Source organism: Microbulbifer variabilis, from assembly GCF_020524905.1.
Taxonomy (GTDB): domain Bacteria; phylum Pseudomonadota; class Gammaproteobacteria; order Pseudomonadales; family Cellvibrionaceae; genus Microbulbifer; species Microbulbifer variabilis_A.
Genome location: NZ_JAIVKI010000003.1, coordinates 57,672 through 288,357, shown reverse-complemented (window position 1 = coordinate 288,357; position 230,686 = coordinate 57,672). Strand labels below are relative to the sequence as shown.

General features: G+C 50.2%; 197 protein-coding genes, 3 tRNA genes and 1 pseudogene (2 of these 201 only partly in view). 82 read left to right on the top strand and 119 right to left on the bottom strand.

All coding sequences use genetic code 11. The features are described 5' to 3' along the window. The 35 genes and pseudogenes from LC073_RS06455 to LC073_RS06290 form a co-directional block, all read right to left on the bottom strand. A protein-coding gene (locus tag LC073_RS06455; RefSeq protein ID WP_226645146.1) for a glycosyltransferase crosses the window boundary here: on the bottom strand, positions 1-2,966 show its 5' portion. It extends 232 nt beyond the left edge of the window; 2,966 of the gene's 3,198 nt are visible here — the first part of the coding sequence; the start codon lies at positions 2,964-2,966; the stop codon falls past the left edge of the window. Between the two features lie 68 nt (positions 2,967-3,034). After that, positions 3,035-4,321, bottom strand: a complete 1,287-nt coding sequence (gene wecC, locus LC073_RS06450) for a UDP-N-acetyl-D-mannosamine dehydrogenase (protein WP_226645143.1) — start codon at positions 4,319-4,321, stop codon at positions 3,035-3,037. Positions 4,322-4,401: 80 nt separating this feature from the next. Then, positions 4,402-5,526, bottom strand: a complete 1,125-nt coding sequence (wecB, locus tag LC073_RS06445; RefSeq protein ID WP_226645141.1) for a non-hydrolyzing UDP-N-acetylglucosamine 2-epimerase — start codon at positions 5,524-5,526, stop codon at positions 4,402-4,404. Between the two features lie 29 nt (positions 5,527-5,555). Beyond that, positions 5,556-6,020 carry a hypothetical protein gene (locus LC073_RS06440; protein WP_226645138.1) on the bottom strand — a complete coding sequence of 155 codons (465 nt, stop codon included), beginning with the start codon at positions 6,018-6,020 and terminating at the stop codon, positions 5,556-5,558. A gap of 253 nt (positions 6,021-6,273) precedes the next feature. Then, a complete protein-coding gene (locus LC073_RS06435; protein ID WP_226645136.1) occupies positions 6,274-6,522 on the bottom strand; it encodes an NAD-dependent epimerase/dehydratase family protein in 249 nt (82 codons plus the stop codon). Beyond that, a pseudogene (locus tag LC073_RS06430) lies at positions 6,471-6,851 on the bottom strand (dTDP-4-dehydrorhamnose 3,5-epimerase family protein). Before LC073_RS06430 ends, LC073_RS06435 begins: the two are co-directional and overlap by 52 nt. A gap of 83 nt (positions 6,852-6,934) precedes the next feature. Continuing rightward, positions 6,935-7,849: a glucose-1-phosphate thymidylyltransferase RfbA gene (rfbA, locus tag LC073_RS06425; protein WP_226645134.1), complete on the bottom strand. Its 915-nt coding sequence runs from the start codon at positions 7,847-7,849 to the stop codon at positions 6,935-6,937. Between the two features lie 155 nt (positions 7,850-8,004). After that, complete coding sequence (locus tag LC073_RS06420) at positions 8,005-9,639, bottom strand: polysaccharide biosynthesis/export family protein (protein ID WP_226645132.1); 1,635 nt, start codon at positions 9,637-9,639, stop codon at positions 8,005-8,007. A gap of 90 nt (positions 9,640-9,729) precedes the next feature. Next, entirely contained in the window at positions 9,730-10,959 is a 1,230-nt protein-coding gene (locus LC073_RS06415; RefSeq protein ID WP_226645130.1) for a hypothetical protein, read from the bottom strand. 8 nt (positions 10,960-10,967) lie between these two features. Then, positions 10,968-11,675, bottom strand: coding sequence for an ABC transporter ATP-binding protein (locus LC073_RS06410; RefSeq protein WP_226645127.1), 708 nt, complete (start codon positions 11,673-11,675; stop codon positions 10,968-10,970). Then, the gene (locus LC073_RS06405; protein ID WP_226645124.1) at positions 11,672-12,499 is read right to left on the bottom strand and encodes an ABC transporter permease; all 828 of its coding nucleotides are present in this window, start codon (positions 12,497-12,499) and stop codon (positions 11,672-11,674) included. Before LC073_RS06405 ends, LC073_RS06410 begins: the two co-directional genes overlap by 4 nt. A gap of 957 nt (positions 12,500-13,456) precedes the next feature. Then, a complete protein-coding gene (locus tag LC073_RS06400) occupies positions 13,457-15,724 on the bottom strand; it encodes a glycosyltransferase family 2 protein (protein WP_226645121.1) in 2,268 nt (755 codons plus the stop codon). A 454-nt stretch (positions 15,725-16,178) separates the two neighbouring features. After that, positions 16,179-17,108: a sulfotransferase family 2 domain-containing protein gene (locus tag LC073_RS06395; RefSeq protein WP_226645119.1), complete on the bottom strand. Its 930-nt coding sequence runs from the start codon at positions 17,106-17,108 to the stop codon at positions 16,179-16,181. A gap of 370 nt (positions 17,109-17,478) precedes the next feature. Then, the gene (gene galE, locus LC073_RS06390) at positions 17,479-18,516 is read right to left on the bottom strand and encodes a UDP-glucose 4-epimerase GalE (RefSeq protein WP_226645116.1); all 1,038 of its coding nucleotides are present in this window, start codon (positions 18,514-18,516) and stop codon (positions 17,479-17,481) included. 16 nt (positions 18,517-18,532) lie between these two features. Then, positions 18,533-19,468, bottom strand: coding sequence for a UTP--glucose-1-phosphate uridylyltransferase GalU (galU, locus tag LC073_RS06385; RefSeq protein ID WP_226645113.1), 936 nt, complete (start codon positions 19,466-19,468; stop codon positions 18,533-18,535). 73 nt (positions 19,469-19,541) lie between these two features. Continuing rightward, complete coding sequence (locus LC073_RS06380) at positions 19,542-20,255, bottom strand: acyltransferase (protein ID WP_226645110.1); 714 nt, start codon at positions 20,253-20,255, stop codon at positions 19,542-19,544. 223 nt (positions 20,256-20,478) lie between these two features. After that, the gene (locus LC073_RS06375; RefSeq protein WP_226645107.1) at positions 20,479-21,222 is read right to left on the bottom strand and encodes a 3-deoxy-manno-octulosonate cytidylyltransferase; all 744 of its coding nucleotides are present in this window, start codon (positions 21,220-21,222) and stop codon (positions 20,479-20,481) included. A gap of 15 nt (positions 21,223-21,237) precedes the next feature. Next, on the bottom strand, positions 21,238-21,888 hold the full coding sequence (locus LC073_RS06370) for an HAD family hydrolase (RefSeq protein WP_226645103.1): 651 nt from the start codon (positions 21,886-21,888) through the stop codon (positions 21,238-21,240). Beyond that, complete coding sequence (locus tag LC073_RS06365; protein WP_226645100.1) at positions 21,872-23,485, bottom strand: aldolase catalytic domain-containing protein; 1,614 nt, start codon at positions 23,483-23,485, stop codon at positions 21,872-21,874. Before LC073_RS06365 ends, LC073_RS06370 begins: the two co-directional genes overlap by 17 nt. Positions 23,486-23,653: 168 nt before the next feature. Further along, positions 23,654-24,469 carry a hypothetical protein gene (locus LC073_RS06360; protein WP_226645097.1) on the bottom strand — a complete coding sequence of 272 codons (816 nt, stop codon included), beginning with the start codon at positions 24,467-24,469 and terminating at the stop codon, positions 23,654-23,656. A 20-nt stretch (positions 24,470-24,489) separates the two neighbouring features. Further along, positions 24,490-25,458: a hypothetical protein gene (locus LC073_RS06355; protein WP_226645092.1), complete on the bottom strand. Its 969-nt coding sequence runs from the start codon at positions 25,456-25,458 to the stop codon at positions 24,490-24,492. Then, positions 25,451-26,689: a glycosyltransferase family 4 protein gene (locus tag LC073_RS06350; RefSeq protein ID WP_226645089.1), complete on the bottom strand. Its 1,239-nt coding sequence runs from the start codon at positions 26,687-26,689 to the stop codon at positions 25,451-25,453. The genes LC073_RS06355 and LC073_RS06350 overlap by 8 nt, the downstream gene beginning before the upstream one ends. Positions 26,690-26,699: 10 nt before the next feature. Beyond that, positions 26,700-28,568, bottom strand: coding sequence for a glycosyltransferase (locus LC073_RS06345; RefSeq protein ID WP_226645086.1), 1,869 nt, complete (start codon positions 28,566-28,568; stop codon positions 26,700-26,702). A gap of 9 nt (positions 28,569-28,577) precedes the next feature. Then, positions 28,578-29,693 carry a dTDP-glucose 4,6-dehydratase gene (gene rfbB / locus LC073_RS06340; protein WP_226645083.1) on the bottom strand — a complete coding sequence of 372 codons (1,116 nt, stop codon included), beginning with the start codon at positions 29,691-29,693 and terminating at the stop codon, positions 28,578-28,580. A gap of 174 nt (positions 29,694-29,867) precedes the next feature. Then, positions 29,868-30,740, bottom strand: coding sequence for a dTDP-4-dehydrorhamnose reductase (gene rfbD, locus LC073_RS06335; RefSeq protein WP_226645080.1), 873 nt, complete (start codon positions 30,738-30,740; stop codon positions 29,868-29,870). A gap of 152 nt (positions 30,741-30,892) precedes the next feature. Further along, positions 30,893-31,441, bottom strand: coding sequence for a dTDP-4-dehydrorhamnose 3,5-epimerase (gene rfbC / locus LC073_RS06330; protein ID WP_226645077.1), 549 nt, complete (start codon positions 31,439-31,441; stop codon positions 30,893-30,895). A gap of 53 nt (positions 31,442-31,494) precedes the next feature. After that, complete coding sequence (gene rfbA, locus LC073_RS06325; RefSeq protein WP_226645255.1) at positions 31,495-32,433, bottom strand: glucose-1-phosphate thymidylyltransferase RfbA; 939 nt, start codon at positions 32,431-32,433, stop codon at positions 31,495-31,497. Between the two features lie 97 nt (positions 32,434-32,530). Further along, complete coding sequence (locus LC073_RS06320; protein ID WP_226645074.1) at positions 32,531-34,159, bottom strand: polysaccharide biosynthesis/export family protein; 1,629 nt, start codon at positions 34,157-34,159, stop codon at positions 32,531-32,533. A gap of 141 nt (positions 34,160-34,300) precedes the next feature. Continuing rightward, positions 34,301-35,533, bottom strand: a complete 1,233-nt coding sequence (locus tag LC073_RS06315; RefSeq protein WP_226645071.1) for a hypothetical protein — start codon at positions 35,531-35,533, stop codon at positions 34,301-34,303. A 6-nt stretch (positions 35,534-35,539) separates the two neighbouring features. Continuing rightward, on the bottom strand, positions 35,540-36,250 hold the full coding sequence (locus LC073_RS06310; RefSeq protein ID WP_226645069.1) for an ABC transporter ATP-binding protein: 711 nt from the start codon (positions 36,248-36,250) through the stop codon (positions 35,540-35,542). Continuing rightward, positions 36,247-37,038 (bottom strand): ABC transporter permease, encoded by a 792-nt coding sequence (locus LC073_RS06305; protein WP_226645066.1) that lies wholly within the window; start codon positions 37,036-37,038, stop codon positions 36,247-36,249. The genes LC073_RS06310 and LC073_RS06305 overlap by 4 nt, the downstream gene beginning before the upstream one ends. Positions 37,039-38,427: 1,389 nt before the next feature. Further along, complete coding sequence (locus tag LC073_RS06300) at positions 38,428-38,589, bottom strand: hypothetical protein (protein WP_226645064.1); 162 nt, start codon at positions 38,587-38,589, stop codon at positions 38,428-38,430. A 233-nt stretch (positions 38,590-38,822) separates the two neighbouring features. Beyond that, positions 38,823-39,587 carry a substrate-binding periplasmic protein gene (locus LC073_RS06295; RefSeq protein ID WP_226645062.1) on the bottom strand — a complete coding sequence of 255 codons (765 nt, stop codon included), beginning with the start codon at positions 39,585-39,587 and terminating at the stop codon, positions 38,823-38,825. 321 nt (positions 39,588-39,908) lie between these two features. Further along, the gene (locus LC073_RS21640; protein WP_264190407.1) at positions 39,909-40,037 is read right to left on the bottom strand and encodes a hypothetical protein; all 129 of its coding nucleotides are present in this window, start codon (positions 40,035-40,037) and stop codon (positions 39,909-39,911) included. 583 nt (positions 40,038-40,620) lie between these two features. Then, the gene (locus tag LC073_RS06290; protein ID WP_226645059.1) at positions 40,621-41,106 is read right to left on the bottom strand and encodes a hypothetical protein; all 486 of its coding nucleotides are present in this window, start codon (positions 41,104-41,106) and stop codon (positions 40,621-40,623) included. 821 nt (positions 41,107-41,927) lie between these two features. On the opposite strand from LC073_RS06290, the gene LC073_RS06285 reads away from it, so the two are divergent. Both LC073_RS06285 and LC073_RS06280 read left to right on the top strand, forming a co-directional pair. Next, a complete protein-coding gene (locus LC073_RS06285) occupies positions 41,928-42,173 on the top strand; it encodes a hypothetical protein (protein WP_226645055.1) in 246 nt (81 codons plus the stop codon). 30 nt (positions 42,174-42,203) lie between these two features. Further along, positions 42,204-43,406, top strand: coding sequence for a tyrosine-type recombinase/integrase (locus LC073_RS06280; RefSeq protein ID WP_226645052.1), 1,203 nt, complete (start codon positions 42,204-42,206; stop codon positions 43,404-43,406). Between the two features lie 101 nt (positions 43,407-43,507). Here LC073_RS06280 and LC073_RS06275 read toward each other — a convergent pair whose 3' ends face one another. The 3 genes from LC073_RS06275 to gltX form a co-directional block, all read right to left on the bottom strand. Beyond that, complete coding sequence (locus LC073_RS06275) at positions 43,508-44,749, bottom strand: hypothetical protein (protein WP_226645050.1); 1,242 nt, start codon at positions 44,747-44,749, stop codon at positions 43,508-43,510. Positions 44,750-45,188: 439 nt separating this feature from the next. Continuing rightward, positions 45,189-45,264, bottom strand: a tRNA-Ala gene (locus LC073_RS06270). Positions 45,265-45,404: 140 nt separating this feature from the next. Further along, positions 45,405-46,880, bottom strand: coding sequence for a glutamate--tRNA ligase (gene gltX / locus LC073_RS06265; RefSeq protein ID WP_226645047.1), 1,476 nt, complete (start codon positions 46,878-46,880; stop codon positions 45,405-45,407). A gap of 275 nt (positions 46,881-47,155) precedes the next feature. On the opposite strand from gltX, the gene LC073_RS06260 reads away from it, so the two are divergent. From LC073_RS06260 to LC073_RS06235, 6 genes are all read left to right on the top strand, one after another. Continuing rightward, positions 47,156-47,683: a hypothetical protein gene (locus LC073_RS06260; RefSeq protein WP_226645045.1), complete on the top strand. Its 528-nt coding sequence runs from the start codon at positions 47,156-47,158 to the stop codon at positions 47,681-47,683. A gap of 48 nt (positions 47,684-47,731) precedes the next feature. Beyond that, positions 47,732-50,248 (top strand): TcfC E-set like domain-containing protein, encoded by a 2,517-nt coding sequence (locus LC073_RS06255; protein WP_226645042.1) that lies wholly within the window; start codon positions 47,732-47,734, stop codon positions 50,246-50,248. Further along, positions 50,235-51,194 carry a hypothetical protein gene (locus LC073_RS06250; protein WP_226645038.1) on the top strand — a complete coding sequence of 320 codons (960 nt, stop codon included), beginning with the start codon at positions 50,235-50,237 and terminating at the stop codon, positions 51,192-51,194. The genes LC073_RS06255 and LC073_RS06250 overlap by 14 nt, the downstream gene beginning before the upstream one ends. A 390-nt stretch (positions 51,195-51,584) precedes the next feature. Next, positions 51,585-52,118 (top strand): hypothetical protein, encoded by a 534-nt coding sequence (locus tag LC073_RS06245; protein ID WP_226645036.1) that lies wholly within the window; start codon positions 51,585-51,587, stop codon positions 52,116-52,118. A 39-nt stretch (positions 52,119-52,157) separates the two neighbouring features. After that, positions 52,158-54,680 carry a TcfC E-set like domain-containing protein gene (locus LC073_RS06240; protein WP_226645033.1) on the top strand — a complete coding sequence of 841 codons (2,523 nt, stop codon included), beginning with the start codon at positions 52,158-52,160 and terminating at the stop codon, positions 54,678-54,680. After that, complete coding sequence (locus LC073_RS06235; protein WP_226645031.1) at positions 54,667-55,626, top strand: hypothetical protein; 960 nt, start codon at positions 54,667-54,669, stop codon at positions 55,624-55,626. The genes LC073_RS06240 and LC073_RS06235 overlap by 14 nt, the downstream gene beginning before the upstream one ends. A gap of 168 nt (positions 55,627-55,794) precedes the next feature. Here the strand turns inward: LC073_RS06235 and LC073_RS06230 are convergent, their stop codons facing one another. Beyond that, the gene (locus LC073_RS06230; RefSeq protein WP_226645029.1) at positions 55,795-56,478 is read right to left on the bottom strand and encodes a molecular chaperone; all 684 of its coding nucleotides are present in this window, start codon (positions 56,476-56,478) and stop codon (positions 55,795-55,797) included. A gap of 723 nt (positions 56,479-57,201) precedes the next feature. Between LC073_RS06230 and LC073_RS06225 the strand changes: the two genes are divergently transcribed. The 5 genes from LC073_RS06225 to LC073_RS06205 all read left to right on the top strand — a co-directional run bounded on the left by LC073_RS06225 (position 57,202) and on the right by LC073_RS06205 (position 61,685). Further along, entirely contained in the window at positions 57,202-57,894 is a 693-nt protein-coding gene (locus tag LC073_RS06225) for a glycerophosphodiester phosphodiesterase family protein (protein WP_226645025.1), read from the top strand. Then, positions 57,878-59,086, top strand: a complete 1,209-nt coding sequence (locus LC073_RS06220) for a glycerol-3-phosphate dehydrogenase/oxidase (RefSeq protein ID WP_226645022.1) — start codon at positions 57,878-57,880, stop codon at positions 59,084-59,086. The genes LC073_RS06225 and LC073_RS06220 overlap by 17 nt, the downstream gene beginning before the upstream one ends. A 130-nt stretch (positions 59,087-59,216) precedes the next feature. Next, a complete protein-coding gene (gene dusA, locus LC073_RS06215) occupies positions 59,217-60,194 on the top strand; it encodes a tRNA dihydrouridine(20/20a) synthase DusA (protein ID WP_226645019.1) in 978 nt (325 codons plus the stop codon). 56 nt (positions 60,195-60,250) lie between these two features. After that, positions 60,251-61,246: a transaldolase gene (tal, locus tag LC073_RS06210; RefSeq protein ID WP_226645011.1), complete on the top strand. Its 996-nt coding sequence runs from the start codon at positions 60,251-60,253 to the stop codon at positions 61,244-61,246. After that, entirely contained in the window at positions 61,227-61,685 is a 459-nt protein-coding gene (locus LC073_RS06205; protein ID WP_226645008.1) for a TerB family tellurite resistance protein, read from the top strand. The genes tal and LC073_RS06205 overlap by 20 nt, the downstream gene beginning before the upstream one ends. 53 nt (positions 61,686-61,738) lie before the next feature. Here the strand turns inward: LC073_RS06205 and LC073_RS06200 are convergent, their stop codons facing one another. From LC073_RS06200 to hrpA, 7 genes are all read right to left on the bottom strand, one after another. After that, complete coding sequence (locus LC073_RS06200) at positions 61,739-62,257, bottom strand: STAS domain-containing protein (protein ID WP_226645006.1); 519 nt, start codon at positions 62,255-62,257, stop codon at positions 61,739-61,741. Positions 62,258-62,463: 206 nt separating this feature from the next. After that, positions 62,464-63,642: a PP2C family protein-serine/threonine phosphatase gene (locus LC073_RS06195; RefSeq protein WP_226645004.1), complete on the bottom strand. Its 1,179-nt coding sequence runs from the start codon at positions 63,640-63,642 to the stop codon at positions 62,464-62,466. A 38-nt stretch (positions 63,643-63,680) separates the two neighbouring features. Further along, complete coding sequence (locus tag LC073_RS06190) at positions 63,681-64,583, bottom strand: VacJ family lipoprotein (protein ID WP_226645001.1); 903 nt, start codon at positions 64,581-64,583, stop codon at positions 63,681-63,683. Positions 64,584-64,758: 175 nt separating this feature from the next. Then, positions 64,759-65,541 carry a DUF2063 domain-containing protein gene (locus LC073_RS06185; RefSeq protein WP_226644996.1) on the bottom strand — a complete coding sequence of 261 codons (783 nt, stop codon included), beginning with the start codon at positions 65,539-65,541 and terminating at the stop codon, positions 64,759-64,761. Next, positions 65,522-66,373 carry a DUF692 domain-containing protein gene (locus LC073_RS06180; RefSeq protein WP_413231434.1) on the bottom strand — a complete coding sequence of 284 codons (852 nt, stop codon included), beginning with the start codon at positions 66,371-66,373 and terminating at the stop codon, positions 65,522-65,524. The genes LC073_RS06185 and LC073_RS06180 overlap by 20 nt, the downstream gene beginning before the upstream one ends. A 77-nt stretch (positions 66,374-66,450) precedes the next feature. Then, a complete protein-coding gene (locus tag LC073_RS06175) occupies positions 66,451-66,780 on the bottom strand; it encodes a hypothetical protein (RefSeq protein ID WP_226644989.1) in 330 nt (109 codons plus the stop codon). A 233-nt stretch (positions 66,781-67,013) separates the two neighbouring features. Next, on the bottom strand, positions 67,014-70,928 hold the full coding sequence (gene hrpA, locus LC073_RS06170) for an ATP-dependent RNA helicase HrpA (protein ID WP_226644986.1): 3,915 nt from the start codon (positions 70,926-70,928) through the stop codon (positions 67,014-67,016). A gap of 167 nt (positions 70,929-71,095) precedes the next feature. On the opposite strand from hrpA, the gene LC073_RS06165 reads away from it, so the two are divergent. Then, positions 71,096-72,589 carry a peptide MFS transporter gene (locus tag LC073_RS06165; protein ID WP_226644984.1) on the top strand — a complete coding sequence of 498 codons (1,494 nt, stop codon included), beginning with the start codon at positions 71,096-71,098 and terminating at the stop codon, positions 72,587-72,589. Positions 72,590-72,748: 159 nt separating this feature from the next. Here the strand turns inward: LC073_RS06165 and LC073_RS06160 are convergent, their stop codons facing one another. The 10 genes from LC073_RS06160 to dnaX form a co-directional block, all read right to left on the bottom strand. Then, the gene (locus tag LC073_RS06160; protein ID WP_226644979.1) at positions 72,749-73,930 is read right to left on the bottom strand and encodes a vWA domain-containing protein; all 1,182 of its coding nucleotides are present in this window, start codon (positions 73,928-73,930) and stop codon (positions 72,749-72,751) included. Between the two features lie 101 nt (positions 73,931-74,031). Next, entirely contained in the window at positions 74,032-74,877 is an 846-nt protein-coding gene (locus LC073_RS06155; RefSeq protein ID WP_152451699.1) for an AAA family ATPase, read from the bottom strand. Positions 74,878-75,017: 140 nt separating this feature from the next. Next, positions 75,018-75,698 carry a YEATS-associated helix-containing protein gene (locus LC073_RS06150; protein ID WP_226644975.1) on the bottom strand — a complete coding sequence of 227 codons (681 nt, stop codon included), beginning with the start codon at positions 75,696-75,698 and terminating at the stop codon, positions 75,018-75,020. A 377-nt stretch (positions 75,699-76,075) separates the two neighbouring features. After that, the gene (locus LC073_RS06145; protein WP_226644971.1) at positions 76,076-76,456 is read right to left on the bottom strand and encodes a hypothetical protein; all 381 of its coding nucleotides are present in this window, start codon (positions 76,454-76,456) and stop codon (positions 76,076-76,078) included. Between the two features lie 59 nt (positions 76,457-76,515). Beyond that, positions 76,516-76,965, bottom strand: coding sequence for a YcgN family cysteine cluster protein (locus LC073_RS06140; protein ID WP_226644968.1), 450 nt, complete (start codon positions 76,963-76,965; stop codon positions 76,516-76,518). 9 nt (positions 76,966-76,974) lie between these two features. Next, a complete protein-coding gene (locus LC073_RS06135; RefSeq protein WP_226644965.1) occupies positions 76,975-77,262 on the bottom strand; it encodes a YcgL domain-containing protein in 288 nt (95 codons plus the stop codon). Then, complete coding sequence (gene rnd, locus LC073_RS06130) at positions 77,259-78,389, bottom strand: ribonuclease D (protein ID WP_226644962.1); 1,131 nt, start codon at positions 78,387-78,389, stop codon at positions 77,259-77,261. Before rnd ends, LC073_RS06135 begins: the two co-directional genes overlap by 4 nt. A gap of 5 nt (positions 78,390-78,394) precedes the next feature. Next, positions 78,395-79,003, bottom strand: a complete 609-nt coding sequence (gene recR / locus LC073_RS06125) for a recombination mediator RecR (protein ID WP_226644960.1) — start codon at positions 79,001-79,003, stop codon at positions 78,395-78,397. A gap of 28 nt (positions 79,004-79,031) precedes the next feature. Further along, positions 79,032-79,376 carry a YbaB/EbfC family nucleoid-associated protein gene (locus LC073_RS06120; RefSeq protein WP_226644958.1) on the bottom strand — a complete coding sequence of 115 codons (345 nt, stop codon included), beginning with the start codon at positions 79,374-79,376 and terminating at the stop codon, positions 79,032-79,034. A 61-nt stretch (positions 79,377-79,437) separates the two neighbouring features. Continuing rightward, a complete protein-coding gene (gene dnaX, locus LC073_RS06115; RefSeq protein WP_226644957.1) occupies positions 79,438-81,444 on the bottom strand; it encodes a DNA polymerase III subunit gamma/tau in 2,007 nt (668 codons plus the stop codon). 236 nt (positions 81,445-81,680) lie between these two features. Here dnaX and LC073_RS06110 point away from each other — a divergent pair, with 236 nt between their 5' ends. From LC073_RS06110 to LC073_RS06090, 5 genes are all read left to right on the top strand, one after another. Continuing rightward, positions 81,681-82,208 (top strand): RNA polymerase sigma factor, encoded by a 528-nt coding sequence (locus LC073_RS06110; protein ID WP_226644955.1) that lies wholly within the window; start codon positions 81,681-81,683, stop codon positions 82,206-82,208. 289 nt (positions 82,209-82,497) lie between these two features. Next, positions 82,498-83,541 carry a FecR family protein gene (locus LC073_RS06105; RefSeq protein ID WP_226644953.1) on the top strand — a complete coding sequence of 348 codons (1,044 nt, stop codon included), beginning with the start codon at positions 82,498-82,500 and terminating at the stop codon, positions 83,539-83,541. 123 nt (positions 83,542-83,664) lie between these two features. Continuing rightward, entirely contained in the window at positions 83,665-86,562 is a 2,898-nt protein-coding gene (locus LC073_RS06100; protein WP_226644951.1) for a TonB-dependent receptor, read from the top strand. Between the two features lie 223 nt (positions 86,563-86,785). Beyond that, on the top strand, positions 86,786-89,701 hold the full coding sequence (locus LC073_RS06095; RefSeq protein ID WP_226644948.1) for a TonB-dependent receptor plug domain-containing protein: 2,916 nt from the start codon (positions 86,786-86,788) through the stop codon (positions 89,699-89,701). Positions 89,702-89,773: 72 nt separating this feature from the next. Beyond that, complete coding sequence (locus tag LC073_RS06090) at positions 89,774-91,603, top strand: tetratricopeptide repeat protein (protein ID WP_226644944.1); 1,830 nt, start codon at positions 89,774-89,776, stop codon at positions 91,601-91,603. 13 nt (positions 91,604-91,616) lie between these two features. Here the strand turns inward: LC073_RS06090 and LC073_RS06085 are convergent, their stop codons facing one another. Continuing rightward, positions 91,617-92,339, bottom strand: coding sequence for a 2OG-Fe(II) oxygenase (locus LC073_RS06085; RefSeq protein ID WP_226644942.1), 723 nt, complete (start codon positions 92,337-92,339; stop codon positions 91,617-91,619). A gap of 111 nt (positions 92,340-92,450) precedes the next feature. Here LC073_RS06085 and LC073_RS06080 point away from each other — a divergent pair, with 111 nt between their 5' ends. From LC073_RS06080 to LC073_RS06070, 3 genes are all read left to right on the top strand, one after another. Next, positions 92,451-94,295, top strand: a complete 1,845-nt coding sequence (locus tag LC073_RS06080) for a tetratricopeptide repeat-containing sulfotransferase family protein (protein WP_226644939.1) — start codon at positions 92,451-92,453, stop codon at positions 94,293-94,295. Positions 94,296-94,309: 14 nt separating this feature from the next. Then, positions 94,310-95,005, top strand: a complete 696-nt coding sequence (locus tag LC073_RS06075) for a 2OG-Fe(II) oxygenase family protein (RefSeq protein WP_226644936.1) — start codon at positions 94,310-94,312, stop codon at positions 95,003-95,005. Between the two features lie 483 nt (positions 95,006-95,488). Further along, positions 95,489-98,200: a TonB-dependent receptor plug domain-containing protein gene (locus tag LC073_RS06070; RefSeq protein WP_226644933.1), complete on the top strand. Its 2,712-nt coding sequence runs from the start codon at positions 95,489-95,491 to the stop codon at positions 98,198-98,200. 117 nt (positions 98,201-98,317) lie between these two features. On the opposite strand, the gene LC073_RS06065 is transcribed toward LC073_RS06070, so the two are convergent. Continuing rightward, entirely contained in the window at positions 98,318-99,451 is a 1,134-nt protein-coding gene (locus LC073_RS06065) for a tetratricopeptide repeat protein (RefSeq protein WP_226644929.1), read from the bottom strand. 239 nt (positions 99,452-99,690) lie between these two features. On the opposite strand from LC073_RS06065, the gene LC073_RS06060 reads away from it, so the two are divergent. Then, entirely contained in the window at positions 99,691-101,472 is a 1,782-nt protein-coding gene (locus LC073_RS06060) for a peptide MFS transporter (protein ID WP_226644926.1), read from the top strand. A gap of 138 nt (positions 101,473-101,610) precedes the next feature. Here the strand turns inward: LC073_RS06060 and LC073_RS06055 are convergent, their stop codons facing one another. The 9 genes from LC073_RS06055 to fabV form a co-directional block, all read right to left on the bottom strand. Further along, a complete protein-coding gene (locus LC073_RS06055) occupies positions 101,611-102,435 on the bottom strand; it encodes a sulfite exporter TauE/SafE family protein (protein ID WP_264190405.1) in 825 nt (274 codons plus the stop codon). A 109-nt stretch (positions 102,436-102,544) separates the two neighbouring features. Further along, the gene (locus LC073_RS06050; RefSeq protein ID WP_226644921.1) at positions 102,545-103,369 is read right to left on the bottom strand and encodes a sulfite exporter TauE/SafE family protein; all 825 of its coding nucleotides are present in this window, start codon (positions 103,367-103,369) and stop codon (positions 102,545-102,547) included. Positions 103,370-103,477: 108 nt separating this feature from the next. Next, a complete protein-coding gene (locus LC073_RS06045) occupies positions 103,478-104,251 on the bottom strand; it encodes an MBL fold metallo-hydrolase (protein WP_226644918.1) in 774 nt (257 codons plus the stop codon). Positions 104,252-104,253: 2 nt separating this feature from the next. After that, a complete protein-coding gene (gene bamC / locus LC073_RS06040; protein WP_226644915.1) occupies positions 104,254-105,450 on the bottom strand; it encodes an outer membrane protein assembly factor BamC in 1,197 nt (398 codons plus the stop codon). 34 nt (positions 105,451-105,484) lie between these two features. Further along, positions 105,485-106,360: a 4-hydroxy-tetrahydrodipicolinate synthase gene (gene dapA, locus LC073_RS06035; RefSeq protein ID WP_226644913.1), complete on the bottom strand. Its 876-nt coding sequence runs from the start codon at positions 106,358-106,360 to the stop codon at positions 105,485-105,487. Between the two features lie 92 nt (positions 106,361-106,452). After that, positions 106,453-107,418: an LpxL/LpxP family Kdo(2)-lipid IV(A) lauroyl/palmitoleoyl acyltransferase gene (gene lpxL / locus LC073_RS06030; RefSeq protein WP_226644910.1), complete on the bottom strand. Its 966-nt coding sequence runs from the start codon at positions 107,416-107,418 to the stop codon at positions 106,453-106,455. A 113-nt stretch (positions 107,419-107,531) separates the two neighbouring features. Continuing rightward, positions 107,532-107,765, bottom strand: coding sequence for a DUF2789 family protein (locus LC073_RS06025; RefSeq protein WP_226644907.1), 234 nt, complete (start codon positions 107,763-107,765; stop codon positions 107,532-107,534). A gap of 90 nt (positions 107,766-107,855) precedes the next feature. Then, positions 107,856-108,899, bottom strand: a complete 1,044-nt coding sequence (locus tag LC073_RS06020) for an NADP(H)-dependent aldo-keto reductase (RefSeq protein ID WP_226644904.1) — start codon at positions 108,897-108,899, stop codon at positions 107,856-107,858. Between the two features lie 201 nt (positions 108,900-109,100). Next, positions 109,101-110,279 carry an enoyl-ACP reductase FabV gene (gene fabV / locus LC073_RS06015; protein ID WP_226644901.1) on the bottom strand — a complete coding sequence of 393 codons (1,179 nt, stop codon included), beginning with the start codon at positions 110,277-110,279 and terminating at the stop codon, positions 109,101-109,103. A 488-nt stretch (positions 110,280-110,767) separates the two neighbouring features. Between fabV and LC073_RS06010 the strand changes: the two genes are divergently transcribed. From LC073_RS06010 to LC073_RS06000, 3 genes are all read left to right on the top strand, one after another. Continuing rightward, the gene (locus tag LC073_RS06010; RefSeq protein WP_226644899.1) at positions 110,768-111,196 is read left to right on the top strand and encodes an acyl-CoA thioesterase; all 429 of its coding nucleotides are present in this window, start codon (positions 110,768-110,770) and stop codon (positions 111,194-111,196) included. 75 nt (positions 111,197-111,271) lie between these two features. Further along, positions 111,272-111,844 carry a tRNA-(ms[2]io[6]A)-hydroxylase gene (locus LC073_RS06005; RefSeq protein WP_226645253.1) on the top strand — a complete coding sequence of 191 codons (573 nt, stop codon included), beginning with the start codon at positions 111,272-111,274 and terminating at the stop codon, positions 111,842-111,844. Between the two features lie 97 nt (positions 111,845-111,941). Next, positions 111,942-112,652, top strand: coding sequence for a DUF2238 domain-containing protein (locus tag LC073_RS06000; protein ID WP_226644896.1), 711 nt, complete (start codon positions 111,942-111,944; stop codon positions 112,650-112,652). Between the two features lie 4 nt (positions 112,653-112,656). Here LC073_RS06000 and LC073_RS05995 read toward each other — a convergent pair whose 3' ends face one another. Next, positions 112,657-113,133 (bottom strand): Lrp/AsnC family transcriptional regulator, encoded by a 477-nt coding sequence (locus tag LC073_RS05995; protein ID WP_226644893.1) that lies wholly within the window; start codon positions 113,131-113,133, stop codon positions 112,657-112,659. A 186-nt stretch (positions 113,134-113,319) separates the two neighbouring features. Between LC073_RS05995 and LC073_RS05990 the strand changes: the two genes are divergently transcribed. Further along, positions 113,320-115,002, top strand: coding sequence for an aminotransferase class V-fold PLP-dependent enzyme (locus LC073_RS05990; RefSeq protein ID WP_226644890.1), 1,683 nt, complete (start codon positions 113,320-113,322; stop codon positions 115,000-115,002). Between the two features lie 25 nt (positions 115,003-115,027). Here the strand turns inward: LC073_RS05990 and LC073_RS05985 are convergent, their stop codons facing one another. Both LC073_RS05985 and LC073_RS05980 read right to left on the bottom strand, forming a co-directional pair. Next, entirely contained in the window at positions 115,028-115,924 is an 897-nt protein-coding gene (locus tag LC073_RS05985) for a universal stress protein (RefSeq protein ID WP_226644888.1), read from the bottom strand. Further along, positions 115,924-117,429, bottom strand: a complete 1,506-nt coding sequence (locus LC073_RS05980) for a SulP family inorganic anion transporter (RefSeq protein WP_413231433.1) — start codon at positions 117,427-117,429, stop codon at positions 115,924-115,926. The genes LC073_RS05985 and LC073_RS05980 overlap by 1 nt, the downstream gene beginning before the upstream one ends. 393 nt (positions 117,430-117,822) lie before the next feature. Between LC073_RS05980 and LC073_RS05975 the strand changes: the two genes are divergently transcribed. From LC073_RS05975 to LC073_RS05940, 8 genes are all read left to right on the top strand, one after another. Beyond that, the gene (locus LC073_RS05975; protein ID WP_226644886.1) at positions 117,823-119,103 is read left to right on the top strand and encodes an efflux RND transporter periplasmic adaptor subunit; all 1,281 of its coding nucleotides are present in this window, start codon (positions 117,823-117,825) and stop codon (positions 119,101-119,103) included. Between the two features lie 96 nt (positions 119,104-119,199). Then, entirely contained in the window at positions 119,200-119,901 is a 702-nt protein-coding gene (locus LC073_RS05970; RefSeq protein ID WP_226644883.1) for an ABC transporter ATP-binding protein, read from the top strand. Between the two features lie 13 nt (positions 119,902-119,914). Beyond that, the gene (locus LC073_RS05965; RefSeq protein ID WP_226644879.1) at positions 119,915-121,231 is read left to right on the top strand and encodes an ABC transporter permease; all 1,317 of its coding nucleotides are present in this window, start codon (positions 119,915-119,917) and stop codon (positions 121,229-121,231) included. 9 nt (positions 121,232-121,240) lie between these two features. Further along, a complete protein-coding gene (locus tag LC073_RS05960; RefSeq protein WP_226644875.1) occupies positions 121,241-122,446 on the top strand; it encodes an ABC transporter permease in 1,206 nt (401 codons plus the stop codon). 245 nt (positions 122,447-122,691) lie between these two features. Then, the gene (locus tag LC073_RS05955) at positions 122,692-124,044 is read left to right on the top strand and encodes a sigma-54-dependent transcriptional regulator (protein WP_226644873.1); all 1,353 of its coding nucleotides are present in this window, start codon (positions 122,692-122,694) and stop codon (positions 124,042-124,044) included. Then, positions 124,044-125,366, top strand: a complete 1,323-nt coding sequence (locus LC073_RS05950) for a sensor histidine kinase (protein WP_226644841.1) — start codon at positions 124,044-124,046, stop codon at positions 125,364-125,366. The genes LC073_RS05955 and LC073_RS05950 overlap by 1 nt, the downstream gene beginning before the upstream one ends. 334 nt (positions 125,367-125,700) lie before the next feature. Next, positions 125,701-128,019: an immune inhibitor A domain-containing protein gene (locus LC073_RS05945; RefSeq protein WP_226644839.1), complete on the top strand. Its 2,319-nt coding sequence runs from the start codon at positions 125,701-125,703 to the stop codon at positions 128,017-128,019. A gap of 176 nt (positions 128,020-128,195) precedes the next feature. Next, positions 128,196-128,480, top strand: coding sequence for a high-potential iron-sulfur protein (locus tag LC073_RS05940; protein ID WP_226644837.1), 285 nt, complete (start codon positions 128,196-128,198; stop codon positions 128,478-128,480). Here the strand turns inward: LC073_RS05940 and LC073_RS05935 are convergent. Next, a complete protein-coding gene (locus tag LC073_RS05935) occupies positions 128,477-129,439 on the bottom strand; it encodes an AraC family transcriptional regulator (protein ID WP_226644834.1) in 963 nt (320 codons plus the stop codon). The genes LC073_RS05940 and LC073_RS05935 overlap by 4 nt on opposite strands. A 379-nt stretch (positions 129,440-129,818) precedes the next feature. Here LC073_RS05935 and LC073_RS05930 point away from each other — a divergent pair, with 379 nt between their 5' ends. Both LC073_RS05930 and LC073_RS05925 read left to right on the top strand, forming a co-directional pair. Beyond that, the gene (locus LC073_RS05930) at positions 129,819-130,961 is read left to right on the top strand and encodes an efflux RND transporter periplasmic adaptor subunit (RefSeq protein ID WP_226644832.1); all 1,143 of its coding nucleotides are present in this window, start codon (positions 129,819-129,821) and stop codon (positions 130,959-130,961) included. A gap of 96 nt (positions 130,962-131,057) precedes the next feature. Next, positions 131,058-134,252, top strand: a complete 3,195-nt coding sequence (locus LC073_RS05925; protein ID WP_226644829.1) for an efflux RND transporter permease subunit — start codon at positions 131,058-131,060, stop codon at positions 134,250-134,252. Between the two features lie 57 nt (positions 134,253-134,309). Here the strand turns inward: LC073_RS05925 and LC073_RS05920 are convergent, their stop codons facing one another. Continuing rightward, positions 134,310-134,690, bottom strand: coding sequence for a hypothetical protein (locus LC073_RS05920; RefSeq protein ID WP_226644826.1), 381 nt, complete (start codon positions 134,688-134,690; stop codon positions 134,310-134,312). 553 nt (positions 134,691-135,243) lie between these two features. Here LC073_RS05920 and LC073_RS05915 point away from each other — a divergent pair. Next, complete coding sequence (locus tag LC073_RS05915; protein ID WP_226644824.1) at positions 135,244-135,729, top strand: hypothetical protein; 486 nt, start codon at positions 135,244-135,246, stop codon at positions 135,727-135,729. 59 nt (positions 135,730-135,788) lie between these two features. Here LC073_RS05915 and LC073_RS05910 read toward each other — a convergent pair whose 3' ends face one another. From LC073_RS05910 to LC073_RS05865, 10 genes are all read right to left on the bottom strand, one after another. Continuing rightward, entirely contained in the window at positions 135,789-136,076 is a 288-nt protein-coding gene (locus LC073_RS05910) for a hypothetical protein (protein ID WP_226644821.1), read from the bottom strand. Further along, a complete protein-coding gene (locus tag LC073_RS05905) occupies positions 136,066-136,353 on the bottom strand; it encodes a hypothetical protein (protein WP_226644818.1) in 288 nt (95 codons plus the stop codon). The genes LC073_RS05910 and LC073_RS05905 overlap by 11 nt, the downstream gene beginning before the upstream one ends. 113 nt (positions 136,354-136,466) lie before the next feature. Beyond that, a complete protein-coding gene (locus LC073_RS05900) occupies positions 136,467-136,736 on the bottom strand; it encodes a hypothetical protein (RefSeq protein WP_226644815.1) in 270 nt (89 codons plus the stop codon). Positions 136,737-137,094: 358 nt separating this feature from the next. Next, positions 137,095-138,741, bottom strand: coding sequence for a dihydrolipoyllysine-residue acetyltransferase (gene aceF, locus LC073_RS05895; protein WP_226644812.1), 1,647 nt, complete (start codon positions 138,739-138,741; stop codon positions 137,095-137,097). Between the two features lie 17 nt (positions 138,742-138,758). Further along, positions 138,759-141,428 carry a pyruvate dehydrogenase (acetyl-transferring), homodimeric type gene (aceE, locus tag LC073_RS05890; protein WP_226644810.1) on the bottom strand — a complete coding sequence of 890 codons (2,670 nt, stop codon included), beginning with the start codon at positions 141,426-141,428 and terminating at the stop codon, positions 138,759-138,761. A gap of 447 nt (positions 141,429-141,875) precedes the next feature. Further along, positions 141,876-142,454, bottom strand: coding sequence for a class GN sortase (locus LC073_RS05885; protein ID WP_226644795.1), 579 nt, complete (start codon positions 142,452-142,454; stop codon positions 141,876-141,878). Next, positions 142,451-144,832 carry a marine proteobacterial sortase target protein gene (locus tag LC073_RS05880; protein WP_226644792.1) on the bottom strand — a complete coding sequence of 794 codons (2,382 nt, stop codon included), beginning with the start codon at positions 144,830-144,832 and terminating at the stop codon, positions 142,451-142,453. The genes LC073_RS05885 and LC073_RS05880 overlap by 4 nt, the downstream gene beginning before the upstream one ends. Positions 144,833-144,992: 160 nt before the next feature. Further along, entirely contained in the window at positions 144,993-146,096 is a 1,104-nt protein-coding gene (locus tag LC073_RS05875) for a phosphoribosylaminoimidazolesuccinocarboxamide synthase (RefSeq protein ID WP_226644789.1), read from the bottom strand. Positions 146,097-146,204: 108 nt separating this feature from the next. After that, positions 146,205-147,290: an AI-2E family transporter gene (locus LC073_RS05870; RefSeq protein WP_226645247.1), complete on the bottom strand. Its 1,086-nt coding sequence runs from the start codon at positions 147,288-147,290 to the stop codon at positions 146,205-146,207. Between the two features lie 20 nt (positions 147,291-147,310). Beyond that, positions 147,311-147,589 carry a sulfurtransferase TusA family protein gene (locus LC073_RS05865; protein ID WP_226644786.1) on the bottom strand — a complete coding sequence of 93 codons (279 nt, stop codon included), beginning with the start codon at positions 147,587-147,589 and terminating at the stop codon, positions 147,311-147,313. Positions 147,590-147,797: 208 nt separating this feature from the next. Here LC073_RS05865 and LC073_RS05860 point away from each other — a divergent pair, with 208 nt between their 5' ends. Continuing rightward, positions 147,798-149,306, top strand: coding sequence for a M48 family metalloprotease (locus LC073_RS05860; RefSeq protein WP_226644782.1), 1,509 nt, complete (start codon positions 147,798-147,800; stop codon positions 149,304-149,306). An 85-nt stretch (positions 149,307-149,391) separates the two neighbouring features. Here LC073_RS05860 and nadA read toward each other — a convergent pair whose 3' ends face one another. After that, positions 149,392-150,444, bottom strand: a complete 1,053-nt coding sequence (gene nadA, locus LC073_RS05855; protein WP_226644765.1) for a quinolinate synthase NadA — start codon at positions 150,442-150,444, stop codon at positions 149,392-149,394. A gap of 209 nt (positions 150,445-150,653) precedes the next feature. Here nadA and LC073_RS05850 point away from each other — a divergent pair, with 209 nt between their 5' ends. Further along, on the top strand, positions 150,654-151,754 hold the full coding sequence (locus LC073_RS05850) for an NAD(P)/FAD-dependent oxidoreductase (protein ID WP_226644762.1): 1,101 nt from the start codon (positions 150,654-150,656) through the stop codon (positions 151,752-151,754). 115 nt (positions 151,755-151,869) lie between these two features. Here the strand turns inward: LC073_RS05850 and LC073_RS05845 are convergent. The 17 genes from LC073_RS05845 to LC073_RS05765 all read right to left on the bottom strand — a co-directional run bounded on the left by LC073_RS05845 (position 151,870) and on the right by LC073_RS05765 (position 164,295). Beyond that, positions 151,870-151,945 (bottom strand) — tRNA-Lys (locus LC073_RS05845). A gap of 101 nt (positions 151,946-152,046) precedes the next feature. After that, positions 152,047-152,122, bottom strand: a tRNA-Lys gene (locus LC073_RS05840). A 131-nt stretch (positions 152,123-152,253) separates the two neighbouring features. Next, entirely contained in the window at positions 152,254-152,931 is a 678-nt protein-coding gene (gene queC / locus LC073_RS05835; protein ID WP_226645244.1) for a 7-cyano-7-deazaguanine synthase QueC, read from the bottom strand. A 38-nt stretch (positions 152,932-152,969) separates the two neighbouring features. Next, positions 152,970-153,629, bottom strand: a complete 660-nt coding sequence (gene queE / locus LC073_RS05830) for a 7-carboxy-7-deazaguanine synthase QueE (RefSeq protein ID WP_226644761.1) — start codon at positions 153,627-153,629, stop codon at positions 152,970-152,972. A gap of 117 nt (positions 153,630-153,746) precedes the next feature. After that, positions 153,747-154,589, bottom strand: a complete 843-nt coding sequence (ybgF, locus tag LC073_RS05825) for a tol-pal system protein YbgF (RefSeq protein WP_226644760.1) — start codon at positions 154,587-154,589, stop codon at positions 153,747-153,749. Positions 154,590-154,607: 18 nt separating this feature from the next. After that, entirely contained in the window at positions 154,608-155,093 is a 486-nt protein-coding gene (locus LC073_RS05820) for an OmpA family protein (protein WP_226644757.1), read from the bottom strand. A gap of 96 nt (positions 155,094-155,189) precedes the next feature. Beyond that, positions 155,190-156,485, bottom strand: a complete 1,296-nt coding sequence (gene tolB, locus LC073_RS05815) for a Tol-Pal system beta propeller repeat protein TolB (RefSeq protein WP_226644754.1) — start codon at positions 156,483-156,485, stop codon at positions 155,190-155,192. Further along, entirely contained in the window at positions 156,482-157,276 is a 795-nt protein-coding gene (gene tolA, locus LC073_RS05810) for a cell envelope integrity protein TolA (protein WP_226644751.1), read from the bottom strand. Before tolA ends, tolB begins: the two co-directional genes overlap by 4 nt. Positions 157,277-157,283: 7 nt before the next feature. After that, positions 157,284-157,715, bottom strand: coding sequence for a protein TolR (gene tolR, locus LC073_RS05805; RefSeq protein ID WP_226644738.1), 432 nt, complete (start codon positions 157,713-157,715; stop codon positions 157,284-157,286). Positions 157,716-157,735: 20 nt separating this feature from the next. After that, positions 157,736-158,425 carry a protein TolQ gene (gene tolQ, locus LC073_RS05800; protein ID WP_226644736.1) on the bottom strand — a complete coding sequence of 230 codons (690 nt, stop codon included), beginning with the start codon at positions 158,423-158,425 and terminating at the stop codon, positions 157,736-157,738. 4 nt (positions 158,426-158,429) lie between these two features. After that, positions 158,430-158,834, bottom strand: a complete 405-nt coding sequence (gene ybgC, locus LC073_RS05795; protein ID WP_226644734.1) for a tol-pal system-associated acyl-CoA thioesterase — start codon at positions 158,832-158,834, stop codon at positions 158,430-158,432. 64 nt (positions 158,835-158,898) lie between these two features. After that, the gene (gene ruvB / locus LC073_RS05790) at positions 158,899-159,921 is read right to left on the bottom strand and encodes a Holliday junction branch migration DNA helicase RuvB (RefSeq protein ID WP_226644732.1); all 1,023 of its coding nucleotides are present in this window, start codon (positions 159,919-159,921) and stop codon (positions 158,899-158,901) included. A gap of 24 nt (positions 159,922-159,945) precedes the next feature. Continuing rightward, entirely contained in the window at positions 159,946-160,557 is a 612-nt protein-coding gene (gene ruvA / locus LC073_RS05785; protein WP_226644729.1) for a Holliday junction branch migration protein RuvA, read from the bottom strand. A 70-nt stretch (positions 160,558-160,627) separates the two neighbouring features. Then, entirely contained in the window at positions 160,628-161,155 is a 528-nt protein-coding gene (ruvC, locus tag LC073_RS05780; RefSeq protein WP_226644726.1) for a crossover junction endodeoxyribonuclease RuvC, read from the bottom strand. 166 nt (positions 161,156-161,321) lie between these two features. Beyond that, entirely contained in the window at positions 161,322-162,065 is a 744-nt protein-coding gene (locus LC073_RS05775; RefSeq protein ID WP_226644722.1) for a YebC/PmpR family DNA-binding transcriptional regulator, read from the bottom strand. Between the two features lie 104 nt (positions 162,066-162,169). Further along, positions 162,170-163,948: an aspartate--tRNA ligase gene (gene aspS, locus LC073_RS05770; protein ID WP_226644720.1), complete on the bottom strand. Its 1,779-nt coding sequence runs from the start codon at positions 163,946-163,948 to the stop codon at positions 162,170-162,172. 77 nt (positions 163,949-164,025) lie between these two features. Next, positions 164,026-164,295: an FmdB family zinc ribbon protein gene (locus LC073_RS05765; protein ID WP_226644719.1), complete on the bottom strand. Its 270-nt coding sequence runs from the start codon at positions 164,293-164,295 to the stop codon at positions 164,026-164,028. A 288-nt stretch (positions 164,296-164,583) separates the two neighbouring features. Between LC073_RS05765 and LC073_RS05760 the strand changes: the two genes are divergently transcribed. The 5 genes from LC073_RS05760 (at position 164,584) to LC073_RS05740 (ending at position 169,846) form a co-directional block, all read left to right on the top strand. Continuing rightward, positions 164,584-164,991, top strand: coding sequence for an HU family DNA-binding protein (locus tag LC073_RS05760; protein ID WP_226644717.1), 408 nt, complete (start codon positions 164,584-164,586; stop codon positions 164,989-164,991). Positions 164,992-165,264: 273 nt separating this feature from the next. Then, positions 165,265-166,995 carry a proline--tRNA ligase gene (locus LC073_RS05755; protein WP_226644716.1) on the top strand — a complete coding sequence of 577 codons (1,731 nt, stop codon included), beginning with the start codon at positions 165,265-165,267 and terminating at the stop codon, positions 166,993-166,995. A gap of 187 nt (positions 166,996-167,182) precedes the next feature. Then, positions 167,183-167,749 (top strand): lytic transglycosylase domain-containing protein, encoded by a 567-nt coding sequence (locus tag LC073_RS05750; RefSeq protein ID WP_226644714.1) that lies wholly within the window; start codon positions 167,183-167,185, stop codon positions 167,747-167,749. Positions 167,750-167,752: 3 nt separating this feature from the next. Continuing rightward, on the top strand, positions 167,753-168,820 hold the full coding sequence (locus LC073_RS05745; protein ID WP_226644712.1) for a helix-turn-helix transcriptional regulator: 1,068 nt from the start codon (positions 167,753-167,755) through the stop codon (positions 168,818-168,820). 183 nt (positions 168,821-169,003) lie between these two features. Then, entirely contained in the window at positions 169,004-169,846 is an 843-nt protein-coding gene (locus tag LC073_RS05740) for a sterol desaturase family protein (protein ID WP_226644711.1), read from the top strand. Between the two features lie 21 nt (positions 169,847-169,867). On the opposite strand, the gene LC073_RS05735 is transcribed toward LC073_RS05740, so the two are convergent. The 4 genes from LC073_RS05735 to LC073_RS05720 all read right to left on the bottom strand — a co-directional run bounded on the left by LC073_RS05735 (position 169,868) and on the right by LC073_RS05720 (position 173,849). Further along, positions 169,868-170,818, bottom strand: coding sequence for an AEC family transporter (locus LC073_RS05735; RefSeq protein ID WP_226644708.1), 951 nt, complete (start codon positions 170,816-170,818; stop codon positions 169,868-169,870). Between the two features lie 164 nt (positions 170,819-170,982). Beyond that, positions 170,983-171,447: a DUF4345 family protein gene (locus tag LC073_RS05730; RefSeq protein ID WP_226644705.1), complete on the bottom strand. Its 465-nt coding sequence runs from the start codon at positions 171,445-171,447 to the stop codon at positions 170,983-170,985. 590 nt (positions 171,448-172,037) lie between these two features. Then, positions 172,038-172,514, bottom strand: coding sequence for an Lrp/AsnC family transcriptional regulator (locus LC073_RS05725; RefSeq protein ID WP_226644702.1), 477 nt, complete (start codon positions 172,512-172,514; stop codon positions 172,038-172,040). A 135-nt stretch (positions 172,515-172,649) separates the two neighbouring features. Continuing rightward, positions 172,650-173,849, bottom strand: coding sequence for a pyridoxal phosphate-dependent aminotransferase (locus LC073_RS05720; protein WP_226644699.1), 1,200 nt, complete (start codon positions 173,847-173,849; stop codon positions 172,650-172,652). A 588-nt stretch (positions 173,850-174,437) separates the two neighbouring features. Between LC073_RS05720 and LC073_RS05715 the strand changes: the two genes are divergently transcribed. From LC073_RS05715 to LC073_RS05705, 3 genes are all read left to right on the top strand, one after another. After that, complete coding sequence (locus LC073_RS05715; protein ID WP_226644696.1) at positions 174,438-175,454, top strand: S41 family peptidase; 1,017 nt, start codon at positions 174,438-174,440, stop codon at positions 175,452-175,454. Between the two features lie 144 nt (positions 175,455-175,598). Further along, entirely contained in the window at positions 175,599-176,309 is a 711-nt protein-coding gene (locus tag LC073_RS05710) for an aspartate/glutamate racemase family protein (protein ID WP_226644693.1), read from the top strand. 60 nt (positions 176,310-176,369) lie between these two features. Continuing rightward, complete coding sequence (locus tag LC073_RS05705) at positions 176,370-177,302, top strand: DUF4124 domain-containing protein (protein WP_226644690.1); 933 nt, start codon at positions 176,370-176,372, stop codon at positions 177,300-177,302. A 531-nt stretch (positions 177,303-177,833) separates the two neighbouring features. On the opposite strand, the gene LC073_RS05700 is transcribed toward LC073_RS05705, so the two are convergent. Continuing rightward, positions 177,834-178,274: a YqaA family protein gene (locus tag LC073_RS05700; protein WP_226644688.1), complete on the bottom strand. Its 441-nt coding sequence runs from the start codon at positions 178,272-178,274 to the stop codon at positions 177,834-177,836. A 497-nt stretch (positions 178,275-178,771) separates the two neighbouring features. On the opposite strand from LC073_RS05700, the gene LC073_RS05695 reads away from it, so the two are divergent. From LC073_RS05695 to LC073_RS05685, 3 genes are all read left to right on the top strand, one after another. After that, positions 178,772-180,388 (top strand): mechanosensitive ion channel family protein, encoded by a 1,617-nt coding sequence (locus LC073_RS05695; protein ID WP_226644685.1) that lies wholly within the window; start codon positions 178,772-178,774, stop codon positions 180,386-180,388. A 205-nt stretch (positions 180,389-180,593) separates the two neighbouring features. Continuing rightward, the gene (locus tag LC073_RS05690; RefSeq protein ID WP_226644682.1) at positions 180,594-181,547 is read left to right on the top strand and encodes a mechanosensitive ion channel family protein; all 954 of its coding nucleotides are present in this window, start codon (positions 180,594-180,596) and stop codon (positions 181,545-181,547) included. A 60-nt stretch (positions 181,548-181,607) separates the two neighbouring features. After that, positions 181,608-181,805, top strand: a complete 198-nt coding sequence (locus LC073_RS05685; protein ID WP_226644681.1) for a CPXCG motif-containing cysteine-rich protein — start codon at positions 181,608-181,610, stop codon at positions 181,803-181,805. A 46-nt stretch (positions 181,806-181,851) separates the two neighbouring features. Here LC073_RS05685 and LC073_RS05680 read toward each other — a convergent pair whose 3' ends face one another. The 3 genes from LC073_RS05680 to LC073_RS05670 are packed head-to-tail and all read right to left on the bottom strand — an operon-like array spanning position 181,852 to position 185,233. Further along, positions 181,852-183,330, bottom strand: coding sequence for a cryptochrome/photolyase family protein (locus LC073_RS05680; protein WP_226644679.1), 1,479 nt, complete (start codon positions 183,328-183,330; stop codon positions 181,852-181,854). Then, positions 183,327-184,262, bottom strand: a complete 936-nt coding sequence (locus LC073_RS05675) for a MerR family transcriptional regulator (RefSeq protein WP_226644677.1) — start codon at positions 184,260-184,262, stop codon at positions 183,327-183,329. Before LC073_RS05675 ends, LC073_RS05680 begins: the two co-directional genes overlap by 4 nt. 8 nt (positions 184,263-184,270) lie before the next feature. Beyond that, on the bottom strand, positions 184,271-185,233 hold the full coding sequence (locus tag LC073_RS05670; RefSeq protein WP_226644675.1) for a YbgA family protein: 963 nt from the start codon (positions 185,231-185,233) through the stop codon (positions 184,271-184,273). 243 nt (positions 185,234-185,476) lie between these two features. Between LC073_RS05670 and LC073_RS05665 the strand changes: the two genes are divergently transcribed. The 3 genes from LC073_RS05665 (at position 185,477) to LC073_RS05655 (ending at position 190,255) form a co-directional block, all read left to right on the top strand. Continuing rightward, complete coding sequence (locus LC073_RS05665) at positions 185,477-188,515, top strand: FAD-binding and (Fe-S)-binding domain-containing protein (RefSeq protein ID WP_226644673.1); 3,039 nt, start codon at positions 185,477-185,479, stop codon at positions 188,513-188,515. A 69-nt stretch (positions 188,516-188,584) separates the two neighbouring features. Continuing rightward, a complete protein-coding gene (locus LC073_RS05660; protein ID WP_226644672.1) occupies positions 188,585-189,337 on the top strand; it encodes a tetratricopeptide repeat protein in 753 nt (250 codons plus the stop codon). A gap of 516 nt (positions 189,338-189,853) precedes the next feature. Continuing rightward, the gene (locus tag LC073_RS05655) at positions 189,854-190,255 is read left to right on the top strand and encodes a 3D domain-containing protein (RefSeq protein WP_226644669.1); all 402 of its coding nucleotides are present in this window, start codon (positions 189,854-189,856) and stop codon (positions 190,253-190,255) included. A gap of 210 nt (positions 190,256-190,465) precedes the next feature. On the opposite strand, the gene LC073_RS05650 is transcribed toward LC073_RS05655, so the two are convergent. Further along, positions 190,466-191,005 carry a hypothetical protein gene (locus LC073_RS05650; protein WP_226644663.1) on the bottom strand — a complete coding sequence of 180 codons (540 nt, stop codon included), beginning with the start codon at positions 191,003-191,005 and terminating at the stop codon, positions 190,466-190,468. 250 nt (positions 191,006-191,255) lie between these two features. Then, the gene (locus LC073_RS05645) at positions 191,256-191,516 is read right to left on the bottom strand and encodes a baseplate wedge protein 53 (protein ID WP_226644662.1); all 261 of its coding nucleotides are present in this window, start codon (positions 191,514-191,516) and stop codon (positions 191,256-191,258) included. A gap of 199 nt (positions 191,517-191,715) precedes the next feature. On the opposite strand from LC073_RS05645, the gene LC073_RS05640 reads away from it, so the two are divergent. Beyond that, entirely contained in the window at positions 191,716-192,717 is a 1,002-nt protein-coding gene (locus LC073_RS05640) for a rhodanese-related sulfurtransferase (RefSeq protein ID WP_226644658.1), read from the top strand. Positions 192,718-192,720: 3 nt separating this feature from the next. Here LC073_RS05640 and LC073_RS05635 read toward each other — a convergent pair whose 3' ends face one another. Further along, positions 192,721-193,113, bottom strand: a complete 393-nt coding sequence (locus LC073_RS05635) for a hypothetical protein (protein ID WP_226644654.1) — start codon at positions 193,111-193,113, stop codon at positions 192,721-192,723. Between LC073_RS05635 and LC073_RS05630 the strand changes: the two genes are divergently transcribed. Beyond that, the gene (locus LC073_RS05630) at positions 193,112-193,285 is read left to right on the top strand and encodes a hypothetical protein (protein WP_226644651.1); all 174 of its coding nucleotides are present in this window, start codon (positions 193,112-193,114) and stop codon (positions 193,283-193,285) included. The genes LC073_RS05635 and LC073_RS05630 overlap by 2 nt on opposite strands. Positions 193,286-193,867: 582 nt before the next feature. Here LC073_RS05630 and apbC read toward each other — a convergent pair. Further along, positions 193,868-195,019, bottom strand: a complete 1,152-nt coding sequence (apbC, locus tag LC073_RS05625) for an iron-sulfur cluster carrier protein ApbC (RefSeq protein WP_226644648.1) — start codon at positions 195,017-195,019, stop codon at positions 193,868-193,870. A 212-nt stretch (positions 195,020-195,231) separates the two neighbouring features. Between apbC and metG the strand changes: the two genes are divergently transcribed. Beyond that, complete coding sequence (metG, locus tag LC073_RS05620) at positions 195,232-197,259, top strand: methionine--tRNA ligase (protein ID WP_226644645.1); 2,028 nt, start codon at positions 195,232-195,234, stop codon at positions 197,257-197,259. A gap of 28 nt (positions 197,260-197,287) precedes the next feature. Here the strand turns inward: metG and LC073_RS05615 are convergent, their stop codons facing one another. After that, a complete protein-coding gene (locus tag LC073_RS05615; protein WP_226644632.1) occupies positions 197,288-198,193 on the bottom strand; it encodes an EamA family transporter in 906 nt (301 codons plus the stop codon). Between the two features lie 147 nt (positions 198,194-198,340). Here LC073_RS05615 and LC073_RS05610 point away from each other — a divergent pair, with 147 nt between their 5' ends. From LC073_RS05610 to LC073_RS05595, 4 genes are all read left to right on the top strand, one after another. Further along, entirely contained in the window at positions 198,341-199,282 is a 942-nt protein-coding gene (locus LC073_RS05610) for a D-2-hydroxyacid dehydrogenase (RefSeq protein WP_226644629.1), read from the top strand. A 173-nt stretch (positions 199,283-199,455) separates the two neighbouring features. Further along, positions 199,456-199,704 (top strand): hypothetical protein, encoded by a 249-nt coding sequence (locus LC073_RS05605; protein WP_226644626.1) that lies wholly within the window; start codon positions 199,456-199,458, stop codon positions 199,702-199,704. A gap of 34 nt (positions 199,705-199,738) precedes the next feature. Continuing rightward, a complete protein-coding gene (locus LC073_RS05600) occupies positions 199,739-200,224 on the top strand; it encodes a hypothetical protein (protein ID WP_226644622.1) in 486 nt (161 codons plus the stop codon). Then, the gene (locus tag LC073_RS05595; protein WP_226644620.1) at positions 200,202-200,444 is read left to right on the top strand and encodes a hypothetical protein; all 243 of its coding nucleotides are present in this window, start codon (positions 200,202-200,204) and stop codon (positions 200,442-200,444) included. Before LC073_RS05600 ends, LC073_RS05595 begins: the two co-directional genes overlap by 23 nt. Positions 200,445-200,522: 78 nt before the next feature. Here the strand turns inward: LC073_RS05595 and yghU are convergent, their stop codons facing one another. Then, complete coding sequence (yghU, locus tag LC073_RS05590) at positions 200,523-201,398, bottom strand: glutathione-dependent disulfide-bond oxidoreductase (protein WP_226644617.1); 876 nt, start codon at positions 201,396-201,398, stop codon at positions 200,523-200,525. Positions 201,399-201,750: 352 nt separating this feature from the next. Between yghU and rsxA the strand changes: the two genes are divergently transcribed. The 7 genes from rsxA (at position 201,751) to LC073_RS05555 (ending at position 208,627) form a co-directional block, all read left to right on the top strand. Then, positions 201,751-202,326 carry an electron transport complex subunit RsxA gene (gene rsxA, locus LC073_RS05585; RefSeq protein ID WP_020411915.1) on the top strand — a complete coding sequence of 192 codons (576 nt, stop codon included), beginning with the start codon at positions 201,751-201,753 and terminating at the stop codon, positions 202,324-202,326. A gap of 9 nt (positions 202,327-202,335) precedes the next feature. Then, positions 202,336-202,950 carry an electron transport complex subunit RsxB gene (gene rsxB / locus LC073_RS05580; protein WP_226644614.1) on the top strand — a complete coding sequence of 205 codons (615 nt, stop codon included), beginning with the start codon at positions 202,336-202,338 and terminating at the stop codon, positions 202,948-202,950. Next, the gene (gene rsxC, locus LC073_RS05575) at positions 202,947-205,094 is read left to right on the top strand and encodes an electron transport complex subunit RsxC (protein ID WP_226644611.1); all 2,148 of its coding nucleotides are present in this window, start codon (positions 202,947-202,949) and stop codon (positions 205,092-205,094) included. Before rsxB ends, rsxC begins: the two co-directional genes overlap by 4 nt. Then, entirely contained in the window at positions 205,094-206,146 is a 1,053-nt protein-coding gene (gene rsxD, locus LC073_RS05570; RefSeq protein ID WP_226644608.1) for an electron transport complex subunit RsxD, read from the top strand. The genes rsxC and rsxD overlap by 1 nt, the downstream gene beginning before the upstream one ends. Then, complete coding sequence (gene rsxG, locus LC073_RS05565; protein WP_226644605.1) at positions 206,146-206,850, top strand: electron transport complex subunit RsxG; 705 nt, start codon at positions 206,146-206,148, stop codon at positions 206,848-206,850. Before rsxD ends, rsxG begins: the two co-directional genes overlap by 1 nt. Then, the gene (locus LC073_RS05560; protein ID WP_226644600.1) at positions 206,850-207,563 is read left to right on the top strand and encodes an electron transport complex subunit E; all 714 of its coding nucleotides are present in this window, start codon (positions 206,850-206,852) and stop codon (positions 207,561-207,563) included. The genes rsxG and LC073_RS05560 overlap by 1 nt, the downstream gene beginning before the upstream one ends. Positions 207,564-207,916: 353 nt before the next feature. Further along, positions 207,917-208,627, top strand: coding sequence for a TetR/AcrR family transcriptional regulator (locus LC073_RS05555; protein WP_226644597.1), 711 nt, complete (start codon positions 207,917-207,919; stop codon positions 208,625-208,627). Positions 208,628-208,719: 92 nt separating this feature from the next. Here the strand turns inward: LC073_RS05555 and LC073_RS05550 are convergent, their stop codons facing one another. Together LC073_RS05550 and LC073_RS05545 are read right to left on the bottom strand one after the other, a co-directional pair. Continuing rightward, on the bottom strand, positions 208,720-209,874 hold the full coding sequence (locus LC073_RS05550) for an SO2930 family diheme c-type cytochrome (RefSeq protein ID WP_226644594.1): 1,155 nt from the start codon (positions 209,872-209,874) through the stop codon (positions 208,720-208,722). Further along, positions 209,867-211,168: a parallel beta-helix domain-containing protein gene (locus LC073_RS05545; protein WP_226644591.1), complete on the bottom strand. Its 1,302-nt coding sequence runs from the start codon at positions 211,166-211,168 to the stop codon at positions 209,867-209,869. Before LC073_RS05545 ends, LC073_RS05550 begins: the two co-directional genes overlap by 8 nt. A gap of 259 nt (positions 211,169-211,427) precedes the next feature. On the opposite strand from LC073_RS05545, the gene LC073_RS05540 reads away from it, so the two are divergent. After that, positions 211,428-211,916 (top strand): hypothetical protein, encoded by a 489-nt coding sequence (locus LC073_RS05540; RefSeq protein ID WP_226644588.1) that lies wholly within the window; start codon positions 211,428-211,430, stop codon positions 211,914-211,916. Between the two features lie 15 nt (positions 211,917-211,931). On the opposite strand, the gene LC073_RS05535 is transcribed toward LC073_RS05540, so the two are convergent. The 3 genes from LC073_RS05535 to LC073_RS05525 form a co-directional block, all read right to left on the bottom strand. Continuing rightward, positions 211,932-212,747, bottom strand: a complete 816-nt coding sequence (locus LC073_RS05535; RefSeq protein WP_226644585.1) for an alpha/beta hydrolase — start codon at positions 212,745-212,747, stop codon at positions 211,932-211,934. Between the two features lie 301 nt (positions 212,748-213,048). Continuing rightward, the gene (locus LC073_RS05530) at positions 213,049-213,645 is read right to left on the bottom strand and encodes a Yip1 family protein (RefSeq protein WP_226644582.1); all 597 of its coding nucleotides are present in this window, start codon (positions 213,643-213,645) and stop codon (positions 213,049-213,051) included. A gap of 373 nt (positions 213,646-214,018) precedes the next feature. After that, positions 214,019-215,086: a branched-chain amino acid aminotransferase gene (locus LC073_RS05525; protein WP_226644580.1), complete on the bottom strand. Its 1,068-nt coding sequence runs from the start codon at positions 215,084-215,086 to the stop codon at positions 214,019-214,021. Between the two features lie 588 nt (positions 215,087-215,674). Between LC073_RS05525 and LC073_RS05520 the strand changes: the two genes are divergently transcribed. From LC073_RS05520 to LC073_RS05460, 13 genes are all read left to right on the top strand, one after another. Continuing rightward, on the top strand, positions 215,675-216,970 hold the full coding sequence (locus tag LC073_RS05520; RefSeq protein WP_226644577.1) for a tetratricopeptide repeat protein: 1,296 nt from the start codon (positions 215,675-215,677) through the stop codon (positions 216,968-216,970). 165 nt (positions 216,971-217,135) lie between these two features. After that, positions 217,136-218,287, top strand: coding sequence for a hypothetical protein (locus LC073_RS05515; protein ID WP_226644574.1), 1,152 nt, complete (start codon positions 217,136-217,138; stop codon positions 218,285-218,287). 17 nt (positions 218,288-218,304) lie between these two features. After that, complete coding sequence (locus tag LC073_RS05510) at positions 218,305-219,528, top strand: hypothetical protein (RefSeq protein ID WP_226644571.1); 1,224 nt, start codon at positions 218,305-218,307, stop codon at positions 219,526-219,528. 97 nt (positions 219,529-219,625) lie between these two features. Then, complete coding sequence (locus LC073_RS05505; protein ID WP_226644569.1) at positions 219,626-221,179, top strand: tetratricopeptide repeat protein; 1,554 nt, start codon at positions 219,626-219,628, stop codon at positions 221,177-221,179. A 278-nt stretch (positions 221,180-221,457) separates the two neighbouring features. Beyond that, positions 221,458-223,548, top strand: a complete 2,091-nt coding sequence (locus LC073_RS05500; RefSeq protein ID WP_226644565.1) for a PEGA domain-containing protein — start codon at positions 221,458-221,460, stop codon at positions 223,546-223,548. 13 nt (positions 223,549-223,561) lie between these two features. Beyond that, positions 223,562-223,774 carry a hypothetical protein gene (locus LC073_RS05495; protein ID WP_226644541.1) on the top strand — a complete coding sequence of 71 codons (213 nt, stop codon included), beginning with the start codon at positions 223,562-223,564 and terminating at the stop codon, positions 223,772-223,774. A gap of 25 nt (positions 223,775-223,799) precedes the next feature. Beyond that, positions 223,800-224,594 carry a MotA/TolQ/ExbB proton channel family protein gene (locus tag LC073_RS05490; protein ID WP_226644538.1) on the top strand — a complete coding sequence of 265 codons (795 nt, stop codon included), beginning with the start codon at positions 223,800-223,802 and terminating at the stop codon, positions 224,592-224,594. Between the two features lie 47 nt (positions 224,595-224,641). Further along, a complete protein-coding gene (locus LC073_RS05485) occupies positions 224,642-225,946 on the top strand; it encodes a hypothetical protein (protein WP_226644535.1) in 1,305 nt (434 codons plus the stop codon). After that, the gene (locus LC073_RS05480; protein ID WP_226644532.1) at positions 225,936-227,018 is read left to right on the top strand and encodes a vWA domain-containing protein; all 1,083 of its coding nucleotides are present in this window, start codon (positions 225,936-225,938) and stop codon (positions 227,016-227,018) included. The genes LC073_RS05485 and LC073_RS05480 overlap by 11 nt, the downstream gene beginning before the upstream one ends. Continuing rightward, positions 227,015-228,019 carry a VWA domain-containing protein gene (locus LC073_RS05475; RefSeq protein WP_226644529.1) on the top strand — a complete coding sequence of 335 codons (1,005 nt, stop codon included), beginning with the start codon at positions 227,015-227,017 and terminating at the stop codon, positions 228,017-228,019. The genes LC073_RS05480 and LC073_RS05475 overlap by 4 nt, the downstream gene beginning before the upstream one ends. Before the next feature lie 23 nt (positions 228,020-228,042). Next, on the top strand, positions 228,043-228,711 hold the full coding sequence (locus tag LC073_RS05470; RefSeq protein ID WP_226644526.1) for a hypothetical protein: 669 nt from the start codon (positions 228,043-228,045) through the stop codon (positions 228,709-228,711). An 11-nt stretch (positions 228,712-228,722) separates the two neighbouring features. Next, the gene (locus LC073_RS05465) at positions 228,723-229,385 is read left to right on the top strand and encodes a hypothetical protein (protein ID WP_226644523.1); all 663 of its coding nucleotides are present in this window, start codon (positions 228,723-228,725) and stop codon (positions 229,383-229,385) included. Between the two features lie 27 nt (positions 229,386-229,412). Next, positions 229,413-230,686, top strand: partial view of a M48 family metalloprotease gene (locus tag LC073_RS05460; protein WP_226644520.1) — the 5' portion only. 187 nt of this gene lie beyond the right edge of the window; only the first 1,274 of its 1,461 coding nucleotides appear in the window; it begins with the start codon at positions 229,413-229,415; the stop codon falls past the right edge of the window.

Below are 230,686 nucleotides of genomic sequence, written 5' to 3'. Positions count from 1 at the left end.
TGAGATGTCTGCACAGGGCAATATCGACCGGAAATTGCATATTTATCCGCGTGTGCACACGAAGTCACGGTTATACCAAAACGATTATAGTCTTGGTAGAAATTTGCAATGTCCAATGAATTCATGGACGAGTCAGTAACAAGTAAAAGCTTAGAACCTTTGAGTTTTATGCCATATTGCTGATACCAGGATATGGCAGAAAGGGCTTCCTCTTTTCTTTTTACAACACCAATGAACGTCAAAGTCACTTCTTCATCAATAAAGGGTAGTCCAATGGTTGTCAGTATTGTCTTCCATCTCTGCCTATAAGTATGCTCCCCAAGGACCTTATGTAATCCTCTATTACGTAAATCATTAACTTCTTCTCTAGAAAGCTTCTTCAAGCGATCTGGATATATGTCTGGGTATACCACAAGTTCCCCAAACATATCTTCAACTCCCTTTGAATGGTTAGAGATCACCAAAGTATTGCTAGACATTAATTCGAAAACACGCCTAGCAAACATTGTCTTAGATTCGACAACAGTATTAAAATTTAATCCATAAATACTAGACTTATAAACTCCAGGCATTTTACTATGTGGCTTGGAGGGTAGCAAAAATTTATTGTACTTCTCTGGCCATTTATGCAAGGGATCAGCAGCACCATGAAATCGATCGTAAATATCCAGCTTAAAGCCATCGTCAATCAATCTATCCAGCATCGCTTCCATGACTCCACTACGCTTTTCATGATTAGCATACCAACTACCGGCAAAAACAACATGATCTGAACGCTCACTCACTTCAGTTGGATTAAACAGCTTTGGATTACTCGCAAATGGCAATGAAAACACATTTTTTATTCCGTGATTCCTTTTATAGCTTTCAATGCATTCAGATGCCGTCGTAAAAACGAAATCAAACCGTTTTGCCGTGTCTACAAAATTATGAACTTGATCATCATGGTGCGTCGGATCTTCTTTGTTCCAAAATACAGTAGGAATAGCAGCCTTCTTACAATACTCTAATATAGAAAAGAGTACCTTTCTGTTTTCATCTCGAAAATTGATGCTTGCATAGATGCTCCCCTTCCATGGACGCTTAACTGAATCTGCTCCTGTCCATGCTGATTCGCAGAAAAATACATCCGGCCTTTCCGCTTCAAAAACCTCAAGCCAATTATCTGGCTCTATAGGCAGCGCCTTAAATTCCTCTAAAAAACTATTGTATGTAAATTCATCAGCAATAATAGCGACTTTAAAATCCCTTGCTTTTTTATTTGTATTTTCCTTGAGAAAACTATTCCTGCTCTCAAGATTCAATTTTTTTGAATTAACACTCAATTCACTGACAGATATTTTTGTATCTCCCATACAATGGAAAATAACAAAACCTAGCCTTAAGTAATCGACTTCCCTCATTGTTTGCAGGCAAGCAAGCTGGTCTATATTTTCCTTTGTATCCTTGAGGTACATGAAGCCCCCACCAAATACTTCAGATTTTGGCAAGCCTACTTCATCTGGAGATACCTTATTACCTTTTTTATCGAAGAGTTCTACTAAAACCACACCAGCTTTGTCATCGCCATTTATGACTTTAATTTTCCCAAAAATTCTTATAAGGTTATCGCCCTTTAAATCAAAGCGCTTCCATGTGACTTCTTTCTTCAAGTGGAAAGAAAAAACATCATTAGTGGAGGATGTTGAATATGTTTTAGGTTTCTCTGTTTCATTATTATTAGTAAACTCTTCGAATAAGAGTGATATCCTATCTTCAGATAAATGAAATGCCTGATTCAACCCCGGATTACGCCCCTCCAAAATTTGATTTTTAATAGCTATGACAAGGCTACCCACATTACCTGCCTCAAATTGTACGACGTCATCATACTTGACTCCATATTCCACTAGCGGCACCACGTCCGAAACTACAAGCGCCTTTCCATAGGCCAATGCCTCGGCGGCCTTCATCGGTGATACCAATTCACATACTGGCAGCTTCTTACGTGGGATCACTATCGTATCAATCAGTGCGTAGTAGTCCGCTACTTGCTCATGAGGAATACGACCCACTTGAATCAACCAGGGGTTGTCCGCCAAAACCTTGTGAGCATCTACAGCTTCGTTTACCGGCTGCTCATCCCCGACCAATAACAATTTGATTTTCTCACCCTGCCTACTTAGTTCGTCACAGGCATCAATGAGGGTATCCAACCCTTCATAGGGATTAAAGCTTCCTACATAACCCAGCACTATGTCGTCTGAGTCAATACCCAGTCCCTGTCTTAGGACCGGGTCGGGATGCTTTATTTCTGGTAGCTCTCTAACCCCATTGGGTAAAATAATGATCTTGTCGGTATCTAAACCACGCTTGGCCAGCTCATCCTTCATTGGCTGATTTAGGGTAAACACTTTCCGAGCCTGCCTACCGACAAAAACATCACGCTCTGCTTCAACTTTGAATGTCGGAGTATTCTCGAAACCCGGCTCCCGTGCCGCACGAGACAACTCCCAGAAGCCTCTAACTTCGTTATAAAAGGGCAGTCCAAGACGTTTTGCTGCAATCCATGCTGGCAGACCTACGATATAATCAGAGGCTGCTAATACCGCCGAAGGACGATAAATCTGAAATAACTCAGTAAAACGCATCACGCAAGCTTCCAGGTGAGCCTTTTCTCCTTTCGGGGCTCGATCGTTCGGCCAGCGGCTATGAATATACCGCACACCATCGACCACGGTTTCAGGCCCTACGGCATTTTTCTTCGCCCCCAGCTCCCAAGGCCGCCCAGGACGGACAAAACATAGCGTGTCTAAAGCGTGCTTTTTCAGTGCCTTGGCAATACCCTGGGTTCGTACTGCATAACCATTACTAGCATAACTTTGCCCATGACTAACCATATAAGCTATACGGCTACGAATAGGGATATACACACCATTTAAAGAGTGATCTGCAAGTTTTTCAGCATGTTTTAATAAAACATCCATAGAAAATTTTGTCCAACGGTTCGCAAAATGATGAATACAGTTTGATGTGAGCGGTTGAAGCCACTCTCTCAAAAATTACTGAGTAGACCTACGGCGTCGATTACATTATTTTTAGCTGTCACTAATTCAACAAGCTCAACAAAGGGGCTGTGCCTTACAAGCACACAAATGACATCTGCTTCAATTAATGATTTTTCGATGGGGACTAGCTCTACATTTTTATAATCAAAATTTTCTGGCAGGGATTTAATATTGGGCTCCACAATCTGTACCTGGCAGCCGAGCTCGGCAACGGCATTTACAATGCTAAGTGCAGGACTTTCCCTGAAATCATCAATATCCGGCTTGAATGCTATACCCAGGCAGGCCACAGTAATGTCACGGGGGGTATAGCCCGGGTTTTCTTGATGCAGCCGCTCCAGAGCTTCTTTGACTTGGTTCAGTACCCATTGCGGTTTGTCGTCGTTGACTTCACGCGCGGTGCGGATCAGTCTCGCCTCCTCAGGACAAGAATCAACGATAAACCATGGGTCTACAGCTATGCAGTGGCCACCAACACCCGCTCCCGGCTGGAGAATATTCACACGTGGATGGCGGTTCGCCAGGGAGATCAACTCCCAGACATTAATATCTAGCTTATTGCAGATAACTGACAGCTCATTAGCAAAGGCGATATTCACATCCCGAAAACTATTCTCGGTAAGCTTGGTCAATTCGGCGGTTCTGGCAGTAGTTGCCAGGCATTCCCCTTCTACAAAAACCTGGTAGAGTGCCTTGGCTACCTCAGAGCACTTGGGTGTCATACCACCGATTACGCGATCATTTTCCACCAACTCGCGAACCACATGCCCAGGTAGTACCCGCTCCGGGCAGTGGGCTATACGTATATCGGAGGTTTCTCCATGAGTCTGAGGAAAGGTAAGGTCCGGACGGGCCTCTGCAAGCCATGCAGACATTTTCTCTGTCGCCCCCACGGGCGAAGTGGACTCCAGCACAACCAAGTCACCAGTTTTCAGCGCCGGAGCAAGCGCTTTGGAGGCCGCCTCAATATAACTGAGATCCGCCTTGTGGTGTTTGCCTTCGGTGTCGGAAATAAAGGGTGTGGGAACAGCGATCATAAACGCATCTGCCGGCTGTGGCTTAGTAGTGGCCTGTAGATAACCTTCTGTTACCGCTGCGTGTACGATCATATCCAGTTCAGGCTCTACAATGTGGATCTTGCCCTTATTGATCGTATCCACGGCATACTGGTTTACATCTACACCGATCACTTTCTTGCGCCTTGAAGCAATCACGGCAGCCGTAGGCAGACCAATATAGCCCAATCCAATAACGGAAATAGTTTCAAATTTCATAAATATCCCTATAAAATTCTTCCTGTTTATCCTTTAAGAAGAAGCTACAACTACTGTGTAGCGATTCCTTTCCCCCTTCACTACTTTTTAAACTCAATTAGTGCTTTCATTATTCGGTCACACGCTTCGCCATCACCATACGGATTGTGTGCGATACTCATTTTTTTATACGCCTCTCTGTCGTTAAGCAGCAAAGATAGTTCCCGGGTGATAACATCTACCTCTGTTCCTACCAGTTTTACGGTTCCGGCTGCGATTGCTTCGGGACGCTCGGTGGTATCGCGCATCACCAGTACCGGTTTCCCAAGTGACGGTGCCTCCTCTTGAATGCCGCCGGAATCGGTAAGAATAATATCGGATTTGTTCATCAGGTAGATAAACGGTAGGTAATCCAGGGGCTCAATCAGATGAATATTATCTATGCTATTTAGCAGACGATTAACGGGTTCACGCACATTCGGGTTCAGGTGCACCGGATAAACTATCTGTATATCCGGGTAGCCTTTAGCAGTCTCAACCAATGCACGACAGATACGCTCAAAGCCGCCACCAAAACTTTCTCGTCTGTGCCCGGTCACCAGAATCAACTTTCGAGCTTCACCTAGGAATGTGAATTTACTAGTCAACTCCTCGAAAACCGATTGATCACTATCCAGCTTACGAACTACTTCCAGTAGTGCATCAATTACTGTGTTGCCGGTCACAAAAATTTTTTCTTCAGGTACTCCCTCATTAAGCAGATTATTTTTAGACGTTTCCGTCGGGGCAAAATGGAGCGCCGCCAGGGTGCCGGTAAGCTTTCGATTCGCCTCTTCCGGCCACGGCGAGTAGAGGTTGCCAGTACGTAACCCTGCTTCAACATGGCCGACAGGAATTTGTTGATAATAGGAAGCCAAGGTTGTCGCGAAAGTTGTCGCCGTATCACCGTGCACCAACACTATGTCTGGATTGACCTCTACCAATACATTGCGCATACCCTGAAGGATACCGGTGCTTACTTCAGTCAGGTCTTGGCCCGGCTTCATTAAGTTCAAGTCGTAATCAGGATTCAACTCAAACAGACTGAGGACCTGATCCAGCATCTCTCGATGCTGCGCAGTGACGCAGACATGCATATCAAATTGAGGGTTACCCCGGAGCTTCAGGGCCAGCGGAGCCATTTTTATCGCTTCAGGGCGGGTCCCAAATACAATGAGTACCTTCATCTAAGTATTCCTTGAAAAAAGAAAAACCCCTACACCTTTCCATCCATAATCTGATACTCGAGCTCTTGACAACGCCGAACATATTTTTCCAGTAACCGTTGTGTTTCATTAAGCTGATTGGTTACAGAATTATCTGATTGCGATTGATCTTTATGGTCTTTAGGAGAAAACGTGCTTCCAATACCGATTTCCAATTGTAAGCTTGGATTTCTTTGTCTAACTGGCTGCACCTGTCGTCCCTCATGCCGACCGAAACGAAGATAGTGCACAAGAGGATTTTCATTACTCTGCACCACATCTGGATAGCTCTCTAAATAACTTACGCCACAGAATAAAGCCGAAGGATTCCTTCCCATACGCCATCCATAGCGAAGGTAATGCTGTTCAGGCGTTAGCTTGATACCTTCCACATCCAGATGTTGAGCCTTGTACCAATCAGCATCAAATAGTGGGGAATCCTTCATTAATTGAATTTGATATTTTTCATCCATCACAATTTTCAGCCATAATTTAAATCATTTTGATATCGCACAGTTATCTATTCCTGATGTCTGCCATCCACTATGGAATTCCACCAAGTTTTATTCGATAGATACCATCTGATCGTCTTTCTGGTATCCGATTTAAAGGTTTCTTTTGGCTGGTAGCCAATCTGAAAATTGGTTTTAGGTGGACTGAACACATATCTGCTGTCATGCCCTGTACGGTCTCGGACATAGGTAACTGGGTAATGAACGCATCTTTGTATCACCTTCGTCGCTTGTGAACATTTTTCCACTCGTTATTTCCGCCAATGTTGTAGCACTCTACGAGCTGCTCTTTCTTGATCACCAAGTCGGTACCACGCGTATGGTCCCCAACATAGAGCCAGTCGTGAATTTTCTGGCCAGCGCCGTAAATTGGCAGCGGCTTGTCCTTCAGGAAATTAATTATTACTAGCGGAATCAATTTCTCAGGAAAATCGTAGCGATTTCCGGGGCATTGTAGTCCGTACATTTGTATACAAACTCTGCGAACTCACTCATTACATAGAAACCATGAGCGAATACCTCCGGCATCCAAAGCTGGCGTCGTTTCTCCGCTGAGAGAATTTTCCCAACCCATTGGCCGAAAGTTGAGTAGCTGCGCCGTAGATCTACCGCTACGTCAAATACCTCAGCATAAATAACCCGTACCATTTTCCACTAGAGTTTCAGGCTCTGGTAGTGCAAGCTGCTAAGTACACCCCGAACGGATTTACTGTGATTATCTTGAACAAATACCCACCTTGCATACGTGCGGCTAGGCCGGTCCTGACGGTATGATTCGTAGAAGAATCCCCGCAGATCTTCGGCTCAATAACTATTACGTCCGGTATTTGAGTCTGTATGATCTAAATGTCATTTTTACCACTGCTACACAAACGTAATCAACGCCCAAAAGTATGATCTCGCAGAGATTCATCCAGTAGCCGCATCAAGTATTTACCGTAACCGCTTTTCATTAGTAGCCGTGCCTGGCTTTCGAGTTCAGAGGAAGTAATAAATCCTTTGCGAAAGGCAACCTCTTCCGGACAGGCAATTTTCAGCCCCTGGCGACGTTCAATAGTTTGTACAAAGTGCGCAGCTTCTAGCAGGTTATCGTGTGTACCAGTATCCAGCCAGGCAGAGCCACGACCCATTAATTCAAGGTTGAGCTCTCCTCGATCGAGATAAATACGGTTAAGATCAGTGATTTCTAATTCACCGCGACTACTTGACCTGATTTCCCTCACCAATTCGCAGACCTGGTTATCGTATAAGTACAAACCGGTGATGGCATAGTTGGATTTTGGCTCAGCTGGTTTTTCCTCAATACTGATGACTTTACCATCGTTGTTGAATTCAGCCACACCGTAAGCGCAAGGGTCCGCAACCCGATAGCCAAATATCGTAGCACCATACTGGCGCGCATTTGCTCTGTTTAGCAACTCACTAAATTGGTGGGCATAAAAAATATTGTCTCCAAGGATCAATGCACTAGGTTGGTTGCCGATATGATTGCGGCCGATAATAAATGCCTCAGCCAATCCATTCGGGGAAGACTGTCTTGCATAAGTCAGAGTAATGCCCCACTGAGTACCATCACCCAATAGCGCCTGAAATAAGCACTGATCCTGTGGCGTTGTAATAATGAGAATTTCTCGAATACCCGCCAACATTAGCGTGGTAAGTGGGTAATAGATCATCGGCTTGTCATATACCGGCATCAGTTGCTTGCTAACACCTCTAGTCAGCGGATACAGCCTCGTGCCCGTACCACCAGCAAGGATGATGCCCCTGCGTCCCGTATCAGTCGTGCCCACAATTCCTCCCAATTACTTGAGTTCTCAGTGATCGACCATCGGTCCAGAAAATTCTTATAATTTTGAATCTGCTGTTATGCGGGATTTTCAGTGCACTCCCGCGCTCACCAAATGGCAGGGCTTGAAATAATTCAGCCGCTTTACCCTATTTTTTTCTAGAATGACAGAACAGCTGCCGTCCCTACTGCGATGCGGTATAGAATTTCGGTCACGTCTTTAGTAACCTGTAGCTCGCTGGATTGAATTTTTGGCATAACCATAATTTCATCACCTGGGCGCAGTCGATCCCCCAGTCGATCATCAAAATCATTATCATCGATGCGGCTGATGGTGCCATCAAGGTGTAAAATAACCAATTCATCGTGATTGGCATTATTGGCAAAGCCACCCGCCAATTCTATATAGTCTTCCAGCGTATTCTTTTTGTTATAAACCAAAGAGGTGGGAAAAATCACCTCACCTACAATCGATACGGTAGAGGCTTTTAGGGGAACTACCAATTCATCCCCATCCTCAAGCAGCATTTCAGTAGCAATTGGGTTATTGGCAATGACTACCTGTCCCCTGGGTTCTGCTTTGCGTGCCTGTTTAATGAAATTTTGTATCATCACGGCACTGTCTTTTTGTGCGGTTTTCTCCAGATCGGTATTTGGCTGGCGAGTCAGTACCTCCATCTGCAGTGCATCGAGCGAACGATCCAGAGCCGCCCGCTGTTTTTCCGCTACACTTTTGCGATAAAGTTGAATCGAGTTTTGATCTGCATTCTCCCGGAAATTCAACTGAACCAGGAGATCATCCAGCGTAGCACCGTAGGGCAATACATAAGTTGCGGGCCCATCCAGCTCACCAGAAACCTGAATTGAAATAGATTTCACATCATTATCACGTACCAGCTCAACCTCTGCTCCTGGGTAGAGTCGAGTTGTCATAGCCTCATCCAGAGGCAAATAGTTTGCCTGTTGCACACCATCAATGATCTGGGTAATACGTGCGAAATTCGCTTGAGGGTCGGGTTTACTGACAAGTAGCATCTCCCCTAACTGGGTATAGGGGCCGGTAAATTCCATTTGTGCGGCCTGTTGAACAGCGCCTTCAACCGTTACTGAACCATTGCGGGCTCCGACCACTACCACATCACCACTGCGCAATTGCAGTGCGGGCATAACGCCATCTACTAGAAAGTTATATAGGTTCACTTTCTGTATCAACTCCCCCTGACGCATAACCTTGATATCAACAAAACTTCCACTTCTTGGATCTATACCATCTGCACTGTCTAGATAATAAAGAATGGAATCTGAACTAAAACCGTTATAAAGACCGGGATTATTAACATATCCGGTGACAAATACCTTTACCGGCTGACTCGCTTCCAGATTCGCGTAAGCCTGTACATTATTCTTAAAAACACGCTTCACATGACGCAAAACAAAATCATTTAGCGCCCCATTATTGACTCCAGAGACATGTACGGGACCCACCTCAGGCACAAAAATATTGCCTTTTGGGTCAACAGGTAAGGTGGCACTGAAGCTGTAAGCGCCCCAAAGCTGTAAATTGATCTGATCACCAATGGTGATTCGGTAATCTGGATTAAAACCACTGAATGGCTGGTCCTTAAACCTGCCCTGAAATAATGACTGACCAAACACCGGCACTCCAGTTTGTGTCAATTCGCCTGAGTCGATGTCATCTATGAGTTGAGTTTCCAATGCAAAAGCCACACTACAGGTAAAAATGGTCACTAGTCCAAGGCTCAGCTCTAAATTTTTTATTTTTCCTGTAATCATTTGGGTCAATCTTATTGGATGAATTAATATAAAAAATAGCCTTTGTCTGCCTACCACGTTTATTCCGGTAGATTTGACTAAAATTAGTACTTATATCCGATGATCACGAATAGTGGCATCAAGCATCTTTCCAATGCCATACAGCAACAACAATATTATCCCCAGGCTAGCCAGGTTATAAATTTTGTGTGGGTACTCTGCCTCCTCTGCAAGAGAAGGCTGTGTTACAACCATTAGGTGCTTCAGTTTTCCAGAGGCTTCCATTCGTGCAGTTTCCAGTGCTTTCAGAGAGGCGGCGTAGGCATCAGTCGCAAATTGCAAATCCAGCTCAAGATTCTGGAAGTGAGCGCCCAGAGTATTGAGCCTCTGTTCACCTTCTCTATCGCCTATACCAACTAGCCGGATTTTTTCAAATTCAATTTGCTTTTCCAAAGCGCCGATTTCTGCCTTAAGAGAAATTATCTGAGAAGAGTCTGCATTCAGATAAGTTTTAGCTGCCGTGAGCTTGGCCCGCTGCTCTGCCAAACGGGCCTCCAGGTTCTGAATAATACTGCTAATCCCCTTGGTTAATTCTTCGGGGCTCACAACGTTGTTACTATTTTGGAAGTCAAGAATATCCTGTTTTGTAATGCGGAGCTTATTTTGAGCAAGTTCTACCTCGTTCTTCACAAATGTCACCTGTTTGTCGGCTAGCTGGTTACTCACAGCATTAACAAAATCCTCAGATTTTTGTGTCACGGTCTCAATGAGCAACCGTGCATAGGTAGGATCAAAGGCCTGCATTACTATGGTGATGATTCCAGTGGTTTCATCGTGACCCACGGAGATGTGATTTCGGTAGTACTCCAGATAATCTTCTTGAGTAGCGTCCTCTGCCAGCCGGGAAAAAATATCGTGGCTGTCACTTTTGTAGTACTCTATCAACTTAAGCTCTCTATTCAGGTAAAGAGCCATGTCTAGGGATTGGATATAGTTGACGACCAAGAAAGCATCCTGATTATCGACCCCCATACCTGGTATCAAAAAACCCAGTGCGGATGGACTACCCTGGGAGGAAGCAGTATCTTTAACAATCAGCTGAGTACTGCTCACATAGCGTTCGGTCACCACATATAGATAATAAAACCCCACAAGCAATAAGGGCAGCAATACGAATAATAGAAATCCGAAATGATTTCTGAACAAGGACAAATTCAATAACGGTTTATCCTGAAAGGAAGCATCAGTGATTCCACTACTAATTTTTTCGATAAATGATTGCAACAGGCCGCGTACAGAGCTCATCTTGTCTTCTTCTACTGAAGTGCTATTCACATCCATATTTATTACTATACATTAAGTGCACTTGGCATATTATTTTCCGATACCTTAGAGTCTGGCACTCCGGCCTGATATAAAGCAATAGCCTTATCGATAGAATGGTAGACCCTTACCTGCCCATCTCCAATATAGATACCCACATCACAATTTTTTTTCAAAACTGACATTGCATGAGTCACAATAATGAAGCTAGAGCTTGTACGCTTTTCAGATATTACTGTTTCACATTTTCTTCTAAAGTGAACATCGCCAACAGACATTACTTCATCTATTAAGTAAACATCAAACTCCACAGCGATACTGAGCCCAAAAGCCAGTCGCGAACGCATTCCTGATGAATAAGTTTTAATTGGTGCATCAAAATAATTACCAATTTCGGCAAATTCCTGTACCTGATCCATTATCTTTCGTTTATTTTCTCTCCAAATACCATGAATTCCGCAAATAAACGAAACATTTTCCCTACCGGTCATACTTCCCTGAAAACCGCTAGCCAGGCCCAGGGGCCAGGATATTCTTTGATCTGACACTACATGACCAGAGTCGGGGTAGTCGATCCCGCCAATGATCCGCAGTAGGGTGGACTTTCCCGCTCCATTATACCCAAGGATTCCAATATTCTTTCCCTCTGGAAAAATGGCATTCACATTCCGGAAAAGGATCTTACGTCCATGAGGGGTTCTATAAGACTTGGTGAGGTTTTCAAGCCTAATCATTGGCTGCGCACCAAATCTCGCCAGTGAGCCCTGTAAACCAGAAGGCCTAAGGCAAGCATACCTACGGAAGAAAAAGTAAAATATTCAAAGTTAGAAAACTTACCTTCGTAATTGGCAAATAGCCCCTCTCGTGTCAATTCAATGACATGCATCAATGGATTCCAGGCCAAATAGGCATGGTACTCCACTGGTACCTGCTCCAGGGAGAAGAAAACCCCGGAGATAAAATATAAAGGGCGTACAGCCAGAGGGAGAACTTTAGAAAATTCCGGAAGCCTTTCACCCACAACACATAAGGCCAAACTCAGCCCCAGGCTAAAGAAAAAGAAAAGAATATTAACTTCAATAAGCAGAAGAAAATTCCCAAAAGCTACTCTAACTCCGAACCAGGCAAGTACAAACCAAAGTACAAACATACTTAAGAGATAAATAGCAAATTCAAGTAACACCCTGCTAACTACTGTATCAAATGGGCGCAGATGTCGATAATTAAACAGCCCTCGATTTGAAGACACTGCTGCTAGCCCCTTGGAGAAAGAATGGCTAAAAAATAGAAACGGTGCAATCCCACCCAATATAAATAAAACAGTCGGCACACCAGGATAGAATTCTCTACCAATCAAGCTAAAAATCGTTGCTAGTAACATAATGTGCATTGCCGGCTCAAGAAGCACCCATGCATACCCCAGCCGCCATTTTCCAAAACGGGTCTTTATCTCACGTAAAAGTAGCGCAAAGATTACATCTCGCTGTATCTGCCAGACAGAGCGTGAGTTTGAGGGACCCATAGCAGTTTTTTCTTGGATATTATTGACTACACTCATTTTTGTTATTGTGAGCAATGCTAAACTTACATATATATATAGCGAATCATCCTGAAAATGCCAGTTATTTTCAAAATTAGCTATGCATGTTATCGCTGCCCGTTTTGACACCTCATATTAAATCGATTATCAAGTAGCCCACTAATCTCGGATAAGAATTTAAGTGTTAAGATTTTCACCTGTAATAGAGGGGTTCGATGAATAGTCAACGTCGCGTCTTTCTTCCTAGAGTTCAAGCTGGATGCAGCCCTCCCTGGATACCGGCACAACAACCATTCGCCACTGCGTAAAGCAGCATAAGACTGAATGTAGCGGTGCACACCTGCAAGTAAGGCAATTATCCCAAAAGAAAACCAGGAGCTTTATACCAAAATTTATCGTCTGGAACGGAAGAAATAGAAATTAAAATGGCACCACATTCCACTCGGATCCTAGCAATCAGTATAGAAAACACTTTTTACGACAACATCTATGGCGCTACCGAATGACTCAAGGCATAAATCATCGCAATAATTTTTGGGACAATGATGCAAAAAAGTAGCTTTTTAGCAGCCTAAAAAACGGGGGGATGCCATTCTATTTGGTACGACCCTATAACAGAGACAAGCCGTGACACTGATTTCTACCTAATGACCTATTATAATTGGGATAACTCTTATTAGCTCAATGATTTTATACCATTCGCAAAAGCAGAATAAAATCTTAACCTATTGGTCTTGGTCTTGGTCTTGGTCTTGGTCTTGGTCTTGGTCTTGGATAGTAAGTGAAATTGGTAAGGGTCGTTTGAATAGTAGGCCTGGAGCGAGCCTGGGTGAAAGGTCACCGAATGAGTTATTAATGGGGTTGCAAGATGATCTGCTTGCAGCATAAGGGAATTTCAGTTCTTACTTTAAACCAAGAGAAATAAAGATACCGTAAGAGAGTTTAAGTTTGGATAATTTATTTGCGGTATTATTTTTATGCCAATGAGAAATCTTCATGTACCAGAGTTAGATTGGGATTATAAGCAGGATCTGCATCCAGCTGTTCGCCCCAGCGAGCACGCATATATTCCGCCTCTTTTTGTGCACGTCGACGTTTAGAAATAGTATTGTCAGTCCCTCGAGATACTGACTCATGATGGTAAAGCTCGGCATATGGAGTCCATAGGTTTCGATAACCTGCTTCACGCACTTTTAAGCAAAGATCCACATCGTTAAAAGCTACAGCCAAGTTTTTTTCATCCAGCCCTCCCACTTGTTCAAATACTTCTTTACGTAATAGAAGGCACGCAGCTGTTACTGCAGAAAGATTCTGCACCAAATGCAGCCGAGAAAAGTAACCATAATCATTACGGCAAAAATATTTGTGAGAATGCCCCGCAACTCCACCAATACCCAAGATAACACCACCGTGTTGAATCGTATCATTTGGGTAGTAAAGTTTAGCTCCTACACAGCCAATTTCAGGTCTCATTGCCTGACTTACCATCTCCGTCAACCAAAGGACATTAATCGGCTCTATATCATTATTTATCAATCCAATAATTTCACCCTTCGCTAAGCTCACTCCATAGTTATTAATAGCAGAATAATTAAATGGATGATCCCAACGATGGACAGAAACCCGTGAGTCGGAGCTTGTAACTTCTTCAAGAAAGCGTAATGTTTCTTTACAGCGACTTTGGTTGTCTAAAATGATCAATTCAAAATTAGAGTAGTTGGTTTTGGAAAGAATAGCCTCAATACAAGGTTTAAGGATATCAATGCCGTCTCTTGTTGGGACCAGAAGGCTCACTAACGGAGCTGGCTCGGGAATGGACCAACGGACCCGATAGCTATTTGGTACAGTTCCGGGCTCGGCTGTTGCACTTAGGTCTTCACGTTTCAGGTAATCGGAAACGGCTTTTAAGCCCGCTGTAGCGGCATAATTCTTGGCGTTACTCTCTTGTGCTGTAGATCCACTAATAGCTCTCCAGTGGTAGAGTACCTCAGGGATATGTACCACATTATCGGAATCAAGGTATGGCATACAGCGCAGCAATAAATCATGATCCTGGCTGCCTTCAACACCAATTCGATAACCGCCAACTTGACTCACTAATTGTGTTTTAATTATGGTTAGATGGCAGATATAATTTTGTGAAAGTAGCAGGTCTGGATTCCAACTTGGCTTAAGGTGGGGATCATAACGTTCACCATATTTGTCAACTTTATCTTCATCACTGTATAGCAGCAAAGCCTGTGGGTTTTGCAAAATTTCTTCTGCAACTCTTTGAAGTGCTTTTTGTGCCAAGATATCATCATGATCCAACAGGGCAATATAGTCACCCTTTACCAATGATAAAGCGCTGTTACTAGCAGCAGAAATATGCCCATTGTTTTTCCGGTAATCTACGTAGATACGGGAATCTAACTCTTGATACTTTCTCAAACAAGCTCTTACCGTTGAGCTCTGGGAAGCGTCATCGGCGATACATAATTGCCATTTATCATAAGTTTGATTAATTACGGATTCAATGCACTCCTTCAATAAATCAATATTTGAATTGAATGTAGGAAGAATAATTGAGATAAGGGGCTGAATATCCCTCTCTATCTCTTTATTATAATATTTGCGAGAGTTTAGATTATTATTTTCTACCTTTTCTATCCAATCAGCATAATCCCTCACCTGGCGCCTTTTAATAAAGGTTTTTTCATAGTAATTTAGCGCTAATTCTTGCCAACTACATCCTTTTTTGTTGGACTCCCCATAAATATGCTTTAGGACACTTTCCTTACTCATATTACGAAATTTGAAATGCATATTAACTAGACGCTGAGACAGTCTATCCTTAGCAAAGTAAGGTAAAAGCTTTACTAAATGAAAATACTGAATGGTAAACAACCCTACAGTCTCCAGCGGATCAAAACGCAGCGACTGTGCTGGGGAAGATAGATAAATAAGACGCTTAGTAATTCTTCCATATTTTATCGGTATAGAAAAACTATCACCCTCATTAAATCCCTCACCGTAATCAACGTATATTTTTGAATCTGCACAAGGTTGATCATGCTTAAGTTCAATTTCCACCATATACCAACCGGCATTGAGGGTATGATTTTTTAGTAAAAATTGAGGATCACTCCCCTTGGAGCACCAGTCAAAAACTGTCTTTGCATCATCGACGCATTCAATTGCTACTTCAGGCTTTAGCCTTGGGGATATATTAATATGAAACAAAGACTTTAAAAACTTCAACACAACCTACAAGACCAATTTAGTAAAAAAAACTTTATAAAAATAATTTTAAATCTATTATTCGCAATCCAAGCTTGAGATAATCGCCAGAACGGGGTTTAACCTCATAGCGATTTAATCTAACCCAGAAAATGACAACCTCTCTGAACCTGGGGACAAATTACTCGCCACTTTCAAATACGCTGGGTTTCAGATTATCAAAATCATAGCGTCTTGATTTTGAGGTGCACTCATGTACACCCAACCTACAAAAATTTGAAAACTTCATGGTAGTCTTACAATACAATTGAAATCGTATCTCTAGTAAAATATTTTTATATAACGTTTTACCATTGAAGCCTCCCATGAATTTATGCTCTATGACCCAAAATTCTACCAAGTAGGTTCCAGGATAACCCTACTCTCAAGTTCACATAAAATCAGATTATCATCTTTTATTTCTTAAGCAACGAAACAATCAACTATATAAATTTAATAGAGGCTGCTGTGTGTTAGCCACAACACACTCTACAGAGTCAACATCTACCTCTCTAGAAAATTCAAACGAAAAGCCTATAAAGCCGCCCCGACCAAGCCCACGCGCCCTACAATAGGGGCGAAATTCATTAGCTTTACATTCCCCAATAATCTCATTGTTAACTTTGGCCTGAATTAATACTGCGTTATTAATATCCTCGGAGATTGCCCAACCTTTTAGCTTTCCCATTTCAACATGAGTCACACAACCCGAAACATAGCTTTCATCAGCGCACGCAAGGCGAAGACGCCAGTCAAACTGCGTCCGAGCATTGCTAAAAAACTCCAACTCTTCTGCATTAAGAATTTGCAACTCGTCTACTTGATCTTCTGTTAGTTGTTGTGGTTTAACTGCTTCACTTTCTGCTACGTTTTCATGCAGCTGAGGAATATCAATTTCAAACTTACTATTGAGCAATTTTAAGGAATCCTGATAAGCATCCACAAACCCAATAAACCCAAACTCTGCCCAGTTATTCTTTCCCACGAGGCGGAGCTGACGATTAATATTTTGAGGGCTTCGAAAAAAATCTTCAAAACTCCCCTTATAACCATTATTCCTCACAAAATGATTATATTCGGAGGCAATCCTCTGTATTGGATCTCGTAGAAAAGTGATCATTCTACTAGCATCAAAAATACTTATGTATTTTGCCGCATGAAAATGCCCTGTAAGAAATTGGTAGCCCAGCTTTTCAAAGTCTCTTGCAAATAACCATCCGTCTTTGTCACTAGAAATCCATTCTCTGACAATCGTACTGGTTTCTACTGCCCTTTCTCCATAGTCTCGACAGACATTTTCTTTCCCAAAAAAAGCATCAGCCCCCAAACGAAAACTGGTACCCGCAGTTTTTGGGATATGTACGAACACAATTGGACTCAAAATATCATACCGCTATCAATTTAAGTTTAGCTTATCGATCTCATCCACAAACGGGCAAAAGCCATGGATTAGTACCATCTATTCTTTATTCATATCCTAATGTCGTTGTAATCATATAGAGGAAATTAACAAAACTCTCGTAGAATGCTTATCTAATTTATAATTTAAGCGACTATTTATTCACTTTTCATGGATCGAGTATTCTACATAAATAGGTGCTCATACTCTGCCCAGATTAGCCACATCCAGATATGATTTCCTACACAAAATCAATTTAGCAAGTGGTAATTATTTACGCCTTCTCTTTCTATCTCTCTACTTGACACCAAAAGGCAAATATTCTCTTTGGGGCTACTACCTAACTCTCAGAGTTGGTAGCGTTATAACCTTGCGGATTTTCCCTTTGCCATCGCCATGTATCCGCCATCATTTGCTTTAGCCCCAAATCTGCAACCCATCCTAATTCCCGCTTTGCCTTGGAGGCATCAGCCCAAAAGGCTGACAGATCTCCTGCGCGACGGGGCGCTACTGTATAGGGTATTGGTACGCCAGAGGCATGTTCAAAGGCACGAACTATTTCGAGAACGGAGGTTCCCCTACCTGTTCCTAGGTTGAATGCCTCTGTACCTACTTTATCTTCTATCCATTCCAGGGCTCGAACATGCCCTATTGCTAAATCCATCACATGCAGGTAATCCCTCAAGCAGGTACCATCTGATGTGGGATAATCATCACCAAATATCGACAGCTCTTTGCGTTTTCCCACCGCGACCTGAGCGATATACGGCAACAGATTGTTAGGTATTCCTTGAGGGTCTTCCCCGATCAGTCCCGAGGGATGGGCCCCAACAGGGTTAAAATACCGAAGGAGTGCCATAGAAAGCTCTTGGTTCGCAGCGGCGGCATCCTGCAATATCTGCTCCACCATCCATTTACTGGTGCCATATGGGTTACTGGTGTTTCCAGTTTGCAGAGTTTCCACGTAGGGCACCGGAGCCTCACTGCCATAAACGGTAGCCGAAGAGCTGAAAACCAATCGCTTGACTCCAGCTTCCTGCATAGCCTCTAGCAATACCAGGCTACCAGCGACATTACTCTGGTAGTAGTCGATCGGCTTCTGCGAAGACTCTCCTACAGCTTTCAACCCAGCAAAGTGAATTACTGAATGAATCTTATTCTCAGTAAGTATTTGATCTAGCAGTCTGCGATCTCTGATATCACCAGGATAAAATCTCACCGGTTTACCGGTAATCCTTTGTACCCGCTGTAAAGCTATTTCGGAGCTATTGCACAGGCTGTCAATGACGACAGCCTCAAAACCTGCTTCTTGCAATGCCACCAAGGTGTGGGAGCCTATGTAGCCAGCGCCCCCGGTAACCAATACTTTTCTAACCATTGCTACTCAGTCTCCATCATGCTACAGCTTCTTGTGAAATTTTGAGCTTACCATTGGAAACCCTGCTCTCAGATAGCATCAACGTATTTAAATAAGCTCGGTATTCCTTAGCTAAATCTGGATGGCGTAAGCCATACTCAACATTTGCCTTTAAATATCCCAGCTTAGAACCACAATCATGGCTCTTGCCGACCATACGGTAGGCTTCGACGCTTTCCTGGGCTATCAAATCAGCAATAGCATCAGTGAGCTGTATTTCATTACCGGCACCCGGTAATGTCTGTTCAAGCAGTGGCCATAGCTTGCGTGATAATACATAGCGCCCAACCACAGCCATATTTGATGGTGCTTCTTCCACCGGTGGTTTTTCCACGATAGCCGTCATTGGCTGCGAGGTATTTGGGGATAATGTAGCCCCCTGGCAATCCGCTACCCCGTATTGATGTACCTTTTCCTGCGGCACCGGTTCCACCATCACCTGACTAACACCGGTTTGATCGAACCGAAATAACATTTGCGCTAAATTATCGCGACTGAGATCTGAGGCTGCATCATCGATAATGACATCCGGCAGTAGCACTGCAAAGTCCTCATCTCCGACCACTGGTTGGGCACACAGGATCGCATGCCCCAGGCCTTTCGCCTCGCCCTGCCGCACGTGCATGATGGTAACGTCTTTCGGGCAGATGGATCGCACCTCATCCAGCAGCTGACGCTTGACCCTGGCCTCTAGGGTCGCCTCCAACTCAAAACTGGTGTCAAAATGATTTTCGATAGAGTTCTTACTGGAGTGAGTAACCAGTACAATATGTTTTATACCAGCCGCAATCGCTTCATTGACCACATACTGAATAAGTGGTTTATCGACGATAGGCAGCATTTCTTTGGGAATCGCCTTTGTGGCCGGTAGCATACGAGTTCCTAAGCCGGCGACGGGTAAAATTGCTTTCATGTTCGAAACATCAAGTGATAAAGTTTGGTTATTATGAAACTCTCACATTAGAATCTAAGATCTCGCACAAATATCACACACTAGTAATTCCTTCTTTGCAAAATGAATCAATATATTCTTTTGATAAAGAGTCAAGTTTACTTGGATGTCGAGACCATGTAGCACTTTTCCTAACCACTCTAGCTGGAACACCTGCAGCAATCACTTTATCTTCTAAACTCTTGGTTACTATTGATCCAGCACCTACAATGGATCCTGAACCTACTTCAACACCTGGCATCAAAGTAGAATTCCTCCCTAACCAAACATGATCACCTAGAACAATCTCTGAATAAATATCATTAACAATTTCGCCACTTGATAAATCAATAACCCCATGTTGATCTGCAGTTTGCACCAATACTCCCCCTGAAAACATGCAGTCAGATCCAGTTATGAACCCGGAATTATCACAAACAATCATCGTCCCATTAGAGCTAGTCCCATCACCAACTGAAACCTTACCACCTCGCCACAGCCTAATATCGTAACTCCCGTAACTCCCCTCCCCAAAGGACACGCTAGACCCATCATTTCCAACAAAAATAGAAATAACCCCATTCGCTGAGGCCAAATTGAGGTGAAAATTATTGACTAACTTCTTCCCACCGTGTCTTTTAATTGAAACCTTGAGCTTTCCGCTCTCCAAAGCTTCAATCGAAGTCCCACTTATCTCCACAAAACACTCTTTGTCGAAACCTCCTTCGACAACTATTTCTTTTGGCAAATCAAAAATTGAATGCTTCATTATAAAAACTCTACAAACTCTACAAATAAAATCATCACGGAATTTTCAAATTTCACCATAATACAAATCACAACAACTACCAATCTGACACACAGGCACCTCGTTAAAATAATATTATAGCGCTATCAATATTATTTAAAATAAAGTACTTTCCTGTGTAGAGATCATAACTGCAACACATACCCGATTACCCATTTTATATAAAAAGTAACAAGCTACGAGTCTATGTACTATAAGTAGGATTATTGCCCAGTATTTCAGTGACTTTTCTCGCATCATCAGGTGTATCTACCGCGATACTATTTCCTTCAACTTCAACCATTGCCACGTCATATCCCATCTCCAAAAATCTGAGAATCTCTATATCTTCTTCGTTCTCAAATAAGGTTTTTTCTTCCATCAAGGCGAATTCAGACAAAGCTTTCATGGGAAATGCATATATACAAATTTGTTTCCAAGCAGTATTAAAATTGCCTGACTTATTGGAAGGTATGGCAGCGCGACTCATATATAAAAGCCGACCATCCGCTCTAAAAGCGACCTTTGGAACCGTATTGCTAATATACTCATTCTCTGAGCCAATTCTGGCCATACCATTTACGATAGTTCCAGGGCACTCCATATACTTTTCAATGATGCACGAGATTTCATCAGGGTTTATTAAAGGCTCATCTCCTTGCACATTAACTACAAAGTCTAAATTCCCTATTATTCTTGCTGCTTCAAAAACCCTATCAGTGCCAGTCTTACAGTTGTCGCTAGTCATCAAGACATTATCGGTAAATTCACGACAGCAAGTTGAAATCCTGTCATCATCCGTAGCGACATAGACATTTGCCTCTCCCACCGCCGATACACACTGCTCCCAAACACGACGAATCATAGGCTTACCGCAGATGTCAAGGAGAGGTTTACCTGGTAGTCTTGTTGACTTATAGCGTGCAGGTATTATTACTGCATAATTCATTTATAAACCACCAAATTAACTGGTCAAGCTCGAAAAGGACAAAATTTCCTCAGTTTCCGAAAATAAGCTTGATGATCTTACGGTTTCAGGTGATGCCGAATATTTCGATACATAAAGAAAATCAATTTCACATTCTCTAGCAGCTTCTAGATCACTTAAAGAATCACCAATCATCAGAGCCTTGCCCTTTGATTCGAATAATATTTTTCTTACATTATTAGCTTTTTTTTCTGGAGAGCCGAGTATATCTATAAAATATTTACTCAATTTTCTCTTAGCAAACACTTGCCGGAGTTCATCTTGATCTGAGCCGCTAGCCACATAACATGGCATCCCAAGGTTTGAAATAAACTCAATAAATCCGTCACAAATGGCTGCTGAAAGATACAATTTTTCACAATATCTTGCATATAGATTTAATACCTGGCTATAGCGATCTGAAAAATCACTCTCAGAAACTTTGATCACATTACGTAAAAAAAACTCTACGTGATGATAGCGTGACTTTCCAAAGTTCTTGGCAAAATAATCCAGGGAACTGGATATTTCACTCTCAGAATATCCGGTCAAAGCCCGCTCCATCGCCTGAATTTTCAATGCATTTGAATCCAGAATTACGCCATCGCAGTCGAATATATAAAGATCATATTCAAATAGATGGTGCATAAATAGATCCTTCGCTCATAGGATAAGTAGTCGGTGTCAATGATAAAATAATGTCATCACTGTGCTTGTCATGCACAGCCATCATTAAATCGATCATCTCCTGTTGCCGCTTATCTCCTTTGTCGTAACCATCAAATCCGACTAGGCTTATTGCCTTAGCACCACCAATAAGAGCAATCGAAAGCGCATAGCCCGCAGTCAACTCTAGCGGAATTACACAATGTGTTTCGGTATAGTCGAAAATCCCACTCTCAACCTGCAATCCATAATCAATAATTTCTGAATGAGGATTTAAAACCTCCATATCTTCAGGAGAGAAGCGTTGACGTGGAAGAATTATTGGTTTATCAGAATTTTGATACTTTTCTTTATCTGCAAGAAATTTAGAGTTATGGGAGATAACGATATAATCAACCAAATCCTCATCTATATCGCCATTTAGATTGATCACCAATACGACAGGCTTTCTATCTCGGATATAATCGAATATTCCAGAGTTGTACCGGTTAACACTATTGCCACTACCGACAATAAGAACTTCACGACCAGAAAACGCATTCAACAACGTATCCGACCCGCCCACTTCATTGCTAACTGCACTCAATTGCAGCGCCTGTTCGAGTATCTTGCCATCGTAAGAGGAGGCATTTGCACTACTTAGATAATCGATCGCTCCTACAATTTCGTCTGGACCATATCGCTCATCTGACAATAAATTTTGCACATAGGTTGGATGTACATCATTCTGTGCACCGAGAAAATAAAGAAGATTACTTCCCCAACCGTACTCCTTTTGCATCAGGCTAAAATGCCTGACGACCAGATCATAAACCGGCTTTGGCGCATAGGGCGCATTGGTTTTGTTCAGCACTGCCAATAGATTTTCCGTTTGAGCATTACCGGCACCTCGGCCCATCCCTGTGACCGTTGCATCCAACCAAGTAACGCCTTTGTTATAGGCTGCAATCGTATTATCCAGCGCCTTCCCCATATTGTTGTGGGTGTGTATGCCGAGCTCACCATCCCAATGCCGCCTCAATGCGGCGATAATCCTGAATACCTCATCGCTATCCATATTCCCAAGCGAGTCGGCAAAGTAGAGAACATCCAAGCAATCCCAACTGACTGCTAACTCCGCCTTTTCGGCGATTACATCGCAAGGTTTACCGCCAGCCTGCATAAGATTGAAACCAACTATATATCCTCTTTCCTTCAAAGCCTTAACAATCTCGCCTGACGCCTCAACCTCATTAAAATGAGCCGCTACTCGAACCAGACCAATTTTGCTATCGACTTTGTTGATAAAAAGTTTATCGATAGCTTCAATCACTGGAATCTCGGCAGAAAGAATTGTCTTTGCATCTACCATGACTCCGTAAACCGGGCCATCAGGCAATTCTAAGCTCTCGAGAAACAATTCTGTTGTATATGCAAAAGGGCCCAAAAAACCGTTCTTTGGGAATGACCTTAACCCTAACTCTACAAAATCCACTTTTGCCTGTGACATGGAAGCGAGGTAGGAATTTACGATATTGGGATCAAAGTCCCAGTTATTATAATATCCGCCATCTCTAAGCGTACAATCTAGTATCATCATCGATATTCCCCCTTACAGAAAACTCTTTCTTGTGTGACTTTAAATTTCTAATCCACACACATAAATCATTTCAGTGCATATTTTTATTGATACAGTAATAAAATTTATAAAATTCCAACCATCAGACATCAGACATCAGACATCAGACATCAGACATCAGATAAATAATCATAAGTCACTTTTATTTAATCCTATTGAATCAAAAATGTACGATCGTGCAGCATCAAACCTATCCGAACTAAACCTCTTTAACCCGAACACTCCGTCTTCACGCGCCACTGATTCAACATCCTCCAAAAGTGCGATTCTTTTACGTCCTACAAGGGTCTTAACCAAATTATCTACTCGCTTAATGCTATTTCTGGCACAGAAAAACTCTATTGCCCATGCAAATTCCACCTCTTCAACAGGATGCCTGGCAAGATCGTTAAATTCGATGGAGCCGTAATGTGTAAGCAGCGGATATATCAATTCAAAAAATATTTCGCGCTTAAAAAAACAGCCCTCGGCTCTCGCTTTATAACGTTTATCCGACCCTAGCGATGATAAAAGCGCATCAGCTTTTTTAAAATTTATTGCTTTTTCATACCAAATTCCATTTGAATTCAAAAAATGTGGTTTTGCAGCTCCTATATCATACATACGTATATATTTATTCGCCCCCCTCTTAACCATTAGATCAGAGCTAGTATGAAAAAACACATAGTCGAATTTCACGCCTATTCTTAAAGCTTCCAAAACAGACTGAAGCATTGCATGAAATATCACACCGTACGCTGTCTTCACCCTATTAAACAGATGTACATTTCCGATATCTAGGAGCAATTTCCTTTCTGATGGATTTACATATAAATACTCATTAAACTCTTCACTCAGATGTATAGCATGAAAAATATCATTATCGAAACATTTATTATATGTAAGAATTTGCTGCCTTAATAAATTCGCATCACCACTAGCAGTCGAAACACATAGAACCGTCATATTCTCTCTCAACTTAGACTCTATTCATTCTTACCAAATTCTTGACCAACAACAAAATCTATCAAAAAATTAATTATCAACTCAGAATCTCCTATTGGATTCCACTCAAACTTATCGACGCTATTGGTTGTGGCACTTAATGCGAAAAATTCGGTCATATCAGAATCACCGCAAAACTCTTCCGCGAATTTTTTATTCGAATCTGAGTAATAGCTCATCATTACTCGCTCATAATATTTCGGAAGCGCAAATTCCACATCTTGGTTATTGAAATTGATAAATTTTTCCATAACCTCTGGCATTTCAACACCTCGACGATTGAGGGCCAATTTTAACAGAACCTCTCTTCTTTTTAGCGAGTAATTAGCCCCAACGGAATCAGGAATCGTATAACCAGAAAGGTCTCCGCCCACGCCACAAAGTTTAAGAAAAACCTTTTCGAGGTTCTGTTTAGACTTTCGGACTTGATCGAAGTTAATAATTGATACTTCAGCGCCCAGATTCCTCCACTCCTTACAGTTAGAGTGATAATCAAGAAGTTTGTCATTTTTGGACCAGACAAGATTAGAAGTTCTCCCTAAGGCCTTTACATCCTGGTTAAATCCAGAAGCCAGTAACTTGTCTTGTCTGCGGACTGTATAGATGACCTCTACATCATCAAAAAAAGAAAAAAAATAATTCAATACCGACTTTTTGTCAGAGAGAGTAAAATACTCAGATGAGCAAATCACTACCGAGCCTGAACTGAACTTAGACAGTCTTTGTGATATATCAGCTAATTTTTTTTCCTGGAGCAGTCCTTTAATATCTTCCCGCTTTTGCAATCGAGCATCCTTAATATGTTCGCATGCAAGAATATGCGGATCCCGACCAGACACAACCTCAACATCGTGATCAGCCTTCAGCCTTTTTACATTTAAATTCATGTAGGCTTGAATATAACTTGTACCCGTCTTTGGCATCCCAACGTGCAGATATAATTTAGCCATAATAAATACCCATATGTTTATCTGCGCACTCACTAACTGTTAAAGGTTTAGGGATGTCACTTGCAACCAAGTCCCAGCTATTCGTATCTCTAAACGCTTTCAAAATAGCCTGCTTAAGAGAATTACTACTTCCACTGCGGAAATTATAGCCATTAACACCATCGGTAATTTTTTCAACCATTCCACCAATATCACTTCCGATCAACGGGCGACCGTGGTTAAAGGCTTCCTGGATTACCATCGGTGAGTTCTCCCACCATACCGAAGGAATAATCACCCAGTCAGCCTGCTCCATCAGGCGACCGATCTCATGAGACTCATAGGAGCCGTGTAAAGTAACCAAATCACCGAGGTCTTCCAGCAGACCATGGAATTTCTCCTGAAACGCCTCTGTTTGCCCCTCCAGGTTTGCACCATGAATATCAAGATGCACCTTCTTTTGAATATCTTCTGGCAATAGCTTAAAGGCCTCCAGCAGCACGTCCACACCCTTGAATGGATTGATCTGGCCAAAGAAAGCAAAACGGCCGCGGCCCTCCCCTTCTGCTAGCTGGCGCGCTGCTGGAGCTTCAATCTCCGGCTGACCATTTTCAATCATCACCATTTTTTCCTCGGGAATTCCCCAAGCTTTATAGCGCTCGATCAGAAAATGGCTAGGGGAGACAAACATATCCACTAAATTGAAAATGGATTTGATATATTTTTCTCGCAGAAAGAAGTCCGCAGCAGAACGTTCGGGGAAACAGCGTGCGCAGTCCGCGGGAGATGACTTATAGCAGAGCTTCATCTGCTTACCCGGCTTAACCATTTGGCCGTTATTAGCACAGATGGCCAAGTACTCATGCAAGGTTACAACAATACGTGCATTCGGCAGTGTATTCCTTACCTCACGTATTAACTCCAACCCCATATGTATGTAGTGATGAAAATGTATTACCGTGGGTTTGTAGCGTTCGAGTAGTGCCCGAAACTCCTGCCATACATGCTTTTTACAGCCAGACTGGAATAGGAAAAAGTCGGACATATGGGTATGAAATAGAATTTCCTTGTCCGAATTAATCGTTGAAAAGGCGGAACCTCCATGGGAAGGCTGGTCGCTTCGTGCCAGAAAAACTGTATCCAAGCCCAGTCGTTCATATTCCTTAAACAGATTATAGGCAGCCACTTCTGCACCACCCTTGCTATGATCGGGGTGACCGTGGGAAACAATCAGTATTCTGTGTTCAGTCATCGATAATTCCTTAACGAACCAGCTGTTCAATCAGGCTTCCCCAGCGCTCTGTGTGTTGCCAGGCATTATATAGAGTGATCTTAAATTTCCAGTCACGGTTCTCGAACAGATTTTGTGACATACGCTCCAGGTGGTAGAGCTTTTCATCGGTAAGTACATAGTGACGGTAGCCCGCCTTCCTCAACTGCAGACAGAGATCAGAATCTTCAAAATCCCCTAGTACATAGGTTTCATCCAGACCACCCACCAAATCATACAAGGCTTTGCTAATAAACATGCAAGCGCCTGTCACTGCTGGTGATTCCATAACAGAATCAATATCTACCAGCCACTCTGGATTTCCCTTACCCGGATGTTCATTCAGCCACAAATTACCAAATTGTGCACTTTTGGAAAAAGTCATTCCCACATGTTGGATTGTGCCATCATCAAAAACCAACTTTGGTGCAACCACACCAACATCTTCCAGTGAAGATGCTTGTTGTTCAATTCGTGAAATCCAGCCGCTGCTACTGGGGATAATATCTGAATTAAGTAGCACTAATTTATCTGCGCTGGCATAACGCGCACCGAGATTATTAGCTCCTGCGTAACCTAAGTTACGGCCACCATATATCACCTTAAAGTTTACTGGGAACAACTTACTGATGTCATAGCAAAAAGGTATAAATGCATCATAGAGACGAGGGTCATCCAGAACGTAAATCAGCTCTGTCTCGGCAAAATCGGTATCTTCTGTAAATTGAGCTATCTGATGTAGCAGGAAATCATAGCGTCCATACAGTGGCACTATGACACTTCGCTTGGGTTCTTTTACTTTTTGGCCGAACTGTAATACTTCTACTTTTGGTTCCTCGAGAAGAAAGCGTCGATTAACCCAAAGCGCTGACAATGCCGGACCAATATGTTTACGCATATTGTCCCTGTATTCCCTGCCATCTACATTGAAGTTCACCAATACTTGCTGACTAGCCTGGGTAATATCCTCGCGAATATTAGTCTGCTGAAGCGGAACAACGCCCAGGTGACCTTCTTTAGTGAAGAACAGCAGCTCCAATCCAGCTCTCTCTATAAGGTGAGGCATAGGAACCCAAGTAAAAAAGCCCGCTTTATAATTAGGTTCCGCTCTGCCAGGAAAAGCCTCTAATACATCTACGCGTGCAAAGCGTGCAGATTCCTCAAGTAAATTTTTGCTATAGCTACCATCTGTAGTCCGCAACACTAAACTTGCCAGATCCCGCTGACCATCAAGCAGCCATCCAGAAAGAAACAGTCCATGGCCGGGTACTGCTAAGATACTGTCCCAATGCCAGTCGACCAGGGTCTTGAGCTGCCCCTCCTCCAGTTTCTTTAAGCCTGGGATCTCAAAAACCTTATTGCCCATGCTCTCAAACATGGCACTAAGCAATTCTGCCTTTTCTCCGGTGCGCCATGTCATACAGTGGCCAAATAACGCTTCACCACTTAACTCTATAAAAGGTTTTAGCTCTATCTCTTTGGCCTGGCCGTTTGCACTTACGGTCATGCACAGTAATTTGTTATCCACTGCTCTATCATAGGGCCACTCAACCAATAAGCTGTAACCCCAGCAGCTATCACCTTCGAAGTTGAAATGTTTATTTACATCTAGCCTAGTGGTTCGCAGGGTGTAATATTTAATATCCTCAATATTCTGAGTATCGGGCTCTTCTTCGCTACCAATATATTCCAGGTGAAAATCCAGGGATTCATGTTCGGGGTGAAATGCCCATCCCTGGATTAAAAGGTGCTTTCCACCGACAACACCACAAATGTCTACCCATACTTGCACTTGTTCTGAAAAAGTTTTTTCCGCCGTATCTAGAACAGCTTTAAAACGCTTTCTTATATTAATTCCCATAATCTATCTTCACACTCTCTCAGCGTTGCAGTATTGCTGCTCTATCCACTGTCGATAACTACCATCCATCACAGCCTGCCACCAGCTGTCGTTCTCTAGGTACCATTGCAGTGTTTTACGAATGCCGGTTGCAAAACTCTCCCGTGGTTGATAATCAAGTTCAGAATTGGATTTTTGAGGATCTATGGCATAGCGACGATCATGACCGGCCCTATCCTTTACAAAGGTTATAAGACTCTGTGCTTTCCCTGCTATTACAGATACCGCTTTGGGGTACTTCTCAGCGAGGTCCGGATTTTCGGCAAATTCAGAGTTCATCCGCTCACAAATCAACTGAACGATATCGATATTTGCCCATTCATTAATACCGCCTATGTTGTAACACTCTCCCAATTGTCCTTTTTTGATTACCAAATCAATACCTCGCGCATGGTCCTCTACATATAACCAGTCGCGAACTTGCTGGCCATCACCATAAATTGGCAATGGTTTATTTTGTAGAATATTAGTGATAACCAGGGGTATCAGTTTTTCTGGAAAGTGATAAGGGCCATAATTATTGGAGCAATTACTCGTAGTAATATTTAGCCCATAAGTGTGGTGATAAGCTCGTACTAAATGATCTGAAGCAGCCTTACTGGCCGCATATGGGCTATTGGGGGCGTAGGGTGTAGTCTCGCTAAATGCGGGATCCTCAGGGCTCAGAGTTCCATAAACTTCATCTGTGGAAACATGGTGAAAGCGGTGGTTGTCTTTGTTGACCCCCTCGTCCAACCAGATTTTTTTTGCTGCCTTGAGTAGGCTATGGGTACCGATAATATTGGTTTCAATAAAGGCATCTGGGCCACTGATGGACCTGTCTACATGGCTTTCCGCTGCGAAGTGCACCAACGTGTCTATTCTATGCTCTTTAAGAAGGGTTTCTACCAGAGATGTATCGCAAATATTTCCCTGACAAAAATAGAAGTTGGCATTTTCCGATACTGGTTCCAGATTAGTTCTATTACCGGCGTAAGTTAATGCATCCAGAACTACTACTTTGTCTTGGGGGTAAGTTTTCATCCAGTAGTGGATAAAATTTGCACCTATAAAACCGGCGCCACCCGTTACCAGCAAGTTACTCATTTGTTTCTGCCATTACTTTTGTAGAGTTGGATACTAAAGCCATACCTTTACAAAGATATACCCTTAGCCCCTCAATGCTTTCTATTTCTATTCAGTCTATGTGCCTTGCCGACACCTATTCGACAATAATTCTAGATGCACACTAACACTCTAGAATGATTGTGGGGTCCTTCTTTAAGAGCCAGCCTTTTCTTGTAAAACTCTGCGTAATACCTGGCGCCAGTGTTGTGATTCAAAATTCAAATCCATCACCAAGCTTGACTTATCCAAAACACTATATGCTGGCCTTGCCGCAGGAGTAGGATATTCGGCAGTGCCTATTGGCCTTATTTTTACATTTACCTCATCGGCCAACAGACCAAGATCCTTGGCCTCTTCATAGATAGCCACGGCAAAATCATACCAACTGGCGGTACCAGCATCCGTGCAGTGATAAATACCACTTATTTCAGGATTGCTAACTACCATAAAGATAGTCTCAGCCAGTGTTTGAGTACTTGTAGGAGACCCTACCTGATCAGCTACAACCCCCAGCTCGTCTCGCTCGTTCATAAGGCGAAGCATAGTATTGGTAAAATTGGCTCCATGGGCGCTATAAACCCAGGCAGTGCGCAGAATAACCGCTTGGGGTAATATGCTTTGCACGGCTGCTTCACCAGCAGCCTTACTTTCTCCATATACCCCTAATGGACGAACCACATCTTGCGGCTGATAGGGTGTAGAACTCTGGCCATCAAATACAAAATCTGTGGAGATATGAATCAAACGTATTCCCATTTCCCGGCAGGCTTTAGCCAAATTTTCCGGGCCTGTGGCATTAACAGCGTAGGCTTGCTCTTTCTCTGATTCCGCCTTGTCCACCGCGGTATAGGCAGCCGCATTAATAATTGCGGCGGGCTTATAGTGAGTCATTGCCTGCATGACCTGATCCGCACTCGTGATATCCAGATCGTTTCTGTCTAGTGCTATCAGCTCTATACCAGCCGGAATACGTTTTTGCAGCTCTTGTGCCAGCTGGCCATCTTTACCAGTTACTAAAATTTTCATTGACTTATTCACATTGAATTAGGAGGCACTAGCTAGTGTTTTGACATCTCTGACTGAAACTACAAGCTTGCTTAACTGATTCACAAGATTTTTATGTCAGGAAAAAACTCTTGAGCCGAATATTGTGATCTAGGATTTTCTGCTGCAGGTTCCTAAGGGAAAGGAATAGCCTCTTTTAGGCTTTTTCCCGCGGTATCTTTAGTAGAGAGTTGAGGTGCTTTTCCATCTACCAAAGGCCATTCAATCGCCAGTTCTGGATCATCCCAGCGAATGGAATGCTCATACTCTGGCGCATAGTAATCAGTGCACTTATAGACGAACTCCGCTTCGGCACTAGTGACGTAGAAACCGTGAGCAAAGCCTTCCGGGACCCAAAGCTGTCGCTTATTTTCTGCCGAGAGGGTGACTCCTACCCATTGACCAAAAGTTGGGGAGCTTTTTCTTAAATCTACCGCCACATCAAAAACTTCGCCTTTCGTTACACGTACCAACTTGCCTTGGGTTTGCTGAGTTTGGTAGTGCAGCCCACGAAGAATTCCCTGGGTAGACTTACTATGGTTATCTTGGACAAAGATCCTTTCTGCACATTCCCGGTTAAATAAATCCTGCCGATAGGATTCGAAAAAGAAACCACGCTCGTCACCAAAGACTTTTGGTTCCAGGATTTTCACGTCGGGGATAGCGGTTTCTATTACTTTCATACTACTTCTTTTCTTCTTTCTTCAAAAAGTGGAACGAAGGGTTTTCTATTCATTCAAAGAGCAGCGGCCAAACGCTGCTGAGTGAAAGGAGGTGCTTCCCCAGATTCCAACAACAAATTCATTAGGTATTCACCATAGCCGCTCTTTAACAGCGGTTGAGCCTGCTTTTCCAGCTGTTCAGCACAGATAAAGCCCTTGCGGTAAGCCACTTCTTCCGGGCAGGCAATTTTCAGCCCCTGGCGACGCTCCATAGTCTGAACAAAATGTGCAGCCTCAAGCAGGTTGTCATGGGTTCCGGTATCCAGCCAAGCGCTGCCACGGCCCAATAATTCAACATTCAATTGATCTCGCTCAAGGTAGATATTGTTGATGTCGGTAATCTCTAACTCACCGCGGGGGCTTGGTTGAACTTCTCTTGCCAAATCACAGACTTGCTTATCATAGAAATACAAGCCAGTTACCGCGTAGTTAGATCTTGGTTGAGCTGGTTTCTCTTCTAAGCTAACGGCTTTGCCTTCCCTATCAAACTCTACAACGCCATAGGCCCTTGCGTCGGCGACGCGATAGCCAAAGACTGTCGCTCCCTCTTCATTCGCATCTGCACGCTTTAATATCTGACTAAAGTGCTGGGTATAAAAAATATTATCACCCAATACCAGGGCGCTCTTATTGTTACCCACATGCTCACGACCAATGATAAAAGCTTGCGCTAGGCCATCTGGTCTTGGCTGTATCGCATAGCTGATGTTGACTCCCCATTGAGAGCCGTCTTCCAGTAAGCGTTGGTAAAGGTACTGCTCTTCTGGTGTAGTGATGATTAGTATGTCCCGGATACCTGCCAGCATAAGTGTTGTTAGCGGGTAGTAAATCATCGGTTTGTCGTATACACCCATCAGCTGCTTGCTAACCCCCTTGGTAAGGGGATATAGACGTGTACCGGAACCACCCGCCAGAATAATTCCTTTCCTGGTGGAACTTCCCTTTGTAATCATCTTATTCTCCTTGGGGCCATCTAGGTTACCCGCTATTTCCGACATCTTCTTCTCCTTTTAATTTAAAAATTTGGAGAAAAAGTATTACTCAACACCCTTAAAAAGACAGTACAGCAGCTGTGCCCACGGCAATACGGTAAAGAATTTCTGTGACATCTTTAGTCACCTGCAACTCACTAGAGCGCACCTCTGGCATCACCATAATTTCATCACCAGGACGCAGAGTCTCCTTCAAACGGTTATCGAACTTGCTCTCTTTAACTCGACTGATGGTGCCATCCAGATGCAAAATCACCAATTCATCTTGATTGGCGCTATTGGAGAAACCGCCAGCCATTTCAATGTAGTCTTCCAAAGTATGGCGTTCATTAAATACCAGTGAGGTTGGGAATATCACTTCACCCACCACTGAAACTGTAGAGTTCCTAAGCGGTACCACTAACCTATCACCATCTTCCAGTAACATATCTCCGGCCTTGGGGTTATTAGCCAGTACCACCTGCCCTCGGGGTTGTGCCTTGCTAGCCTCAGCAATGAACTTTTGAATCATGGCGGCGTTTTCTGACTGAGCACCTTTTTCCAGTTCAGTGTTTGGCTGGCGGGTAAGTACTTCCATCTGTAAAGCATCTAAAGAACGCTCTAGTGCAGCGCGCTGCTTCTTGGCCACGCTTTTGCGGTATAACTGCACTGCGGACTGATCTGCATTGCCACGAAACTCAAGTTGAGACAGTAGATCTTCAAGTGTGGCGCCGTAGGGGAGTACATAGCTTGCCGGACCATCCAACTCACCGCTCACGCTTACGGATATTGACTTGATATCATTATCCCGAACCAATTCGACTCTAGCTCCAGGATATAACGCGGTATTTAGGGCTTCTTCCAACGGCAGATAGCTGGCTTGCTGCTGGTCATTAATTACCTGAGTAATGCGGGCAAAGTTGGCCTGGGGGTCTGGTTTGGCAACCAATAGCATTTCCCCTAACTGGGTGTAGGGGCCGGTAAATTCTATCTGTGCAGCCTGTTGCACCTCGCCCTCGATTGAAACGGCTCCATTGCGCGCTCCAACGACAATGGCATCACCGTTGCGTAGCTGCAATGCGGGCATGCTGCCCTCGGTAAGAAAATTATATAGATTGACCCTTTGCAGTAGCTGATCACCACGAATTACTTTTACATCTATAAAGCTTCCACTTTTGTGATCTATACCACCCGCACTATCGAGGTAATAGAGAATAGAGTCTGATGAAAAGCCATTAAATAGCCCTGGATTTTTGACATAACCCGTTACAAATACTTTGACCGGCTGGCTGGCCTCCAGGTTTGCGTAGGCTCGTACATTTTTCTTGAATACACCTTTTACATGGCGTAATACAAAGTCATTGAGTTCGCCATTTTTCACGCCGGCCACATGTACTGGCCCCACTTCGGGTACAAAAATATTACCCTGTGGATCCACCGCAAGAGTTGCACTAAAGCTATAGGCACCCCACAGTTGCAAGTTAATTTGATCGCCGACAGTTATGCGATAATCTGGGTTGAAGCCACTGAATGGCTGATCCTTAAAGGCCCCCTGAAATAGAGACTGACCAAATACTGGCGCACTAGACTGGGGAAGCTCAGTAGAATCATTCTTATCCAGTAGCTGGGTCTCTAGGGCTTGAGCACTTGGCAGCGCAACACCAGCCAATAAACCAAGTAATACCCCAAGAGTTTTAAGTTTTCTCATGATCATTTTTTCGATCTTTTCGTTTGAGTCTCTATTTCTAATATCCAGACTTTGCCTTGCATTGTCTGGGCTACTTATGCTTTTTAGGCAGCCACTAACCCCCCTTGCTCACCAGTCTTACACTCGAAAGCAACAAAAGGATTAAATTCTGTGATCGCGGATACTGGATACCAACATTTTCACAATGCCATAGATCAGTAGGAGAATAATGGCTAAGCTGGTTAGGTTATAAAGCTTACGCGGGTATTCTGCTTTCTCTGCCAAAGAAGGCTGGCTCACAACCATCAAGTGTTTAAGTCTGCCTGAGGCTTCCATTCGGGCTGTTTCTAATGCTTTTAGTGATGCTGCGTAGGCATCGGTGGCAAACTGAAGGTTCAATTCTAAATTCTGGAAATGCGCACTCAGACTGTTAAGGCGCTGCTCCCCCTGTGCATCTGAAACACCAACCAGGCGTTCCTTTTCTGCGACTATCTGCTCTTCCAACGCACTGATTTCAGCCTGCATTGAGACAACTTGAGAAGAGTCGGGATTTAGATAGGTTTTGGCCGCCGTCAGCTTGGCGCGCAGCTCGGCAAGCTTGGCTTCGAGCCCCTGAATAATTCCGCTGATCCCCTTAGTCAGCTCTTCCGGACTGACAACTTTGTTACGGTTTTGGAAGTCGAGAATTTCCTGCTTTGAGGCACGCAACTTACTTTGAGCCAACTCTAGTTCACTGCGTACAAAAGCCACTTGCTTGTCAGCAAGTTGATTGCTGATAGCATTGACAAAATCTTCAGATTTCTGGGTAACAGTCTCAACAAGATTACGAGCGAACTCAGGCTCAAAAGCCTCCATCTTTATTGTGATAATACCCGTCGACTCATCGTGACCAATGGCGATATGCTCACGATAGTATTCCAGATAGTCTTCCTGGGTAGCATTGGAGTCAAGGCGAGAAAAGATGTCGTAGCGATCGCTCTTGTAGTAGTTACTCAACTGCAATGTCTTATCCAGAAATACAGCCATATCCAAGGACTGAATATAGTTAACCACTAGGAAGGCATCTTGATTGTCTGCTCCTACACCTGGCAAAAGGAAGCCAAGGGAAGATGACATTCCTTGACTCGAGCCATTATCTTTCACAATCAGCTGAGTGCTACTCACATAACGATCCGAAACGAAGAAAAGGTAATAGGCGGATACCAAAAGCAGGGGTAAGCCAACACACAGTAGTAATCCACGCCATGCGCGAATACCCGAATGGCCAGGCTCCGATGGCGGCTCATTCGCAGCAAGTCCTACAAACATACCTTTTACAACCTCAGCCGTTCTTTTTAGTGCACCACTATCGGGCTTAGCTTTTTGCTCTGAGGCTGGTTGCGTATTTGTTTCCATTTTCACTTATGCCTTAAGTGCCTGTTCGGCTCTATTCTGTTGTTGCACCTTGGGCTTGGGTATCCCTTGCTGATAAAGTTCTATAGCTTCTTCTACGGTATCGAAAATCTGTAGTCCTTCCGGCCCGAGGTAAATACCGACATCACAATTCTTTTTCAGTTGCGGCATGGCGTGAGCAACAATAATAAATTTGGCTGATTTACGCTTTTCAGCGATAACCTGTTCACACTTATGCTTAAAGTGCGCATCACCAACGGACATCACCTCATCCACTAGATAGCAATCGAAATCCACTGCGATGCTCAGTCCGAACGCTAGGCGGGAACGCATGCCTGAGGAGTAATTCTTTACCGGGGCATTGAAGTAATCACCAATCTCGGCAAAGTCCTGTACCCTGTCCAATACTGCCTGCCGGCTCCTTCCCCAAATTCCATGAATACCGCAAATAAACTCGGCATTCTCACGGCCAGTCATACTGCCCTGAAAGCCGCTGGCAAGCCCCATGGGCCAAGATATACGCTCGTTGGTAATAACCCGCCCATAATCTGGATAATCAATCCCGCCCATAATTCGCAACAGGGTTGACTTACCGGCACCATTTCGTCCGAGAATGCCGATATTCTTGCCTTCCGGGAAAACAGCATTGACATCTTTGAACAACACCTTGCGACCGTTCGGTGTACGGAAAGACTTGGTCAGGTTTCGCAATTCGATCATTTGCTGCGCACCAAGTCCCGCCACTGGCTGCGGTAAACCAATAAGCCAAAGCCAAGCATTGCCAATGAACTGAATGCCAAGTATGGCAGGTTGGCAAACATACCGTGGTAGCTGCTAAACAGCCCCTCACGAGTAAGCTCAATGACATGCAGCAAAGGGTTCCAGGCGAGATACGGGTGGTATTGCTCGGGCACCTGTTCCAAAGAAAAGAACACACCTGACATGAAGTACAGCGGTCGCTGAATCAATGGCGCAAACTTGCCCGCCTCCGGGTATTTAGCACCGGCCACACAGAGCGCCAAACTCATACCAAAGCAGAAACACAGGTAGAGAAGATTCACCGCAATCAGTAGTAGAAAATTATTAAAAGTCGCGGATATACCAACCCAAGCCAATAACCCCAGTAGCGCGATCAGGCTAATCAGATAGATAGCAAACTCCAACAATACCCGGCTCATAACCGCATCAAAGGGGCGCAGCTGGCGATAGTTGAATAGGCCGCGGTTGGAGTCCACTGCCGCCATAGACTTACCAAAGCAGTGGGAAAAGCATAGAAATGGGGCGATACCAGCGAGCATAAAGAGCACGGTGGGAATCCCAGGGTAGAACTCCCTCCCAAGGAAGCTGAAGAGTGTTCCCAAAACTATGATATGCATGGCCGGCTCTAGCAACACCCAGGCATATCCTAGCTTCAACTTACCAAATCGAGTTTTCATCTCGCGCACAAGTAGCGCAAAGATCACATCCCGCTGGATTTGCCAGACGGTACGCGAGGTTGTTGGACCCATAGCAGCTTTTTCTTGGACAACTGTGAACCAGTTCCCTTTTAGCATAAGCGTGGAACTGGGATAATGAACTCAGACCTACTTGGAAGGAATTACTTCACTTAGCCGAGTGGTGCTTATTGTTGAGCTTCACTCATATTGCTGTGCGAGCAATTAAGCTCACAGAGAAAGAAGATGACTCCTCCTGAATACGTCAGTGGTCTAATTGACCAGCGCAGCATCCTATCGCAGCCACTAAACTTCGTCATACCGAATTAATTACGCGCCATTACGTACACCTCACCCAACTTTAGCCTTCACTAAGCCACTGAACTTACACAGATTGACTGCCACTCTCAACGAATGCCTACTATCTGTCACCAATGGATAATCCAAAGTTCATATAGAACCAACGCCCGAAAAACTGCTTAAGTGGACAGTCACACATAAACTCTACTAATAGATTGGTGATAATCAGGTCAATCAATGGCCATGTTTAGTATGTTTTTCATACGGTTTGGATTTGTTTCATACATAATTCAGTGATAAATACCAATAGGGTCACAGAATTTAACCTGTAAGCATATCTATGAAGTCTCTGGCGGATTCGCTTAAGACATCCCTTTAACTATCGCTCCTCCACAGCCCCTTCATACTGCTCTACTAGAAGTAAAGCTACCAATAATAAAAGGATGAAAAAGTGATGGGGTCGCTACTTGGGAAAAAAGTACCAATACATCCTGGAAACTTTGAGCCTCAAAAGCCGCAACACTTCTTCATAGATCAGTACCTGATTGATGAGACACATGGGGATTGATATCTTCGAGCTGAACCTGATATGTGATCCCCTTGATGATGGCTGCAGCTCACCACCACTTAAACCCTCCTGTGTTATTTATACAGTCCTAGAATCCCAATATTCGTATTGAGCGCACTTAGGATATCAGTGAAGGACACTAAGGCCGAAGGCATCAATGGGCCAAAAGCAAAAGCTTTGTGGTTCTGCGGATGATATAAAAAGCCGAGCAGAGTATTTCCCAGACTGCGGGAATTCATTTGAGGGGACAAGAACTGAGACCAAAACCCTTGGCTTTGGGTAATTGAGGTTCTCCAAATGGAACAGCTGACAGGGACGCCACGTGAATCTCTGGCAACCTTTCGCGAGCATAGCCGCCCTAACCTTTTGAGGCAGCTGCCTGACCTTAATCTTGAACCTGGGATTACCATACCCACAAGCCTCAACAAGCAGCGGGTAACCCGTACCTCCTTATTGACCCTGTTGCCATGTAAATTCTCATTGGCATCTCTCAACCTCTGGGTGCACTGTCAGGAGCAGGTTGACGCCCCCCCTTACCTTACTCCACTTCTGGCACCTGCTAGTGGTAATTTGCATAGCCACCGTCGGAATTCCCGCTACCCCCAGTGAGGTAAGGCAACAGTGGCTCCCCCCAGAATGGACCCACCCAAAAAAACCAGAAAACCACCCAGTGCCAGTACTTCATGTACTGAGTATCCACTCACAACCGCAGTACCCGCCGTAGCAGTGGTAGTTGCGCTGGCGATCTTTTGAACCATAGCCTCCCTCGCTGCTTCTTGAGTTACAGTGTTCACCGCTTGAACTCACTCACTTACGAATTCACGAAGTAAAAACTAATACTGTAGGACTGGGCTCCCGTAGGGCTATATGAGAAGCGGGATAGTCTGTGTATATAGGTATTCATTTTTTCTAAATTTTGAGCACAAAAAAACCGGCTTTATAGCCGGTTCAATAAAAGAATATGGAATTTGTAGTACAAAAGCTCAGCAGCTTACTGGCAAATATTTGCCTTTTCCGGCACACCATATTTCTTTAATAAAGCCGCATACTTACCTGTAGAGCATAGACGGGTTAAACCATCATTAAAATCATTCCTAGTCTTTTCATCTTTAAATGCCATCCTAAATTTAGATACTGGCAGGAAGACTTTGTGAGTATCCACATCCTCCATTGAGTGTCCTTCTTTAGAAGAAAAGTAAGCAAAAATACTTTCGTCAATAATGGCGATAGAATTTTTCTTTTTCCAAAACTCACTAACTTGCTCTTGTGAATTTGGTATCTCGATATAGTTCTTGCTACCCGCCGCCCCAGGTGAAAAAAGACGTTCAAACTCGGGACCCAAATCCTGATGAGCGCCCTCCCATGCGATAACATGGTGCCCAACCAGGTCATTCACACCATTTATTTTCATATTTTCACTTTTTCGACTAATTGCATGGTTAACAAAACCAATATAGATATTTGAATAATAATGGCGCCCCTTGTCATCATGTTCATCCACGTTGGTTTCAGCATTAGCCAGGCCCTTTTCAATGGCATCTTGAATTTGGCCCCACCCCATCTGTGAGAACTTAATTGAGTACCCTGGGAGTGACTGGGTGATTATATCAACCTCAAGCCCTCGCTTCGCATGATCCATCACATAAGGAGGCGCATCATAGGCTATAGCAACTGTTAACTCAGACGCACGAGCAAATATTGCTGTTCCTAGCAGAATGGAAAACAGGAGAAAGAACTTCAAAGCTTTGTTTTGCATAGTGTCACGCTGCATTGATTCGAAAGACAAAATACCCAATTAGCAGATTAGGCCATTAATTCGGTCCTATATTTCTTAACCAGTAAAATTATGCCAAGTATCGCATTTTAATGGTCACACTATCCCTCCCATAAAATGAGGTTATTACTTCCACTCGGGCAACCAAAACTTCACAATGTAGAAATCGATGATGACACTGTAATGATGCACAACCACATCAACCATAAGGCCCTTTAGATCCACTACAGAAGGCGCCTTGAAAGCCATAGCCGCCGATAAAACCAGTATCACAAGAAAGGCAATTAATCTTCGCGCCCGGTTCTACGAATGCTTGGCTTCCAGGTATTTGAGATACCAAGGGGATTTTTCCTCATTGGTAAAACACATCCCATCCAAGGTATTTACAGTGGCATCCAACACTTTGCCCACAGGCTCTAGGCCTGCAAACAAACCCTTCACTCCAGATCGAAACCCATCGCGGATTCTCCGGCACAGTGTGTGCAATTGTTAGGTCAAACTCAGGTGGCAACAGCTCTCTCAACTGCTGTATTGCTCTGCGGGATTACGTCACCCAACAACATCCTGACGCCAGGCTAGAACCAATACAAACCTGTACATCTATAAAGTAATTTGCCGTTTGGATCAGGGTTTTTGAACGACCAGGGACTTCCTGCAGCTCCTACACATCGAGAAACCTGGGCGAGTTATAGGGCTTGCAGGGATAAATCCCTTAAGAAATACAGTCCTCGAACGGACAATTTCCCAACTTTGGCCGTTCCACCTTATAAAATACACAGTCGCGTATCCTCAGCCGCCCCAATGCAGTACTAGGTTCGTAGGTGATTCTTTGCAGAATACCGTTCATAAATTTCCGCTTGCAGAGGTAAGAAAAAAACGACTCTCAAAAGAGCTACGTCAAATACAGAAAATTGAAGACTAAAAATACAAAAGCCCGCACAAGGCGGGCTCCGATATATCTACTCTAAGATTAGGCTACAAACTACAGCATCAAACTTTAATTAGTTCTATCATGTCAACTCTGAGCAACGGGCTCATCTTTTTTTAACCAACCGAATTTAAGAGCTAATATAAAACCGGCAAAGGCAGCCGCCCCAAGAGACAATAGTGACAACTTAAGAAGAGCCCAGATCATCCCAGACATACTGGACTGACTATCGTAATTACTCGCGAGCTTATTTACATTTGGATTTTCCTTATAGTAAGCAATATCCAAAACGCCTCTCTCTACAGCCTTCTCGCCCTCACCATTTACAAGAGAAATTTTTCTCTTAAACTCTTGGTTATCAACAAAAAATGAATAGACAATCGTATACCTAACTGTTGTCCTACCTTTTTTTGTACGAGTGTACGAATCACTCTCTACAATTTTGGCCTCAGTAAAAACTGGTGCCTTCGATATTTTCATATCAGCCAACATTCCGTTAGCTTCAGTGAACCCCCAACTGCCTGCGATAAGGATAAACAGGCATATTATTAGTACGGTTGTTTTATTCAACATCGGTAAATCCATTTTCTCACAAAAGAAATTAATTCTAACATGCGAGCACTCACCCAAAAGCACATAACACTTTTCTAATACAATTATTTGTTGGACACCTGTACAAAAAATGGCGACTCATTGAGTCGGGTTTAGAGAAATCCAAACTACGGAGCCGTCCAAGACACAGAGAAGTTTTATCGGCCCACCCTGGTTGCGTGCAGGCTTCATAAGCCTGTACAAGCTTCCATATATCTCAATATATTAATCCGCTCTTTTTTCACCGCAGAATGGAGGACAACCAAAAGGAGAGTGGTAAGTGATTATTAATCTATTTTCACCGACTAAAACACATGGGCTCCATTTGCCACTGTAAATTCTTGAATCCTTTACTGGTCTAAATCTTCGGGTAAGGAGGAACACCCTTAACAGCCTGATAACACCGACGCCAACAGCTGCTACCGCCAGCGCATTAACACCACAATACAGTTATCCACATAAGGGACTGAGTGCATCAAGCTGATAGAGAAGCTATCCACAAACAGTCAAACTGCCAACATATATCGCGTTTAACACTACCAATGGTAGCTAAACACTCCTCAACTCTGCCACAGCAACCAGAAATAGTAGATACAACACCAGCCACCTCAGCAAAGAACCGCAACGACAAGCCCAACATATCCACTCCGGCGGGTTCGGACACAAGCCAAGAATACTTAGTAGCAGCAAGGCTGCCAGCGGATACAGAACCGTTAAACCCGTTTTCGACGTCCTACAGCAGACAGGCGCACTCACACGCAACGGCCAGGGTTTTGCCCTGGTGCACCATGGAGGGCTGCCCAATGGGTAAGCTGGTGAAAGGAACAGCCTGGGCCAAAGAGCAATTCGAAAAAGGCTCCCGCCCTGGTAAGGAGAAAATCTTGGAGTGGATAGAGGCCGAGCATATCCCCGGCCAGATCATCGCAGGGGAGCCTTATGTGGATGCCGACAGGTTCGCCATACGCGACCATACCGGCAAAACCCCAGCACAGAACACCGCCGCCAACGATGGTCAGCCCAAAAGCGGGTTAGACCTGTTGGCAGGCTGAGAGCAGATTAAGCAGTAGCCGAGCAAGGAAATGGCCAGACCTAAAAAGACCCGCATGTGGGGCGATATACAACTTCCAGAAAACCTTTATCCAGATGCACGCAAACGCGAAAACTACTGGCGATATTATCTGCCCGATGGTCGCAATAGAGTATTTTCCGCAACACTTGAAGATGCAATACGAATGGCTGAAGAAGCCAATGCTATGCGCGGTGAGAAAGTCCAGCGTAAACCAGCCAAAGCCCCCGATAGAGCAAGTTTCGCCTACCATGCTGCACGCTATATAGAATGGCGAGTAGAGAATGACCCACGCTTAGCTAACAAAGCCAGCTGGCGCAATCGCTGTAACGCCCTAAAGCGCTTTGGGGAGGACTTTGAGGCCATCCACATACACAAGGCCAAACTCGCGGATCTGCGCAAATGGTGGGAGTCCCTTACCTTTCACCAGCAGCATGCACGCCGTTCGGAATTTAATAAATTTTTCAATTTTTTAATGGCTGAAGGCTTGTGCAAACTGGAAAGCAACCCGTTTACCACAGCCGATGATCGACCGCGTCTACTGGAAAAAGGAAAGCCTACCAAGAAACGTCAACGGCTCACCCTAGAGGCTTACTGGACCATTTACGAAAGGGCCGGTGAGATGGGTTATGAGGCTCTGCAAATAGCTATGGATATCAGTATGCTCACCACTATGCGCCGCGCTGATATTTGTGAGCTGAACTTTGAGAAACACCTACAAGGCGACCATCTACGCAAAACAATCAATAAATCCGAGGTGCAACGGGATAGCCTCGCCGCCAGCCACCTAAGCTTTAATTTAAAAACCCACCAACAACTCGGCAAACTTATAAGCCGTGCAAGAGAACTCAGCCTAAGAAATTACCGCTGCCCCTATATACTGAGCCATACACCTAAGCAACGGCGCACGGGGAAAATTAAAGAGCATGTTTGCCAGGTAATCCCCGACCGATTGAGCGATATGTTTACCGAGGCTCGCAACGCTACCGGGCTCTTTATCGGATTACCCAAAAACCAAACTCCACCCAGCTTCCATGAAGTTCGTAGCCTGGCCTCAGATCGGTTTAAGCGAAAGGGGTATGATGTAAAGTCGGTGCAGCAATTGATGGCGCATACTGATGAGCGTGTCACACAGGCTTATCAAGCGGGACACGGCATCGATTATGAGGAGATCAATATCTTTTTGGATGAACAGGCTATCGGAAGGGAGTATTGAAAGCGGCAGGCCTGATCAAGAAAGACTACTTTAGCCTTTCACCACTTAGAACTGATTAACTTGAAATATAGTTAAAGTTTAAATCTAATAATTTTTCGAACTTAGTCAGTCTCCTCTACTACCTTTTCAATTCTCTCTTTTAGCCATCCACCAAAAACCACGGGCTTCCAGTCTTTTCCAACTTTGGAAGCTAGGTCAGCCAAGAAACCTATACCGCCACCAATAATGCCCCCTACAGGCCCCGCGACTGTGGCCCCTATAGCTGGACCTCCTATCAACCCAAAAATATTTAAAGCTTTACGACCTCCCGAAATCAAGCCACTTTCCTTTGCCACCTCATTGTGATAGGCAATAATTGCATTTTTGTCTCGACCATTCTCTTGCTGCAGCCAATTCCGAAATTTTTTTGCTTTTGATCTTATTTTCAATATCTCTCTAAGTGGGAGATGATTCGAGTTAACTAATAATCTAATATCCGGAAATTCAACTTGGCCTTTTAATTCCTCAATGATATCTCCGGACTTCATGAAACGCTTTTTAGATTCATAAAGTTTGTCGCCAACAAGTGCACTCATCGGCTGAGGAAGAAAAAGGTCGCTACCCAAAGTTGCAGCTGACCAAATCAAACGATTTGAGATCGCAGAGGCTGTAAGTGGAGTCCCAAGATGAAAGTTTACTTTCGAGCCTGCTAGCTGATTCAACTCTAAAAAATCAACATTAAATTTAAGGTTATGCTTGGAGCCATCTGGTGACTTAACTACAGATGCTTCAACTTCAGGAGGTTTGCCCAGAGAATTCATCCTGTAAACTTCATCCACAAAGGACTGCAGGATCAATGCATTCCGTCTTGGATTCTTATAGTCTTCTCTAGCATTTTCTATAGCAGGACCAAACTCCTCGGACTTTACCTCGAACACATTATCCTTAAACACAGAATAAAGATGCCTTCTGTGTCTTGCTTTTGGAAATAACTCTTCTATAGAACTGTGATACAAATATCGACTCTCAAAAGAATTCGGTTCCTCCTGTAATGTATCTTGAATATTCCATATAGAATACTCACCATTCTTCATTATCGCAGTACTTAAAAATGAATACTCATAGAACTTTAATATTCCCTCGCTGAGAAGCATATAAAAATCATTTAGAGCTCCATTCTTTATAAACCAATTAATGAATTCAGCCAGCTGATTTTGATTGGATGGATTTACTATTACGGTGTCATAGCATATTAGAGCTTCAGCAAACAAGCCTATATCAATGCTTTTATCAGAGTTTCTCAAGCTTGGAGAGGCATAGGCCCATGACTCTATAGGCACCAAAACAGAACTATTTCCCGACATTAAAATCCCTTTTTTCAACACTATTAGAAAACACAACACCAGCCTGAAGAGACTAGGAAATAGTAGTCTCTCTATCCAGCTTACCGACAGGTACGCTTTATAGCCATATCCCTATATTCTCAGAAAAGTGCTGAAGGTCAAATACCGTCCTTAACTACCACTATTAGAGGGAATAGATACCCAGCATGCTATATCCATAATTTTGAATTAGAAAATAATGAGTCGTTTTAAGGAGCGCAGTTTAAATCGAAATTAAAAGCTGCCGGAGGAAGGCTCTGAAAAGGTGTTGTGAATAGGTGAAATTTCAGACGAAAAAAAAGGGCCTGAAGGCCCTTTTTTCTTTCTTGCGAGTTTTTGTTCACGTTTTTGTCCAGTTTTTGTTCACCGGATAAGAGGTCGTGACCCTCTTCTCGCAACCCCTTGATAGACAAGGGAAATTTGGTGGAGCTAAGCGGGATCGAACCGCTGACCTCAACACTGCCAGTGTTGCGCTCTCCCAGCTGAGCTATAGCCCCAAATCCTTTTTGCTTAACGTTTCCGTTGAAAGCGAGGCGCATTTTAGCAAGGTTTAGGCGCCTGTCAACAGAAAAAATAACTTTTTAATCAATTAGTTACGCCGGACCGGCACAGCCCCCTGCCGGGGGCTGTAAAGCGCTTAGGGGAGTGAGGCGTACTCCTTTTCCCAGCGTTTGAGGACTTTCTTCCCGGCACCGCCCAGGGCGTCGATGGCCTGGCGCAGGCGGGCGCGGCTGAGGTCAGGGCCCAGCAGTACCATGGCGTCCATCACCGAGAAGGAGGCCGTGGTGCCACTGATGGCGACAAACAGGGGCGCGTTGAAGTCTTTGAGCTTGATCTCCATGGCCGTGGCCAGGGACTTCACACCCTGGAAGATACTGTCGCGATCCCAGGTGCGCAGGGCTTCCAGGCGCCACAGGGTGAATTGCAGTAACTTCTTCTGCTCTTCTAATTCCAGCTTGTTGCCACTGAAGCTCTCTTCGGTGAGCGGCAGCTTGCCTGCGGCAAGGAAGCTCACCAGCGGTGCGAAGTCGCCAAAGGTCTCCATTCGCTCGCGGGCATGGGGCAGTACTTTGAGCAGATTCTCGCGGTTAAACATCCAGTCGACGAGGCGATCGGCGAGCTGTTCGTTTTCCAGTTCGCGAATCCACAGGCCATTCAGCCAGGATAGTTTTTCCACATCGAACACCGGGCCGCCCAGGGAAACGCGGTGGATATCGAAGTGCTCGAGCATTTCCTCTAAAGAAAATTTCTCGCGCTCATCCGGCATGGACCAGCCCATACGGCCCAGATAGTTGAGCAGTGCTTCGGGCATAAAACCGGCGCGCTGGTAATAAAGAATCGAAGTAGGATTCTTGCGCTTGGACAATTTGGTTTTGTCCGGGTTACGCAGCAGCGGCAGGTGACAGAGCACCGGCATTTCCCAACCAAAATATTCGTACAGCAGTTTGTGTTTGGGCGCCGAGTTAATCCACTCTTCGCCACGCAGCACATGGGTGATCTCCATCAGGTGATCATCCACTACGTTGGCCAAATGGTAAGTGGGCATACCATCGGACTTGAGCAGAATTTGTGCATCCACTTGAGCCCAGTCGATCTCAATAGAGCCGCGCAACAGATCTTCCACCACGCAGGTACCGCTCTCGGGCACATTCATGCGCACGACGTAAGGTTCACCGGCGGCGCGGCGCTTTTCCACCTCTTCTTCCGGCAATGCCAGGTCGCTGGGCTTCAGTGAAGTACGGCCGGCCTCGCGCAGCTCTTCGCGCAGTTGCTCCAATTCTTCGGCGGTGCGGTAGCAGTGGAAGGCATGCCCCTTCTGCACCAGTTCATCACAGTGAGTTTTGTAAATATCACCGCGTTCGCTCTGCCGATAGGGGCCGTGTGGGCCGCCGACATCCGGGCCTTCCTGCCAGTCCAATCCCAACCAGCGCAGGCTGTCGAGAATCGCCTGCTCGGATTCCGGGGTGCTGCGCTGTTGATCGGTATCTTCGATACGCAACACAAACTGGCCACCCTGGGCGCGGGCAAAACACTGATTAAACAGGGCGATATAAGCAGTACCAACGTGGGGATCACCGGTTGGAGACGGTGCGATTCGGGTTCTTACGGTCATGACAAACCTGATTGACGGTGAATAAAGGACACTTAAGGCGCGGGATTATAGCGCTGGCCGGGCCTTGGGCACAGGCGTAGAAAAGCCATCAAGAAGATCTTTTAGACGCCACAAACCAAAAAATACCCACAAATGGCGTGACTTAAATCACAAAAAAAGTATCATTTCCGCCATAAAGATGGAATAGCTTGACTAACGCAGTACCCCTGACCTGTGCAGGATCTTCGCGAGCAGCTTTTCACAGAACGATAACCAACGGCTCAGGAAGATACGCCATGCACAAAAATGTAGTTCGTTCACTGGTCTCTGCCGTCGCAGCAGGCATCCTTTTCAGCACCTCGGCAGCCACTATGGCGGCTTCAGATAGCGCCAGCAGTGATATCACTCTTAGCTTTACGCCAACTATTGAGATTGCCGAAGTTGGTGATGTTGCAATAACCGATCCCGCGTTGGGCACCGATGCGGTTGCCAGTGAAGCCTTTTGTATTGGCGGTTTTGGCTTCCCCACGTTCAGCATCACCTTCGAAAGCAATGACGGTATTAACGATACCGCTTTCAGCCTTTCCGGCAACGGTCTCGACGTACCCTACAGCGTGGGCTTCGATAACAGCACCAGCGGAACTTTTACCGCGGTCAACGAAGGTCAGGCAGTCACCGGGCAAACCCGCAACGCCGCCTCCTGCAGTGGTTCAGACAACGCCAGATTCCAAATCACTGTTGCCAATGGCGATTGGCAGACCAGCGATGTCCTCAATGGCACCAGCTATACCGATACCCTGCTGATCACCGTAGCTTCTGAATAATTTTTTGGCGTGGCCGGATAGGATTTCCAGCCAAACCGATCGCAGTTTATGGCAGGAAGTCTTAATAAATGGCATGCGCTGGCTTTTTGCCTGGCGCAAGCCATTCACGCCAATACCTTTGCAGCCACAGCAGCGACTTTTCTGTTGGAAACCTCTGCGCCGGAAGGATTTGATACGCTAACCGAACCGCAGCAGTTGCTGGCGGATCTCTACTATGGCGGCCGTTATATAGGCGCAGCGCAGATTACCGCTGACCCCACCCATGTTCATTTCGACCAGTCCGAATTATTACTCCCGCTGCTGCCAGAATTACTGGATAGAGAGGCGGTGCTGGCGGCAATCAGCAAACCTTTACCCAAAAATTCGCAGTATGTATGTCGCTCGGCCAGGCAAAAACACTGTGGCTACCTGCTGCCCGAAAAAGTGGCTGTGATTTACGACGAGAGCCGCTATCGGCTCGACCTGTTTTTTTCCGCAGACTTGCTGCCACAAGAGGCGGCCATTTCCGACCCCTATCTCCCTGCATCTACCAGTGCGTTTTCCATTGTGCAAAACCTCAACGGCACCTGGAGTGGAGTGGAAAGTGATCTCGGTGGCAACAGCCACAGCGCAACTCTAAATGGTAATACTATCGTCAGCTTTGGCGAGGGCGCCCTGCACGCCCGCTGGTCCGCCGCCACAGAGCAGCACAACCAAATTAGTGCGCTGCATTGGTCCAGGGATTACCGCGGAAAAGCCTACTCAGTTGGTTTACTACAACCCCAGGGTGGCTGGCACTATTTCGGCAGCCAAAACACACTGTATGGACTGGAGTTACGCAGCTCACAGCTCAGTCGCACAGATACCAAACACCGGCAGGGCGCACCACTTGAAATCAATATGCCGGTGCGCGGGCGTGTGGAAATCTATCGGGACAGGCGGCTGATTCACACGGAAATGCTGGAGGCCGGTAACCGCCTACTCAATACCAGCACCCTGCCCCACGGCGCCTACGAAATCGAGGTGCGTACCTTTGATGAGATGGGCCGGGCATTGCACCGTCACACTGAATTTTTTACCAAGGATTCCCTGCTGCCCGCTCCTGGGGAATGGTCCTGGAGTTTTCACGCGGGCCAACCTGCGCAGTCCTTTAGTAATACGCAAACGCTACCCGAGCGCTACGATGACATGTTGGTGCAAGGGTCTATTGCCCGCCGACTTACCAGCAATCTAGGGCTCTTTGCTGCGGCGAGCTCAACCCGGGAGCAACAACTCTACGAAATCGGCACCCGCTGGATAGGGCGTTATTTTGAAATTTCACCGAGCCTAGTGACCAGCGACGATGGGCGCAATGGCCACAGGGTTCAAGCACTGTTGAAAACGCCTTTCGCCACACTGAGCGCCATTGATACCAGGCTGGATAACGCCACGGTATTTAATGAGCCGAATAGCCTGCAGCTGTTGCCCAACGGTTATTCACAGCGCAGCCTGGCTCTGCAAAGTGGTCTATTTGGGGGGCAACTGGCTTTGCGTTTGCGCAAGCGAGATAGCTCCTACGATTTACTGCCCGGAGAGCAGACCGACCGGCTGGAAAGTGCACGCAAACTCACCACCCTCTCGTTTAAGCGCAATATCTTCAAAAGCGCAAAGTGGCTCGGCAGTGCGACCCTCTCCTACAATGAGGCCGACGAACAACAATACACCGGCCTGGAGGTAGAATTCCGGCGGCGCTCCAAACACTGGCAGCACAGTGCAAATCTACATAGTGAACGCAGCAACCACAGTGGCCGCGAACAGCGGTTGGCCCTGCAAACCCGCTGGAACGATAGAGACTTATGGGCTGCGGAATTTGAGCAACAGCTTTCCGCGGAGAAAAGCACACAGACTCGCTACTTAGAGAGTCGCAGTTATCTCGCCGGCCATTTCGGTTATTTAAACAGCACCCTGGGTTTTAATAGCGATAACACCGGCAAGGGTTTCAATTACCTGGGCGGTTTCAGCACCAATTTGATTGCAACGGGGAATACCCTCGCCTGGGGCGGCGAGCGCACATTGGAAAGCGCAGTCATTATTGAAATTGATGGCAGCGACCAGCAGGATTTTGAAGTGTTAGTGGACGGCACCCGACGCGGTTATGCCAAAGGCGGTGAAAAGTCTGTCATCAACTTACCCGCTTTTAAAAGCTATGACCTCTCCTTGCGCCCATTAGATAACGGTTTCTTCGATTACCGCGAGCAGAGTGAAACCTTTACCCTGTATCCCGGCAATGTAAACACCACAATCTATCAAATAGAGCAACAGCGGCTCATTTTGGGGCGCCTTACCGATATGGGAGAGGGCTTACCAAACACCCGGCTTTCCATCGGCGAACACAGTACCACTACCGACCAGTACGGCGTATTCCAGCTGGAAATCAATACAAACCAGAAAAGCCTGCGCTCCCAGGAATTAACCTGGGATTTGTGCCGTGCTCCCATAAATATTCAGTCCTCTGGAGAGAACTGGCTGAATATCGGTACCATTGAGCAATCCGAGGCAAGCTGCCAAATGGAATACACCGCGGAGGTAATCGGTGCGCAACGTTAAAGACCTTCTCGCCAAACTCCTATGGCTGGGTTTGCTTTTTCTATCTTGCCATATGCCGGCCCAGGCCCAGAGTTGCTCCAGTAATGACAACTTACGCACCTGTAACCTTGGCGGTACACACAATCTGAATTACCAATCCAATACCAAGGAGATTGCCTTTACCTTGCGCAGCCGCAGTTCATTCGGTGGCCGCGCTTACTCTTACTATGCCGAGCTCGCGCCTCTGAGTGGTAACACTTTTACACTGACTGCCGACAATGGCGATACCCTGGATATTGCCTTTACCTTAGACCCCAGCAATAGCGATGCACAGTCGCTCACCCTCAATAATCTCGCGGGCCCTTTTAACGGTAGTCGCAACGATACCAACGCCTCCCTTTTAGTGGAAATTAACAACGCCAAGACTCCCTCTTCCAATCAATACACCGGAAGTTTCCAGCTCACCCTGGAGCAATACTTCCTTATCTTCGTGACCGATAGCGAAACCGTAGACTTTGATATCGTTTTGGAGGTAGAGCCCAACATTGTCATTCGCAGTTTGGGGGATATTGACCTGAGCAATTCGGGCATCTCTTTTGGTCAACCGATTGAGGGGCAGGAGGATTTCTGTATTGGAGGCATTGGTTTCGACCGCTATACAGTCAATCTTTCCAGCGGTAATGGCAGTACTGGCAGTACTGGAGGAAGCGGGATTTCCCCTTATGCCCTCAAAGGCGCCGCTGAGAGCATGGCTTATTCGGTCAGTTTCTCCGATGATTTAAATGGCAGTAGCGCCAAGAGCCCAAATAACCAGGGCGATATACCGGGATCATTTGTAAGGCAGTCCAACGAAACGTGTGTCAGCGACAACGCCAGAGTGACTATCTCAGTTGCCCCCTCAGACTGGGAGCAGGCCGGGGAGCCCATTTATACCGATGTATTAACCGTCACGGTTAGCAGTCAGTGACAAGTAATTTATCCAGGTATAGCCCTTAGACTTAGGTAACTGGCAAAGCAAAAACTTTAAACAAACAAGTATTCAATCGGCCAATAGTTGGCATCAGCATCCTTTCCCAGCCTCACCCAAAAATACCATCAGAAAAATAAACTTCATCCATTTGATTTCGTTGAAAATCTCTTTTAGTCATTAAAACCAACATTCACTACGAATAAGCCATTTCATCTCCCCCAGAACTAAAAAATAGAAAATATTGCGACAAACAAAGCTTATTATCACCGGTAAAAATGAGAAATGATTAGCATTGCTTACTGGCCTACTGGGTAATCTTTCCTATTCTTTTAACCACGGAGCCGACAGTACGCTTCGCTATACTCATTTGGTTAAAGGATAAAAATAATGAACCATATTTCACTACGCCGTGTCGCCCCTATAACGATGGCTCTCCTACTACCTATTGCAGCTCCAGTGGCATTGGCTGTCAACGCCAACGCCAATACTGAAATAGTACTGCAGTTTACCTCAGCTATTAGCATTAACGGTCTTCAAAACCTCACCATTGCAGATCCGACCTCAGGCAATAATGCCGTTGATTGGGAATCTTTTTGTATTCGTGGCATTGGATTCTCTACTTTCGAAATTCTCTTTGAGAGCGAGAATGGCACCGACGAATATATACTGACTGATGGAACTATAGATATTCCCTATCACGTCGGCTTTGAAAATGTGCCCAATGGAGGCTTTGCTCCCACCATCGAGGGAGTCGCCTTGACTGGACAAGCCATCCAAGATCCTGGTAACTGCAATGGAAATGGAGCACCGGAAAATTCTACTTTTGAGGTAACCATTTTAAATGCGGACTGGGAGAATGCCAGAGTTTTAAGTGGAACCGAATATACCGACACCTTAACGATCACAGTAACGTCGGAATAACCAATAAAAAACCAATCTCAATTCTGGTAATAGCTTTTTATGGTAAGAAAAAAACCCGCCAGAATCTTTCGCTGGTTATTATTGCCTGTATTATTCTGGCAGGTAACAGTTTTCTCGGAAGAGTTTGTTAACCCCATAACAACCAATATACCGGCGGGTTTTGAGGATCTCACTAAACCACAGATGGTTGTGGCCGACCTCTATTATGGCGGCCAGATGATTGGCGCGGTACAAATTACTGTGCATCCCACTGTTATCGAATTTCATGACCCAGCCGCAGTCATGAAATTACTACCGTTACCTTTAAACCCAGAGCGAGTGGAACAACTTCTTCAGCAACCGCAAAGTAAAAATACAGATCGAATATGCCAAAACGCTGCACAAATTGATTGTGGATTTATGAGCCCTAAGGATTTTGCGGTTATCTATAACAACAACCAGTATCGATTAGATGTATTTTTCTCCCCGGATCTACTGCCGCAACAAGTAGCGATTTCCGATCCTTACCTACCGCCTTCAAGTAGTGAATTTTCATTAATCCAAAATCTGAGTGCGGCCTGGGCCGGCAATCATTCTGACGAAGCGGACAACAGTTATCACACAACTTTTAATGGAAATACGATTATTGGATATGGCGAGAAGTCGCTTCGCAGCCAGTGGCACTACTCAGACGAACAGGGGTATCAGGTTAGCAACCTGTATTGGGCAAAAGATTTTCGCGGAAAAAACTACTCTGCAGGACTCTTTCAACCCCAAGGCAATTTCGGCTATTTCAATACCTCACGATCTGTTTTCGGTGTAGAGTTTCGCAATTCTAGACTTACACGTACAGACCTTTCCTACCAGGAAGGTGCACCGGTTGAAATAAATATGCCCGTGCGCGGGCGGGTAGAAGTTTACCGGGAAAACCGCCTGGTTCACTCAGAGTTACTGGATGCTGGCAACAGGCTACTCGACACCTCAAGCTTACCCAGTGGAGCCTATGAGATTGAAGTCCGTACTTTTGATGAATCGGGCCGTCCTCTCACCAGCTTCACCGAATTTTTTGCCAAAGATTTCTATCTGCCCGCACCAGGAGAGTGGCATTGGAGCCTGCTCGCCGGGATGCCTACAGATTCAGGCAGCTATCGCGGCCTACCGGGATATTATAATGAAGGTCTTGTACAGGCCTATTTAGGCCGCAGGGTTTCTGACAATATAGCGCTCTTCAGTACTATTTCTGCCACGGAAAACCAGCAATCCCTGGAGTTAGGTGCACGCTGGATAGGAACTCGTCTGGAGCTTTCCCCTAACTTTTTGGTAGGCCGGAGAGGTCAAAAAGGCTATAGGTTTGAAGGCCTGTTCGAACTTCCCTTCGCCACCTTAAATGCCTCCATTAGCAAGCTGTATGGAGATAAGCATCTATACCCGCGGGATGAATACCCACTACTCCGCCATAATTTTTCCCATAAAAATATAGGCATTCAGAGTTTAATTCTAGGTGGCAACCTCTCGCTTCGATACAGCGAAAGAAGCCGAACAACGGCAATTTATTCTGACAATATTTTCGGCGGGCCCGACTCAAACAACACCAGCAAATTTACTACACTTGCCTATAGACGATCACTCATCAAAAAAAGAAACTGGTTCGGAGATATCACCTTTTCCTACAACAAGTCAGACAACGAAACCTATTCAAGCATCGATTTTCAACTCAGGTACTACGCTGATCAATGGCAACACTTTGCCACGGCCCTTAGAGAATTTGGCAACAATCAAAGAGAAACCCCGCATAGACTGAGTTTTGAAAGCCGGTGGAACGATAGAGAGCTATGGTCTGCAGAAGTGGAGCAAGCCTTAGGTATTGAAAATACAGACGATGGTTATTACCTGGAAAGCCGCACCCGTCTTTCCGGCCGCCAAGGCTTTATCAACTCGGCAGTTAATTACAGCAAGGATGGCAATAATCGCACCACCAACTACCTGGGTAGTTTCAGCACCAACATTATTGCTACGAGCAAGAAGTTTGCCTGGGGAGGAGAAAGGGCTTATGAAAGCGCCATTATCGTCGATATAGACGGCAGCGAAAATAATGATTTTGAAGTGCTTGTCGATGGTTCACGCCACGGTTATGCAAAAGGGGGCAAAAAATCGGTTATTAATTTGCTCCCATACCGCAGCTATGATGTTACCTTGCGACCACTGGATGATGGATTCTTTGAATTTAAGGAAAAAAGCCAGTTTATTACCCTATACCCAGGAAATGTTTCCGAGACCAACTACAGCATACAATCACTCTACGTCATTATGGGTAGGTTAACTTCTTTTGGTAACGGTATCCCTGAGACTCTTGTTTCAATTGGTGAGCATGAAGTAATAACAGATCAATTTGGTGTCTTTCAATTGGAAGTCCCTATTGAGATGGAGGGTAATTCCACCCTGGAGGTCAAATGGCTTAACTGCAGTATTAGTGTTCAGGTCGAGGACTCCGGGGAAAACTGGATCAACTTAGGAACGCTACAACAGTCAGACGCCTACTGTCTCCCAGCCTTTGAAGTCAGCGAACACAATGAAAAGCAATAACAAGCTCCCCCCCCTAAAACCTCTAAGCCTGGCGACATTCATTGCAGGGTTCACCATGGTACAGCCCAACCTGTCATTGGCGGCCTGTACCGGAGATGTTTATTTGCGTACTTGCGATCTACAGGGGAGCCATACCATTAATTATGAGGCATATAAGAAAGAGGTCGATTTTACCTTACGCAGTAATCGAAATGGTCATGCCCAGCCCTTTGCCATAAAGGTTACCCCCGAGACTGGAAGAAAATTTCAATTGTTTTCTGACAGTGGAGATTCATTAGATATATCTCTTTCCTTTTCCTCTCGGAACAGTGCGTCTACGCCTTTACGTCCGGAAATATTCAGTAACCAATATCCCGGCAGCCTTAACGATTTAAATAACTTTCTAAGTATAAAGATCAACCCTACCAACGCAATCACGTCTAACTATTACTATGGTCACTTTCAGATGGAGGTGATGCAGTATTTGGATTCACTTCCTGCAGATTCTCAAATAGTGAATTTTGATATTGAAATGGAGGTTGAACCTAGCATAAGCATCAGAAACCTTGGAAATATTTATATCACTGATGCAAGCTTTTCTTCTGGGCAGGATATCACCGGCCATGAAGATTTCTGTATTGATGGAGTAGGATTTAGTAACTATCTGGTTAATTTAACGAGTAGAAATGGAATTACTTCAGGCGCCAGAGGAGCAAAAATGTTTCAGCTCAATGGTGCGATGGAGAGCCTTCCCTATGCAGCATCCTTTACCGACGATATGAGCCAAACCCGTGGCGCCAGAACACAGAGTATAGGGCAAGCTCGAGGCACCCTTTCACGCATAGCACCTGGACGGTGCTTAACAGACAATGCCAGGCTGATTGTAACGATTCCCGCCGGCAGTTGGGAACAAGCCAGAGGCTCCTACTATTCAGATGTAATAACGGTAACAGTTACCAGTCAATAACAGACACCATAGGCACCAAAACTTTTTAAAAGTTCTTAAGAATCTCTCGATCAGATTGCTGCTTTACAACATTAACTTGCGCTGACTTACAAAGTACTTAACTTATAAATACAGAATAATTGAATGCAGCAAGGCCAAAACCCTATGCCTTACTGCCTCCGTTGAGAATCAACTTTTCAGTGGAAAGCGGATTTTTTCGCTGTTTTGGCCGCGTAATAACACTTCCAGCTCACCATTGGCTGGCACATCCGCAACCTCAATGCTGGTACCGGCATAGAGTCGGCCGGAGGCTTCAAGTTTTTCGCACTCCCCTTCGGCAAAGCAGTGACGAACTTCCACCACCTCAACATTAATATTGCCATTATTGGTGAGACGATAGGAGCCATTTTCTTTTACCAACCCAACCTCGTAGGCTCCACCTTTTGGCTGGACAAAAACCAACGCCTGGTAAGCCACAAGAATTTTCAGCGCAGTTTGCTCAGACTTAACTTCACCGACAACCGGCTTAAAAGTCACTCGGTAGACTTTCTCTTCCTCCAAATTGCGATCGAGCGCCATCAGGCGAAAGCGCTTTCTCTCTCCTGGGGCTAACACGGCTTTCGATGGGCTCACCAAGAGCTTAAACTCATCGGGATTGATCACCCTGACTCTCTCTTCATTCTCCCGGCCTGGGTTATCCACACGGAAAATTTCCGTCTGCACGTAAAGAGTTTCTTCATCTGGGTTACTGATTACGACATCATCCCTTGAACTGGGACCATCCTCCAAGTAGAGGACAATTTTATCCACAGACATGGCGGCCATTACCGGCTGGGCAATCAGCATTACAAAGGCAATGAATAGTTTTTTCATAAGTGACCGAGTATTTTGAGAGACGATTATTCTAAACCCGTCATTTTACACTGGTGAAATGTTGGTTACTTCTTTTAAAAGCAGACACAAGAGCAAGATAGTTATTCTGCGCTGATTATCAACTCTGAACCCCCTTTGATCTCTCCCTCAATCAGACACCGCTTAGCCCCCAGATCTAGGGTCCGCTGTCCCCTCCTGAAATCCTGCGTCAAGACCGTCACGCTAATGTGCTGAACCGGGAAATTCCGCAAACATAACTCGCGATGAATTCCCCCCGCTGCCTGTCGCAAAGTTGCGTTCGGCGGAAAAACTAGCGTAATCTGCGCCGTCGCAGTGGCTGAACTACTGGCGACTGCAGGGTGCATTGTAAAAACACAAGCAAGCCACCAGAAAAGCAAAACCACGCCTAACCTGATACTGGTCATTGGCGGTTAATACCTCTTTACAGTACGGCAAACACCATCCGTACAGACAACAAAAGAGCGATACTTTTTAATTTTAGCTATGGAAGTTACCGCTGCCAGCCGGGCTACTGGCAAAGCCTGATTTCAAGGGCTCAATTCATATCCAATTTTCATCGGCACTCCACTTGCAACCCCCCCTCCACAGTCTATTTTTCCTGTAAGACCCAATTCCACCCTGGGCCATTGACCTTTGGGTTACAGAGCGCCAAAGCGCCTATATCCAGCCGACAATAACGCTTGCTTTCCGGATTTGACTCTCATGCTAATCGCGCACCGTGGCGACAAAACCCGCCACCCGGAGAATACCATCGCCGCTTTTGAGGCTGCCCATAACCTGGGCGCCTGCGCCATTCAGTGCGATGTCCGCTTTAGTCTGGATGGCACACCCTGGTGCTACCACAACGATACTCTGCCTCTCCCCAGTGACAGACGTCAGCATTACTTTCACGACCTGAGGGACTCCCAACTCAACCGCCTGCCTATCGATTCCTTTATACAGGTTGTGGACTGGGCCAGTTGTCATCGACACCTGGATTGGTTTGTGGGCATCTCCGCAGCCAACATCGCCAATATGGGATTTACCGCTGCAGTAAAGAAGTTGTTGGAACAAATGCGCAATGAGCGCGAATCCTTTGCCCTACTTACCCAGGATTGCCGCAGTCTCCGGGCTGCCCGCAATATGGGCTGGCACAGGGTGGCCCTGCAGATCAGTAGTGTACCGCGCTGCCTGTCTGCCGATATTGTCACCCTCGCCCCGGAGTTTCTGTTGATCCGCGATAGCTTTATCGACTGTGAGGAGTTACCACCGGGCCCCTGGCAATGGGTGGTCTACGAAATCAATTCCGCCGAAGAGGCCGTACTCTGGCGCAAGCGGGGAGCGCACCATATCCTCACCGGCAACCTGCCGCTGTTGATGCGCTCCCGGGAAGCGAGTGATGTCTACGGATTTTGATGTCCTGGTAGTTGGCGCGGGAATACTTGGCGCGGGAACCGCTGAGGCCCTAGCCAAGGAACACCACTCGGTAGTGATACTGGAGCAGTTGGGTATCGCCGCAGCCACCTCTTCGCGTTCCTCAAAGCTGATCCACGGCGGCTTGCGCTATTTGGAGAGCGGCCAGTTCCGCCTCGTTTATGAGTGCCTGCGCGAACGCAGCTGGCTACTGGAAAATAAACCCCAGTTAGTGCGCATGGTTCCCTTCTATATTCCGGTCTACCGTCACAGCAAGCGGTCGCCATGGATGGTAAGGCTGGGGCTCAGCCTCTATGCACTGCTCTCCGGTATCGGCAGTGAGTCCTCGCGCTTTCGCGCTTTGTCGAAATCGGAGTGGGATACCCTGCCAGGCCTCAAGCGGGAAGATCTACTTGCAGTGTTTCGTTACTACGATGCGCAAACAGACGACGCTGCGCTGACCCGTGACGTGGTTGCCTCAGCAATTGCTCACGGCGCACAAATCATTTGCCCCGGCAGTCTGGTAGGCGCGGAAGTTACCGATGAGGGCGTGCGGGTTGATTACGTGGCCGATGGCAAATTGAACACCTTGCACACCCGCGCACTGGTCAATTGCAGCGGTCCCTGGGTAGCCACCACCAACGCGCGCTGCTCACCCCCAGTGCCCCTCCCTCCAATCGACCTTGTGGCAGGCACTCACATACTGCTGCCACTGTCCCTGGGCAACAAGATCTTCTATGTGGAGGCCGAGGACCACCGCGCAGTGTTTGTAATGCCCTGGCAGGACAAGACCCTGGTGGGCACCACAGAACGCCCATTCTTCGGCGATCCACGGGAAGTAGTGCCCACCGTAGATGAGGAGGCTTACCTGCTGCGCACAGTGCAGCAGCACTTTTTCCAGACCCGCGGACTAAAGGCGGAGGACATTTGCGAGAGCTTTGCCGGGTTGCGGGTCCTGCCGGAAGCGGAGAAGAGCCCTTTTGCCCGTTCGCGGGAGTCCATGATTTGCTGTGACAATGAGCGCAAGCCGCGCATTCTCGCAGTTGCCGGGGGCAAGCTCACCAGCTACCGCGCCACCGCACGCAAGCTGGCCAAAAAGCTGCAAACCACTCTGCAGGATAAAGGCCCTCCCCGCCAAAACACTTCTTCAAGCAGCAATACCACCAGCGCTTCTGAGCGCGAGCGCAATCTTTAACGCCCCCTATAAAAACCACCTCGCAAGTGAAGTTTCACAAGGCCTTGGAAAGTCTCCTTAGGGTCTCGGTTTTACATCCCATATAATAGGCGGCTACTCTGGTTTTATGACTCTTTTTTCACCGCAGTTTATGTCCGATTTCAGCCCCCACCGCTTTTGTACCGCGCCACTCTTGGATTGGAGTGACCGTCACTGCCGCTATATGTGGCGCCTGTTGAGCAGGCGCGCCCGCCTGTATACCGAAATGGTAACCACCGGGGCGATCCTGCACGGTGATCGTCAGCGTCATCTGCAATTCAACGCCGCCGAGCTGCCTGTCGCCCTGCAACTTGGTGGTAGCGATCCCTGGGAGTTGGCAGAGTGTGCGCGGATTGCCCAGGAGTGGGGTTATGCGGAAATCAACCTCAACTGCGGCTGCCCCAGTGACCGTGTGCAGTCCGGGCGCTTTGGCGCCTGCCTGATGGCGGAGCCCGATATCGTGGCGGCGGGCCTCAGCGCTATGCGCGAGGCGGTATCGATTCCAGTTACGGTCAAACACCGTATCGGCATTGACGATATGGAGGACTATTTAGGCCTGACCCGCTTTGTGGAGGCACAGGTAGCGATCGGTACTGAGACCTTTATCGTCCATGCGCGCAAAGCCTGGCTGCAGGGCCTAAGCCCCAAGGAAAACCGGGAGATTCCCCCGCTCAACTACGACATGGTTTACCAGCTGAAACAGGATTATCCACAGCTACAAGTCATCATTAATGGTGGGATTAACTCCCTGGAGGAGTGCCTGCAACATCTCCAGCGCGTTGATGGTGTTATGCTGGGTCGTGCCGCCTACCAGACCCCGGCACTTCTTACCCAGGTGGATAGCGTGTTGTTCGGGGAGAGCGAAGGGCCCGACGCGGCGGAAGTCGTCGAGCAGATGCTGCCCTATATCGAGCGGGAGCTGTCGGGCGGTCAGCGCCTCAATCATATTACCCGGCATATGCTCGGGCTCTTCCAGGGCCTGCCCGGAGCGCGCCGTTTCCGCCGCCATCTCAGTGAGAACGCCCACAAGAAAAACGCGGGGCCAGAGGTTGTAGAAGAAGCCTTGTCGCTGGTCACCCAAGCGGCTTAAGTTGGAAGGCTAGTGTTTCAGAGAAAGGGAAGCCAATAATCATCGAAGGAATCGCTATGAATAAACTGGAACAACTCAAACAACGCAGCCAGGTAGTGGCAGATACTGGCGATATCGAGGCCATCCGCCGCTATCGTCCTCAAGATGCCACCACCAACCCCTCTCTTCTCTACAAGGCTGCCCAGCTGCCCCAGTACAGGGGCCTGATCAAAGAGTCGCTGGACTGGGCGGTAAACCACCAGGGTGGCGCCAACCCCACGGAAACGGCACGCCTGGCCGCGATCAAACTGGCGGTCAGTATCGGCAGCGAAATATTGCAACTGATCCCTGGGGTGGTTTCCACAGAGGTAGATGCGCGCCTGTCCTTCGATACCCGCAGCACTATTGACTATGCCAGACACCTTGTGGCCCTGTATGAACGCGAGGGGATAGCCCGCGAACGGGTACTGATTAAGATCGCCGCCACCTGGGAGGGGATAGCCGCTGCAGAAATACTGGAGCAAGAGGGCATTCACTGTAACCTGACCCTTTTGTTCTGCTTGAGCCAGGCCATCGCCTGCGCCGAGGCTGGCGTAACCCTGATCTCCCCCTTTGTGGGGCGTATTCTGGACTGGCACCTGGCCAACGGGGACCGAAAAGCCTTCAGTGGCGAGGAAGATCCCGGTGTACTGTCCGTGCGTAATATCTACCACTACTACAAATCGCGGGACTACAACACCATTGTGATGGGTGCCAGCTTCCGCAATACAGCGGAGATTGAAGCGCTGGCGGGTTGCGACCGTCTGACGATCAGCCCGCAGCTGCTGCAATCTCTGGAGGACAGCGAGGGGCTGTTGGTCGGTGGACTCCCCACGGTCAACGAGCCGCTGCCGCGGCCAGAGGGACGACTCAGTGAAGCGGCATTCCGCTACCTACTCAACAGCGATGCCATGGCCACCGAGAAGCTCGCCGAAGGTATCCGCAATTTTGTCAAAGATCAGGAGCGGCTCGAGATGCTGCTACAGAGCCAAGTCATGGGACGCCGGGAAACTGATGCTGCAACAAATACGTAAGCTGTTTGAACAGATTGGCAACAACGCCGATGTAGAAATGCACGATGAAAAAGACGTGCGTATGATCAGTGCCGCCTTGTTGGTTGAGGTGGCCACAGTCGATCAAAAGCTCGACCCACGCGAGCGCAACACTCTGATTGAATTGCTGTGCCAACACTACGCCTTAAGCAACCATGAGGCGGCAGAGATTATCGATGAGGCCATAGACCAGAGGGAGCACGCTACCTCCCTGTTTGAGTTTACTCAGGCAGTCAACGACCAGTTCAGCGAGAGAGACAAATACCTGCTGGTTCGGCAGATGTGGCAGGTGGCTTTTTCCGACGATGTGATCGAAGCTTTTGAAGAGCATCTGATCCGCCGGGTTTCCGAGTTAATTTATCTTCCCCATGGGCTGTTTACCCGCGCACGGGCAGAGGCTAGGGATATGCGGGACAGCTGAATTGCGGGGCGTGGGAAATCGGCGGCTTTCGAGTGGGGGCTGAGTGGTGAATTTCAGTGCAGGTGTGCAGAGGACTTGGCGTAGGATACGCATTCCCGCTCCAGGGTATGCACCAGATCGCGAAAGGTTTCCGCATTCTGCTCGTTCATGCTCATCAGTACCCGGTGGGCCTCCAGCACCTTCTCCCGCGCGGCACACTCATCGGGGGTTTTACACACCAGCGGCTTGGTCTCGACAGAGAAATCGCGCCTCTCATCACTGATTTCCATCAGGGAATCGAAACCCATCGCATCCAATAGGTGTTGAATACCTTTGTCCGTGACAAATACCAGGGGCTTTTGGCAGCCGCGCTCCTGAGCGCGAATTGCAATCTTGGCCATCAGGCCAAGGGTCGTACTATCGACACCTTCCGCACCGTGTAGATCGAAGGCCACACCGGCAAAGTCATTGCGTGCAAACATATTGTCGATAAAGCTATCGAACGAGGTGCATAGGTTGAGGCGGACATCGCCCATCAATTTAATGATGTAAACGCCCTGGTGGGCTCCAACCATAATTTGCCCGGACTGCATAACAACCCCTGGCTCACCCGGACACACTCAGAGGATGAAAGTGCGTATGGATGGCGATAGTTCACTGGTAGAGCAAAAACGCTTGTGACGGTTTTGCCGCCTCGGCATCTTTGTGCATAAAGTGGGCGGAGCTTACTCCTGACCGTGCGGACTGACAAGAGTGCTAAGGCACGAAATTCGACTATTTGGTCGACAAATCCACACCACTAGCCATGGGCTAGGGTAAGAATTGTAATATCGTCGGGTAACGCGCCAAAAGTATCTACTTTCAGACCTTCACACAGTGGCCCCAGCTCACCCCCAGTTGTGTCGATAAGCGCTAGTAGCTGTTCCTCTTTTTGCAGCAAATCCCCTTCGAGTAATTCCAGCACACCATCAGAGCAAGCCACCAGCCGCCAGCTGGAAGGGAGTTCCGCACACATTACCTGCCAGTCACCCTGCTCAAAGATCCCCAGCGGACGCCCCTTACCCGGCAGCCAATCGGCGCCAGCCGCACTGACGAGCGCCGGCATGGGGATCTGCCCGGCAACCGCATAGTGCAATTGGCCAGCAGCGGTATCCACCACACCGATAAACATACTGGCATGTTTCCCCATACCTGTGGACAACAGCTCGCGGTTGATGAGTTCCAGAACTTCCAGTAGATCCGCTCCCAGGGATTCCAGCTGGGAGAACAGCGGGCGTTCGCGCAAGCGGTGCATCACGCTGTTTTTTATCAGGGCTGTGACCAGCGCGGAGGACACGCCATGCCCCGAGACATCCACCAGGTAAAACGCCACAAAACGCTCCCCAAACAGACCGTAATCCACAAAGTCGCCGCTCAGATACAGGGAGGGAATCAGGCGGTAAGCGGCCTCGACACCGCCGGGATAAAAGAAAGGGCTGCGGGGTAACAGGTGTTGTTGTAACAGACGGCCGGCTTCCTGATCCCGGCGCAGTACTTCCACATGGTCGCGCAGTTCGCTATTGCGTTGCTCTAGGGTTTTACGATACTCGAGATTCTGCTGGGCGAGGTTTTCCTCACCGGTGATGCGGCAGATGACTTTATCGATCAACGCGGCCTGTTGAATGGGTTTGATCAGATAATCGCAGGCGCCCAGACGCATGGCCTGCAGGACTTCATGTAACTCCCCTTTCTCCGCAATCATCACAACCGCAGTTCCAGGGGATCGCTGTTTGATTTTGCGCAGTACCTCCAGCCCGTCCATATCGGGCAGGAGCAGGTCTACAACGACCAACTGAAACAGTTCGGGGGAGAATTGCTCTATGCCCTGCTGGCCACTATCGGCTATCGCAACCGAGAGCCCCTGACGCGAAAGCGCTCCACGCAGGAAGTTGCGGGAGCGCTCATCATCGGTCAGTAACAGGCTACTGGGGCCGGCCATGGCAGGCTCTTGAAGGCAGGTGTTTTACTCGCGGGTACTCAGTAATCACTAGACTCTTCGACTTCACCCTGGTCGATGGCTTCGGCGGCTTCAGTCTCTGTATCCACATCCACTTCACCATCCACGATTAGGAAGTCGCGGCGCTGCAGATAGGCATCACGCAGCAGTACATAGCGATCACCCTGCAGTAGGGATTCCGCCTGCAGTAAACTGGCGCGACCCTGGATAATATCGGTGGCCCTAAGGGTATAGCGCGTGGGATCATGCTCAACATAAGTCAGTGGATTAGTGTAGTAATCCACAACCTTGGCCGGCGTATCCCGTACAGTAGAGGGGCCCAACAGCGGCAGCACCAGATAGGGTCCGGAAGGCACCCCCCAGACTGCCAGGGTTTGACCAAAGTCCTCACCATCACCCTTTTCCAAGCCCATGTGCTTGGCAACATCGAAAAGACCGGCAATACCGATAGTGGTGTTAATCAGCAGGCGGCCGACATCATTACCCGCCTGGCCCCACTTGCCTTGCAACACCCCGTTAAAGGTATTAGTCACTTCACCCAGGTTGCTGAAGAAATTGCTGACACCCCGCTGCATAAACATCGGGGTAATCTGCCGATAACTGACAGCAGCCGGTTTCAGTACATAGCGATCCGCACCATCATTGAAGCTGAATATGGCGCGATTGAAACCCTCCCAGGGGTCTCGCAGGGAGAAGTCTTCTCCTTCCTCACCGCCAAACTCTTCCGCGGGATCAAAGCCATATTCATCAACCAGTGTTCCACTGGTGCCACCAGTAGAAGTACCATTTTGTTCGACCGCCCCAGGTTGGACTGAGGGAGTGGCCGCGTCTCCAAATGGGTCCTGTGTCGCCATTGCGCCCACTGGGGAAATGGCCAGCATCGCGGCCATCAACCAGGGCGATAAATCTCTGCGTCCTAGCAAAACCCTGCTCCTCTTATTTATCAAATTTCAAGGTCAGGGATTCTAACGCCCCCGCAAAATGTAAACCACCCTCGGCAGCATAGCAGCTGGGATTCATCAAAGATGGCGCAGTTTCAGGCAAGCACACGCTGTCACAGAAAGGTAATTTACGCCAAAAATCCGCGGGCTGGACGAGCTACTCAGACACCTGATGCCGAAGACCTGCGATAACACCTTTATCCAACAGTCTTTGCAGCAACTCAAGGCCGAAGCCATAAAGAGCTTCGCTGTCGACTTGGGGCAGCTCGTCAGCAATCTGAGCCAACAGTTGTTCTCCTCTGGCTTCCCCCTCGGAAGCCAGCTGCAACAGGCGCGCTGTTACCGCATTGATTTCCATAAAACTGACGTCATCGCTGAGGTCGCGATAGACCAGTAAAAAGGTGGGAGATTCAGCGGGCTCTTGAGGCTGATAAGTGGGGCCGATACGGTGCACAGGAAAGCGGTAACTGAGGCTCCAAACGAGCGGTGATACAACCGGTACAGATTTCAGCAGATCTCCCTGGCGATCCAAGCCAGTGGGAATCTCTTCGGTACTCACATCCAGCGCCAGCTCCACCCACTCATAGTGAGCCAGTTCTAACAAAAACGCTGGGTCCTCTTCCCGCTGGCCCCGTTCCTGTTGCAGATAAGTGAGAAACTCCTCGCTAATCTGCAAAAAGTAGGGACTTGTGGAGGTATGGTGCTGAATAAAATCGCGGACCATTTCATTCCAGCGCTCATCGCTGTAGAGGCTGCGCAGCACGGGAAAACCACCGGCAATAAACGATTCGATATTGTTGTAAATCAGGTCCCGGTAGATGGCAACGCGCCGATCCTCAATATCCTTTGGCGCCTCGACTTCATCAGGGGCACGCAAATGATTGGCAAAAGCCCTCTGTAGACCCTGAAACCCGGCTGTCTTATCGGCGACTATGGACATAGCTTTCTTCTACTTGGTGGTTGGCCTGGATGTCCTTGATCTGTTCCACCTCTTCAAGCAATTGCGGTAGGGGTGGGATATTAAAGTCGCGTTCCAGTAGGGTGGGGATAACACCATGCATCTCATAGGCCTTATCTAATAGCTGCCACACTGGATCAATCACTTCAGCGCCGTGCGTATCCACTTTCAGGTCATCCGCCTCATCGAAATGCCCCGCCACATGGACATAGCGCATTCGCTCCGAGGGCAGTCCGCGCAAGAATTCCAGGGGGTCGTAGCGATGATTAATTGAATTCACATAAATATTATTGACGTCGAGCAGAAGATCGCAGTCCGCCTCTTGCAGGACCGCCTGTAAAAATGCCAGCTCACTCATCTCCTGGCCCGGCGCCGCGTAATAGGAAACATTTTCCATGGCAATGCGCTGTTCGAGCGTATCCTGCACAATGCGAATTCGTTCGGCGACATACATCACTGCTTCTTCGGTAAAGGGGATAGGCAATAAATCGTAGAGATGGCCCTGATCTGAGCAGTAGCTCAGATGCTCGCTGTAAGAGCGGATATTGTGATCGCGGATAAATTGCTTGATTGAGGCGAGCAACTCCATATCCAGCGGATCAGAAGAACCAATAGACAGAGACAAACCGTGCAAAATAAAAGGATGGCGTTCGCTGAGCTGGCGGAACCAGCGGCCATGTCGCCCGCCGACACCGATCCAGTTTTCCGGCGCAACTTCAAAAAAATCCACCGCACCCGATGAAATCTCCTCGCCCATCATAGAGCGGCGTAGTCCGAGACCGGCACCCTCCACTGGATAATTACGCACCGCTATTTGCCTCTATTGGTAATGGAAAGTACTTGGGGCGGCCGTATGAATACAGCACCGCCCCAATCTCGTGCGACGGAATATTAGTTACCGCATTTGCCTTCTTTCTTTTTACCTTCGCCGCAACTACCTTCTTTCTTCTTACCTTCGCCACATTTTCCTTCGCCGCATTTACCTTCCTTTTTCTTGCCTTCGCCGCATTTGCCTTCTTGCTTCTTACCTTCGCCGCACTTACCTTCCTTGTTTTTGTCATCGTGATCGTGATCAGCCAGTGCCAGGTTGTAGCCGGAACTCAGGTCTTCAGCAGCAAAAGGGTTGGCAGTACTGTTAGCCGCAGACACATTCATAGCTGCAGTTGCAATAAACGCTGCACCAACCGCAGCTGCTACCGGGGAAAGGTGTTTCTTGTTCATAAAAAATCTCCTAACTAATGCCCTGTGTAATAAAACTCTCTAAGACTTTTTCTATGTCCCGCGACAGTATAATGAAGCGCAGTGAGAAACCGTCATATTGTGAAACCGGCCCACAGCCAAAGTACACTTGGTAGCGCATCCAGGCTTTGCCGACGTACATAGATCTGTCGGGCCAGTGCAGGAAATATTACACAAGACGACAAAGTTTTTTGTGAACTGTGCCTAGGCGCGGCTCAAGTAAACAGTTCCTTGCTATCAATCTCTATCCAGACCTTGTGCAGACGCTTGGCGGAGACCGGCATCAAGGTCTTTAATGTCTGTGCAAACAGGCTGACGCGGAACTCCTCCAACATCCAACGGTACTCCACTAGCGCAGGCTCTGACGCCAACTCCCTCCTTGAGAATTTCTCTACCTGATCATCAAAGGACTCGGCGACCTTGTGGAATTCCACTTGCAGCTTGCGGTCACGGTTTGGATCGAGCGCCGCCTTTTCCAGGCGCACAGCGATCGCCTTCAGATAGCGGCTATATTGGCGCAGCCATTGCAATGGCGTGTCAAACAAGACTCCCCGGTAGAAGAGTCCGGCCAGTTGCTGCTGGATATCTCCCACCGCCATAGCGACCGCCAGGTTCTTTTGCTGTTTGATCTGCTTGCGCAAGGGGACCAACTGACCCAAGGCTTTGACCAATAGGTCTCCAATCTCCTGGGCCACCCCCACCAAGTCGCCCTCCTTCTCCAGTGCCGACAGAAACTCAGCTTCGCTGCGCGGCCAGTTTTCATCCGGCCAGAAGACTTCGCGCGCAGCGGCCAACAAAATATCGTCTGCCACTTCCTCGCGACGCCCCAGATCTGCCGCAGAAAGCCCCAACTCCTTGCCGCGCAATAACTCCTTGCGCAGATATTTTACTTTCTCAGGCAGGTGCAACAGGGCCAAACGGCAGATGCCGGCACGACTCAAGCGCCGCGCTTCGGCGGGGTTATCCAGTAACTTCAGAGAGACGCTTTCTTTGGCTTCCACCAATGCTGGGTAGGCGCGCACCTTGAGCCCCCCCTGGTCGAGGGTGTGGGTTTCCGGCAACTCACCAAAATCCCAGCTAGTAATATCATCCCGCTCAAAACTATCGCCCGCATTCGCCAGCCCCTGCTGCACCCGGTCCCGATAGCGCGCCTGTAATACCGAGAGATCGCGATCCTGATCCAACAATTTCCCCGACTCATCCAAAACTTGGATATTGAAGCGGTAGAAATCTTCCAGGGATTGTTCCGCAGATTCCCAGGTATCTTCAGGCAGCTGCTGGGCAGTCTGACGTTGCAACTCCAAAGCCAGTGACTGCCATAGCGGGGTATTGTCTGCGCGCAGTCGCGGCAAAGCCTTATCCACAGCCGCCGGTACCGGCACAAAGTATTTGCGCCACTGTTTGGGTAGGGCTTTAATCAGAGCGATACATTTATCCCGCAGGATTCCAGGCACCAGCCAGGAAAGTCGAGCGGCGGGCACCTGGTGCAGCGCCGCAACCGGTACCTGGACACTGACACCATCATCCACACTGCCCGGTTCGAAGTGATAACTGAGCGGGTAAATAATACCGCCCGCTTGCAGTTCGTTAGGGAATTGCGCCTCGCCCACATGATCCGCACTCTGCTGCATCAACAATTCGCGGGGGATAAACAACAGCTGTGGATCACTGACTTCAACTTTCTTGCGCCAGTGCTCAAACCCGGCAAGGTTGACGATATCCGCAGGGACAAGCTCATCGAAAAAGCGGTAAACCACTTCGTCATCCACCAGGATATCCCGGCGACGGGACTTGGCTTCCAACTCTTCCAGGGACTTCAGCAGGTCAGTGTAGTGTTTATAAAAACGGCCCTTGCCACGATAACGCTGCTCCACCAGCGCCTGGCGAATAAATACTTCCCGAGCGGTTTCCGTATCCAGCTTGCCGTAGGGAATACGGCGTTTTTCCACCAGTACCAGTCCGTATAGAGAAACCTTTTCAAAGGCCATCACTTGCCCGGAACGAGCATCGTAGTGGGGCTCAAAATAATTGCGTTTTACCAAGTGCTGGGATGCAGCCATCACCCAGTCCGGCTCTATTTTCGCAACGGTGTGGGCGAACAGGCGGCTGGTTTCCAACAACTGGGCAGCAACCACCCAGCGCGGTGGCTTTTTAAATTGGCCAGAGCCAGGGAAAACATGGAAGCGACGGTTGCGGCAGCCGATAAATTCCTTGTTTTCATCGCGAGCGCCAATGTTACCGAGCAAGCCCATGACTATTGCTCGGTGAATCGCCTCATACTCTGCCGGTTCTTTATTTTCTTTAACTTCAAGATCCCGGCAAGCCACGCGCAATTGGTGGTGGATATCTCTCCACTCACGCATTCGCAACCAGGATAGGAAGTTTTTCTGGCACCACTTACGCAGCTGGCTTTGACTCAGCTCCTGACGTTGGATTTCGAAGGCATCCCACAACTGTACAAAAGACAGAAAATCAGACTGCTCATGCTGCCACTGACGGTGTTTTTCATCCGCCGCCTGGCGCTTTTCCGCCGGGCGTTCACGCGGGTCTTGCACAGCCAGGGCGGCGACAATAATTAATAATTCTCGCGCACTGCCATTATCTGCACCGGCCAGCAACATTCGGCTCAATCGTGGGTCCAGCGGCAGACGTGACAATGCGCGGCCCAGTTTGGTCACCCTGCCCTGGTCATCGACTGCCTGCAATTCCTGCAACAATTTATATCCGTCATTAATCAGACGGGGATCGGGCGGATCGACAAAGGGAAACTCACGGATATCGCCGATACGCAGCTGTAACATTTGCAGGATTACCGCAGCCAAGTTCGTACGCAGGATTTCCGCATCGGTAAATTCCGGACGCTGCACAAAATCCCGCTCCTCATATAAGCGCACACAGACACCGGCGCTGACACGACCACAGCGACCGGCGCGCTGATTGGCACTGGCCTGGGAAACCGGTTCTATCGGCAATCTTTGGATTTTACTGCGATAGCTGTATCGACTAACCCGCGCTGTACCCGGGTCGATCACATAGCGAATGCCCGGCACCGTAATGGAGGTCTCCGCCACATTGGTGGCAAGCACAATACGGCGGCCTTTATGTCCGTGAAAAACCTTGGCCTGCTCTGCCAGACTTAAGCGCGCATATAGGGGCAACACTTCCAACTGGGCAATCTGCGCATCCCGCAGGGCCTTGGCACACTCGCGGATCTCCCGCTCACCGCTCATAAATACCAGTATGTCCCCGCCGCGCCGACTGCTGGATTTTTCCTCGTGCAGTAACTCTTTCACTGCAGCGACAACCTGTTCGGTGAGGTCTGCATCACTGTCGGCTGCTGGGCGATAGTGAATATCTACTGGATAGGTGCGTCCAGATACCTCAATAATCGGCGCATCGTTAAAGTGTCTAGAGAACTTTTCCAGATCGATAGTAGCCGAGGTAATTATCAGCTTTAAATCCGGGCGCTTGGGCAGAATGGTTTTTAAATAGCCCAGCAGGAAATCGATATTGAGGCTGCGCTCGTGGGCCTCATCGATAATCAGCGTATCGTATTTATTCAGCAGAGGGTCGCGTTGAATTTCAGCCAGCAGAATACCATCGGTCATCAATTTGACATGGGTGTGCTCAGTGCTGTGGTCGGTAAAGCGAACCTGGTAACCGACAGACTCCCCCAAGGGCTGCTGCAATTCCTCAGCGATACGATTAGCCACTGTGCGTGCGGCAATCCTGCGCGGCTGGGTGTGGCCAATCTGGCCATAGATACCCCGCCCCAGGGAGAGACAGATTTTTGGTAATTGGGTGGTTTTACCAGAACCGGTTTCACCGGCGATCACGACAACCTGGTGCTTTTCGATCAGCTCGGCGATTTCCTCACGCCGCGCCACCACCGGCAAGGCTTCCGGCCATTGCACTTCCGGCAACTTACGCCGGCGTTCTTCCGCTAGCGACTCAGACGCCTGCAGCTGCTGCTCCAGCTGGGTCAACATACGATCGACCGGCTTGCCCTCTTTCTGGCGCCGACGCACGTTCTTAATAGTTCGATGCAAATGGTAGCGATCCCGCCCCATACAACTGGAGATGCGGGCCTGCAGAGCGCTCAGGCTTTTTTCTGCTTCGGTGTGACTCATGATTCGTACAGAATTGGCAAACCCGGGATTATACCCCCACTTTGCCACAGGGCTGAAAATCCCTGGGTGGCGCTCAACTATACTGGTCCAGATAGCGATGATTTTTATAGGTGCACTGCCCTTGGTGGTAGCACAGCACCTCAGGGTCACACCTTGCGAGCAGTACTATGCAAGAGATCAAACCCAAGCCCCCCGCCAGCGCCGGGCAGCTGTTTGGCCACCCCAAAGGATTGTTCCTGCTGTTTGGCACCGAGATGTGGGAGCGTCTCAGCTACTATGGCATGCGTGGTATTTTTGTCTTCTACCTGACCTCCACTGCCACCGCCGCAGTGTTCGGCTGGGAACAGCTCTCGGATACCGAATTGCAATCCAAGGCCCTGAGCTACCTGGGCTGGTATGCCATGTTGGTCTACCTGACTCCGATTATCGGCGGCTGGATGGCAGACAACCGCTGGGGCCAGCGCCGCTGCATCATGTTCGGCGGCACCCTGATGATGCTGGGGCAATTCTCCCTGGGCTTCCCCCACACCTGGCTGCCGGGCGGCAGCCAGATCTATATGCTGTGGCTGGGGCTGGCTCTGCTCATTATCGGCAATGGTTTCTTTAAGCCGAATATCTCCACCATGGTCGGGGACCTCTACGAGGAGGGAGACCACCGTCGCGATACCGCATTTACCATTTTCTATATGGGCATCAACCTGGGCTCTATTCTCGGTTATTTGGTTGTGGGCTGGATCGGAGAAAAGGTGGACTACCAGCTCGCCTTTATTGTTGCTGGCATCGGTATGCTTTTAGGCCTGATTCTGCAAATGACCCAGGCCAAGCACTACCTGGGACAAATAGGCGTAGAACCCTCCGCACAACTGGAATTGAAAAATATAAAAGACGAGAAAGAGAGCAAACACCGTCCTCTCACACAAGAAGAGCGGGATCGCATTAAAGTCATTCTGGTACTGGGTGTATTTATCGTGGTTTTTTGGGCTGGCTTCGAGCAGGCTGCCGGGTCAATGAACCTGTTTGCCAAATACCGCACCGACCTGAATATCTTTGGCTGGGAAATTCCTGCCAGCTGGCTACAGATGGTAAACCCTCTGTTTATTATTATTCTCGCGCCGATTATGGCCAGTATCTGGGTAGGCATGGGCGACCGAGAACCGAGTTCACCGGCTAAATTCAGCCTGGGTTTGGTATTTCTCGGGATCGGTTTCCTATCCATGTGCGGCGCAGCATTGCAAATCGGCGATTCCGAGACCATAAAAGCGAGTATCTGGTGGTTGGTCTTTGCCTATATTTTTCACACCATTGGTGAGCTGTGTCTATCGCCTATAGGGCTTTCTGTCGTGACTAAATTATCTCCCCTACGCTACCTATCCCTGATGATGGGCCTGTGGTTTGCATTTATCGGCATCGCCAACAAGGGCGCGGCAGAAATCGGTAAATTAGTGGGCGTTTCCGGTCCACTGGCCACTTTCGGTGGGGTCGCACTCACGGCCATCGTGGCTGGATTTGTTTTGTATTTGATTCGTGAAAAACTGGTGGATTGGATGCACGGTGCTGAAGAGGTGCATGTCACGGTGGGAGAGACCACCAAGGAAGAAATCAGCATCACTGCCGATCACGAGGGAACCCCCCCAGAACACTTTAGTGGCAATAAAAAATAACGCTTTATTATCCCTAACCCTAACCCTAACCCTAACCCTCAAGTTATTTGGGATTAAGGCGGCACAGGAATGCGCCGCCTGCAGATAATTTCCTGATTGAAGCCTTTAAGGTCAGAGTTCCTTGCGGGACTTCTTTAGGAGTTCATTTACTGCCCTCTATTAGCGACCTTTAACTAAATAAGCGATCGCCCGATCCAAGCCTTCCAGGGTCATCGGATACATATGCCCATCCACCAGACGCTGGGTCATGCCGATACTGGGTGTGTACTGCCAGTACTCTTCCCCCACCGGATTTAACCAGATCAAATTGTGGTAAGTATCAGTAATACGTTCCATCCAGGCTGCACCAGGCTCTTCATTCATATGCTCGACACTACCAAAGCGACTGGTAATCTCATAAGGAGCCATAGAAGCATCACCGACAAAAATTACCTTGTAGTCTTTGCCATAGGTGCGCAGTACTTCCAAAAGGGACGTATTCTCGCTATAGCGTCGCTGGTTATCTTTCCACACATGTTCATAGACAAAGTTGTGAAAGTAAAAATACTCCAGATGCTTGAATTCAGAGCGACAGGCAGAGAAAAGCTCTTCACACACCCGTACATAGGGGTCCATAGAACCGCCCACATCAAAAAAAATCAGCACTTTTATTGCGTTGTGCCGCTCTGGCACCATCTTAATGTCCAATAAGCCTGCATTGCGCGCTGTGGAGGAGATGGTGCTATTCAAGTCCAACTCTTCCGCCGCGCCAGTGCGGGCAAATTTACGCAACTTGCGCAGGGCCACTTGGATATTGCGGGTTCCCAGGCTGATACTGTCATCCAGGTTTTTGAACTGGCGTTTTTCCCATACCTTGGATGCCGAGCGATTGCGCCCCTGTCCCCCCACCCGAATACCACCTGGGTGATAACCACTATTACCGAAGGGACTGGTACCACCGGTACCTATCCAGCGGTTGCCACCACTGTGACGCTTTTTCTGCTCTTCGAGGCGCTTTTTAAACTCCTCCAGCAATTTTTCCAAACCACCGAGGCTTTGGACTTTGGCCTTTTCTTCTTCGCTTAACTGCTTGAGAAATTCCGCCCTGAGCCAGTCTTCCGGGATCATTTGCTCGACGATATCGTCGAGAGTTTCCAGGTCTTTAAAATAAGCCTCAAAAGCGCGATCGAATTTATCGAAATGTTTTTCATCCTTCACCAAACAGACACGAGAGAGAAAATAAAATTCTTCCATGTCAGCAAATACCAGGCGCTGCTGTAAAGCCCCAAGCAGAGCCAGTAATTCGGTGATGGATACCGGTAATTTATAACGGCGTAAATTCAGGAAAAAGCCAATCAGCATAGTAATTCGCGGTCAGCACAGGAAAAAAGATACTCGGCCATACCGAGCAGAATATCATCAGGGGCACTCATTTACCCCTGATAAAAGGCAACAACGCCCGCTCAGCGATTGTCGCGGCGCGCCATAAATGCCAGGCGCTCGAGCATATGGACATCTTGCTCATTCTTCAACAGGGCCCCATAAAGCGGAGGAATGGCGCTGCTGTTATCGCGATCTTTGAGCACTTCCTCGGGAATATCGTCGGCCATCAACAGCTTCAACCAATCAATCAGCTCAGAGGTGGAAGGCTTCTTCTTCAAGCCCGGCACTTCGCGCAACTGGAAGAAAATATCCATCGCTTCCGCAACCAACTGCCCTTTAATCTCCGGGTAATGGACATCGACAATTTTGCGCATGGTGTCACGATCGGGGAAGCTGATGTAATGGAAGAAGCAGCGGCGCAGAAAGGCATCCGGCAGCTCTTTTTCGTTATTCGAGGTGATAATGACAATGGGGCGGTGTTTGGCCTTAATGGTTTCTCCTGTTTCATAAACGAAGAACTCCATGCGATCCAGTTCCACCAGCAGGTCGTTGGGGAATTCGATGTCTGCTTTGTCGATCTCATCAATCAACAATACCACACGCTCTTCCGCGGCAAAGGCTTCCCACAGTTTGCCCCGCTTGATGTAATTGGCGATATCATGAACCTTGTCTACCCCCAACTGGGAGTCCCGCAGACGTGATACTGCATCATACTCGTACAGTCCCTGCTGGGCCTTGGTGGTGGACTTGATATGCCATTGAATCAACTTCAGCCCAAGGCTCTCAGCAACCTGTTCCGCGAGCAGCGTTTTGCCGGTGCCCGGCTCGCCTTTAATCAGCAGGGGGCGCTGTAAGGTGACGGCTGCGTTCACCGCCATTTGCAGGTCTTCGGTAGCTACATAGCTATCGGTACCGGTAAATTTCATGCTTACTCCAATCCTGTCATCACGCTATCTTCAGATTTAGCGAATGATAATTGAACAACGGGACGGGTGGCGAGGCGGGAACGATCAAATTGGATGACCAGCCCGAGTAGCATTAAGAAGGAAGGTTTTTCAATTGTGGATCAAGCCATCTGGGTACTGCGGCGATGCACCACCTGGCGCCCCTTACCAGTGATATACCAGCGAATTCCCAGATGACTGTGAATTTTCCCTACCATCTCAAGCACTAGCAGGCTATTGAGGGCACGGGCGATTGAGTTGGTTTCCATACCGCTATCCTGCACCATGCCGCTCAGCGAGCGGAACACACATTCACCGCCATTTAGCAGATTGAGCACCTGTAGAGCGTTATCGTCCAACTTGCGAATCTGATTAAAGTCCAGCACCGGCCCCTGCTCCAAATCCCCTTCTATCTCATGCTCTAGTAAGGGCATCATTTCCAACTGCATGGTGCGCAGTTCCTGCTCCAGGTTTTCTACCCGAGCGCGGGCGATACTGGCATCGCGCAATTGGCGACGCGCGGCATTAAACACGAACATACGGGAGGCGATAGCAGCGAGCAGGCAGTAACCGGTAAAGATCAATAGGCGCGAGGGATCGCCCTGGATTTCGATCAGCAGATCACTCTGGGTAAATTTCAGGAAAATCGGCACCATCAAGGCGCCACACAGCCCCATAATCAGGCAGCGGGCGAGGCCGGCCGGATCCTCCTCTGTAAACAACATTTGATAATAATTCACCAGCCCACCGAGAATGCCCGATACCAGCATTACCGCAGTGAGAATCAGCAGGTGGTCGAGCATCAGGGTTCCTCAGCCATCTGGCAGCCTGCACCATAAATATGGGCGAAAATCCACGCCAAGGGCACTTTATATAGGCATTATCTGTTGTGAATCCGGTTTACCAAAAGACAACCCATTCCAGCGGGTAGTTAAAAACCCAAGGAAAAATACAAACCATCATTTCCCGACAGCGGGTTTGTTTATTGGGCTGTAACTATTAAACCGGCTCGTCTGGCCTCGCGCCAAGCACGGAAGCAGCCTAATAGATATAGCAGCTGTCACCGTCAATAGAGATGCTAAAGAAAGGAAGTAACGCCTTTGATAACCAAGTAAAGAAAAGGGATGGGCCTAGCTGCGACAGGCCCAGGATACTAGAGAGGGTTGGATGCAAAACCCTATTACTGTTCGTTGAAGTAAGGGTCTTCATCGAAACGTCGGCGGCGCTCACGACGAAACCTGGATAATAGAGAAACCAGTCCCCACACTACCATTACCGCCAGAGCACCGCCCGCGGCAAATACCAGGTTTGCAGTCACTTCCGGCGCTGCTCCACTTTCTTCAAATAATGATTGGTAGAGATACAGTGGTAATACAGGCAAAGCCACTGATTCGGCCACGGGTGTTTTTACCGGTACCAGTAATACCGAAGCCGAAACCAGCAACAAGGTACGGCGCAACCAGCTCCAACGCCAGTTGCGCATAAACCACCAACCGGCAGCCAGTAAAACCAGAGTCGAGCCGGTGTAAACAATCCAGGCAATTCGAAAATCTTCAGACATTTTTTATTTACTCTATATTTCCCGCCCAGGACAGGAAGTAATAGCAAGGCCTCGACGGCTCAACCGGCCTCCACCCAAGTGACGATATGCTCTTCCATATCATCCGGGTGAACCAGCTCCTCGCTGATAACACTGCCACGCACTGACATACCCGCTTTGTGCACAGACTGCGTATCGCCACTGACAAGCGGGTGCCACTCGGGCAACGGCTGCCCCTCAGCCAAGCGACGATAGGCGCAAGTTGCCGGCAGCCAAGTGTATTGATCGATATCCTGCACCCGTAACTGAACACATCCGGGCACCAATTCCTTGCGCCGCTCGTATTGGCTACAGCGACAGGAATCTGTATCCAGCAAGCGACAAGCAACATTGGTGCTGTAGAGCTCACCAGTCTCCTCATCTTCCAGGCTGTGCAGGCAGCAGCGTCCACAGCCATCGCAGAGAGCCTCCCATTCGGATTCAGTCATCTGCTCTAGCGTTTTACGCCGCCAAAAAGGCAGTTGTGCCATAAATCTGACTCAGCGCTGCAGCTTACTGTTCTTTAATGCGATCTCGCGCATTTCAGAATCGGTTATCGGTGGCATTTGCAAATAGTAACCCTGCGCACGCATCTCGTGCAGGACCTTGTCGGCATTTGCACGCGCCAGCTTGCGCTCTGGAGTCATTAGCATGGTGGTGACATGCTGGGGACTGCCAAATAATTCCAGTAAATTCTTAGGTACCCGCGCAATCCCCTCACGCTTATCGACGTACAAATACATTTCTTCTTTTTTAGGGCTGCGATAAATATCACACAAAACTTTCACTTCATTTCCTCTTTGCGCAGATGTCGCAGAGCTTTGAGCAGGGGGCGGCCAATCACATCAGCACGCCAGCCACAGAGGCGCCCCTGCAACTGGGGATCATGGGCAAAAACCAGCGCTTCCAATTCTTTTTTGCGGATCAGGATTTCTGCAGGCAGCTTTTCGCACTCCGCGATACTGGCAACCTCTTTTCGCAACGATTTAAGTAGTTCTCCCTGCTGCCGGTTGAGCGGTTGCGGCAATCGCGTCGGCAAGTCGCTGCGCTCCAGCGCCTGGGAAATTAACTGCAACAGCGTATCGCCGTGCTCTCGCAGGGCGCGCCCCTCAAGGCCCGCCTGGCTCAGGGCGCCTTTATGCCGCGGCAGCTGTTGGGCCAGAGTCATACAGAGATTTTCCTTAAGCAGGTGGTTGCGCGGCATATTCCGAGCCCGCGCCTCACACTCCCGCCAGGTGCAAAGGTCCTGTAACACCGCCAGGTGTTTGCCTCGCAGACGCCAGGCCCCCTTCACTTTCTGGTAATAGAGTTCAGGGGGTTGCGGACTTCGCGCAGTTGCCACCAGCGTTGCGCAATCCTCCGCCAACCAAGTCTCCCGTCCCTGCTCCTGCAGCCGCTTCAGCAAGGCACCAAAGAGGACTGGCAGCCAAGCCACATCGAGTGCGGCATAGGTTTTCTGCGCATCGCTGAGAGGGCGCTGCAACCAATCGGAACGGGTCTCACTCTTCGGCAGTTCGATATTTAGCAGTTCGCGCACAGTAGCGGCGTAACCAAGGCCCGCTCCCATACCACTAATCGCTGCGGCGATCTGCGTATCAAAAATGGGCTCGGGAATCACCCCCAGCAGGCGCTCGAGAGTTTCCAGGTCCTCGCTGCAGCTGTGCATAATTTTTGTAACAGCCGTATCCAGCAGCAGATCACGCAATGGTTGCAGGTCTTCAATGGCGAGATTATCGATGAGATAGCAATGCCGACCATCCCCAACCTGCACCAGGGCCGGCTGAGGATAAAAGGTGCGACTACGCATAAACTCGGTATCCAATGCCACAGCACGCTGCTGCCGCCACTGCGCGCACAAAGCCGCCAACTGCTCGCTGGATTCCACCCAGCGCGGAGTGGTATCTATTTCAACCATCAATATTACTCAGCTGGGGGGAAGAAGGCGGTACGGCTATTAAAAGCGTGGGCCAGGGTACCGCCATCGATATATTCCAGCTCGCCACCGATGGGAACACCATGGGCGATACGACTGACCGTAACTCCCTGCGCTTTGGCACGCTCGGCAATGTACTGGGCTGTCGCCTCCCCCTCTACGGTGGGATTAGTGGCGACGATCAACTCCTGTAATGGCTCACTGGCCAACCTGCGCTCCAGCAGATCCATTCCAAGATCCGCGGGGCCAATGCCATCAATCGGGGACAGGTGACCATGCAAAACAAAGTAGCGGCCATGGTAGTTACCGGCCTGCTCAATCGCCAATACATCAGCGGGAGTTTCGACGACACAGAGAAAGGTTTGTTCGCGGCGGCTGTTATTGCACAGGGTGCACACGGCTTCTTCGGTCAGCGTACGGCACTGATGACAGCGGCCAACCTTCTGCACCGCCTGAGCCAGGCTGCGCGCCAGCAGTTCTGCCGCATCGCGATCCTTTTCCAGCAGATACATCGCCATACGCTGTGCCGATTTCGGGCCCACACTAGGCAGGCAGCGCAGCGCGCGAATCAACTCTTCGATTAGGGGACTAAACATATAAGGCTAAACAACCGGGCTCTGCCCCTTAAAATGGAAACTTGAAGCCTTCCGGCAGGTTCATACCGGAAGCGAGGTTGCCCACCTGCTGTTTCTGTAACTCCTGGGCCTTCTCCTCAGCTCGGCGCACAGCATCATTTACCGCCGCCGCCAATAGATCCTCCAGCATTTCTTTATCTTCAGAGAGCAGGGAGGGATCGATTTCCACAGAGGTAACATCATGGCGGCCATTCATGGTGACTTTGACCATACCCGCACCGGATTCACCGCAGACACGCAGCTCATTTAATTCCTGCTGCAGCTTCTGCATTTTTTCCTGCATATCGGCCTGCATTTTCTGGGCCTGTTGCATCAGATCGCCCAAACCTTTCATAGGTAACCTCTATCTCTATTATGTGTGAGCCCGGTTAGACTCCGGGCAGCCGAAATGAATATCAATCCGCCTTCGCCAGGGACTCGACGGTATCCGGTAATAACTCAGCGCCCAACTCAGACTGAAGCTCCTGAACCAAGGGGTCTGAGGTGAGAGCATCCCGAGCTGCGGCCAGGCGCGCATCGCGAGTCGCCGCAGCTAAACGTGCCGGCGTACTGCCCTGTACCTGCCCCACCTGGATCTGTGCAATAACCGGCTGCTGGAAAAAGTCTCCCAGCAAGTCCCCCAAACGCCGCTGATGCACCTCGTCATATAGGCTGCTAAACGATTCGTCCAGGGTAAAGGAGAGTATATTGTCCTGGCGCCCTACCAGCTCCAGATGCTGGGCGATTGAGTGCAATATGCCGCTGACGCCCAATTGTTTATAAAGTGCCGGCCAACTACCCGGTGTAAGGGCATCAAGGCGTGCCGGCGGCGCTTCAGCGACCTTAGCAACCGCTTCCGTTCTCCTGGGGGCCAGGTTTTCCACCGCGGGGGGAGAGGCTTCCACTTCCGCTACGCGCTGGCGAAGTTCAGCCAAAACCCCCTCCCGCGAGCTTGAGGGCTGAGTGCTGGAAACCTCTAGCGATCGCTCAGCTGTCGCCGTCTGGGTATCAAACGCTATCTCGCCGGCCTGCTCTGTAGGGTCTTGAGACTGCCCGGGCTCAAGCTCTTCAGGTATTGGTGGCGTATACCTTCTGTCCAGCGCTGGACTCTGTACGGGGCTATCATACTGCTCAACCGCAACCTCTTCGGCCTGAGGCTCTGGAGTCTTCACAGCCGCAGCGCTCTCGGAATGCTGAAACGCAAATTCAGACTTTTTTCCGCCAGCACCCTCCTGCTCCGTAGGCGCTTGTGGCGCCTGCTCTACAGCCCGAGAAGCCGTCTGAACTGGTACACTTGCAGCCGTTTCTGGCAGTTCTGCCCGTGGAATTGTCGCCACGCCCTGCGGACGGAACGCCAGCATCCGCAGTAGCGCCATCTCAAAGCCACTGCGCGGATCTGGAGCCAGGGGGAGATCGCGGCGGGCATGCAGGGCCATTTGATAGTAGAGCTGAATATTCTCCGGGGCTATCCGACCGGCAAGCTCTCGCAGCCGTTCGGCATCCCCTAGGGCGTTATCTACCGACTGGGGCAAGATCTGGGCGACCGCCAAGCGGTGCAGATTATCGGAGAGCTCCGCCAGGGTGGCGCCAAAGTCTGGGGCCTGTTGAGCCAGCTCAGCGACAGCGGCAAACAGCCCCGCCGCATCTTCGTCCGCCAGGGCTTGTAGCAGTTTCCACACCAATCCGGTATCAATGCTACCGAGCATGCCACGCACTTCGGCCTCGCTGATTTTACCCCCGCCAAACGCGATAGCCTGGTCGGTGAGACTCATGCCATCTCGCATACTGCCATCGGCCGCACGCCCCAACTGCCAGAGAGCAGCTTCCTCAAAAGGCACCTGCTCCTCGCCCAGCACGAAGCGCAGATGCTCGACAATCCGCTCGGGGCTCATATTCTTGAGTTTGAACTGCAGACAGCGGGACAGTACGGTTACCGGCAGCTTCTGAGGATCTGTGGTGGCAAGCAGGAATTTCACATGGGGAGGCGGCTCCTCCAGAGTCTTCAACAGAGCGTTGAAGGAGCTGTTGGAGAGCATATGCACTTCGTCGATCAGATAGACCTTGTAGCGCCCTCTGGTCGGAGCATACTGGACGTTCTCCAGTAATTCGCGGGTATCCTCCACCTTGGTACGAGATGCCGCATCCACCTCGATCAGGTCGACAAAACGGCCATCGGCTATCTCATTGCAGGCATTGCATTGTCCACAGGGCTCAGAGCTGACCCCCTCTTCACAGTTCAGGCATTTGGCCAGGATTCGGGCAATTGTGGTCTTTCCCACTCCCCGGGTACCGGCAAACAGGTAGGCGTGGTGCAGCCGGCCGTTATCCAAGGCATTGATCAATGCCTGGAGCACGTGCTCCTGCCCCACCATCTCCCTAAAAAGACGCGGGCGCCATTTACGTGCCAGTACTTGATAGCTCATCCAGTCTCCGGTGCTCGACACACCTCTGCCAACTTATATCTCACGCGCTCTTGGCGCGGGCGCCATTATACCGGCATAGTCGACGAGGCATAGCGGATAGCGGGCTATCACTCCAAGAGATCTATTCACGCCACTCGTAGCCCAAGCCATCCTTGTGATATAACTGCGCCAGCTCGCACTAAGAACAAACAATTCACAATGATAAAGCGAGCCTGGGACGGGGAACGCAATACGCAATGAATAAAGCCAGGAAGACGCTTCTGGAGAGGCTGTTTGCCGAGCACGGCCAAGCCTTGGTGCGCTTTGTCGCACGTATTGTCAAAAGTCCAGACGATGCCGAGGATATTGCCCAGCACGCTTACTTGCGCCTGCAAAAGCTCAGCGATGAGAAGGAGCTGGAGAATCCCCGCGCCTACCTTTACCAAATCGCCAACAACCTCGCAGTAGATCAATTGCGCCGGGGCAAGCTGCACATGGAGTACCTCAACCAGCAAGCCTCACTGGAGGGCGAATCTCATAGCGATGACCACACCGATCACCAATCCCCGGAGCGGGTGCTCGCTGCACGCCAACAACTGCAGTCCATCTACGAGGCAATGGACAAATTACCACTGAAGTGTCGACAGGCTTTCCTACTACACAGAACACGTGGACTCTCCTACAGTGAGATTGCCCACGAAATGAATATTTCAGTAAGCAGTGTTGAGAAATATATTCTACAAGCCCTAAAAGCCTGCCGGCGTAAAGTAGATTCCGTCTCCTAGAGCCCGCAAAGCCATTTTATACATCCATCATTTTTTGTTGAGGGAGGCTCTTCCCCAGCCGTCTCAGTGTGCAAGAGCGGATTTAAAGATCCGGCCAAACCTGTAAAGCGAGGCACTTCCAGAATTATTTGCTGCCAAAGAGAGCTCTGGTATTGCAATTATTTCGTAGGAAGCCCTTTACACTCGCCAGCATCGTATAAGCCGGTCAAATTTGAGTAAGATACCCTAAATTTTGAGACGAGAGTCCCACTCTTAAAGCACCATTTAACTCCTAACGACTAGAGCAAGTATGAACAGCAACCCCCAACATCAAACAAGCGATGAGAGCCTGGATCAGGCCTGTGCTTGGGTTGCCCGTTTGCGCTCAGAGGTTATGAGTAACGCGGAAAAGCGCGAATTCGCAATTTGGCTAGCGGCCTCAGAAGCCCATCGCCAAGCTTTCGATGAGGTGGTAGAACTCTGGGGCGACTTGGGCGCTCTGGCTCATATGCCAATCGATCAGCTCTTCCCTGAGAGTGTACCGAATTCCCCCCCAAAAAATGGGGAGCCGCGGAAACCGAAAAAAGCACAGAGTGCTAACTGGGGCCTGCCGCAATGGTTTATTGGTGGTGGGCTCGCCACCTGCGGTGCTTTTCTCGCCGTTTGGATAGGCCTGCAATGGCTAGATAGCGGCAAAATAGACCAGCAATTATATACAACGCAGTTAGGCGAGATTCGCACTGTTAGCCTTGCAGATGGGTCTGAAGTAAAACTGAACTCCAATAGCGAACTTCGCGTGAGCTTTAGCCGCAAGGAAAGGCACACACAGCTTCTTCGAGGGGAGGCTTTTTTTGATGTAGCCCGCCAGACAGCCCGCCCGTTCACCGTCGCTGCCGGCAGCGCAAATATTCGCGTATTGGGAACTGAATTCAATGTAGAGCTGAACCCGGAAAATACCCGGGTATCGGTCACAAAAGGCACGGTCTCCGTGAGTGAAGCCGAGAAAACACCCGGCCTGACCCCCGAGTCTGTCACCCTCATTAAAAACCAGAAGGTCAGTGTATCTCCCCTGGGTCTCACACAAATCCAGCACACCTCACCAGAACAGGCAACAGACTGGACCCGAGGTATTCTGGTATTTGAGAAAACCCCCCTCAAAGAAGCCTTGCAAGAGCTCAACCGCTACTTAGCCGTTCCGGTTGTCGCTACCCCACAAGTTGAAAGCCGCTTAGTATCCGGTACCTTTGCTGTATCCGACCCAGATAATACGCTGGAGGCTATTACTGCAGCCCTGGGCCTTCAGCAAGATCGCAGCAACGACAACCTGACTATCTTGTCTCCCAAGCACAACTAGGTTATAACCGTCCCAAGTGGCGGTCGATTATTGAGCAAATAACCAATTTCCCGCCCACAAAACAATAGATGCAACAGTTCAGCAGAATTTTATGCTCTGAACACAATAAAAATGGGCAATGTCTTGACGGTTAGGCTCTGGGCTACAACCTTTTTAGTTTTCCTGCTTTCGGCAAATAGTAAAGCAGATGCGCTGTGCCCAAAGCCCAGCATCGAACTTCCCGCCAGCTCTCTGCCAGAGGCCCTTATTTTCCTGGGAAGACATTGCCAAATCTCGATTTTGGTACAAACCTCCTCGGCCTCTTTGTACACACTTCCCAAACAAACACTAAACACCGAGCAGGGCCAATTTGAAGCAACGATTGAGCAATTATTAAAAGGCCTCCCATTCTCTTTTCACCGTATCGGCCCGACCTCTTATGCGGTTATCCCGGACAAGAACTCAGCCCCTCAATCTAAACAACAATTCAGCTCACCCCCCGAAGAAATCACAGTCACCGGGCAAAGCCTCACCGGCAGTCATTTGCGGCATTACCAGCTAGATAGCTATGCCCCTATCGACAGAATCACCAGGGAGCAACTTGAGCTCACTGGCGCGCAAACTGTCGCCGATGTACTTAAATTTCTGCCGGCAGTTTCCGGGAACTCCACCAGTACTTCGGTAAGCCAGGAGGATGACGGAACAGCCATAGTTTCTCTTCGTTATCTCCCCGCCAGCAACACCCTGGTATTGATTAATGGCCGTCGCATTATTGGCAATGGATACAATGGAGAAGCCACAGATCTCAACACCATTCCTCTCTCCTTAGTTGAGCGCGTAGAGATCCTAAAAGATGGCGCGTCTGCGGTTTATGGCTCGGATGCTATCGCTGGGGTTATCAATATTATCCTCCGCAAAGACTTCGAAGGCATATCTATAGATAACTACTATGGGCAGTCAGAAGCCGGCGATCGCGAGACCGAATCACATTATTTAACCTGGGGAAGACATGGTGAACGCAGCCATGTAATGATCGGTCTGGCGCAATACAAGCAAGGTTCAATAATGAGCCGTGATCGCAGCTTGTCAGAGTCTGCCGACAGCCGTAACTTTGGCGGCACAGATAAACGTTCCTCAGCCATTCCCGAGGGGTTTATCGCCCTTGACAGCAGCACAACTTTAACCGCCACAACTCCCAGGGATTATCGGGACTGGTCCCTGGAAGACCGCTACGATTACAACGACTACACCTCCGCTGCCACCCCGCTACAAAGTAACTCCGCGTACCTATCTGCTGACTTCGACCTCTCAGATAACACCCTGATATATACGGAGGTGGCAGGCATACACACCGCCGCAGAATCAACCATGGCGCCCTCCCCAGTCTTCACTCGTTTCGATAACGGTGATCTGACAATAGCGGCAGACAACATTTACAACCCTTTCAGCCAAGCAATTACAGATGTTAGAAGGCGCGTTACGGAGCTGGGCCCACGTATTCAGGAAAATCGCACCACTTCCTGGAGACTTAACGCAGGGATCAAAGGAGTTCGCAACCTTTGGCACTGGGAACTTAACACCTCCCTTCAGAGGGCAGAAAAATCTGAAAAGCTCAGCAACCTTATAAACCCCCTGGCACTCTCCCAGGGCTTGAAGGGACCTGCAAACTGTAATTCTAGTAATGACTGTATTCCGATAAACCTGCTCGGCCCCAGCGGCAGTATTGATCAAGCGCAGCTGGAATTTATTCGAGGGGTAAGCACAACTAACAGCCGCACGCGAATGGAGTCCCTCACTTTTATCTCTGATGGAACCCTAGGGGAAAACAGATCTGGAGAAATTTTAGCTGCGATAGGATTTGAGCTTAGGCATGAGGCGCTGATCACTGACTCTAATGACCTGGACGGCCTTTCCTATATTGGGGGCCACTCCCCTGGGGCAACCCGAGGCTCACGCACGATTAAAGAAACCTTTGCGGAAGTCTCAATCCCAATCCAGGAAGAAAAACTCTGGCTAGATGGGGCAATCCGCTTATCCAGCTATAGTGACTTTGGCAATACTTACAACCCCAAACTCGCTATCCGCTGGCAGGTTTTGGATGACATCAATCTAAGGATTAGCTACGCCAGCGGCTTCAGGGCCCCCACTCTTACCGATATGTATCAACAGGGCTACCAAAGCCAGGAGTTTATCCTTGACCCCTGTACAAGTGACAGTTCAACCAGCCTAGTCGGCTGCCCCGCTCAAACAGACAACGCACGAATCCAATATCTTACCGAGTTTGGAGGCAACCCCGACCTCACACCCGAAACCTCAGAAACCCTCACCGCCAGCCTAGCCTGGACGCCGGAACGTATAGAAGGGTTAAGCACTGCACTCGAAATCTTTAACATCCAACAGGAAGATGTTATTGGCAGCAACCCTCAATTCCTAGTTGAGCAGAATGCCTATGCCGGACTATTTAGCGATAGGGTGTTAAGAGACGAGCGTGGTGAAATTACTAAGATTCTCGCCACAAGAATCAATAAAGGCCGCAGAACTATCCGCGGTTACGATATCTCGCTCCGTTATGAGTTACCCCAAGATGAGTTTGGGCAGTTCAACTTGGCGGTGAACCTAAGCCATTTGCTGAATTACCTAAATCAAGGGGCCCCCAGGCTACCTGAAGAAGAGCTAACAGGCACTTTTGTGGATACCACAACAGGCGGCGCAGGCTCACTGCCAGAATTTAAAGCCAATGCAGGGATTTATTGGAACAGCAGCCAATGGAGGGCTGGGTATACTGTACATTTTGTCGGCAACACGGAAGAAACCTACGCTCACGACAACAAAATAGTAACTCACAATATCAAAAGCTGGCTTAGCCACGACGCACAGCTCTCTTTCAAGCCTTCAGATAGATTTCGACTAGCGATTGGAGTCAGCAACCTATTTGACACCCCGCCTCCTTTCGCTGTAACAGCGACGGAGAACAACTTTGACCACCGTACCTACGATCTGACTGGGCGGTACTGGTATGGCGCCTTCTCACTAAGACTCTAACCAAGCAACAACCTCTCAAATAGCAAATTGCCCCTACAGCCAAACCTGCCAAAATACCCATAACGAAGTATCAGCAAAAAAATGAGATTTTTTTTGAGGGGATCTTCATGCCACTCGTTAAGAGATATGTTGGGAGGAAAGTGGCCACTTGGGGGTAGCTGCTTTCAAAACTCGTCAATTTTGACAATAGATTATAAATCCAACGATCAAGAGAGGATTGACAATGAAAAAGAACCTCCTGTCCGCAGCTGTGAAAGGAGCCATTGGCTTCACTGCTGCCGCAATTATGGTTCCGGCTATGCCCGCTTTCGCTCAACAAGATGCGAAAATGGTTGAAGAAGTAGTAGTTACTGGCTCGCGGATTAAACGCCAGGACCTAGAATCTGTTACTCCACTGACTTCCATCGGCGCAGAAGAATTTAAGATTTCCGGCAACTTGAATATTGAACAAAAGCTTGCCGAACTTCCGCAAACTTTGCCCAGCTTCGGACCTAGCTCCAACAACCCAGGTGATGGTACCGCCCGTGTCGACCTCCGTGGACTTGGAACCTACCGCACCGTAGTACTAGTTAATGGTCGCCGATATATTCCATCTACCCAGACTGGAGTAGTTGACCTAAATACTATTCCCAGCACCCTAATCAAAAGCGTGGATGTAATCACCGGTGGCGCGTCTGCGGTATACGGCTCCGACGCCCTGGCTGGTGTTGTTAACTTCCAGATGGTAGACGACTTTGAAGGCGTGCAGATTACTAGCCTTTATGATGTTACCGAAGACGGCGATGGCTCTAAGCAAAATATTGACCTGACTATCGGCGGAAATTTTGCCGAAGGCCGTGGTAATGCAACGGTATATGCATCTTGGACTGACCGTGAGGAAGTTTTCCAGGGCGATCGTGGCTTTACCAATGTCACTTGGACAGAGAGTGATACTGACGGAGACGGCTTTAACGATAGCCTCGTCGCAGGCGGCTCTTCCGGTATCCCCAGCACTAATGTGTTTGATACCGGTACCACTTTTGAGGCAGATGGCACGTCTCGCGACTTTAGGGACCCTGAGGACCGTTTTAATTACGCTCCAGATAATTACCTTCAGCTTCCACAAGAACGCTTCCTTATCAGCGCATTTACTCACTATGATCTTACTGACAAGCTGACTGCTTATGGTGAGATGGCATTCTCACATAACGAGGTGCCCCAGGAGCTGGCTCCGACCCCTGCATTTACTACCGTTTCTGTCAATCCCAATACCCCATTTTTTGATAGTGCATACCAGCAAACACTCAAAGATATGAACACAGCTGCTGGTATCGATGAGAATACGCCTGTTGATTTATTTATCGGCCGCCGTATGGTTGAGAATGGCTCCCGCCAGTCCCTGGATACAAGGGATGCCTTCCGAATCCTAACTGGCTTTCGTGGTGACATTAATGACAACTGGTCATTCGATACTTACTACAGCTATAGCAACCTAGAACGCACCCAACTGCAAAATAATGATGTTGCAGCCTCGCGATTCAAACAGGCACTTTTAGTCACTGACGACGGTACCGAGTGTCAAGATACCTCCAATGGTTGTGTACCTCTGAATATCTGGGGAGCTGGTAATATTTCCCAGGAAGCAATTGACTTCACCAAAGTGAACGCAACCAATATTACCAGTATCACTCAGGAAGTAATCTCCGCGAGTGTGTCCGGTGTTTTGACAACTATTCCTTCTGCCGACGAGCCCATTGGCTTAGTTTTTGGCCTAGAGCATAGGGATGACCAGTCCAGCTTCCGCCCTGATAGCTTCCTCTCTTCTGGTGATGTTCTCGGGTTTAATGCAGGTAAGAAAACTGTCGGTGGCTTTACTGCAATGGAGGCCTTTGCCGAAGTTAATGTGCCCCTGATCTCCGGAATGACCGGTGTAGAGAACCTCAGCCTCTGGGGAGCATATCGCTATTCCGACTATTCCAATATTGGTGGTGTTAGCTCCTTCGCGACTGCGCTTAACTACGCACCCATCGAAATGTTTAAGTTCCGTGCGGGCTACCAAGAGTCTGTTCGTGCACCTAATGTCGCTGAGCTTTACCTAGGACAGTCCGCTGGTTTCCCATCTGCAAGCGATCCCTGCGCGGCCGGTAATGCTACATCAAGTACAGATATTGACTTGTGTAACGCAATGTTGCCGACAGGAGTAGAAGCGGGAAGCTTTAATCAGGCTAACACTCAAATAGAAGGTTTATTCGGTGGCAACACTGAGCTGAAGGAAGAAACCTCAAGAACTATTACATTTGGTGTGGTTGTTGAGCCTTTAGATGGCCTGGATATCGCTCTTGACTACTACGACATCGAAATTGAAGACGCAATTGACGTTTTAGGTGGCGGAGTAGACAACGTTCTGGACCTTTGCTACAACGTAGTACAAGATATCAGTTCTCCTTTCTGTCAGGCAGTGAACCGTAGAAATGATGGTAACGTTGCCCTAGTTAGCGTACTAAATGAAAACATTGGCTTAATTGAAACCCGAGGGTTCGATCTCAATGTTAACTATGGTACAGACCTTAACTTTGGTTTTGATGGTAGCTCTTATCTGAGTGTTACATTCAACAGCACCTATCTATTGCAATACGATGAAACTCCTATTGCTGAACTGCCTGATCGAGTAGATGAATGTGCTGGTTACTACGGTGATACCTGTGGAGCCCCACGAGGCGAGTTTAACTGGAATACTCGTATCAGCTGGCAGAGCGGCCCCCTGACTCTATCTGCTCTGATTCGCTATCTTGATGGCACAGATGACGACACTCTACTGCAAAATGGTTCCCGCACTATCCAAGTTACTGATGCAAACATCGATGATCTGATGGATCAGGGCACTGCATTTAGCAACATTAGTGTCGGTGATGAGGTGCTCAATCCATTTGATGCTCGTAACCAGCTAGTTGTGAAATCAATTGATGAAGAATACTATTTGGATCTAAGCCTTGGTTACGCTGTAAACGAGAACTTTGACCTCAACTTTGGTGTCAAAAATGTTCTGAACACAGAACCGACAGTGCTGGGCGACTCTCAAGAACAAGCAAATACCTATCCATCAACTTATGACATGCTAGGTCCCCGCTACTTCTTAAGTGCCAGCTATCGCTTTGAATAATATCGCTTAAGTGTAATGTGATATAGAGAAACGGCGAGCATAGCTCGCCGTTTCTTTAAGTGGTAAATATATATGAAGAATAAGAGCCTTAGCTTTCACCAATTATTATCCAACTTGGGAAGAATGATAGAATCGGGAAAAGCACGTAAAGCTCTACCGGCAATTCTGAAGTTAAAAGAGCAATTTCCGAATGAGCCCAATATCCTTCACTTAGCAGCAATCACCTATGAATCCCTAAACAACAAAAGCAAAGCCAAAGAACTTTTTATAAAATCACTTCAGGTAAAAAGTGACCAACCTTCTGTACATAACAATCTTGCCAACTTTTTAAAAAAACAAAAACAAATAGAAGCGGCCCGACATCATTATGAAAAAGCTGTTCACTTCAATTCGAAATTTGCAGAAGCGTGGCGAAATCTAGCAATATTAGAGTATGAGGAAAGCAACCTAAATGTTGCCTATGAGCATGCCATAAAAGCAGCAAACTTAACTCCCACCCTTTCCTCTGCATTCAGCCTTCTCGGGAACATCTGCAGGAAAAACGACCAACTTAGCAAAGCCATAGATTTTTTCCAGAAGGCCAGAGATAAAGACCCCAAAAGTTTAAAAGCTATTTATGGGCTGGCTATAACTTACTCCGATCTCGAAGAACCTGAGAAAGCACTGACTTTATTTGAGGGAGCTCTCGTTTTAGCTCCAACAATGAGCGAGGCGCTTTATTCTAAAGCATTAACCGAACTAAATCTTGGCCGCCATAATCAGGCTTTAGAAACACTTGAAAAACTAATTGAGTCAAACCCTCTTCACGCAGAGGCTCACAAAACCTTAAATGAGGTTTATTGGCAGCTTGGAAATAAGACTTTATTTTGTAAAAGCTATCTTAAACTGCCAAGAGGTAAAAGAGATAATCGCGAAATAACTACTGCTCACATAGAAAGCCTTATCGCAGCAGGATTAATTGAGGATGCTCAAAGTGTTTTAGATGGCTGGCCTAATTCAAGCACAAACCTCGAATTAATTTTTCTCCGAGCTAAAATTGAAGAGGAGAAGGGAGATTTAGCAAAGGCATTGAGACTTTATGAAACCGCCTTTTCAATGCAGCCCGACTCCAGTGTTACCAAGCAATACTTGACAGCCCTCATAAAAGTGCATGAGTATGAAAGAGCAGACAAGCTAGTTAATCAAGCTCTCAAATACACACCCAACGATCAATTACTATGGGCTATTCAGGGAACTTGCTGGAAAATGCTGGAAGATCAACGGTATCTTTGGCTTAGCGCAAATGGTAACTACATCCGCAAATTTGTGATACCTACTCCAAAAGGGTTTCCCAGACTTGATGATTTCCTTCTGTCTCTGAAAAAGGAGCTATTGGAAATGCACAAATTAAAAGAGCGCCCTCTTTTCCAGTCAGTACGCTCTGGAGTACAAACACCGGGAAGATTATTCCATAAGAATCAACCTATAATACATTCCTTAAAGGAAAGCCTAAGGGAAGTAATTGCCGAATACATATCGAACATCCCCAGGGATACAGTGCATCCCCTCCTGGGCAGGAAATCTACAAACTTTAAATTTTCTGGATCATGGTCCGTAATGCTAAAAGGCAGCGGTCACCATATCAGCCATGTACACCCTCTGGGCTGGATTAGCTCCGCTTTTTATGTGGAAACCCCTCCAACTGAAAGTGAATACCTACCAAGCAATGCGGGAGATATTTATTTTGGTAGATCTCCATATCAACTTGGGGATAAGGACTTTATCGAAAAACAAATAACCCCCACCAAGGGGTCGTTAGTATTATTTCCGTCCCATACTTGGCATGGAACGATACCGCTACCAAATGAGTCGAAACACTTAAGAATTACAACACCATTTGACGTTGTTCCTAGCAATATATAAGAGATATCAAAGCTTATTGAGTCATCTGCCCTCGTCTCAACCAACCTGTAATAGAGTAGCGGCTCCCTCTTGCAAATGGGGTGACATATGAAACAGAATGTTTCTGAGGGACTTTAAATACGTTAACGGCGTTAAAAGTGGGCACCAACCCTTTGATCGCAATATTTTCCTTGCCATAAAAATGCAGAATGCCACCCCAGTCTACATCCCAACCAGGAGTTAGGTTTATAACATATGCTGCAACCCTGTTTTTGCCAAGAACACCATCATCGTGCTCCTTAAGGAAATGTCCTCGATCAAAACAAGTTGCCTGTACATCAGCAAAAGAGATACTTTGATCCCCAACAATTGAGCGCATTAAAGACAAGAACGACTGGCTATTCACTAGGTTAAAAATAGCCAAAAAACGCTCATCTTGACCATATCCGTGATTGCAAAAATCAAATATGGGGATGCTTTTATAGAAGTATTGAAACTCCACTCCCGCCTGAGACCATACAATGTCTTTCAGCGTACTTTTTTGCTCACTATTCCATCCACAATAATCAGAAAAACTGATATCCGTGTGAGAACCAAGCTTATTAAAAGAAAGATTCCACTCCTTTTGTCCCTGTAAAAAGGAAAAAAGGTCACTAGCCGACTGAGCCTGGAGAAAATTAGGCACCTGCACCATCGACGTTCTTAAGTACTCTTCCCGCAACCTATCAATATAGAGATCAGATGATATATAATACATTGTAACTCCCAGCAAGCATTTCTCATTAGAAATGCCTCAAAGCCAAGGCAAATTCACACAAGGCCAGCGACTTTACATCCCAAGGGAAGTATACAGAGGTAAAGTAACAATATGAAGTACCGTAACAATACCCCTATAGAAACCAAAGACGCATCTCGACAAACTAAAGAAACACCATCTCACTGGGAACTTTCTATTGCAGCAATAGAGTCAAGTTTAAGAAACAAGAACTATGTTACCGCATACTCACAACTCTTGAAATTAGCCCCCTCTACTCATCCTAGAAAAATTCAAGCATTATCGAGACTTGCCTTCGTTGCTAGGCATTTAAACAAGAGATCTGAAGCTCTTTCTTATTTAAAGCAGGCTGAGCTAGCAGACGAAATTAAACCTGCCGACCTCAAGTTTATAGCCGCAGAGTATGTAGCTCTGGAAAACTATCACTACGCCATCACTACCATAAAAAAAATTGAACCGATGGACGGCCAAACTTTCCACTTTCTGGGATACTCCTATTTCAGGCAAGGAGATATAGGGAAAGCGCTACCAATCTATAAAAAATTATTTTTTCACATCCCAGAAAACCCATCTATAGCCCGAGAGCTTTCATTGGTCGCTGCAGAATTTAGAGATTATAAAACCGCTATAACTGCATTCTCCAGGTATTTACAACTGATCCACCCATCCGCCTCTGACCATTTAAAGTTCGCAGACCTATTATTGATGGGAAAACAAGTCAAGGAAAGCCAAAAAGAACTTCGTAAAGCAGTAGAAATGGGAGAAAAATCCCCTCACGCCGACCTAATCAACGCCAAAATAAATCGATTAAGTGGGAATTATAACGAATCCATCAAAAATGCAAACCAGGCAATCCTCAAAGAACCTAAACTTGCTAGTGCTTGGCAAATTATTGCTGAATTAATTTCTCCAAGTGACATCAACGATGAGTTGATCGCTAGGCTACAACATACTACTGAATCATATACTGACAATCCCATTGACTCAGAAATTTATCACTTTTCACTTTCTGAAATCCACATCAAGCAAGGGAATTATTTAGAGGCTTATAAACAAATAAAACTTGCAAACAGAATAAAATTTGAAACTTTAAAGCGCGCAAACAACACATACAACCCCAAACGTATCGAAGAGAACATTAAAGAAATAATCAAGGCTTTCAACTCCCTTTCAAATAAGCCTACCGCTAGCTCTAGCCAGTACCGTCCAATATTTATTGTAGGGATGCCCAGATCGGGAACAACCCTAATAAACAAAATAATAGAAAACTCAGGAAATGCTCGCAGCATCGGTGAAAGTGAAGAATTTCCAAGAATTATCTCTCAACTAGAGCTGGAATTTGAGGGACAATTTCTCAAACATCTTCACAAGGTTAGCGGGAACAAATGGAAATCTCTGGCTGAAAGCTATATCAAAGCCAACGAGGCGAATGAAAAGCAAGTTATTGACAAGATGCCTAGCAATTTATGGAACGTTGGTTTGATTTTTTCACTTTTCCCAAGAGCCCGCATAATACAGCTAAGTAGAAACCCTTTTGATGTATGCATGTCAATCCTATCGAAACCTTTTCCAGAGGGTCACACCTACGCATGTAGAGAACAAGACATCGCGCACTACTACTATCAATCAACTCGACTAATTGATTATTGGAGCAAGGTGTTTCCAGACAAAATCTTCAATATAAATTTTGACGAGTTCCTGAGCAGCCCCACGAAAAAATCAATAGATTTATTTAATTTTTTAGGCTACGAATGGAATGATAGTTTCTTATCCTTGCAGAAGGAGTCCAACAATTTTACATTTAGTGAATTACAGGTTCGCAAGCCAATCAGTTCTAATGAGGCGGAAAAATGGAGACCCTTCTTTAAAGTTGCTACAGATCTCAAGAAAGCTTTGAAACGCGAATCAAAAAATTTAACATCTCTAACAACATATTAAATAAGAGGTAAAACATGCCTTATAAAATAAATAATGAAATTGATCTCCTTTTTTGGAGAAATAAATTCAGTAGCGATTTAAAGTGTAGGGTTAGCAATCTATTAAATCTTGATTCAGCACACCTAATAAAAAGCAAAATTCAGAATTATGCTGAGTTTAAGCAGGCTCACATTGCAGGAAAGCAATACTCAGAAATCTCAAAGGAGGAATTTAAACAATTAGAAGCCAATGAACGCCTCTCACTTATCAAAAGCGTCCATAAGCAGGCAAGCAATGGAGTTGGTTTTTGGTATGGAAGGCAAGGGCTCAACCAGAACTCCCCCACCCATTTGGCCAGCATTTATAACCTGTTGTCTAGTGAAGAGATGATGAGTAATGTAAGGGAAATCACCGGGATATCTTCACTGGCTTATCTAAGCGCCCAGCTTACAGCTTTTGCTCCAGGGGATTTTATTACAAGGCACAAAGACGATGTTTCATCCGAAAAAAGACGCGTTGCTTTTGTATATAACCTCTCAGAAAACTGGCATCCAGACTGGGGGGGGTTACTTCAATTTTATAAGAACGATGGTTCTCCCACTGAATCTTGGACGCCTCAATATAACAGCTTATGCTTGTTTGACGTCAAGCACATTCACTCTGTAACCTGTGTTGCTCCTTTTGCCCCAAAATTGCGAATAGCTATTAGTGGCTGGTTTCACGATAGGTGACACAAATCTTATATAAATCACAACCAGCTCCAGTGAGACCTATTAGCTTTGAAATACTGGAGCTCTGGCACAATCAGCTAATAGACCCTATATTCGCAAAATAAAAGTACAAAAATAAAGTATTAGCTAGCATTACGCTCATAAGGCCTACCTTCCCCTTCTCTATGGAGCCTCACCCAGAATCTGCCACCTACAACTCGATGATTTCCTCCTCGTATGACAGAAAAATTAAAATATTAAAAAACCGAATAAATAAGCAAGAAAAAGTAATCAAGTCGAGAAACAATAGGACAAATAAACTAAAAAACTAAGTTTATCTCTCAAAACATCGCCGACCCTTATCTTTCGGAACCAATCTATTGGTCTTCAAAATTGTCAGAATAGTTCCATATTGAAGTTTTTTAATTTAAAGTCAGCTTTGACAGGTTATCTTGTATACACCTTATAGCCATAAAAGCACCTTAAGTATAAAAAGGTTCCACTATGATCAAGACCAAACTGAGCGTTGCCATTGCAGCACTGGGCACCATCGCCAGCTCTGGCGTTTTCGCCCAGGAATCTATTCCCGGACCTGAGGTTGAGGAAGTAGTTGTTACCGGTTCCCGCATTGCGCGTGACCCACTATCCACTACTGGCCCTATCACTCTGGTTGACTCTGAAGCTATCCAGCGTTCCGGTGTGGGCACCATTGATGAGCTTTTGAACCAGCTTCCATCCATGGGTACTACCGGTATCAATGCCAACGACAACAATGGCGGTGCTGGTCTGTCATTTGTGGACCTACGAAACCTGGGTTCTGCCCGCACCCTGGTACTGGTGAATGGCCGTCGTTTTGTATCTTCTAGCTCTGGCGTGAGCTCTGCGGTGGATATGAACAATATCCCGGTAGATATGATCGACCGTATCGAAGTTCTAACCGATGGCGCCTCCGCCGTATACGGCTCTGACGCAGTTGCCGGTGTAATCAACGTTGTTATGAAAGATTCTTTCGATGGCGTTCGTATTAATGCCCGGGCTGGCGCAACGGAAGCCGGTGGCGGTGAGAACGGTGAGTTGTCCATCACCTTCGGTAAGGAATTCGATCGCGGCCAATTCATTGGTAACGTTACCCACAGTCAGCGTGACGAAATCACTTACAAAGACCGTGATTGGGCTGGATTAGAGAGCTCCATGTCACCAACGGGCAATATCTATACCGACTACGGTAAATTTGGTGTAGATAGTGATGGGAAGACATTGGGAGCCTTCTCCTACTACGATATCGGCCAGTACATGTGGCTATCTGGTTCTATGGAACGTACCAGTTTTACCGGTAGCGGTACCTTCTCCATTACTGATGCAGTTGAATTTTATGGTGAGGGTTCTTACACCAGTAAGACCACCAATCAGCAGTTAGCAGCCCAACCCATGTACAACAGTAATGGGCTTAAAATAACGGCTGATCACTTGCCTGCCGAAGTTCAAGCCCAACTTGCCGACGCTTGGCAGGAAGCTGAGGACGCTTATCAAATTGAGCTCGCTGCCTATAACGCTGCGCTCGCTGAATGGAAATCTCAAGGTAGTCCAAAGGATTTGAAGCCCAGTGAACCGGAAGCATCTCATGGTGATACTTGGCAAGCAGGACTGACCGATGTTCGCTTGCGCCCGGTTACCGGCGGCACCCGTGACTCTGAGCAACAAACAGAAACCTATCGCATCCTTGGCGGTCTTCGCGGTGATTTAGCAAATGGCTGGGGCTGGGATACTTTCTTGAGCTACGGCAAGAACGAAGGGGAGAACACTGTTGGTAACTCCATCAATAAAACTTTAATGCAACAGGTTCTTGATGGCACGAGCGGTATTGCCGAAGAAAATATTCAGCTTCTTGGTGGAATGAGTGATGAAGTCATAGATTACATCAGCTATACCGACCGTGAAGACAATGAATATGAAATGCTTAATTTCGGTGCCAGCTTGACTGGTGACATCGAAGCTATTCAATTCCAAGGTGGTGCTTTAGGTTTTGCTAGCGGTATTGAGTACCGTAAAGAATCTGGTGAATTCAATCCAAGTGCTGAAACCCAAAGTGGTGCAACCTACAGCAATCAGCAGGATGCTACTTCTGGCGACTTTGCTGTTACCGAGGTATTTGCCGAATTCAACCTACCGATCTTGTCCGGTGCCAAGTTTGCGGACGAACTGTCTGTTGATGCAGCTATACGTTACTCGGACTATGACACCTTTGGTGGTCAGGCAACATACAAGCTTGGAGCTGTTTACGCCCCAACAGAAAACTTACGCTTCCGTAGCAGCTTGTCAACGGCCTTTCGTGCACCGGGTATCTATGAACTCTATAGCGGCACTGCTCAAAGTTATGAATACCTGATAGACCCTTGTGATACTAGTAAAAATAATACTGATGGGCAGGGGAGCTATTGTAGTGAAGTGGGCTCCAACTTCACTCAAGCAGGTAACCAAATCGTCACTAATATCGGTGGTAATGAGGACCTGCAACCTGAAGAATCCACTAGCTTTACCGCAGGTATCGTCTGGACTCCAGCCTTTACTGAAGACTTGTCCATTACCCTGGACTACTTCAATGTAGAAATTGAAAATGCTATTACTTCTACAGACCTTCAGCAGCTACTAGATGATTGCTATCGTTTGGGAGTAGAGACAGCTTGCGATCCGACCTTGGTACAACGTGATAGCACTGGGCAAATCGTTCACCTCGAAGGTTCTCTGCAAAATATTGGTGAAATCAAGACCAGTGGCATTGACATCGACGTGGTTCAGAACTTCCACTACGATACAGGCAAGTTAGCTCTGCGTGCTCAAGCTACACACTTACTTAAGTACGATGTATACAATTCCCAAACCAATCAAACTACTGATAACGTAGATTACATTGGCACAACTGGTGATGCGTACACCAAGTGGCGTGGCCTTGCCAGCGCAACCTGGTATGCCGACAACTGGGACTTTGGTGCTGATGTGCAATATATTGGTGACGGCCACAGCCCTTACCTAAATGTACCTTCTCACACTTACCTAAACCTGAAGGCGGGTTGGGATGTCAACGAAGCTATGCGTTTAACCGCCGGTATTGATAACGTTACTGACCGTGAGCCATCTACGACTTCCGGTAGCGACTGGAACGGCACTTACGACTTCCAGGGCCGCTACGCTTGGGCTGGTGTGACTTACCAATTCTAAGTAGCGAATCTTGCAAGCCAATGAATAAGAAAGGGGCCAATTTGGCCCCTTTCTTTATTTATCGATTAAATTTAGTACGCTCTGTATTCAACACATAATCACAAGTAGCAAAAATCCTTAATTATTCTGCATCATTAGGTGCAATTTTCGCTGATAAGCATTGACTATTGAGGGACTAGTCACCAGTGAGAAAGCCTCTTCGAAACTCTCCCTTGATGCCGCCATATCCCCAAGCCGGTATCTGGTCAACCCGAGCAAGAAGTGGAAGCGATGATCGCCTTCGTGGCGCAATACAGCCTTGCGCAGACGACGTTCTGCCCGCTTGAAGTCTCCCTGCTCATAAGCATCTCGTGCTTGGTAGAAGAGAAAGTAGGGATTGCGTTCCCGGTGGTAGCGGGCACGTTTGGCGTATTCATCGGCAAGTGCTTGCTGGCCGTTGTGTCGGTAGAGCCGCTCCAGATTGCTGATTGCAACGAGGTTGCTGTTTTTTAAGTGAAGGGCTTGCTGGTAACTCTGCTGCGCCTCGGCTAAAAAGCCGAAGTGGCTGTATATGGCTCCCAAGTTGGCCCATAAGTCACTTCTCTGCGGACGTAGTTCCAGAGCCTTGCGCAGATATAAAAAGGCCTGCTCTATCTCCCCTTCACGCATCAATTCAACCCCGCGATTACTGTAGTAAAGAGCAAAGGCCGTTATGTCATCCAGGATATGCTGATCGTAGGCGGGATCATAGGCGGCAAGGTTGAAATCTACTACGCGGCGGCCGCGAGAACTTTCCGATACCATATTCACATGGCGGTAAACGACAAAAGTCTCAGGCTCATCATGACTCCAAACGGGAGGTACTTCCACCTGATTGAAGGAGGCCTCAGCCCCTAATTCCCTGGCCATCGCCACCATCATCAGAGTAAAAGCCAGACAGTTACCCCGTGCCTGACGATAGGTTTCCATAGCCGTTAGGGTGCTACTTTCATCATACTCGACGGTAAAGTCTCGCTGCTCGAAGGCCCGTATCAGTGCCGCTAAGCGGCTTTGCGGACTGGCGTTTGGAGCCAACTCCTTCAAGTAGGCCTGCAAATCGGAATCTAAGCCCAGGAGATCTTCTTGGGGCAACTCCTCCAGTGTGACAGCTCTGCCAAGCAGAACCTCACCGCTCAAGGCGTTTTCCAAGTCAATTGGCTGATTTTCGCCGGACGGCAACGCGGTGCAAGCACTCAACAATAGGAACAGACTTAGCAACAATGGGGTTTTCATTGTTATTTTCCCCTTGAAATTCCTCTTTATACAGGATTTACCACTTATCAGGCCTCAATGGAAGCACCTGATTACCATTTCTCTAAATTGTTCCACAACGGTTCGCCTGCAATTTAGACTGCTGGTAAACTCTGTGCGTTGTACTGGAAGCTCTGGGAGCAGCCTGTTCAATCTCGACCTTTTTCGAGAGAGCGGCTGGCGGAGGTTCCCCAATAACTATTACAGACAGAGGAACTTCTATGTCTTCTAATGTCGCGGACGTCACCACGGCGGCCTCTCCGAGCTCGGGCGAATTGCTCGGCCACCCGAAAGGGCTCTATATCTGTTTTGCTACAGAGCTATGGGAGCGATTCTCCTTCTATGGGATGAAGTACTTACTTGTTCTTTATCTCACTAAGTATCACCTGTTTACCGACGGTGCAGGTCTTGACGTACTTGGAGCCTATGCCGGCCTGGTATATGCCCTGCCCCTAATCGGTGGCCTACTGGCCGACCGCTACCTGGGGATGCGCAAAGCTGTACTCTTTGGCGGAGTACTTCTATGTCTCGGCCACCTGTTAATGGCAGTGGAAGGCTCTCAGGCCATCTCCTATGCCGCTGGCACGGTTCTCTCCGAAGCGATCACTCTGAATGATGGCAGCGTGATTGCGGCGGGCACCACTCTGACTGAAAAAGTCATTATTCAGGATGTAATGGCCCTGAAGGTGTTCTTTATGGCTCTGGCTCTGATTACTGTGGGGGTTGGCTTCCTGAAGCCGAATATTTCCACCATTGTTGGCCAGCTCTACCCGAAAAATGATTCCCGTCGCGATTCTGGATTTACCATCTTTTATATGGGTATCAATGTAGGCTCCTTCCTCGCCACTTTACTTTGCGGTTGGCTAGGAGTGACTTATGGCTGGGGCTATGGTTTTGGACTCGCCGGAATCGGTATGATCTTCGGATTGATCACTTTCCTCTGGGGGCAAAAATACCTGGATGGTTTAGCCGAACCGAGCCGACCGGAAGTGCTAAAAGAAAAAGCGCTGGGGCCGATCAGTAAAGAATGGGCTATTTATCTTGGCGCCATCCTGTCATTAGGGGTTGTATGGTTCTTGGTACAAAAAGAGCCAGTGGTGCATATTGCACAAAATAGCATGCTCATCGTAGCTATTGTTGGCTTGATTTTATTCTCGATGCTGTATAAAGACAGTAAAGGCAAGGATTTTATCGCCATTGGCATGGCTGCCCTGTCTGCAGGCCTCGGTCTGATCTGGGCATTCAGTGGGGATGACCTGTGGCTAGGAGGTATGTTACTGGCATTGGTGGGCTTTATTGGTTACGGCTTTGTTCGTCACTATAGTGAGGAGTTCTCCCGTACAGTGGTACTAATGGTTCTGATTATTTCTACCATTGTGTTCTGGGCGCTGTTTGAACAATCCGCCGGCTCTATGACCTTTTATGCTGATCGGGTCTTGGACCGTTCTATTGGTAGCGGTGAAGTTCCTGCTCCAATGTTTGGCTCTCTCAATGCGGGCTTTATTATGCTATTGGCCATTCCCTTTGCTTCCTTGTGGGTTTGGCTGGGCAAACGTGGCTGGGAGCCCAGTACTCCGGTGAAATTCGGTCTGGGTATCATCCAAGCCGGCCTGGGCTTTGGCGCCCTGGTACTGGGTGCAGCATTCCCCACCGAGGCCGGAAAAGTTGCGATGATCTGGCTGGTACTCGCCTACCTGCTACATACTTCTGGCGAGCTGTGCCTTTCCCCGATAGGCCTCTCCGCAGTCACTAAGCTGTCTATTGGCAAAGTGGTCAGTGCCAGTATGGGAACTTGGTTTGTTGCAACCGCGCTTTCAGAAACCGTTGCCACTCGTATGGGCAAGATGGCAGCAGTCCCACAGGGTGAAGCTGCAGATCTCGCCACCACTCTAGCTACCTATACCAACCTGTATGAGTACCTGATGTGGTGGGGCTTGGGTGTCGGTGCATTGATGATTGTTATATCACCAATTCTGAAAAAAGGTATGTGTGGTATTCGCTAAGGAAAACCACCATCACATTAAAAAGCCACTGTAAAAACAGTGGCTTTTTTATTTCTGAAATCCCGCCCCTCAAGCATCCATACAACGAAGAAGGTTTTCTTCGTCGCCAACCGAGCGATGGTTAGTAAGGAAGTAGCTCTAGCCCAGCCCAATTAATAGATTGAAATTTTGCCAAATAAAACGAACCCCGATAATGCAAAGCAATATGGCAAAGCACAGTTTCAAGCGTTTGGCGGATATTCTGTGGGCCAAGTTCGCTCCAAACTTGGCAAAGAGTACGCTGGTAAGAACAATCCCTATGAAGGCCGGCCAGTAGATATAGCCACTACTCCAGTGCGGCAGTAACTTATTGCCCCACCCCTGTACAACAAAGCTCAGCGAACCTGAGATAGCAATAGGTAGGCCAAAAGCCGCAGAGGTACCCACTGCACGTTGCATTTTGACACCGAAGTGCGATAGATAGGGCACTACCAGTGCCCCTCCGCCAATACCAAAAATAGCTGCGAGCCACCCAATTAATCCCGCCGAACAGATCAGTGGGAATAAACCAGGTAAGTGATCATCACTCTCCTGTTGAGAGGTGGGGCGCAAACTGCTTAAGCCCATTCGCGCAGCCATGACTATGGCAAAGACACCGATCAACAGCTGTAACCAGGCACCTGGCAACAGATCTGCGGTTACGCCCCCCAACCAAGACCCCACAAGTATTCCTGGAGTCATAACCCAAAACAGATGCCAGTCCACGGCTCCCTTTGTGTTATGGGCCCAGACCGAACTTATTGAAGTGATGATAATGGTTGCCAGAGAGGTGCCCACAGCCATATGGGTCAGCACTTCGGGAGAAATACCTGTCATGGAAAAAATCAGTACCAGTGCCGGAACGATGATCAGGCCTCCACCGATCCCCAGGAGGCCTGCTGCCGTACCCGCAATGGCACCAAGTAATAGGTAAACAAACAACATTTCCATGTTGCTACAGTTTAGCTATCCCTTTCAGGCCCAGCCGGAAAGCGGGAAAAACAAAGGGGAAAATCAGTGGATACTGAGTAGCCTTATTACACAGAGCCAAATTTTACAGAGCCAGTAAGCCACTATTCAGCCAAATAAAACGTCCACCGATGACACAGAGCAGCACCGCAAATCCATGTTTCAACCACTTTGCCGGGAGACGGTGGGCCAGGTTGGCACCGAGACGGGCGAAAATTGTGCTGGTCGCAACAATACCTAAAAAGGCTGGCCAGTAGATAAAGCCACTGCTCCACTGCGGCAGCAGAGTATTATTCCAACCCTGCACCGCAAAACTCAGAGCCCCCGCAATAGCAATGGGCAATCCACAGGCTGCTGACGTGGCAACTGCCCGCTGCATCCGCACTTTACAACGGGACAGGAAAGGTACCGTGAGCGAGCCACCACCAATACCGAAGATTGCTGAAACCCAACCAATCACAGCGCCCGAAATTGTCATTAAAGGCACGGCCGGTAGATTGCCTTCCCCTTCTTCTACCCCGTTGTGCCGCAAACCACTCAACCACATGCGAATGGCAATAATGATGGCAAAGACGCCTATTAACAGTTGTAGCCAGGCACCGGGCAACCACTTCGCTGTCACTCCACCAAGCCAGGAACCGAGGAGGATTCCAGGGGCCATTACCCAAAATAAGTGCCAGTCCACCGCGCCTTTCTTGTTATGTGCACGCACGGAGCTAATGGAAGTAACGATGATCGTTGCTAGAGATGTTCCCACCGCCATATGGGTGAGAATATCCAGGGAGACCCCCATTGCGGTAAAAACCAGCACCAAAGCTGGTACGATAATTAAACCGCCACCGACCCCAAACAGGCCGGCGATAGTTCCAGCCGCAGCCCCCACCACTAAATAAACGAGTAAGGTTTCCATACTGCCCCTGTCCTTACAAAGCCACTAGCGCTGCCGGTATCGCTACTGAACAAAAGAGTTAACGCTATTATCGAGAGGTTTTTAATTAAGGTGATAGCCGAGGGCTGATTAGCCTCGGGCTTCAACGGTGAGCCAATCAAATCCATCCTGTTGACAGGCGAAAATGCAGTTCTCGACACTCTCCACCATCTCTGCCAACGCCGAGCGAGCAAGCTCGAGGGTATTATTTTTTTCACTAATGTGAGCAACCACCAGATGTTGTAGCTGTTCATAGCCCACACGCTGGAGAAATCCCGCAGCTTGTTGATTACTCAAATGCCCGTAGGCTCCCCCCACGCGTCGCTTCAGAGAGGGGGGATATGGCCCCTGAGCCAGCATCTGCGGATCGTGGTTGGCTTCCAGGACCAGAGCATCGCAACCGGCAAAATGGGATTCCACGTGAGGAGTTACGGTGCCTAGATCGGTCAATAGACCCAGACTACTGCCACGACTGCGAAATACATACTGTGCGGCCTCTCTGGCATCGTGAGGCACAGCTACAGGAGTTACCTGAATATCCGCGAGCACAAACGGCTGATGCCCTTCAATCAGGTGCACTTGTGGCAACTTACCGATATCGCGGGCGCGAAGAGTTCCGGGAGTCAAATAAACCGGCAGGCCATATTTGCGTGCAAGCGGTGCGACGCCGGAAAGGTGGTCGCTGTGCTCATGGGTTACCAGTATTGCCGCGAGATCAGCGGGAGACATACCGAGCCGAAACATGCGTCGCTCGGTTTCCTTGATGGTAAAGCCGCAGTCCACTAACAGACATTGGTCGCCACTGGCGACCAATGTACCGTTTCCTTTACTGCCGCTTCCCAGTGAGGCGAAGCGCAGACCCATTATTAAATCAGGTTCTGCTGAATAGAGAGCAGCAGCTGGGAGGCCTTATTGCGTGAGAGAGGCTGGCCGCGGGTGTCGCGTACGCGTACCTCAATCTCATTATCATCTCCACCCCGGATCACGATCAGGTAGCCGGGATAGCCACCCTCAGGAGTTGAACCGACACCGAGCCCTTTAATTTCTTTGAATAGCGAAGGCTCACTACTCTTGGAGGTATCAATACCGGCCAGGATCTGCTGCAAAGTTACCTGGTCCGCACTTTCGGCCAATTCGTCTTCCTGCTTGGACTTCTTGCCCCAGGAGAACCAACCGCCATCATCCTCTTCACTCTCTGCCAACTCGCGCTCTTCATCGTAGGTGACGTAGAAGAGACCAATATCGGAATCCTCTCGATGCAGACGATAGGCGCCGGCATTCACGGCGTGGGCAACAGTGGCCCAGGCACGCTCCATCTCAAGACCCATGGAAATATAAGGTTCGTGGCCAGCTGGTTCGCGCAACTGTACTTTCACAGAGCTGCCACCGATTGCCTGGGCTACCAGGGATGCGGAGGCTCCAGAAGCATCTGTAGCCAAGGCGGTGGACATCTCATCGATCATCCAACCCTCTCGCTCCGGACTGCTCGAGTGTTGCGGCCAGTTAACCGTACCACCGACAGGAGCATCCGCCGCTACGGACAAATGGCGCACGTGGATCTCGGTTGTATCCGGTTGAACACCTGTCTCAATCTGCAGGCGGTATTTGTCCTTGGTATCTGGGCTCTCATTGAAAGTCATCCAGGCTGTTTCCATAATACCGGCGCTGGCATCAGACATTTCCACGGTCAGCCCAGAAGTACGCAGGAAATAATGCAGCTGGGGCCAAACCTCTTCAGGGGGTTGGGAAACCAGCACCCAGCGGTTGCCGCCCAGCTTTTGAATTTTTACCCGCTCCAACCCCGCATTGACAGACAGTGCCTGGGGACGCGGTACTTCAAAGTCTCCATCTTCCAAACCGTTGCCAGCGATCTGTGGAATCTCGTAGAGTTCTTCCTGATGCTTGGCGTTGATACCCTCAGGGATCTGCAGCGGCGCCAGGCTGTCCGCCTGCTGGTAATCGTTACTGCGATCACGGAAATAGCCATCGTTGCCGAACACACCACAACCCGCCAGGCTGAGACTGGAAATACAGAGCGCGACTCCAACAGTCAATTTGTTCATTAAAGCTTTCCTGGTTAATTCACGATTCGCAGGTTTAAAGTACGCCGGCACTGCGCAGGGCCTCGCGCACTGTAGCATGATGCTCGGGCGACAGGCTGGTCAGCGGCAGGCGGATACCGCCATCTATACGTCCCATCTCCCGAAGAGCCCATTTCACCGGTATCGGGTTGGACTCCAAAAACAAAACTTTGTGCAATATTTGAATACGCTGGTCAATTGCCCGCGCAGTCACAGCATCTCCAGCCAGCGCGGCCTCACATATCTGGGCTACCGCCGCCGGGGCCACATTGGCGGTTACACTGATATTACCCTGGCCCCCCATCAGCATAAGTTCCATGGCGGTACTGTCGTCACCGGAGTAGACAGCAAAGCCCTCCGGCAGGGTATCCAATAAAACTTTAGCGCGCTCCAGATCACCGGTAGCCTCCTTGATCCCGATAATATTACCAATTGAGGACAGGCGCTGAACTGTCTTTGGTAACATATCCACTGCGGTGCGGCCGGGCACGTTGTAGAGAATCTGTGGAATCGGTACAGCCTTGGCGATGGCGCGGTAATGTTGATACAAACCTTCTTGGGTCGGCTTGTTATAGTAGGGCGTTACCAGCAGACAGGCATCGGCACCACAGCGGGCGGCGCTTTCAGTTAAATCGATCGCCTCGGCGGTGGAATTGGCGCCAGTTCCGGCAATTACCGGGATACGCCCAGCTACCTGATCCACCACCCGGCGGATAACCTCGATATGTTCATTGACATCGAGGGTTGCGGACTCCCCAGTAGTACCCACAGCGACCAGCGCGCGCGTGCCCTGTTCAATATGCCACTCAACCAGGTTGCGCAAACTGTCCCAGTCCAGGCTTCCGTCTGCATACATTGGGGTGGCCAGGGCCACCATACTGCCGGTAAACATCCTCACTCCTTAATTATCGCGCTCGGCCTGGAATAGCACCGCCAGAGTCGAACCAGTATGTTACTTAGGGCGCAGAATCTATGCCAGTGCGACTAGCTCGCCACTTTCCTGCGCTTCTTTTTCTTCTTTCGCACCCCTTCATACACATTGGCTGCGCCCTCTGGACGGGTCTTAAAGCGGCGGTGAACCCACATATACTGCTCTGGAGCCTCGCGGATACGCGCTTCAATGAAGCGGTTGACCAGAATCGCGTCCTGTAGTTCATCCCCGGAAGGAATTTCATCAATGGGATCGTACACTTTGAGGCGATAACCGGAGTTGTCATCCAGCCGTGTAACTATATAGGGCACAACCCTGGCACGCCCTACACGGGCAAATCGCGAGGTACCTGTCACAGTCGCCGCAGGTACGCCGAACAGGGGCGCAAAAACTCCCTGCTTGATCCCATAATCCTGGTCTGGAGCATACCAGACCGCCCGCCCGCGTTGCAGGGCGCGCAATACTCCACGTACATCCTTGCGCTGATAGACGCTACCACCGCAGGTATGACGCTCGCGCCCCTTGCGCTGCATATAGTCGTAGACGGGATTTTTGTGAGGGCGATACATGCCATCTAAGGTGATGCTCATCCCCATCAGCGCCGCCCCCATCTCCAGGGTGGTGAAGTGCATGGCCATCAGCAATACGCCCTGTCCCTGGGATTGGATATCCCGTAACTGTTCAAGCCCCTCAAAAATACAGTGACTTCGCAACCAGCGCGCAGAGCGAAACCAGGCCATGCCGGTTTCCATCAGAGCCATACCACTGGATTCGAAGTTGTGGAGAAGTAATGTCGCCCGCTCAGAATCACTGAGTTCGGGGAAACACAGGGCGAGGTTGCGCTCGGCAATGGTACGGCGACTATTGGCCAGCCGGAGCATCGCACGACCAAAGCCGCGGCCCATTGCCAGCTGCCAGCGATAGGGCAATTGAGCCACCAGAAACCAGAGCCCAAACAATAACCAGGTCAGCCAATATCGGGGGTGCAGCAGGGCCGCTCGAAAACGGGGTTTTTCCATCGGATATCGCTACGCAACCGGGGCCTTCACCCCAGCTTAATCGGTTGAATTCGGCGTAGTATAACCTATGGAATACGGCGCAGGGGCGGGCAACTGGCCAGTGCCAGGGTGCATTAATGACGCAGCAGGGAATCCAGCTCATCAACTGCGACGCACCAGTCAGAATCCTCCTCTATGGCATTTTCTAGAAACTGTCGCTGCCCCTCGGTCCAAAATGACGCCGCAGATAACTTCTCGTGCCGTTGAAGATAATGAGAAATCAGAAACTCGTGTATCTCTGCATCCTCTGAGGCCAGCCCCAGTTGGGCGAACAAATCATTAAGAGTGTGATGCCCGGTCGTCTCCATAAAAGCTCCCCTATTGTTTTCCCTTTCCGGTTACGCAATTTTCTCCCCAATTATAGATATCCCCAACCCCACAATTAGGAGCAGTTGACACTAGGGGGCCGGATTTGGGTTTTCGCTGTGAATAACCTCAATTGCGACCAGCAGTTCCTCATTGAGTTTCACATCGACACTGGCGATATTATTGCGCAGCTGCTCCATGGTTGTGGCGCCGATTATATTGGAGGTCACAAACGGCTGTTGATTGACGAAAGCCAGGGCCATCTGCGCCGGATCCAGGTCAAACTGGCGCGCTAACTCCACATAAGCCTCGGTTGCTGCAAAGGTTCGTTCACCCGTATAGCGCTGGAAACGATCGTAAAGTGTCAAGCGTGCTCCGGCGGGCTTTTTGCCCCCCAAATATTTCCCTGAGAGCATCCCAAAGGCCAGGGGCGAGTAAGCCAGTAATCCGCACCGCTCGCGCAGAGACATTTCGGCACAGCCAACTTCAAAAGTACGATTCAGTAGATTATATGGATTTTGAATCGAGACGATGCGCGGTTTGCCTAAGACCACCGACTCCCTGAGATACTCGTGCATGCCCCAGGGGGTCTCATTGGAGATACCTATATGGCGCACTTTGCCCACCTTGACCAGCTCTTCCAGGGCATCAAGAGTCTCGGCGATAGCGACACCATCATCCCCTCCATGTTGATAGCCAAGGCGGCCGAAAAAGTTGGTCTGGCGCTCGGGCCAGTGGACTTGGTAGAGGTCGATATAATCGGTGGCTAACCGCTTGAGGGAGTGATCGCAGGCCCTCAGGATCTGCTCACGATTCAGCCTCGGACCTGAACGCAGATGTCCAACACCGGAGTTGGCTTCGCCACGGCCAGCCACCTTGGTAGCGATGATCACCCTGTCGCGTCCACCACGGGCCGACAACCATCTGCCGATATACTCTTCCGTTCGCCCCTGAGTTTCAGGTCGAGGTGGCACCGGGTACATTTCTGCACAGTCGATAAAGTTCACCCCCTGCTCCAGGGCGTAGTCCAACTGCTCAGTGGCGTCATCAGCGCTGTTTTGCTCGCCAAAGGTCATGGTGCCCAGGCAGATCTGGCTGACTTTGAGGTTACTGGTGCCGAGCTGGCGGTATTCCATGGACTTTTCCCCCGCAAAAACTAAATGGGGATTATGACCCCTTGCCACTAGAGGAAAACAGGGAGTAACTAAAGGAATAAGAGAAAAAGCTACGCAGACCTTAACGACGGGACAATAAATAACGGAACTAGGCGTCTAGAAAATGGAGAGTGGCAGCGCCACTCCCCATAGATAAGGGGCCCTAAGCTAAGCCCTGTAAAATCAGCGGAATTCCGCCTCGACCAGAGGGCTGGTGTCGGCTTTATAGTCGACACCTTCGACGCCAAAGCCAAATAGCTTGAGGAAGTCCGCCTGATAACCTTTGTAGTCCGTCAGCTCAAACAAGTTTTCCGCGGTTACTTGCGGCCACAGGTGTTCAATCTTGGACTGAGTCTCCGGGCGCAGTTCCTTGTCATCCATACGCAGGCGATTGTCTCCATCGAGAAGCGGGGTATCGGTATAGAGCCCCTCGGTGTACAGACGGTAGAGCTGTTCGATACAGCCTTCATGCGTCCCCTCTTCCTTCATCACCTTGTAGACCAAGGAAATATACAACGGCATCACCGGAATCGCGGAACTGGATTGAGTAACCAGGGCCTTGAGCACCGCTACATTGGCGTTGGCCTGGCCATTGTCGGTAATCGCCTTGGCGGCGCGATCCAGATCTTCCTTGGCCTTGCCGATGGTGGCGTGACCATAAATCGGCCAGGTGAGCTTTTCACCGATATAGGTGTAAGCCACTGTCTTGCAATTGTCGGCCAGAACGCCTGCTTCACCCAGGGCCTGCATCCACAGCTCCCAGTCCTCACCGCCCATCACCTTCACGGTGTTGGCAATCTCTTCCTCATTGGCGGGCTCGACAGTGATATCGGAAATTTCCAGCTTGTCGGTATTCAGGTTTTTAGCCGTATAGGATTCGCCGATGGGCTTGAGTACGGAGCTGTAAAGTTCACCGGTCTTGGGGTCTGTGCGGCGGGGTGAAGCGAGGCTGTAAACCACCAGGTCCACCTGTCCCAGATCCTCTTTGATCATTTCGACAGCCTGGGCTTTTACTGCGTCAGAAAAGGCATCGCCGTTGATACTCTTGGCATAGAGCCCCGCTTTGTGCGCTTCTGCCTCAAAAGCTGCGGAATTGTAGTAACCGGCGGAAGCGGTGCGCTTTTCCGTGGGCGGCTTTTCGAAAAACACCCCCAGAGTCTTAGCGCCACAACCAAAGGCGGCGGTAATCCGCGAGGCCAGCCCGTAACCGGTGGAAGCACCCACCACCAGGACCCGCTTTGGACCATTGTCGATCGCTGGTTGCGACTTGATGAAGTCAATCTGTTCACGCACATTGGCGGCACAGCCCTGCGGGTGGGCATTGGTACAAATGAATCCGCGAACTTTCGGCTGGATAATCATCCTAACAGTCTCTCCCTATGCACTTGGGGAATCGTGGTTTTGTGATCACAGACACGCGAGGTGCGCATCGGGGAAAACGGTGGCGTAAATCAAGCACAGCGACGCCAGAGTCACACCGTTTCGCCATTCTAATGGTTGTGGCTTGGGAGTCCCATAGTTGCCTTTCCCAACAGGCGGTCTCGCTGTCCAAAACCTCCCCAGCAGCGGCCAAAGTGGCCAAAGTGGCCAAATGCCCTTAAAGTGACTTAACGCACTATTTTTGCGCATTTGAATATTTTTTGCGCCAGATCTGTGTCCTGAATCTCCAATTATGGCGCTTATTCCACCTAAAAACCTCAACTAGACTTTCTCTGGCTTGGCACGCCTTGTGCAAAACACTTTATATGCGGAAGTTATCCGTTTGAGTGCTGGAACTATCCAGCCCGAATGGCCACTGCGCAATTACCTACCATCAAGCGTTAAACCCAAAGTAAGTTAGGAAGGTCAGCGTGAAATATTACTCCCGTCACTGCGTCAAACCCGGCGACCTGAATCCTGCCCAGCGCCTATTTGGCGGTCAGCTGCTTGCCTGGATTGATGAAGAAGCCGCCATTTTTGCCGGATGTCAGATGGGCACGCCCATGCTGGTCACCAAACTGATGTCAGAAATCGACTTTGTCAGTTCGGCCTGCTGTGGCGATGTCGTGGAATTCGGCTTTGAGGTAGTTGGCATCGGCCAGACCTCCCTGACCGTGCACTGTGAGGTGCGCAGCAAGCAGACCCAACAACTCATTGTACAGGTGGAGCAGATTGTCTTCGTGGCACTGGATGCCAACGGCAAACCCACACCTCACGCCAAGGCCGGAATGACCCTGGAGCAGGCGCGAACGGCCACGCTTCGCGAGCGAGAGGTTCGCGAGCGCCGATTAACCGGCTAGAGGAAACTTGAGCCACTGAAAAATAATTCTATGGATGGCGGTATACTGGCCTCTTTGTCGCTGCCGCCATCCATTATGTTGCAACTTCGCTATAAAACCCCAAAGGCCTGGGCAGAGGTAGTGCTCAAGGATTTCAATCGCTTTTTGCAGGATCATGCCGCTGCAGAAAAGAAGGCCTCCGGAATGGCCGTCTCCATGTTCTCTCACTATCCGGACAAACCCTTACTGGTGGAAACCATGGTGAACCTGGCACTGGAAGAGATGAACCATTTTCGCCAAGTCATCAAAATCATGCACGAGCGTGGTATCTATCAGGCAGCAGATGAGAAAGATTCCTATATCCACGCCCTGCGCCGGCTGATCCGCCGCGGCCCAGAGGAGTATTTGATGGACCGGTTGCTCACCGGCGCCATTATCGAGGCGCGCGGTTGCGAGCGCTTTGGTCTGGTAGCCGAAGCCCTAACGGAGGGGCCGCTGAAAACTTTCTATCGGGTAATCACCGAAAGCGAGGCTCGGCATCACGAACTGTTTGTGGAGTTGGCGCTGGAGTATTTTCCCCGCCATGCGGTGGAGGAGCGGCTTTCCCAGCTACTTGATGAGGAGGCGCTTATTACCCAAGCGCTACCCTACCGAGCGGCCCTGCACTAGCTCCGGGTGAAAGGAGTTATCCCATGCAATCCACGAAGGCACGCAATCGTGTATGCTGGCGCAGAAATACCTTGTCTGCAGTGGGGGTTCCGCAGTTATGTCCAGTCTTCGTCGACACTGGTACCACCTGTTTCTACTGACCGTTTTCGCCCTAGCCTGGGGTTGGTCCGCTTGGCAGCCGCTGCATCCAGATGACTGGTTGCTGGAAAATTATCTAGTCTTTGCAGCCCTACCCGTTATTTTGCTCAGCGCCCGGGTATTTCCTCTCTCCAGGGTTTCTTACACGCTCATCACTCTGTTTATGTGCCTGCATGTCATCGGCTCGCACTACACCTACGCGGAGGTACCGTTGGGTTTCTCCATGGGCGAGTGGCTCGGCAGTGAACGCAATATGTACGACCGGTTGGTACATTTCAGTTTTGGCTTATTACTGGCTTACCCGGTACGAGAGATATTGATCCGCCTTGCCGGCTTGCGCGGCTTTTGGGCTTACTTTTTCCCTGTGGATGTCACCTTCGCCCTTTCGTCCATCTATGAAATCATCGAGTGGCTGGCGGCACGTACCGTTTCCCCGGAACTGGGTCTCGCCTTTCTGGGTTCACAGGGGGATGTCTGGGATGCACAGAAGGATATGTTACTGGCGGGCCTGGGCGCCATTTTAGCCATGCTGATTGCTCTTGCCCTGAACCTGTGGCTGAACTCCCATGCCTGGCGGGATATACGCAATAGCCTAAAGGTGCCGAAAGGGGACCGGGCCAGGGGCGAAGCCAAAATTCTGCAGTGGTGGCGGAGCCGACACGGCCACTGACTCCTCATACCGCCCCAGTGTAAGTCAGTGGCAGGCGGGTAGTCTGCTTCATGGTTTCCATCACAAAACTGGAGCTGACATCGAACAGATCGGCCTTGATCAGTTCCTTGTACAGGCGGTCGTAACCGGGCATATCGGTAACCACCGCTTTAATCAAGTAATCGAGATCCCCACTCATACGATGCACCTCCAGTATCTCGGCAATGCCCTGCACCAATTCACCGAACTGCGCAGCCCAATGATCATTGTGCTGATTGGTACGGATGGAAATGTACACAGTCAGTGGCAAATTGAGTTTCTGAGGATTCAGGAGTGTCACCCGCTCGGCGATCACGCCCTCCTCCTCCATTTTGTGAATACGCCGCCAGCAGGCGGATTTTGAAAGCCCCACCTGCTCGGCAATATCTCCCACAGAGAGCGTCGCATCCCGCTGCAATAGCTCGAGAATCTGTTTGTCCTGCCGATTAAGCACCGCTGCCATGCCTGCCCCCACACTAGCCGCCAAATAGCTTATCGTCTCACCAAATACGCAAATATCAATACAGTGATCCACAATTATTGCTATTACAGCACGCTGTTTCGAATTTGAGATAAAAAACCATACAAATAGGCACATTGTTTCACTGCTAAAGACCTAGAGTGGCCCTAAACAACAGGGAATAGGATCATGACCACTCTTATCAATCACATTCGCGCATCTGTTATCGGCGATCGCATGCCCATTCCCACCCCTTTTGGACCGAGGCCGTTGATTTATGCCGATTACACGGCTTCCGGTCGCTCACTGACTTTTATCGAAGATGCCATCCGCCGGCAGGTACTGCCCTATTACGCCAATACCCACAGCGAGAGCTCCTTTGCCGGTGCCCAGATCAGTGCGTTGCGCGAGGAGGCACGGGAAGAGATTCGCCGCGCGGTCAACGCAGGCCCCGAGCACAAGGTCATTTTTTGCGGCTCCGGTGCCACCGCTGCGATCAACAAGCTGATTGATATCCTCAACTTGCGTCTGCCTGCAGACCTGGATAAGCGCCACCAGTTGCGGGAGCAAATCCCCCAGCAGCAGCGGCCGGTAGTTTTCATCGGCCCCTACGAGCACCATTCCAATGAATTGCCCTGGCGGGAAAGCATCGCCGAACTGGTTTCTATCCCCCTGAATCGCCAGGGCGGGTTGGATCTCAACAACCTGGAATCCCTGTTGCAGACTTACGCCGAACGTCCGATGAAGATCGGCAGTTTTTCCGCCGCCTCCAATGTGACCGGCATTAAAACCGACGTAGCGGCCGTCACCCAACTGCTGCACCGTTACGACGCCCTATCTTTCTGGGACTATGCGGCTGCCGCGCCCTATGTGGGGATCGACATGTGCGCAGTGGGGGACAATGGTGAGGATGCGAATAAAGATGCGGCCTTTATTTCGCCGCACAAGTTTGTTGGCGGGCCGGGTACACCCGGTATCCTGGTGGTACACGAGCGGTTGTTAAAAAATTCTGTACCGGCGACTCCCGGCGGAGGCACAGTGCTCTATGTCACCCCGCAGGATCACCGCTACCTGGATGATCCGGAGCGCTGTGAGGAGGGCGGCACCCCCGCCATTGTCGAGTCCATTCGCGCCGGCATGGTCTTCAAACTACAGGGGATGGTGGGCACCGAGGAAATTGCCAGGCGTGAAGAGCACTTTATTCGCCGTGCCCTGCAGCGCTGGTCTCTTGAAGAAAATATCGAAATTCTCGGTAATCTGCAGGCGTCTCGCCTTTCCATCGCCTCACTGCGCATTCTCTGGCAGGGCAAAGACTTGCACTACGGCTTTGTGGTGGCGTTACTCAACGATCTGTTTGGTATCCAGGCCCGCGGTGGCTGCTCCTGTGCCGGCCCCTATGGGCACGCACTGCTCGGCATTGATATGGAGCACAGCCGCGCTCTGGAAGAACAGATCCTAAAGGGGCAAAAACTATTACGGCCCGGCTGGGTGCGCCTGAATTTCAATTATTTTATCGATGAAGACACTTTTGAATACCTACTTGAGGCTGTCGCCCTGATCGCGCGGCACGGCTGGAAATTATTGCCCTACTACGCCTTCGACACGGCTCAGGGAGTCTGGCGCTTCCAGCAAGAAAAACTCGGCCCAGTTGTCAGCCTGGCCGAGATAGATCTTTTCGCAGGGGAAATAGGGGAAATAAACGAAGAAGAGAAGCCTCAATCGCTGGGGACACTGAGCGACTACCTTGCTATCGCGGAGGAGGAGTTATGCCGTGCTCGGCCGGAGGCGCATTACTGCGAATTAACACTGCCTGTAGATGCCGAAGCACTGCGCTGGTTCGCCAGTCCCAGGGAGGCGGCGTTGGCGCTCTGAGGCCTCGGCCCCAGAGCTTCAATGATCAACGTAACAGCAGCAGGGGTTGCCGGGTTTTTAACAGCATCTTGGCGGTGATGCTCCCCATTAACAGGTCACGCAGGCGGTTGTGGCTAAAGGCCCCCATCACAGTGAGATCAATCTGGTGCTCGGCCTGATAGGCAATCAAAGCCTCGACCGGATTGCCCTCCAGGTGGCTGGCAGTAACCGCCAGCCCCGCGGCATCCAGTTCAGCGCTGGCCTGCGCCAGCAGTTTCTCCGCCACGTCCGCAGGTCCCACATTCACCAGATGGCAGGACAACTGGCGGAACAGCGGGCTCTCTGCCACCAGCGACAGCGCCTTGCGCGCGGCTTCGCTACCATCGTAAGCGAGCATAATGCGCTTGGGCGGTTGGAATTCCCGGTTTACCACCAGAATCGGCTTATGCAGGGCGCGCACCACCGTCTCCAGTTGTGCGCCCAGACCCTGTTCGGAATCCGCGTGCTCCTCGCCGCGAATACCGAGCACCAGCACGCGAATCGAATCCTCGAGTTCCACCACAGACTCAGGCAGGCTGTCGTGACGCTGGCAACTCATCACCTGCTCCACTCCGGCAGCCTCCACGCGACTGCGCGCGGCCTGCAACATCAGTTTGCCTTGCTTCACTAACAGTTGCGCGCGCTGTTGTTCCAGCGCGGTCAGTTCTTCCAGTAACTCTTCCTGACTACCGAGGCCGATACTACCGGTAAAGTCCGTTACCGCTGGAACCTCACTGCGTTCGATGTTATGCAACAGCTTTAGCGGCGCACCCAGGCTATCGGCCAGCCAGGCCGAATAGTCACAGACTGCACCGGTGTAATGGGAGCCATCGATACAGGAGAGTATCAATGGCGGTGTAGCACCATTACTTAAGGGGTTATTGTCGCTGTTGCTTACGGTCATCAATGTCCTCCAAGAACCCGTTCAATTTCCTCGGGTTTATCATGTACGCCGAACCGGTCGACGATTGTCTCACTGGCTTGGTTAAGTCCCACCAACTCTACCTGGGCACCCTCACGACGGAATTTCAGCACTACTTTATCAAGGGCGTTCACCGCGGAGATATCCCAGAAATGCGCGCGGCTCAGGTCAATGACTACTGTATCCACGACTTCTTTAAAGTTGAATGATGTGGTGAACTTGTCGGCAGAATTAAAGAAAACCTGACCGATAACCTTATAGGTGCGTCGACTTTGTGCCTCGTCCAGTTTACTGCTCACATACATAAAGTGGCTGACTTTATTAGCGAAGAACAGTGAGGCCAGCAGCACCCCAACAAATACACCATAAGCCAGGTTATGGGTCCACACTACCACAATCACAGTCACCAGCATGACCAAATTGGTGGAGAGCGGATAGTGTTTCAGATTGCGGATGGAGCTCCAGTCAAATGTGCCGATGGAGACCATGATCATAACCGCCACCAGAGCAGCCATGGGAATCACCGCCACCCAGTCACTGAGGAATACCACCAGGGTCAATAGGCCAATACCAGCCACCAGGGTAGAGAGTCGACCTCGACCGCCGGACTTCACGTTGATTACCGACTGGCCAATCATGGCGCAACCGGCCATACCACCGAGTGTGCCCGCAGCGATATTGGCAATCCCCTGCCCCTTACACTCGCGGTTTTTATCGCTAGTGGTATCGGTCAGATCGTCGACAATGGTTGCCGTCATCAGAGACTCCAGCAGACCGACCACTGCCAGACCAGCGGAATAAGGGAAGATAATTTGCAGGGTTTCAAAATTCAGCGGTACTTCTGGCCAAAGGAAGATCGGCAAAGTATCTGGCAGCTCACCCATATCACCGACGGTGCGGATATCCAGCCCCATGGTCACGGCCACTGCAGTCAGCAGCAGAATACACACCAGTGGAGAGGGCACCGCTTTACCGATCACCGGGATATAGGGGAAGAGGTAAATGATCCCCAGGCCCGCTGCCGTCATAGCGTAGACCTCCCAGCTACCGCCGATCAACTCGGGCATCTGCGCCATAAAAATCAGAATAGCCAGGGCATTCACAAACCCGGTAACCACCGCCCGGGATACAAAGCTCATCAGGCTGCCCAACTTTAGGTAGCCGGCAATAATCTGCAATACCCCGGTGAGCAGTGTCGCCGCCAGCAAATACTGCAAGCCGTGCTCCTTCACCAGCGTCACCATCAGCAGTGCCATGGCTCCCGTGGCTGCGGAAATCATGCCCGGCCGGCCGCCCAAAAAGGCGATCACCACGGCGATACAGAAGGAGGCGTAGAGTCCAACCCTGGGGTCCACCCCCGCGATAATAGAGAAGGCGATCGCCTCTGGAATCAGGGCCAGGGCCACTACCAGGCCGGCGAGAACGTCGCGACGTATATTGCCGAACCAGTCGGCTTTGGTTGATGAGAGCAGCGATGGAAGGAACATAAACGCAATAAATTTGAATTGATCAAAAAAAGGCCGCGCACTCTACCACATGCGCAGTCCCCCCGCATAAACCCCCACTGCAGTCCACAGATTCAGCTAATCGACCTTCCCTTCAATCTCTTCAGGCCGAACGGTATCCGCCCTCCTAGACCTCTTACATCTAGCGGACAGAGCGGACAGCGGACACTTTTTGCGGACACCCCGGGAAAAGTTCCACACCATCAAAAGAAGAAAAATCCTTATTTTTCAATCAGTTAAAGATGTTTTAAAGGTTGGCACAACCCTTGCTAACAACCTGGCAAAACCAATTTCTTGGATTTGCATCCGAATAGAAAATTTTTTGCATCCAATCTGGAAAAGCAAAAGCCCCGATAAAGAGAAATGGAAAGCGAGATGATCAGAGACACTTCCAGGCAAGATACAAAAATCGAAGCCGTGCCGCTGTGGAAGAATCCAAAAGTAATCAAGAGCACCCTCGGCCTCGGCCTGGCCACCGCTTTCCTCGCCTGGGGTATCAGCGCCTGGCACAGCACCAGCTCTGTGGATAACACCCTTTCTCTGTCACGCATCAATATCGCCCAAGTGGAACGTGGTGATTTGGTACGCGACCTGGTGGTCCAGGGCAAAGTCGTCGCCGCCAATAGCCCCACCCTGTTCAGCCCCGCCCAAGGCATCGTGAAGTTTTCCGTGAAAGCCGGGGATAGCGTAAAGGCCGGGCAAATCCTCGCCAGCGTCGACAGCCCCGAGCTCTCTAACCAGCTGGCCCAAGAAAAGGCACAGCTGAACCAGCTAGGTGTGCAGCTGCAGCGGCAGAAAATCCAGGCCAAGCGCCAGCAGATGGAGAACCAGCAGAAAGCCGATCTGGCCAAGGTCGATCTCACTGCGGCCAAACGGGAGTTGAAGCGCTCCGAACTTTCAATGGAGAAACAGATTATTTCCCGGCTCGACTTTGAGCGCAGCAAGGACGAAATGGCTCGCGCCCAGCTGGAATACGAGCAGGCAGTGCAAAATGCAGAGCTGGAGAAAGAGTCCCTCACCTTTGAAACCCGGACTCTGGAGCTACAGCTGTCACAACAACAACTGCAAGTGGAAGAATTGGAGCGTCGTGTGCGCGAACTGCAAATTCTCTCTCCGGTGAATGGTACTGTCGGCAGCCTCGCCGTCACCCAGCGCAGTGCGGTGCCCGCCAATGCACCGCTGATCACCGTAGTGGATCTCACCAGTTTCGAGCTGGAAGCCGCCGTGCCGGAAAACTACGCCGACGACCTGGGCCTAAATATGGCCGTAGCCATCAATTTAGGAGGGCGTGAACTACCCGGTGAAATCACCGCGATATCCCCCGAAGTTATCGATAACCAAGTCATCGCCCGTGTGCGCTTTAGCGAGGGACAGCCCCAAAACCTGCGCCAGAACCTCCGTCTCACTGCGCGGGTGCTGTTGGAGAACCGCAATGATGTGCTGCTGGTGAAACGCGGTGGTTTTTTGGATCAAAGCGGCGGCCGCTTTGCATTCCGTCTCAACGATCAACAGCAGGCAGAGCGCGTAGCCATTCAAGTTGGCGCGCTGGGACTAAAGCAAGTGGAAATTGTCTCCGGCCTGCAAGAGGGAGATCAAATAATAATTTCCTCCTCCGATGAATTGGAGAAGGCTCAGCTGGTTGCCCTAAAAGAATAAACCAAGAAAGACATTCAACACGCGCAAGCTACACCCATTCAGTTTCAGCTATTAATCAACGATTTAAAAATTCAGTGAAAAACAAGGAACATCGCCATGCTTAAAATGCATAACGTCCGCAAGAGTTTCCGCACAGACACCATTGAAACCCACGCCCTGCGCGACTTCAGCCTGGAAGTAAAGGAAGGGGAATTTGTCTCTGTCACCGGTCCCAGCGGCTCCGGTAAAACCACTTTCCTAAATATTGCAGGGTTATTGGAAACCCCAACTGGTGGCCAATATTTACTGGACAGTGAAGATGTCAGCAACCTGAATGACCGCCAGCGCTCTCGCCTGCGCAACGAGAAAATTGGATTTATTTTTCAGGGGTTCAACCTGATTCCAGACCTCAATCTGTTTGACAATATCGATGTCCCCCTTCGCTATCGCGGCTTTAATGCCAAAGAACGGCGCAAGCGTATCGAGAAAGTTCTGGAGCAAGTGGGCCTTTCTGCCCGCGCTAAACATCTGCCCGCACAGTTGTCCGGCGGCCAGCAACAGCGCGTCGCCATCGCCCGCGCACTGGCTGGCGAACCACGCTTCCTGCTCGCGGATGAACCCACCGGAAATCTCGACTCCCTAATGGCTCGTCAGGTCATGGAATTATTGGAGTTTATCAATGAGTGGGGCACCACTATTGTGATGGTAACCCACGACCCCGAACTGGCCCGTCGCGCGCACCGCAATATTCAGATTGTGGATGGGCAAGTGTGCGATCTGCGCACACTCACAGAGCAACCCGAAGCCGCAACTGCTTAAGGAGTCTGCAGTAATGATTGGATACTATATTTCACTGGCACTGCGCAGTCTGCGCAGTACACCGATATTAAGTGCGCTGATGGTCGCCGCTATCGCGGTAGGTGTAGGTGCCTCCATGACAGTGCTCACCCTTAATTACATGATGTCGCAAAACGCTCTTGAGCATAAGGATGACGTACTTTTTGCAGTGCAGCTTGATAGCTGGGATGTTAATAAAGCCTACGATAACGCTAACGAAATCCCCTGGCAACTGACCTATAAAGATGCCCAAGCCCTGCTGCGCTCCGATATCCCCACCCACCAGGTAGCCATGCACCGCTATGGTTTCACCGTGGAACTGGAGGATTCTGCAATCCGGCCTTATACCGCTGACATCCGCGTAACCACCCGCGATTTCTTTAGCTTATTCGATGTTCCTTTTATTTACGGCGGCACTTGGGAGAAAACTGCGGACGGTTCACCTATGCAGGTGGTGGTGCTGTCCAAGGCCACCAATGAAAAGTTATTTTCTGGAGAAAACAGCGTTGGTAAAACTGTTGTATTAAATAGCCAGCCTTTTACCGTAATAGGCGTTATCGATACCTGGGAACCCTCGCCCAAAATTTACGATGTCAATAATAGCTCCTTTGCAGAAGTTGAATCCCTGTTCGTGCCTTTTGGGCTCCACCGCAAGCTAGAAATTTATAGTTGGGGAAATACCAATGGCTGGGATAGTGGTGAAGAAGGAGAAGGCTACGAGGGTTTCCTACAAAGTGAGAGCGTCTGGATTCAATTTTGGGTTGAACTCAGCGATAGCGAACAGAAAGCCGGGTACGAAAGCTTCCTAACCGCGTATATTCAAGGACAAAAGGACCAGGGGCGCTTCGAGCGACCATTAAAGTTTGCTCTGAGTAAACCTTCCGAGTGGTTGGTTCTCAACGAAGTACTCAGCGATGACAATCGCGTACTGGGCTGGGTATCCCTGGCTTTTCTGTTAGTTTGCGTTATCAACGCGGTAGCTCTATTACTCGCCAAGTTTCTGCGCAAGGCGCCCGAAGCGGGCGTGCGCCGTGCACTTGGTGCCAGCCGCAATGCTATCTTCACACAGCACCTCATTGAAAGCTCTACCATCGGCATTCTCGGTGGGATAGCCGGTATTTTACTCGCTTTTATGGGCATTAGTGGAATCCGTTATTTGGCGATGGGACAACTGGATACGGTCGCCAGGATCGATTGGGTGATGGTGGCTGCAGCAATCGGACTCGCTCTAATTGCAAGCCTGTTGGCAGGGCTTTACCCAGCTTGGCGTATCAGTCGCACTAACCCTTCCATTTACCTGAAAACCCAGTAAGGACGAGTCATGCTTGAATTACAACCCATGTTATCCGCCCTCTGGCGTAACAAAGTTCCTGCCTTACTTATATCTTTGCAGCTTGCATTGACATTGGCAATTATCAGTAACATTGTCATTATTATTCAGGAACGAATTGAAAAAATAGGTAGGCCAACCGGTATTGCCGTAGAAGAGATTATTGCCATCAACGTTATGGCGATCCCCCAGGACTACGACATGATTGGAGCGATTTCTGCAGATATGGATTTACTGCGAAAGCTACCTCTCGTTAAAGATGCAACCGTTACCAATCAAGTGCCTTTATCCCAATCTGGCTCCGCTGGCACTTTTTACACTCAACCAAACCAGAAAGTCGGTGGAGAAAACTCTAACCGTTACAATACAGACCCAAATTTTATTAATACCCTGGGCTTAAAATTAGTGGCGGGGCGAAACTTTACCAATACTGAAATGCAATATTATGATCCGAGTGAAATTCGGGATGTTAATGTCGCAGTTATTACTCAGCAGTTCGCTGAAAATATCTATCCCGGTCAGGATCCAATTGGAAAGCCCCTTTATGATGGTGACTCCCACCCAATAGAAATCATCGGTGTTGTAGAGCGGCATCTGGGCGCCTGGGTGGACTGGTCAAAAGCAGGTAATGTGGCCTTTTTCCCCATTGCCAGAAATACTCAGGACATCAATTATTTAGTACGCGCCGAGCCAGGCAAGCGCGATGAAGTATTAAAAACCTTAGTAGAAAAACTATCTGAAAGGGACCCTCAGAGAGTCATTAAAACCAGAATTCTTTCAGAGTATGTCGCTCGCAGCTATGCAGGCGATAACTTAATGGTGAAAGTGTTATCCATTGTTGCGGCCACGCTCAGCTTTATCGTAGCACTGGGGATTGTCGGCCTGACAATTTTCTGGATTAATCAGCGCGCTAAGCAAATTGGTGTAAAGCGGGCATTGGGAGCTACCCGCAGTAATATCAGCCGCTATTTCCTAGTTGAAAACAGTCTGATTGCCGTTACCGGTATCGCCCTGGGCAGTGCCGCAGCCCTAATTGTTAATCAGTATATGGTGCGCGATTATTCCCAGCCGGTACTGACTCTGGTCCCTCTCTCCATCTGTGCCCTGCTGGTATTGGTTGTTAGCCTCACTGCTGCACTGGCGCCAGCCCTGCGTGCGGCCAATATCTCCCCCGCAACCGCCACACGGAGTGTTTAAATTAAGTTGGGATTGGTGGCCAGGCTCAACCAAGAGTCTGGCCACCCATCGCTGGTAAAAAGTGGATGGTCAGTGGAGGCTCGCCAGGGTATTGAGTTTTGATCATCAATCCGCCAAAAATAACCTGTAGTTAATAGCACTTTGGTTCTCCCTATGGCCGGGGTTCGAATACAGCTCCTACTACAGTTCCCCCTTACCACCTACACATTGCATAATGGGCAGCATACAAATTGCCCCTCAGTCTTATGGATAAAATACTCATCATCGACGATAACAGCGTTATCGTCTCGGCCCTCGAAATATTGCTGTCACTACATGACCTACAGCCACTCTGTGCCATTACACCCCAGGCGGGCCTGCAATTACTGCGAGAAAACAGGGATATCAGCCTGGTCATCCAGGATATGAATTTCACCGCGGATACCACCTCTGGTGAGGAGGGGCGCGAACTATTTTTTGCCATTCGCGAAATCAACCCTGACCTGCCCATTATTTTATTGACCGCATGGACCCAACTGGAAATGGCGGTGGAACTGGTCCGTGCTGGCGCTGCCGATTACCTGGGCAAACCCTGGGATGACAACAAGCTGGTCTCAACTATTAACAATCTGCTGGAATTGGGCGAGCTTCAAAAACGTCAACGGGCATCACAACAGCAGGCCATAAATGCTCGTAGAGAGTTACAGGACATGTTCAACTTGTGCGATATCATCTATCGCAGCGACAAGATGCAACAACTGCTGGAGATGGCCACCCAAGTGGCTAAATCCGATGTCCCGGTACTAATCACGGGACCCAATGGCGCCGGCAAGGAAAAGGTTGCTGAGATTGTGCAGGCCAACTCGCAGCTGCGTAACGGGCCCTTTGTGAAGATCAATGTGGGCGCTCTACCGGAAGATTTAATGGAGGCGGAACTGTTTGGCGCCGAGCCGGGAGCCTACACAGGCGCTGGTAATAAGCCCCGTGAAGGGCGCTTCGAGGCCGCCGATGGCGGTACCTTATTTCTCGACGAAATCGGTGAACTCTCTGCCAGTGGGCAGGTAAAATTATTGCGCGTATTGCAAACCGGCGAGTTCCAGCGCCTCGGCAGCAGTCAAACCCGCAAGGCTAAGGTACGGGTGATCAGTGCTACCAATAGTGATCTGCCCCAAGCCATCGCCAATGGCAGCTTTCGCCAGGACCTGTTCTACCGACTGAATGTGATTGAGTTACGTCTCCCACCTCTGTGTGAGCGCCCCGAGGATATAGCCCCGCTAGCCATAAATTTTTTACAGGAAAACAGCAGCTCAAAAAAACTCTCACCCCAAGCGGTGACCGCGCTAACCCGTTACCAATGGCCCGGCAATGTACGTGAACTGCAAAATGTTATGCAGCGAGCTTCGGTTCTCTGCCGCGGGGACACAATAGATGAAGCGCTACTGGCCCTGCCGGAGCAGGCCCCAATGGACAGGGCCGAAATACATTTCGAGCCCAGCCGCGAACTCCTACAACAGATCTTGGCCAGCTGTAATGGCATTATTGCCCAGGCCGCCAGGGAGCTGGGTATGAGCCGCCAGGCACTGTATCGCCGACTGGAAAAACATGGTATTCCCTATTGATGTCTAAATATTTTTCTTTGGAAGGGCGTATCCTCACCTATTCCACACTGGCTCTAGCCATCGCCGCGGGGCTCCCGTGGTTATTAAGCTTTATTGGCCTGGACTCCCGCCTCTCTTGGGCCCTGGGCCTTTTCCTGGGCATTTGTACCCTCATCAGCCTGGTACGCTTGGCACTGAAGCCCCTAACCACCACTCTGAAATCCCTTCAAGGTGGATTGCTCAACTTCCGTGACGGTGACTTTTCTATTTCACTGGTCCCCCCTCGGGATATAGAACTGTGCCAAATTACTAATTTATACAATGATATCGGCGAGCACCTTAGGCGCGAGCGCGCCCATATATATCAGCGAGAATTGCTGCTAGACACTGTGATACAAAGCTCACCCCAGGCTTTGCTCCTGGTGGACCAGAGTGACCATATTATTTATTCCAACAGCAGCGCTAAAAAATTACTCAATGCGGGGAGACCCATTCAGGGTTTACTGCTACAAAAGTTGCTTCCCAACAGCCCGAAAGAAATTGCCAGCGCCATACAAAACTGGGAAAACGGCCTGTTTAACTACACGGATAAAACTGGCAGCCATTCCATGCATATCGGCAACAGCACATTTGTGCTCAACGCCCATAAGCACCGCTTGATTGTTCTGCGCGAGATGACAAAGGAACTCACCAAGGCGGAAGTAGAGGTTTGGAAAAAAGTGATACGCCTAATCAGCCATGAATTAAATAACTCACTGGCTCCCATCTCTTCTCTAGCCCACTCAGGCAAAATGCTGATTGACAAACCAGAAAAAACCACGGCGCTTGAAAAGGTTTTCGATATTATTGCGGAACGCTGCAAACACCTCACCGAGTTCACCCAGGGCTACGCCAGCTTTGCCAAGTTACCATCTCCCAGCTGTGAACCAGTGAGTTGGCGAGAACTTATCGAACGCATCGCTCCCTTACAGGAATTTGTTTTAAAAGGTGTACTGCCTACGCGTACAGGATACTTCGATCCGGTGCAAATTGAGCATGCTTTACTCAATTTAATCAAAAATTCTCGTGAAGCGGGCTCCAGTAACGAAGATATCGAACTATCGATTCGCACCGATGGCCTGGGTCAGCAGTTAATTATTGCCGACCGTGGCTGTGGCATGAGTGAAAAAGTTTTACAGCAGGCGTTGCTACCTTTCTTTTCAACCAAAGAACAAGGAGTCGGCTTGGGACTCGCTCTTTGTAGAGAAATTGTCGACGCCCACGGAGGTCGTATTCAATTGATGAATCGCAACGGCGGGGGTCTACAGATTTCTCTTTGGCTACCCTGGGCGAAACAACCCTAGATTCAAGCTTTCAGTTTAAATAAACAAGAAAACAAAAAAAATAAATCTAATTAAATAAATTTGAATGGAACAAATACTTAATTATCCTCCCGCTAGTCGCCACCAAACCTTTATTAATCGGTAGACACAAAGATTGCCAATAACATCACAAAAATTTTATTGCGGCCCCCTACTTCTCCTTCGTTGAACTATATGTGCCGTTTGTAAATTTATGTGCCATCTGTAAATTACAGCCGGCCTATACGGTTCGGGTAGCGCACTGGCTCAGTGCCCCCACATTTAAAATTTTCCCCGAACCGTTCGTTTTTTAAAACAAAAATGAAAGAAGGGATCAATGCTAAAAGTTAATAGTCTGCTGCCAGTCAGCGCGCTTGCTCTCAGCCTGATGGCTGCGAACAGCTATGCTGCCCCCTCACCACAAGTGCAAGGTGGTAATCAACTCGACTTGGTAATCGCTAATGAAGCCAAGCTGATCGATATGCTAAAGCGTTCAGGCCGCATTAGTAAAAATGCATCCATCGGCGAAGCCGAGCGCACTCTGCACCAGTTCCTGAAAGAGCGTGCCAAACAAAACCAAAGTCTTCCTCAGGATTTGTCCAGTGAAACGGTACAAATGATGAAGCACGCCCGTGGCGGCAAGCATCCTAGATTAGGACGTGGTAAAGGCAAGGGGCGTTTTCATGGTCATGGCCGCGCACCGGCCCCTATTCAACTTGAAAATTACGAAGGCGAAGTACGTACAGCAAAAGTTCTCGCGATCCTGATGGACTTCCCCGATTTCCCTCACAACAGCATTGAGCCTGGGGAAACGGATATGTACTACGCGGATTACGCCGCGGAACATTATTCAAACCTACTGTTCTCCCAACAGGGCTTCACTGGTCCGCAGGGTGAAAACCTGCTTTCTATGCAACAGTTTTACTGGCAGCAGTCCGGCTACAGCTACTCCGTAGAAGGTTCTGTTGCGGGCTGGTACACCGCCAGTCAGCCGGCGGCTTTCTACGGCAATAACGAAGACGGTGATGCTCGCGCTCTGGTGCGCGAAGCACTGCAAGCCGCCGCTGCAGACCCCAACGTTAATCTGGCCGACTTCGATATCGAAGATCGCTATGACCTGGATGGCGACGGCGACTTCTGGGAGGCCGATGGCCTCGTTGACCACATCATGATTTTCCACTCCTCCGTGGGTGAAGAGGCCGGTGGCGGCCAGTTGGGTGAGGACGCCATCTGGGCACACCGTTGGAACCTCGGTGATATTTACTCCATTGAAGGCACTACCTCAGAAGTGGACTATTGGGGCGGCACCATGGCTGCCTACGACTACACAGTTCAGCCCGCCGATGCGGCAGCCGGTGTCGTCAGCCACGAGTATGGCCACGACCTGGGCTTGCCTGATGAATACGATACCGATGGCTCCGGCCGCGGTGAGCCCATCTCCTCCTGGTCGATTATGTCCAGCGGCAGCTGGGCCGGTACTATTCCGGGTTCTGAACCCACAGGTTTCTCCGCTTGGGCGAAGGAATACCTGCAAACCAACCACGACGGTAACTGGCTACACGGCGAAACTATCGCCCTGGAAGACATCCCCCGCCGAGGCATCCGACTCCTGTTGGATGAGGCTGTACACAAGGGCACCAATAACGATGCGGTCCGTATCGATCTGCCTCAGAAGGAAGTGGTCGTAACCGTACCCAGTAGTGGTGAGTACGCCTACTTCAGTGGCAGTGACAACAACCTGCAGAACTCCATGGTAATCCCTGTCGACCTGACCAGCGCTCAGAGTGCCAGCCTGACTTTCAAAGTGTGGTACGACATTGAGCAGGATTGGGACTACGGTGCGGTCATGGTTGACCTGGGTGAAGGCTTCGTCTCCATCCCCGGTAACATCACTACCGATACCAGCCCCAACGGCCAAAACCCAGGCTTCGGTATTACCGGCAGCTCTGGTGGCTGGGTAGATGCCGAGTTTGACCTGAGCGCCTACGCCGGCCAACAGTTCAACCTGTCCATCGCTTATATCACCGATGGCTATGAAGCCAACCCTGGCCTGTTCGCCGATGACATCACTATCAATGTCGACGGCCAAGCCACCCTCTTCGACGATGCGGAGAGCGATGGCGACTTCAGTCTGACCGGCTTCAGTCGCCACCCCGGCTACGATCTGCACGACCACTACTACCTGCTGGAATGGCGCACTCATCGCGGCGTAGACCAAGGTCTGGCACACATCAATGTGGCCGGCCAGATGCTGACCTACAACGAAGGTCTGCTGGTTTGGTATGCAGACACCAGCCAAGACAACAACTGGGTCGGCATTCACCCCGGTGACGGCTTCCTCGGTGTAGTCGATGCAGACCAACAGGTCCTGAAATGGAGCGATGATTCCGTAGCCTCCACCCGCTACCAGATCCACGATGCCACCTTCGGTGTCGACTGGGCTCAGCAGCTGAACCTGGACCTCCTGGAGGAGTACGGCATTACCATGAGCGATATCGACAACCGTCCGCACCGTGTATTCAGCGATCGCAGAAGCTTTAGCAGCGATGAGATCCCGGATGCCGGCCGCGCGATCACGCCCTACGGTCTGAAGATTCGCGTAATTGCCCAGAGCCACGACAAGTCAGTAGGTAAAATCTTTATCACGCAAAAGTGATTTTGATTTGATGTAGTCCTTTAAGGCGGCACAGAGTGCCGCCTTTTTATTAGATAATAAGACTGATTCTTACTTGCCTTCCTTTCCGCATCAAGCCGGTCCCCGCTGCAGAAATTTCAAACCGGGCTAATCTGAAAAGCTGAAGACTATTGCAAAGCGTTTTGGATATTTTGCCAATGGAACAACATCAAAATATTTCCCGTAGAAAGTTTCTAAAATTGTCCGGGGGTGCCCTGGCAATTCTACCGGTAACACTGATCGCCACAGATCGAGCCAATGCTCAGATCAAGGCAACCAAGGAAGCGGTCAATTACCAGGACAAACCGAAAGAAGACAAGAAGTGTGCTGACTGTCAGTTATTTACGCCGCCCAATGCCTGTATTGTGGTAGAAGGTGATATCAGCCCTGAGGGCTGGTGTAGCCTGTTTGTTCTCAAGCAGGGCAATGCCACTTCGGATTAGGCCGGTACCCGCAGCTCGCCGCGCAACTTGCTCACATCTGCGCGCGGGGGCAGACCGAACATGCGGCTGTACTCACGACTAAAGTGGGAGGGGCTTTCATAGCCTACCCGATAACTGGCGGAGGCCGCTTCCAGTCCTTCCGACAGCATTAAACGGCGGGCTTCGTGCAGGCGCAGCTTCTTCTGGAACTGCAATGGCGACATACGGGTGATCTGTTTGAAACTGTGATACAGGGAGGATTCACTCATATTGGCCTGTTCTGCCAGATCGCTGATACGCAGAGGCTCAGAGAAACGGTCTTTGAGCACCTCGATGACCCGAGACACACGGTTGGCTTGGCTGTCCGCCATAGCGAATTTACGCATACGCGCACCTATCTCACCCATAAGGGCCCGGTAGATAATCTCCCGTCTCGCCATAGGTGCCAGTATTTGTGCGTCTACAGGATTCTCTGCCAGGTGAACCAGGCGACTCACCGCATCGAGAATTCCCTGGTCCATCTGGGTCACACAAAGGCCACAGCTGACCTCGGGGCAGTCGTAGCCAGCCTCGATACCAGGGGCTTTGTCACCCAGCTCCAAGACCAGATCCGCCACCTCATTAGGATCGATGGTCAGCTTTACTCCAAGAAAGGGAACGTCCTCAGAGGCCCGCTCTACTCGTCCCAGAATGGGAAGATGCACCGAGGTTGCGACATAACTGAGAGGCATATAGGAAATTTCCCTGTCCCCCAGCTCCAGGGTCTTATTACCCTGGATGATGAAGCTTAATGAGGGCGCATAGACTGAAGAGGCACAGGCGAGCGGCTCATTACAGCGAATTAAAGCTAGGCCATCGAGCTCGGTCTCCGTCAGGCCCTGTTCCGGCGCTTGACGCATCAAGGTCTGGATGAGTTTCTGCCTTGCCGGCTCCAGTTCAGCCGGGACCTTTTCCTCTCTCACTTTATCTTCACTGCTCATGGTTTTTCCTCGCGCCTGTGTGGCGTGGACGGCATCAAACAAGGTGGATCACAGTATACGGAGTTTTAGGCAACTATCGCAGGAGATTGCAGGATTGGGCAATCACTGTGCAGTAATAGGTAACCTCTAGCGATCAACACCTGTCAAATCATTGTAATGACATAACTGGAATTAAAAAAACCTAGTTATACATACAGTACTAACTAATTATCAAAAAACTCAAAATCATTCCCTCGGCCCACAAAGAAAAATAGAAATAGGCAATCAAACCATAGTTACCAGATACCGCCCCTCTGTTGCTTCCCTTTAAAGTTGCCTCCCAACTGAGAGGAGTGCCCTATGACATCCTCTCTTCCGAAGCAAAGGGAGTACACGCGTTATGGTGAAGAAACTTACCGCCACACTATTCGGCCTTTCCGCACTGGTACTGGCCGGTTGCGGCTCCGGTGAGCCCACAGGCCAACGGCCGCCGCCCCCGGCGGTGGAAGTAGCCCAGGTGAGCACCGAAACCACTACCTTATGGCGCAGCTTTACCGGGCGCGTCGTCGCTCCGGAAACCGTAGAGCTCCGCCCCCGAGTGAGTGGATATATCGACCGGGTGTCATTTGCCGAGGGTGCCCTGGTAGAGCGCGGCGATGTGCTCTTCACTATCGATCAACGCCCTTACAAAGCCAAATTGCGCGCCGCCGAAGCGGAATTGCAGCGGGTGCGCAGTGAGCTGGCTTTCAGTGAGAAGCAAGCCAGCCGCGCCCAGCAACTGCTCGACAGTAAGGCTATCTCGCGAGAGGAGTACGATCGTCGTATTGCCTCGCGGGATGCCGAGCGCGCGGCCCTGAATGCGGCCGAAGCCGCTGTGGAAAACGCGCGTCTCGACCTGCAATACACCGAGGTGACAGCGCCAATTAGTGGCCGCGTCAGCCGCGCCCTGGTGACCCGTGGCAATCTGGCCAACGCAGATACAACCCTGCTGACCACCTTGGTTTCTGTAGACCCCATGTACGTGTATTTCGAAAGTGATGAACAGACTTTCGCCGCCAGTCGCAACCTGCTCAACAGCGATGCCAGGCCTCCGGTCCATATCGGCCTAGCCGGTGAGAACGGCTACCCGCACAAGGGCCAGCTGGACTTTATCGACAACCGCCTCAACAGCCACACAGGCACCATCCAGTTCCGCGCAGTGGTCGACAACCCCAGCGGCACTTTTAAGCCGGGCCAGTTCGCCCGTGTAGAAATGCCCATCGAAGAGGTGGATCAGGCAGTACTGATTGACAGCAAGGCCGTGCTCACGGACCAGGATCGCCGCTATGTCTACGTAGTCACTCAGGACAATCTGACGGAACGGCGCCCGGTTGAAGTGGGACCACGCCAGGGAGAGCGCACGGTAATCCGCAGCGGCCTTCAGACTGGCGATCAAATTGTGGTCAACGGCCTACAGAAGATTTTCTTCCCAGGCATGCCGGTGGCCCCCGAACTGGTCGCCCAACAGAGTCAGGGCAGCAGTGCTCAAGCCGCAGGTCACTAAGCCGAGGGGTACACATGAACCCTGAGTATCGAGCGATCAACGAATCCTATCAATGGAATCCGAGCGGTTAGAAAACCGCTCCCTGGGTAGCAGCGTATGAATTTTTCCCGTTTCTTTGTCGACAGACCCATCTTTGCTTCAGTGCTGTCGATCATTATTTTTGTGGTGGGATTGATCAGTATCCCATCGTTGCCAGTCAGTGAATATCCAGAGGTTGTCCCTCCCAGCGTGCAAGTGAGCGCTCGCTATCCTGGAGCCAACCCCAAGACCATTTCCGAAACTGTTGCCACACCGCTGGAAGAAGCCATCAATGGTGTGGAAAACATGATCTACATGAAGTCGGTGGCCGGCAGTGATGGCACCCTCACCTTGGATGTCACTTTTGAACTGGGTACCGATCCCGATCAGGCCCAGGTTCAGGTACAAAACCGTGTCTCCCAGGCGCTGCCACGTCTTCCCGAAGACGTGCGCCGCCAGGGAGTAACCACCCAGAAGCAGTCCCCCAACCTGATGATGGCGGTGCATCTGATCTCCCCGGATGACAGCCTCGACGCCACCTATATCCGCAACTATGCGGTTTTGCATATTCGCGATGAGCTGTCGCGTATCCCCGGTGTGGGCTTGGCCGCCGTATTCGGCTCCGGAGACTACGCCATGCGCCTTTGGGTAGACCCGCAAAAAGCGGCAGCCCTGGGCGTGACTGCTGCGGATATTGTCAGTGCAGTGCGCGAGCAAAATGTGCAGGTGTCCGCAGGACAGATCGGCGCCTCGCCGATGCCAAATGGTTCTGATTTCCTGATCTCTATCAATGCCAAAGGCCGCCTGCAAAGCGAAGAAGAGTTTGGCAATGTGGTGCTGAAAACCGGCAACGACGGCGAAATCACCCGGTTGCGTGACGTGGCCCGGGTAGAACTGGCTTCCTCCCAGGACTCCCTGCGCGCCCTGTTGAATGGACGCCAGGCGGTCGCCATCCCAATTTTCCAGTCTCCAGGTTCCAATTCCCTGGAAGTCTCCGCAGCAGTGCGCGAGAAGATGGCGGAACTGGGTGAACAATTCCCCGAAGGCCTGGAGTGGGAAGTTGCCTATGACCCCACGGTATTCGTCAGCACATCCATCAACTCTGTAATCAAGACCCTGCTGGAAGCAGTGATGCTGGTAGTGCTGGTAGTTATCCTGTTCCTACAGACCTGGCGCGCCTCCCTGATCCCGCTTTTGGCCGTGCCGGTATCCATCGTTGGCACCTTTGCGGTGTTAATGTTACTGGGCTTCTCGATCAACACCCTGACATTGTTCGCCATGGTACTGGCTATCGGTATCGTGGTGGATGATGCCATCGTGGTCGTGGAGAATGTCGAGCGGAACATTGAGGAGGGACTGACCCCCTTGGCCGCAGCTCACCAGGCTATGCGCGAGGTGAGCGGTCCTATCGTCGCCATCAGCCTGGTACTCTGCGCGGTGTTTGTGCCTATGGCCTTTCTGGATGGCATCACTGGCCAGTTCTACCGCCAGTTCGCCACCACCATTGCCATCGCCACCATTATTTCCGCGATCAACTCCCTGACCTTGTCTCCTGCTCTGGCGGCGACATTGCTGAAGCCTCACGGTGCCAAGCCGGATATGCCCGCGCGTATTATCGAGCGCCTGTTCGGCTGGATATTCCGCCCGTTTAACCGCTTCTTCCAGAGCAACTCGGAACGCTACCAGCGGGTGGTGGGCCACAGCCTTAAGCGTCGCGGTATCGTCTTCGGGGCTTACCTGATATTGCTCGCAGGCACTTTTGCCCTGTTCCAACAGGTCCCCGGTGGCTTTATTCCGGTTCAGGACAAGACTTACCTGGTGGGTAGTATCCGTCTGCCGGAAGGCGCCTCCCTGGATCGCACTGAGGCCGTTGCGCGTCGCGTGAGTGAACTGGCCCTGGAAACCGAAGGCGTTGCCAATGCTGCCGCGTTTGTCGGCTTCAATGCCCTACAGCGCACCAACACCCCCAACGTTGGCACGGTATTTATCCTGTTCGACGACTTCGACAAGCGTGAACGTAGCGCCGCCGAAATCGCCGCAGAGCTAAATGGTAAACTCTCCCAGATCAAGGAAGGCTTCGCCATGACCTTTATGCCACCGCCCATCTTTGGACTGGGTGCCGGCTCTGGTTACTCACTCTATGTTCAGGATCGAAGCGGTGCTGGCTATGGTGAGCTGCAAAATACCACTAATATGCTGGCGGGCGCCCTGAGCAAGGCCAGCGGCCTCAGTTATCCCTTCAGCTCCTATCAGGCCAATGTGCCGCAGATGGATGCCGAGGTAGACCGCCTGCAAGCCAAGGCCCAAGGCGTACGCATGGATGACCTGTTCGGCACCCTGCAGCTGTACTTCGGCTCCATGTACATCAACGACTTCAACCTGTTTGGTCGCACTTATCAGGTAGTCGCTCAGGCGGACGCACCCTTCCGCGATGAAGTGCAGGATCTCGACAACCTCTACACTCGCAATATGAATGGGGAGATGGTGCCCATCAGCACCATGGTGACCCTACGTCAAAGCTATGGGCCCGATCCGGTAATCCGCTACAACGGCTACCCAGCAGCCGACCTGATGGGTCAGTCCGATCCCAGTATGCTGTCCTCTTCCGAAGCGCTGGCTGCGGTTGAACAAGTGGCAGGCCAAGCCCTGCCACCGGGCATGCAGATCCAGTGGACCGACCTTAGCTTCCAACAGGTTAATCAGGGCCACGCCGCAATGGTGGTCTTCCCATTGGCAGTGCTGCTGGTGTTCCTGGTTTTGGCCGCACTCTATGAGAGCTGGGTGATGCCTCTGGCAGTCATCCTGATCGTACCCATGTGTCTACTGGCCGCGCTATTCGGTGTCTGGGCGACAGGCGGGGACAACAATGTATTCGTTCAGGTAGGACTGGTAGTTTTGATGGGACTCGCCTGTAAAAACGCCATCCTGATTGTGGAGTTTGCCCGCGAGTTGGAAATGGACGGCAAGGGAACTGTGGAAGCGGCGCTGGAAGCTTGTCGCCTGCGTCTGCGCCCGATCATTATGACTTCCGTGGCCTTTATTGCCGGTGTGGTGCCCTTGGTGCTGGCCAGTGGCGCCGGTGCCGAGGTACGCAACGCCATGGGAATTACGGTATTTACTGGAATGATCGGCGTAACCCTGTTCGGACTGTTCCTGACACCAGTATTTTATGTAGCCCTGCGCAAGCTCTCCGGCGGCGATCTCTCCGCCAAGAAAAAAGCCGATACGCCCGTATTAATGACAGACTCTCTGAAAGAGCCAGCTCACAGCTAGCCATAAACCCCCAAGCTCATTCCCCCGCGGCAGTCACTGCGCGGGGGCTTTTTTCTGCTAGTTTTTTTCTTTGCGCCAGCGGGTACTGGGAAAAACCAAAACAAAAAGCCAGGTAACCAGGCTGAGGGGCACACAAAACAGCATGACGAGCACCCCTAGCAACGCGCGCATAAAATCACTGCCCTCCTCATGTTTTTCTGCGCGATCCCAAAGGTAGCAGCGAAAACAATGATCCGGCCCATCAATAGGTAAAAAGGTGAAGTTGATCACCCACTCCAAAAGCCGCCAGTAGCGTCGAAAGGTTGTCTCCTGCACACGGGAAAAATAGCCACAACGCGCGGAAATGGTGGCATCGGGTTTTCCCCCGGCAATGGCATTGCCGAGCTGATCTATCGCGATGCAGACATTAATTATCCAGCTTTTTCTGGCGCCTCTCATTACCTGCCTATTTATTTAAAGAATTCCTGCTCCCTCAATAGATGCCCCACTTAGAGGGTTAGACGCCCACCGTAAAACCATCGCAACTGAAAGAATAATCCATAGGCCCACAGTATGTGCTCAGATGCTCTTATGAAGGAGTATCAAATGTGTAGCAGGTCTACCACTTCAAGATGAGAGCCAACTAGAATTCCCCGAGCAACAATCAAATTGTTGCTGTGATAGAAAATTTCAGACTGCAGAGATCCACCCCCAAAATGTTGCATGTCGTCACTATTGCCACTCACTCAGAAAGAATGTTCCCTATCCTACAGGAATCCGCCAAACGCAATGGCGCACCACTGACCATTCTCGGGCGCAATCATCCCTGGAAAGATTTTTCCTCAAAAATGGATATCCTGTTGCCTTTCTTTCGCTCCCAGCCAGAAGAAGACATCATCTGTTACCTGGATGGGTTCGATTCATTAATACTGCCGCCAATCCAGCACCTCGAAAAAACTTCCTCTCTTTTGGCAAGAATATTATTTTTTCCAATGACTATCGACATAAGGGAGTGCAGGTTTTTTTTGAGAAGAAACTGTTCCCCAATGAACATGTTTTTTCCACGGGTATTTTTATTGGTAAAAACAATGCACTACAACATCTATTTCTAAACACTCGCAGGATGCACCCTAATTTTTCTGACGACCAGGAAATACTGCGACGCTACTATACTCATCAAACTTGTGCTCAGGAGGAAATAGATCGAGAGGCTAGGCTTTTTTATAACTTTGATACCGCCGAACCCAGCTACAACCTGCTTAATCAGGTAAGTCGCATTCACAATAGAAAGATTTATCTACGCAACGGCCAGTGCCCCAGCTTTATATCTTTTCCCTGCAGCTGGTTTGCTATTGGCATCAAGAAAAATCTGCATATCCTGCTAAAAAAATTGGGATATGACTACTGTCCAGAAATAAATCTCAAAGGCACTTTTAACGGCTTAAAGTACTATATCGGCACTTCGATTAAAGAAAGCCTCAAAACACTATTGAAGTAACCCAATCACTTTATTGCCGACCACAAACCTAACTCAACTATCACTGCAGATTCTCCCTATCAGTAATAGCTGTAACTCAATTCAAACGGTGAATAAGGCCCGGCACACCAATCACCGGTATCCAGCTGGTAACAGTGAACACCCTCAGCAATACAATTGGCCAACTCCCCCATGTAGGGATCAAAGACTAGACAAAAGCGTGGAAAAGCCGTTATCTCATCGGGCGGAACCGGACTGCGCTTATAGGTGTAATAAACGGCAGTGCCATTCAGGTCCTGCCAAAATCCATCGGCACAGCCGCTGAGCAACTGCACCACAACCAAAGACAGTAAAACTTTACTCTTCATAGGAGATACAACGCCTTCCACCGGAAATATCGAAACAACGGGCACTCGCTGGACAAATCGAGCCGGGCGCTAATTCCTCAGAGTCGCCGGGGCAACTGGAATAACTGGATTTACGTGTTGCGGGTGCGGGTTGAGAGGGATACGCGCGGTACTCCATATGGCGGGGTATAGGCGCACTGTTTGGATAGACCACCTGATTGCGTGTATCCGGTGTGCCGCAGGCTGAGAGCAACAGGCCTGCAGAAAAAACAGAAATAATTAGGGGGCGTTTTTGCATGGACATGCCTCCGTATCGGCACCACGCGAAGACTACTTCGCGTACTTCGGTAAATGATCGGACGGTGCAGCCACAGCTCGGCCTAACGCCTTCCTAAGCCCTCAGCTCGGTATTTAATACACTCGCAGGACCGGGAAGAACCAAGTGGTGGAATCATGTATCGGGTTGGTACAATGTCCTTCGCACTCGTAATCAGCCGGCAAAGCCTGAGCAGAGGACGAAACAATCGTACCGGCTTCGACAAATCCGCTTTCCTGCCCGCTAGCCTGAACCTCGAAAAAGAAAGGATCTTCACCCTCCACTTCTTCAGCGGGTAAGAATAAGCAACCCTGCACCGCCAGTGCCGCCACTAGCGGCAGAGCAAATTTCCTTAAAGGCCCCATGATCCGACACTCCACTTTCAGTGTTGCGCTGATAGCTGTCTTTAAAAAAGTCTAGCCGGCGAGGAATAGCCAGCCAGCTGGCGCCGTGTCATTTCTGCGCGTATTTCATTCTTAGAAAGTTTTTAGCGCCAAATTAAGCACAATTATGAGCGACCATTTTGATAGTGTTATTCACTCTCGGAAACCAACTCTTCAGTTCCAATTCATTCAAGCAAGTGAAAGGAAAGAAGATGTATACGAGGGGCCTATCTCTACAGCAGTGGACTCTTCACGATCGCCCTTGAAACAGGTAAGAAGTGCCAATAAAAAAGCGGCCGATGGCCGCTTTTTTTATCGAGTTTTGGCTATGGCTTGTGAACTACAGCAGCAAACGACGCACGTCCGCCAACACACTCACCAGATAGGTCATAAAGCGCCCCGCATCGCCACCATTCACCGCGCGGTGATCGTAAGACAACGCCAGTGGCAACATCTGCCTTGGCTCAAAATCCTTGCCATTCCACACAGGCTTCACCGCCAACTTGGAGACACCGAGGATACCCACTTCCGGCGAATTGACGATTGGGGTAAATCCGTTGCCACCGATTGCGCCCAGGCTTGAGATAGTAAAACAGGCACCCTGCATCTCGTTGGGCTTCAGCTTGCCATCGCGGGCTTTCAGGGCAAGCTCTGTGGCCTCGGCAGCCAGCTCATACAAGCCCTTTTTATCCACATCGCGAATCACCGGCACCATCAGGCCTTTGGGTGTATCCACTGCCATACCAACGTGCACATAGTCCTTGCGCACAATGTGCTCACCATCATTGTGCAGTGACACATTGAAGCTGGGTTCTGCGCGCAAGGCGGCCGCTACGGCTTTCAACAGGAAAGGCACCGGAGTGAGTTTCACGCCACGCTTTTCCGCCTCTGCCTTCATAGACTTACGGAAGTCTTCCAGTTCGGTGATATCCGCATCATCGAACTGGGTTACATGAGGCACATTGAGCCAGTTGCGGGACATATTGGCCGCGGTGATCTTGTGGATCTTGCTCATCGGCTCCACATTCACCGGACCAAACTGGCTGAAATCGATATCCGGCATCTTGGCGATACCGATTGCACCACCGACACCAACCGCACCGCTCTCGGCCTTTTTCACCTGCTCGCGGATATAGTTGTGCAGATCGTCCTTGGAAACCCGGTTGCGCGGACCGGTGGGCTTCACCTTGTTCAAAGTAACACCCAACTCCCGCGCCAGTTTGCGCACGGCAGGGCCGGCGTAAACCTCGGCCGCCACAGTGAGGTCGCGCTCTAACTGGTAGTCTTTTTGGGGAGCCGCCGGCGGTTCAACCGGCTCTGACTCCCCTTGCGTAGTACTCTTGGCTGGAGCCTCGACTTGTGGGGCTGCTTCTGGCCCAACGGGGGAAGCGGCGTCTCCCTTGGCTGCCACCTTCAATACACCCAACGCATCCCCAGTGGAGACCTTGTCGCCCTCTTTTACGACGATAGAGACCACGGTACCGGCGCTTGGGGAAGGTATGTCCATAGACGCCTTGTCACCTTCCACTACGATCAGAGAGTCGCCCTCTTCGACAGTATCGCCGGGCTGCACACTGATCTCGATCACATCCACCGCATCGGCACCCCCCAGATCGGGGACCTGGATCGTTTCCTCTTTCGGTTCAGCGCTCGTCGCTGCCGCAGGGACTTCGGCTTTCGGCTTGGAAGCCGGTGCAGCCTCTTCCTGGGCCGGAGCCTCAGTGGGTTCCTCTGCCGGCGATTCCGCTACATCGGTTTCGATCTCCCCAATCACATCGCCTTCAGAGACCTTATCGCCCTCTTTCACGCTGATGCTGAGGATTTTGCCAGCCACGGGGGCCGGCACATCCATGGAGGCTTTATCGCCCTCCACCACTATCAAGGAATCCTCTTGCGCGACGGTATCACCGACGGCAACCGTGATTTCAATAACATCCACCTGATCGGCACCACCGAGGTCAGGCACTTTAATGACTTGTTTTGCCATAGGAGTTCTGCCTTCTCTTAGCTGATGCGCGGGTTAACTTTTTCGGCGTCGATATTGAGTTTCACAATCGCCTCAGAAACTTCTTTCGCATCAATCACACCCTGCTTGGCCAACCCATTAAGAGCGGCGACTACCACATAGTTGCGATCCACTTCGAAGAAGCGACGCAACTGCTCACGGCTATCACTGCGGCCAAAACCATCGGTGCCCAGAGTGGTCAGCTCACCATCAATAAATTCGCGCAGCGGCTCCACATAGGAACGGATGTAATCGGTGGAAGCAATTACCGGAGCCGTATTCCCCTCAAACTGTTCGCTGATCCAGGCTTTGCGTGGCTCGGCTTCCGGGTGCAGCATATTCCAGCGTGCCACATCCTGGCCTTCACGGGCCGCTTCCACAGCAGAGGTGAGGCTCCAAACATCGGAAGTTACGCCAAACTGGTCGGCGAGGATATCCGCCGCTGCCAATACTTCGCGCAAAATAGTGCCGCCGCCGATCAACTGTACATGCTTCTTGGCGGCCTTACCTTTGGCACCTTTCTTGACGTTGGACTGCAGCTTGTAGATACCGCGAATAATGCCTTCTTCCACGCCTTGGGGCATTTCCGGCTGCAGGTAGTTTTCGTTCTCAATGGTGATGTAATAGAAGACATTCTTCTGCTCCTCGTACATCTCCTTAAGGCCGCGCTGCATAACCACGGCCAGTTCATAGCCATAGGCCGGGTCATAGCTGCGACAGTTGGGGATCGTTGAGGAGAGCACATGGCTGTGGCCATCCTGATGCTGCAGACCTTCACCGTTCAGGGTGGTACGGCCGGCAGTGGCGCCGATCAAGAAGCCGCGCGCCTGCATATCACCAGCGGCCCAGGCCAGGTCGCCGATTCGCTGGAAACCAAACATGGAGTAGTAGATATAGAAAGGCACCATCGCTACGCCGTGGTTGCTGTAGGCGGTGGCCAATGCCATCCAGGTGGACATAGCACCGGCTTCGTTGATGCCCTCTTCCAGCACCTGGCCTTTCTTGTCTTCCTTGTAATACATGATCTGGCCGTGATCCACCGGGGTGTAACGCTGCCCCTGGGAGGAGTAGATGCCTAGCTGGCGGAACAGGCCTTCCATACCGAAAGTTCGAGCTTCATCTGGAACGATCGGCGCGATGTATTTGCCGATATTCTTGTCTTTTACCAGCGCGGCGATAGCCCGCACAAAAGCCATGGTGGTTGAAATTTCACGCTCGCCAGAGCCCTTGGTCAGTGCACTGAAGGCATCGAGATCAGGCACTTCCAGTTTGGGGCACTCGGTGGGTCGACGCGGAACCGGACCACCCAGGGCCTTACGGCGCTCCGCCATATATTTCATTTCCGGGCTGTCCGGTGATGGGCGGTAGTAAGGGACTTCTTCCAGCTCTTTATCCGTGAGCGGAATAGCAAAGCGGTCGCGGAAGCGCTCGAGGGCATCCAGATCCAGCTTCTTCACGGAGTGGGTATCCATCGCCGCTTCGCCGGCGGAGCCCAGGCCGTAACCTTTAACCGTTTGCGCCAGGATCACGGTGGGCTGGCCTTTGTGCGCCATGGCTGCCGCGTAGGCTGCGTATACCTTGTATGGGTCGTGGCCGCCGCGATTCAGCTTCATGATCTCGTCGTCGGACATATCCTTGACCAGTTCCAGCAACTCCGGGTATTTGCCAAAGAAATGCTCGCGGGTATAAGCACCCCCGTTGGCCTTAAAGTTCTGCATCTCGCCATCGACCACTTCATCCATGACTTTCTGCAGCAGACCTTTGTCGTCTTTCTCCAGCAGCGGGTCCCACAGGCGACCCCAGAGCACCTTAACGACGTTCCAACCGGCCCCACGGAATACGCCTTCAAGCTCCTGTACGATTTTGCCGTTACCGCGCACCGGGCCATCCAGGCGCTGCAAATTACAGTTAACCACGAACACCAGGTTTTCCAGCTGTTCGCGGCCGGCCAGGGAAATTGCGCCCAGGGTTTCCGGCTCATCACACTCACCATCACCAAGGAAAGCCCATACCTTGCGATCACCGCGTGGGGACAAACCTCGGGCGGACATGTAGCGCATAATATGCGCCTGATAAATCGCCTGAATTGGTCCCAGCCCCATGGATACGGTAGGGAACTGCCAGTAATCCGGCATCAGCCAAGGGTGTGGATAAGAGGAGAGGCCATTACCGTTCACTTCGCGGCGGAAGTTATCCAGTTGCTCCTCATCGAAGCGTCCTTCCAAATAGGAACGAGCATAGATACCCGGCGCACTGTGGCCCTGGAAGAAAATCAGGTCGCCGCGTTCCTCACCTTCATTGCCGCGGAAAAAGTAGTTAAAGCCCACATCGTAAAGCGTGGCGGCGGAGGAGAAGCTGGAGATATGGCCGCCGAGGTGATCGTTGTTCTGATTGGCACGCACGACCATCGCCAGGGCATTCCAGCGAATCAGCGAGCGGATACGGCGCTCCATAAACAGGTCGCCGGGCATGCGTTTTTCCGCATTGGGCGGAATGGTATTGCGGTAAGGGGTAGTAATAGCCGCAGGCAACTGTACGCCAACATCCGTGGCGCGATCAGACAGCTGCTTCAGAAGGAAGGCGGCGCGCTCTTTGCCGCTATAGCGGATAACCGCCTGCAGCGCATCCAGCCATTCCTGCGTTTCGAGGTTATCGGTATCTTCGTGCATCAAATGCTCCTCGGCGAATTAGGCGACGTCGAGTCGGTCTATTTCTCAAAAATCGGTTCGCGGGCAAACTACAGCGCAGGCGAAAAAATGCTTCCTTTTTTTCAGGCTTCCGCCAATTCACCACCTATGGTGGCGGAAATGCAATGAGTAAATCTTCACCCAATCGCAGCGGAGAGGGAAAGCGGCGCTGGTCTGTGCCGCGAGTACTTAGTTTGATAGTAATTATCTGTTGCCGGGCCCACTCAGCGTGGCGGACAAAACCCTATCCCCGGTGATTAGCGGAGGCGATTGTAGTATTACTACAAAAAATTTTCCAGATAGGACAGTTAGTTACAAACAAAACAAAACGGCAAAACAATTATTTGCCGTTTTGTTGCTTTACCAGAATATTTTATGGAAAGTTTGAGAAAATGAACTACAAAATCGAGCCCCAATTAAAGCCTTCAGTCACAGCTGCACAAGCCCCCCACCAGATTGGTATTCAGCGTAGACCAAGTAGCGCATAGGACCACCCGCCGCGATAGCATCGAAGGGGTAGCAGGTCACCAACAGCAGACCCCGTTCAGCGAATACCGGCAGGCGCTCGCGTTTACTATTTACGATACGCAACTCCGTTACCCGGTAAGTGTGCCAGCGGCCGTCCTCGCCCTGCAGATAGATCGCGTTGCCGCGCTGTAAATGTTGCAGCCCGGCAAAGTGTGTATCCCGGTGCGCGGCTATCACCGTCGTGCGGAAATCACCGGGCTTGCCGGAACCCGCCAGCATCCCCGGACCAAAAGCGAGGGCCTGTCCACTGCCTCCGGCAAGAACGACCAATGGACGCTGGCCCTGCAACTTGAGCTTGGCCACCGGCCGGGTATCTGCCCAGGGCCAAGGCTTTTGCGGGGCTCCATCCTGCAACTGCTCTTCCCAGGCATTAGCAATCAGTAACTGGGCCAACTGTGCTTTAGCCAGCAACCAGGAGCTGGAACCCAATTGCCACAACCCCAGTACCAGGCACGTTACAAAAAGCAGCAGCCGTATCACCGCGGTGCACTCCCCAACTGCGCCTCCAACCCACCATTACAGCGGCGCAAGTCCGGCACAATTTTGCGCAACAAGCGGCGTACCGCTCCCATTGCATTGGCGCGCATCGAGTGGCCGCAGCCTAGCAGTACCGCCAGACTGAGCAGACTCAAAGCCGCTAGTAATTGTGTGTACACACCAGTGGCGGTACTGGGATAAGCCTGACGCTGCAGCACCTGCCCTTTAGGCACAATGTTGGTTACCACACTCTGTGACAGTTCTTTATCAGTCGTGCGCGCTATCGTTTCTTCAACGGCGACAAAGCTGGTGTAGGGGCTGGCGAGTTGATGATCCAGGGCGAGCTGCAAAATCTGCTCGCGCAGGGCCTGGCCCGCATCGCTCTTCTCCCCCAACTGAGTTTGGCGATCGCGCAGGAATTCAATTTTTCTGCGCGCCCACAAACTGCCGATACCACCGGTATTGGGGACCTGCTCCACCGCCAGCGCCAACTTGCGCACAAACTGCTTACCTGCCATGCGCCCGCGCAGCTGAATATCCCCTTGCAATTGGCCCCCTTCCACCCTGGCCACCAACTGCAATGGCTCACCGCGATAGAGATCGGGAATTCGCTTGGGGTATGCGTCCGCCACCACACCCTCGGGCCAGCTCAGCTGTAGGTCGGTGGCCATGGGATTTTCCAGCTTGGCGAACAGTGTCTGCATACGCCCGCGCACTTCGGAAAGATCGCCAATAGTTACCGAGATGCCGCGGCCAAACTGGGCAGCTTTACGCATAAAGTGGCTGTTGGGCGCCGAGCCAATGCCCACCGTAAATAAACGCGCGTTGCCCAGATGTTGATGAATTAACTCAAACAGCGCCTGCTCATTACCCACCGCACCATCGGTAATAAACACCACTTGATGTACCAGGCTGGTATCGTCGGGCAGCTGCTGCCCCAACGCCAGACGCAGTGCCGAGGCCATCTCGGTACCCCCATCGGCATTTAAATGTTCGACCTCCTGGCGCGCACGCTGAATATTCTCCGCACTCGCTGTCACCGGACGCGGGAAAAAAGCGCGTGGGCTGTTATTAAATTCAATGACATTAAAACGGTCATTACCATGCAGGCGCGAAAGCGCCAGTACCAGGCTCTCCTTGGCCTGGCGAATGGAGTTACCGCCCATAGAGCCAGAGGTATCGATGACGTAGACCACTTCCCGTGGCAAGCGTTGGGCCTGAGTGCCCTCATCCGGTGGCAGCAGCATCACCTGCAAATAAGTACCGGGTTTTTCATCCGCTTCCTCCCCACTCCCTAGTACCCCAGTGATACGCTCACTATCAAGCTCACTAAACAATGCCGCACGCGGCATAGCCGAGGGTTCAGCCTGCCAATTTAATAAAAAGTCTCGATCCATTTTCGTCGTGCCATTGCGCAAACGAATGGAGTAGCGCTCTCCAGCTTTTTCATCGATAGCAATATCGTGATAGGGGCTGCCAATTTTCACCAACGGCAAGCCACCTTCCAGCTCAACCTCAATCGCAATATTGTGACTAGCCACCGGCTCCACCTCTTCCGCCGGCTGCATCAACGGAGTAATCGCCGGTGCATCCTTTACCTGATTGGTAGGCAGCGCCCAACCACTGCCCTGTGTTACCAGTTCCAGTTCGGTACCACCAAGGGCTTGTGAGGGAATGGGTTCACCGGGGATATAACGGGGAGTTAGAGTAGTCGGCATGCGCAAAGAAAAGACGCCGCTGTCATAGGCTACTGGCTGTAGATAGCGAATATTCACCTGCACCGTTTCTCCCGGTGCAATATTGGCCACCTTGTTGGTAAACAGGTTGGGACGTTGCTGCTCTAAGAGAGCTGCGCGTTTACCCGCCGCACGAGCAGCTTTATAAATCTTTGCCGCCTGCAAGCGCTCGCGCACCTTGCCAATAATTCGGCGCTCACCTAACTGAATTTCGAGACCGGCCACTGCCACCTGATCGGGCAATGGCAGTGCATAAATGGCCTCCTGCCAAACATCGCTGGTATTTTGAAAAGCCTGCTGCAATTGCACTTCTGCAACCAAGCCGCGCACCACCATTTTAACACTGCTGCCCAGGTGCACTGCGGGCACATAGCGGTCGCTATCCGCACTGGTAAATAGCAAATCTCCTGCTTGCACATCATCCAGGGTGACCGGTTCAGCGGTGACAGTATCATTTTCGTAAACGAGCTCCTGAGCACTGACCTCGGCTCCGATAGCCGCAATCACCACGGCCAATACCACCACAAAAAATAATAACCAGCGGCCCGCACCCCCGGTTTTCTGGCGGCGACGATAATACTCTTCCGTCGGCAACATCAGATCGTCTTTATGAAACCGCTGCCCAAACAACATCACCCTGTTCACTCACTTTTCTCCACTTTTAAATTGGATAGTGAACTTATTAAACAGGGCAAAGCGGGCGAAAGACGGCAGGGAATCGGGCGGAAGTTAGGGGGAATAATGGCGAATTGTGGCGGGCATAAAAAAACCGGCGCAAGCGCCGGTTTTTAAAATCAAGACTGGATCAATCGACCAAGCCATAATCCTTGCGCAGAACTTCGAGTAGCTCCGCTTTGGGGTTATCCGATATTACCAGTTTCTTTCCGATAATCTTCTCAGCAATACCCACGTAGGTTTTGGAGAGATCCATCAGCATGGACTCCGGCAATTCGTTATCCCGGGCCAGAGCCAGGCGCTCGTCCATACGATCTTTGTTCAGCAGGATATCGGAATCCGGGAAGTAGCTGAGCAGAGCCTGGCGGAAACCCTCTTTAGAGTTTTCCACAACTTTGCCAGCGCGGTACTCTTCACCATCCCAAATTCGGGAGGAGTCCGGAGTGCCCACCTCATCCATATAAATCAGCTTTTCTTCACCATTGGCATCGGTCACGTAACCGAATTCAAACTTGGTGTCGACAAAGATCTGGTCGAGCTTTTCCAGTTCAGCGGAGATTACATCAAAACCTTCCTTCAGCAGTTTCTCGTACAGGTCGATATCGCCTGCACTGCGGAAGTTAAAGTCTGCAAAATTATCTTCGATATTCTTGCGGGTGATATTGACATCATCCGCTTCCGGTACGCCGGGAATTCCCTTGAGAATACCTTTAGTGGAAGGGGTAATCAGCAGCTCGGGTAACTTCTGGTCTTTCTGCAGATCATTGGGGATTTCGATTCCACAGAATTCACGCTCGCCCTTCTGGTAAGAGCGCCACATGGAGCCGGTGATGTACTGACGGGCGATCGCTTCGATCATTACCGGACGCGCCTTCTGGACGATCCATACCAGTGGATGTGGGATATCCAGGATGTGGCTATCAGCCAGGCCCTGCTCTTTGAACAGCTTGAACCAGTGGTTGGAAATGGCATTCAGTGCCGCGCCCTTACCGGGCACACCGCGCATGCCACCTTCGCCGGTCCAGATACAATCGAAAGCGGAGATACGGTCGGAAATCACCATCACCGCCAGAGGGGCGTCCGGCGCTACCGGATAGCCTTTCTCCTCGATCAAGCGGCGGCTGTCGGCCTCAGTCAGCCAGTAAACGGAGCGGACCTTGCCACTGTGAATGGGCTTGTCGGTACGGATCGGCAGGTCATTATTGACCGCTAGAACTTTGTCAGCCAGGCTCATGGGCTCTCACCTATTTGAAGGAGCAAATAAAGGAAAGCGCGGCATTCTAGCAATGGCCCCGCGCCTATACAAAGAAAAGAAATCGACTAATGAAGACTCAGTCGGACATCACTCCGAAATGCGTTTTGCCTCCCACTCGGCCTGGTGCTCGCTAGTGGGCCAGGCGGTCATAATGGCCTTGAGTAGGGTGGCCAGAGGGATAGCGAAGAAGACTCCCCAAAAACCCCAAATCCCACCAAAAAACAATACCGCCAGGATAATCGCCACCGGGTGCAGGTTAACCGCCTCAGAGAACAACAACGGCACCAGCACATTGCCATCGAGCAGTTGGATAATCCCGTAAGTTATGATCAGGTAGAAAAATTCGTTACTCCAACCCCATTGGAACAGGCCAATGGCCGCCACCGGGATAGTCACCACTGCTGCGCCGATATAGGGAATCAAAACACTTAAGCCCACTGCCACAGCCAGCAACAGGGCATAATTGACCCCCAGCAACAGGAAGGCGGCATAGCTCACCACTGCCACTATGCCGATCTCCACCACTTTACCGCGCACATAATTGGCAACCTGATCGTTCATCTCGTGCCAGATCTGGTGCAGCATGGGACGCTCCTTCGGCAGGAAGGAGGTACACCAACGGATCAGCTGGTCGGAATCCTTTAAGAAGAAAAATACCAGGATCGGCACCACCACCACATAAATCAGCAGTCCGGCAAAAATTGGCAGGTTGGTGAGGGAGAAGGCCAGCAGGGTCTGCCCCATGCCACCGAGTTCTTTGCCGAGGGTATTAAAAATCTCATCGATCTGCGCCGCCGAAACCAGGTGCGGGTAGCGCTCCGGCAGTAGCAACAGCAACTCCTGGCCGCGCTGCACCATATTTGGCAATTCTGCGCCGAGACGTACCAGCTGGCGCCAAATAATCGGTAGCACGACAAATAGCAAGGCCACAATGGTGCCGACCAATACCAGACAGGAAAGCGACACCGCGATCCAGTGGGGCACTCGCCAGGACTTAAGCTTTTGCACCATGCCCTGCATCAGGAAAGCGATCACTAGAGCCGTAAGCACCGGCGCCAGCACGCCTCCGAGCGTGGCCAGCACCACCAGTGCCACGGTGAGTAACAGCACGAGCAGCACCACTTCTTCCTGACTGAAGTAGCGGTTCACCCAGCCTTTAACAATCGACAACATAGACTCTCGGGATTGATTCTTCATTTGCCAGCGTACAGCCAATATAGAAAGGTGTTATCACGCCTCTCGGCGCGCAGCAGAGGCCTGCCGCTCAGTGAAGCAAAGCTGTGGAAATCGCGCCAGGAGCCCTCATCGGTGGCCATAATACACAGCAGGGTTCCCGCCTCATATTGGCGCAGGGCTCTGCGCATGGCCAACAGGGGCTGGGGGCACGGCAACTGGCGGGCATCCACCGTTACCGCCGTGTGCCAGTCCGGCACTTTCTGTTCACCAGCGGTATCGGAGGGAAACTCGGCCATTGGCTACTCGGTCACAAACTTTGCAGGGCTGCAGATTATAACGCGTAATCTGCGCCAGATACCGCCAAAGCTTTACCCTTTTTAACCTGCCAACTGGCGCAAGCCTGAACCTTTACAGACCCACTCGGTCAAACTCTCGACAGTTCAACGGGGTTGCGTATAGAGTTGGACTATAGATCCTACACGGACAGACCGAGCAGTAATCAAAATGACTGATCCCCAAAAAAGCCTGCCTCGTCGAACACACTCCTCGACCCTCCCACAGCGACTACGTGGCAGTTTAAAGGCATTGGGCATCGGCCTATTGCTCGGCAGCACCCCAATCGCAGCCATTGCCGACTCCGAGGGGATCCGCCTGCCGGAACTCGGCGACAGCACCAGCGGCCTGGTCTCCCCCCAGCGAGAAAAAGAACTTGGGCAAATGTGGCTGCGAATGTTCCGCAGCCAGGTAAAGACCTCCTCAGATGCACTCCTGCAACAATACGTCGAGAAAACCGTCAAGGGACTTGCCGAATACAGCCCTCTGGAGGACAAGAATATCGATGTGGTCGTAGTGAACAATGAAACCATGAACGCATTCGCGGTGCCCGGCGGCATCATGGGTGTTCACACCGGCCTCTTCCTGTTTGCGGAAAATGAAGATCAGTTTGCCTCGGTAATTGCGCATGAACTGGGCCACCTCAGCCAGCGCCATTACGCCCGCTCACTGGAGGCCCAGCGCAACAATACCCTGCCCACTCTCGCCGGCATGCTCGGCGCTCTGGTGCTCGCTGCCACTGCCGGCGGCGAGGCTGGCATTGCGGCCATGACCGCAACCCAGGCCGCAGCACTGGACAGCCAGTTGCGTTTTAGCCGCAAGAATGAGCAGGAGGCCGATCGGGTCGGCATTGAAACCCTGGCCAAGTCTGGCCGCGACCCGGACGCCGCCGGCGAGATGTTCGAGCAGATGCTTAAAGCCACACGCTACTATCGCCGGCCGCCGGAGTTCCTGCTGACCCACCCGGTAACAGAAAAGCGGATCGCCGACGCCAAGCTGCGCTCCCAGCGTATGGAGAATATCGAACCGAGCGACAGTCGCGATTACCATATGATGCGCGCCAGAATTCGCCTGGCCACTGAAGCGACACCTCAGCAGGCAGTTAAACGCTTCCAGGCCGAACTCAACGGTATCAATGACAATGAAGATGCCGCCCGCTACGGCCTGACACTGGCGCAGATCGCAGCGGGAAGGCCGGATTCGGCTCTGGATACCTTGCAACCTCTGCTCGACAAAGAGCCATCAAAAGCGGCCTTTGTACTGGCACGTGCGGATATCGATCTGGTCCGACAAGATTACACAGGTGCCACTCAACGTTTACAGCGCGCGCTGGATCGCAACCCCGGCGACCACGCCCTGATCATGGGGCTCGCCAATGCGCACTTTAAGGCAGGCAACTATCTGGCGGCCGAACGCATGTTGGCCAAATACAGCCGGGTGCGCAAGAAGGATCCGGCCGTATGGTACCTGCTGGCAGAGACACACGGCTTGGCTGGGGATATTGTCGGCGTACATGAGGCCCGCGCCGAGTACTACATTCTCAATGGAGTTTTCGACAAAGCCCTACAACACTTGCGTCACGGCATCCGCATGACCAAAGATGACTATCAAACGAATGCCATTTTGGAACAGCGTCTCAAGGATGTGATCAAGATGCAGGAGAAAGCCAAGGAGCTTTAATCCCCCTGCCACCAATACCAACCAAAAAGAGCGGCCAATGGCCGCTCTTTTTGGTTGGTGTCAGATAAGCCCCACTGGGCAATCTTCAGCCTTTACGGAAATCCAGCATTCTCTGCAGTGGGATCATCGCCTTGCGGCCCAGCTCCGCATCCACAAAGATCTCGTTGTCACCGCGTTCCAGCACTCCACATAGGTTCTCCAGGGAGTTCATCGCCATCCATGGACAGTTGGCGCAACTGCGGCAGGTGGCACCGGCCCCAGCGGTGGGAGCAACCATCAGTTCTTTATCCGGGCATTCCTGTTGCATCTTGTAAAAGATGCCCTGGTCGGTTGCCACGATAAAGCGCTTCTCTGGGCGAGTCTTGGCCGCATTGATTATCTGCGAGGTAGAACCCACCACATCCGCTAACTCAACCACCGAGGCAGGGGATTCTGGATGTACCAACACTACCGCATCCGGGTAGAGTGCCTTCAGATCTTCCACCCCTTTCGCCTTGAACTCCTCGTGTACGATACAAGAGCCATCCCAAAGCAGAACATCTGCACCGGTTTCGCGCTGCACGTAACCACCGAGGTGCTTATCTGGTGCCCACAAGATTTTTTCGCCATTGGCATCCAGGTGGTCCACAACATCCAGCGCAATACTGGAAGTGACCACCCAATCGGCCCGCGCCTTCACCGCAGCGGAGGTATTGGCGTAAACCACTACTGTGCGATCTGGATGCTGATCACAAAACTCGGAAAATTCATCTGGGGGGCAGCCCAGGTCCAGGGAGCAAGTAGCCTCCAGGGTGGGCATTAACACACGCTTATTGGGTGTCAGGATCTTTGCGGTCTCACCCATAAACTTCACCCCGGCCACCACCAGGGTATCGGCGCTATGCTTAGCACCAAAGCGGGCCATTTCCAGGGAGTCAGACACACAACCGCCAGTCTCTTCGGCCAGTGCCTGGATGAGTGGGTCTGTGTAATAGTGAGCCACCAGTACGGCATTCTGCTCCTTCAGCAGGCGCTTTATACGCTCGCGCCAGGCTTGCAACTCCTCTTCACTGTATTGAGGCACAACCGGCTCCGCCAAGTGCGCCTGCACCAGAGAGCGGGAATCTACCTGTTCTGCGACAATGGACTTTTGGGTCATGGCCAACTACCACTAGCGAAAAACGCGCATTATAACGCATTGCGACGCCATATCAGTGCACCTAAAGTATCAACAACTAGTTATTTGACAGCAGCACAAAGTAAGTAGCTCCCCGTTGTGCACGCCCAACCAATCCGGGGAGTACAGGGGTTAAGCGAAGAGCTGTACGTTTGGGCAAACAAAGTCTTTCTCTTATCGGTGGACCCTTCATGGAAAAGGTAGAAAGCATTGTAATTGGTGCCGGAGCTATTGGACTTGCCAGTGCATACGCTCTGGCCAGTAGAGGCCTGCAGGTACTGGTTTTGGAACAACACACCAGTATCGGCACCGAGATAAGCGCCCGCAGTAGCGAGGTGATTCATGCCGGCATTTATTATCCCAGCAACAGCCTAAAAGCCCGGGCCTGTGTCGCAGGTAAAGCCAAGCTCTATCACTTTTGCCGTGAGCACGCCGTCCCACATAAACCTATCGGTAAATTAATTCTGGCCACCAGCGAATCCCAACTTCCACAACTCAAAGCCCTGAAGGCACAGGGTGATAAGAACGGTGCGGGAAGGTTGAGACTACTGAACAGGAAAGAAGCCGAGTCCATAGAACCAAAACTGCACTGCCATAGCGCGATTTACTCACCCACTACGGGTATTTTCGATAGCCACACCCTTCTGCTGGCATTACAGGGCGCCCTGGAGATAGAGGGGGGCCAGGTGGTACTGGATACAGCAGTGGAAAAAGTATCTCGCGAAAGCGAAAACTATCAACTCACCATGAGTGACGGTTATCAGCTTGCCACAAAGTATTTGATTGTGGCTGCAGGACTGCATAGCCACCGGTTGCTCTGCAAAATTAACGATAAAAGTATTCGGCAGGAGGTCCCAAATCAATTTCTAGCAAAGGGAAATTATTTCTCTCTCAACCACAAACCCCCTTTTTCCCACCTAATCTACCCCCTGCCAGAGCCCGGCGGGCTCGGCACCCACCTCACATTGGACATGGAGGGCTACGCTCGCTTTGGCCCAGATGTTGAGTGGGTAGACAAAATTGAGTACACGGTGGATAAAAACCGAGGGGAAAAATTTTATAAAAGTATTCGTCTCTACTGGCCCGAACTCCCCCAAGAAAGCCTGAAACCGGACTATGCTGGCATTCGCCCAAAACTGGCAGCAAAAGGCAGCCCACCCCAGGATTTCAAAGTTTTTCACAAGGGCGAAACAAAAGGGCCTCAATTGGTAGCTTTTTTTGGGATTGAGTCTCCCGGCCTTACCAGCTGCTTATTTTTGGGAGAAGTAGCAGCAGATTTAATTGATAGCTAAGCCCAGCTTAATATAAAAGCTTGTGGCTGCGCCAAATAGGAAATATAGCAGGCGAGAAAAACCAGCTTTTCAAATGAGAGATTAAAAATCCGGTGTAATTCACGGGAGGAAGAGATGGTGGGTCGTGCTGGATTCGAACCAGCGACCAATTGGTTAAAAGCCAACTGCTCTACCAACTGAGCTAACGACCCTTGTGAAGTTGGGCGAATTTGGTATGTCCCAACTCAGGATGCCTTTACCCTCGCGCAGAGGTATAAAAGCTATGGGGTTTCTGTGAATGCCCCGGCGGAAATGGTGGGTCGTGCTGGACTCGAACCAGCGACCAATTGGTTAAAAGCCAACTGCTCTACCAACTGAGCTAACGACCCTTTTCCGTGCCTCGATGTGAGGAGCTGCGTATCTTACGGATCTATTTTGAAAAGACAATACCTAACCCGAAAAAAAATCTAACAAATTTAAGGAGTTAGGTATTTCCCTTGAAAATGACACCTACTGCCAATCAACCGGCATACAATGTGGGGTCCGCCAGGCCGGCATCGGTAAATCCCGTAGCGCGCAGCCGGCAACTATCGCAGCGACCACAAGCCGCACCATCGGGGCGCGCCTGGTAACAGGATACCGTCAAACTGTAATCAACCCCAAGACGGGTCCCCTCAAGCACGATATCCGCCTTGCTCATCTGCATCAGCGGCGCTCTTACAGAGAGCTTGTGTCCTTCGACCCCAGCGCGGGTGGCGAGGTTGGCCATTTTTTCATAGGCCTCGATATATTCCGGACGGCAGTCTGGATATCCAGAATAATCCACCGCGTTGACGCCAACAAAAATGTCCTGAGCTCCAAGAACCTCGGCCCAACCCAGGGCAATTGAGAGAAACACCGTATTGCGAGCAGGCACATAGGTGACCGGAATTCCGCTGGTTTCCTCTTCTGGAACTTCAATGCTGTCGTCGGTCAGGGCTGAGCCGCCGATCGAACGCAGATCGAGCTTCACTACCTTGTGCTCTACCGCACCGAGATCGGCCGCAACGCGCTTCGCTGCCAATAATTCAGCCTCATGTCGCTGACCATAATCGAAACCCAGCGCATAACACTCGTAACCTTCTGCGCGCGCCATGGCGAGCACTGTGGCCGAGTCGAGGCCACCGGACAGCAAAATTACCGCTTTCTTTGCAGTCATCTCTTCCTCAATGTTTATATCCACAATCACCGGGCCAATTAAACACCCGGGATATCTCCCCACAGCAGTTTGTGCAACTGCATCTGCATACGCACCGGTAGGCCATCAGCCAAAATCCACTCTGCCAGTTGTCGCGCGGGCAGCTGCTCATAGCTGGGGGAAAAGAGCACCTCTCCTACCCGCTCCGGTAAACGGTACTGATCCAGGGTAAATCTGGCCCATTCGTAATCTCCCCGATCGCAGATCACAAACTTGATCTGATCCTCGCGGGTGAGAAGCGGCATATTTTCCATGCGGTTGCGGTGCTGTTCTCCAGAGGCTGGGGTTTTCAGATCCACAACCCGTGAAACCCTGGGGTCCACCTGATCCACCGGCATGGCGCCACTGGTCTCAAGCGATACCGAGTAACCGGCGTCACAGAGAGCTTCCAACAGCGGCAGACAATTGGGTTGGGCCAGGGGCTCACCTCCCGTCACGCACACACGGCGCGCGGGATGACTCTGAACCTGCAGTAATATCTGCTCCAGGGTCATGCGCTCACCGCCATAAAAAGCGTATTCCGAGTCGCAATAGGTACAGCGCAGCGGGCAACCGGTCAGGCGAACAAACACCGTTGGTAGGCCACTTTCTCGCGCCTCTCCCTGAAGGGAGTAGAAAATTTCACTAATCCTGAGTGATTCTTTAGACAAATTGGTCATACACACCCGACACAAAAACGCCCGAATGGCTCATGCCATCCGGGCGCGGGATCATAGGCTTTTTCTGATCAAAAAACCAGCGACGCTATAGAGCAGAGTTACAACCCTGACTCTGTGCTAGAAGTTCTCCTGGAGATACTTCTTAGCTAGGTTCGAGGCGCGAGCATCACTCGCAGCTACCTGCTCCAGCAGGTTGCGAGCTTTCTGCTGATCTCCCAGCTGGTGATAAACCGTACCCAGCTTATAGCGGCCATCCCACACTTTGTTGGAGTTTGGGTAGCCATCCAGTAATGCCACAAACCACTCGCGGGCCTCCTCCAGATTCCCTTGCACCAGTGCTATCTCACCCAACCAATAATTGGCATTGGGAGCGTACTGACCATTGGGAAAGTCCTGTAACAGGCTCTTGAATTCAGCGCTGGCACCACCGTAATCGCCATTGCGAGCTAAACCAAAACTGGCCTGGTAGCGGTCGCGCTCACTCTTGCCATCTTTCGGCCCCTGGGGCTTAGGCGGCATGGCAGAGTCTCCGCGAACAGCGGCGCCGCCACCACCTTTGACAGGCGGTTGTACTGTCGGCTGGACAGATGGTTGTGCCGAGGGCTCGGTGCCGCTCAGGCGTGCAATACGCCGATCCAGATCCATGTAATCCTCGGTGCGCTGCTGCTTGAGACGCTTGATCTCATGGCGCAACTCCTCAACCGTTCCGCGCAATTCGCGCACTTCCTGCTGCAATACCTGCATCTGGTAGTAGGCTTCGGCCTGGGGATTGGTCTGGGCTTTGGGGCTGGAGGTTGTAGCGCGGGCGAGGAACATGCCCTCAGCACTAGAGCCACTAGAAACGGGGGATTGTTCCTGACTACTTGCAGACAGGTCGACAATCGGGGCCTGGGAGAAGACGGGCGATGCCGCAGCCATTATGGCTGCGGCGATCGCCAGTTTTCTAATCGTAAAAGCCATTGGCATCCATTTTGACGATTAGTTAATAACAACGCGACGGTTCATCGCACGGGCAGCTTCGTTAGAGCCCATCTGAGCCGGACGCTCTTCACCGTAGCTGATCACTTCCAGGTTAGCTGCATCTACGCCCTGCAGTACCAAAAAGTCGCGTACGGCATTGGCGCGACGCTCACCCAGAGCCAGGTTGTACTCGCGGGTGCCCAGCTCGTCAGCATGGCCTTCGAGGCGAACAGCAGCGGGGGTACCGCGCATACGGTCAGCGTGACGGATCAGCAGTTCACGGGTTTCCGGCTTCAGCAGGGATTCGTCGAAGTCGAAGTAAACCACATTCTCCAGCGGAGCCATCTTTTCACTTTCATCGACAACGGTAGTTTCAACCTGGGTGTCAACCTCCGGCTGGGTGTACTCCTCGCCGCTGCTCTTGTCGCTGTTAGTATTGCTACAACCGGCCATTACAGCCAAAACACAGGCCAATCCCAGTCCCGTTTTTACTGATTTCAACATAAGCTACTCCGCTTTTAGTGTTATCGAAAATCCTGAAAGATTTTTTTTAAGTTGGTCTTATAAATACCCTACGCCTCAGAGCGCTGGGCCCCCACCTCAATCAAAGTATGGCGACCATGCCGGTTCCCGGACATCGCCTCTCTGTGAGGGTAAGTTGTACTTCACCCCGGCATCCAGCGATACCGCAGCTAGAATGCCCTTGTCTCCGCGCTTGGTTGCGTACATCAGCATGGCTCCATTCGGTGCAATGCTGGGGGATTCGTCCAGGGTGGTCTCCGTAAGGACACGCATCCTGCCCGAGTTAATATCCATCGTGGCGATGGTAAAGGTTCCCCGGTTGCGATGTACCATGACCAACGTCTTCCCATCAGGAGAAACTCGTGGCCGCGCATTGTAGTCGCCATCGAAGGTTAAGCGGTCGACTTGGCCAGTGGCAAGAGTCAATTGATAAATTTGTGGTTTCCCTCCCCTATCTGAGGTGAAAACCAGTGATTTACCATCCGGCATCCAGTTTGGCTCGGTATCAATGGAGAAGTGTCTGGTCATGCGAGTGAACTTGCCACTCGCCAAGTCCAGAACATAGATCTCCGGGTTGCCGTCCTTGGAGAGCACCATAGCCAACTTGGTTCCATCTGGAGACCAGGTTGGCGAACTATTGATGCCCTTGAAGTTGGTCAGCTGTTTACGCTCGCCGGTACGCAGATTTTCGCGGAAAATCGCCGGGCGACCAGTCTCAAAAGAGACATAAGCCAGCTCCTGGCCGTTGGGCGACCACATCGGCGACATCACCGGTGCACTGAAACGGCGGAGCTGCTTGGCGCGTGCCCCATCAATATCGGAACGCATCAGCACATAGCTGGGCTTGCCGCCACGGCTCTCCTCGTGTACGTACACCATTTCGGTGGAGAAGGCGCCACGAATTCCGGTAATGGCCTCAAAGATTTCATCTGCGGCGCGGTGGGCGATATCGCGCAGCTGTGTCTGGCCACCGCGCACCTGTTTGGTGAACATTTTGTGCTGACCGAACACATTAACCAGGTCAAAGGTCAGCAGATAGCCGGAAGCCTGGGGCTCAATACGGCCGGTAACAATGTATTCGGTGCCAAGGATACGCCAATCGCGGAACACCACATCTTCCGGGGTTTTAGGGAAGGACAGCATGTCCTCCTTGGGTACCGGAGAAAAAAGGCCACTGCGACGCAGGTCAGCAGAGATAATCCCGGAGACATCCTCCTTGAGGACACCACCGCCCGACCAGCTGAATGGAGATACCGCGATGGGAGTGGGGTCATCGATTCCGCTGGTGATATCCACCACCAGCTGAGCGCGAGCCCCCAGGCTCACCGAGGCGATTACAATAATGGCGACTGTCTTCAGTAAACTCTTGATCATTGGCGCAGATCTTCGACTTTAAAGTTCAAAATTGTGGTGCGGACTTCCCGCTCGAATATTACCGGCTCTTCCCGGGCCAGCTTGGCCACTTCCGGGAAAACTTCCACCCGGCGGATAGCGGTGAGAACCGATCGATCCAGAGCCGCATTGCCGCTGCCCTCGACGATATTAGTTGCCACCACCCGGCCAGTGGGAACAAAGTTTATTTTTACCTTGGTCAACATACCGTTGCGGGCGCTCGGCGGGCGGCTCCACACCGCTTCAATTTGCTGCTGAATCGCCTGGGCCACAGACATCACCGCCTGCTGCCCCTCATTGGCATCGAGCAGTTCTTCCTCGTCCTCTAGCGCTTCATTGAAGGAACTCTCTCGCTCTTTGGCCAGCTGTTCCTCGAGCTCTTTTTCCTTGCGCTCCTTCTCTTTGCGTTCTTTCTCGCGACGAGCCTTTGCTTCCTTAGCCTTGCGGTCGGCTTCAACCTTAGCCTTGCGTTTGTTCTCTGCTTCCTGTTTCTTCTTTTGCTCCAGGGCCGCGCGGCGCTTGCGCTCCACTTCGGCCTTGCGCTTTTGTTCAGCCTCGCGCTGGGCACGCTGCTGGATTTTGTCCACTTTCTTGGGCAACTTCTTCTGAGTAGTCGCAGCCTCGATAGTAACCAGTTTTGCCTGCACGAACTTCGGCATCGGCTTGCGCTCAGGCAAATTGCTGGCTTCCCAACCATAGGTAATGGCAATGATCAACGCCCCATGCAATAGGAGGCTGATCACAATCGCCAATACGTAAAAGCCTTTATTCACCGGAATGCTACCCCTGCGGTGGCTCTGTCACCAGGCCGACACTGGGCGCACCCGCCTGTTGCAACTCGGTCATGGCATTGACAATCAGACCGTAGCGGGCGTCGGTATCACCCCACACCAGTACCGGGGTTTTCGGCTTCTGCCGCAATACCTTGGCCACCGTATCCTTTATTTCACTGAGAGGCTTGGCCCCCTGCTCATCGGTTCCCAGATTCAGGTAATAGGTGCCATCGGCACGCACCGAAATAATCAGTGGCTCCTCATCGGTGTCCTCCATTGGCGCCGATGGCGCATTTGGCAGGTCCACTTTGACTCCCTGCATCAACAATGGTGCCGTGACCATAAAGACAATCAGCAATACCAGCATCACATCGATGTAGGGCACCACATTGATCTCGGAGACCAGCTTTTTCTTGGTTCCCTTGCGAAACACACTCATAGGGTTCGCCTACTCACTACTCAGCCGGAGTGCACTTTGCGGTGCAGGATCGAGGAAAACTCCTCGGCAAAAGTTTCGTAGCTGGACAACAGCCACTCCGCCTTGGCCGAGTAACGGTTGTAGGCCATCACCGCGGGGATAGCCGCGAACAAACCCATCGCCGTAGCCACCAGCGCTTCACTGATACCTGGGGCAACGGTGGCAATGGTGGCCTGATGCATGGTGGCGAGACCACGGAAGGAATTCATAATCCCCCAAACGGTACCGAATAGACCGATATAGGGGCTGACGGAGCCTACAGTCGCCAGAAACGGCAGATTCATCTCTACCTTTTCTTGTTCCCGAGACATGGCTACACGCATGGCGCGCTCGGTGCCTTCCATAACCGCTTCTGGGCCACTGCTGCCCTGCTGGCGCAGGCGGGTAAATTCGGTAAAGCCGGCACGAAACAGGGACTCAACCCCGTCGGTCTTGCCTTTCTCGGCGCGTTCATTGCCCTCGCGGAACAACTTGTTCAGGTCTGCGCCGGACCAGAAACGACGCTCAAAATTGTGCAGAGCACGTTTGGCCGAGGAGAGGTAGAGCCCTCTCTGGATAATCATGACCCAGGAAATGACCGAAGCCAGCAACAGCAGCAGCATAACAAGCTGCACTAACAGGCTGGCGTTCTGGATTAGCCCCCAAAGAGAGAGTTGTTCACCGGCGTTCATCTTCTTAAATTACTGCCTTTAATGCTGAATAAATAGGTTGCGGCAGGGCACAGGGCCTGCGGCTGTCGTCAGCGACACAGGCCACTTTGACCACGCCTTCGCAAATTAGCTCATCGCCGCGCCAAATTTTTTGCTCAAAGGTCACTGCGGCACGCCCCAGTTTGCCAATCACCGCAGTAGCGCGCAATGCGTCGTCGAGCCTGGCGGAGCGGCGATACTGGGCCTCGGCGGAATGCACTACCAGCAGCACACCTTCCTGCGGCATCGCTGGCTTATCATACCCGAGGGAGCGCAACAGTTCTGTGCGCGCGCGCTCCATATACTTCAAATAATTTACGTAATACACGATGCCAGCCGCATCGGTATCTTCGATATAAACCCGGACAGGGATACCGAATTCTTCCCTCATTTACTCACCTTCTACGCACCTTGGTCTCCGTGATTGATCGCCCAGGAAGCCTGGATGATCATCCTCAGCTAATCTTATCCGGTTTGGGCAGGCCAAAATGTTCATAGGCGAGCCCGGTAGCTACTCGCCCGCGGGGTGTCCGGGCAATATAGCCCTGCTGGATCAAATAGGGCTCCAACACATCTTCCAGAGTATCCCGCTCTTCACTCACGGCGGCGGCGAGGCTGTCCACGCCTACAGGACCGCCATCAAACTTCTCGATCATCGCCAGCAACATGCGCCGATCAAGGGAATCAAAGCCTTTTGCATCCACATTGAGCATATTCAAGGCCGCATCGGCAATGTCCGAGTCCACCGCCCCATCGCCCTTCACTTCGGCATAGTCTCGCACACGGCGCAACAAGCGGTTGGCAATCCTCGGCGTACCACGGGCGCGGCGCGCTACCTGTGAGGCACCAGCTTCATCCATTTCCACCCCCATCAGCCTGGCGGAGCGGCGCACGATGCTAGTGAGGTCTTTCACGTTGTAGAACTCCAAGCGCTGTACTATGCCGAAGCGGTCGCGCAGCGGCGAGGTGAGCAGACCCGCTCTGGTGGTGGCGCCCACCAAAGTAAAGGGTGGCAGATCCAGTTTGATGGAGCGCGCCGCCGGCCCCTCGCCGATCATAATATCCAGCTGGTAGTCCTCCATTGCCGGATACAGGACCTCCTCCACATGGGGACTGAGACGGTGAATTTCATCGATAAACAGCACATCCCCCGGCTCCAGGTTGGTCATCAACGCAGCCAGATCACCGGCCTTCTCCAGTACCGGTCCCGATGTGGTCTTGATCGCCACTCCCATCTCTGCGGCAATAATATTGGCTAGAGTGGTTTTACCCAGGCCCGGAGGGCCGAATACCAAGGTGTGATCCAGGGCCTCTTTGCGTAGTTTGGCGGCCTGAATAAAAATCTCCATCTGCTCGCGCACTACCGGCTGGCCCACATAGTCGGCCAGCGCTTTGGGGCGCACGGCGCGGTCGTACTGCTCTTCCTGCCCCGTGGGCCCCACAGGTTCGGGGGCCACCAAACGATCGGCTTCTATCATCGCAACAACTCCAAGCCATTCGATTTAGGCGGGCGCCATGCCCTTTAGGGCCAGACGTATTAAGGCGGCACTGTCAGCTTCTGGCTGCTCCTTAGCCGCCCGAGCCACCATTTTGCTGGCTTCGGTGGGCTTGTAGCCCAGGGCTACCAGGGCACTCTCCGCCTCGCCAGCGTGGTCAATTTTGGGTGCGGCAGCCGCAGCCATCAGCGGAATATCGTTGGCATCACCGAAATCCGGGGTCAACTTATCGCGCAACTCCACGATCAGACGCTCGGCAGTCTTTTTACCGACACCGGGCACTTTTACCAGGGCCGCGACATTATCTTCGGCGACACAGCGCGCCAGGGCTGCACCATCGAGACCGGATAAAATTGCCAGGGCCATCTTGGGCCCCACACCACTGACTTTGATCAGGGTGCGGAAAAGTTTGCGATCGGCATCGCGAATAAAGCCGTAGAGCTGATGAGCCGTTTCGGAAACTGCCAGGTGCGTGTGCACTTGGACCGACTGCCCCAGGGGAGGCAATTCAAAAATTGTGGTCATGGGCGCGAGCACTTCGTAGCCCACACCCTGCACATCTATCAGCAACAAAGGGGGCTGAACCGCGGCCAGGGTGCCACTCAATCTTCCAATCATGGTGTTTATTCCAGGTTTATCTATCGCTGCCCACATTGAGGAAGTGAGGAGCGGGATTTTGCAGAGCTCGCTAAACGCTGAGACGGCCGCGACGAAAACGACTGCGCGCTCCACCGGCAGTAAATAGCAGTGTCTGCTCCGTGTGCATATGGCACAGGGCCACGGCGAGGGCATCGGCAGCATCCTCCTGAGGAGCCCCCGGCAGGGACAGCAGGGTTTTGACCATATGCTGCACCTGCAGCTTGTCGGCTGCACCACTGCCCACCACCGCCTGCTTAACTTTACGCGCCTCATACTCGGCCACCGCCAGGCCGCTATTCGCCCCGGCCACTATGGCGGCACCGCGCGCCTGCCCCAGTTTCAGGGCTGAGCCCGCGCTCTTCGACATAAACACGTTTTCAATCGCCATCTGCGCCGGCTGGTATTGCTGAGCGATCTGAGTTACCGCATCGAAAATCAGTTTCAGGCGATCAGGTAGAGGGCCCTCGGGAATACGAATCACCCCACTGGCCACATAGCGGGCAACACCCCGTTCTACATCAATAATTCCATAGCCCGTTTTACGCGAGCCGGGGTCGATACCCAGGATTCGGGTCAAGAGGCGTTCCCCAAATATCTGTATGTTTATATAGTGGTGGGAGTGTCCCAAGGTGGAGGCAAAGCGTCAAGGGAGATCGCAGGCTGAGGCGAAAAAGCGGCTATTCGGAACAAGGAGAGAGAATAGGCCAGGGGCAAGCGACGCCCGCCCCGGGCAGAGCAGAACCTTAGCCCAGCTCTTCCATTACTTCTTCGGGAATATCCGCGTTGGTGTAAACATTTTGTACATCATCGAGATCTTCCAGCATCTCAATCAAGGCCAACACCTTCTCCGCGCCCTCTTTATCGAGTGGGATTGTGGTGGACGGGATCATGGCAATCTCGGCACTGTCCGGGGTAAAGCCCGCGGCCACCAGGGCGTCTTTTACCGTGAGATAATCCTGAAACTCAGTGATAACTTCCACACTGCCATCATCGTTGGTCTCGATATCCTCGGCACCCGCTTCCAGGGCCGCTTCCATCAGGGACTCTTCATCCACGCCAACGTCGTAGAACATCTGGCCCTTACGGGTAAACAGGTAGCTCACGGAGCCGTCGGTGCCCAAGTTGCCGCCGCGCTTGGAGAAGGCGTGGCGAACTTCAGCCACAGTGCGATTGCGGTTATCCGTCAGGCACTCCACCAGTACCGCTACTCCGCCTACACCGTAACCTTCGTAAACCACGGCCTCATAGTTATCACCATCGGCATTACCGGCACCGCGAGCAATGGCTTTATCGATGGTATCGCGTTTCATATTCGCGCCCAGCGCCTTATCGATAGTGGCGCGCAGCGTCGGGTTATCGTCCGGGTTGGCGCCCGTCTTTGCGGCCACGGTCAGTTCGCGAATAATCTTGGTAAAAATCTTGCCCCGCTTGGCATCCTGAGCCGCTTTGCGGTGCTTGATATTGGCCCATTTACTATGTCCGGCCATGTTCCGTCTCTCTTCAGTCAGTGCGAGGGATGGGCCAATAAGCGAAGCGAAATGCCCATCACCACGATTTGATGGGCTCGCTTCGCTCGGCCCATCGGGGAAAATCAGCTAATTTTTTCTTCTTTCTGGCGCAGGCGGATACTCAGCTCGCGCAGCTGCTTGGCATCCACAGCACCCGGAGCGTCTGTCATGACACAGGCGGCACTCTGGGTTTTGGGGAAGGCGATCACATCGCGAATGGAATCACTGCCGGTCATCAGCATCACCAGGCGGTCCAAGCCGAAGGCCAAACCACCGTGGGGCGGAGCACCGTACTTAAGGGCATCCAACAGGAAACCGAATTTCTCGCGCTGTTCTTCTTCATCGATGCCGAGAATACGGAATACAGTCTGCTGCATATCTTGGTTGTGAATGCGCACAGAGCCACCGCCCAGCTCAGTGCCGTTCAGCACCATATCGTATGCGCGCGACAGGGCGCCCAATGGGTTCTGTTCCAGCTCTTCCGGGCTGCAGGAAGGTGCAGTGAATGGGTGGTGCAGTGCGGTGAGGCTGCCGTCGTCATTTTCCTCGAACATCGGGAAGGCCACCACCCACAGGGGTGCCCACTCGCTGGTGTAGAGATTGAGGTCCTCACCCAACTTACAGCGCAGTGCTCCCAGGGCTTCGGAAACAATCTTGGCGGTATCGGAGCCAAAGAAGATGACGTCGTCGTTTTCCGCCTCCAACCGATCAAGAATTGCCGCGCGTGTTTCCAGAGGCAGGAATTTTACGATGGGCGACTGAAGGCCATTCTGCAGATCGGAACGATCGTTGACCTTGATATAGGCGAGGCCTTTGGCGCCGTAGATGCCAACAAATTTGCCGTAATCATCCAGTTGCTTGCGTGTTAATTTCTTACAACCGCCCGGCACCTTGATGGCGGCCACCCGACCTTTGGGATCGTTGGCGGGTCCGGAGAATACTTTGAAGTCCACTTCGGTCATCAAGTCCTTGATTTCCACCATCTCCAGTGGAATACGCAGGTCCGGCTTATCGGAACCGTAACGCAGCATGGCCTGGTAGTGGGTCATGCGTGGAAATTCACCCAGCTCGATCCCCTTCAATTCCTTGAACAGCTTGCGCACCATACCCTCGGTGATCGCCATGATCTCTTCCTCGTCGAGGAAAGAGGTCTCGATATCGATCTGGGTAAATTCCGGCTGGCGGTCGGCGCGCAGGTCTTCATCGCGGAAACACTTGGCGATCTGATAGTAGCGATCGAAACCGGACACCATCAATAGCTGTTTAAATAGCTGAGGAGATTGCGGCAGGGCGAAGAATTTGCCCTCATGGGTGCGGCTCGGTACCAAATAATCACGCGCACCTTCAGGAGTGGCGCGGGTCAGGATTGGGGTCTCGATATCCAGGAAACCGTGCTCGTCCAGGTAATTGCGGATCGCCGTGGTCAACTTGGAACGGAAATACAGGTTGTTCTGCATTTCATTGCGGCGCAAATCCAGGTAGCGGTATTTAAGGCGAACATCCTCACCCACTGCGGTGTGCTCATCCAGCTGGAAAGGCACCGTCTCGGCGCTATTGAGAATTTCCAGCTCAGTACCGTAGACCTCGACTTCACCGGTCATCATATTTGGATTGAGGGCTTCGGGGGCACGGGCGCGCACACGGCCGGTCACCTTAAGGACATATTCGCTGCGCACGCGATCGGCCATTTCGAAGTGCTCGGCCGCATCCGGATCGAATACCACCTGAACAATACCCTCGCGGTCGCGTAGGTCGATAAAGATTACACCGCCGTGATCGCGGCGGCGGTCGACCCAGCCACAGAGGGTTACTACACGGTCTATGTCCGCGGAACGAAGGACGCCACAGTAGTCGCTGCGCATGGATGAAAATTCCCGTTATCGATAGGTAAAAAGGTTAAATAGAGAGTACACCGCACTGGCGGCACCGCACAGCGGCTTTAAGCCGTCTTCGCCGCCGCCTTTGCAGGCTGGCAATTTTTGGCCTTGGTGCCATTGGCGGCATCGCCGGCAAGGTTTTTCTTGCTGCCGGTCTTAAAGTCTGTCTCGTACCAGCCACCGCCCTTGAGGCGGAATCCCGCTGCTGAAATCTTCTTTTGCAATTCGGCCTTATCACAGGCCGGACAGTCTTTGAGCGGATCATCGCTCATGCGTTGCAGGGCCTCCATCTCGTGGCCACAGGCATTGCACTGGTATTCATAGATCGGCATGACTTAGTACCCGATGCTGGAAAAAGGGGGACAGAGTATACATGAGCCCCCCAGAGGGAAGAAGCAGACACACCCTTTTGGCCTTTGTAGAAGGGGTTTGGGGTCTCAAATTGGGGAGGAAACAGAGAAAAAGCACTATTTTTCTAGTATTTTCCCGTGCGGCCGAACAAAAACTATATATACTTCCCACCATCACCCGCTGAGACGCCGTTTTGTGGATGCAGCGCAGCGGGAGACCGAACACATTTTTACCGGATATACACCGAACAACAAAGAAGGAAGTAAGCCATGGCAATCGCCAAGAAAGCTGCCAGCAAAACCGCTGCCACTAAGAAGGCTCCAGCAAAAAAAGCCGCTGCCGCTCCAGCCAAGAAAGTAAAAGCGATCAAAGATAAGTTCACCAAAACCCAGATGCTGAACCAGATCGCTGAAAATACTGAACTGTCCCGCAAGCAGGTTCAGTCTGTACTGGACGAGCTGAGCGATATCATCGAAGGTCACATCAAGAAGCGCGCCGCAGGCGAGTTCTCCCTGCCGGGCCTGATGAAAATCACCACTGTGAAGAAGCCGGCCAAAAAAGCCCGTAAAGGCATCAACCCCTTCACCGGTGAAGAAACTGTGTTCAAGGCCAAGCCCGCCAGCATCCAGGTGAAAATTCGCCCGCTGAAGAAGCTGAAGGAAATGGCTGAGTCCTAAGACTCTCCTGCCCCTGGCACAAAACCCCGCAACTGCGGGGTTTTTTATTGGCCGAAAACACTATTTTCCTGGTGGGCATAGACCCACACTTTATCGCACCCGCCTTTATCGCACCCGCTACAAAGTCATTAAATCGCCTTCTTCCCCGTATCTGCAGGGTGTCACTTCCGCACAAATAACAGAGCCCACACGGGAGGCTATCCGGCAATATTTATTAGCGGGTGAATAGCGTAAAATAACCAGCTTACCGATAATTGAACCCAGTTTATTCCTATGCGCGCATCCCGTTACCTCATCGCAACCCAAAAAGAAACGCCCAACGACGCGGTAGTAATCAGCCACCAGCTGATGCTGCGCGCCGGCATGATCCGTCGCCTATCCTCCGGTCTCTACACCTGGCTGCCCACCGGCCTGCGCGTACTGCGCAAGGTAGAGCGCATTGTGCGTGAGGAGATGGATAACGCCGGCTCCCTAGAAGTACTGATGCCGGTGGTGCAGCCGGCGGAACTTTGGGAGGAATCCGGGCGCTGGCAGCAATATGGCCCGGAACTACTGCGTATCCAGGACCGCCACACCAATGATTTCTGCCTGGGTCCTACCCATGAAGAAGTGATCACCGATCTGATTCGCAATGAGATCAAAAGCTACAAACAGCTGCCGGCCAATTTCTACCAGGTGCAAACTAAATTCCGCGACGAAATTCGCCCACGTTTCGGTGTAATGCGCGCGCGCGAATTCACCATGAAGGATGCCTACTCCTTCCACGTGGATGCGGATTCCCTGCAGGAAACCTACGACATCATGCACGGCGCTTACTGCCGCATCTTTGACCGTATTGGTCTGGACTACCGTCCCGTGTTGGCGGATACCGGCTCTATTGGTGGTTCCAGCTCTCATGAATTCCACGTCCTGGCACAAAGCGGTGAAGACGATATCGCCTTCTCCACCGAATCTCGATACGCCGCCAACGTAGAGCTGGCCGAAGCCGTAGCCCCTGTCGGCGAGCGCGCGGCGCCCAGCCGGGAGTTGCAGGAAGTACACACGCCTGGACAGAAAACCATTGCCGATGTCAGTAAATTCCTGAACAGCGATCCCGCCCATTCGGTAAAAACCCTGATAGTGCTGGGTGAATGTGAAGAAGGTGAGACCGCACCGCTGGTAGCGCTGGTATTGCGCGGCGACCACGAACTGAACGAGCTAAAAGCGGAAAAACTGGCCGGCATCGCCAGCCCATTGCAATTTGCCCCGGAGCAACGAATCGCCGAAGAACTGGGCTGCAATATCGGTTCTTTAGGCCCTGTCGGCATGAAAGTCGAAACTATTGTGGACAGATCCGCGGCGCACCTGGCGGACTTTATCTGTGGCGCTAACCGCGACGATTACCACTTCACCGGTGTGAACTGGGGTCGCGACGTGGAACTCGGCCGTGTCGAAGACCTGCGCAATGTCGTTGCCGGTGACGCCAGTCCAGACGGCCAGGGCACCCTGGAAATCAAACGCGGTATCGAAGTCGGCCATATTTTCCAATTGGGTGACAAGTACAGCCGCGCCATGAACGCCACCGTACTCGATGAGAACGGCAAGGAGCAGGTCATGCCCATGGGCTGTTACGGCATCGGTGTATCCCGTATTGTCGCCGCTGCTATCGAGCAAAACCACGACGACTCCGGCATTATCTGGCCAGATGCCATAGCGCCCTTCCAGCTAGCGATTGTGCCCATCAATATGCACAAGAGCGATGTGGTGCGGGAAAAGTGCGAACACCTGTACGAATCCCTACGCGCCAAAGGCGTCGATGTGCTGCTAATGGATGAGCCCAAGGCTCGCCTGGGCGCTATGCTCGCGGATGTCGAGCTGATCGGTATCCCCCACCGCCTCGTCATCGGCGACCGCGGCCTGGAGAAAGGTGTAGTGGAATACAAGGGCCGTGCCGATGCGGAAAGCCAGGAATTTGCGGTATCGCAACTGGAAGAAGTACTGCTGGATAAATTCGGCCTGCGCTAATCTGGCAATGAGATAGATAATTTTTTATCTCTCTCAAAATATCCCCGCTGAAATACCAACGATGCAATCCAAGTTCGTTGGTATTTCACAGTCTCATTCGCCCCAGACACGCCTCCCTGCCCAGATTTGCGTAAAAGGTCCATAAAAGGCGCTACCCAATCGCCTTGGATCTCGTAAAATTCCCAATATGATAAGAAAAGTTATTACCGCACTGGGGCTCTGCCTTATCTGCTGCAGTGCAATATCCCAGACCAACACCACACAAGTTGACCCCGAGTTGCGACTCGCCCTGCGCGAGGCCATCACTCAGGCGGACAGCTTTGTCGATCGCTTCGATGCTGAGGTATGGCTGATGTCAAAATCCCAGCCTCTGGCACGCTATATCAAAGACCCGAAAAGACGCATGCATGTCCTGAAGGCAGTGCATCGCGAGGCGACCCTGGCGGGTTTACGCCCAGAGATTGTTCTGGCGGTGATTCAGATCGAGAGCGCTTTTAACCCCTACGCGGTTTCTCGAGTGGGCGCTCAGGGTATGATGCAGGTAATGCCATTTTGGAAAAAAGAAATCGGACGCCCCGATGACAACCTGATCGATATGGATACCAACCTGCGCTATGGCTGCACCATTCTCAAACATTACATCCAAAAGGCCAAAGGAAACCTAGCCAACGCCCTCGCCTACTACAACGGCAGCTATGGCCGCCACACTTATAGCAGCAAGGTCCTGGATGCCTGGGCCAGCCGCTGGAGATAGGCCGTGACCTCCGGCTATTTATTTTTTTCTGGTGGTGCCTGCGCACTGCTGTTACTGGCTGCGGCCAAGGTTTCCGTCAACCACCGGCGACTCGCCGCAGGGCGCTGGCTGATTTTGGTTTTGATCGGTGTAATCTGCTATTTGCTGTTGCCGACACTCCCTCCCCTTACCGGGATAATGGCGCTGCTGATTCACCTACCGGTGATCCTAGTACCTGCCGCCTTCTGGTTGTTTACCCACCTGCTCTGTCGCGAGGAAGAACCCTTCCCAAATTGGGGCTCGGTTCCTATCGGGCTCTCAATCACCTTTAGCATTGCCGCCAATCACGCGCCGATGCCACTGGGAGATAGGGTCGAGGAAGTCTTTTTTAATCTGTCCCAGTTTACCCGCCTGGGCCTGATCGGCCTGGGTATGCTCACCCTGCTAGGGCAGTTTCAATCGGATTTGGTGGAGGAGCGCCGCCGCCTGCGCGCCATACTGCTGATTGCGGTAGGCACTTATATGCTGATCGTCATTAGCGCCGAATCCCTATTTGCCTATCGACCCGTCCCCAACGGCGTTCCCACCCTACATGCCTTGCTCGCCAGTCTCCTTTCCCTGGCCGCCTGTTTATGGCTGCTGGCACTGTCTCCTAGCGCCCTGGGCGACTCTCTACCACGACCACCAACAGATTTCCCTGAAGAGGAAGTCCCACCTCCGACACCAGTGCCCCCCCTGGATGAACAGCAACAGGCACAACTGGTTAAATTACAGACGCATATGCAAAGTGGCGGCTATCGACACACAGGGCTAACCATTCGCGAACTAGCGGAGCAGCTGAATACCCGCGAGCACCTGTTGCGCACCCTGATCAACCGCCATCTGGGCTATCGCAACTTCAACGAATATCTCAATCAATTTCGTATCGATGAGGCCAGTGCCCGCTTGGCCAGTCCGGAACAAGCGCATCTGCCAGTGCTGACCATCGCCCTGGATATTGGCTACCGATCACTTAGCCCCTTTAATGCCGCCTTTAAGCGCCGCCATAACCAGACCCCCACCGAATACCGCCGCGACAAACTGCCCGCCTGAATGGGCAGCGGTTCGGAATTCGTCAGCATTTTTTCGCTTTCCGCAAGCCACCACCAGTAAATCTCTCCAGACTGGAAGCAACAGTGCACAAGCTAGCCATGCGAGTAGCACCTAGAACCCCAATAGATCCTGGATACCCAGCGCTCCCCTCTGACAGCGCCAAAATAATGGATGGTGAATAATATGGAGTTCCTCGCAGATGTGGCTCATTACGGAACCACCCACTTTAAGTTGACCTTATTCCGCTATGTATTGGCCGCATCTGTGATGAGTATTTGCGCGAGTTGGCTGTTTCGCGCCTGGATGAACAAACGCCGCATCCAGAAGCGCCGTGCGAGCTGGGGGGATATACGCCGTGAAGTCAGCTACTCCATGCTGACCGTCTGTATTTTCACCCTGTTCGGCATCAGCATAAATTTGCTACAGGATATGGGGATAGCCAAGCTGTACTGGAATTGGAGTGATTACCCTCTTTGGTGGGGCATCCTGAGCCTGCCCGTGGTTATCTTGCTCCATGACGCTTATTTCTACTGGACCCACCGGGCTATGCACCATCCGAAGTTGTTTAAGCACTTCCACAAGCTACACCATATGTCGCGAACACCCACTCCTTGGACAGCCTATAGCTTTTCCATAGGTGAAATTTTTATCAATGGGCTTTTCTCACCACTGATTGCCCTAACGATACCACTGCACCCAAGCATTTGGCTCAGCTTCCTTTTCGTTATGATTTTCCGCAACGCCATGCTGCACACCGGGCGAGAATTCCACCCGCGCGGCTGGGTAGACGGCGTTATGGATAATATGACCACCACCACCCATCACGATCTGCACCACCAGCGCTTCCAGGGCAATTACGGTTTTTACTTCACTTGGTGGGACCGATTAATGGGCACGGAATTTAAGGATTACAAAGAAGTTTTCCGCCAGGCTGTGGATGGCAAATTACATGGCGGGCAACAAGAGGAAACTGCCAACGTGGAGCAACACTCAAGCGATAGGGACTCTGGGAAAATAACAGCCTGATCAACTACTACAGTGAAATCACTAACTTTCAAAGTAGAGTGTCAAAGGTAGGGTTATCAAGCTAATAACGGAGGTGGCAACCACCATGGCCGAAGCAACCCCACCATCGCATCCATAGCGCTTCGCCAATACGGCGGCAATGGCTCCAGAGGGCATTGCCGCCTGCAAAACCAATAGTTCCCGCTCAATATGCGGCAGCTTAATTGGCATTGCCAGAGCCCAGGCCACCATAGGCTCGGCTACTAACTTCAAAAGGGCGACCACCAGAATCAGTCCAGCGAGCTGTCGCACAGCGATCGGGCGTAGGGCAAGACCGATACTAAATGCCACCAATACAATTAGGGACTGCCCTGAAATCCGTAAAATATCCTCAAGTAATCGCACAACAACACTACCCTGAGGCAAACCGAACAGGGAGATGGCTGTGCCTAAAATCATCGTGATAAAAATAGGCGACACAAAAAAAGGTTTACAGGCCTGCCAGACATTGGCCTGCTCTACTTCATCCCGACCGAAATAAATAGCCACTGCAACGCCGATAGTGAATACCGATAGAAGTGCGCCATATTCACCGATCAGGACACTATCTCGCATAACGAGTGGATCATCATGAAAAACCCGGCGAATTAGCGATAACCCTAGGCTCGAAGAGCCACCAAAACCTGCAACCAAGACAATGGAGCCAAGGGTCTTGCGTTCCAGTCCCATCACTTTGCCCACAATCCACGCGGGTACCATGATTGCAATACTGACAGTAAATAGGGCGAAGGCAGGAAGAAGAGCCTGAGAAGAAAAGGGAACTTCGATTAGGCTATGTAAAATAACCGCGGGCAACGCAAAGTCTGTTGCCAAGCGCCCAAAAATCCCCTGCTCTTCCTCAAGAATCACCCCGCGACTGCGCAGCCAAATCGCGCAGGCACAAAGCGCAACCAAAATAACCAAGGCTTCCACTAGGCTTTGGAATTGAGACATTACCCATATCCATTAGTGACATGTTGCGGCAGCCACTGCGGGCAAACGCCCATAAAGCGTAGGCCAAGCTTTTTATTGTAATAACGCCAATAGAAAAATCGCCTGCAATCCAAGACTGCCGGCTAATAAGCTATGGAGGTGATCAGTTATTTGTTGGTAGCGAACTAATGCCCATGCTGCAAGGGAAGCCAGCGGGATTCCCGATAGCAATAGAGCCCCCAAAGCACCATAACCACTTCCAGGGCGAAGAACAGCAAATTGCGTTCATCAAAGCTGCTGCCAGCAAACATGCCAAAGAGACGGCCAGCCGCAAACCCAATATAAGAGATAGCAAGAGAAGCATAAGCCGCTCTGCGATGCGGGCGCATGGCTAGAGCTACGAGCAGAAGGACAGCTATGGCCAACATAAAGCCGGCATAAGTTGCGAGGAATTCAGGCACTGCGGTGGGGGCAGTAAAAGCAAAACCGATAGCCTCGGCAAAAGACGCCGGGTTAAATAGTGCCCCGAGACCGATAGATGCAAAAAACAACAAATTAAGAGTCAGATAGACACGCCCTAAATATTTCAACTGCCACTCCCCTGCACCAGCGGTGATTACCAGCCCCTGGATAGCAGCCTTTCCAACCACTGTCGCTGCGCAGAAGCCTTTCTAAAGTATATATGAGGTTGCAGCCGCCACTCTTCCAATTGAGTCACCAACTTCACAAAATGGGCAGAAAATGGAGGTAAGTCCACTGTATTCTGTTCTGCAGCATGCTTTTCAGCCCATTTGGCAGCCAACGCTCAGGTAATGCTTCCCACAGTTATTGACTAAAACAGCATGGACATTCACTTAGTAGTAGTCCGCACAAATTTTACTTAACCGACAAGAGACGCCAAACCTAACACGCTTGTACAAGAACGCGGGATTAACCGCAATAAAATTGTCATATTCAAAGCGCGAATTGTGCAACTCTCCGCAATCTTTACTCAATATGGATATCACTGCCTCTCGATTAACCAGTAGTAATTTCAACCAAGCCAGTGAGAAAAAAACAGAGACAAAATACAGAAAGGGTTCTAGAGCGCCCAGAAAAATCTTACTGGAAGTCGGCCTCATCAGAGAGCAAGTGCCACTTCTATAGCCTCGACATCAGTAAGGCTACTGTGAAAGTCGCCTTCGCGATAGACAGGAGAGTCGGCAGTGGTTTACTCCATACTCTACTGCCTATTCAGGCGCTAATCCTGAAAGAGCAATTCCAGGGGATAGCCGGTAAAAGGCTTGGTTTTCTCGATTACCAAATGCGAAGTCATACGCGAGATGGCCGCCTCCTCATTTGCCAACAGCTGCTCAGAGACCCGGTTGAAGTCCGCCGCATCAGGGCAAATAAAACGCAGCATATAGTCGAACTCGCCAGACATTTTTACACAGGAAACGATCTGCGGGATATCACTGATGATCCGCCGGAAGTTTTCACTGGTACGCGCATCCTGGCGCTTCAGGGCCACATTTACATAAAACTCAGCGTGGCGCACCTTGTCCAGGTTGATTTCGGCGAGGAACTCACGGATATAACGCTCACTGGTCAGGCGCTTCACCCGAGCCAGGCAGGCGCTCTCCGATAAGCCAATTTGTTCACTCAAATTCAGGTTGCTAATACGGGCGTTGGTTTGCAGAGCCTGCAAAATACGCAAATTATGCCGGTCAATTTTCACGGAACTGATTTCTTTTGAATCTGAAAGGGGGCAAGGATAGCGGTATTCGCCGGAGGCTGAAACACTACAGCCCCCGAAGATGAAAAAGTCAGTTCCCTGCGAACAATGCCTAGGAACAGACCACCGCTGCCTGGGTTAACTGGCCTGGCGGTTAGCGCAGGTGACGAATCGCTCGATTCTATCCAGAGCGCGTGACAACTCAGCCTCATCGGCTGCGAGCGTCAAGCGCACATGATTCACCGCACACTCGCCAAAAGGCGCCCCTGGCAAAACCGATACCCGCTCAGCCTCCAGAAGAGCCTCAGCGAATTCCTGACCGGAGCTGGCCACCTCAGAAACATTGACCATCACAAACATACCCGCATCCGGGCTGTAACAGCCAAGCCCCGGAATCTTGCCAATTCGCTCCACAATCAGATTACGGCGACGCTCATAGGCGTCACGCATCTGTTTCACGAAATAGGAATCGAACTCCAAAGCAAATGCCGCGGCCTCCTGGATAAACTGAGGGCAGCCGAAGATAGTGGCCCCAGCGAATGCTGCAAGGCGATCTACCAGTGGCCCACGCGCTACCGCCCAGCCCAGGCGCCAGCCACTCATAGCATGGGACTTGGACAGGCCGTCGATCACCACAATGTTGTCCAAAGACTCGGCAGCGGTGCGCAGGGAAGTATGACGGCGCGCGAAAGTGATCATGGAGTACATTTCATCACATACCAACCAGATGTTGCGCTCACGGCAAAAAGCCGCAAGTTCGCGCAGCTGCTCTGGGGTTGCCATAGCGCCGGTGGGATTGACCGGCGTATTGATCATCACCACACGGGTCTCTTCACTGACCGCCGCCTTGATCGCTTCCACATCGAAGGCAAAATCCTGCTCCGCCGGGCAGGCCACCCGATTTACAGACAACCTGAGACTGTCACAGATGGGGACATAACCGATATACATCGGTTCGGGGATAACAATCTCCTCACCGGGATTCAATAGGCAGGAAAGCACCGCGTAGATAGCGTTGGTACCACCGGGAAACACCACAACATCATCGGGATTACAGGGATGTGGCGATACTCTGCTCTCGATATCCGCAATGGCTCGGCGCAACACCGGCTCACCGGCCGCGGGGGAGTAGTGGGTGCGCCCCACACCCAAGCGAGCGCGGGCAAAATCCAGGATTGGCTCGGGTGTATCGAAGTTGGGGTCCCCCACACAGAGGAAAATAACGTCTTCCCCCTTATCGGCAAGGTCATGAGCCCGGTCGCTGACGGCCCAGACGTTGGAATCCTCACAGTTCAGAGCTTCACTTTGCAAGCTGAATTGGGGGGTAAAATCTGTCACGTGTTTCACTATTTATCTGCCATTTATGCCCGCTAAGTTAGCAACCATCAAAGTAATCTATGGCGATAAATCGGCATAGATTTCGCATTACTCAGGAATTTCAATAGACATAACCGCAGAAAATTCTGTGGACATTTGTCTTCATTGAGTCGGCCCACAGAGGGCCAGGTAAGGTGCTTGAAAGGACCTCATCAGGATTTCAGGGGATTTCGGGGGAGCTAATTGGCAACCAGTCTCTCTGGCACAACAATGTGACTAAAGGGTCATAATATTCTAAGGAACCCTATCACCCAATGGGGCCATTAAGATTCACGCTAGGATAGCGCCTCCTTTGGATAACCTGACCTAGGTTTAAGGTGCCGCTTAGCTAGCTTTACCAGCCAAAGTCTATTTATACGCACAAGACCTTTTTTCAGTCGAACTGGCACCAGAGTACGGATAAAAACCTGCCTGATAAAATTTTCCATAAAGTAAAAGTCCATATAAAACTGTCGGAATAACGCCAGTGTTACAGCCCCGAAATCTTATAACGACCACCCAGGGCTTGAGCCCTGGCATTAAATGACTAATAAAAACGAGTTAATAAAAATGAAAAAATACTTAGCCATTCTGCCACTGTTTTTACCAAGCCTCAGCTTTCCAACAACTTTTTCAGCAGAGCAAAAAAAGACTCTAGTTGATACCGTCGAGCGTGAGATTTCAAGGCAATATATACTCCAGGAAAATATTCCCGCAACACGTGAAGGCTTACAAAAAGCCTCAGAATCCGAGGCAATGAAACAGGCAAGAACCCCCAAACGAGTTGCCGAAGTACTTTCAAAAGTACTGGAGAAACATGATAAACATTTTGGTGTGCGGTGGTATGATCAAAATACCTCCCAAAGCCAACCAAAACACGAAAACTGGTTTACCAAACTGGCCCGAAAAAATTCTGGATTTAACCGCGTAGAGGTCCTTGAAGGTAATGTTGGCTATATTGATTTTTGGGGCTTCGACCAAGTCAATGATGCATCACGAAAACGTGTTGAAGCCGCTATGGCTTTAATTGAAAACACTGATGCCATCATATTCGATCTGAGAAATAATGGAGGCGGAGATGGCAATATGGGTCGTCTGATTAATAGCTACCTCTTTGACGAGCCTACCCATTTAAACAGTATTTACTGGAAAGCTACGGATAGCATTACTGAATTCTGGACTTTCGAAACTATCAAGGGCAAAAGAATGGTCGATATTCCAGTATATATTTTGACTAGTAAAGATACCTTCTCCGCCGCAGAATCTTTTGCCTATCAGCTAAAGCACCTCAAGCGAGCCACCATTATTGGCGAAACAACCAAAGGAGGCGCGAATCCCTGGCAATTTTTCCAACTAGACGACGCATTCGGAGTGGTAATTCCAATTGCCAAGGCAATAAACCCAATAACTAAAAGTAACTGGGAAGGCACAGGTGTCGAACCCGATATAACAACTCGCAAGGAGGACGCGTTTAATACTGCTTACCAGCTATCACTTCAACAAATACAAAAAACCGCAGTCAATCCTGAACAAATCAAAGAAGTTAAAGAAAAATTAGAACTGCTGGAGACTAACCAAGCTTCATAACGATAAAAGTTAATTCAATAATAGAAAACATTGTATCCTAAAGCATGTAAATCGTGGTTTTCTGATACATACAAATATACCTTTAAGACCCATCTCATGGAGGGGTCATTCTTGATTTTCCCCCATGAATCAAGGAGTAAATACGTGAATGACCGCAAACAGATAAAACATATCGGTATAGTTGGCTGCTCTGCTGAGGGGACAGCCCTGTGCTACAAAACAATTTATACAGAGAGTAGCGAGTATCTCGGTAACAATGCCCACCCCGAGGTTTCCATGCACACGCATTCACTGGCTCGCTATGTGGAATATTTGGACTCCAATGATCTTCAAGGTGTTGGCAATTTAATGCTCTCGTCCGCGGAGAAGCTCAAATCCCAAGGAGCCGATTTTCTTATTTGCCCTGATAACACCATCCACCAAGCCTTTGACTATGTAGCGGAAGGTTCTCCCCTACCCTGGCTGCATATCGCTGGCAGTGTCATTACTGCGGCAACCATCAAGAGCTATAGAAAGCTGGGTATTCTCGGTACTCGATGGTTGGTTGAGAGCGATGTTTATCCGGACAAACTAGAGGACGAAAATATAGACTGGCTTCGTCCACCACAGGAGGTCATCGAACGAATCGGATTCCTAATTATGAGCGAACTAGTCAATGGGATATTTCGAAAGGAAACTGTGGAATATTTTCAAGACAGTATCAGTTACCTAAAGCATTCCGTGTGTGATGCAATCATTCTGGGCTGTACTGAAATACCGCTAATTATCAACGATGGCAATTCAGTACTCCCAACGCTAAACTCCAACCGATTGCTGGCTCAAGCGGCTATCCATAAAGCCATAGCTGCCCCTTGATTTCACCAACAATCACAAGAACTATAGTACCAAATTTAAATTAGTTATAAGTTTCAAGCAGTGACCTCACCCATACCAGCCATATTAACCATTCTTCTATCTCTAGCCCCCATAAGTGCAACAGCTAAAATCTACAAGTGGACAGACGAAAATGGTCAAGTTCACTTTAGTGACAAAAAAATAGATAGTGTTGAACAAGAAGTTATCTTGCCCAGAAAGCATATCTCCAACTGGTCTCGGTATGATATTTCCGTTGAAACCATTGATACCAATCTAAGCAAGCAGGAATTAAATAAGATTGTCAATGATGTAAATCTTGTCTATGAATTTTACGACCGGGTCCTATTTTTCGACTTTTACAAAACAGTCCCTGTAAAAGTTCTAGTTTTAAAAGACAAAAAAGCCTACTACGAACACCTACAAAAAAGGCTGGGAGAATCACCACCAGCATCATATGGGATTTATTTTTCTAACGACAACCAAATAGTCGTTTACATTCAAAAAGATAGGGCCAGAACTTTCCGTACCATTAAACACGAAGTCAGTCACGCAATAACGGATACTGTCACCCCCTATGCCCAATCCTGGCTAAATGAAGGCCTGGCCGAGCAAATGGAAACCTTGTCAAAAGTCGAGGGACAGCTACGAATTACCAGCCACTGGGAAAACTATAAATGGGTAAACCCATCTCTGCGCCATGAGAAACTAATGGATATAGGTACATTTATTAGACTTCCCAATACAAAGTGGCGTCATGAACAAAGAAATGGGTCAGCCCCATTGCAGGCACAGGCAGGACAATTTATTTACTTTTTATTATCAACACCAACGGGTAAGAGCTTTGTAATCCGACTCATACATAAGCTTGAGCGCGGAAACCGTACACACTCCTATTACCTGGTCGATAAAGACTACATTGGTGGGATAAAAGGACTGGAAATCAATTGGAGAAATTGGTTAAGTGGGAAAACTGACAAATATATCACTTTCTAGGCTAGACATTTCATCAGGCCAGCATGCTAGAAGCTTGGGTTATAGTGAAAAAACATGAGCGAGATGTTAAACGCAGGCAAGTGTTCACACTTTAATGGTTAATCAATACTTCTTATTGATTTGTTTCTGAGTGTAATTTACGCATTTAGCCAAGGATTAATTTAAGCTTAAAGCAGCATTTCCAAAACTTTTATTGGCTCGCCGATGTATTATAATAATTCATGCCGGAGGCAAGATAAAAACATTGATACAAATAAAAATTTCTTGATATTGTCATCGCAATGCTTAGCCCAGTAACTTCACCAATTGGTGATCTTACTTCACCTCTCCACCAAACCAAAGTCAAAGATTCTCACAGCACGCCAAAATAGGATGGCTGAGGAATTCACTTCCTTAGCTCCCACACCTGCGCGTATATAGTGCCCTCAATATAAAACTCGCTAACCCTTAGTGACTGCCCTAAGCAAACTAATAAGGTCTAATTTCCCCCAATATTATCCCTACAGAGAAACGGACAAGAATTCGCCTGACTCAAGAGAAGTGCAACACCATATAACTGACAACTATATAGCGCAATAGCTTTCCGGTTGTCACCAAAACCAAAAACCACAACAGAGGGATTCTTAATACACCCGCCATAACCGTTAACGGATCTCCAATAATTGGAACCCATGCAAAACATAAAGAAATCATTCCATATTTTGTAAACCGCTGCTCAGCCCTTACAAACTCGCTTTCAGACATCCTCAACCATTTCTTTATCACACCCAAGCTTGCCCAATAGCCTAGAGCGTAATTAACCAATGACCCAGCGACATTACCAACAGTTGCCACAAGTACTAACGTGACAGGTGATAGGCCATTCAGTAGCAGCGTCGTTAATATAATCTCTGAGCTTACCGGAAGTATTGTTGCGGCCAGAAATGCAGAAATAAAAAGACCGACAACACCTAGTTCAATCAACTTTCCCATTTAAGAGAATGTCCCCCATTTAACACCAAACCTATCTCAAACAAGGCTTATATATTTTCTCTTTCACAATTGATACCAATTTTTACATTCTTACTATTTAGAGGATGGAAGTCACTGGCTCTTCACCGCCTCCGCCCTACCTGTTCTGACCCATTGGTCTCAAGCATCTAGTGCGGAATTGGCACCTCAAGGTTGGTATCCACTTCCATAAAATGAAAGCTTTATAGACGATTGAGCCAAGCACCTTACATTTTCGTAAAAAGACTCAATATCAAAGTCCTATCAGAATAAAAAGCAATGCATTACTTCAGAATTCACCTGGTTGGATGAAATTTTTACTTAGTTTTAGAAAAAATTACATTCTGCCTTTAAAAGTTATATCAGTTTTGTCACACATATGAAGCTTTTGGATAACTATGCGCCTGATAATCCCTATAGTTATTGGCATATTTATTGCGAGCAATCTTTAGGATATCGAAAACTGGGTACTTTAAATTATGAGCAAAGGCAAATATCAATACAATCACTGGAAAACCAAGGACCTCCTCAGGCTCACCTCAGCCACCCTTTTCTCTATCCTGATTGGCTTATCATCAGCACTATCCAATGCCCAAGTACCTCAGGAAGCTATCAATTTAAAGACAACAGAGTCGCATAAGACGAAAAGTCCGACTATTCAACCATCAGATGAGTCTCAAACCGCACCTACTCAGAGCAATAGTGCACCAAATGGAGAAGATGCCCAGGTTCAGGAGATAGATCAACTCATCCAACTTTTGCAGAATCCCGAACGCAGAGCAGCGCTTATCGACAACCTAGAAGAATTACGGGATACGACAACGGTCAAAGAGAATCCAGATATCCTGAAGATAAGTGATGTTCTGGTGGTTGATGAGATAGCTACCGAGGTAGTCAAAGACTACACAAAATTTCTGAGTGTGTTTGGATTAACGGCAAATCAGGCGGGCTCCTTTTTACTTCTGGGAATTTCAATTGTACTGCTGCTAGCCGTTGTTTTATCTAACAATCTACTTGCTAGTTTTATGCACAAGAAACTATCTCCTATTAGGAGAAAACTTAGCTTGAATAGTAATCGTTTTTCCCCACTGTTTAGACTGCAACGATGGCTTGGATATTTTCTTGCTGCTCTTCTAGTGATTTACACGGCTTCAGAGCTATTTCCCACTTCTGTTGGCATTTTCGTTTCAAAAGATACACTCATCGAATTTGCCGAAATTGCTTTAGCTTTATTTTCAGTACTGGCCATTTTTATAAGCATCTGGGAAATGATCAACGCTGCAACGGAACACTACTTTAATACTCATCACACTTCCAGTAATGCCCGTATGCGCACATTGGTGCCCCTCGCAAAAAATATATTGCTATTTCTTCTTTCAATAATGGGGGCACTCGTGCTGCTCTCTGAATTGGATATTAATGTGATGCCGCTTTTAGCAGGGGCTGGCGTTTTTGGTATTGCCGTAGGGTTTGGGGCCCAAGCCCTTGTGAAGGATTTCCTAACTGGATTTACTGTGTTGTTGGAAGACCTGCTACAAATTGGTGATATTGTCAAAGTTGGTGGGCGAACTGGCGAGGTTACTAATATTACCTTACGCAAGGTGGAGTTACGTGCACTAGATGGCACCGTATATACAGTTCCATTTAGTGATATATCGGTGGTGGACAACTTGACCAAGCACTTTAGCTATTACCTGCTGGAAATTGGGGTCGCTTACCGGGAAAACACTGACAATGTCATTCAATACCTGCAGGAGGTGGACAAAGAAATGCGTGAAAGCGAAGAATTTGGACCCTTAATCCTCGAACCTCTGGAAGTTTTAGGGGTAGATGCTTTCGCAGACAGCTCCGTTGTAATTAAGGCAAGAACAAAAACCAAGGCTCATGAAAAATGGTATGTGGGTAGAGAGTTCAATCGGCGCATTAAATTATTATTTGATAAAAAAGGCATTGAGATACCTTTCCCTCATCAAACACTATACTTTGGTGAAGATAAAAAGGGTAAAGCACCAGCAGCACGCATTGAGGTACAAGATGACAGTCACGACAACAAGATAGAAGACACACACACCAAGAAGGAGGAATCATATCAATAAAAATCGTCCCACTCAGAATTGATATAAACTAAACCATAGCCAAATTTCTTCAGAGAATGTTGAACGACATCATCTGGTTAGTTAGTTTTTAATAAATTCGCTGTCACTATTGAGATAAAGAATCCTTCTATAATAGTGCATAGGTATTTCCCATTTAATCTATAGCCTCAAATGTGCACTAGCAAAAAACTGACGTCAGATAGGAATGAACATTCTCTTTAACCAACTAGTTTTGCTCCTTAAGTCACTCACTACTCAACATCAAGAGACGAAAGAAACATTTCTTGAGAGGACTATCCCAGAATCTTTCTCTGCAGCCACTGAGACTGTAATTTCTTCTATTGATCGAATCGGAGGAAATTTTTTAGGGCATATTCCCTACATCATCGCCAGTTTGATCATGTTGTTACTCACTTGGGGCGTTGCACGTTTAGTCCGGCATTTCGGCGGGCGCATATTTCGTCATACTACTTCTAGAAGATCCTTAAAAAATCTGTTTGTTCGCCTGCTTACTAGCGCTACTTGGCTCGTTGGCCTGTTACTTGCCGCTATGGTGCTTTTTCCTGGTCTCACCCCTACAAAAGCCCTGGGCGCGGTAGGTCTGCTTTCTGTCGCAATTGGCCTGGCATTTAAAGATATTTTCGAAAATTTTTTTGCGGGCATATTAATATTGTGGCGTTTCCCCATAGAAGAGGGTGATTTCATTGAATGCCAGGATATTTGTGGCCGAGTGGAAGTAGTTGAAGTACGCAATACCAATATCCGCAAAGTTACTGGGGAGCTGGTAGTAGTGCCAAATCTCTTTCTTTTCAAGAATCCCTGTGAAGTCATTACCAACCGGGTTAAACGCAGAGTGACGATTATGGTGGGAGTGGCCTATCAGGAAAAGTTATCAAAATCTGTTTCCATTATTGAGTCAGCGGTCGCCTCCTGCCAAACAGTACGCAAGGAGGACCCGATTGAGATATTTCCAAAAGCCTTTGGGGAAAGCAGCATTGATATTGAGGTCTGTTGGTGGACGGGTTCGACACCCCTGCAAATTCGTCAATCTCGTGCAGAAGTAGTAACGGCAGTGAAAAGTGCACTCGATCAAGCCGGAATTGAAATTCCTTTTCCCTATCGAACGCTTACATTTAAAGAGCCTCTAAAGCTGGAATAGCCAATAGGAGGAATTTTTGCCAGGGTTTACATAAAATTAACAGCGGCAGTTGAGGGCAGCGTGAATCCGATCATAGAAGAATCTATACAATGTCCCTATTGTGGTGAATATTTTAGTACGATAGTCGATACCACTGTACTTCCGCAGGAGTATATAGAAGACTGTCAGATCTGTTGCAGGCCTATTAGCTTCAAGGTTACTTCCGATTTAGAGGCTAGAATCTCTGTCAATGTTTATAGAGAGGATGAAACTCTCTGAAGGCATTTAATTTTCTTTTTTATTGCCAATAAACGAATACACTGAGCTATTTCAGGTTGGCAAAAACTTCTATCGCCCGCTTACGTCCAGCTCCCACATCACAAATCACCTGAGGATACCCCTCAACCTTGGGCGGCTTGTGAATTTCTTTATTCCCCAGTGAGACAAGCTCTGGCACATATTGGCGAATAAAATCTCCATTAGGGTCGAATTTCTGCGATTGACTATAGGGATTAAATACACGGAAATAGGGTGCCGCATCAGTGCCGGTGGAGGCAGTCCACTGCCAGCCCCCATTGTTAGAGGCAAAGTCACCATCAATCAAATTTTGCATAAAATAGCGCTCACCCCAGCGCCAATCAATCAGCATATTTTTGCTCAAAAACGAGGCAACAATCATACGCAGTCGGTTATGCATCCATGCGGTTTCATTTAGCTGGCGCATAGCGGCATCGACGATAGGCACCCCGGTTTCACCACGAGTCCAGCGGGAAAACAAATCCTTGTCGTAGCACCATGGAACCTGTTCCGTTTCCTCTTTAAATGGCTTGCCCATACTTAGACGAGGAAAATCCGCGAGCAAATGCGTATAAAATTCCCGCCAGACGAGCTCGCTAATCCAGCAGGCAATTCCTTCATTCCCTCCCTGCCAAAGCCCTTTATTTAGGTTGAGGGCCATATGAACACATTGACGAATAGAAATAGCCCCGCTGTTTAAATAGGGAGAAAGTCGGGAAGTACTATCTTTCGCAGGGAAATCTCGCTCTGTCTGGTATTTATCGATATTTTCAGCAAAGGCTTTCAGATATTTCTGCGCAGCCTTCTCCCCACTCTCCCAGCCTTTCACCCTACCCGATCCATCGATATTCAATGAATAGCACGGAAGTTGGGAGGGTATTTTCTGCGTGAGCTTACCCCCTCCCGTCACTTCCAACGCCAACCATTTCGGCCAGTGTTCGCCCTTATCGTGGTTGGGCATTTTCTTGGGCATGGGCAAGGGTTTAACCTCGCTCTCGGTACACAACTGGATCAGTGAACGCTTAAAGGGAGTAAACACTTTGTAGGGGTCGCCACTCGCGGTTCTAACCGCCCCCGGCGGTAACAGCGTTCGATCACTGTAGTATTCAACCTGAACACTGTTTTCTTGCAGTTTTTCCCGCACCGCTTTGTCTCGTCTCTGCTCATTCAATGGGTACTCGGCATTGGCAAACAGTGCCTCCGCCTTCAGGCGCTCAGTAATTTGCTGAAGCGCATTAGGCACCTGGGAGAATTTAGAGACTTCGAGGTAATACAAAGGGATATTACGAAGTCGCAACTGTTCTTGTAATTCCTGTAGGCAAGCCATCCGAAAAGAAACCAGTGCATCGCCTTCATCATGGCTTTTCCAGGTTTCCGGACAGGCAATAAAAACAGCAGCCAATTGTTCGCACCGGGTACTGGCGTGGTACAACGCAGAATTATCATGAATACGCAAATCGCTGCGGAACCAAACCAGGCCTCGCTGCAGAGAATTTTTTCCATTCATCGTTTCAGCTGCTCCCGCAATTGACGCATGACGCTGTCTGTATTGCCTGATGATACTGAGGTAATCGGGAGCTTCTTCAGATTGCCCAAATCAGCGGACTGCATTTCTACAAAATCCCCCAGCAGCCAAATAGATGTTTGAAGCATTTGTATAGAACCTGGCAATTCTTTCTGAAGGAAAGCTTTCGAAAGTGCCCGATGGCTGTAGCAGAGCACTGCATGCACACCGAGCTTTTTCACGATACCCTCCAAACCCAGCAGGGCTGCGCGATAATCCAGAACCACCACATCAAAACCAGCAGCCAAAAGTGTGGCGCAAAATAATTGTATAAAAGCTCGCTGATCACTACCGGGAAAGTCCAACAACAATACTCGCTTCTCACAAGTTACCCGATCTTTGACAAGATTTTTGCGGGCTATACCATTAGCTAATAACAGCTGTTCATAGAACAGCTGCCAAAAAAAATGTTGAGAAGACTCAGATTGTCGCTGTCTGGCTAGCTTGGCATGTAGGGGCTTGAGCCAGTGATCGAGTAGCAGCGATGGTGGGAAGGCAGCAATCCACTGATCCAGGCGCTGGCGCAGCTTTAAATCGGCAAAGCCCTCAGACAAATCACAAGCCTCATCGATCATCTCTTGCCAGCTGCCAGCCGTATTTTCTACTTTCACTGTGGTCAATAGAGAAGCCGGTCTACGCTCCAACAGCTCCCGTACCCGTCCGATAGTCACACCACGGGCTAGGCAGGCGAGCACCTCTTCGATACGTCTTACTTCCTCTTCACTGTAGAGTCGGTGTCCCTTGCTGGTTCTGGTTGGCGTTAACAGGCCGTATCTGCGCTCCCAAGCTCGTAGAGTGACCGGATGAACACCGGTACGGCGCGCCACCTCGCGAATTGGCAGGTGGGCTTTAGTGGGGGATTCAATTTCAACCATGGCTAGGCTCAGCGAAAATCACACAACCCCAACTCCGCCGGCTCGGCGGCGAGCAGTACCTGACTGTGGATAAACTGGTGGGGACTGCGCGGCAAATAATGGCGCAACATCGTGAGTACAGCCGATAACGGCTTGTTGCCACAGCGATACTCATCAATCAGAAGAGCCAACTCATGACGCTCTTCCTTGTTCAAGTAACCTTTCAAGTGACCCTGACTGTGCATCAGGGCATTGGTGCGGTCTTTGCGGCTGGCCAGGTGGCCGAGAATATCCATAATCTTGCCCCGCACTTCATAAGCGAATTCTTCCACCGGCATCGCGCGAGAATTAGAGACAAACTGACCCAGGGCTCGGGTCAGTGGCTGGCTGTGGGCCAGCAGCAAATACTTATAGGCGGTATAAAACTCAATCACCCTGGCAGGACGCAGGTCGATGGCCACATAGCGATACCAGGCATCGTAGGCGAATACTCGGGTGAGAAAATTCTCGCGTAAATCACTGGCATTCAGTCGACCCACCTCTTCCATAGGCAAATGTGGAAAATGCCGACGCAGGCGCGCAGCGAATAGGCCGGAATCATGGGCCAACACCCCAGTGCCATCCTCGTTGTAATGCGGTGTCGTACGAACACCGCAGCTGGGGGATTTCTGCATCAGAATAAAGCCGCGCAGATTTTCCACCTCGGGCACGAGCTGATCCGCATAGGCTTCCAGGGCCTCAGTAACATCCAAGGTGGGGTCTTCCCGGCCAACCGCACGCAGGCGATCACTCACAATCAGGTGAATCGGCGGTCTCGGCACTCCCATGCCAATGGCAACCTCCGGGCAGTAAGCATGTAACTCAAAACAATTGCCCAGCAGTTGTGTGCAGACTTTACTGTGCTTGTGACTGCCGTTGTAACGCACGGGATCACCCACGGCACAGCGGCTGATACCAACCGGGATTTTCTGAGGTAAGAGCTGGATATGCATAGTCGCGCAGCACAGAGTCAGTTTCTATTCCTTTTTTATAGCCTCTCGCGATTAGTTATACAAGTGGGCCACTTGTATAACTTTTGGGTTGCAACCAAGTCCATTTGGCTGCTTGCGCACATACACACCACGGCTACAATGCAGGGCCGCATTTTTACCGAGCGGCAGGGCTGCGATTCTTTATCTCTTCACCTAGCCCCGGCAGTTTGCGGCCTCTTCCTCCCCGAAAGTACGGATTAGCTCATGATTCCAGCATTGCGCGAAGTCAACGAGGTTCAGGCGCTCTATTTGCAGTTTTTGCAGGAGCTGACTGACGCAGGTTTCCGCGGCGACACCTCTCCCAGTTACGCCAGCCGCACCGTTTTGGCGACCGATAACTCTATTTACCAGGTTCTGCCCCAGGCAGTGGTGTACCCGCGCAACAACCGCGATCTACAACTATTGGCGGAACTGGCTGAACGGGAGGAGTTTCACTCTGTGGTGCTCTCACCGAGAGGTGGCGGCACCGGCACTAACGGCCAATCACTTACCGATGGTCTGGTGGTGGATATCTCACGCCATATGAACCAGATCCTCGAGATCAATGTGGAGGAGCGCTGGGTGCGCGTACAGGCCGGCGTGGTCAAAGACCAACTAAATGCCGCACTGAAACCCCACGGCCTGTTTTTTGCGCCGGAGCTCTCTACCAGCAACCGCGCCACCATCGGAGGCATGATCAATACGGATGCCTCAGGCCAGGGCTCCTGCGTTTACGGCAAGACCCGCGATCATGTCTTGGAGCTGCATACGGTGCTGATGGGCGGGGAGCTGTGGCACTCCTCCGCCATAGGGGAAACCCAGCTGCAGGAAATTTGCAAAGAAGACAGCCGCGCTGCTGAGATACACAAAACCTGCGATGACATCGCCAGGGAAAAAGCCGAACTCATCGAGCAAAAGTTTCCCAAACTCAATCGCTGTCTCACTGGCTACGACTTGGCCCATATCCGTGAAGGCGATCGCTTTAATCTCAACAGTGTACTGTGCGGTTCCGAAGGCACTCTCGGATTTATTGCTGAAGCCAAGCTCAACCTGCTTCCCATCCCCAAGTGCGTGGCATTGGTCAATTTAAAATACGACCACTTCCAGGAAGCGCTGCACGATGCCAAGGATCTGATGCGCGCGGGCCCCATGTCGATTGAAACGGTTGACAGCAAGGTGCTGCAGCTGGCTATGGAAGATATCGTCTGGCACAGCGTCAGCGAGTTTTTCCCCGCTGAGGATCGCCCGGTCAAGGGTATCAACCTGGTCGAGTACGCTGCAGATACAGAGGAGGAACTGGAAAAAACCCTGCAACAATTTATTGCACATGTCGAGGCTGTCATCGGTCAACCGGGCAAGAGCTTCGGCTATTCCATCGCCCGCGGCCACGCCGAAGTGAATCGCATCTGGGCCATGCGCAAACGCGCGGTGGGCTTATTGGGCAACGCCCAGGGGGAAAAACGTCCGATACCCTTTGTTGAAGACACCGCTGTGCCACCAGAAAACCTGGCGGACTATATTGCTGAATTCCGTGCAGTGCTGGATGAGGCCGGCCTCAATTACGGTATGTTCGGACATGTGGATGCCGGTGTATTACATGTGCGCCCGGCGATCGATATGAAAGATCCCCAGCAGGCTGCACAAATTCGCCCTATCACGGATCAGGTAGTAGCCCTTACGCAAAAATATAAAGGACTGCTGTGGGGAGAGCACGGCAAAGGCGTCCGCTCAGAATATGCCCCGGAATTTTTCGGCGAGTTGTATCCCGAACTGCAAAAAATAAAATCCGTATTCGATCCGCGCAACCAACTAAATCCAGGCAAAATTGCCACACCCAATGGCAGTGCCAGCCTGCTGAAAATTGATGGCGTGAGCACTCGCGGTGAACACGACCGGCAGATTCCCGCTCAGGTATGGGAGGGGTACGACGAGGGAGTCCACTGCAATGGCAACGGTGCCTGCTTTAACTGGAACCCAGACGATGCCATGTGTCCTTCCTATAAAGCCACGCGCAACCGGATTCACTCCCCCAAGGGGCGCGCCTCGCTGATGCGGGAATGGCTGCGCCTTTTAAGTAATCAAGGTGTAGACGCAGTGGCCAGTGCGCGCAAATACCGCGAGCGCTCCTTTTTTGTCGGCCTGCCAAAACGCTTTATTAACACCCTGGCAAAAACCCGCGGCGAATACGATTTCAATCACGAAGTTAACGAAGCCATGCAGGGCTGCCTCGCCTGTAAATCCTGTGTAGGGCAATGCCCTATTCGCGTGGATGTGCCTGAATTTCGCAGCAAGTTTCTGGAGCTTTATTACAGCCGCTATTTGCGTCCGCTAAAGGATTACGCCGTGGGCGGGCTGGAATTCATGATGCCGCACCTGGCAAAACTGCCGCAGTTGTACAACTGGCCACTAAAACTGAAGCCTGTATCTTTTTTGATGGAGCGTGTTTTCGGCATGGTGGACAGCCCGCTGCTCTCGCAGAGATGCTTGCAGTCCAGCATGAAAGAACTGGGTGTCCCCACCGCCACGAAAGCCTGCCTGGAGACTCTGGGGCCTTCCCAGCGCAGCCGTGCGGTCATCATCGTGCAGGATGCCTTCACCAGCTATTTTGATGCCGAGGTGGTGGCGGACATCCTGCGTCTGCTCAAGCAATTGGACTTTGTGCCGATTCTCGCTCCCTATCGAGCCAACGGCAAACCTCTCCACGTCCATGGATTCCTACGCCAGTTCCAACGGGTTGCCGAGGGGAATAGCGAGATGCTCAACAACCTGGCAGAGAGCGGCATTCCCCTCGTTGGGATAGATCCCTCCATGACCCTCACCTACCGCTCCGAGTACAAAAAAATCCTAGGGGAACACGCCCCTAAAGTGCAATTGTTACAGGAATGGCTAGCTCAACAGGAAGGTCACCTACAGCAGCAGCGAGCGCGGATAAAACCCGGCAGCTTCCAACTGCTGCCGCACTGCACCGAACAAACCAATGCCACCGCCTCACTAAAAGATTGGCAAACAGTATTTTCGGCTCTGGGTCTGGAACTGCAGGGTGAGAATCTCGGCTGCTGTGGTATGGCCGGCACCTATGGCCACGAAGCTGCGCACAAGGAAACCTCACGGATAATTTTCCAGCAATCCTGGGGCCCAAAGCTTGATGGCGGAAAAAACAACCAGCTCGCCACCGGCTACTCCTGTCGCTGCCAGGCCAGCCGCTTTGCAGGTGTTACTCTGCGCCATCCTCTTCAAGGGTTGCTGGCACAATTCGACATCTAGGGATTTACTGACGTAAGGGGACCACAACTGTGGCCCCCGGTCGTCACCGGGCTAAGCGCGAAAATCCCTATGCATAAACCACTGCCTCATTTATACATACTGTTTTACGCACTCTTCTGCCTGACCGCACTACTTGCGGCTATATCTATTATTTCAGACGTTCTCCCCAACAACACACAACCCCACAGCGCCAAATCTCACGGTGGAGAAACTCTGGGCGCAATTGGCTGGGTCAATGAAGCAGAAGCACTGGCTCGGCAGGGGAATTTTGGCGACGCACTGCCTCTCTATGAAAAAGCGATTTCCGCCCTCAGCGACTTCCCTTCCCAACAGCACACTTTGCGCTATCGCTACGGCATCGTGCTAAATGCACTCGGGGCTCAATCGAGGCCAGACCTCTACCCACTAGCGCGGGCACAGTTTCAGTCGGTCCTGCGCTACCTGGATTCCGGGGCTCAATTGCCCCACTCCAGTGCCAGGGTACGCTCGGCACTCGCACACACCTATCACCGTCAAGCTGCCAGTGAAGAGGTGACCACCCAGCGCGAATATCTGCTTAGTACCGCCTACCTTCTTTATAAAAGTGCCCTGGAAGGCTTACTCAATCAGGAAGAGTGGCAAAACCTCTCTATTACCTATTTCAACCTGGGACAGGTTTGCGAGTGGCAGGGTAATCTTGAAGAGGCGATTCACTGGTTGGAGAGAGCGGTACAACTGGATTTGCAGCACAAGTTACCCGACTTGGATGAGGACAGTGACTATTTGACCGCGTTGCGCCAGCAGGTAGAACCGGTGCAGCAAAACCGGGAAACCACCCTCTAGAGCTCAGTTTTTCTCTATTTTTCTTCACCTAAAGATAAATGACGATACGGTTTTATCGCCTAATCTCATACATTTTCACCAAATCAAACCATTTTGGCGGAATGGTCACAAAAAGTTTCAGAGAAATTTTTTACTTTTACATTACTGATTAGAAAACCGGTCCGAGTGTATATCTGGTACCCGTAGGATGACATCGCTGTCAGTACAATTTCACATCAAAAAATGACTTCCTAATAATAAAAATAAAATAAATTTTTAACCTTCAATAAATAATTTTTTGGAAACAAAAATCTTATTAGTCAATTATTTAAGGTTTAATAGTTTTCCTCCCCAGCAATAACCTGCTGTTTTTCAGGGCCACTTGTCGCGTAATAAGAAAAAGTTGCCTCCGCCTAAATCACCAGTAATATAGCCAGCGTTGATTAAATATTGATCAGCTATTTCCAAAAACACTTGGAAATTTCGCAAGCACCTTTTGGCTTGTGACCATTTGATTCCTGGAGGTAATGGGACATCATGAAACAGACTCTGCGTAACACTGCTTTTTTCATCGCCGCCCTGCTTGCTATTGGTGTGAGTGTCAATGCATCGGCAGCCCTTAAGAAAACCATGGTCGTAGACGCCACCGCTTATAACTCGGTACCCGGCCAGACAGATGGAGACCCCTGGGTAGCAGCCTGGAACAATCGCCTGCGCCCCGGTGACAAAATCATCGCCGTTTCCCGTGATTTGGAAAAACACGGTCTGACCAACGGCGCCAAAGTAAAGATTGAAGGTCTGCCCGGTACTTACACTGTGCGTGACCGCATGAACAAACGTTTCACTAACCGTATTGATGTGTGGATGGAAAAAGATATCCGTAAGGCTCGCGCCTGGGGTAAGAAAGAACTGAAAATCATTTTTGAACCGGTAAAGTAAAGCAGAACTGATTTCATCAACCCTTTGATTTCAACGACCCTTTTGGCCCCGCCCTCCAGCGGGGTTTTTTTATTTTATTCTTTGATTAAACTTAATGGGCGCAGCCTTGCATACTCGAAATAGGTATTTATGCCTCCTAGGACTCTGAGTGCAATATATTCCTTTTCCCGCTAGTTAATATCTCCAACCTTTATTGGCAATCAGGCACTCCTAAGGCTCCATTTCCATTAACGCCCCAGGCAACTCCTTACAGTGCTCGCTCTCCAGCTGCAAAACACTCGGCTGCTGCCCTTCTACGTAACGATGCTCCAGCCCCTCATCGCCGAGTAAAACCAGATATTCAGATTGGACCCAAGTATCTCCCGAACGGTATTCAGTGAGCCATAAAAGGGAGGGCTGCCCTTCATAGCAATGGCCATAGAACATGCGGGTTTTTTCCACCAATTTTTTCGACATATAGTCCAGGTACTTACCCGGATAGATATAACGATCGACCTCGTCATCTGTCTGGTGAGTACTTTCCGTTTCACCGGGCCTGGCAATACGCCGTATATAAATTGCGAGGTTTTCATCGCAATTTATACAGTGACGTCCCGCCAAGATGGCGTAGCCGCGTAGTTTTGCGATTAAGCGGACTTCCTTGAGATCTGTTTGAATTTGCTGCTGGCTGGATATCGCCAAGGGATCGGCGTAGAGGGAAAAGGACAGAATCTGCAAGCAGATCACAGTGAAAAAGCCGCGTATTATCATGGGAGAGGCAACCGCTGCTTAGGTAGCACCGTCGGAGACAAAAGCTCCACAGTTGCCTCGCGACGGCGCTGTGATTGGGGTGTGCTGTCACACAGTCGCGATTCCCTTCACCATAACCATAGCAGTTACTGGCAGGTAAGAAGCAATAATCAGTGGCTCCCAAGGTCTGGGAGGGTTTGGCAGAGGAGAGTAACCCCAAACGCCCGCCTGTGTAGCGAGCGCACTTTAAGGGGCCAAAGGCGTAGCAACCTTACCAGCTGCCATCCGTTTCCTGCACCGGCCCCACAAACGTGGAAATCCCCTCTTCGCGCAGTGCATCCAGGGCTTCCTCTAAAGCTTCCCGCTCTGTCTCGAAGGCATCCTCCCACACGGTGGAGTTATTATTCTCATCGACAATTTCGAGTAGCCAGCCACCCTCGTCATCTTCGTATATATCGATCTGCACAGATACATCGCCCTCGCGGTAGATCTGGCTCAACTCCGATTCTTTCGGTGCAAATTCTTCGCCCATGGGGTTCACCTCGCTATGACCCTGAAAATTCGGCCAGAACTTTGACAAGTTGCGGCTTCCCGGTCAACAAATATTGTTGGGCCGGGGCAACAGCTGGAGTGCTTGCTAAATGTACGACAAGTTGTTTTTTTTGCGATAAAATGCGCGGCGATTTTTTCTGCCCCGGATTTACGCTCCGGACTGCAATTAAGGAAGTACCATGAATCAATATGTTGTCTGTGCGCTCTACAAGTTCGTCACTCTGGAGGACTTCGAGTCTTTGCGCGCACCCCTGCTTGAAGTCATGCTGAAAAACCAGGTACGCGGCACCCTGCTCCTGGCCCGCGAGGGCATTAACGGTACCGTTGCCGGTTCCCGTGACGGTATCGACGCCCTTCTTGCCTACCTAAAATCAGACGAACGCCTCGCCGAACTGGATTACAAAGAATCCTTCACCGGTGAGATGCCTTTCTTACGCAGCAAGGTCAAGCTGAAGAGGGAAATTGTCACCATGGGTGTGGAGGGCATTGACCCCCGCCGTGTGGTTGGGACCTACGTCAAGCCCAAGGATTGGAACGCCCTGATCAGCGACCCAGAAGTCATTGTTGTGGATACCCGCAATGACTACGAATTCCAGGTCGGTACTTTCAAAGACTCGATTAACCCAAATACCGAAACCTTCCGCGAGTTCCCCCAGTACGTCAAAGAGAACCTGGATCCGGCCAAACACAAGAAAGTCGCCATGTTCTGCACTGGTGGCATCCGCTGCGAAAAGTCCACCGCTTACATGAAGGAGCAGGGCTTTGAAGAGGTTTACCACCTGCACGGCGGCATTCTCAAGTACTTGGAAGAAGTCCCCAAAGAGGAATCCCTGTGGGAGGGCGAGTGCTTCGTCTTTGACGAACGTGTCACCGTCAACCACGACCTGGAGCGCGGCCAGTACGACCAATGCAACGCCTGTCGCATGCCAATCACCAGGGAAGACCAGCAGTCCGAGAAGTTCGAACAAGGTGTCAGCTGCCCGCACTGTTACGACAAAGTGAGTGACGCGGACCGTATCCGTTTCCGCGAACGCGAAAAGCAGATCCAGCTGGCCAAAAAGCGCGGAGAAAAACATATGGGCCAGGATGCCCGCGAGACAACTGTCGCCAAACGCCTTCATAAGAAAGAGGAGCGCCGCCGCCAGGCAGAGGCCGAACAGGCCAAAGCCCAGCAGGCGTAATACTTAGCGCAGCAGAGGTCTTGGGGTGCCCTTGGTTTGGGTGAGCCAGGCCTCAGCTTCTGCCTCGGCAACAAACTCCCGCGAACTGTGCCGACACAGACAGGTTCCATCAGTCGCCAGCGGTGAAGTACAACGGTTGCGGGGATGTAAAACCGCAATATATGCGCGCCGTAATACCGGGTGCTCAGCAATAAAGCTGGTGAATTGCCGCTGCTCCTCCAGTGTGACCTTGGCACGGGCATAACGCATATCCAGTAGCACCCGCAGTGGTACACGGTGACGGTATTTTTCTACCAGCCGGGCAGCAGCCTCCATTTTTTCCGCAATTCCTACGGGGCCATAAAATAATACCCGTGCTATGCCCCCTATCGGTCGATAGCTAATATTAAAATTCATGGATGAAAGCACTCGCGCTTTTGTCTTTGTTATTTTTATCGACTACAGCTACTGCAATGCCCGATATAACCTCTGCCTGTTATCAGAAACAAGGCAGCCACCACAGGTTTACACACTCCTGAAATGCTTTACCCTCGGCACTCGCAGCCTGTACCAATTTGTCGAGCGTTGATCACGGGTAGTCAGGAAATGACTCCGGTAAACTCCGTGGATTACCACTGGTTTTCTGACAGTCCGGCTTCCCCCTGCAAAAAATTCAAAGCCACATAATTACCATGACGATCATCTGAGAAAATACAGCATAAATACTTTCTTTTTTTTGTGGTAATGGCTGAGTTTAAGTAATTGGGGAAAAAGCAGTCACTAATATCTTCAGCTTATACCAAGTCTGTTAAATAAATACTAAAACCCTAACGATTAACTCACCATACTTCCTGTACAGGTTAACAGCCCCGCACCCAAGAACGAAGCCCCTGCAAATACAAGAATGCAATAAATAAAATACGTTAAGATCTGTTCCCACAAGACATTATTACTAGCCTTTATTAAAAAGCCTTATTAATAAGTGTTATTATGAATCTCGATAAAGAAGCGATAAACCGATGATTGACACCAGCCTATCAATATTAAGCGCCCTCATAAAAAGAAATTTCACAAGGGCGCTCGAAGGGGCTCAATATAGGGGTTTTTAACCCAACAAAAAACCACAAAGAAATAAAAATTTAGTGCTTTGTGATCGGTATCGCGATTGGGTTCAACTAATTTCGATTTCCGGCAATTCCTCGTCACTGCTGGCATTCAACCAAACCTGAGCCGCGGCTTTGCGGGCAATCTCACGATAGAAACCGGCAATTTCACCCTCCGGGTCTGCGATCACACTAGGGTGGCCACTATCGATATCGGCGCGGATTTTTTGGGCCAGGGGCAATTCACCAAGCAGGTGGGTATCGTATTCCTCTGCGATACGCTCACCACCGCCGGAACCAAAAATCGGTTCGCTGTGGCCGCAATTGGAACAAGTGTGCAGTGCCATGTTCTCAACAATACCGAGCACAGGTACCGATACCTTACGGAACATTTCTACCCCCTTAATCGCATCTTTTAGGGCCAGATCCTGAGGTGTAGTGACAATTACTGCCCCGGCCAAGGTAGTTTTTTGCGCCAACGTCAGCTGGATGTCTCCGGTACCGGGAGGCATGTCCACAATCAGATAATCCAGCTCTTCCTTGGCGTCACACCAGAGTGTTTGCGTAAGAATTTGATTGAGTGCACCACTGGCCATAGGGCCGCGCCAAACTGCCGGGGTATCTTCTGTCATCAAATACCCCAGTGACATTGTCTCGATACCCAACGCATCCACGGGTACGAAGAATTTCTGCTCCTTTACATGTGGGCGAACCCCTTCGGTGCCGAGCATGGTAGGTAGACTGGGGCCATAGATATCTGCGTCGAGCAGCCCGACTCGCGCGCCCTCTGCCGCCAATGCCAGAGCCAGGTTCACCGCCGTAGTGGACTTGCCTACACCGCCCTTACCGGAGGCGACAGCGACAATATTTTTCACTCCACGCAACGGTTCCGGGGCATTGGCCGAAGAGGTCGCAGGAATATCGCAAAACAATTCAAATTGCAGCGTACTACCTGCCAGAGGTCCGCTCTTCATCAGGGGTTCACAAGCCTCAGTGACCCACTGGCGCCACAGCCCTTCCTGGCTCGCACAGGGGTAGCCGAGGGTGATACCAACAAACACGGTATCGCTCTCGTAGCCCACTTCAATATCTGCATCCAGTTCATCCAGAGGCAGGCCACTGGCCGGGTCCTGCAACTGACCAAGGCACTCCGCCAGGCGCTCAAGCTCGGCCTGCACTTCCTTTGATAACTCTTCATGATCGTGGTGGTGATCGCTCACGGTATCTCCCTTTAGGTGCTTCTTGTCAGAACCGCATTGTGTCGGATGAAGCGGCCCAGCGCCAGCGACTGGATCAATCCAACCACTTTCGCACTCGGCGTATCCCATGCCTCCCCGGCATAGCACAAATCTGCTATATTTCGCCGTCTTTTGACGATCTCCGGCCACTCCAGCGGAGCCTCCGGCCGCAACCCACAGCGATGGAAAAACCGATGCCCGATACGCGCAAAATCCTAGTCACCAGCGCACTCCCCTACGCCAATGGCTCCCTGCACTTGGGCCACATACTCGAATATATCCAGACCGATATCTGGGCGCGCTTTCAACGCTCCCGCGGTAATGACTGTCTGTACCTCTGCGCTGATGATGCGCACGGCACCGCAATCATGCTCAAGGCCGAACAGCTGGGCCTGACACCCGAGCAACATATCGCCAATATGCAGGCGGAGCACGAGCGGGATTTTGCCGATTTCCTGATTGGCGTGGACAACTACCACTCCACCCATTCGGAGGAAAACCGCGAGTTGTCCTCAATGATCTATCGCCGTCTCAGCGACAACGGCCATATTGCCTCGCGCACCATCACCCAGGCTTTCGACCCGGAGAAACAGCTGTTCCTGGCGGACCGCTATATCAAGGGCACCTGCCCGCGCTGTAGTACTCCCGATCAGTACGGTGACAACTGCGAGGCCTGTGGTGCAACTTACAGCCCCACTGAGCTGATCGATCCGGTATCCGCCATCTCCGGTGCCACCCCGGTGGAAAAAGAGTCCGAACACTTCTTCTTCACTCTGCCGGCCTTTACCGAGTTCCTGCGCAACTGGACCCGCTCCGGTACCTTACAGGATGAGGTCGCCAACAAGCTGGCCGAGTGGCTCGAAGAGGGGCTGCAGGAATGGGATATTTCCCGCGACGCGCCCTATTTTGGTTTTGAAATCCCGGACGCGCCGGGCAAATACTTCTATGTATGGCTGGACGCACCCATCGGCTATATGGCCAGTCTGAAAAACTACTGTGACAAAAATGGTAGCGACTGGCTCGATTACTGGAAAAAAGACAGCGATGCCGAGGTGTACCACTTTATCGGCAAGGACATCGTCAATTTCCACGCCCTGTTTTGGCCGGCCATGCTGGACTCCGCCGATTTCCGCACCCCCAACAAAGTGTGCGTACACGGTTTTCTCACCGTTAACGGCAAGAAAATGTCCAAGTCCCGTGGCACCTTTATCAATGCCCGCAACTACCTGGATCACCTGAGCCCAGAATATCTGCGCTATTACTTCGCCGCCAAACTCACCTCCGGCGTGGATGACCTCGATCTCAATCTTGACGACTTTATCGCCAAGGTAAATTCCGACCTGGTAGGCAAGGTCGTCAATATCGCTTCGCGCACCGCCAAATTTGTAAGCAAGGCTGGCGGCCAGCTCGCCACCGAACTGGCCGATGAACAGCTGTGGAACCAGTTTGTCGAGGCCGCTCCACGGATTGCCGATTACTACGAGCAACGCGAATACGCCCGCGCTATGCGCGATATTATGGCCCTGGCCGATGCCGCCAACGCCTGGATCGCAGACAAGGCGCCCTGGTCTCTAGCCAAGCAGGAAGACAAAGAAGCCGAGGTTCTGGCGATCTGCTCACAGGGCGTGAATATGTTCCGCGCACTGATCACCTGGCTGGCACCGGTACTGCCCAACACCGCACAAAAAGCCGCAGAATTCCTCAACAGCGAACTGGCCTGGAATCAGGCCACCACTCCGCTGGCTGATCACGAGATCAGCAAATTTAAACCACTGCTGCAACGGGTGGAAAAAACCCAGGTAGACGCCGTGATGGAGGCCGCGCAGGAGTCTCTGGCACAGCTGCAGGCCGAGGCCAAAGCGGCCAGTGGCCCGCTGGCGGAAGACCCTATTGCCGAACAGATCCAGTTCGACGATTTCGCCAAAGTGGATTTGCGTATCGCGCTGATCGCCAAGGCGGAACACGTCGAAGGCGCCGGCAAATTACTGCGTTTGACTTTGGACCTGGGTGGCGAGACCCGTCAGGTGTTTGCCGGAATCAAGAGCGCTTATGCGCCGGAGGATCTGGTGGGTAAGCACACTGTGATGGTCGCTAACTTGGCGCCGCGCAAAATGCGTTTTGGCGTGAGTGAGGGCATGGTGCTGGCCGCCGGTCCCGGCGGTAAAGACCTGTGGATTCTGGAGCCCCACCAGGGCGCCAAACCCGGCATGCGCGTGATGTGATGAATAATAGGGTGGGCACGGCCTCCCCCTAACGAAACGACACCGCAATCAAGCCGGCGCACACCAACCCCACCCCTAACAGCTGGGGCCTGTGTGCCGGCTCCCCCAGCAGCCAGATGGCAAACCCTACTCCCAGTGGAATACTGAGCTGGCGCAGAGCCACCACGTAACTCACATTTTCCGTCATCGCCATCGCCAACAGCACCAGCCCATAAGTCGCCCCCATCATTAGGCCGGTCAAAACCCCTAATTTCATATCTCCCAAGGTCTCTAAAAATTGCCTGCGCCCCTTTCGGCTTATACAGCTGCACAGCAACCAGAGCCCACTGACAAAAAACTGCAAACCCAAATAGCTATACGCCATCACCGGAGGAGTCACTCCCCCATCTAATAAAGCCCCCTCCAAATAAAGTAATGCGCCCTTGTCCGCCAGCGAATATCCCACGGTGCCGAGTGCCGCCACCAGGGCCCAGGCACAGTCGGCCCTCCAGTACACACTCCAATGCCATTGACGGAAGTAAACCAGTGGCACTAATAGACAGCCGATCGTCACCAATAACATGCCCAACCAAGCAAGCCAGGGCAGTGCCTGCCCCAACAACGCCGTTGCCAGGGCCACAAGGAGAACCGGTAGGGCGCGCGCAATGGGATAAACCAAGCCGATATCGGCGCGCTGATACGCTAAGGCCAGGCCGCCCATATAAATCATCTGAAAAAAACCACTGACCAGTAATAGCAACCAAAAAGCGCGCGGCAACGAATCCGCCTGCGAGAGCACCCAAAAACAAAGGGGGAGAAGCAACAGACCCACACTGAGTGTGGCGATACAGAAAAAAGCCGGAGAGGGTGTGCGGGATTTTCCCAGTAAATTCCAGCCCGCGTGAAGAAATGCCGAGATTAGAACCAGTGATGCTGCAGTTAACGATATTCCCATACAGGCCCTCTTCATTTGCGACAGAAAGGCCCGAAAACTTACCGTAGCCAACCATGCGAGGTCTGCCACTAACCTCTGAAAGCCATTGCATTCGGCGACCGCTATCGTAGCATGCCGCTATCTCACACAGGAAACCGAGGAAATTCCATGCGCGGCGTATTTCTGGACGCAATGACCATGAAACTTGAGGAATTGGATACACAGACCCTAATAAACAGTCTAGACCACTGGAATTTTTACGAGACTACCTCAGCAAAACAGACCGCCGAACGCATCGCCGGTGCGGAAGTCGTCATTACCAATAAAGTGATTTTGAATCGCGCTCTCTTGGAGCAGGCCAGCTCGCTCAAACTGATCTGTGTCTGTGCTACCGGCACCAATAACATTGACCTGGAAGCTGCACAGGATTTGAATATTTCCGTGCGCAATGTGCAGGGATACGCTGGCGCCTCTGTGCCACAGCACACCTTGGCATTAATCCTCGCTCTTGCCTCCCGCTGGCATCACTACCATCAGGACGTAATGGCCGGCCGTTGGAGTCAGTCTGAAATTTTCTGTTTACTCGATCATCCGGTGGTGGAATTGGCTGGTAAAACCCTGGGAATTATTGGTTATGGTGAGTTGGGGCAAAGAGTTGCCAAACTGGGAGAAGCCCTGGATATGCGCGTTTTAATTGCGGAGTCTTTCAGCGGAGAAAAACATCCAGGCCGGGTGCCATTAGCACAATTAAAAAAGGAATCCGATGTTATCAGTCTGCATTGCCCTCTCACGGCACAAACTGAAAAGTTAATCGATCGCGACTTTATCGCCACAATGAAACCCGGCGCTCTATTGGTAAACACCGCCAGGGGTGGTCTCGTAGATGAGGAAGCCGTTGCCGATGCTCTGCGCAGCGGGAAGCTCGGCGGTGTCGCTCTGGATGTACTGAGCGAGGAGCCCCCACCGGCGAGTCACCCATTGCTGGCCAATGATATTCCCAACCTGATTATCACCCCCCACAATGCCTGGATCAGTCGCGAGAGCCGCCAGCGCCTGTTAGATGGCGTTGTAAGAAATATCGAGACCTGGAAGCGGAAACTCAGCCTATAAATTCACAAATTAATTTCCACAAAGTTCCTATCAATAGCCTTATAACCAAAGCCACCGAAAGCGCCTAAAGTTTATTTTTAATTACCCTAAAAAAGGGGGCCAATGTTCCTGTGAATTGATCGCTGCGACTATAAAATTCTGCGGCAATCATCCCCTGAAAAAGGAGCAACCCGATGGCAACTGCAAGATCTCCACATAACTCCAGCAGGGAAAAGCTGCAAAAGGCCTATAATCTCGCAGGAGAGGCCGCTTCCGATGCTGCTGAAAACTTGAGACAGAGAGCGAGATCTTCTGTTCAGCAACAGAGAAAACGCGCTACAGAAGTCATGGAAAAAGCAGAGTCTTCCCTGCGGGAAAGACCGATCCTTGCGGTCGGCTGTGCTTTTGTGGTCGGCTGGGCGATCGCCAAGCTTTTCAAATAAGCGTTTCCCATTTTAACCGGTAAGGAAACCGCCGATGGGCAATGGAAAGAAACGCCAGGGAGCTGATCAGAATCCCGACCCGGCCGCGCAACAGCGCGGACGGGACGGTTTCGCTGAAACCAGTGATAACAGCAATTCAGGCGGCGGTTTGGAAGAGGCTTTGGCGCGCGCCGAAGCCACCCTAACTTTACTGACAGCCTGGCTGGGTAATATTCAGCGATTGTTTCAGCTAGAACTGGAAAGAACCCTGACCGTGGGAAAGCGATTGATTTTCCTGCAGCTGATGTTGGTACCCCTGGGAACGGCACTACTTGTCAGCCTCTGTGGAGGCGTGGGTTTAATGGCCTATTATTTTAGCCAGTCGATATATATCGGATTTACCGTATTTATCCTGATACAAGTCAGTCTTTTCCTCGGTGTACTGCTTTACCAGAAAAAGCTACGCCCGCTGCTGGGATTTGAAGAAACCAAACGGCAGCTAAGGGAGGCTCTTCACGATGTCGCTGAGACAATTAAATAGGCAAATTACACTTTGCTGCGAGGACGCTGAAAAACAGCGTCGCAGCGCATTGCGGCTGTTCGATCAACAGCAGCAAAAAGTTAATCAGCAGCTGGGGAAAATCCCTTTACCGGTAATTATGGGGCTCGCTTTTGCCGTTGGATTTATAGCGGAGAAACTCTGGCAGTTGCCGCGCACTTCGCAAATGATTCACTTGGCACTTTCTTTGCGCGCCTTTTAAAAAGCGCGCTATTTGGCCAATCATCTAGCTAGCCACCTGAGATGGACAGTAAAGAGAACACAGCCACCTCTATATTAATTAACCGTCCTGTTGCGTGATTTTGTCCTGGGTTTTCTCGTCAAAATCACTGGCATCGTGACGTTCATGCAGTTGCTCACTGGGGTCGCCCCAGGTGCGATTCACCATACGTCCACGCTGTACTGCGGGTCTCTGTGCAATTTCATCGGACCAGCGCACCAGGTGTTTGTAACTATCAGCCTGCAAAAACTCACTGGCATCGTAGGCCTCATTGCGTACCAGTGCACCGTACCAGGGCCAGATAGCAATATCTGCAATGGTGTATTCGCGTCCAGCAATAAACTGGTGCTTAGCCAGTTGCCGATCCAATACATCCATCTGCCGTTTTACCTCCATGGTGAAGCGGTTTATGGGGTATTCAAGCTTCTCTGGCGCATAGGCATAGAAGTGACCGAAACCTCCGCCGAGATAAGGCGCAGCCCCCATCTGCCAAAACAGCCAATTGAGAGTCTCGGTGCGCTGTTCCGGGGTGTGAGGCAGGAAGGCGCCAAACTTCTCTCCCAGATACAGAAGAATGGAACCGCTCTCAAAAACCCGTATTGGTGGGGTCGTACTATGGTCTACCAAAGCCGGGATTTTTGAGTTCGGATTGATATCCACAAAGCCGCTGCCAAACTGCTCGCCCTCAGTGATACGAATCAGATGGGCATCGTATTCCGCTCCTTCAAACCCCAATGCCAGCAACTCTTCCAGCATAATCGTGGCCTTGGCACCATTGGGCGTTCCCAGGGAATACAACTGCATCGGGTGTTTACCCTGGGGCAGTTCTTTTTCGTGGGTAGCCCCCGCTATGGGGCGGTTAATCTTGGCAAACTGTCCGCCACTTTCCGTATCCCACTTCCAAACCTTGGGCGGTGTATAGGGTTGATCTGGCATTACAGAGCTCCATCTGGTGTTATGTGTTGATCCAACAGAGATAAGGCCATATTCCCCCGGAGTAAAGGGGCGCGCCAATAAATCGACGGAAACCTCCAACGGCTTCACGAAAGCACCTAATCCCATCCAGTAAGCGCCAACTATTCTCAAAGCCATAGCCTGGGCCGCCGGGTGATGGGAGCCTCCGCTGCCAGAAGATCCGCCACCGAGTTGAAGGCCCCCCGCGACTCACCCATAATACCGGCCCTGCGCGACATTCGACGGAGCCCCTGGCCGGAGCCTCTCACCGGGGCGCCTCGACTCCGCCAAGGCACTCGCACTATTTTGTCCCTGGGCTTCAACCGGACCTGTTATGACCGAATTTGCAGTCATCCTGCTCAGCACCATCCTGGTCAACAACTATGTGTTGGTGCAGTTTCTCGGGCTATGCCCCTTTATGGGCGTCTCCAATAAACTGGAGACCGCCGTGGGCATGGCCGGCGCCACCACTTTTGTACTCACGCTGGCCTCTATCTGTTCCTATCTGGTGAATACCTATCTGCTCGAACCCTTTGGCATCGAGTACCTCCGTACCATTTCCTTTATTCTGGTGATCGCGGTAGTGGTGCAATTCGCCCGGATGTTTATCGAAAAAACCAGCCCGCTGATGTACAAAGTTCTGGGTGTTTTTCTGCCGCTGATTACCACTAACTGTGCGGTACTGGGCGTTGCGCTGCAAAACACCATGAAGGCCCATACATTTATGCAATCTACCCTGTATGGCTTTGGCGCCGCCGTGGGCTTCTCCCTGGTATTAATTCTTTTTTCTTCCATGCGCGAGCGGCTATTTGCTGCGGATGTGCCGCTACCATTTCGTGGCGCCGCTATTGGCATGGTTACCGCGGGGCTGATGTCCCTGGCATTTATGGGCTTTAGCGGTCTGGTATAGGGTTGCATGATGCTGGACTGGATTTCTGAAATTTCCTCCCCACTGCTGGTACTCGGCGGTATGGCTCTGGTGTTTGGCGCCCTGCTGGGTTTTGCCGCCATTCGTTTTAAGGTGGAGGGGGACCCCCTGGTGGAACAGGTGGATGCCCTGTTGCCGCAAACCCAGTGCGGACAGTGTGGCTATCCCGGCTGCCGCCCCTATGCCGAAGCGATTGTGCACGGCGACGCCATCAACAAGTGCCCTCCAGGTGGCCAGGCCACCATCAACGAGCTGGCAAACCTGCTGGATATGGAGCCCATGCCTCTGGATGCAGAGCATGGGGTCGAAGACGTCAAGAGAGTGGCCTTTATTCGCGAGGCCGAATGTATTGGCTGCACCAAGTGCATCCAGGCCTGTCCGGTGGATGCCATCGCCGGCGCAGCCAAATATATGCACACCGTGATTTCCGACGAGTGCACCGGCTGTGATCTCTGCGTGGAGCCCTGTCCGGTGGACTGTATCGATATGGTGCCTGTGGAAACGCTGCTGCAAGACTGGCACCCACAAAAGCCCGAGGACGGTATCCAGCTAATTGCCACCGACCGTCGCACCCAGCCAACAGATCAACGGGGAGGTGCAGTTTGAACCCCGAAAATGAAAACCAGGCAGCGCTGCAGGAAAAAGACCAACGGCGCGAAGCGGTAGAAGAGCGTCGCGCCGCTCGCAAAGCGCATCTGATTGCCAGTGAAAAGGCACGGGAGTTGCGCCCCAACGATTTCCACGGCGGCGTGCATCCACCAGAAAACAAGAAGCAGAGTACCGGCGAACCCATCGGCAGTATTCCCCTGGCCGAGGATCTCATCGTGCCTCTGCTGCAGCACAATGGCGCCACTGCCCTGCCCCTGGTCAAGCTCGGCGATGAAGTACTGAAGGGCCAAAAAATTGCCGAGGCGGATGGCTTGATCAGCTGCCCTGTGCACGCCCCCAGTTCCGGCAAAGTCGTCGCCATTGAGCCCTGCGCCGTCCCCCATCCCTCGGGGCTCGCCGAGGACAGTATTGTGATCCGCACCGACGGCGAGGATCGCTGGTGTGAACTGCAATCCTGTGAGGATTACACCCAGCTTTCTCCGGTTGAACTGCTGGAGAAAATTCGCGACTGTGGCATCGCCGGCATGGGCGGCGCGGGTTTCCCCACAGCGGTGAAGCTCGACCCCCACGGCGGGGCGGAAATCGACACACTGATTATTAACGGGACCGAGTGCGAACCCTACATTACCGCCGACGATATGCTGATGCGCGAGCGCGCCGAGGAGATTATCGCCGGGGTTGGCATGATCTCTTATATTCTCGATGAGCCCGAACGCGTATTGATCGGGATTGAGGACAACAAGCCGCAGGCGATTGCCGCCATGCGCGAGGCCGCCAAAGGCAGCCGTTTTGACATCGTGGTGTTTCCCACCAAATACCCATCCGGTGGTGAAAAGCAACTCATCCAGATTCTCACCGGCCGCGAAGTGCCCAACCGGGGTCTGCCGGCCAATGTCGGCATCGTCTGTCAGAACGTGGGTACTGCCAGAGCTATTTACCGCGCTGTTCGCTTTGGTGAACCGTTGATTAGCCGGGTAACCACGGTGGTGGGGCAGGCCCTGGAGCGCCAGCGCAATATCGAAGTGCCCATCGGCACTCCTATTCACCATATTCTCAAGCACCACGGTATCCACCGCGGCCAGATGCAAAAGGTGATTATCGGCGGTCCCATGATGGGCTACACCATCGACGATGAGCGCGCCCCTGTAGTCAAAACCACCAACTGCCTGTTGGTGCCCACTAATAAGGAACTGCCACCAGCGCCAGTCGCCAAGGCCTGTATTCGCTGTGGTTACTGCGCCGAGGCCTGCCCCGCTTCACTGCTACCGCAGCAGCTGTACTGGTATGCCCGCGCCGATGAGCGCGAAAAGTTGCAAGCCTATAACCTGTTCGACTGCATCGAATGCGGCGCCTGCTCCTATGTCTGCCCAAGTACCATTCCGCTGGTGCAGTATTATCGCGCAGCCAAAGGGGCAATACGCCTGGCAGAGGAAGAGAAAGAAAAATCCGATCGCGCCCGCGACCGCTTCGAGTTCCGCAAGCTTCGCCTGGAAAAGGCCGAGAAGGAAAAAGAGGCCAAACGCGAGGCACGCCGCAAGGCTGCCGAACTGGCGCGCCAGCAACGAGAGCAGAGCCCCGAGTCCGAGGAGGCCAAAGAGAGTAAACAGCAGGCAGATATTGTCGCCGCGGCCCTGGCACGGGTTAAATCCCGCCAGGAGGACCCCCAGCAGCTGCTCGCCCGTGCCCAGCGCACCTTCTCCAGCGCCGAAAGCCGTGTCGAACGCCTGCGCAATAAACTGGAGGCCGCAGAAGATGGCCAGCGCGACCAGCTGGCGGCCCAACTCAAGGCTGCTGAGTTAAAACTGCAGGAAGCGGAGCACAAACTCACCCTGGCCAAGCGTCGCGCCGATCGCGATCCCGCCAGGGAACCCAGTCAGGAAGAAACCAGCGCCGCCGTACGCGCCATCACCAAAGCGCGTGCCTCCGCGGAGGCCCGCTCTCAAATGAGCGATGCCGAGAAACTCGCCGCAGATATCGAGGCACTGCAGAAACGTCTCGGCAAAGCCGAAGCAAGATTGCAAAAAGCCAAAAATGAAAATGATGCCAATCTAGCGGCCTTTGAGACCGCCTTGGAAAAGCTGCAGAAAAAATTGGAAGACAAGATGCAAGAGCAACAAGCCACACAGGATGGTCGCCAGTAATGTCTCTGATGCGAGCCACCTCCCCCCACGCCCGCTCCGGCGATAACACTGCCAAAGTCATGTTGCAGGTAGCGGCCGCCACTGCGCCCGGTGTTCTGGCGATGGTGATTTATTTCGGCATCGGCGTGCTGATCAATATCACCCTGTCCGTAATTACTGCACTGTTGTGCGAAGCCGCAATCATGAAGCTGCGGGACAGGCCCGTCGCTTTTTACTTGCGGGACTACAGCGCCCTGGTCACGGCGCTGTTGCTGGGTATCGCCCTGCCCCCATATTGCGCCTGGTGGCTGCCGGTGGTGGGCAGCGCCGTGGCCATAGTATTGGCAAAGCAACTGTATGGCGGCATGGGGTACAACCCCTTCAACCCGGCCATGGTGGGCTATGTGGTATTGCTGATCAGTTTCCCAGTGGATATGACACGCTGGGTTGGTGCGGCGGATGTGATCGGTGGCGCACCGGATATCGGCGAGGCCATCTCCCTGGTTTTTGGCAGCTACAACGTCGATGGTTTCACCCGCGCCACGCCGTTGGAAATCGTGCGTCTCAACGAATCGGTGTTGCTATCACAACTCTACGAGATGGAGCCGGTTTTCAGTCAGGGGACTTTTGCCGGAGCCGGCTGGGAAACCATCAGTTTCGGATTCCTGCTTGGCGGGCTTTTTCTATTATTTCGCGGCATTATCACCTGGCACGCACCGGTGGCCATGCTCGCAACCCTCACTCTGCTATCCCTGTTTTTCTACGACAGCGGCAGCTCTCTTTCCGAAGGTTCACCACTACTGCACCTGTTCTCCGGCGCCACTATGTTCGGTGCCTTTTTCATCATCACCGATCCGGTCAGCGGCTGTACCAGTAATAAAGGGCGCCTGATATTTGGCGCCGGCGTTGGGCTCTTCACTTATATTATCCGCGCCTGGGGCAACTACCCGGATGCCGTGGCCTTCGCAGTATTGTTAATGAATTTTGCCGCCCCCACTATCGATAATTACACCCTACCGCGCACTTATGGCCACAAGCGGGCGCGTCGCGCCACTGATCTGGAGGAGCACTGATGCTCAAGCAGTCTATGGCCACCAATGCCGTCGTGCTGACGCTGTTCGCCGTGGTCACCGCCGGTACTCTGGCAGTAACCCAGATCACTACCCGGGAGCCCATTGAGCGGGCAATACGCGCGGCCTCGGCCAAGGCCCTGTTGGAAATTATTCCCTTGGACCGCCACAGCAATGACCTGCTTGTGGACACCTATCCAATTCCCAAGACCTACTGGAAACAGCTGGGACTTACCCAGGGTGGCGACATCAACTTGGCCCGCGAGCAAGACGGCAAGATTTCGGCAGTCATTGTGCCAGCAGTAGCTCCGGATGGTTATTCTGGCCCGATCAAGATTCTGGTAGGCGTCAACCGCGACGGCACCATAGCCGGTGTACGGGTGACCAGCCACAGCGAAACTCCGGGCCTCGGCGACAAGGTGGAACTGAAGAAAAGCAACTGGGTACTTCAGTTCGATGGCCTCTCTTTGAAAAACCCTCCCTCTAATGAATGGAAGGTTCAAAAAGATGGCGGCGTCTTCGACCAGTTTACCGGCGCCACCATTACCCCTCGCGCCGTGGTTGCAGAAGTACACCAAGTCCTGGAGTTTGTCGCCAAACACCACCAACAAATTTTTAGCGCGCCGGTATCCAAGCGGGCCGTCGAAGTGGAAAACCCCGAAGCGGAAAATACTGACGAGGCTCAGCCCAAAACGGAGCAGAATTGATGGCGACTCCCGGTTACGCAGAAATTACCCACAACGGGCTCTGGAAAAATAACCCCGCCCTGGTTCAACTGTTGGGGCTCTGCCCCTTGTTAGCGGTTACCGGCTCCGTGGTCAACGCTATTGGCCTGGGGCTCGCCACCACAGGCGTGCTCACCTGTTCCAACCTGGCGGTCTCCATGGTTCGGCGACAAATGCCCGACACAGTGCGACTGCCAGCCTCGGTGATGATCATTGCCACCTTCGTCACCTGTGTCGAACTCTTGATGAAAGCTTTCACCTATGAGCTCTATCTGGTGTTGGGGATATTTATTCCATTGATTGTCACCAATTGCGCCATTCTCGGCCGTGCCGATGCCTTCGCCAGTAAAAATCCGGTGCTGCCGTCACTGGTGGATGGTTTTATGATGGGTGTTGGCTTTACTGCCGTATTGATTGCAATTGGCGCCGTACGGGAAATACTCGGCCAGGGCACCTTATTTTCGGATATGGACCTACTGTTGGGCCCCATGGCCAAAGACTGGAGCCTACAGGTACTGGGAAATGATTATCCCGGCGTGCTTGTGGCTGTGTTACCACCCGGTGCATTCCTGGTAGCCGGGATGCTGATCGCCGCCAAAAATGCCATCGATGCAGGGATTGAGCGCCGCCGCAGTCAGCAAATCAAAATTGTGCCTGGCTCCAAACGAGTGCGTGTTACTGGAAAAATCTCTTAAAGCCGCCCAACTCAGGCTTTATTCTCCGCGACAATCGTTAAGTGTAGCGAAAGCTATTCGATTGTCGCCGGCCCACATGCCAATCTATCCCCATTTTCCGGTGATCTAGAGACCTGTAATTGGCATATAAATCTTTATTTTCTGATTCGCAAAATTGCCCCCGTTAATTATTGCACCAATTCGAGGATATTCGCGCAGGAGAACTACGCATAAAGCCTCTGACTGGTGCAATCTTCGTGTAATCAAATGTAATAGCTTTATTGCCTCTTTTTGAATTCGTTTGGCTAGAATGGCACGACCGAACAGCTTGCTGGAGCCATCGGTGCCAACACAAAAAGAACAGGGATACTGCTATGACTGTAGACAACGGAAAGTCTGATCTGGTCTATCACGGCCGCCGCGCACAGCGTGCTGACAGCCGCCTGCGCCGCAAGGCCATCCTGGAGGCCACCCTGCGACTGATCGTTAAAGAAGGGATTCGCGGTATTCGTCACCGCGCCGTAGCCCGCGAAGCCAATGTACCGCTGGCTGCGACCACCTACTACTTTAAAGACCTCAACGACCTGATCAGTGATTCATTCACTTACTTCGTTGAGCAGGGGCTGGAAAGCACGCGCCAACTTCAAGAAGAGAGTTTCAGTGCGGCTCGCAATCTCTCCTCACAAGAGCGCGCTTCGAGTAGTAGTCACAAACTGTTAGTGCAACAGCTAACCCGCTTTATCCTCACCCATGTTCGCAACCAAGCAGAAGATCGGGACCGGCGTTTAGTCGAATTGGCCTTCCGCAATGAGGCACTGCGCAACGAGCAGCTGACGCGAGCGGTGCGTATGTCAAACCATGCGAGAGAGTCCCTAATTCAGGAATTCTTCCACTTACTGGGAGTAGTTGACCCAGAAGCCGCCGCACAAATCGCTCACGGCACAATTCTAAAACTGGAATATGAGATTTTAAGCGACTCCATTGCACTGGATTCCCCATTGCTCGAGCGCACGGTAACTATGATGGTTCGTGGCCTGATTCCCGCAACAGCCACTCAAGTTGCTGAGACAGCCGCCTACGGCTGAAAAATAAAGACTATCTCACAGGTTAGCGGCACGGTGCCAAAACATTGTGCCGCCTTCTTCCTTAATTAGCCGACCCGATATAACTCATTTAGCTACGAGCAGTTCCCCGACATTGCCGCCACCCACTGGCGCAATAAGTTCACACCCTCTTCATGTACCAGGCTTCGTCCCAGCTCCGGCATCATCGCACCGGGATCGATAGACTCCACGCGGAAATTCAAAATAGAATGATCCGGCTCTCCTGGCACTATGGCAAAAGCCCGTCCTCCACTGCCGGTACCTGCTGCCACAGGTGGTTTACACAGCCCCATCCTACGCCAATCTGTTTCACCGTAATGTAGCATTAGCCCCGATGTATCGGCAGCACCCGCCGGGTTATGACAGTGGCCACAGTTGATATCGAGGTAAGCGCGCGCCCTGTCTTCCAGCGGTTTTGAAGTATCCACATAACTGGGCTGGCTCGGCAGTGATGCCAGCGCCGGGAGGCCGCGAAGGTATCCCACTTCCTGCCAATACAATAATTGATTTTCTGTGCCACTGCGGTAGGAAAAATGTCTGTTCAGATGGCGAGCTCTCGGGCCGAGTGGCGAAATCTTCTTTCCGGTAAAGTTATCGGCATGGCACCCGGCACACTGATTGGCATCGGGCACCACATAAGTAAATTCAGAAACATCGCCAGAGTCACTCACCAGTTTAAAACGGCTCGTGTCACCAGCAATTTCATAAATCGCTTCAGTTTGTGCCGCATTCCAAATATAGGGGATAGCCTGCCAGCCATCCTGACGCTTTACCAGCAGGCGAGTTTCAACCAAACGCACAGCCTGTAAGTCCAAAGCTTCTCCGCTGTGCCCTTCCAGATAGTCACGAGCGAAGTTCTCGGTTCGTAGAACTGATATTCCCTCCCCTCTTGGATAGTAAAAAGTCTTCGTGAGTACCGTACCCACAGGGTAGTTGAAATGCTCCTCACCATATTCCGCCGAGGTACCGGTGGGCATCCACACGGTTCGCAGTTTATGGGCATAGTCAGTAAAAAGCCCGGTATTTAAATCGTAAGGGAGCACTCTCGCATTGGGTATCAGTCCCCCATCGATAATATTCACTAAATTCCAGTCACTTAGTCTCTCAGGAATAGCATCCTCATTAAATAAGACAACGGGTGAACGAGGCTTATCGCAACCGCTAAGAACAGCTGTAACCGTGGTTACAAGGAGTAGAAGAGAGCCAGTCCAATATTTCCACTTATTCATCCTCCTCCTCCAATATCGCCAAATGATCACCCGCACCCGTCTCTTCACCTGGCAGGTCAAAATCTAGAACAATCTCTGGCAATTTCTCCAAGTGACATTGATGTGCAGAAATATCGGTGGACACATTCTGATAATTATTCTGGAAGTCAATATTTAGGATGCCGGTATCGGCATTATCGATGCAAAGTCTCAGGTGTGTTGGCAGAACGCCTTCAGTCATTTTTTTCGCATCTACAACACCATCCCAAAGAACATCGGGCAAACTGCCTCCCAAACCAAAGCGTGCAACTTTTAGCGCTTTCAGCTCTAGGTGATCTGGTGATGAGCCCCCGCCAAGGAAGTGATTATTGTAGATATAAATTCCTTCTGGATAGGGATCAAAGTCCACCTGTGTCGATTTATCAGTGTAATATCCTGCAGTGAAATAACTGCTCACTACAATATTCGCAGTATTATTATCGGCAATTTTATTATCGAATATTTCAACCCGATCATTGGAGTTAATCACAATACCGGAGCCCGCAGGAACTGCAGCCACAGGAGTTCCCTCATGCCCAAAGTTTCCCACATTATTTTTAAAGATTTCGTTGCTATAGATGCGGGTGCTGTGTCCTGGCTGAGGTAAATTCGGCATATTGAAGACCAAAATACCACCTGTGTTATTCGTTGTTACATTGCCATAGACATCCGCACCAATAGTATTTTCAATTTCTATACCGGCTACATTAAACTCGGCCCGATTATTGCGTACAATCACATTGCGCGATTGCCCAACATAAATCCCAGCATCAGAGGCACCGATAGCTACAGAACCTTCGACCAAAGTATTTTTTGTCTGTACCGGATAAATCCCATAGGCTCCATTTTCTGTAGCCGGGCCATTTGTCCACTCAACGCGGATATTGCGGATTACTATATTTTCCCCCTCATTGATTTTTAAGGCATCACCAACCGTATCCTCTATTGCCAAGTCTTCAATCGTAAAGTCATTGGCATTGACTAACAAACCTTCGGCTCCCTGGATTTGACGTTTAAATGAGAGAATAGATTTATCCATCCCCATACCACGAATAGTGACATCATCAACATTGAGAGAAAGGCTACGATCAATTTGAAATTCCCCCTCGGGAATAACAATGGTATCGCCAGGTTTAGCCGCAATCAGCTGCCTCAATAATTGTTTCTGGAAGCCGATATCTGCAGTAGATGGATTTGATTGCGAGGAACTTTCCTGGCCACAGGCGGAGGCTAGCAATAATGTGATGGCTACCCCCATGTAGGACAAGGTCTTCATGGTTCACCCTTTATTTGAATTGTTGTTAGTAGCTACTTCCGATAGCGATCGGTACGAATGTACCAATTAAGTCGCGCAAAAAAACTTGCTAGGCAAGCTTCTGCATACTATCCGACCCCTAGATACCCATCAAGACACTATTATTAATTGCAAGACCGGATTACACGACAGGCTTTACGATTTGACACTTAATACAACCAACCACTAATCGCTTAAAAGGTGTTGTCTTTCCCTCTTCTCCCTCAAGGAATTATTATTAATGATGGAATTTCGCAAGTTGCTATTGACGCCTTTTCTCTTTATGAGCGGGCAAATTCTTGCTCAAGCCACCCTTAAGATTGAAGTAGAAACTCCCGAGGGATGGCACTTCCATACTCAGCAAATACTGGATGAAACATCCTTAAAAAGTCAGTCCAAGTCCATTTCAGCGCAAACACCCCCCGCTGAATACCAAGCAATCCGCTGTGACGGACCCTGGGGGGCAGTGAAGTATACCGTCTCACTCTCAAGTGGCCCGGGAATTAAAATCCTATATGGAGAAGATGGCCTATATCTGCAAGTTTTAGAATATTCTGTTGACAGTAAAGACAGGGCCATTGAGTCAATGAGCATACAATGCATTGATACCCAGCCGACTCAAATCATTAACGCCATTAAAGAAATTGAATTAACGATCGACAAAGAATCCACTGAACAGGTGGAACTCAGCAATGGCTACATCCTTAAATATCACTACAAACCTGGCTAAACTATCTACATCAAGTTAACTATTAAGAAATTCACCTATACCACTGTATGCCTCTGCACATACCTTTTTAAGTAAATCTTCAACATTTAAAAAGCCATGTATCACACCCTCAAAATGTAGATTTTTTGCAAACCCGCCCGCAGACTTTACTTTTTCACAATAAATTTTCCCCTCATCACACAAGGGACAAAATTCAGCAGTAATCACCAAAGTTCTTGGTAACCTCGCAGTGAAATCCATATATAGCGGAGAAGCTGCCTTCCTACACTGACTTTCACCGAAGTATTTGTCAAAAAACCAGAGACACTTATCCGTCTCCAGAAAATAGCCTGCACCATATTTCTGATAGGATAAGCATCCAGCGGTATAGTCAACGCAGGGATAAATAAGAACCTGCTTTTCAATAGCAATGCTGCTATCAAACTGTGCAAGGTGAGACAATGTGGCTGAGAGCGAACCTCCAGCAGAATCTCCCGCTACAGATAACACCTTACGGTGATCCATTTTTTGCCGAGCAAGAACCGACCAAACTCCACGAGCTACACCGCAAGTATCTTCAACATTGGCCGGATAAAGGTTTTCTGGCGCAAGGCGATACTCCGGCGCCACCACTATATGCTGCGTTGCAATAGCCATTTTTCGACAAATCGGATCATAGGCTTTTACACTATCAACCATATGACCACCGCCGTGAAGAAATAAAAGCACCGGCAATGCCTGATTCGGATTAGGATTAAAGATCCTCACAGGAACAGTGTATCCCGACGTAAAGACCTCATCATCCACTATGCAGTCAAAATTTGGGATATCAGTGACGTACTCCTGAATCATTCTCTCTGCTCGGTCTCGAGAATCAATGACACTAAAAGAACAACCTCTGGCTTTACGCTCAGAAAGGAATTCATTGCACTCCCTAAGGAATTCAGAGAGATTCGGATTTATCTTCCCCAACTTGGACCTCCGAAGAGCAAGAATCTATATTTAATTTTTTGCGCCCCTCAGAAATAGCACAACTTTCTGGTGGCAATGTAGAGTCAAGGAGAAATTAAGGGGATGTTACCAGCCAATCAAAGCGAGACCGGCTGGCATACAACACAAATAGATCATGGAAATTGATCTATGGAGGGAAAATTCAATGAAAAACTGGAGCGGATACATAACTCCAAAACAGCACCGTGCCCACCATAACCATTACAGCGATAACCAGGGAGGCTGTGATGATCGCGCTGGCAAATAAAAAACCACGCTCTTCAGAAACACCCATGACAATTGGAATACCTAGATAAAGCAGATATACCGCATAAGCAACCGCGACTGTAGCGAGCAAAATATCCAGCCATAACACCGGATAGATTCCAGCCACACCCGCCAAAAAAATTGGGGTTGCAGTAAATCCTGCCACCACCACACCTTTCATTGGGTGCGTCTCTGCACCATAAGTCCTGGCCATCCAATGAATAAAATATCCAATGGAGACAACTGCCAACACCATCGTACAGTAGAACACAGCTACCAATTCCAAAGCGCTCTGCCCGGTTATTTTTACCGGATTTCCACTGCCAATACTCCAGCCAACCTGAGTAGTGCCAAAATACCAGGCAATTGCAGGAAATAGCGCCAAAATAATAACGTAGGGAATTTGCCGGCGTAATTTATTCTCGGAAAGGCTTCCAATCAGCTCCCACTGCTTGCGAGGTTGCAGCATAAGGCCGAGCATATGGGTCAACATTCTGTTTTCCTCAGGTTCTGGGGGAACTCTGAGCGCGACCTATCTAGTCAAATTGATCTTGGAACTGCCGGTCAATATGAAGGTACCACCAAGGCCACCCACAAAGCTCCAGTGCGTTTATTCTTGTATCGAATTATTTGTAGGAGTAACAGTCGTTCAAGTCAACCGCTCAATAGGAATTGGCGGAAATGCATACATGCACGTTTCTCGCGGAAACATTTTTAATGAGGATGGTGATACCAAATAACCCCGGACTACCAGACTAAATAAAGAAAGAGCAAATAAAGCGGGATAATATCGGTTGTTTTTTTGCCTATTAAGAAAAAACCAGCCGTTGCTTAGCAGCTGGTTATTTTTAATTATTTGGCTTGGTTCAGAAACACGCGGGTTTAACAGGCTGCATCCAGCCAAACTGGTCCTCCGTTCGCCCTTCCTGAATATCCAAGAGCGCCTGACGTAAGGTTTCGGCCACAGGGCCTGGAGCCCGGTATAGCTCGTAGCAATGCTCTTCATCACCAATAACACTGATTGGGCTGATAATGGCAGCTGTACCACAAGCAAAAGCCTCGGTACAACTACCAGAAGCAATTTGACTGAGTAACCTATCAATAGGAATGGATTCCTCTACGACTTGGTACCCCAGGCTTCTCGCGAGCTCCAATAATGAATAGCGTGTAATGCCCTCCAGAATTGAACCGGTTAAAGCTGGTGTATGCAGTTTCCCCTCGATCACCGCAAAGAAGTTCATGCCGGAAAGCTCATCGATATTATTGCGATCAGCAGGGTTGAGCCATAGGGATTGGTCGAAACCACGCTCCTTTAAGCGCCCCACACTCAATAGGGAAGCGGCATAGTTACCCCCAACCTTGGCATCTCCTGTACCCCCCACAGCGGCACGTGCGTCTTCACGCTCAACCCAAAGACGCATGCTCCCGGAATGGTAGGCCTCTGAAGGACTCGCAATCACATAGAACTCATAGGAGGTGCTGGCAGAGACGGTGAGGTCCGCCTGGGTACCAATTAGAAAAGGCCGCAAATAAAGCGACTCACCACTATTACCGGGTATCAGGTTGGCACAATAGGCCGTTACAGTCCGCACAGCATCAAGAAACAGGGACTCAGGCACCGGGGGCATACACAAGCGCTTGGCGGAAGAGGCCATACGCTCAGCATTTTTCTCTGGACGAAACAGAGCAACACCACCAGCCTGTGTGCGATAGGCCTTCATGCCCTCAAAACACGATTGGGCGTAGTGCAGCACTTTTGCTGCAGGATCTATAGACAGGGGAGCATAGGGAATCAATTCACCCTGGCTCCAGCAGCCATCCTGGCAGGCTGCGCGAAACATCACAGGGGCCATTGCCGTCCCGAAGCCCAACCTCTCGGGCACTTCATATCCACGCAGGCTTACGGCCACTTCGGGGTCGATATAGATGCTCACCGGCACTCTCCTCTCATTCGAATCGGCTGATTATGGCGCCTGTCGCCCAGCAATCCAAATGTGTTGACCACAGCCCCCATCGATTTAGCCTTTTTCACCTACTCAAAACGCACCTAATAGGATGAAAATCCAGATATCACCGCCTGCGCCCTCCAGCTTACAGAGCAATGACTGGTCACATAAATTTACTCTAAAAATTTTTGGCACTTACTTGCCGACCATCGGCACTGCTGTTTCTCCCCAGCTGCTAAACCAAAAGGGTGCTCGCAGGCATCCCGGTAATCTCTTCACCGGTTGGTTGAAGTCTCCGTCACAAACCCTCTGATGACAGACGGTGCTGGCTATACTGTTTAATACGCAGCCAGGAGCGCAGAATAAGCCTCCGGATGCGCCTTCTCTGATGGGCCTATGAGTAAAAAATGACACGGTCCCCAGAGTTGTAACAGAACCACATTTCAGGAGAGAGCTTCCACCGTATCTGTCGGTTTTCGGCGATCGGGCGGAGACGAGATCCACACCCCCTGCGTGATGGCTAAGGCCTATTGCACAGCTGTGGGCAAAGTAAACCGGAATGGAAGTGGTTCAATCGTGACACAGATAGATACCTGCAATCGCCTTGCTATCGGCTTGATGTTTACGGCCACAGCACTGCTGTGTAACGGCGCCATTGCGGCAGATGACGCCACTGTGAGCCAGGACTCCAAGGCCCCTCCTCAGGCCTTTATTGAAGCCGCCTCCAAACCCCTAAAGAAAACCCGAAGACAGCTGCGTCCCTCAGAGGCCGTCGAATATTACCGCGAACGAATCGAAGACCTGGAAGCCGAGTATGGCGCTTACGGTGTCGGCATTGATGAACAGCTGTTAGGCCTAGCCACCGCGCTGCAAAAAGCTGGAGCGCACGAAGAAGCCGCTACTGAGTTCCGCCGCGCAATGCTGGTCAATAGAGTGAATGAGGGGCTCTATTCCCTCAGCCAAATACCGATGATTGAGCGCTTGATAGAAAGCCAGATAGCCTTGAATCAGTGGGAGGAGGCCAACGATAACCAGCAGTACCTCTACTGGTTGTACGAAAAAAATTACGGTAAAAAAGACCCTCGGATGTTGCCCGTCATCAATAATCTGAGTCGCTGGCACCTACAGTCCTATGTCGATAAAAAAGGCGAGACCTTAGTCGAGCACCTGATCAGCGCCACCAAACTCTATACCTTGGCGGTGGATATCATCACCAAAAATTTTGGCTCCAATGATCTGCGACTGGTAGACGCGCTGCGCGGATTAAAGGCTACGAATTACTACCTGGCCAATTACAAAGGAGAACCCCAGGCACCGCTCGTCGTCAATACCAGCTTTGGCGGTGGCCCGGATATCAATCAGCGCAGTATGGTAGATCACTACCGCATGAAGAGCTTTAACACGGGCAAAAAGGCGATTACCCGAATCGTCGATGTCTATCAGAGAAATCCCCAATCACCCCCGGCCGCATCGGCAAAAGCAAAAGTTGAATTGGGCGACTGGTATATGATGTTCAATAAATGGCATTCCGCACGTCGCACTTATGGTGAGGCTTATAAATCACTCTGGGATAACGGTGCCTCAAGCGATGAAATTGATGACATCTTTGGTCGCCCCATCGCTCTTCCCGCCCTGCCGATATTGGAATCAGAGAGTAAGGCCTTGGCTAACTCACATATCACTGTTTCATACGATGTCACTGCCTTTGGCAAAGCGCGCAATATTAAAATTCTCAGAGCCTACCCATCCGATAAAGTACAGATTCGTTCCAAGGTGCGAAACATTCTTCAACGCGCCAAATTCCGGCCACGCTTCGAAGATGGTGAAGCCGTGGAAACTCGCGGCATCGTTCAACGCTTCGTCTTCGATTAAGTATTTTTCTTTACCGCCATTGGCTGATGGTTATGAAGAGCGCGCAAATAATCAAATAACAACTACTTTTAAATTTCCACACCAGCCATTTTCTGGGCAGCCAGGGAGTCGTAGAAATTTTTCTACGGCCTCCGGCATAACGCCAAGCCCTTTAGGAGAAAAGAGATGACAACTCGGAAAGCGGTACGAAAAAGTCACCGCCAGGGCATTAGCTGGCACACTCTGTTCTCTGCCGCTTTGCTGACCACGGCGATTGCTGGATGTAAGAGTCAGCAAACCCAATCGCAGCCGCCTGCAATGCCATCGATGCCCTCTTCCAGCTCGCAATCACAGTCACAATCTCAGTCTCAGAGCAGCTCCTCATCCAGCAGCAGTTCTCAGAGCTCCAGCCAATCACAATCTGCAAGTAGCAGTAGCGGGCAGCCAGGTAGCCGTTCTAAGAGCCAACCTAGCGCAAATATGCCAACGGCGCAGAGGGAATCTCAGCAAAATTCGGGAACGGCTTCCAGTGAAGATCAGCGTTCCTCCCGAGACCGCTCGCCGGGAGAAAATATGCCAACGGCAGATTCCCGGAGTGGCTCTCCCTCTTCCCCGGTCTACAGCGATTCACAGGAATCCCCTGATGAACGCCGTATGCCTCCAGATCCCTCCTCGGGACAAGATGGCACCCCACCAGATGAGGTCGATTTCTCCGAGGAGGAGCAAACCGCCTCAGCTTCCAGTGCCTCATCAAGCAGCTCCGCCTCCAGTAGCTCGGCCTCAAGCAGCAGTGCCTCCGCAAGTGGGCAGCCCAGTAACAGCTCCGCTCGCGCTGGCAGCGCCCCCAACGAGGCCCCGAGCACCACCGCAGAGAGAGTCGCAGAGCTGGAAGGTCGCTTTGAATCCACCATGGTGAGCTACGATGGCATGATCCTGCGTGAACGTGACTATGTACGTAACAGACCCGGCTCCGCGACAAAAGAATCCGAAGAGGAGGCAATGGACGAAGCGCCACCGGGAGAATCACTGGAAGATCTGATTGAATCCGCAGAAGCTGAAATCCCGGCACCTCCGGGGAGCGGAGCTTCCAGTGGCGGCAGTCCTCAGCAAAACAATTCCAGCGGGCAAGTGACAGGCCCCGGCTTACCCACAAAGGGTCGCCAGGGGGAGTACAACCACACGGGATCTCAGCCGGTGGTTCCCGCAGACATTCCCAACGGTACTGATGACGATGTAGTGGCGCGGCAAATTCGTGAGGCGGCTACACGGGAGACCGATCCTGAGTTACGGGAAAAACTCTGGGAAGAATATCGAAAATATAAAAATGCGACGAAGTAGTTACAGAGGACGCATAGATGGCACTTTTAGCTCGAAACAACTACCGCTTTTTGCAGGCTGCACGGCTCGCGATCATAACCACCGGATTACTAATCACGGTGCTTAGTGGGTGTACCACAACCGAAGTGCGAACCACCGCTTTTACTCCCCTCACCATTGAGGACAAAAATATTGCGGAAGAACGCCTCTTGGACGTAGGCGTTATCCAGTTCGATCCAGGCATTGATACGGTTGAAGTTGACGAAGACACATTGGTCTTTCCCGAGTTGCGTCAGGCTGAATCCCGTTTTATGGCGGTTACCCTAGCAAATTCACTGCAATCCAGTTTGGGGTGGGGCGCAGTAAGGGTTATCCCCTCTGCCCGCACCAATATTGATGTGACCGTTTCTGGAAGGATTATCCAATCCGATGGTGAAACTCTCACCATGGAAGTAACGGTTACTGATTCACGCGGTCAGCGTTGGTTTACCAAAGAATATTCCGAATACGCATCCCACTACGCCTATGATCGTAAGCACCCAACCGAAGGGGATGCCTTTCAGGGAATCTACAACCAGGTTTCCAATGACATGTTGAATTATCGGCAGGGTTTATCCAACCAGCAAATTGCCGAAATCCGCACTATTTCTGAAATGCGCTTCGCCAGAAGCTTTTCCCCAGAGGCCTTTACCCGGTATCTGCAGCAAAGCCAAGAGGGTATTTATTACCTGAGTGCCCTGCCTGCAGCAGATGATCCCATGTTACAGCGAGTGCGAAAAATCCGCGAACGCGATTACCTGTTTGTGGACACACTTCAGGAGTACTACGGAACCTTCGCCAAAACAATGGAAGTTCCCTATCAGGAGTGGCGCGCACGCAGCTATGAAGAGGTGCGACAAATGCGCGAGCTCAAACGCAAAGCCCGCAATCACACCATCATGGGAGCCGCAGCCATTATCGGTGGTATCGCTGCTGCCGGTGCGGGCGGTGGCAGCGCCCAGGCAGCGGGTCAGGTTGGCATTGGTGCTGGCGGCTACCTGATCAAGAGCGGATTTGATCGTCGCGCTGATGCCAAGATGAATCTGGAGGCTTTACAGGAGTTGGGAGATTCTATGGAAGCTGAAGTGGAACCACAAATTGTCGAACTGGAGGACCGCACTGTGACCCTGAGCGGCACTGTAGAAAACCAATATCGGCAATGGCGAGAAATTTTAAAGGAAATTTATGAAGCCGAAACCGCTTCTTCCGAAACCAGCATATGAAATAGAAATGCTACCGAGGTAAACCGGTCAGATTTTTTAATCTTTAGCAAGCACCCAAGATCTTCGCTGGGTAACTGAATAAAACGGCGGAACCATTATGCAGCACCGCAATAACGCCAAGGAAGATTCAACCCCAATCGAGCCCGCAGAGTTCAGCTTTGGCGGCGAGGAAGCTCGAGTAACCAAAAATACCAGCCATCAAGCGGATATACTGGGCAAAGAAAATTCCTACTGGCCCTTTGTGTTAGGTGCCATCATGCTCAGTGGTCTGGTAGGTGTTTTTTGGGGACTTCCCCAAGTTGTGCATACTCCGAAATTACAGCCTGATAAAACCACAGTTGCCAAGACTAGTACCACCCCTGATGAAAGCCCAGCTCAAGCATCGCCTTATTCCGATGCCGAAATCATGCAGCAACGCAGGGATGTACAAAAGATCCTGCAAGAGATTCTTACGGTCAAAGAGGAATTGAAGGAGCGCCAGGTAGAATTATGGGCATTCGAAGATTTTTATGCTGCTGAAGACTTGTCTTTAAAGGCCGATAGTATTTATCGGAAAAGGCAATTTAAGCAGGCTTTGGAAAAGTACCAGGAGTCTCTGCAAGCATTGGAAACATTGCGTGACAGTATTCCAGAGCGAATTGAGGCACACCTTGCAGAAGGCAAGCGCGCACTAGACGCAGGCGAAAGGGATTCCGCAATGACCGCGTTTAATCTGGTCCTCACAATTTCCAAAGATCACCCAAGAGGTCTAAAGGGCAAAGAGCGCGCCGATAAATTACCTTCTGCTTGGTGGAGATATATTCAGGCGAAAGATGCCTACTCAGCCTCCAACCTGGACCAAGCCAAGTTATCTCTGAAAAAATCACTCTCGATTGACCCCGAAACCCCTCAGGCCCAGGCATTGCTGGCGAAGGTAGAGGTAGAAATTACCGAGAGGGATTATCAGAAAGCGATGTCTGCAGGTTATGCAGCCATCGCCGATAAGAATTACTCATCAGCAAAACAGTTTTTCAATCAAGCCCAGGCGTTAAAACCCAGCGCCAAGGCGCCTGCCATTGGTCTAAAACAGGCTAAAAATGGCGTGGAACGGGAAAAAATTAATAATTTATTAAACGTAGCTCGCTCACAGGAGCAAAAAGAATCTTGGCATGAAGCGCTAAGCAGTTATACCGCTTTACTGAAAAAAGACAGCAGCCTGGTCGCTGCGGTTACAGGTAAGGCGCGATCTTCAGCCAGGGCGAAATTAGATGATCAATTACAAGAACTGCTCAAAGATCCACTCACTCTCAGCGAGGGCAAACGCAACCACTTTGCCCGCAAAGTACTCGCTGATGCCCGCAAAGTAAATGCACAGACACCCCGTCTCGTCCAACAAATAGACGACCTGGAAAATGCACTCACCCAGGCATTAATCCCTCTGCCCGTTCGCTTCAAATCAGACCGTAGTACCAGTGTCACAATTTACCATGTAGGACGTCTCGGTAATTTCGATCAACGTGAAATCGCTTTAAAGCCCGGTCGCTATACCGCAGTCGGTACCCGCGATGGGTATCGGGACGTCAGGCGTGAGTTTATCGTTAAGCCCGGAAAGCCTGTTACCGAAGTAGTCATTCAGTGCGCCGAGAAAGTAAATGGCGCTAATAATAGCTGAGTACAAGAACCCTTGAGTTTTAAGAAAATCTAATAAATCGGATATTCGCAAGGGGCGATACCTACCTGGAATGGATCACTAGATTGATTCTCAGGACAAGAGGTGTTCCGTGACAAACGGCTCGCTGACTTCCATCCCTTTGGTAGCAGCGAGCTAAGCTTTGTTTCACACAAAAAACATTCACCCCAGCCTAGGTGGCCGCTGCATGTTGGTATCTATTTCATCGGTGCCAGGTTATTGCGATAAATCCATAACGACACAGCAATAGGGAAGCATAAATGGCAGTGAAAGAAGCAATCCCTGTCCGCGATGAGAAACCTACAGTCGATGAATCCCCTCTCATCGAACCCATAGGGTTTACACCTGTTCAGATCAGCTCTACCCGAGTTCGCCTGTTTTTCTCCAAACGCGCGCTGATTGTGGTGGCCTGTTTGCTGTTGAGCCTTTTGGCGTTGGTATATTTAGTTGCCGCCCGATCCCTGATATTTGAAACCGTGCCTCAAAACGCGAATGTCAGTATTGAAGGCTTCGCTTTGCCATTGGGAGAAGGGCACCTAGTGCTTCCTGGCAGTTACAATTACACCATCAGCGCAGAAGGGTATTTACCCAAGACTGGTGAAGTGGAAGTCGGTAGTGATGGACACAGCCGTCACTTGGTGACACTGGACAAACTTCCCGGTCACTTGCAAGTTGAAACAGACCCGCCAGTTCCGGTCAAAGTGTTGATCAATGACAGTGAAGTCCCCAATAAAAATGGGTTGGTTGAGAATATCCGCCCAGGTTCACTGCGAGTGACCGTTCTCTCCGATCGCTACCTGCCTTTTACTCGGGAAATTAAAATTGAAGGGCTAGATAATACTCACAGGCTGGAGGCCAAACTGCGCCCTGCCTGGGCCAATATACGTATCAGTAGTAATCCCCCTGGTGCCACTGTCACAGCCGAGGGAAAAATTCTCGGTACTACACCACTCAATACAGAATTGGTACAGGGCGATAGAGTGGTCTCGATTTCCCTACCGGAATATAAAACTGTCGATGTCCCTATAGCGGTCACTGCCGGTGTGGATCAAACACTACCCATAGTAAATCTCGGCCCAGCCGATGGCCTGCTGCGAGTGGTCACAAATCCAGAGGGCGCCAGCGTTACGGTGGATGGCGAATTCCGCGGTCACTCGCCTCTGGAGCTTGAGCTGACATCAGGACAAATTCACAGACTACGATTTTTTAAAGATGGTTATGCTTCTGTCGAGCACACCATCGACCTCTCCGCCGGTAAGGAACGAGACCTCAGTGTTAATTTAAATGCCGTATATGGAAGAGTATTTGTAACAAGTGTTCCCTCTGAGGCAGAAGTTTATATTGACGGGCAATACGCGGGAAAAAGCGGCCAGACATTCAATCTCCCCACCAAAAGTCACAGTATTGAAGTCAGAAAAAATGGTTACCAGCCATTCGACACCAGCGTAATCCCCAGCGATAAATTGGAGCAGACAGTACGCGCTGTATTGCTGACCAAAGAGCAGGCTCGCTGGCAGCAGGTTCCATCATCTTACCGTCACGCTGCGGGTGGAACCATGAAATTAATGCGTCCCAATGCCGTATTCACCATGGGTTCCTCACGCCGAGAACAGGGTCGCCGTGCCAACGAGGTGATGCGCCAAGTTTCTCTCAACCGCCCTTTTTACGTTGGCACCACCGAAGTAACCAATGGCGAATTCCGGCGTTTTAAACACATGCACACCTCAAGGCATGTCAATGGAGTTAGCCTGGATAATGACAATCTTCCCGTCGTCAATGTCAGCTGGGCCGATGCTGCCTTGTTCTGCAATTGGCTCAGTGAGCGCGACGGCCTAAATCCCGTCTACCTGACCGAGCAAGGAAAAATTGTTGGATTTGACTCAGCTGCAGACGGCTACCGCCTACTTACAGAAGCCGAGTGGGCCTGGTTGGCCCGTTATGACAAGGGCACTATGCGTAAATTTCCATGGGGCGATGAACTTCCCATCGGCGACAACTCCGGAAACTACGCCGACACTCACGCCGAAAAACTTGTGCCGGCTGTTTTGCGTACTTATAGCGATCGCTATGCGGCGACGGCACCTGTCGCCAGTTACAGCCCAAATCCCCTCGGTATCTATGACCTGGGTGGCAATGTTTCCGAGTGGATTCACGATCTATATACCATTGGTACCGGACTCTCATCGCGCGTGGAAGAAAACCCCATTGGGCCACAAGATGGTGACTACCATGTAATTCGGGGCTCCAGCTGGCGTCACTCGGGTTTAACCGAGCTGCGCTTATCTTACCGCGATTATGGTGAAGCCCCCCGCAACGATATTGGATTCAGAGTGGCTCGCTGGATTAATTAAGGAAGGAGAGAAGATGTTTAGGATCATCTTAGTACTCATCATTCTATTACCCTCTTATCTTATTGCCCAAGAGAAAGAAGACACCGATGAGATAACCGTTGCTCAAGCGAACAAGGAAAAACCAGAGAAAAATAAAGAGAAACGTAAGAGTAACCGTTCTGACGACTACAAATCCTCAGAGGAAATCTCTGAAGATTTATCCGTTTCCTATCCTGTGGATATTTAGAAGAGAAGCCGCCAAGGGCACCACCATGAAATTTAAATCCTCAGATTTTATTTTCCAGATATTCGCGCTGCTAGGATCCATTATCCTGGTTCATGCAATTTATGTTGCCATCATCCGCCCCAATGCAGACGCCCTGATAGAAGAGCAACTCGCTCGAGAGGCGGCCGGGGAAACCTATATTCAGCAACGCTCAATGTACATTGTAATGAGAGATTACGAACAGGAAGCCTGTTTTGTGCTGATGCTTTGGGCCATGGCAATCATGGGCCTAAAAGCACGCCGTAGCATGCGAGAACGTAAATTACTCGACAAAGCCCTGCTCAATATCAGTGAAGGCACCCCTATATTACCGGAAGATACAAGAGACTTATCTCGCCCCATACAGGCCTTACCCGAAGAAGAGCGCGGTTACCTCGTGCCCAGAGCACTGCTCACCGCCCTGCAAAGATTCGGATCGACCAGAAATGTGGCTGCAGTTTCCAGCTCAGTTAAAGAAGTGTGCGAAACAGAGGGGGATCGGCTCGACTCAGAACTGGCGATGGTTCGCTATATCACCTGGGCAATACCCTCTATTGGTTTTATCGGAACCGTACGCGGTATTGGCGAGGCGCTATCTCAAGCCCACAAGGCTGTGGAAGGCGATATTGCCGGCGTTACCGTAAGCCTTGGTGTCGCCTTTAACTCCACTTTTATCGCCCTCGTGATCAGTATCGTCATTATGTTTTTCACCCACCAGTTACAGCTTATGCAAGAAAGGCTGGTACTGGACACACAGAATTATTGCGATAACCGCCTGCTGAGGTTTCTAAAAATCAGCTAAATAGCATCAAAATCATCATCTCGGATATTGGCCACGAGGAATTCTCCATGGGACAAGGTGTCCTTGAAATCAATGACTGTGGTTTAAGAGTTTTTATCGGCACTACAGAAGTTCTGGAAAGCCCCGGGATCGCGGTAATTGAACCGGGACGTATCCATATAGGCACCGCTGCGCAAATGCGTGCACGCAGTCACCCCACTCAGGTTAATAACCAGTTTTGGCGAAGACTCAGCTTGGAATCACTAAAATCGGCCAACCAGCGCTGTCGCCACCACGCCGACCTGGCCTACTGCCACTTACAGGAGATCTCTGAACATTGCGACCTTCCCGATGAGTTGGTACTGGCCGTACCCGGAAACTTTACCCGTGAGCAATTGGCACTGCTGCTCGGAATTATCAAAGAAAGTAATATGAATGTGGTCGGGCTAGTTGATTCAGCAAGCGCAGCTGTTGGCGACTTGGCCCCAGCCGGACTGCATATACATGTGGAATTACAACTACACCAAACCCTGGTCTCCCGCATATGGGTAGATCAGCTCGCCACCATAAAATCGGCGGAGAGTGTTGCCGATGCCGGCCTTTGCCATTTTCATGAAGCCTGGGCAAGAGTATTTACCGATGCCTTTATCATGCAGTGTCGTTTTGACCCGCTGCATTCCGCTGAATCCGAACAACAGCTATACGACTTGATGCCCCAATGGGTCGGCCGTGCTATGAGCCAGGGAGAGGTTCTCGCTGAATTGGATGATCGAACGGCAAAAATCTCTTTACGCCAACTTCAAGACGCCACGGCCCCCATACTTTCCCGTGTGCGGGCAATGATTGAAAACCTTGCCGATAGCAGTAGTGTGAGCTTTATATCCCACCGCTGGGCAGAAATCCCCGGTGGTACGCAATTAGCCCAACGTATGCATCTTCTCGCTAGAGACAGTACAGCTCAATCCATTAAAAATCGCTGGAAAGAGATTCGAAGCCAAGATTCCGCATTGCGACTGGTAAACAGTGTCAGCGCGGCTCCAGAAAGTGAAATCAGTTTGCATCTGGAAGCGCCCTCGGAAGCTGCGGCGACGCACCTGCTATATGGTCATCGTGCTCTTGCGGCACAGCAACCTCTATTTGTTTTTTGGCATGAGGATAAGTTCCAGGTAACACCCACTCCACCAGAACATCCAGCGGCAACCGTTACCAATCATGCGGGACGCCTGGCATTAAGAGTGGATGCGGGAATTCGCCTTATGCTCAATGGAGAGGAAATTGCCGCGCCGGTTAATCTCAACGCCGGCGATATAATCGGAATTGCAGACCGGCACGACGTTATAACAGCAATCAGCGTAGAACGTTATGAGACGTAAGCAGCGCCGCTTTTCCACTTTCAGCCTATCTTTTCTGGACATCATGTCATGTGGATTCGGTGCAGTTGCTCTGATTTTTCTCATCATCAAGCATGGTTCCGATCATGAAATCGAGGTGGAAACCGAGGATCTGAGTGCCGAAGTAAACCTGCTACAGGAAGAGGTCGTTCTCGGCGAAGAGCACCTTGTATTGGCACGCAACACCCTGGATATCGTCAGCGATGAACTGGCAGAAGCCCAAGGACTGGCACGCCGTATCCTCGATCAAATTGAAGAGGTAAAAGGCAATATTGCCGAAGTAGATAGTATCGATGAAAAGGAAGATATAAAAAGATTACAGGACAAACTCAAAAAACTGGAACAGGCAAAAAAAGACCTGGAAGAAGAGAATAAGAAACTCGGCAATAATGTTCGAAAATATACTGGTGATGGCGATCGACAGTATCTCACAGGGCTTCGCCTTGGCGGAAACCGAATTCTAATCCTACTCGATGCCTCAGCATCAATGCTTGGTGATGAGCTTATCAAAGTCATTCGCGCCCGAAATATGTCCTCAAGAGTTAAACGCCAGACAGAAAAATGGCGACGAGCTATTAATACCGTTTCCTGGCTTACCGCCCAGCTACCACCAGACAGCCAGTACCAGATCTATACTTTCAATACATCATTTCGCGCCGCAATTGCCGGAACAGAAGATCGTTGGCTAAATGTGGATGATCGCGACCAGCTGGATAAAGCGATCAAAGAATTAGATGAAATTGTGCCAGAAAATGGCACTAGCTTGGAAAGGGTATTCAATGCCATTCACGCCATGACGCCTTTACCCGATAACATTATTCTGATCACTGATGGTCTGCCTACCCAAGGTATGAAACCACCCCGCGGAGCCACTATCTCAGGCAGGGAGAGGCGTAATTTGTTTAAAAGCGCAGTAAAAGTCCTTCCCGCAAATGTACCAGTCAACATTATTCTCACTCCCATGGAGGGCGACCCTTTTGCTGCCAGTGAATTCTGGAAGCTAGCCATGCAAACACAGGGATCTTTTCTCGCACCATCGAGGGACTGGCCATGATCGGTTCGTCAAAGAAAAGGCGCCAAGAAGAATTTAGCATCTCCTTTCTCGATGTAATTTGCTGTGGGTTTGGCGCCATTGTGCTGTTATTGATGATTGCGAAAACCGCCGAGCCCATTGTTCTTGAAGAGGCAGAGGTAGATCTGGAAGCTCAAGTTATTGAGCTCCAACAACAAATCGCAGAGATTCGTGGAGAAACAACCATTCTTAATCGGGATCTCAACGCCAAGCGCGAACAAATTGATATCGAGCGCAAACGCATAGCCAACCTACGTGGAGAGCTGGAAGCCCTGCAAGCAGTCTACGCCAGTAAAACCGAAGGCCAAAGTGAAGAGGGTAAGTTAAAGGGTGAGTTGACCATCGCTTTGCAATCAATGACGGAAGAAATGCGCCGTTTACTCGGTGAAAACTACCAGCGCAAAAATAATGTCATCGGCGGGATACCCGTCGATAGTGAGTACATTCTTTTCATAATCGACACCTCCGGCAGTATGTTTAATTATGGCTGGGACCGCATGATGGCGGAAATGGTTAACACTCTCGACCTCTATCCCAATGTCAAAGGTATCCAGATAATGAATGACATGGGTGACTACATGTTCTTCAACTACCGAAACAAATGGATCCCCGACACCCCTGGGCGCCGCCAAGCAATTCTCCAACGATTAAAAACCTGGAACCCTTTTAGTAACTCCAGCCCCGTCGAGGGCATACAAAAAGCCGTCCGAAGCTTCTACGATCCCAGCAAAAAAATCAGTATTTATGTTCTCGGTGATGAATTTACTGGTAAATCCATACGCAATGTCATGTTGGCAGTGGATCGGGTCAATGCCCAACATGGAGAAGGCAAGCGCAATATTCGCATTCACGCAGTGGGATTCCCCATACAGTTTTCCAGACCACCGCATTTACAAACTACCGGACTTCGCTTTGCCGCTTTGATGCGAGAACTGACTTATCGCAATGGCGGCACTTTTGTTGGACTTAACGATTTTCGCTAGCTGATTGATACCAGGAGTCATTCATGAAGTACAGGATAAAGGAGGATTCCACATTTCATCTGGCGATTGTGGTTCTTCTCTCTCTAATTGTCGCAGCCTGCTCACATACAGTTCAGGTTGAAGGAAATTATCCAGCCCCTGTAGGCCATCAACTTCCTCTTTCGGTTGGGATCTACCTCAGTGAGGATTTCAAGAATTACACCTATCAAGAAGATAGTGAAGACCGTGAAGAGTGGAAAATAAATACTGGAAGAGCCCAGGAAAATTTGTTCGAAACAGTTCTAGGTTCCATGTTTATCAACACGGTTTCTTTGTCTGAATACCCTAAGGATGTACCCGCTAATGTCGAGCTGGTTATAGTTCCTGAGGTCCGTGAACTCCAGTTCACCATGCCGAGAGAAACCAAAGTCAATATTTTTGAGGTCTGGATCAAGTATGACATGAACGCCTATGACTCCCAGGGAAACCAGGTGGCCAGCTGGGTGATTACCGCTTACGGAAAAACACCGACAGCCTTTCTGCAATCTCAGGAGCAAGCTTTAACCCAAGCTATCAACATAGCTTTACGTGATGCTGGAGCAACCTTATATACAGGTTTCGAAAAGGTGCCAGAACTACAGGCATTTCTTTCTGGAAAGGTCAGATCTGCTTCATTACAGGAATTTAAAGTGAAGTCCCCACAGGCTGAATAGAGGATTTTATTGTGTTCAAGCCATTCATTATTTTAACCCTGGCATTCCTCAGCGGCTGCACCACGGTAGTTATTGATGAGTACAGACGCAGCGATGGTGAACTCGCAGCGGGGGATTCAGTGGTGATATTAGGGCGCCGCCACTCCAGTGACTACGAAACAGAGCCCAACCTTATCGCCTGTGTCGGCAGGGAGCTACACAATCCGGAGATGGGGGTTAACATTATCCCCGAAAAAGAGTTTGTGGATATTATGTATCCCTGGTTCGAACCCAGAACCGCACCAATGCATGTGCGTTCACTCGATCGCCTGATGGAGAATAAAGAAGTTCGCGAGCGCATGGAATCCTATGGGGTGAAATACATAGTCTGGATAGACGGTTCCACAGAAACCACTGCCAGTGCGGGTTCTATAAGCTGCACCATCAGTACCGGCGGGGCCGGCTGCTTTGGTTTCGGTACCTGGGATAAGGAATCCGATTATGAAGCAGCCGTGTGGGATTTTCGTGACCGGGAGCTCTCCGGAAAACTCAGCGCAGACGCCAAGGGTACATCTTATATGCCCGCTATCGTAATTCCGATCCCTCTGATCGCACGGGTACAGAACAACGCTTGTAAAGGGATGGCGGTGCAGCTACAGCAGTTCTTGATACCCGCAGCCAGAACAAGTTCATAAACAAACATAAGCAGGGAGGCTGAGGTAATGCTGAATTTTATTCGATTGTGCGTATTTATACTGCTTGCCGCATGTACGGCATGTGCATTCAATCCGGCCACCAACCGCCCAGATCTGGTATTGATGTCAGAAGACAAGGAAATTTCTATTGGCAAGGAAATGCATAAAGAGCTGATAGAAAATACACCTATTTACCAGGACCCAGTACTTACTGCCTATATTGATCATGTTGGACAAAAGGTAGCAGCAGCCAGCGACAGACCGGATATTAAATATCATTTCACCATTATCGACAGCCAGGACATCAATGCTTTTGCTCTGCCTGGAGGTTATGTCTATATCAATCGCGGCCTGCTCACCTACCTTCACTCAGAAGCGGAAATGGCAGCCGTTCTTGCACATGAGATTGGACATATTACCGCACGCCATGCGGTTCGGCAGAAGACAGCAGCCACCGGTGCCAGTGCCGCATCAGTATTATCTGTACTGGTTACCGGCAGCCGTGTTGTCGGTGATGCAGCTAACCTCTGGAGTACCGCTGCGGTAAAAGGCTATGGCAGGGAGATGGAATTAGAGGCGGACCGCTTCGGTGCTCAATACATGTACAAAGCCGGCTATGATCCTGCAGCCATGATCAGTGTGATCGGCATATTAAAAGACCAGGAAACCTTTGCCCGTAGGCGTGCGCGTATCGAGGGAAAGAAACCCCAGACGTATCATGGTGTTTTCTCTACTCACCCTCGAAATGATATTCGCCTACAGGAAGTGGTCAAGGCAGCAGGCACTCTTCCTGAAGAAAGCAAAGATGTAAAAGTAGCCTACTATCGCGAGAAAACCGATGGCTTAGTATATGGCGACAACGCTAGACAATCCAATAAAAATCGCTTTAATCACAAACGCCTAGGATTCTCACTACTGTTTCCCGACGGCTGGACAGTAACCAACCAGCGCTCTTCCATTGTAGGCTCAGCCCCAGATAACTCAGCAACTATTACTATCAAGGTTGCTAAACGTGAGGGTAATCAACCCGCAGATATGGCCTTGAGAGAAGAATATGACTTACGCAAGCTGGAACAAGGTGAAAAACTGAATCAATATCAACTTGAGGGCCACACAGGAAAAGTCCCCTCTGTCGAAAAAGTAAAAGTTGAGCCGGATAGGGTTGCGATTATCTACTACGGCAGTCGACAATTCATACTGGAGGGTAAAATCACCGATACAACCTCCCATAAAAAAGATGACCTTGAACAATATGACAGCATGTTTTTAACCAGTATTCGCAGCTTCAGACCCTTGCGGGA

What these genes read in the sequence shown, in the direction of transcription:
- tolR (WP_226644738.1), bottom strand. Translation starts at nt 157,715, where the DNA reads ATGAGTGTGTTTCGCAAGGGAACCAAGAAAAAGCTGGTCTCCGAGATC.
- yghU (WP_226644617.1), bottom strand. Translation starts at nt 201,398, where the DNA reads ATGCCAGATCAACCCTATACACCGCCCAAGGTTTGGAAGTGGGATACG.
- dapA (WP_226644913.1), bottom strand. Translation starts at nt 106,360, where the DNA reads ATGTTTACCGGCAGTATGGTGGCCCTGGCCACCCCAATGTATGCAGAC.
- LC073_RS05955 (WP_226644873.1), top strand. Translation starts at nt 122,692, where the DNA reads ATGGATAAAATACTCATCATCGACGATAACAGCGTTATCGTCTCGGCC.
- LC073_RS06290 (WP_226645059.1), bottom strand. Translation starts at nt 41,106, where the DNA reads ATGTTGAATAAAACAACCGTACTAATAATATGCCTGTTTATCCTTATC.
- LC073_RS06095 (WP_226644948.1), top strand. Translation starts at nt 86,786, where the DNA reads ATGAAAAAGAACCTCCTGTCCGCAGCTGTGAAAGGAGCCATTGGCTTC.
- LC073_RS06185 (WP_226644996.1), bottom strand. Translation starts at nt 65,541, where the DNA reads ATGTCCATAGTCGCCGATAAGACAGCCGGGTTTCAGGGTCTACAGAGG.
- aceE (WP_226644810.1), bottom strand. Translation starts at nt 141,428, where the DNA reads ATGCACGAAGATACCGATAACCTCGAAACGCAGGAATGGCTGGATGCG.
- fabV (WP_226644901.1), bottom strand. Translation starts at nt 110,279, where the DNA reads ATGATTATCCAGCCGAAAGTTCGCGGATTCATTTGTACCAATGCCCAC.
- tolB (WP_226644754.1), bottom strand. Translation starts at nt 156,485, where the DNA reads ATGATCAAGAGTTTACTGAAGACAGTCGCCATTATTGTAATCGCCTCG.
- LC073_RS06300 (WP_226645064.1), bottom strand. Translation starts at nt 38,589, where the DNA reads ATGGTTCAAAAGATCGCCAGCGCAACTACCACTGCTACGGCGGGTACT.
- wecC (WP_226645143.1), bottom strand. Translation starts at nt 4,321, where the DNA reads ATGAAATTTGAAACTATTTCCGTTATTGGATTGGGCTATATTGGTCTG.
- LC073_RS05850 (WP_226644762.1), top strand. Translation starts at nt 150,654, where the DNA reads ATGGAAAAGGTAGAAAGCATTGTAATTGGTGCCGGAGCTATTGGACTT.
- dnaX (WP_226644957.1), bottom strand. Translation starts at nt 81,444, where the DNA reads ATGAGCTATCAAGTACTGGCACGTAAATGGCGCCCGCGTCTTTTTAGG.
- LC073_RS05760 (WP_226644717.1), top strand. Translation starts at nt 164,584, where the DNA reads ATGGCAATCGCCAAGAAAGCTGCCAGCAAAACCGCTGCCACTAAGAAG.
- aceF (WP_226644812.1), bottom strand. Translation starts at nt 138,741, where the DNA reads ATGGCAAAACAAGTCATTAAAGTGCCTGACCTCGGTGGTGCCGATCAG.
- LC073_RS05615 (WP_226644632.1), bottom strand. Translation starts at nt 198,193, where the DNA reads ATGGGAATATCGTTAACTGCAGCATCACTGGTTCTAATCTCGGCATTT.
- LC073_RS06080 (WP_226644939.1), top strand. Translation starts at nt 92,451, where the DNA reads ATGAAGTACCGTAACAATACCCCTATAGAAACCAAAGACGCATCTCGA.
- LC073_RS06220 (WP_226645022.1), top strand. Translation starts at nt 57,878, where the DNA reads ATGTCTACGGATTTTGATGTCCTGGTAGTTGGCGCGGGAATACTTGGC.
- tolQ (WP_226644736.1), bottom strand. Translation starts at nt 158,425, where the DNA reads ATGAACGCCGGTGAACAACTCTCTCTTTGGGGGCTAATCCAGAACGCC.
- LC073_RS05870 (WP_226645247.1), bottom strand. Translation starts at nt 147,290, where the DNA reads ATGTTGTCGATTGTTAAAGGCTGGGTGAACCGCTACTTCAGTCAGGAA.
- LC073_RS05695 (WP_226644685.1), top strand. Translation starts at nt 178,772, where the DNA reads ATGAGCAAAGGCAAATATCAATACAATCACTGGAAAACCAAGGACCTC.
- LC073_RS05490 (WP_226644538.1), top strand. Translation starts at nt 223,800, where the DNA reads ATGAAATTTAAATCCTCAGATTTTATTTTCCAGATATTCGCGCTGCTA.
- LC073_RS05550 (WP_226644594.1), bottom strand. Translation starts at nt 209,874, where the DNA reads ATGAATAAGTGGAAATATTGGACTGGCTCTCTTCTACTCCTTGTAACC.
- LC073_RS05665 (WP_226644673.1), top strand. Translation starts at nt 185,477, where the DNA reads ATGATTCCAGCATTGCGCGAAGTCAACGAGGTTCAGGCGCTCTATTTG.
- LC073_RS06405 (WP_226645124.1), bottom strand. Translation starts at nt 12,499, where the DNA reads ATGAGTGTAGTCAATAATATCCAAGAAAAAACTGCTATGGGTCCCTCA.
- LC073_RS05560 (WP_226644600.1), top strand. Translation starts at nt 206,850, where the DNA reads ATGGCGACTCCCGGTTACGCAGAAATTACCCACAACGGGCTCTGGAAA.
- LC073_RS06005 (WP_226645253.1), top strand. Translation starts at nt 111,272, where the DNA reads ATGTTGCAACTTCGCTATAAAACCCCAAAGGCCTGGGCAGAGGTAGTG.
- galE (WP_226645116.1), bottom strand. Translation starts at nt 18,516, where the DNA reads ATGGTTAGAAAAGTATTGGTTACCGGGGGCGCTGGCTACATAGGCTCC.
- ruvA (WP_226644729.1), bottom strand. Translation starts at nt 160,557, where the DNA reads ATGATTGGAAGATTGAGTGGCACCCTGGCCGCGGTTCAGCCCCCTTTG.
- nadA (WP_226644765.1), bottom strand. Translation starts at nt 150,444, where the DNA reads ATGACCCAAAAGTCCATTGTCGCAGAACAGGTAGATTCCCGCTCTCTG.
- LC073_RS06200 (WP_226645006.1), bottom strand. Translation starts at nt 62,257, where the DNA reads ATGCAGTCCGGGCAAATTATGGTTGGAGCCCACCAGGGCGTTTACATC.
- LC073_RS06205 (WP_226645008.1), top strand. Translation starts at nt 61,227, where the DNA reads ATGCTGCAACAAATACGTAAGCTGTTTGAACAGATTGGCAACAACGCC.
- LC073_RS06320 (WP_226645074.1), bottom strand. Translation starts at nt 34,159, where the DNA reads ATGAGAAAACTTAAAACTCTTGGGGTATTACTTGGTTTATTGGCTGGT.
- LC073_RS06315 (WP_226645071.1), bottom strand. Translation starts at nt 35,533, where the DNA reads ATGGAAACAAATACGCAACCAGCCTCAGAGCAAAAAGCTAAGCCCGAT.
- LC073_RS05985 (WP_226644888.1), bottom strand. Translation starts at nt 115,924, where the DNA reads ATGACCGTAAGCAACAGCGACAATAACCCCTTAAGTAATGGTGCTACA.
- LC073_RS06295 (WP_226645062.1), bottom strand. Translation starts at nt 39,587, where the DNA reads ATGCAAAACAAAGCTTTGAAGTTCTTTCTCCTGTTTTCCATTCTGCTA.
- LC073_RS05980 (WP_413231433.1), bottom strand. Translation starts at nt 117,429, where the DNA reads ATGTTCCTTCCATCGCTGCTCTCATCAACCAAAGCCGACTGGTTCGGC.
- rsxA (WP_020411915.1), top strand. Translation starts at nt 201,751, where the DNA reads ATGACCGAATTTGCAGTCATCCTGCTCAGCACCATCCTGGTCAACAAC.
- LC073_RS06280 (WP_226645052.1), top strand. Translation starts at nt 42,204, where the DNA reads ATGGCCAGACCTAAAAAGACCCGCATGTGGGGCGATATACAACTTCCA.
- aspS (WP_226644720.1), bottom strand. Translation starts at nt 163,948, where the DNA reads ATGCGCAGCGACTACTGTGGCGTCCTTCGTTCCGCGGACATAGACCGT.
- LC073_RS06195 (WP_226645004.1), bottom strand. Translation starts at nt 63,642, where the DNA reads ATGGCCGGCCCCAGTAGCCTGTTACTGACCGATGATGAGCGCTCCCGC.
- LC073_RS05500 (WP_226644565.1), top strand. Translation starts at nt 221,458, where the DNA reads ATGGCAGTGAAAGAAGCAATCCCTGTCCGCGATGAGAAACCTACAGTC.
- LC073_RS05650 (WP_226644663.1), bottom strand. Translation starts at nt 191,005, where the DNA reads ATGATAATACGCGGCTTTTTCACTGTGATCTGCTTGCAGATTCTGTCC.
- LC073_RS06225 (WP_226645025.1), top strand. Translation starts at nt 57,202, where the DNA reads ATGCTAATCGCGCACCGTGGCGACAAAACCCGCCACCCGGAGAATACC.
- LC073_RS05635 (WP_226644654.1), bottom strand. Translation starts at nt 193,113, where the DNA reads ATGAATTTTAATATTAGCTATCGACCGATAGGGGGCATAGCACGGGTA.
- LC073_RS05605 (WP_226644626.1), top strand. Translation starts at nt 199,456, where the DNA reads ATGGCAACTGCAAGATCTCCACATAACTCCAGCAGGGAAAAGCTGCAA.
- rfbA (WP_226645255.1), bottom strand. Translation starts at nt 32,433, where the DNA reads ATGATTACAAAGGGAAGTTCCACCAGGAAAGGAATTATTCTGGCGGGT.
- LC073_RS06345 (WP_226645086.1), bottom strand. Translation starts at nt 28,568, where the DNA reads ATGGGAATTAATATAAGAAAGCGTTTTAAAGCTGTTCTAGATACGGCG.
- LC073_RS05530 (WP_226644582.1), bottom strand. Translation starts at nt 213,645, where the DNA reads ATGTTGACCCATATGCTCGGCCTTATGCTGCAACCTCGCAAGCAGTGG.
- LC073_RS05475 (WP_226644529.1), top strand. Translation starts at nt 227,015, where the DNA reads ATGATCGGTTCGTCAAAGAAAAGGCGCCAAGAAGAATTTAGCATCTCC.
- LC073_RS05775 (WP_226644722.1), bottom strand. Translation starts at nt 162,065, where the DNA reads ATGGCCGGACATAGTAAATGGGCCAATATCAAGCACCGCAAAGCGGCT.
- LC073_RS05905 (WP_226644818.1), bottom strand. Translation starts at nt 136,353, where the DNA reads ATGCAAAAACGCCCCCTAATTATTTCTGTTTTTTCTGCAGGCCTGTTG.
- LC073_RS06285 (WP_226645055.1), top strand. Translation starts at nt 41,928, where the DNA reads ATGGGTAAGCTGGTGAAAGGAACAGCCTGGGCCAAAGAGCAATTCGAA.
- LC073_RS06260 (WP_226645045.1), top strand. Translation starts at nt 47,156, where the DNA reads ATGCACAAAAATGTAGTTCGTTCACTGGTCTCTGCCGTCGCAGCAGGC.
- LC073_RS06155 (WP_152451699.1), bottom strand. Translation starts at nt 74,877, where the DNA reads ATGAAATTTACCGGTACCGATAGCTATGTAGCTACCGAAGACCTGCAA.
- LC073_RS05640 (WP_226644658.1), top strand. Translation starts at nt 191,716, where the DNA reads ATGAATCAATATGTTGTCTGTGCGCTCTACAAGTTCGTCACTCTGGAG.
- LC073_RS05820 (WP_226644757.1), bottom strand. Translation starts at nt 155,093, where the DNA reads ATGTTGAAATCAGTAAAAACGGGACTGGGATTGGCCTGTGTTTTGGCT.
- LC073_RS05950 (WP_226644841.1), top strand. Translation starts at nt 124,044, where the DNA reads ATGTCTAAATATTTTTCTTTGGAAGGGCGTATCCTCACCTATTCCACA.
- LC073_RS06060 (WP_226644926.1), top strand. Translation starts at nt 99,691, where the DNA reads ATGTCTTCTAATGTCGCGGACGTCACCACGGCGGCCTCTCCGAGCTCG.
- LC073_RS05480 (WP_226644532.1), top strand. Translation starts at nt 225,936, where the DNA reads ATGAGACGTAAGCAGCGCCGCTTTTCCACTTTCAGCCTATCTTTTCTG.
- LC073_RS06145 (WP_226644971.1), bottom strand. Translation starts at nt 76,456, where the DNA reads ATGTCTGAAGATTTTCGAATTGCCTGGATTGTTTACACCGGCTCGACT.
- rfbD (WP_226645080.1), bottom strand. Translation starts at nt 30,740, where the DNA reads ATGAAAATTTTAGTAACTGGTAAAGATGGCCAGCTGGCACAAGAGCTG.
- LC073_RS05865 (WP_226644786.1), bottom strand. Translation starts at nt 147,589, where the DNA reads ATGGCCGAGTTTCCCTCCGATACCGCTGGTGAACAGAAAGTGCCGGAC.
- LC073_RS06310 (WP_226645069.1), bottom strand. Translation starts at nt 36,250, where the DNA reads ATGATCGAATTGCGAAACCTGACCAAGTCTTTCCGTACACCGAACGGT.
- LC073_RS06050 (WP_226644921.1), bottom strand. Translation starts at nt 103,369, where the DNA reads ATGGAAACCTTACTCGTTTATTTAGTGGTGGGGGCTGCGGCTGGAACT.
- LC073_RS05875 (WP_226644789.1), bottom strand. Translation starts at nt 146,096, where the DNA reads ATGAGCCTGGCTGACAAAGTTCTAGCGGTCAATAATGACCTGCCGATC.
- LC073_RS05990 (WP_226644890.1), top strand. Translation starts at nt 113,320, where the DNA reads ATGACCACTCTTATCAATCACATTCGCGCATCTGTTATCGGCGATCGC.
- LC073_RS05960 (WP_226644875.1), top strand. Translation starts at nt 121,241, where the DNA reads ATGCTTGAATTACAACCCATGTTATCCGCCCTCTGGCGTAACAAAGTT.
- galU (WP_226645113.1), bottom strand. Translation starts at nt 19,468, where the DNA reads ATGAAAGCAATTTTACCCGTCGCCGGCTTAGGAACTCGTATGCTACCG.
- LC073_RS05645 (WP_226644662.1), bottom strand. Translation starts at nt 191,516, where the DNA reads ATGGGCGAAGAATTTGCACCGAAAGAATCGGAGTTGAGCCAGATCTAC.
- ybgF (WP_226644760.1), bottom strand. Translation starts at nt 154,589, where the DNA reads ATGGCTTTTACGATTAGAAAACTGGCGATCGCCGCAGCCATAATGGCT.
- LC073_RS05970 (WP_226644883.1), top strand. Translation starts at nt 119,200, where the DNA reads ATGCTTAAAATGCATAACGTCCGCAAGAGTTTCCGCACAGACACCATT.
- LC073_RS06410 (WP_226645127.1), bottom strand. Translation starts at nt 11,675, where the DNA reads ATGATTAGGCTTGAAAACCTCACCAAGTCTTATAGAACCCCTCATGGA.
- LC073_RS06370 (WP_226645103.1), bottom strand. Translation starts at nt 21,888, where the DNA reads ATGCACCATCTATTTGAATATGATCTTTATATATTCGACTGCGATGGC.
- LC073_RS05740 (WP_226644711.1), top strand. Translation starts at nt 169,004, where the DNA reads ATGGAGTTCCTCGCAGATGTGGCTCATTACGGAACCACCCACTTTAAG.
- LC073_RS06000 (WP_226644896.1), top strand. Translation starts at nt 111,942, where the DNA reads ATGTCCAGTCTTCGTCGACACTGGTACCACCTGTTTCTACTGACCGTT.
- LC073_RS05910 (WP_226644821.1), bottom strand. Translation starts at nt 136,076, where the DNA reads ATGAAGAGTAAAGTTTTACTGTCTTTGGTTGTGGTGCAGTTGCTCAGC.
- hrpA (WP_226644986.1), bottom strand. Translation starts at nt 70,928, where the DNA reads ATGAGTCACACCGAAGCAGAAAAAAGCCTGAGCGCTCTGCAGGCCCGC.
- dusA (WP_226645019.1), top strand. Translation starts at nt 59,217, where the DNA reads ATGTCCGATTTCAGCCCCCACCGCTTTTGTACCGCGCCACTCTTGGAT.
- LC073_RS05920 (WP_226644826.1), bottom strand. Translation starts at nt 134,690, where the DNA reads ATGAGAGGCGCCAGAAAAAGCTGGATAATTAATGTCTGCATCGCGATA.
- bamC (WP_226644915.1), bottom strand. Translation starts at nt 105,450, where the DNA reads ATGAACAAATTGACTGTTGGAGTCGCGCTCTGTATTTCCAGTCTCAGC.
- LC073_RS06230 (WP_226645029.1), bottom strand. Translation starts at nt 56,478, where the DNA reads ATGAAAAAACTATTCATTGCCTTTGTAATGCTGATTGCCCAGCCGGTA.
- LC073_RS06140 (WP_226644968.1), bottom strand. Translation starts at nt 76,965, where the DNA reads ATGGCACAACTGCCTTTTTGGCGGCGTAAAACGCTAGAGCAGATGACT.
- queE (WP_226644761.1), bottom strand. Translation starts at nt 153,629, where the DNA reads ATGACCAATTTGTCTAAAGAATCACTCAGGATTAGTGAAATTTTCTAC.
- LC073_RS06070 (WP_226644933.1), top strand. Translation starts at nt 95,489, where the DNA reads ATGATCAAGACCAAACTGAGCGTTGCCATTGCAGCACTGGGCACCATC.
- LC073_RS06420 (WP_226645132.1), bottom strand. Translation starts at nt 9,639, where the DNA reads ATGATTACAGGAAAAATAAAAAATTTAGAGCTGAGCCTTGGACTAGTG.
- LC073_RS06360 (WP_226645097.1), bottom strand. Translation starts at nt 24,469, where the DNA reads ATGACGGTTCTATGTGTTTCGACTGCTAGTGGTGATGCGAATTTATTA.
- LC073_RS06120 (WP_226644958.1), bottom strand. Translation starts at nt 79,376, where the DNA reads ATGAAAGGTTTGGGCGATCTGATGCAACAGGCCCAGAAAATGCAGGCC.
- LC073_RS06020 (WP_226644904.1), bottom strand. Translation starts at nt 108,899, where the DNA reads ATGGAATACCGCCAGCTCGGCACCAGTAACCTCAAAGTCAGCCAGATC.
- recR (WP_226644960.1), bottom strand. Translation starts at nt 79,003, where the DNA reads ATGTTTAGTCCCCTAATCGAAGAGTTGATTCGCGCGCTGCGCTGCCTG.
- LC073_RS05735 (WP_226644708.1), bottom strand. Translation starts at nt 170,818, where the DNA reads ATGTCTCAATTCCAAAGCCTAGTGGAAGCCTTGGTTATTTTGGTTGCG.
- LC073_RS05535 (WP_226644585.1), bottom strand. Translation starts at nt 212,747, where the DNA reads ATGATTCAGGAGTACGTCACTGATATCCCAAATTTTGACTGCATAGTG.
- gltX (WP_226645047.1), bottom strand. Translation starts at nt 46,880, where the DNA reads ATGACCGTAAGAACCCGAATCGCACCGTCTCCAACCGGTGATCCCCAC.
- LC073_RS05750 (WP_226644714.1), top strand. Translation starts at nt 167,183, where the DNA reads ATGATAAGAAAAGTTATTACCGCACTGGGGCTCTGCCTTATCTGCTGC.
- rfbC (WP_226645077.1), bottom strand. Translation starts at nt 31,441, where the DNA reads ATGAAAGTAATAGAAACCGCTATCCCCGACGTGAAAATCCTGGAACCA.
- LC073_RS06110 (WP_226644955.1), top strand. Translation starts at nt 81,681, where the DNA reads ATGAATAAAGCCAGGAAGACGCTTCTGGAGAGGCTGTTTGCCGAGCAC.
- LC073_RS06350 (WP_226645089.1), bottom strand. Translation starts at nt 26,689, where the DNA reads ATGACTGAACACAGAATACTGATTGTTTCCCACGGTCACCCCGATCAT.
- LC073_RS06435 (WP_226645136.1), bottom strand. Translation starts at nt 6,522, where the DNA reads ATGTACGGACTACAATGCCCCGGAAATCGCTACGATTTTCCTGAGAAA.
- LC073_RS05860 (WP_226644782.1), top strand. Translation starts at nt 147,798, where the DNA reads ATGACTGATCCCCAAAAAAGCCTGCCTCGTCGAACACACTCCTCGACC.
- LC073_RS06365 (WP_226645100.1), bottom strand. Translation starts at nt 23,485, where the DNA reads ATGATGATACTAGATTGTACGCTTAGAGATGGCGGATATTATAATAAC.
- LC073_RS05545 (WP_226644591.1), bottom strand. Translation starts at nt 211,168, where the DNA reads ATGAAGACCTTGTCCTACATGGGGGTAGCCATCACATTATTGCTAGCC.
- LC073_RS06255 (WP_226645042.1), top strand. Translation starts at nt 47,732, where the DNA reads ATGGCAGGAAGTCTTAATAAATGGCATGCGCTGGCTTTTTGCCTGGCG.
- LC073_RS06375 (WP_226645107.1), bottom strand. Translation starts at nt 21,222, where the DNA reads ATGAATTATGCAGTAATAATACCTGCACGCTATAAGTCAACAAGACTA.
- LC073_RS05470 (WP_226644526.1), top strand. Translation starts at nt 228,043, where the DNA reads ATGAAGTACAGGATAAAGGAGGATTCCACATTTCATCTGGCGATTGTG.
- LC073_RS05900 (WP_226644815.1), bottom strand. Translation starts at nt 136,736, where the DNA reads ATGGGGCCTTTAAGGAAATTTGCTCTGCCGCTAGTGGCGGCACTGGCG.
- LC073_RS06380 (WP_226645110.1), bottom strand. Translation starts at nt 20,255, where the DNA reads ATGAAGCATTCAATTTTTGATTTGCCAAAAGAAATAGTTGTCGAAGGA.
- LC073_RS05940 (WP_226644837.1), top strand. Translation starts at nt 128,196, where the DNA reads ATGGAACAACATCAAAATATTTCCCGTAGAAAGTTTCTAAAATTGTCC.
- LC073_RS05595 (WP_226644620.1), top strand. Translation starts at nt 200,202, where the DNA reads ATGTCGCTGAGACAATTAAATAGGCAAATTACACTTTGCTGCGAGGAC.
- LC073_RS05925 (WP_226644829.1), top strand. Translation starts at nt 131,058, where the DNA reads ATGAATTTTTCCCGTTTCTTTGTCGACAGACCCATCTTTGCTTCAGTG.
- LC073_RS06355 (WP_226645092.1), bottom strand. Translation starts at nt 25,458, where the DNA reads ATGGCTAAATTATATCTGCACGTTGGGATGCCAAAGACGGGTACAAGT.
- LC073_RS05975 (WP_226644886.1), top strand. Translation starts at nt 117,823, where the DNA reads ATGATCAGAGACACTTCCAGGCAAGATACAAAAATCGAAGCCGTGCCG.
- LC073_RS05755 (WP_226644716.1), top strand. Translation starts at nt 165,265, where the DNA reads ATGCGCGCATCCCGTTACCTCATCGCAACCCAAAAAGAAACGCCCAAC.
- LC073_RS06150 (WP_226644975.1), bottom strand. Translation starts at nt 75,698, where the DNA reads ATGCTCGACCACCTGCTGATTCTCACTGCGGTAATGCTGGTATCGGGC.
- LC073_RS05935 (WP_226644834.1), bottom strand. Translation starts at nt 129,439, where the DNA reads ATGAGCAGTGAAGATAAAGTGAGAGAGGAAAAGGTCCCGGCTGAACTG.
- wecB (WP_226645141.1), bottom strand. Translation starts at nt 5,526, where the DNA reads ATGAAGGTACTCATTGTATTTGGGACCCGCCCTGAAGCGATAAAAATG.
- tal (WP_226645011.1), top strand. Translation starts at nt 60,251, where the DNA reads ATGAATAAACTGGAACAACTCAAACAACGCAGCCAGGTAGTGGCAGAT.
- LC073_RS05965 (WP_226644879.1), top strand. Translation starts at nt 119,915, where the DNA reads ATGATTGGATACTATATTTCACTGGCACTGCGCAGTCTGCGCAGTACA.
- LC073_RS05655 (WP_226644669.1), top strand. Translation starts at nt 189,854, where the DNA reads ATGAAACAGACTCTGCGTAACACTGCTTTTTTCATCGCCGCCCTGCTT.
- LC073_RS05660 (WP_226644672.1), top strand. Translation starts at nt 188,585, where the DNA reads ATGCATAAACCACTGCCTCATTTATACATACTGTTTTACGCACTCTTC.
- LC073_RS06240 (WP_226645033.1), top strand. Translation starts at nt 52,158, where the DNA reads ATGGTAAGAAAAAAACCCGCCAGAATCTTTCGCTGGTTATTATTGCCT.
- rnd (WP_226644962.1), bottom strand. Translation starts at nt 78,389, where the DNA reads ATGGTTGAAATAGATACCACTCCGCGCTGGGTGGAATCCAGCGAGCAG.
- LC073_RS05485 (WP_226644535.1), top strand. Translation starts at nt 224,642, where the DNA reads ATGGGACAAGGTGTCCTTGAAATCAATGACTGTGGTTTAAGAGTTTTT.
- LC073_RS05510 (WP_226644571.1), top strand. Translation starts at nt 218,305, where the DNA reads ATGGCACTTTTAGCTCGAAACAACTACCGCTTTTTGCAGGCTGCACGG.
- LC073_RS05680 (WP_226644679.1), bottom strand. Translation starts at nt 183,330, where the DNA reads ATGAATGGAAAAAATTCTCTGCAGCGAGGCCTGGTTTGGTTCCGCAGC.
- rfbB (WP_226645083.1), bottom strand. Translation starts at nt 29,693, where the DNA reads ATGAGTAACTTGCTGGTAACGGGTGGCGCCGGTTTTATAGGTGCAAAT.
- LC073_RS06275 (WP_226645050.1), bottom strand. Translation starts at nt 44,749, where the DNA reads ATGTCGGGAAATAGTTCTGTTTTGGTGCCTATAGAGTCATGGGCCTAT.
- LC073_RS06085 (WP_226644942.1), bottom strand. Translation starts at nt 92,339, where the DNA reads ATGTATTATATATCATCTGATCTCTATATTGATAGGTTGCGGGAAGAG.
- LC073_RS06055 (WP_264190405.1), bottom strand. Translation starts at nt 102,435, where the DNA reads ATGTTGTTTGTTTACCTATTACTTGGTGCCATTGCGGGTACGGCAGCA.
- metG (WP_226644645.1), top strand. Translation starts at nt 195,232, where the DNA reads ATGCCCGATACGCGCAAAATCCTAGTCACCAGCGCACTCCCCTACGCC.
- queC (WP_226645244.1), bottom strand. Translation starts at nt 152,931, where the DNA reads ATGACTGCAAAGAAAGCGGTAATTTTGCTGTCCGGTGGCCTCGACTCG.
- LC073_RS05670 (WP_226644675.1), bottom strand. Translation starts at nt 185,233, where the DNA reads ATGCATATCCAGCTCTTACCTCAGAAAATCCCGGTTGGTATCAGCCGC.
- LC073_RS06090 (WP_226644944.1), top strand. Translation starts at nt 89,774, where the DNA reads ATGAAGAATAAGAGCCTTAGCTTTCACCAATTATTATCCAACTTGGGA.
- LC073_RS05495 (WP_226644541.1), top strand. Translation starts at nt 223,562, where the DNA reads ATGTTTAGGATCATCTTAGTACTCATCATTCTATTACCCTCTTATCTT.
- LC073_RS06245 (WP_226645036.1), top strand. Translation starts at nt 51,585, where the DNA reads ATGAACCATATTTCACTACGCCGTGTCGCCCCTATAACGATGGCTCTC.
- LC073_RS05995 (WP_226644893.1), bottom strand. Translation starts at nt 113,133, where the DNA reads ATGGCAGCGGTGCTTAATCGGCAGGACAAACAGATTCTCGAGCTATTG.
- LC073_RS05765 (WP_226644719.1), bottom strand. Translation starts at nt 164,295, where the DNA reads ATGCCGATCTATGAATACCAGTGCAATGCCTGTGGCCACGAGATGGAG.
- ruvB (WP_226644732.1), bottom strand. Translation starts at nt 159,921, where the DNA reads ATGATAGAAGCCGATCGTTTGGTGGCCCCCGAACCTGTGGGGCCCACG.
- LC073_RS05675 (WP_226644677.1), bottom strand. Translation starts at nt 184,262, where the DNA reads ATGGTTGAAATTGAATCCCCCACTAAAGCCCACCTGCCAATTCGCGAG.
- LC073_RS05505 (WP_226644569.1), top strand. Translation starts at nt 219,626, where the DNA reads ATGCAGCACCGCAATAACGCCAAGGAAGATTCAACCCCAATCGAGCCC.
- LC073_RS06105 (WP_226644953.1), top strand. Translation starts at nt 82,498, where the DNA reads ATGAACAGCAACCCCCAACATCAAACAAGCGATGAGAGCCTGGATCAG.
- LC073_RS06305 (WP_226645066.1), bottom strand. Translation starts at nt 37,038, where the DNA reads ATGGGTCCAACAACCTCGCGTACCGTCTGGCAAATCCAGCGGGATGTG.
- LC073_RS05610 (WP_226644629.1), top strand. Translation starts at nt 198,341, where the DNA reads ATGCGCGGCGTATTTCTGGACGCAATGACCATGAAACTTGAGGAATTG.
- LC073_RS05600 (WP_226644622.1), top strand. Translation starts at nt 199,739, where the DNA reads ATGGGCAATGGAAAGAAACGCCAGGGAGCTGATCAGAATCCCGACCCG.
- LC073_RS05945 (WP_226644839.1), top strand. Translation starts at nt 125,701, where the DNA reads ATGCTAAAAGTTAATAGTCTGCTGCCAGTCAGCGCGCTTGCTCTCAGC.
- LC073_RS05630 (WP_226644651.1), top strand. Translation starts at nt 193,112, where the DNA reads ATGGATGAAAGCACTCGCGCTTTTGTCTTTGTTATTTTTATCGACTAC.
- LC073_RS05540 (WP_226644588.1), top strand. Translation starts at nt 211,428, where the DNA reads ATGATGGAATTTCGCAAGTTGCTATTGACGCCTTTTCTCTTTATGAGC.
- rsxG (WP_226644605.1), top strand. Translation starts at nt 206,146, where the DNA reads ATGCTCAAGCAGTCTATGGCCACCAATGCCGTCGTGCTGACGCTGTTC.
- LC073_RS05700 (WP_226644688.1), bottom strand. Translation starts at nt 178,274, where the DNA reads ATGGGAAAGTTGATTGAACTAGGTGTTGTCGGTCTTTTTATTTCTGCA.
- LC073_RS06235 (WP_226645031.1), top strand. Translation starts at nt 54,667, where the DNA reads ATGAAAAGCAATAACAAGCTCCCCCCCCTAAAACCTCTAAGCCTGGCG.
- LC073_RS06165 (WP_226644984.1), top strand. Translation starts at nt 71,096, where the DNA reads ATGCAAGAGATCAAACCCAAGCCCCCCGCCAGCGCCGGGCAGCTGTTT.
- LC073_RS06045 (WP_226644918.1), bottom strand. Translation starts at nt 104,251, where the DNA reads ATGGGTCTGCGCTTCGCCTCACTGGGAAGCGGCAGTAAAGGAAACGGT.
- rsxB (WP_226644614.1), top strand. Translation starts at nt 202,336, where the DNA reads ATGCTGGACTGGATTTCTGAAATTTCCTCCCCACTGCTGGTACTCGGC.
- LC073_RS06065 (WP_226644929.1), bottom strand. Translation starts at nt 99,451, where the DNA reads ATGAAAACCCCATTGTTGCTAAGTCTGTTCCTATTGTTGAGTGCTTGC.
- LC073_RS06075 (WP_226644936.1), top strand. Translation starts at nt 94,310, where the DNA reads ATGCCTTATAAAATAAATAATGAAATTGATCTCCTTTTTTGGAGAAAT.
- ybgC (WP_226644734.1), bottom strand. Translation starts at nt 158,834, where the DNA reads ATGAGGGAAGAATTCGGTATCCCTGTCCGGGTTTATATCGAAGATACC.
- LC073_RS05690 (WP_226644682.1), top strand. Translation starts at nt 180,594, where the DNA reads ATGAACATTCTCTTTAACCAACTAGTTTTGCTCCTTAAGTCACTCACT.
- LC073_RS06025 (WP_226644907.1), bottom strand. Translation starts at nt 107,765, where the DNA reads ATGGAGACGACCGGGCATCACACTCTTAATGATTTGTTCGCCCAACTG.
- LC073_RS05930 (WP_226644832.1), top strand. Translation starts at nt 129,819, where the DNA reads ATGGTGAAGAAACTTACCGCCACACTATTCGGCCTTTCCGCACTGGTA.
- LC073_RS06175 (WP_226644989.1), bottom strand. Translation starts at nt 66,780, where the DNA reads ATGAACAAGAAACACCTTTCCCCGGTAGCAGCTGCGGTTGGTGCAGCG.
- LC073_RS05515 (WP_226644574.1), top strand. Translation starts at nt 217,136, where the DNA reads ATGACAACTCGGAAAGCGGTACGAAAAAGTCACCGCCAGGGCATTAGC.
- LC073_RS06415 (WP_226645130.1), bottom strand. Translation starts at nt 10,959, where the DNA reads ATGGATGTGAATAGCACTTCAGTAGAAGAAGACAAGATGAGCTCTGTA.
- LC073_RS05715 (WP_226644696.1), top strand. Translation starts at nt 174,438, where the DNA reads ATGAAAAAATACTTAGCCATTCTGCCACTGTTTTTACCAAGCCTCAGC.
- LC073_RS05555 (WP_226644597.1), top strand. Translation starts at nt 207,917, where the DNA reads ATGACTGTAGACAACGGAAAGTCTGATCTGGTCTATCACGGCCGCCGC.
- lpxL (WP_226644910.1), bottom strand. Translation starts at nt 107,418, where the DNA reads ATGGAAAAACCCCGTTTTCGAGCGGCCCTGCTGCACCCCCGATATTGG.
- rsxD (WP_226644608.1), top strand. Translation starts at nt 205,094, where the DNA reads ATGTCTCTGATGCGAGCCACCTCCCCCCACGCCCGCTCCGGCGATAAC.
- LC073_RS06160 (WP_226644979.1), bottom strand. Translation starts at nt 73,930, where the DNA reads ATGCTGATTGGCTTTTTCCTGAATTTACGCCGTTATAAATTACCGGTA.